Source organism: Streptomyces sp. NPDC086989, assembly GCF_044745505.1.
GTDB lineage: Bacteria > Actinomycetota > Actinomycetes > Streptomycetales > Streptomycetaceae > Streptomyces.
Map to the genome: position 1 here is coordinate 172,690 of NZ_JBIVAL010000008.1, position 221,554 is coordinate 394,243.

Here is a 221,554-nt window from a genome sequence, read left to right on the forward strand (position 1 = left end):
CGTAGGTGTCGCCGGCGGTGCCCGAACCGGAGGAGTCGGCGTAGCAGATGTCGCCCGCGTGCAGGTGGAAGGCCGGGTTCTGGGCCAGCAGCACCGCGTCGTTGCCGAGCGCGTGGTAGCTCACGCCCTGGTCTCCGAAGGCGGTGAAGGTGAAGTTCTCGGCGCGCGAGGGGGCGGTGGTGAAGGTGCCGAGCGTCCCCAGGTTGCGGTGGTCCGCAGGGTCGAAGCCGTCGTGCCCGACCCCGTAGTAGTACGTCTGCCCGGGCCTCAGCCGGTCCAGGCCCACGTGCAGGTAGAACTGCTCCGCCGCGGCGATCTTGCCGCCGTTCAGGACCGGGGTGCTCAGATGCCGGACCTCGGCGTCCATCTTCACGCTCAGCGCCCAGGGGCTGGTGCCCACGCGCAGGTACGGCCTCTTCACCGCGAACGGCACCTGCCAGGACACCCGCATCTGCGTCTTCGGATCGGCGCCGTACTGCAAGTGCCGGGCGAACGGTGCGGCCAGCGCGCCGTCGACACCGCGCCGCTCGGTGGAGGTCAGCACGGCCGGAGCCGCGTACGCGGGCGAGGCCGCGCCGACGCCCAGGCCGACGCCGGCGCCGGCGACGGCCGCGGTCACCGCACCCGCACGCAGGGCGCCGCGCCGGGTGAACTTCGCGCGCAGGTACTCGTGCTGCTCAGCCATGCTCATCCGGGAGGCGAGCTGCTGGGGGATACCGAAATCGGGAAGGTCCATGGCTGCAAACCTCATCGTCCGAGGCGACGCGGAGTTCGCCGGGAGGTGAACGGACGGGGTCCGAACCCCCATGAGAATCCCCGGAATCACCCATCTTCGTGCCACCCGCACCATGCCGGGCCGTCATCGGGCCGTCGGTATCCGCCGGTCCCCACCGCCGGCTCGACCTGGAGAATGCCACGGTATGAACTCTCAGTCACCGTGGGGCCCTTCGGACAGGCTGCTCCGCGCCGTGCGGGGGTATCCGCGCCGTGCGCCGCTGACCCTCGCCTACGTATGCCTGCTCCTGGTCGGCCACGCGTGGGTCGGCTACGGGCTGTCCGCCGATCGGGCGGCCACCGTGTTGGGCCACCTCAGCACCAACCTGGACAACCTGCAAGATCATCCCCTGTCCGCGCTGCTCGGCAGCGCGCTGTTCTTCGACGGGACGCTCACGGATGTCACCTCGGCAGGCTTCGTGGGCACCTCGATCACCTTCGGCCTCGGCGTCTGCTGCTTCCTGGCCTGGGTGGAGGACCGGTGGGGAAAGCGGCGCGCCGTGGCCGTGTTCCTCGGCGGGCATGTCGCGGCCACCCTGCTCACCGCTCTCGTCATCGCCTTCGCGGTGCAGCACGACTGGTATCCGGCGGCCGTGCGGCACGCCCTGGACTACGGGGTCAGTTACGGAGCCCAGACCGTGCTGGCGATCGGCACTCTGGCCCTTCCGCGCCGTGGCCGGCTCCCTTGGGCCGTCTTCGTCCTCGCATGGCCTCTCGGCGGTGCCGAATGGAACGGGCCATTGCCGGACTTCACGTCGATCGGGCACCTCGTGGCGGCTGCCCTCGGCTTCGGTCTGTCGGGCGTGCCGGCTTTCAGGCGGCAACGGGCCCGCGCGACCGCGCCGTCCACAGCTGGGAGTGACTCCGAACCACACCGGGACTCTGTTCCGGAATCGGCCACACCGGTGGCAGCCGGAGTGGAGGCACCCCCCGCGGTCTGAACCCCATCGCCGGCCCCGGACGGCCCCCCGCCGGCCCCGAGGGGCCGCCCGGCGGGTCGTGCGGCCGCAGCCCCGGAGGCCGTGGTGGGCAAGGCGCGGAGGCTGTGGCGGGAAACCGGGGTCAGTGCGCGTGGTGCCGGACGTCCCGCTGACGGGGTACCCGGGTCGACCGGGGAGCGCCCTCGCGGCGGTGGCCGGCGCGCGCCCTGCGGCCCGGGAAGGGGTTGCGTCGAACGGTGGCGCTAGGAGCCACGATCAGAAGACCGACGAGGACGAGGGCCGCGACGAGGATGAGGACGGCAACGAGGTTCATGTTCCTGCCTTTCGTCGGGTATTGACTGGTTGTCACTACTTCTTGTTACCGAATCCCGGGCGCTTAAACACGGAGGGTGACGGCGTGGGTGTGTCGGCGTCGACGCGGCGCATAACGTCCGGGACGACGAAGACGATCAAGGCGCTCGCTCCGGAACCCGGGCGCAGCGAAACCGCGGCCGTGCGCCGGTACGACGCGGACGCACGGTACGGGGCCGAGGCGGTGCTGGCCGAACTCGACTCGGCCCGCCCCGCGGACCAGCCCGCCGGCATGCGCGTACGCCACCACGCCGGTGAGGACGTCGTCGAGGCGCTCGCCGACCCCGACCGGGCGGTCGTCAACCGGGCCGGGACAAGGAGCTGCGTGCGGTGATCCGGCCCACGGCCGTGCTCACCGCCGCGGGCCTCGCGCCGAAACCGCCCCGCCCCCTCTCCTGCGGAGAGGCTCACCGGCAGGGGGACGGCACGGACGACGTGACCGGCCCCGGGGTTACCGCTTCGGCGGCCGCGACCCTTGGGAAAGGAGACCGTTCTCTGACGGATCGTGATTGCGGCGGCTCCACCCGTTATGGGAAGACCGCCACCTCCTGCGAGGCAGCGGTCACATGCGCATCACTCTCGCTCCGGGCGATCGGCCGGGCCCCGGCCCGCACGCGTCGTACGACGACCGCGAGGACCGGGGCCCGCCCCGTCACCCGGATCCGGGTCACCCGGACCCCCGAGTCACCCGGATCCCGGATTCAGCAGACCGGGTTCTTCAGGGCGCTCCAGGTCTTGGGACCGACGATGCCGTCGACCGGCATGTTGCACATGTCCTTCACCCGGCGCTGGAACTCGCGCACGGCGCGGTCGGTGTCGGGGCCGAAGTCGCCGTCGACGCCGGAGGAGCCGATGTTCACGTTCCAGGTCTTGAGCAGACACTGGGCCTGCCGGACCGCGGCGCCCTTGGAGCCCCTGCTGATGGTGGGCTGCGAGTCGGTGTAGTTGCAGCCGCGCGAACCGGTCACCGACGTACCGGAGTTCGTGGCCGCCACGGCCGACGGGGCCAGGGCGACACCGGTGCACAGGGCAGTGGAGGCGACGAGGAGCGCGAGACGCTTGCTGACGAGCATGGCTGTGTTCCGTCCTTCGGTCGGCGCGGGCCGTTTCCCCCGTGGGTGTCCCCGAGTGGACCCGCAGTCCTGGTGTGCGGGACCGGTGGTCGGCCGGTCCCGTGCTGCCGAGGCATGAAGCTACGGGCCGGGGCCCGGGCCCGTCGTCCCGTGCCGGGTGGACCTTCGCGTCAACCTCCGGCACAAGGGCCGCGCCTTTCCCAACTCATGGTGGAGTACGGGAGTGGGAGGCCGGTTCGCGCCGTCCGGGCTAGGCTGCGGCGATGCGGATCCGCCCCTCCTCCATGGACGCGCTGACAGCCCTCGCTCAGACGGGTGTGGCCGTGCTTCTGGGCCGGGAGGCGGTCGCCCAGGGCTGGCCTCCCCTGGATCTCGCCGCGTACCTGCTCGTCGGGCTGGTGACGGTGCCGGTGGCCGTGCGGACGAAGGCACCCGTAGCGGTCTGCCTGTTCACGCAGCTGATGTGGGTCGTGTACGTCACCGCCGGGTACTGGCCGGTGGTCACCTGCTTCGGTCCCATGCTCGCGGTGTACACGGTGGCCGCGCTCTGCCCGGTCCGCACCTCGGCGGTCTGCGCCGCGCTGATGGGGGCGGTGTGGATCTACGCGGGCCTGCTGGGCAACGGCCCCGCCGGCGGTTCCATGGCGACCGTGCTCGCGCAGGCCGTGGTGTTCCCGGCCGTGTTGTGGCGGTTCGGGCTGGTGGCCCGCAGGTCGGCCGAACTGGCTCGCCAGCTACGGCGCGAGCGCGACGAACGGGCCCGCCGCGACGTCGCCGAGGAACGTGCGCGCATCGCACGGGAGCTGCACGACATCGTGGCCCACCACATGTGCGTGATCTCGGTCCAGGCGGGCCTGGCCGGGTACGTGTTCGACTCCGCGCCCTGCACGGCCAAGGCGGCCCTGTCCACCATCGAGGACACCAGTGCCGAGGCGCTGGACGAACTCCGCCGCATGCTCAGCCTGTTGCGGGACACCGACCGGGAGCAACCGGACGGCGGGGCCGATCCTGAGACCCCGGGCCGGGACGCTCCGATGCCGGGCCTGTCACGGCTGGGGGAGATGGCCGAACGGGTCCGGGCCGCCGGCGTGCCGGTGAGCCTGCGGATCACGGGCGATGCGCGTGCCTTGGCCCCCGGCGTGGAGCTGTGTGCGTACCGGGTGACGCAGGAGGCGCTGACCAACGTCCTCAGGCACGCCCCGGGCGCCAGCGTGACCGTGGCCCTCGACTACCAGCCCACGTACCTCTCGGTGACCGTGACGGACGACGGCGCGGGCGGGGGCCCCGTTCCGGCCAAGTTGGCACAGGGGAGCGGGAACGGGTTGATGGGCATGCGTGAGCGGGCCAAGCTTTACGGAGGAACGATCAGCACCGGGCCACGCAGCGAAGGGGGCTATGCCGTGTGCCTTACGCTGCCGACCTCGGCCCGGACCGTACTGCCACGGGGGGACGGTCGCCCGGCATGACGGGATCCGGATGCCTGAGGGTGCTCGTGGCCGACGACCAGTTCCTCATCCGGGCCGGGCTCGTGGGCCTGCTGGAGGTTGCGGAGGGCTTCGAGGTGGTCGGCGAGGCCACGGACGGCGCCGAGGCGGTCGAGCTCGCCGCCCGTACCCGCCCCGACGTCATCCTGATGGACATCCGGATGCCGCGCATGGACGGGATCGCCGCCACGGAGCAGATCCTCGCGCGGACCCCGCCCCCGGCGCCCCGCGTGCTGATCCTGACCACCTTCGACCTGGACGAGTACGTGTACGGGGCGCTGAAGGCAGGGGCCTCCGGCTTCCTGCTGAAGGACTCGGGCCCCAAACGGCTGCTGGCCGCCATCACCGCCGTGGGCAGCGGGGACGCGCTTTTCGCGCCGACGGTGACCCGGCGGCTCGTGGAGGCCTTCGCCACCCGCGCGGGCGGTGAAGGGGCCTGCGACGCCGCCAGGGCCGGGGCGGCCGGACTGGACGCGCTGACGAGCCGGGAGATCGAGGTGCTGGAGCTGGTCGGGCAGGGCCTTGCCAACGCCGAGATCGCCTGGCGGCTGTTCATCACCGAGGGCACGGTCAAGAGCCACCTCAGCCGGACGATGACGAAGCTGGGCCTGGAGAGCCGGGCCCAGGCGGTGGTGACGGCGTACGAGAGCGGGCTGGTGGTTCCCGGCCGGAACGCCTGAAGGTCTCCTGTTGTGGCTGGACGATGCCGTCGTGCGGTTGGCTGGTGGACATGCTCCCCGGCGGTCCTCTTCACGGTGGGCCTCTTCACGGTGGGCGACTGACACGGCTGCGGCCTTGCCGAAGGCACCCGATCGCCCCGGCTCGGTAGCATGCCAAGCGTGGCCATCAGACTTGAGAACGTCGGCATCGCCGTTCGCGATCTCGAAGCAGCGATCTCCTTCTTCACCGACCTCGGCCTCACGGTCATCGGCCGTGACACGGTCAGTGGGGAGTGGACCGACACCGCCGTAGGCCTTGACGGCAATCACGCGAACATCGCGATGCTCCAGACGCCGGACGGCCATGGCCGCCTTGAGCTCTTCGAGTACATCCACCCCGAAGCGATCGAGTCGGAGCCCACTCGTCCCCACGAGATCGGCATGCATCGCGTCGCCTTCTCGGTGGACGACATCGACGAAGCCCTGGCGACAGCCGCAAGGCACGGATGTCATCCGCTTCGCGGTGTGGCGACCTATGAGGACGCCTACAAGCTCACGTACGTCCGTGGTCCCAGCGGCATCCTCGTGATGCTCGCGGAGGAGCTGAAGAAGAAGTGACGGCCGATCGGGTGGGGACGGTGTGAACGGGGGTGCAAGGGTCCGCGGACTCGATCCGTGGACCCTTGCGCCAGGTCTGGGCCGAGGCCGAGGTCTCAGTGCTCGCAGAGGGAGAATTCTCGCTCGTAGAGCTGTTCGTTGTGTTCGTCGACGAAGAACTTGCGTTCCTGCATGAGCTGTTCGCGGTATTCCTTCGCCTGCTCGAGCGTCATGGTCGAGGTGTCGGACCACGGCTGCTGCGGTGGCACATCGGAGGTCGAGACGATCCGTTCCGACGGGTCGACCAGGAAGAACGCGAGAATTTTGCGATGTCCCGGGCGGGTGGTGTCCGCGAGGCGGAACGAGTCGACGCGGTGTTGCAGGATGTTCGGAAACGCCAGGCAGCGGCCCGCCGGGGTCGATGCCGACCCCAGCATCTGGTTCAGAGCGTCCTCGTCCTCCAGGCCGTAGACCTCGCGCACGCCGTTGTTGTCGTTCTGTTCGTAGTCCGGGTCGTCGAGTGCCGCCCGGAAACCCAGCCGGCTTTCGGTGATGTTCTCGCTGTCCCAGTAGTACAGGCCGGTCGAGACGATCCGCTCGTTCATCATCCCCTCGACGTGCCAGGAACCGCCGGGGTACTCGGGCTTGTCCGGGGTGAGGTGAATGCCGGCGAGCTTGACGATGACCTGGAGACGACGCCCGCGCAGGTCGACCCGGGCGGATGCATCGGGCATCTCGGGCGGGGTGAACGCCGGGGCGTCGGGGACGACCGGGCGACGGTTCTCCCACCAGTCGTCCTGGGCCTGTTCCCACACACGAAGGGCCTCTGCATAGGCCTCGGCATCAGCGTACGAGGACTCGTCCGGATACTCTGGCTCCGAGTCGTACCACCCGTAGGGATCCGCCTCGATGCGCAGCGGCCGCGGATGACGCAGATCGGTGAGCACGTTCTCCAGTAGCGGGCGCATCCGCGCGAACAGATCCGGCAGTACGGCCGCGAGTTCGCGGTGCGTGTCGGGGTGGACGTTGTTGACGTACGAGCGGAAGGCGACATCGCCGTCGTCACTGACGTCGACGTCCGTGGGCAGCCACTGGAACTTCTCCGAGAACTCGTACTTCGAATAGCGGTCCGTCGGATTCTGCCAGGCCCGCTCGGACGCGCCGCTCACCCCTCTCACCAGGCAGAACAGTGAGGGATGAACCAGATCCAGTACCTGGCCGTCGGAACCGGGGTGCCAGTCACGTTCTGCTTCGGGGACCTGCTCCAGAACCTGGACCGCCTTGCGCAGCCGGGAGCTGAGCTCGTCGTCGACCAGTGTGTCCGACTGCCACACCCCGTCGACGGCGGACACCTCGACGCCGGTTCGTTCGTCCCGCAGCGCGGCGTAATGAGCGAGTTCGGCGAGCACGTAACGAACCTGCGCCTCGGTGAGGCCCTGGGCGACCGCTTCCCGCGTCCACCTGGCGACGACGTCGGCATCGTTCATCTTGTCGAACCACCCGGGCTTCGCCCGAATGTGCGCGCTGCACTGCATCATCTGAAGTTCCCGCAGCGTCCGGGGTGTCGCGAACGCTATGGAACGGGATGCGTGAAAGGGCAGCGGGAAAGCAGACAGGCCAGACAACTCTGTTGGTCCTCCGAGTCGGTGTGCGGTGGCGGGAAGGATACTTCAGCGGACTGACACCGCAGCCGTGTCCCCGGCAACCACTCCTTGGCGGCGATGGCCCTGGGCAGGCGGGGACTGAGACCGGATCATGACCGTTTCGTGGCGGCGGCCCGGGCGTACGCCGCGGTACGGCAGCCGGGCGGTTTGCGGCCGACCCGCGCGTGCGGTGGGGCGGACAAGGATCGGAAGCTGATATCCCGTCATGTGCTGCCCCCTGCTGCCCCCTGCTGCCCCTGCCGCCCCTCACCGAGAGGCCTCCGGTCCATGCCGTCATCGCCGCTGATCCGACGACGCCTGCGCGGGTTCCTCACCGCGTCCCTCGGCGCGCTGCTCGCCGTCGCCGCCACCACCGCCCCGGCCCGGGCCGACGTGGGAAGCGTGACGGAGTATCCGATCACGACCCCCGACAGCTACCCCGCCGGCATCACCGCGGGCCCGGACCGGGCCCTGTGGTTCGCCGAGTCCGGAGCCAACCGGATCGGGCGCATCACGACCGGCGGCACGGTCACCGAATACCCGCTGCCGACCGCCGACAGCCTCCCCCAGGGCATCACTCAGGGCCCCGACCGTGCCCTGTGGTTCACGGAGGGGGCCGCCGACAAGATCGGCCGGATCACGACGAGCGGCCGGGTCACCGAGTTCCCGCTGCCCGGCACGGGCCGCTTCCCCACGGGTATCGCGGTCGGTGCCGACCGCGCCCTGTGGTTCACCGAGCCGGGAACGAACACGATCGGACGGATGACGGTCGACGGCCGGGTCGCCGAGTACCCACTCCCCACGCCGGACAGCATCCCGTACTACATCGCCCCCGCGGCGGACGGTTCCCTGTGGTTCACCGAGTTGTACGCCGGCAAGATCGGCCGGATCACCCGGTCCGGCCAGGTGACCGAGTTCCCGCTGTCCAGCGACTCCGCGTTCCCGTCCGGCATCGCGGCCGGACCCGGCGGGATGTGGTTCACGGCGAGCGGGCTGAACGCCATCGGGCGGATCACCTCACGGGGCGAGATCAAGCTCTTCCCGGTACCCGTCGCCGACAACCAGGTCTACGACATCACCCGCGGTCCGGACGGACACATGTGGTACGCCGTGCAGTCCGGCCGCATCGGCCGGATCAGCGGGAGCGGTGCCATGACGGAGTACGAGGTCCCGGCAGGCGCGGACAAAGTGCCCTTCAACATCACGGCCGGCCCCGACCGGAACATCTGGTTCACCGAGCTGTTGGCCGGCGCCGTCGGCCGTGTCCAGGCCGTTCCGGGCCGATGGGTCCACCCGGCACCCGCAGGTCAGCCCCAGCGCCCCCTCCACACGGCCCCCACGCGCCACCGCCCCCTCCACCTCGCGCCCGGCCGGACGGGACGGCCGTCCCTACGGTGATCGGCAGGGGGCTGTCGTGTGAGTGGGCGAACGCGGAACGGGCGGCTCCTTTCAGGCGAAATGGGGATCTCCGGCTCATTCGTCCGAGGACGGACTCCGATGACTGAGAGTGAAGGCTCCGAACGACCCCGTCCTGCCCGAGAGGCACACTATGGCTCACCCCGCCGATCGCTCCACCCCGGACTTCGTCCCCCACGCCGCCGAACCCGTACGGGAGCACCTGACAGCGGCCACCGACCTGCCCGCCTTCCTCGAGGGCGCCGGCACGCTGACGCTCGCCGAGCGCCGCCTCATCGTCGACCAGGCCCTGCTCATGCTCGACCAGAACTACGTCCACCTGCCGCTCAAGTCCGCCATGTACGCCGTCAACCCGGTACAGCGCCTACGCGTGCTGCGGCGCCGGCTGGAGCGGCAGACCGAGGAGACCAAGCCCCGGGAATGGCTGTTCCACGCCGAGCTGTCGGAGATCTTCCACTCCGTGCGGGACCTCCATACCAACTATCTGCTCCCCGCCCCCTACGCGGGCAAGATCGCCTTCCTGCCGTTCCTCGTCGAGCGGTACGAGGACGCGCAGGGGGAGCACTTCACGGTCACCCACGTGGCCCAGGGATTCTCCGCCCCGGGCTTCGCGCCCGGCGTCGAGATCACCCACTGGAGCGGGGTCCCCATCTCCAAGGCCGTCGACCTCAACGCCGCCCGTTTCGCCGGCAGCAACGCGGCAGCCCGCCGCAGCCGCGGCATCCAGTCACTGACCCTGCGGCCGCTCGTCATGCACCTTCCCCCCTTCGAGGAGTGGGTGACCGTCAGTTACATCGACGCCGACGGCACCGCGCACGAGCTGCGTGAGAGCTGGCGGATCGTGGACAACAACATCCTCCCGACGTTCGTCCACGCAGCGCCGCCGACGGGATCCGCGTTGGCCGTGGGCCTGGACCTCGACATGGACGAGGCCAACCGTGCCAAGGTGATGCTGTTCGCGCCCAGGGTCGTGGCCCGGCAGAAGGCCCTCGAAGCGGGTGAGGCCGCCCCCGCGGTGCGGGCCGGCGAGATCTCCTCGTCGATGCCCAAGGTGTTCCGGGCGCAGGAGGTGCAGACGGCCGCCGGCACCTTCGGCTACATCCGGATCTTCACCTTCAACGAACCCGACGTGGAAGGCTTCATCAACGAGTTCGTGGCACTGCTCCGCCAGATGCCGGACCGTGGTCTGATCCTGGACGTCCGGGACAACGGCGGCGGTGTCATCTGGAACTCCGAACTCGCGCTGCAGACCCTCACCCCCCGCACCATCACCCCCGAGCCGACGCAGTTCATCAACACGCCGATGAACCTGCGGATCTGCCAGCGGAACCAGGAGGAACTGGGCGCCTGGCTTCCCTCCATGGAGCAGGCCCTGGAGATCGGGGCCACCTACTCCAGCGCCGTGGCCCTCACACCCGAGGACAGCGCCAACGCGATCGGCCAGCAGTACGACGGCCCGGTCGTCCTCATCACCAGCGCACGCTGCTACTCCGCCACCGACATCTTCGCCGCCGGCTTCCAGGACCACCGGATCGGCCCCGTGCTCGGCACCGATGAGAACACCGGTGCCGGCGGCGCCAACGTCTGGGAGCACAGACACCTCGTCGACCTCCTCACGGGCGACCCCGAGACGCCGTACCGGCCCCTGCCGAAGGGCGCCGGAATGCGGGTGGCGATCCGCCGCAGCCTGCGGGTCGGCGCGAACTCCGGCACGCCGGTGGAGGACCTCGGCATCACCCCGGACATCCCCTACCGGATGACCCGCCGGGACCTGATGGAAGGCAACGCCGATCTGTTCGAGCGCGCGGGGGAGATCCTCAAGGGCCTCACGCCGCACGCCGTGAGCATCACGGACGCCACCGCCGCCGACGGCGGTGCGCTGCGACTCAAGGTCAAGGCCACCAACATCGACCGGCTGGACGTATACGTCGACCAGCGCCCGCGCGCCTCCGTCGACCTGTCCGACGGCCAGGCCGACGTCACGGTCCCCGATGCGGCCGCCGCCCACTCGGCGCGCGTGGAGGGTTTCGCCGGCGGACAACTCGTCGCCAGCAACACCGCACATCTCAACTGACGGTCCGGACCGGCCCGCGGCGGCGCAGCCCGCGCCGCCGCCGGTGGCCGTGTCCTCCCCAGGAGCCGCGGCACATCGAACCGGTCCCGCTCCGGACTCCCGGAGGCCGCCGGTAGGTACGGTCGTCCGCCCGTTGGCCGGCCCGGGCACCGCGACCTCGCCCGCCGTGCTCCCCGGCCGGCCGGGGCCCACACTGCTGCGGGACAGGGCGGCGGAACCAGGATGTCCGGTTTCAAGTGCCATGCTGGCCGATAGGTGTCTCGTACAAGCATATCCCGTGTGCAAATGTTCATGATCCGTGCGGACGTGCTGCCGCCAGCCGTCCGCTTCGATCCCCCCGCACAAGGTGATGGAATGACGCTGAAGCTACTGCTCGCGAACGCCCCCAACCCGACCGACAACAGGAACGCGTCGAACTACGCTTGTTACCCGCACATAGGGATCGTCCAGCTCGCCACGGCGACGCAAGAAGCGCTGGGCGACCGCGTCGATATCCGGGTCGTCGACGGCGGCATCAGCAACACCGAGACCGTCCAGCAGGCCGTGCGGGATTTCGCGCCCGATGTCGTCGGAATCAGCGCGCTCACGCCCACCTACTCGGAAGCTCTGAAGATCGCCGAAACGGCCAAGGCGTCCGGAGCCGAGGTGGTTCTCGGCGACGACCACGCGATCTTCTTTCCCGACATGATTCTTCGCAACCGACCGCAGATCGACTACGTCATAGCCAACGACGGCGGCGAAATTCCGTTCGTGGAGCTGATCCGTACGCTCCTCGACGGAAAGCGCTTATTATCCGAGGTCTCATCGCTCGCCTACCGGCACCACGGTGTGGTCCATGTCAACCCTGCGCCCAAGTATGCGCTCTCGCTGCGCAACACGATTCCTGATCTGACCTTCATAGACGACGTGCTCGACGTCTATGCCGACAACTACCGCAAGCAGTTCGGTCACCTCCACGGCCATGACGTGCGGCCGGTCACGGTGAACAACGCACGTGGCTGCGAGAACGGTCACAAGCGGTGCACCTACTGCTCCATCGCGGACCTGACCGTCAATACCGGTGATCCCCGAGGTTTCTGGAAGACGATCGACCAGTACAACCGCGAGCACGGCATCAACCTCTTCTTCGAGGTCTACGACAGCTTCACCGCCAGCCCCCGCTACGTGGACGCCCTCATCGACTCCACACCGCCGCACCTGAAGCGCCGCATCGACGACGGCGAGCTGCAGGTCATGGTCTACGCGCGCGCACTCGGGCTGACCAAGCGCAACAACGTGGACAAGCTCCGGCGACTGGGCGTCACACGTGCCAATATCGGGCTGGACGCCGCCGACCCCGAAATGCTCGAGGCGCAACGGAAGAACAAGACGACCGGCGAGACCAATCTCGAAGCCATCCGCATGCTGAACAGGGCGGGTATATCGGTCCACGCCTCATACATCGCCGGGGCGCCGGGCGAGCGGCCGGAGACGCTGGACCGCACCATCGCCGGGATCCGGCAGATGCTGGGGGAGGTGGAGCTCTCCTCGGTGGAGTTCTCGCGGTTTATTCCGTTGCCCAACAGTCCCGCATGGGATTTGCTGGTCGACTACGAGCGGCCGAACTTCTTCAAGAGCAGCGAAGAGATCGACAGCTACCTGGCCGCCCTGGGAATCACCGTGACGCGGCAGGACAGGGAGGAGATGTTCGCCAGGTTCGGCGATCAGGATTTGCTCGACATCGACGAACTGGGCGCTTTCTGGGCGGACAAGTTCACTCACATCACCGAGAGGTACGCCCTCGAACGCATCGGTGAGGTGGACGAGATGGTGAGCGCGCACAACGTGCGCACGGGAAACAATGTCGGATAGCCGCGCCGTTCGGAGCGCGGTCGCCAGCCGGACTCCGGCAGGCGAGGAGAAAGGGTGCGGGAATGCTGGGAGTGCAGAATCCGCTGACTTATGCCCTAGGGGCGCTGCTGATCATTCTGCTGCCCGGGCCGAGTTCCTTGTTCACGCTGTCGGTCGCCGCGCGGCTCGGGGTCAGGGCCGGCTATCGCTCCGCGGTGGGGGTGTTCCTGGGCGAGACCCTGCTGATGGTCGCGACGGCTGCCGGGCTCGCTTCGTTGCTGCAGGCCAACGAGCTGGTGTTCGCCGTCGTGAAGTATGCCGGAGCCGGCTACCTGACCTGGATCGCGGTGGGCATGATCCGGGCGGCGTGGGCGATGTGGCGACGCCGCAACGGGCAGACCGTGGAGGAGCCCGGACCGGCGCCCGATCCGTCGCCTGGCGACAAGCTCTTCCGGCGATCTCTGGTGATCACGCTCCTCAACCCGAAGGCGATCTTGTTCTTCATCTCGTTCTTCGTTCAGTTCGTTGATCCGCAGTACCCCTACCCGGGGCTGTCCTTCGCGCTGCTCGCCGTCGTCTACCAGGTCATCAGCATCGCGTACGTCAGCGTGTTGATCTTCAGCGGCACGTACCTCGCCTCGCAGTTCCGCCGCCGCCGGAAGCTGTCGGCGGGCCTCACGACGGCGGCAGGGGCGGTGTTCCTCGGCTTCGCCGCGAAGCTGGCCACGACGAGCAACTGAGCTGAGCGCGGCGGCAACAGCACACGCGTGCCCGACCTGTCCGCGGCGAGTCCGCGGATCCGCGGACAGGTCGGCTTTCCGGTGTCGACGTCGGCGGTCTTACGAACTTCTTAAGATCGCTTCCTACCCTCGCCACTCATGACGACCCGACGACTCTCCGCCGTGCTCGGCGTTCTCCTCGCCGCGACCCTCACGCACTCCGGCCTCGCGCCGACGGCCGCGGCGGCTCCCGCCGGCTCCGGGCACACGGCCCGGACCCCGACCCGGACCGCGGCCAGGCCTCCGGCCCAGTACCTCTACTCCTCGATCGGGGACTTCGACACCGAAGTCAAACCCTTGATCGACCGGCCCGACATCGCAGGTGTGCAGGTGGTCGTACCCTGGAAGGCCCTGGAACCGCAGAAGGACCAGTACGACTTCTCCGCGATCGAAGAGGCCCTCGCCTACCTACAGTGCCGCCACAAGAAGCTGTTCGTCCAGGTACAGGACCGCTTCTTCAGCGCTCCCACCCGGCTCCCGAACTACCTGCTCACGGACCCGGAGTACGCAGGCGGCGCCGCGCCGACCACGAACGAGAGCGGACTGGGGCCCGGCGAACCCGGAGCCGTTGCAGCCCAGTGGAACCCCGAGGTACGCCGGCGCTTCCAGAGCCTCCTCAAGGCACTCGCCGACCGCTTCGACGGGCGTCTGGCAGGAGTGAACCTTCCGGAGACGGCCACCCAGGTGGATCCGGCCAAGGACCGCAGCGGCTACACCGACGAGTCGTACTTCCAGGCCGAGCTCGACAACATGGCCTTCGGCGCCAAGGTCTTCAAGCGGACCAAGTTCATCCAGTACGTGAACTTCTGGCCCGGTGAATGGAACAACGACCACGGCTACATGGCGAGGACCTTCGAATTCGCCAAGGCCCACGGAGTGGGTCTGGGCGGACCGGACGTGCTGCCGAGCCGCCAGGCGCAGATGGAAAACTCCTACCCGTTCTTCGAACGGTACCGGGGGCTGCTGCCCATGGTGGCGATGGCGGTGCAGGAACCCGACTTCGAGTACACCAACCCCTCGACCGGCAAGCCGTACACCAAGGAGGAGTTCGTCGACTTCGGCGGCCGCCGTCTGGGCGCGGACGTGATGTTCTGGGCGACGAGCGCACCGTGGCTCCACCAGCCGGCATCCTGACGTCCGGGCCGCCGGCTGCGGCGAAGCGTGCCGGTCGCCGTGTCGGATGAAACGCCGGTGTTCCGAAAGGATCGGGTAGCTGTCATGCCCGCGCACAGCGGCGGCCCCGGCCGGGTGTTTCTCCATAGGATCTGCGGCATGGCAACACGACTTGTGCAGATCACCATGAAGGCCCACGACGACTCGGCGCTCGGCCGGTTCTGGGCGGACGCACTGGGCTGGGGTGTCGACAGCGAGGGGCCCGGCGTGACCAACCTCGAACCCGTGGGGTTCTCGTACCCCGACCCCGTGGCCGTCTGCATCGACGTCGTCGCCGGCCCGGAACCCAAAACGGTCAAGAACCGGGTGCACCTCGATCTGGCCACCACCTCGACCGCCCATCAGGCGGAGTTGACCGCCCGCCTTCAAGGTATCGGCGCGACGCTCGCCGACGTGGGTCAGGGCAACGTCCCCTGGACGGTCATGGCAGACCCCGAGGGCAACGAGTTCTGCGTCCTGGAGCCCCGCCCGGTCTACCGGGACACCGGGCCGGTCGCTGCGGTGGTCGTCGACTGCACCGACCCACGGGAGATGGCCCGGTTCTGGGGCGAGGCGATGGACTGGACCCTGCACCAGGTCACGGACGACCTGGCGACGATGCGTTCGGCTCAAGGCGTCGGTCCCTACCTGGAATTCATCCGCACCCCCGACACGAAGAGCGGGTGGAACCGCGTGCACCTCGACGTCCGCCCCTACCCGGGTGACGACCTGGCAGCAGAGGCGGCCCGACTGCGCGCCCTGGGAGCGACCGACCCCGGGATCGACCAGTCCGCCATCCCCTGGACGGTTCTGGTCGACCCGGAAGGCAACGAGTTCTGCCTCCTCACCCCTCGCTGAACCCTGCGGCCTTCCGGCGGGTCCGCCCGAACTTCGCGGCGAGCCTCTCCCACCCCTCCGGAGAGGCGATCCCGACCCGCGCCACGGTCCGTATCCCGGCCAGCTCCCGCCCTCCGGCCGCCAGCCGGAGACCAAGCCCGGCGGGCGCCGTCGTGAGCCCACAGTCGGCGGTCACGGGGTGCAGCGTCGTCAGCCGGTCACGGGCCGTGTGAACGATCTCCGGCCGCTCGTCCAGGCCCGGCCACACCCGCATGAGCCGGTCCGTGCCCGACGGTAAACCTGCGATCCACTGCTGTCCGCGCAGGTCGGCCACGTCGACGTAGTTCCCGCGGGCCAGTGCGTGGGCTGCGGGGACGGCCGGCCAGGAAGAGGGCGCACCACACCGGTGGGCGCGGCAGTGGCCGGGGTCGGCCAGCCTCGTCAAGACCGTCGAGCAGGGGCCGCCACCGGCCTGCCGTGGCCGGCAGGCCGGAACCGGCTGTGCCCGTTCCGGTGGCCGTGATGATCGCGTATCGTGCGCCCCGGCGTCCGGCGCTCGGCCACTCCAGGTGAGGGATGAACGCGGACCTCGTCGCTGCCCGGCTGCTTCGGCCGGTTCTGACGACTTCGGACATTGGGGTGGCCGATGGATGGGTTCACTGCGTGGCTGTTGCGCCACGTGACGGATGAAAACGCGCTCGGGGAGCTCGCCAGGTGGGCCTCCGCGGATCCGCACTGGCCCGAGGGCCCCGACCGGCTGGGGACCTTCACGGATCACCTGGAGGACGCCGATGCCACACGGGCCGTTCTGCAGGACCTGACGGACGCCTGGGTCCGCTACGCCTCCCGCTGAGTGACGGTGCTTCACGCAGCAGAGGTGACCGCGGCGGAACACCAGGAGCCGACGACCGGCGCGAATCCGTCGGCCGGCCGGGATCAGCTGCCCGCCTGCCCGCCTGCCCGCCTGCCCGCCTGCGTGCCCTCCCAGCCCCGCTCACCTGCGCGCCCCGCCCGCCTGCGCGGCGCACGGATCGTGACCGTACCGGCCGTGAGCGGTTCGGCGGGGACAGCGCGGAGTGCACGACGGAGGCGTACGCTGGGGCCATCTCCCGGTATCCGCGGTGATGCGGGGAGAGCGGTCAGGTCTGGACCACTGGTGCCCAGCCGTCCGGGCGGGCTCCCGGCCCGGTCCGGACGCGCACCGGGGCACCCGGCGTCGAAACCCCCGTGTTCTCCGGAGCAGGAGCCCGTCCAGGCCCGCTCCGCGCCGGGTACGTCTCCAGTCCCGGGCCGCAGCGGCAGGGAGGCCGTCATGGCGTTCGACACGACTGGTTTCGGGCAGGCGGAAGGCGGCCGTTACACCCCGATCTCCGAGCACGGCCTGATCGGTGATCTCCGCACGACCGCCCTGGTCGGCGCGAACGGCACCATCGACTGGTACTGCTGCCCGCGCTTCGATGCGCCCAGCGTCTTCGGGTCCATCCTCGACGCCGACCGCGGCGGGTCGTTCGAGTTGGCCGCCGAGGTCCCCACCCGCACCAGACAGTTCTACTTCCCCGACACGAACGTGCTGATCACGCGGTTCTTCGCCGCGGACGGGGTGGCGGAGATCCAGGACTTCATGCCCGTGGCCGACGAGTCCCGCGAGGTGGGCCGGCACCGGCTGATCCGGCGGGTGGTCTGCGTCCGCGGAACCCTTCCGTTCGGGGCGCGGATCGCCCCCCGCTTCGGCTACGGCGCCGAAGCGCACACCGCGCACCTCGAAGGCCACACGGCGGTGTTCCGCTCCCCGTCGCTGACGCTCGCGCTGACCGCCACCGCGCCCCTGGAGAGCGACGGCCTGGACGTGTGGTCGCGCTTCAAGCTGCACGAGGGAGAGACTCATGTGTTCGCCCTCGACCAGGTCGGCGACGACGTCCCGCCCCGGTCGTGCCCGCGCGAAGAGGCGCAGGAGCAGGCCGAGGCGACCGTCCGGTTCTGGCGCCACTGGCTGGCCGGCTCGCGCTACCACGGGCGCTGGCGGGAGATGGTCAACCGCTCCGCGCTGCTGCTGAAGCTGCTCACCTACGCACCGACCGGTGCGATCGTCGCCGCTCCGACCACCAGCCTGCCCGAGCAGATCGGAGGCGGGCGCAACTGGGACTACCGCTACGTGTGGGTCCGCGACGCCGCCTTCTGCGTCTACGCGATGCTGCGCCTGGGGTTCACCTCGGAGGCCGAGGCGTTCATGGGGTTCATCTCCGAGCGGGGCATCCTGCGGGGGACGGGCGAGACCGGCCCGTTGCAGATCATGTACGGGATCGACGGACGCACCGACCTGCCCGAATACGAGCTTCCGCATCTGGAGGGATACCTCGGCTCCGCGCCGGTCCGGGTGGGAAACGCCGCCACCGGCCAGCTCCAGCTGGACATCTACGGTGCGCTGATCGACTCGATCTACCTCTACGACAAGTGGGGGCAGCCGATCAGCAGTGACCGCTGGGACGAGGTCGGTGCCGTGGTGGACTGGCTGTGCGAGCACTGGGACCAGCCCGACGAGGGCGTGTGGGAGACCAGGGCGGGCCGGCGGAACTTCGTGTACTCGCGGCTGATGTGCTGGGTGGCGCTGGAGCGCGCGATGCGCATGGCGAACCGCCGCGGTCTGCCGGCGGACCTGACCCGCTGGCGGGAGTCCCGGGACGCGATCTACCGGCAGATCATGCAGCGCGGCTGGTCGGCCGAGCGAGGAGCGTTCGTCCAAGGGCTCGACGGCCACGTGCTGGACGCCTCGCTGCTGATGATGCCGATGGGCAAGTTCGTCTCGCCCACCGACCCCAAGTGGCTCTCCACCCTGGACGCGCTCACCGCGGACCTGGTCTCCGACTCGCTGGTGTACCGCTACGATCCGACCGTCAGCCCGGACGGTCTGCACGGCCCCGAGGGCACCTTCTCCATCTGCTCCTTCTGGTACGTGGAAGCGCTGGCCCGGGCCGGCCGGCTGGAGGACGCCAGGCTCGCCTTCGAGAAGATGCTCACCTACGCCAACCACCTCGGGCTGTTCGCGGAGGAGATCGGCCCGACCGGAGAACAACTGGGCAACTTCCCCCAGGCCTTCACCCACCTCTCACTGATCAGCGCCGCCTTCAACCTCGACCGCGCGCTGGGCTGACCCAGCACCACCACCGGCCCGCAGGTGCCCGAGGTGTCGTACCGGCCTTCCTCCAGTCGAGGGCTGTCAGCTCTGCTGCCCGTGGGCGGGAGCCGGCACGCCGTCGTCCTGCGCTGTCCGTGGGGCGGGCAGCGGGGCGAGTGCGGGCTGCCAGACGTAGGCGGCCGGATCGAAGCGGTTGAGGCGGCGTGTGAGGCGAGGTGTGGACCAGGGCCAGGCGAAGGTGTTGCGGCCACTGGAGGTGAGGTAGTAGCTGGTGCAGCCGCCGGTGTTGTAGACCGTGGTCGCCAGTGCCGTCTGTACGGAGCTGTTGTGGGCGTCCTGGACCCCGGGCCGGACCTCCAGGGCCCGGCTGCCGCTGTGGTCGAGATGGGTCAGGGCGGCGGTGAGGTAGGAGAGCTGGGCTTCCAGCACGGTGATGGCGGAGGTGGATCCGCCGAGCAGGTTGGGCCCCAGCAGCAGGAACAGGTTGGGGAACCCGCTGACCGTCGTGCCGAGGTAGGCCTGCGGCTCGCCGCCCCAGGCATCGTGCAGACTCCGGCCGCCCGAGCCGTACAGCGTCCTGGCCAGGGGGAGTTCACCGACACGGAAACCGGTGGCGGTGATGAGGACGTCGGTCTCGGTGACCGTGCCGTCGGCGCCGACGATCTCGTTGCCCCGCACGGCGCTCACCGCGGTGGGGTGCAGTCGCACGTGCGGCTGGCTCAGGGCGGGGTAGTAGGTGCTGGAGGTGAGCAGACGCTTGCACCCCAGCCGGTAGTCGGGCGTCAGGGCTTGGCGCAGCTGCGGATCCGGAACGGAGAGCCGGAGGTGCGCCCGGGCACCCGCTTCGAGGAGGCGGGCGATCCTGGGGTGGCGGAAGGCATAGCCGAAGCTTTCCTGCAGGGCGTACTGGGCCGCGCGCAGGCCGCGGCGGGCGCCGGGCAGCCGGCCCACCACCTGGTGGAACGCGGGGGACAGGGCCAGGTCGGGTTTCGGCAGCACCCACTGGGGCGTGCGCTGGAAGAGGTTCACTGCCGCCGCCCGTTCGGTGACGGCGGGGACGACCTGCACGGCCGAGGCGCCGCTGCCGACCACGCTCACCCGCTTCCCGGTCAGATCGACGCTGTCGTCCCAGCGGCCGGTGTGGAGTACGGGGCCGGTGAATCCGTCGAGCCCCGGCACGTCCAACGGACGCGGGACGTGCCACGGGCCGGTGGCCATGACCAGGACCGCCGCGCTGTAGGAACCGTCGCTGGTGGCCAGCCGCCAGCGCCCGGCCATCGGATCCCACCGGGCTCCGTGCACGACCACGCCGCAGCGCAGCACCTCTGCGAGGCCGTACCGCTCGGCCGTGGTGGCGAGATAGGCGCGGATCTCCTCCTGCCCGGCGAACACGCGGCTCCAGGCCGCATCCGGCGTGAAGGAATAGCTGTAGAGCGTGGAGGGCACGTCGCACGCACAGCCCGGATAGGTGTTCTCCCGCCACGTACCGCCCAACTGCTGCGCCTTTTCCAGCACCAGCACATCGCGAAATCCGGCTTCACGCAGCCGGATGGCTGCGCCGAGCCCCGAGAACCCCGCCCCGATCACCGCCACGCGCACGTCCCGGCCGCCCCGTACGGGAATCACCGCACCCCTCCGGCCACGGCCACCCCACCCTGCCACGGGGCATCGCGCATGCTCGTCGACTGTGGCCACCCGAAACTCTTCAGCAACGCCATGCGACGCATGATCCCCCCGCCTCCTCGCCGCTGTTGCTCCGCAGCCGACCGCCGCAAGCGGTGAAGAAACGTCCCACTCTGGGTATCTCCGGGTGTCTGGCATCGTGGTGATGGAACGCCCAGGTCCCTCGAACGGGGCAATGACCCCGCCCCGGTCACGGCGAGGCAAGCACCCTGGTCCTCACTCCTGACGGGCGTCCGCGTCGGTCGCCCCGGCGGCTACGGCGGGCCGTGTGTCAGTGCGCCGGCGGTGGGCGGCGACGAGCGTGATCCGGCCTTGCCCCGACGCCTCATCCCTGGAGAAGGAAGGCCATGCCCGGCGCTGCCCGTACTCACCCGCACCAACGTTCTCACCGACGACGTCAACGGCAACTGCCACCCCGTTGAAACGGCTTCCGCCCGGGGTCACCTTCTGCGCCCACGTCCGGAGGTGCCGGGTCCTCTCTGCAGGTCGCGACCGTCGCCGACCCACGGGGCGGAGCGTACGTCATGTCCGGCCGACCGGCCGCAGCCAGGCGCCGATCAGCTCCTTCCCAACCGCGAGCACCCCATCCAGGACACCGCAGCCGGCCGCCGGTCGTGCAAGCTGTTCGAGGACCTCACCCCAAGAGGCCTGCCAGTCAGTCCAGTTCAACGAGGAAGAGACCGGTGTCAGTAGCGACCCTCAGGGGCCGGACACGTCCGCCCCTCGCACGATCTCTGGGTTCCACAGAACCGCTCATGCGTGCCGTTCCGGCTCCTCGGCACGGCCGGTCCGCACGGCCGGTCGCCTCCCGGCTCGCACCCGTGAGCAGCGTCCCGAACCCGGACAGGAGCCCCGCCCCGTGACCCGTACACCCGACGTCATCACCCTTGCGTCCCTCGAAACGCACCGCCTGATCGTGACGCTGCCCAACCACGGCCCCGTCGACGTACGCTCGAACCTCCCGCGCGCCACCGCCGCCGCCATCCTGCGCCGCCTCGCAGACGAGCTCGACGCCGGGCGACCGCTCACCGCCCTCCCCGGAGAAGCGTTGGCCACTCTCACCCAGCAGCTCGCTCGCCGCCACCGCCCCGCTGAAGCCGTGCGGCTCGCAGCCGCTGCCCTCGCCCACCACACCCGCGAGCTCGCCGGCATGCTCGACGCCGCCCTCGACCGCGGCATCCCCGCCGAAGCCCCGTCAGTCGGCCGGCACCTGGTCGCGATGCTGCAGAAACACGCCGATGACCTCGACAGCCCGCCTGCGCCCCCGGCCCGCAGGTGAGCTGCTCCCGCTGTTCGAGCACCTGACCGACCCTGCCTCCCGGCCCGCCGTACCCCTGCACGCACATTCCCGGCATGACGATGCTCCTCCTCGATGGCGGGCCGGTCGCTCCGGACGCCCCGGTCACCCGCACCGGCGGTGCACCCCTGGCCCCCGTCGGCACCACATGGCCGGCCTGCGCAGTACGCGCCGCGCCCCTGCAGTTCCTCGCCCCAGATCCGCCTCGGCGACCTCCCCGGCCGCGCAGCCGGGGTTGCTTTCTCGTCGGCCGGTTGGCCGGTTGGCCGGGTGATCGGATGCGTCCGTCCGACGGGCCGCGTTCGCCTGGGGCCACCACACGGTCATCGTCCTCGCCGAGCGGCCGTCTGCGCACGGCACGGGCCGGGCGTGCGGCCGCATCCTGGCCGCACGCCGCCGTGGTCGGGGGCGCCCGCGGGCCGAACCGGATCCCGCGGGCCGGGCACCGGCTGAAAAACGCACCAGGGCCTACGACCCGGCCAGCCAGGCGGCTGCCTCCCGCAGCTCCTCCGGCGTGCCGGGCGCCAGAGCCGCCAGACGCTCCGGGCGGCCCAGCAGCCGTCGGTGGGCCGGGGTGAGCGCGGCCTCGGCCAGCAGCCAGCCGCTGAGGGCGTGCGGGTCGGTGGGGGACCGGCGCAGGGTCTCGGCGTACAGGGTCTGGGCCGTGCGCGGGAGCCCGGCGACGAGCTGGGCGTCGGCTCCGGCCGGTGCGAGCGGCGGATCGCGGTAGAGCCGGGTGCGCGGGTCATGCCACGGCCCCGGCGCGCCGGCCGGCACCGGCTGGTGCGCACCGGTCGGCGGGGGAGCGCCACCCGCGGCGAACGCCGCGGCCAGCGCGGTCCGTTCGGGTTCGTCGCAGCGCAGGTTCCGCAGCCGCCACTCGACGAGGTGGCTCAGCGCGGCGGCCCGCGCCCGCTCCGCCGTCCGTGGTGCCACGGGCTCGCGCAACCAGCCGTCGAGGGTGGCCGCCAGCCCGTGCAGCAGCCGGGTGCCGGTTGCGGTGAGCCGCGCCCGGGTCAGCAGCGTACGCACGATCAGCCTGGTCTGCAGGCGCCGCAGCGCGAACTGGAACCCCGCGATCGCGGGGTCCACGCCCGGGTCCGTCATGCGGTCCCGCCAGAAACCGGTGACCCCCGTGAAGGCGTACGCGCCGTGCAGCAGCCCGGTGGTGTGGCGCGGATCGGGCCGCCACGGGGCGTAGTGGATCTCGGCGCCGTCGTCGTGGAGCAGGGGGAAGAGATGGAGCAGTGCACCGAGTTTGCTGTGCTGGAACTCGTGCACCATCGCCTCGGCCAGCGCCAGCGCGTCGGGCGGACGGGAGACGACCATGGAACCGAAGGCGTCCGACGTGGTCGCGCTGACCAGTATGTCGGTGGGGGCGGGACCCGGTGCCGTCGATGCCGTACGGGTCGGCCCGCCCGGCTCCGCGAGGTCCGCCGGCACGATGCGCCGGACCTCGGCCACCCGCAGGCCGCCGGGCCCGTCCGGCCCGCCGGGCCCGCCCGCCCCGTCCGGAGGGGTCCCCTCCAGGATGGCCGAGGCCTCGGTGTACAGCCGTTGCCAGCGCTCCGCCTCCGCACCGGACAGCGGCTGCGGGGGGACCGGTTCGTCCAGGTCGCGGTAGGGGTCCAGGTCGTCCAGCCAGGTCGACGTGCCGGCGAAGGTGCGCGCCGGGGTCCAGTGGCTGCGCCAGGCCCCGTCCAGCGGGCGGACCAGGATCGTGCGGCCGCCGGAGGCCAGGTGCAGATCGCCGCCCCGCAGCCGGGCCCGGGCCGTGCCGTAGCCCTGAAGACCGCCGATCCTGGCCAGGCCCAGGGTGGGCAGGGACAGGCCTCCGTCCAGCAGGGGCACGTCCAGTTCGACATCGAGCCCGGCGAGGATCCGTGCGGTCAGCGAGATGGCGCACAGGTGCCCGGCATCCGCCCACATCGGTGGGCCACCCGTCGTGCCGTGGAGGCGGCGCACCATGTGTGCCGTCCAGCAGCCCATGTGCGGGCTCATCAACAACGCCTCGCACGCGTCCGGTTCCGCCTCGGCCGCCTCGGCGAACAACTCCCAGACCGCAGCGACCTGACCCAGTTCGCCCAGTGCACCCGGCAGTTCGTTCAGCCGGTCGAGCAGTTCACCCAGGAGCATCAGACGCCGGGTGCGTTCGACGCGGACCAGGAACGCGACCGCTTCGGCGGAACCGCCGCCCGAGGCGAGTTCGTCGAAATGGGCGGCGGGCATCCGTAACCGCGCTCCGTGCTCCTGCGACGCCATCTACTCAGCCCTGGCCCCGCCGGTCGGATTGCTGTGCCCCATGGTGTTGCTCCGGGCACGGCGGGCCTGGGCGAGCAGCCGTCGGCTGCGCAACCGTGCGGGAACGCCGCGCATCGCGGCGAGGCTCACCCCGGTCAGATCCGCGAGATCGGATTCGACGTGCTCCCCGCGGTCCGCACCGGGACGGTGGTCCGCACCGGGACGGTCCGCGTTGGCCGGCTCATGCAACGTGCTTCCCCCTTCAAGTGCCCCACTCCCACCGATCGGGCGGGGCGTGTCGCCGGCGCTGCCGGAGTCACCTCCATGATGACGAACGGGGGCGGCAACGAAAAGCCCATGTGATCAAGCCATTTGACGTTGGCTCGGCCCCTCACCCGGCGGGTCGCGGTCCGGCACACGCGTGGACGGCCGCCTCCAGGGCCACGGCCCGCTGGTCGTCGTCGTCCAGCAGGGTGACCGCGGCGTGGAGCAGCCACAGCTCCCCGGGGACCTCGCTCAGGGCCCGGACGATCCCGATGAGGTCGGTGCGCGGCTTGGCGTGTCTGCGCATCCTTTCCACCGTGCGGGTGGCCTCGCCCAACTCCGTGACGATCGCCTGTCGTTCCTCGGGATCGGTCATCATCGGGTAGGCGAGCAGGGCGCCGATCAGGCGTTCCATCGGCCGGCCGGGCGTGTTAGCCGCCTCTGCGGCGGGCCGCGCTGCCGGCGGCGCAGGGGCCGGCGGCGCCGGGTGCTCGGACCGCTGGGGGCCGTAGAACCAGATCATGGGCAACTGGTCGGTGCGCCGTTCGGCCCGCAGGCGCTCCACCCGCTCCTGGACGTCCTCGAACAGTGCCTCCGGATCCGGCCACTGCGGCGCACCCGAGCCGATCGCGCCGCGCCTGCTGTCAAGGGCGTCCAGGACACTGGCCGAGAACAGACCCGTGCCGCGCGTGGGATCGTTCGTCGCCCGCTGCCCCCGGGTCGCCGCCAGCAGCAGCGTCTGCTGGTGGGACTGCACCCGCCGCCCCACGGGCAGCGTCTCGGCGGGCAGGGTGTGCTGGAAGCCGTACTCCTCCTCGAACGTCTGGCAGGCGTCCACGATCCAGATCTGCCGGCCGAAGCCGGGCAAGGCGTCGCTCGCCAGGGTCCGGCGCATCGAGTCCAGGTCGAGGTTGCGTTTGTCGGCGGTGGTGGCGTCCGCGCAGAACAGCCGCAACTGCTCCGCCCGGTCCAGCACCCCGTGCCCGCCCCACCACACCCACAGCGCCTCGCCCCGCAGGCCATGCAGCTCCGACACCACCAGCTGCCGCAGCGTCGCGTGGTCGGCCGGCCGGTACGGAACGTCCGGGTCGGTCAGCGGATCCAGGTGGAGCAGGATGTTCCGATCCGGTACGCCGGTACGCAGCAGCCAGGACCTGAAGCGCAGGGCGTCCCCGGCGGGCCCGGGCAGGTCCCAGCCGGTCCCGGCGGCGTACCGCTCGATGCCCACGACCACTGCGAAGGTGCGCTCCGGCGCAGGCGCCGCGGTCCCCGTCACGCGAGCCGGGCCGCGATCTCGCGGTAGACGGCCGGATTGGTCCAGTAGGCGCTGTGGGCGGCCGGGAACGGCTGCCGGTTGTCGACCTCGACGTCGGTGACCCGGTCGGGGAACAGCCCGGCCCCGAGGTAGCCGAGCAGGTCCCGCCGGTCGTAGACGTTCAGCCAGTCGGGCACGTGGGGCGGCAGCGGCTCCGGGTGGGTGAGCCCGGGCAGGGCTCCGCTCTCGTAGAGGAACGGCCCTTGGGACCCCACCGTCACCAGCAGTTCCACTTGCGGGAGCGGCGCGGTGACCAGGGTGTCCAGGGCGATGATGCCGCCGAGGCTGTGCCCGACCACGACCACCGGGTCCGGCAGCTCCTCGATCAGTTCGCGCAGCCTCTGCCGCACAGCCGCGCCCCGGGCCAGGTAGCGCATGATGTCGGCGGCGGCCGGATGGGCGGCCTCGGTCAGCGCGCGGCGGCGCCGGACCGCGGCATGGGAGGCGAGCCGGAGCGCCGGCCGGGCGAGCAGGGCTCCGAGGCCACGCTCGGAGCCGATCGGACGGGCCCCCATGAGTTCGGCCAGGGAGGCCACGGCCGCGTCCCGGGCCCCGCCGTCGGGGACGACGGGCGCGTCCTCGGCGAGTACGGCGGCCAGCGCCGCCGCGACCACCGCCCGGGCCAGCAGCCGGGCGAGGTCCTCGTCGTCGGGCAGGCCGCTCGCGGCCCGGCCCGGCAGCGGGCTGCGGGTGAGGGCCAGAGCGGCCTCGGTCAGGTGCCGTTCCGGTACGCCGGTGCGTTCGGCGACATCGGCCGTCTTCCCGTCGAGGGCGGCCAGCAGCGCCCGGGGCCGCTCCCCGGGAACCGCGGCGCCGAGGGGCAGTTCGCCGGGGGCGGCCGGGCCGTCGGCGGCGGCCAGTGTCAGTTCGACGAGCGGATCGCGGTACAGGTCGGCCCAGCGCTCGCTGTCGGAGTCCTCGGCCGGGGCCGCGTCGGGCGACTCTCCGAGGCCGCCGCGGCTGCGTCCGCCCGGCTGCGGCAGGGACAGGCCACCGGCCGCCAGCGTCGCGCCGAACTCCCCTCCCCAGTAGAACGGGACCGGGCGGACTGCCGGGGCCACGGCGCGCAGCCCGGCCGAGAAGCGCCCGAACAGCTCGGAGAACCCCGGCTCCCGGACCCCCGTGCCGTGGATGAACAATGCCGTCGTCATAAGCCCCCACCTCTGACGTCAACCAGTCGCCCTGAACGCGATCGTGGCACATAACGAGCCGTCAACTTGGCAGTATGCTGAAATCGTGCCCCTCGACCCCGGGTGCGCGCTCTTTGGTCTGCCGTGCACCAGCCGTGGCCGTTCCGGCCCGGCGCCGGACTCCTCGAGGGGGACCGTATGGGTACTGATGCGATGATCACCCATCTCATCGGCGCCACCGCGCTCATCCTGATCGTCGCCCACACCGCGGGCTGGCTCTCCCGGCGGTGGCGACAGCCCACGATCATCGGCCAGTTGATCGCCGGCATCGCCCTCGGCCCGACCATGCTCGCGGGGCTCTTCCCGGGACTGGCGCGGATTCTGTTCCCCCCGGCGCTGAGCCCGGTGCTCACCGGGCTCTCCCAGATCGCCCTGGTCCTCTTCCTGTTCGCCGTCGGATACGAACTCGACCTCGGCGTGGTCAGGGGCCGGGCCCGTACCGTGGTGGCGGTCTCGCTCGCGGCGTTCGTGCTGCCGATGACGGCCGGGTGCGCGGCCGCGCTGCTCTTCCACCGCCGGCTGGCGGAACTGGGGGCGCCCCAGGAGATGTCCGCGGCCTCGGTGCTGTTCTTCGGCGTGGCGCTGTCCATCACGGCCGTGCCCGTCCTGACGGCCATAGTCCGGGAGAACGGCCTGGCCGGGACGGTGCCGGGGATCGTCGCCGTCGCCGCCGCCGGGGTGATCGACGTCATGGGCTGGACCGTCCTGGTGGGCACCCTGCTGGAGACCGAGGCGGAGGGCGGGCTCTCCAGGGCGGTGCGGCTGGTGCTGCTGCTCGGGTTCACGGCCGTGATGCTGCTCGCCGCCCGGCCGGTCCTGCGCCGCCTGTTGTGGCGCTCGGGGGTCGATCCGTCGGTGCGGCTCGCCGTCCTGGTGGGCTTCGCGTTCGCCTCGGCCTGGGTCACCCAGGCACTCGGGCTGCACGTCATCTTCGGCGCCCTGCTCGCCGGCGTGGTCACCCCGCGGGAGGAGGGGGGCACCTTGGACCCGGACCTGGTCCGGCCGCTGCACGACATCGGCATGCTGTTGCTGCCGTTCTTCTTCGTGGTCTCCGGCCGAAGCGTGGAGATCGGCGCGCTCGACTCCACAGGTGTGGTCGCGGTGGTCGCGGTGACCCTCCTCGCCGTGACGGTCAAGGTGGTGAGCGGGACCGTTGCGGCCCGGCTCGCGGGCCTGGACCGGCACGATGCCCGGACCGTGGGCGTCCTGCTCAACACCCGGGGTCTGACCGAGCTGATCGCGCTGAACGCGGGCTTGCAGGCGGGGCTGCTCAGCGGCCGGCTCTACACGGCGCTGGTGCTGATGGCCCTGGCGACCACGGTGGCCACCGAGCCCCTGCTGGCCGTCGTACGCCGCCTGCGGGCGCGTGCGGAGGCCCCGGGCGGGGACACTCCACCGCCATCACCCCGCACCCCGGTCGACGCATCGTCAGCCGAGGCCCTCTGACACCGCTCACGCGGCCTGGGTGGCGCCGCGTACGCGACCTGGGCGGTACCGCGGCGCACGGCAATTCGGACGGCGGCACTCCGCACCTGTGAGGACGGAGTGCCGCCGTACGTCTCCTACAGGGGCATCGGCGCGATGTCGCACTCGATCCGCTGGTGGAGCCGGGCCGCCACCAGCCAGGGGTGGTCCGGACCCAGCACCCGGGTCATGCCCTCCACGGCTTCGGCGTTGAGCTCGTCGGCCTCCTGGATCCGGCCGAGCCCGCGCAGGTCCAGGGCCAGGTTCGCCCGGCAGGAGAGGGTGAGCGGGTGGTCGGGGCCGCAGGTGCGGACGAACTTCGGCAGGTTCTCCTCGTCGATGGCGCGGGCCGCGTCGAAGTCCAGCTTGGCGTAGTGGTTGTTCGCCAGCCCCAGGACGGCGGTCAGCGTGAAGGAGTGCATCTCGCCGAGGGTCTCCCGGAAGGTGCCCGTGGACTCCAGGTCCAAGGCCTCGGCCTCCTCGACCTCACCGAGGGCGCGCAGGGTCGCCGCCAGGTTGGTCATCGTGATCAGGGTGAACGCGTGCTGCGGGCCCAGCGTCGTCCGGTAGCGCTCCAGGGTCTGCAGGCCCAGCTCCCGGGAGGCGGTGAAGTCCCCGCGCAGCCGCCGGTCCACGGTGGCGTTCACCGCGCAGGCCAGGGTGTCCGGGTACTGGGCACCGTAGCGGAGGGTGAACCGCGCCAGGGTCTCCTCGGTGAGGTCCGAGGCCTCCTGGAGAGCCGCGTCCCGGCGCCGGCACACCGCCAGGTTGCGGGCGGCGCGGATGGTGGCCGCGTTGTCCTCGCCGAAGACGGTGCGGTAGATCCGGTACGTCTCCTCCTGCATCACACGGGCGGCGGGGTAGTCGCCGCTCTCGCGGATGTCGATCGCCAGGCCGTTCATCGTGTTCAGCGTCAGGCCGTTGGTGGAGCCGTAGAGGACGTCCCACTGCCGGGCGGTCTCCTCGTCCAGCTCCCGGGCCTGCGCGAACTGACCGCACGCGCGGAGGGTCACGCCGTAGCTGTGGGCCGCCAGCAGGGTGGCGGGCTCCTCCGGGCCGATCAGGTCACGGGCCCGGCTGTCCGCCTCCTCGTCCAGCGCGCGGGCGGCGTAGAAGTCTCCCTTGTAGCGCAGCGCGCCGGCCATCTGCGTCATGGAGTCGATCAGGTCCTCCTCGGGAATCGAATCCCGCCGGGAGATCTCCAGTACCTTCTGGAACAGCTCCAGGGCCTGCGTGACGCCGCCGGTCTGGAGCAGCAGGAACCCGAGGAGTTTGCCCATCACCAGGACCTGCGGGTCCTCCTCGCCGGACCGGGCGGTCCACGTCTGCCACGCTTCCTGGGCCACTTCGACACCGGTCTCGTGCGCGCCCCAGTAGTAGAGGTAGAGCACCATGGACTTGATCAGTTCGCGGCCCCACGGGTCAGAGGTGCGGACCGCGCCGCTCGCCATCACGTGCGGGAGCAGAGCCTGGTACGCCGGCCACTGGTCGGGTGCGTTGGGGGCCCCCGGCGTGGCGGTGGCCAGGAGCAGGTGCGCCGCGCGCCGCAGATCCTCGGTCCGGCTCTCGTCGAGGCCGGCGGCGAGCACCGCCTGCATCAGACGGTGGATGTGCAGGGTGCCGTTCTTGTGGTCGAGCTTGATCAGCGACAGTTTGCTGAGGTCGCGGGTGGCCCGTGCCAGCAGCACCGGGTCGCGCAGCACCGGGTCCAGCTCCGGGGTGATGTCCACGTTGCGGGTGCCGCGCAGGATGCTCAGGGGGATCGGCTCGGGCGCCATGCAGGCGCAGATCTCCAGGAGCTGGCGTGCGGCCGGGTTGGTGTTGGCCAACTGGTCCAGGGAGATGTTCCACGCGGCGGCGACCGAGACCGGGTAGTCCGGCGACGGGTCGAGCTCCAGGATGCCGGGTCGGCGCTGCTCCAGCAGGTCCAGGTACTGGCCGACCGGCATGCCGGTGGCGGCGTGCCAGGCGCCGGCCTGTTCGATCGCGAGCGGCAGGTCGCCCAGGGCCTCGGCGAGGCGGTTGGCATCGGCGTGGCTCAGGTCGCGGGCCCGGCGCTGGAGCAGGGCGATGCTCTCCTCGCGCTCGAAGACGTTGACGGTCAATGGGGAGGCGACCCGCTCCCAGTCGCGGTTGCGGGAGGTGACGATGATCTTGCCGGGGCCGCCGGTGGGGAAGTAGCCGCGGACCGTCTCGATGTCCTCGGCGTTGTCGAAGACCAGCAGCCAGTTGTCGTGCGGCCGTCCGGTGCGCAGCGCCTCCCGGACGGCGGGCACCGCGGTGTTGGCCTGCGGGCCGACCTCCAGGTTCAGGGCGCGGGCGAGGTCGACGAGGGCGCCGAGGATGAGGTTCTCCCGCTCCGCGGGGATCCACCAGATGACGTTGTACTCGTGGCTGTGCCGGTAGATGTACTCGATCGCCAGCTGTGACTTGCCGACCCCTCCCATGCCGTGGAGGGCGTGCGGGAGCACCGCGGCCGTCTCGTCCGACCGCAGCTGTTCCTCGACGGCCGCCAGGAGGCTCTCCCGGCCGGTGAAGTTGGGGTTCTTCGGCGGGACGTTCCCCATGACCCTCGGCTGGCCGGAGCGGACGAAGAGGGTTTGGGACTTGGTGTCCATGATCGGTTCAGCCTTCCGGACTGCGGGGTCTGAGGGGTCGGTCGTGGTCGGCACAGGTGCTCCAGGGGATGCGTCGTCGTACGTGGGGACGGTGATCTCCTGGGCAGGTATGCCCTCTCGTGGAATATCGGGTGCGCCGGGAGGACCGGAGCCACCCGCCGTGATGAAGGGGGAGTCCGTACTGACGCTGCCGGCCCCGGCTGCCCCGCCCGGCCCGGCGCCGCCCGGCCCGGCGCCGCCCGGCCCGGCGCCGACGGCGGCCAGGACCCGGTCGGCGCGCCGGGCGTAGGGGCCCGCGAGGGCCTTGAGCACGGCCAGCTCGACGCGCAGCCACGGCCGGTCGGCGGCCGTCGCCTCCGGCAGGGCGGCGTGCTCGGGGTCCTGTAGCGCGGCCCGCAGCCGTACGCCGCGCCCGCGGGCGCTCGGCAGTTCGGCGAACAGGCTCACGGTCCGGGCGAGCTGGCTGCGGGTGCCGGTGGCGAGCAGCGCCTCCCGGACGCCCTCGGCGAAGTCGGGGCGGCCGTCCGAGCCCTCGCCCTCCCAGTCGATCAGCCCGCCCATCAGCAGCTCGGCCACGTGCCCGGGTCCGGCCTCCGGAACCGCCCGGTCGCGCAGCTCCTCGATCAGCTCGAACTCGAAGGGCAGGGCGGCCAGATGGGTGGCAAGCCGGCGCGCGGTCGGCGTGGCCAGCGAGAAGAACCGGCGCACCGCGGCCTCGGCGGCTTCCGTGGAGCCGGGCCCGTCCGTCCGCGGCGGCAGCAGCCCCGGTGTCGGCCGGCCGTCGGCCAGCGTCCCGGCGAGCAGGAAGGGCAGCGTCCGCCGTACGCCGAGCTCCCCGGCCACCAGCTCGGCCCACGCCGTGAACGACTCCGGTTTGAGGCTGAGCACGGGTACGGGGACGACCGGCTTGCCCTCCGCCCCCCGGGGCGGCTCCCCGGCCGGGTCCTCCGACGCGGGACCGCGGCCGATCCGGGTGTTGGGCGCGCCGAAGCCGCCCGCCTCCAGCTCCGCGCGGTACGGCGCGGCGGAGGAGCGGTGCCACAGATACGTGGGCAGCAGGTGTACCAGCGCCGTGGGCCCGCTGCGCGCCAGTCGCATCAGGAGGTCGTCCGCCGCGGGTCCGGCCCAGCCGTGCGCCAGTCCGTCGGTGACCAGCAGGTGCACCCGGGAGCCGCGCGCGTCGATGACCTCCGCCGGGTCCCCGGTCCCCTCCCCGGGCCAGCGCAGCCGGGCCCGGCCACTCGGGGGTAACTCCAGCCGCACCGTGCGCACGTCCCGGAACGCGCCGCTGCGGGCCGCCTCCACGGCGATCGCGGCGATCCGCTGCTGCCAGATCCGCATGGTCGGCGCCGCGTCGACGAGCAGCACGAGGTCGAACGCCTTCTCGGTGGCCGGCCGCAGGTACGGCACCCACAGGTTGTCGGAGATTCCGTACCGGGCGGTGCGTTCCTCGTCCAGCTCCTTGCGGTGGCGGGCGGGCATGCTGCGGCTGAGCAGGTGCAGCGCCCTGGCCAGGGGTAGTGGCACCGGTCTGCGGGCCCGCCGGGCGCCGAGGACGACGGGCACGGCGCGGCCTGCCTCGGCCTCGGCTTCGGCGCCGTTCTCCGGGATGCCCACCGGGCCGTCCTCGCCCGAACGCTCGGCCGCGGGCGGGGGCGTGACGGGGGATCCGGTGGCACCGTCCGTTTCCGACCCCGGCCCGGCCTGCGGCGGGCCGCCGGGCATGCTCGGGGGCGGGGGCACGTCACCGGCCTGCTCCGGGTCGCGTTCCGCTGCGTCGCCCGGTTCGTCCTCCGGGGCGTTCTCCGTGGGAGGGCACTGCTCCCCGGCCGTCGGCTCCGGGGCCGCGTCGGAGGCCCGACGGGCCGCGGCGAGCCAGACCGCGTCGGCGATCTCCCGCCAGGTAGTACCGTCGCCGGAGGGACCGTCCGTCCCGGTACGGGCGTCGGGTGCGCGCTCCCTGGGAGTGCCGTCCATCAGCGGCCTTTCGCGAGGTCGCGCAACAGCAGTTCAATGAGCTTACGCCCGTCGGAGTCCGCCTGGAAACCACCCGCTGTGGTCAAATGGACAGCATTGAGCAACTGGTCGACCGACTGCGTGCCGCCGGTACGCACCCGCCGCTCGAAGTCGTCGATGAGTGCGTCCACCGCTTCGGGCCTGCTCCGCAGGTGACTGACCACGATCGAGACGAGCTGCTCCCGACTGGGCGGACGCATCTCCAGCGGCAGACAGCGGCGCCGGAAGGCGGCCGGAAACTCCCGTTCGCCGTTGCTGGTGATCACCACGAGCGGGAACTCCCGGCACTCGACCCGGCCGCCGACGATCTCGGCCCGGCCGTCCGGGTCGTCCGTGAACACGCTGACTTTCGGCAGGGCGCTGCGGACCAGTTCCGGAACCGTGTAGCTGCCGTTCTCCAGTACGTGGAGCAGGTCGTTGGGCAGGTCGATGTCGCTCTTGTCGAGCTCGTCGATCAGCAGGACGCGGGGGCGGGCGTAGGCGAGCAGGGCGGTGCCGACCGGGCCGAGGGTGACGAAGTCGCCCAGGTAGGGCGCGGGTTCGGGACGGGACCCGGCGGCGCGCGGTGCGGAGGGCGCCCCGGGTGCGGGCGAGGCGGGCGGTGGCGGGCCGGCGTGCCGGACGTCCGTGGTCTCCTGGTCGGCGCCCGCCCGCCAGGCCGCGATGGCCTGGGCCCGGCCGATGGAGTCGTACTCGTAGAGCCCGTCGCGCAGCGTGGTCCGGCTGACGACGCTCCACTGGAGCACCCGCCCCAGGCCCAGTTCGCGGGCCACCAGATAGGCGAGGGTCGACTTACCCACCCCGGGCGGCCCGGACACCAGCAGCGGACGACGCAGCAGCAGAGCGGCGTTGACGGTGTCGATCTCCTCGTCCCGCAGCCCGGGCCGGGCGTCGTGCGCACCCAGACGGCGGTGCAGGGCGAGGTCGTCGTCCGCGGGGGCTGGCTGGAGCGGCGCGCCCAGGAACTCCCGCCAGGGCGGGGCGGGCGGGATGGCCGGCGGGTCACCGGCCGGTGCCGCGCCGGTCGCGTGGAAGACGCGCCAGGATCCGCCCGGCGGGGTCCCGGTGGTGCCGCCGACGGCCGGGGCGGCGTCGTGCTCCGGCTTCGGCTCCTGCTCGTACTCGGTCACGCCGGTACCTCCTCGCAGTCGATGAGCCGAAACGGGTCATCGTAGAAGAACGCCACATGGCGGCCGGGGAGTTGCATTCCGTTCACTTCGGTCTCGGCCTTCATGCGCAGCCGGTGGATGGTTCCGGGCAGCTGGGTCGTGGGATAGCCGACGAGCATGTCGAGCGGGGCGCCCAGCGCCTGCAGCGCGGGGTCGCGGCGGTCCCAGAGCGCCACGCCGATGCCCTCGGTGATGGCCGCCTTCAGCGGTTCCAGGGCCTGCCCCTCGAGGGCGGGGGCGCTGAGCGTCACCGCCGTCAAGTGCTGGTCCGCGACCAGCTTGTTGCGCCAGATGCGCAGCCCCGTCGTGGTCGGATCGGCGCCCGTCCAGGAGTGCGGGCGGGCGGCGCTGGCCGCCCGCAGGGTCTGCCAGCGCAGCCGCCAGCGGCGCAGCTGGGCCGGGTCACGGGTACGCATCCGCTCCAGGCTGCGCAGGTGGACGTAGTAGCGCAGCCCTATGGGGACCGGTTCGTCCTCGCCCGCCTCGCGCAACCCCAGTCCGGCGACGTCGTGGTTGAGCATGCTGTACGGGAGGACGAACTCGATGTGGATCGGGCTCGGGTCCTCGCCGGCGCGGTCCGCGTCGGCCCAGTACGCCTCACCGCGCCGGACGGCCCGCTCCACCACCGTGCCCAGGGTCGGCGGGGTGGCCCGTTCCAGGGCGCCCGATACCGGGGCCCAGTGGCCGGCGGTCCGGTTGACCCAGTGCCGCACGTAGATGTCGGGGGAGCCGTCGAGGGCGGGATCCACCATGACGATCAGACAGCGGGGAACGTCCCCGCCGGACAGCTCCGTGGTGCCCGGCCGGCCCGGGGTGGCCGCCCGCTCGCGCCGGCGGTGCAGGGCCTCGTCGGTGCCCGCTCCCGCGCCGGCCGCCCAGGTCTCGCACCACTCCCGCAGGCGACGCCGCCGCTCGCTGTCCCGCGGCATCAGCTCGGCGAGGCACTCCAGCAGGACCACGGCGGGCGGCAGCCCGCCGGCCTGGGCGTTGAGGTCGAGCAGGTGATCGAAGAGCCGGCCGGCCGTGAGCCCGCCGGGCAGGTCCAGCTGCAGCTCCCGTCTCAGCCGGTCCACCAACTCGCCCGCGTCCACCCCCGTGTGCCCGGCCAGCAGTGCGCGGGCGGCCTTGAGCTCCCCGTCCTCGAACACGCCGAGCAGGGGGGTCGCCGAGGAGGACTCGGGCTCCCAGGCCCGCAGCACCCGCTCCCGCACGCGCCCGGCGACGTCACTGCCCTCGTGCAGCTCGACGGCGTAGAGGAGCGCGTCCACGCCCGTCTCCACGTCCTGCTGGTCCCGTAACACCGCCTGCACAAGGGCGACCGTATCGTTCCGGGCGTTCGTGCCGGGCAGATCCAGAGCTCTTTCGAGGTATCCGCCGACACTCTGCCCGAACAACAGCCGCTCGCGGGGGTCCCGGACGCAGTCCAGCGCACTCAGCTCGTCCACGAGCGCCATCCGCAAGCGCGCCTTCTCCCCGACGCCGAGCCGCACCACCACGATCCCCACCCCCCGACCATCCCCCAGAAGTCGGCACGAGCCCCCTCGCCGGTCCGCGAAATTATCACGGGGGCTTTCTTTGCCACCATAAGAACTGATCAATCCCCTGGGAACGTCCCGCAGAAACCCATGGCTTGGCCGAATAGAAGCCTTCCGCGGACGCAGCCGACGCGTGGGAGGCGCTCTCCGGCACCCTCCGCCCTGGTGTCGCGCTGCGGTGCCACCGGATGCCATGCCTGCTTCCGTGGCAGTTTCCCGGCTCCTGAGCAGCGACTGGGTCAGGGTCTGGCGGGGACGCCGAGCGGCGCGGTGAAGCGCGACTGCCAGCCCTCCTCCGTCAGTACCACCAGCTGCACAGCCGCCGCGCGGGTGCGCAGCGGCAGCAGGCTGCCGATCGCGGCGCGGACGCGGGTGGCGACTGCCGGGTCGTCCGCACCCATGGCGACCGTGACATGGGCTGAGGGCCGCGCTCCGAAGCGGCCCCCGTACGGCCGCACCCCGGGCCACCGGGCGTGGAACGCATCGACGATCGGTTGGAGTTCTGGAACGGTGACGGCGGCGAAGCCCGACGCCGTCACGACCTCTTCCAGGACCAGATCAGCTGCCGGAAAACTCGCCGCCAGGGAACGCACGCCGTCCTCGTCCTGACCTGTCAGTGCCGATTCCGGCACGAACGGGTAGAGGAGCGAGACGTGCGCCGGCACCCCACGGCGCACCAGAGAAGGTTCGATCCGCCACGCCGCGTCAAGGAGCGGGGCGGCATCGGGCAATACGATGACGACGGCGGTGGTCCCTGGCTCTGGCACGCCGTCATCATCGCAGGCCCCACGGGCGGATCGGACGGGCTACCTCGGGCTGATCGTGACCTTGTACGTCGCTCCGGCCCTGCCGTGCGTACTCACCGTCACGGTATCGCCGCGGTGGCCCCAACTCGCCTTGCTGCCCTCGACATCGACGCGGTAGCCGCCTGGGTAGGTCTCACTGGGCGCGGTGATCAGCGTGGGCCCCTCGGCGTTGTCGCGGGTGCGGAAGGTGAGGGTGTAGGTGCGTGTGGCCGGGTCGTACGCGAAGTCGAGGGGGTCACCCGCGACGGCCCTCGCGTACGGCTGGACGAGCAGCTGGGCGTTGGGTTTCGCGGCGCCCGTCTGGTCGAGGAAGCAGTAGCCGCCGCCCCGGCACCACTGCCACCACGTCCAGCCGCTGGAGAAGCGGTCCAGAGAGGCCGTCATGTCGGTGACGAACTGGCTCGCGTGCGCAACGTAGGGGTTGCCGCCCCACTCCCCGACGATCACCGGCATGTGGTTACGGGCGGGGTAGTCGCCGATCGCCGCTTCGTAGGCGGGGATGAAGGTGCCGTTGGGGTCGTAGTCGGCGCCGGTCTCCATCGCGGTCTCGTAGAAGTGCGGTGCGTACCCGGCGTGCGGGTCGTCGATGGCGCCCAACCGGGTCGGAACGCCGAGACCGACGATGACGGTGGGTTCGACGAACACCCACGAGTCGTGGTCGACCAGGCGGATCGCCTGGGAAAGGCGGTTCCAGAGTTCGGTCAGCTCGGTCGCCTCGAAGCGGGCCGCGGCGGCGGGGAGGTCCTCGCCTTCGAGGAACTTCGCGAACGGCTCGTTCATCAGGTCGTAGCCGAGTAGCGCGGGGTGCCTGCCCAGGGCGGAGGCGACCGTCAGCCACATGCGAGCGTGCGCGGCGCGGAGGTCGGCGTCCTTGTACAGGTGGTCGAAGGCGGTCTGCACGGAGGGCTCGAAGTACTCGGAGAACCAGTCGTCGGGTATCGGCCAGAACGGCAACCCCTCGTCGCGGGTGGCCCAGTCGGGGACGCCGCGGGAGCCGAAGTGGGGTCCGTACACGTCCTGGTGGGCATCGAGGATCACCTTGACGTGGTAGCGGTCGGCCCAGTCGAGGATGCGGCGCATCTTGGTGAGGTAGCCGCGGTCGTAGCGCCCGGGGGCGGGTTCGAGGTCGTCCCAGAAGAAGGCGAGGCGCGCGAGGTTGAAGCCCCGGGCGGACATGTCCTTGAGGTCGCTCTCGTGGATGTCGGCGAACGCGTTGGTGCCCCGGCTGCTCTTGTCGGCGAGATTGAAGCCGCGCCACTGGAGCGCGCGGCCCTGGCCGTCGGCGATGTAGGTACGGCCGCCGACCGTGACCCGGTCGGGGGCGCGGTCGGGCCGGGCCTGGGCCTGTGTGGGGAGGACGCCGAGCAGGAGCGCGGCCACGGCAAGGGCGACGGGGGCGACACGGGCGGTCAAGCGCATGCGGGTGACCCTTCGAGGACGGCTCTCGGGCGGCGTGTGCTTCTGGCCGGCCGGATGTTACTGCTGAGTGCGTCAAGTTCCCAGACCGGGCGGCAGATCCTCCTCAACTGTCAGTGCTGGATGGCAAGATCAACTCCGTTGTCCGTCGTCACAAGGGGGAGACCATGACCGAACAGCAGAAGACAGCCCGCCGTGCCCTGCTGACAGGAGCGGTGGCCGGGCTCACCGGGACCGCGCTGATGTCCGGCGGCGGTACGGCGGCCGCGGCGACCACCGCAGCGGGCGCGCCGGATTGGTTCGACGTCAAGGGCCACGGAGCAGTCGGCGACGGCTCCACCGACGACACCGCAGCCGTCCAGCGCGCCCTCGACGCGGCTGCCGCGGCGGGCGGCGGCACCGTGTACTTCCCGGTCGGGAAGTACCTCGTCAAGCCCGCAGCCGGCGCACCCGCGCTGGCCGTCAAGGCCGACGGCATCCGCCTGGCCGGCGCCGGAGCAAAGGCCTCCATGCTGATCAAGGGCGGCGACGGCATCCTGCTCCGGATGTCCGGCACGGGAGCGGCCTATTCCACGGGCTCCACCCACCGCCGCTACTGCTCCGTCGAGAACCTCGGTTTCAACGGCAACGGAAAGACCGGCCTGCTGCTGGAGCTCTACTACAACAACAACTCCTACTTCCGCGACGTCTTCATGACCTCGAACAAGGACATGTGCATCGACGCCGTGGAGTTCTGGGACTCCCGCTTCTACAACCTGGTCATCGAGGACTGCACCGGCACCACCGCCAGCACGACCCAGCCCAACATCTGGCTGCGCAACGCCTCCTCCGCCACCGACGGCGCCTGGGGCCACAGCAAGGACAACATCAATCAGATCCACTTCATCGGCTGCCGCCTGGAGGCCTTCGGCACCGGCGCGCTGTGGATCGGCCAAGGCGCCGTCACCACCAACAACCCCAACGGCGTCTACATCACCGACTGCAAGTTCGAGACCTCCCGCATGCAGGGCGGCCCGCACCTGAAGACCGACGCGGGCTGCAAGCACATCTACGCCACCAACATCTACTGCTACGCCGGTGACTTCGCAGCGGGCACCCCGGCCACCGCACGGAACATCATCAGCTGGGCGGCGAGCTCCAGCGCGCTGGAGAACGTGGTCATCGCCAACCGGGACAAGGCCACCGTCAACGCGGGCGTCGCGCTCTACTCGGGCCCGGGTTCCACCGCCGTACTGCGCAACGTCGTGGGGCACTACGCCACTGCGCCCACCGGCACGCACATCTACTACGAGCAGTCCTCGACCGGCGACTTCCGAGTGGAGAACAGCTACGGCACCCTCGGGGCCCAGGCGACCGGCACGATTCCCGTCAAGAACGCGCCGAACCCGCCGCTGCGGCTGGTGCCCGGTCCGGTCACCGACGCCTCCTTCACCCGCCAGCCGCTGGACGGCACCATGGCCGTGGACTCCGCGAACAAGCGGCTCTACGTCCGGGTCGGCGGCCAGTGGCTCTGGTCGGCGCTCAACGCGTAGGCGCCCGGCGCACCCGTGCACGGCGTTCCACCCTAGCCCGCCCCAGCGGTAAGGCCCGCTGACCGACCGGCTGCGCGCACCGGAGCGCGGTCTGCCCGCGGGACGGCGGGTGGGCGTACGGCCGGCACCGAGTCCGGGGGTCGCCGCCACCACTGACGGTGTCACGGTGTCGGCGGCCGCCTGGACGCCGGGCTGGCGGCGGCAGCACCATGTGCGTCCGGCGAGGTTGCCGGCGAAACGGCCGGCTTCAGTCCGGGCCCGTCCAGTCGAACGGGATGTGCTTGCTGGACTGGCCTTCGCGGCTCCAGTGGAAGCCGAAGGCGTTGGCGCGGTCCGCCGTCGACCGACCCCAGGTCGCAACCTGTCCCGGCCCGGTCTCGCAGCCCGGCAAGTTGGTCGACTGGACTCGGGCGCCCTCTGGCGTGGTCGGTCCGGCGAGCGCCTGGGCCCTCGCCTCGACACGGTCGGGGATCGTGGCCCGCCAGCCGCCGAGGTCTTCGTCCACTTCGATTTCTATGGGCGCGAAGTCCATGCCCCGGATCTCGTCGGGAGCCATCATGGTGATCATCGCGGCAGGCCAGCTGCCGGCCTGTCCGCCGAAGATCATCTGGAGTGCTTCCCGCTGCGGGGCGTCGGCACGCTCGTCGAGGAACACCGCCGCATAGGTATCGCTGTGCTCGGCCCACACATTGCCGACGAAGGAGCTCAACATCAGCACATTGAGGCCGTCCAGCCGCACCTCACCGTAGTTGCCGTCGCGTATGTGCCAGGCCAGGACGCCGTCGCATTCGCCGTAGGTGGGCAGCTGGGCGAACGAGCAGGGGCAGGGCACGTTGCACCTGCACGTATCGAACCAGTCGCCGGCCGCGTGCCATCTCGGGACTGTCGCCGCTGTTTCGGACATCTCCTCGCCTCCTCGCGGCCCGTACGGACGGGGGTCAGGCTCGGCGAGTGCCGGCACAGGCGCTCGGTCGTACGAGTCATTGTCAATTCTGCTCCTGCTGCGGCATGGGCAAAAGCCCTTGCCTCCCACGCGCGCATGCGCAGGGCGGGCCGTGCGCCGGTGGCGGTGCGCAGTGGTCTGCACACCTGCTGTGAGCGGGGCGGAGCCTTGCCGGACTGCCGCCTGGCGCCCAGTCGCCCGCCCCACTCAGCCGGTCATCTGGTCCATGGGGGGACCGGATGTGCCCAGGCCGGGCAGCAGCCATTCGTGGAACGGGGCGAGCACGGCCAGGACGAGGAAGAGGAGGCCGACGGCCCAGGCGAGCCAGGGGCCCTGCCGCCAGAGTTTCTCCAGGAAGATCACGGCTGCCAGTCCAGCCATCGCAGCGATGTTCATGACCCCGAGCGGGATCAGGACGATCATCAGGCCCCAGCAGCACCCGACGCAGTAGAGCCCGTGGTGCGCACCCACCCGCAGGTCCTTGGCCCAGGGCCGGAAACGCGAGTACTGGAGGAGCTGGAACATCGGGCTGCGGCAGTGTCGAAGGCAGACGCGCTTCAGCGGCCCGAACTGCTGAGCGCCCGCGAGGAGGAACACGGAGGCGCCGATCCAACGGCCCGCAGCCGGATCGAGGTCCACCAGGTGTCCCGTCGCGGCGAGGGCGACGTACACGAGCAGCCCGAAAACGGTCCAGACCAGGAGATATCCGCTGACGAACCCGGCGATCCGCACGGCACGGGCAGGCCCGGCCGTTGAGCGGTTGATCCCGCGCACCCAGGTGATGGCCACCGGTGCGACGGACGGCAGCATCATCGCCGCCATCATGACCACCCACAGAAGCAGGAACAGCGGGAGCGCCAGACCCATGGTGCCGGGCTCCATCCCCATGTGGCGGGACTGGCCTACGGTGAGCGCCCACGCCAGGGCGGCCAACAGCACCATCAGGGACCACGCGACCGCCAGTTCTCGCGCGGGCAGAAGGAATCCGGGCCGCGTAGGTGCCGGAGGCGCCAGGTGGAGATGCGGCATGGGAAGCCTCCCGAAGACGCGAGATACCCGGCCGCCCGGCCCGCACGGATGTGGCGGCGCACCGCGGGTGGCTGACACGGGTACTGAACGACACCTTCAGGAGATCACAGAACCCGGGGGCCCAAAACCCGGGAGACCGGTCGCGAGCGGGGCCGGCCGGCCCGTCGAGGCTGTGCAGGCGCCCTCGGACGAACACAGCCTGCGCTCGGTGCGAAGGTCCGCCGTGGCGCGCGTACGGTGGAAGTGGGGCGGGCGGCCACGCGGTGCAGACGCTGCGGGCCGGCCGTGCCGTGGGGACTTCCACTGCCGCACGCGAGGAAAGAACCATGCCCGAGCACGAGGTCGGCACACAGGAGGAATTCGAGGCGGCCCGAGCGGAGCTGCTTGCGAAGGAGAAGGAACTGACGCGGCGCGGCGACGAGCTCGCGCGGATGCGGAGGGACCTTCCCTGGGTACGGGTCGAGAAGGACTACACGTTCGAGACCGAGGGCGGGACGAAGCCGCTCGCGGAACTCTTCGACGGACGCTCGCAGCTGCTCGTCTACCACTTCATGTTCGGCCCGCCCTACGAGGCCGGATGCCCGGTCTGCTCCTCGATCGCGGACACCCTCGACCCCAACGCGGTCCACCTCAAAGCCCGCGACGTGACGCTGATCTGCTCCTCGCGGGCGCCGGTCGAGAAACTCCTCGCCTACCGGGAGCGGATGGACTGGCGCTTCGACTGGGTTTCCGCAGGCCGCGGTGAGTTCCACCGCGACCTCGGTTTCGTGTACACGGAGGAGGAGCTGAAGCCGTTCCTCGACGGGGAGATTCCGGGCACCGTGCGACAGATGGCGCAGGCGTGCGGCACGGACGTTCCCGGGTACGTCACCGAGGCGCCCGGCCTGAGCTGCTACGCGCTGGCGGACGGCGCGGTGTACCGGACGTACGTCACCACCGCGCGCGGGCTCGAGCCGGCCATGGCCTACTACGGGCTCCTCGATCGCACACCGATGGGCCGCCACGAGGAGGGCGAGGAAACCCACTGGCTGCGCCGCCACGACGAGTACGAGCAGACCTGAGAGGCCGCCATCCCGGGACCACCCGGAACCATCCCGACCCCGAACCGTGCCGGCCTGCGACGCGCTCCGCGGCGCGCCTGGACGGCGGCCCGGTGCCGCGGGGCGCAGGTCGCCGGGCAGAGGCCGTCGACCCTGCAGTCCACGCGCTGCTCCGTGAGGAACTCAGCGCCCCAGCTCGCCGTCGAGCCAGGTGAGCACCTCGGGCGTCACCGCGTCGGTGATGTCGGCGAACTCCTGGTGCTTGGTGAGGAACTTGGCCACGTAAGGGCATACGGGCACGATCCGCATCCCGGCGGCGCGGACGTCGGTGAGGGCCTGCTCGACGAGGATCGCGGCGAGTCCCCGGCCGGCGTACGCGTCGTCGATCTCGGTGTGGAAGAAGACCCGCTGGTCGTCGCGGTCGCGGTAGGCGGTCAGGCCGGCCCGGTTGTCGTCGACGAGGATCTCGTAGCGGTGGCGGGGGTCGACGCGGTGGACGACGGGGGCGGTGGCGCTTTGCTCGCTCATGGCGAAGGACCTTTCGGGGCGGGGCTCAGTGGCGGGAGGGGTTCTGGCGGGGCGCGATGACGGCGTTGGGCAGCGCGGGGGCGGGCAGCCGGTCGCCGGGGTAGCCGTCGACGGTGCCGAAGCGGGCGGAGGCGCGCTCCCAGTCCTCCCGTGCCTCGACGATGTCCTGGTGGCTGCGGCCGATGAAGTTCCACCACATCACGATCTCCTCCTCGAAGGGCGGCCCGCCCAGGAGGACCGTCCGGGCCGGGTGGTCGGAGTCGTTGGTGAGGGTGAGGGCGGTGCGGCCGGGGGCGGCGTAGCCGAGCTGCGCGGGGCGCAGGGACGTTCCGTCGAGGCTGACGTCTCCCTCGTCGACCAGGAGCCCGTGTTCGAAGCCGGGGTCGACGTCGAGGGTGACGGTGGCACCGGCGTCTATCAGGACTTCGGCGCCGAGGAGGGGGGTGAAGGTGCGGACGGGGGAGGTGTTGCCGGCGAGGGTGCCGAGGAAGACCCGCAGTTGTGCGCCGTCGACGCGGAGCGGCTCGGGTGCGTGGTGCTGGAAGTCGCGGGGCGCGTGGCGGTGCTCGTCGGGCAGGGCCACCCAGAGCTGGACGCCGTGCAGGACGGTGGTGGCGGGGGTGGAGACTTCCGTGTGGCTGATGCCGTGGCCGCCGGTCATGAGGTTGATCTCGCCCGGTCGTACGAAGGCGTGGGTGCCCAGGCTGTCGCGGTGCTCGATCTCCCCGCTGAACAGCCAGCTGACGGTCTGCAGCCCGGTGTGCGGGTGCGGGGCGACATCCATGCCGCCGGAGTCGGCGACCCGGTCGGGACCGTAGTGGTCGGCGAAGCACCAGGCCCCGATGAGCGTCCGGGCCCGCTGCGGCAGCGTGCGTCGTACGGTCATCGCCCGCGGCCCGCCCAGCGGGACGTCCCGGGCGGTGAGGACCTCGACCCTGGCCACGATCCCGAGTTCCCTGTGATCCATCTCCGAGACCCTCCCACGCCAAAATAGTTTTAATTTCAACAACTATGGGTGATCATAGTCCCGAAGGTAGCCGACGACAACAGGCGAAGGAGCACAGGGTGATCGACACGGCACAGGCCACGGAAGCCCATCGCAGCAACGGCCGGATCCACCTCGACAAGCAGAGCCCGGCCGCGTACCAGGCGCTGGTCAAGACCGCCGACACCGTCCGCACGACAGCCGCCGAGGCCGGCCTCGACCGGATCCTGGTCGAGCTGGTCAACCTCCGGGTGTCCCAGCTCAACGGTTGCGCCTTCTGTCTCGACGTCCACACCCGGGCCGCACTGCGCGCCGGGGAGACCACACGACGCCTCGGCGTGCTCGCGGCCTGGCGTGACACCGAGCTCTTCACCGCCCGCGAACGCGCGGCCCTCGCCCTCGCCGAGGCCACCACTCACCCCGCCGACGCCCTCGCCCAGGACCGGGCGTACGTGCAGGCGCGCGAGGTCCTGGACGACGCCCAGATGTCCGCCGTGATCTGGGTGGCGATCACGATCAACGCCTTCAACCGCGTCTCGATCCTCAGCAAGCACCCGGTACGGGAGACCCCCGCCCACTGAACCGCTACGCGCCGCCGCCCGCGGGACACACTGCAGCGCCCTCGCGGGAATATCGCTGGTCAGTGAGGCTGAGGCCCGCTCACCCCTCCGTCGGCGGAGAGATCATAGGGCGGCAGTGCGATGTCCCCGGCCTTGGCGAACTGGGCGGCGAGCAGGTTCCGTACCGGCCAGCGGGTCATCTGGCGCATCGAGAGGTCCCGCAGGCGGATCCCGAGCCTGCCCGAAGGCGCGTACCCCGAGGCGCCGCCCGGCGGGAGTTGCTGGGCCTGGCTCACGTACGGGCGCATCACCTCGTCGTAGCGGCCGAAGGCGATGTGATGGTCGCCCCCGGCGGCGGCGAGTTCGCCGGCCAGGACGTAGGCGCCGACCAGGGCCAGGCTGGTCCCCAGGCCGGTCAGCGGGGTCGCGCAGTACCCGGCGTCCCCCAGCAGCACCACACGGCCGCGCGACCAGTGGTCGAGACGGACCTGGCCCATGGAGTCGAAGAAGAAGTCCGGGGCGGTGCGCATGGCGCGCAGCAGGCGCGGGGTCTCCCAGCCGGTGTCGGCGAAGCGCTGGGCCACGAGTTCCCTCTGGGCGTCGACGTCGCGGCGGTCGTAGGCGATGGGCGTCGAGCGAAAGCTGAGACCGGCCTTGATCTCGCCCGGGAGGCGGCCGGGCCGTGCGGACGCGACCAGGCCGCCGGGTGCGTTGTGCATCAGGTACCAGCCGTCGAGCTCCAGGTCGTCGGTGGCGGTGAACCAGGACGTGTAGAGGCCGAGCGGGCGGACGAACTCCTGCTCAGGGCCGAAGGTGAGCGCGCGTACCACGGAATGCGGGCCGTCCGCGCCGACCACCAGGCCGAACCGGCGCGGCGCGGCATTCTCAAAGGTGACGGTCACTGCATCCGCGTCCTGATCGATACCGGTGACGGTGTCGTCGAAGAGGTATTCCGTGTCCGGCAAGGTGGCCTCGTACAGCAGCCGGGCGAGATCACCGCGGAGGATCTCGATCTCGGAGACGAACCCCTCCCCGCCGAAGCTGTCGGCGGGCACCCGTGCGGTGGTCCGGCCGGAGGCGTCGACGAATGCGAGGCCGCGCTGGTCCAGGCTCTCCGCTCTGGCCCGGTCCAACAGGCCCATCCGCTCGACCACGGTGCGGCCGGCGCCGCGTAAGTCGACGGCCTGCCCGCCGGGCCGGGGTTCCGGCGCGCGTTCCACGATCGTGACGCTGGAGCCTGCCCGGCGTAGCCAGTACGCCAGCGCGGGCCCAGCGATGCCGGCACCACAGATGAGGACTTCGTTGTTCGACATGGTGCGAGCGTACGTCGTACGCAAGACGGCGTGCAAGCGGGAAATGGCCCATGGATAACGGGTGTTGGATGCCGCTGCACTGGTGCTGAAGGGCGTCGAAGGTGCTCCTGTCCGCAGATCGTCCTTGGCTCGCGGCTAAAGTGACGCCCATTCAGGTGCACTAGTGCAGAGGGGTTTCGGTGGGCAGACAGGCGGTACCGCGTTACAGCCAGATCGCCGGCGAACTGCGGCGGCGGATCCAGACGGGTGAACTGGCGCCGGGCGATCGTGTGCTCTCGACCCGCGAGATCACCAAGCGGTGGGGCGTCGCGATGGCGACAGCGACCAAGGTGCTCACCGAGCTGCGCCGCGAGGGCCTGGTCCGCGCCGTCCCCGGCGTCGGGACGGTCGTAGAGGCCCCGAGCCGCTCCGTGCGCACCGCCCGACCCGCTGCCGGAGCACGCCCGGGCAGCCCGTCCCACTCGCCATCGGGCCGGCAGGCGCTCACGCTCGGACGGATCGTCGGTGCCGCAGTCGGGATCGCCGACACGGAGGGGCCGGCCGCGCTCTCGATGCGCCGGGTCGCCGCCGAGCTCGGGGTGGCGACCATGTCGCTGTACCGGCACGTGGCCGACAAGGACGACCTGCTGGTACGGATGATGGACACGGTCATCGCGGAGCACCCGCTGCCCGCCGACCCACCGGCGGACTGGCGCGAGGCGATCGAGTTGGTGGCCCGTCAGCTCTGGGACCTGTTCCGCCGCCACACATGGCTCGCGCCGGCACTGTCGGTGACCCGCCCTCAGCTGATCACCTCGGCCCTGCCGTACAACGAGTGGACGCTTGCCACCCTGGACGCCCACGGACTCGACCTGCGGTCTGCCTTCACCGCGCACCTCATGCTGCTCAACTACGCCCGGGGCATCGCCATCAACCTGGAGTGGGAACGGGAGGCCGAGGCGCACAGCGGCCTCGACAACAAGGAGTGGATGGACACCCAGGAGTCCGCGCTCCTGGCGGTCCTGGCCACCGGCCGGTTCCCCGCGTTCTCCCGCCTCACCGCGGCCGGATACGAGCTCGACCTCGACGCCCTCTTCGAGTTCGGCCTCCAGCGCCTCCTCGACGGCCTCGCCTCACTCCTCGACGAGAACCCCGCCGGCTGACCGAGGAACCCAAGAGGCCTCCCCGAGGACCCGGCTTCCAGCCGGTGGCGTGGACGCTCGCCTCCCGGGCTGCGGCGGACCCGCCGGTTCGCCGCGCCCGTGGCGGGGCCCGGCCCGGCTTGTCGGCCGCCGCTCCGGGGTGCCCGTCAGTCCTCGTGGCTCGACAGGACCTCCTTGACCTTGGCGATGGCGAAGCCCCACCCCTGCGCCACCGTCGGCTTGGCCGGTACGGCCACTTCCTCGGGATTGGTCAGTACGTCCAGCAGGACCGGCCCCGGCGTCTCGAACGCCCGGCGCACACCGTCGTGGAGTTCAGCCGGATCGGTGACACGGATCCCCGTCAGGCCGAGGGCCGTGGCGACCGCGGCGAAGTCGGGGTTGTCGAGCTGCGTGCCGAACTCGGGCAGGCCCGCCTGCTCCTGCTCCAGTTTGACCATGCCCAGCCGGCGGTTGTCGAAGACGACGAGCTTCACCGGCAGCCGGTACGTCCTGATCGTCATCAGGTCGCCGAGCAGCATGCTCAGGCCGCCGTCCCCACAGAAGGCGATGGTCTGGCGCTCGGGTGCCCAGAGCTGGGCCCCGAGGGCCTGCGGCATGGCGTTCGCCATCGAGCCGAGGTTGTACGAGCCGATCAGTCGCCTGTCGCCGCGCATGCTGACGAAGCGCGACAGCCAGACGGTGGCCATGCCGGTGTCGGAGGTGAAGACGGCGTCCTCGTCGGCATACCGGTCCACCGCTGCAGCCAGGGCCTCCGGGCGGATCTCGTGGTCCCGGTTGTCCAGGGCGGCTCGCAGCCTGCCGGTCCAGCGGTGCTCGTGGCCCGGGTCGGCCAGCCGCTGCTGTCCCTCCTCCCAGCGCGCGAACCGTTCCCGTGCGCCCTCCAGGTGCGTACGGTCGGAAACCTCCTCCAGCAGCGGCAGCAGGGCGCGCAGGGTGGCCCCGACGTCGCCCGCGAGGCCCACGTCCACCGGGACCCGGCGGCCCAGGTGCTCCGCACGGGTGTCCACCTGGATGACCTTGCAGCCCGTCGGGTACCAGTCGCGGTAGGGGAAGTCGGTGCCCAGCATCAGGAGCGCGTCGCCGCTGTCGAGGGCGTGGGCCGCGGCGGGATTGCCGATGAGACCGGTCTGCCCCACCTGGAAGGGGTTGTCCCCCTCGAAGCCCTCCTTCGCCTTGAGGGTGAGCACCATGGGAGCGGCGAGCAGGTCCGCGGCCCGGAGCACCTCGGTACGGGCCCCGCGCGCCCCGCGGCCGACGAGCAGCGTGACGCGGGACGCGGAGTTCAGCAGCTCGGCGGCCTCGGCGAGAGCCGGATCCTCGGGGCGCGTACGGGGCGCGGCGAGGGCGAAGCGCGTGGGCCGGTCCTCGCTCAGCTCCTGGTCGCCCAGGTCGCCGGGAACGGTCAGCACGGCCACGCCGCCCTGGGTGACGGCGGCGCGCACGGCCGACTCGAGCATCCGCGGCATCTGGTCGGGCGAGGTGACGGTGGCGCGGTAGACGGCCACGTCGCGGAAGAGCAGGTCGTTGTCCACTTCCTGGAAGTAGTCGCTCCCGACCTCGGCGAGGGGGACCTGTCCGCAGATCGCCAGGACCGGCGTGCGGCTCTTGGCCGCGTCGTAGAGCCCGTTGAGGAGGTGCACGGACCCCGGTCCGACCGTGCCCATGCACACCCCGAGGGTGTCGGAGAGCTGCGACTGGGCCGAGGCCGCGAAGGCCGCGGCCTCTTCGTGCCGGCAGCCGACCCATTCCAGGTCGTCGGTGGTGCGGATGGCGTCGGTCAGGGGGTTCAAGGCGTCCCCGACGACGCCGAAGACGTGCCGGACACCCACTTCCCTGAGTGCGTCGACGATCACGCGGGCGACGGTACGTGCCACAGGAATGCCCTTCGGTCCGGTGCGGCCCCCGGGGCGAGGGCGCGTGTGTCAGAGGGTGAAGCGGTCCGGGTCGGCCGCCCGCCAGTCGGATGCCCAGCCCTCGGGCGCTGATGCGAGCAGCTGTCCCGGTGCGAGCCACTCATGCAGTTCTGCGTAGGAGCGGACGGTGTGCGGGTCCACCCGCTGGACCAGCTGGTGCGGGCGCAGCCCGGACGGCTCGTCGACTCCCATCGCCGCCATGATCTGCAGGGCGCTCTTGACCGTGGCCTCCTGGAAGCGTTGCACGCGCTGCGCCTTGTCGCCGACATCGAGGGCGCGGGCGCGCCGCCGGTCCTGGGTGGCGACGCCCACGGGGCAGGTGTTCGTGTGGCAGCGCTGTGCCTGGATGCAGCCGACCGCGAACATCATGGCGCGGGCGGCGTTGGTGTAGTCGGCGCCCTGCAGGAGGCGCTTGACCAGGTCGCTGCCGGTGGCGACCTTGCCGCTGGCCCCGATCCGGATCCGGTCGCGCAGCCCCGCCCCCACGAGGGCGTTGTGCACGGTCATCAACCCCTCGCCGAGGGGCAGGCCGACCTGGTCGGCGAATTCGAGCGGCGCGGCGCCCGTCCCGCCCTCGGCGCCGTCGACGATGATGAAGTCCGGCGTCGTGCCCTCCTCCACCATGGCCTTGCACACGGCGAGGAACTCCCGGCGCGAGCCGACGCACAGCTTGAAGCCGACGGGCTTGCCGTCGGACAGTTCACGCATCCGGGCCAGGAAGCGGACCAGCTCGCGCGGTGTGGAGTAGACGCGGTGGTAGGGCGGCGACACGATGGTCCTCCCTTGCGGGACGCCGCGGACCTTCGCGATTTCAGCATTGACCTTGGATCCCGGCAGGACCCCGCCGATACCCGGCTTGGCACCCTGGCTGATCTTCAACGACACGCACTTGACCTGTTCGTACGCGGCCTTCTCGGCGAACTGCGCTTCGTCGAAGCCCCCGTCGTCGGTCCGGCAGCCGAAGTAACCGGTACCGATCTCCCAGACGAGGTCCCCGCCCGGGCGCAGGTGGTACTCCGACAGTCCGCCCTCGCCGGTGTCGTGGGCGAAGCGACCCGCCCGGGCGCCCGCATTCAGCGCGAGTACGGCATTGGCCGACAGCGAGCCGAAGCTCATCGCGGACACGTTGAGCAGAGCCATGTCGTACGGGCGGGTGCAGTCGGGCCCGCCTATCCGTACCCGGGGCGGATCCGTCCGCACCGGCCGCGGCGCCATCGACGGGGTGAGGTACTCGCTGCCGGGCCGGTACAGGTCGAGCTCGGTGCCGAACGGCTCCTCGGCGTCGGTCCCCTTGGCCCGTTCGTAGACGATGCTCCGGGTGTCGCGGTCGAAGGGGCGGCCGTCGAAGTTCCGCTCGATGAAGTACTGCTGCATTTCGGGCCGCAGGGCCTCCAGGGCAAAACGGAGGTGCCCGAGCAGCGGGTAGTTCCGCAGGATCGAGTGCCGGCGCTGTACGAGGTCGTGTACGGCCACCAGCGCGAGCAGGACCAGAGGTACCGCCAAGACCCCGAACCAGGGCGCGGCCACGACGGCGGCGGCCGAGGCGGCTGCGGCGAGCAGGACGAGAAGGGCGACGAGAGGTGTCTTCAGCACGTCGTACTTGTGTCCCGAAGTCCCCCGGCCAACCGCCTGCCGGTGCGCGGGGACGCTCGTGTCCACGGGCCCGTCCCCGTGCTGCCGGCCGCGGCCAGCCGACAGCCCCGGGTCGCGGTCCGGGCGGGGGGTGGGATCAGGTGCGGGCAGCGGTTTCCAGCGCGGCGGTGTGCTGGTGCTCGGCGCGTGTTTCGATCAGGCGGCGGAATCCGGCGAGGGCGTAGCGCTCTCCTGTGGCGGATCCTCGCCCGCGGATCCCCGCGACGGTGGCCATGAGCTGCTGGGGCTGTTCGCGCCAGCCGACGGCAAGCACCCGCAGACCGAGGCATTCGGCGCGTCGGTGCAGGTCCAGGAGCAGCAGCAGTCCCGGGGTGTCCATACGGGCCACCTGGTGCAGGTCGAGCATGAGCACGTCGACGCTCGTATCGCCGACGACACCCGGCAGGACTTCGTAGAGGGCCGGCTCGGCAGCCGCGTCCAGGTCTCCGATGAAGCTGATCAGGACGGTGTTGCCGCGGCGCTCGGCCTCGATGGTGAACGAAGACGTCACGGTGCCCCTTTCTGTCGCGGCCCGGCGGATGCGGGGCCGAAGCCCTCCATCTTCACCCGCCGCGCGGGCCGTTCCCCTCGACGCCATGCCGTGCGCCGCGGCTGATCGGTTCTCGCTTCGGGTGGCCGCCGCCCGCGGCGTGTCCGCCCACGCAACGGCCTGACCTTCATGTGGGTCGGATCGCTACGCCCGTCTCACGGGCCAGCGCTTCCAACAGGCGGTCCTGGAACGCCTGGTCATGGACGGCCTCGTGCGGTGGTTGCCGCTGCCGGTGATACCAGTACCCGCCGGTCGTCAGGGCCTGGGAATCGTCGCTCGTGGCCAGCCACTCCTGCGTCCGGTGGCCGAGTTCCAGGTCGTCCGGCGCGTTCGGGCCTCCCATCTTCGTCGGCACCCAGCCGGGATCAACGGCGTTGCTCAGCACACCGGGGCGCAGCCGGGCGACGGCGGCGGCGAGCGCCGTGACGAACAGCTTGCTGTCCGCGTACGAGCCCGCGTGCTCACCCCGCCAGTCGACGCCGGCGAGCGAGGGGTGGGGGTGTCCGCCGAAATGCGAGCCGCTGCTCAGGTAGACCAGGCGCCGGGGTTCGCGCAGCAGGGCCGTGAGCAGGTACGGCGCGATGATGTTGACCGGCATGACTGCCGGGCCGCTCCACACGCCCGCATTGTGGATCACCGCGTCGGGAGGCTTCGCGTCGTTCAGCTTCTGCGCGATGCGCCGTACGGCGCCGCGGTCCGTGAAGTCGCCCACCACGATGTCCGCTCCCCGGTCCAGCAGTGGACGGAGGCTGGTAGCGCGATCCGGGTTCCGCGCGTGCACCACCACCTCGTATCCCGCGGACAGCAGCGATTGTGCTGCTGCCCGTCCCAGTCCGTCGGCGGAACCCGTCACGAGAATCCGGCGCGTCTTGTGGTTCATGACGTCTCCTCATCGGGGCAGGAGGCCACGGGTCACGGCAGGAAGGGTGAAGCCGCCTGTCAGCTCGATCCTGTCACGGATCGCGGGCCAGGCGTCGCCCTACCCGCACACCCCCTCTCCGATGTCGCGAGCGACGTGGTTTCCCCCGTTCGGCTCCGTCCGCAAAGCACAGACCGGCCGGTCAGGCAGCGCTCACAGCGTTGCGGCACGAGCACGACGAGATGCGTCTGCTCATGGCACGGGTGCTGGTTCGTTTACCGGGTAGGCGCGCGCCAGGACCACAGCGTTCGCATGGCGAAAGGAGGGGGACTGCGCATGAGCACGATAGAGCGGCAGACCCACGGCACCGATGAATCCGTGAGCGTGCTGGTCTCACGCGCTTCCCAGCAGATATCGGAGCTGGTTCGCGAGGAGATGCAGCTGGCTCGGGCGGAAATGACTCAGAAGGGGAAGCGCTTCGGGAAGGGCGGTGGCCTCTTCGGCGGGGCGGGCCTGATCGGCTTCCTGGCGGCCCAGGCGCTGGTGGCGGCCTGCATCGCAGCCCTCGCGTTGATACTCCCGGTCTGGGCGGCGGCACTGATCGTCATGGCGGTGCTGGCGTTGGTCGCCGCAACGATCGCCATGGCCGGAAAGAAGCAGATCGCCGAAGCCGGCGCGCCCGTCCCGGAGCAGACCATCGACAGTGTCAGGGCCGACCTGGCCCAGATCAAGGAGAAAGCGCACCGATGACCAACGACCCGCGAACCAATATCGGCACGCCCACTCCCGCGGAGCTGCGCGAGCAGGTCGAGATCACCCGCGACGAGCTCGGGCAGACCGTCGAGGCGCTGGTGGACAAGACCGACATCAAGGCACAGGCGAAGGAGAAGGCGGCCGCCGCCAAGGAACAGGCCGCCGAGAAGACCGCCGCGGTCGTCGACCAGATCTCTGTGACGGCGCACCATGCCGCGCAGCTGGTGAAGGACACGACACCCGATCCGGTTCTGGACAAGGCCGGCCAGATCGCAAGCGTGGCACGCGCCAACCGCAAACCCCTTCTCGTGGCCGGCGCCGCCCTGCTCGTCTTCCTGCTGGTGCGGCGCAGCCGTGTAGGCCGATGAACGCCTCCAAGGTTGCCTACAGGCCGGTCGGGCTGGCCTTGGGCGCCGTCAGCGGTCTGATCGCCGGTGCGGTGTTCAAACAGGTCTGGAAGGTCGTGGAAGGGGAAAACGACGCTCCCAGTGCCCTGGACGAAGACCGCTCCTGGAAGCAGATCCTGTTCGCCGCCGCCGTCCAGGGCGCGATCTTCGCCGTGGTCAAGGCCGCGGTCGACCGGTCGGGGGCTGTGGCCACGCGCCGTGTGACGGGCACCTGGCCGGGCTGACCCGGGCTCGGGTCCCGAGAGGCGGTGCGTCGGCTGGGCTGCTCAGGCCCGGCGCGCCGCTTCGACGTCCGACGTGATGCGCAGGGTCGCTGCCGTTCCGCTGAGTTCGAGAAGCCGGCGGAGCTGCGGAGGAACGGGGCCCGCGACCATGAACCGGGGGAGCCGGTGATGCGCCTGGACGAGGAGCCGGAGCAGACCGGAGTCCGCGTAGACGACTCCGGACACGTCAACGATCGTCCGCGGGGCCTTGGTCGATTGCGCATCGGTCAAGGCCCTGCGGAGCGGGGCCACGGTTGCGCTGTCGAACTCCCCGGCGAGGACGAGGACGAGGACGCCGTCCCCGCTGTCGGGCAACTGAGTCACGCCCGTCCCGCTGAGCGTGCTCGCCAGCCAGGATCCGTAGGCCGACCGTCGGGCGTGCCGAGGGCGCGCGGTCCGGGAGGTGGATCGGAAGCGGAACGGGAGTCGCATCGGCATTGCCTGTCATCGGTGCTGCTGTGCGCAGGGAGGGGTTTTCCGTGCGGATCGTCCGTCGTCATGCTGCCTCAGGGAACGCGCAGGGCCAGCACGACGACATCGTCCTCCGGTGCCGGGTTCGCCTGCCTGCCGCTGATCCGCTGGAGCAGTTCGTCCAGCGGACGGTCACCGTGGCGCGCGAGCAGAGCGACGAGCTGTGCCGTGCAGGCATCGATGTCGTGGCCGCGGCGCTCGATGAGCCCGTCGGTGTGGAGCACCAGTGTGGAGCCCGGCGGAAGGTGGCGGCGGGACTCGGTGCGAAGGAACGGCCCGAGGTCCCGGTGGAGCAGCATGTCGTGCTCCTCCAGGGTGGTCACCCGCCCGTCGGGCGTACGGAGGAACGGCGGGGGGTGGCCGGCGTTGGACCAGGTCAGCGTCCAGCCGGGGCCCTCGTCGGCCAGGTCGAGACGCGCGTGGACCAGTGTGCCGCTGGCCTCGACCGGCAGGACCGAGCAGGCCGCGTCAAGGGCGGTCAGGGCAACGGCGGGACTGTACGGGGGGTGGTCGAGGGTCGCCTGCCGCAGCATGCTGCGGACCTGACCCATGACCGTGGCGGCGTGCATGTCGTGGCCGGTGATGTCACCCACCGTGACCATCAGCGCTCCGGGCTCGCCGCCGGGCGAAGCACTCGGAAGGTGGTAGGCGTCGTACCAGTCCCCGCCGATCATGTCGCCGACCGCAGCCGGCTGGTACAGGGCGCTGATTTCGACGTGGCCGGCCAGGGGAAGAGAGGTGAGCATGGCCTCCTGGAGCTGCCGGGCCACGGAGATCCTGTCGTCCAGGTACAGGGCGCGCTCCACCGCCTGCGCGGTGTAACCGGACGCCGCGGTGAGCGCGGCACGCTCGGTGACGCCCACCTCGTGCCGCTTGGCCCAGCAGACGGCGAGCACCCCCAGCAGGGCTCGGCTGCCCCAGAGCGGCAGGCACAGCACGGTGGTGAGGCCCATGCGGTCGAAGAAGTCGACCGCCTCGGGGCTGTAGTCGGCGACGAGGGCCTCGCGGTCGGGTACGAAGACCGCACGCCGTTCCCGCATGGCCCGGGTGCTCGGGAACGCCGCGTCCACGGGCAGCGTGAGGACCTCCCGTTCCACCGTGCGATCGATGTCCGGGTCGGGAACCCGGTGCAGCTCGTCCTTGTCGGCGACCAGCAGGCCGACGTACGAGGGCTTCCCGGCGCCGGCGAACAGGTCCCGCACCCGTCGTCGGACGTCCTCCAGCCCGGACGTCTGGGCCAGCTCCTCCGATGACCGCAGCAGCAGCTCGGCATGGTCCAACCCGACCTGGGCCTCGCGCTCCAGCCGCTGCGCGTCGGTCCGGGCACGCTCGGCGGCGGTCCGCGCGGTCTCCAGAACCCTCTGTACGGACCGGCTCTGCGCCGACAGGATGCGCAGGCACAGCTCGGCGGAGCAGACCGCCGCCAGGTCCTCCAGGTCGGACAGCTCGCCGTCCCCCCAGGCCCGCGGCTCGTGGTCGACGGCGCACAGGACGCCCAGGACGAGCCCGTCGCCGTCGGTCAGCGGCACTCCGGCATATGCGACGACTCCGAGGTCCGCGATGACGGGCTCGGTACGGAGCCGCTCATCGGCGCGGGCGTCGGGCACGGCCAAGGGTCGCCCGGAGGCCACCACGCAGCTGCAGAGCGCATGCGAAGGCGGCAGAGCGCGAGCGGCCGCCCAGGGCTGCGGCAGGCCGTACGTGCCGGGCAGAAACTGCCGGTCCTCCTCGACCAGTGAAACGAAGGCCATGGGGACATGGAGCAGCCGGGACACCAGGCGTGCGAACCGATCCATCCCTGAATCCGAAGCCGCCGAAAGGCCGGCCAGCCTCAAAGCGTGCCGCCGGGCGTTGTCCGGGTCCGAGCCGGATTGGCGTACCTGCTCCGACATCTGCCCTCCGGTCCTGCTGCCCGAAGTCCTCAACGGCATCGTAGAACGGCGCGGGCCCGGTCCGCCGGTTGTACGGTGACAGGACGGACAGGTGCAGAGGGCGTAGCAGGTGAGCGTGGATCGTGCGCGGGCGACTCTTCCGCAGGGCAGGCGAGGCCTGACGGTGGGAGTGGAGGAGGAGTACCTGCTCGTGGACCGGCGGACGGGGCTGCCCGTGGCCCGTGGTCCGCACGTGGTGAAAGCCGCGACCGCGGTCCTGGGTGAGCAGGCCCAGGTGGAGTTCCTCGGCGCGCAGGTCGAGGTGTGCACCCGCCCCACGGCCGATCTGGCGGAACTGAGGTGTCAACTGGGCCTGCTGCGCAAGGTGATGGGCGAGGTGGCGGCCGACGCGGGATGCCTCCTGGTGGCCACCGGAACCCCCGTGATCCCGCCGGGGAGTCCGCCGACGGTGACCCCGGGGGAGCGCTACGGGCGGCTGGCCGCCCGATGGCCCTCGCTGGTCGGTTCGTACGACGGAATGGTCTGCGGCTGCCACATCCACGTCGGGGTGACCGGGCGCGGTCAAGCCCTCGCGCTGTCCAACCAGATGCGTCCCTGGCTGCCGACGCTTCAGGCCCTCGCCGCCAACTCGCCCTTCTCCCTCGCCCGGGACACCGGGTGGGCGAGCAGCAGGTCCGTGGAGCACGCGCGATGGCCCGGGGTCGGGCCCGCGCCCCTCCTCGACGAAGTCGGCTACGAGCGACTTGCAGACCACCTGGTGAAGACCGGCGCCCTGCTGGACCGTCGGATGATCTACTGGTACGCGCGCCCCTCCGAACACGTACCGACGCTCGAGATCCGGGTCTGCGACGTGAACGCCGACCTCGACGTGGTGCTGCTGCTCACCGCGCTCGTGCGCGGTCTGGCCACCACGCTGCTGCTCGACGTCGGGGACGGGCGCCCGCCGCCCGACCACCCCGTCGGCCGCCTGTACGCCGCCCACCGGCTCGCCGCCCGCCACGGACTGGCAGGGGAAGGCCTCGATCCCGTCTCGGGGGAACTCGTACCGGCCCTGACGCTGACGGAGCGCCTCATGGCCCGTGCGGCGCCCGGGCTGGCGGCCGCGGGAGACCTCGACCTCGCCGAGGAGCTGTTCCGCCGGGTGAGGCGCTCCGGGGGCGGAGCCGCCAGTCAGAGGGCCGCGTACATGCGACGGGGACGCCTGGCCGACGTGGTGAGCGATCTGGTCCGCACGACCGCCGCCGGCTGACGCGTCTCGCACGGGGAGTGTGACAGGAGTACCGCCGTGGCCTGGTCTACCCCGTGGCTTGGTTTACACCTGTGGCCTGGTCTACATGGGGTCCATGGTTCCGCTGCCCCGGCTCTCCCGCTCGGTCCTCTCCCGGAGGCGCATGGCCCTGTCCCTCAGCCGCTGCCGTTCTGCCGGGTCGGTGGCGTGCTGTGCCGCCTGCTCCAGCTCTTGAGCCCGTTCGCGCATCTGCTGAGCCCGCTCGCTCGGCTGGCTGTCGCCACTCATGATCACTCCTACGGTCGGGTGTGGTGTGGGTCCCATCCCAGGCAAACAGCGGCCGGGCCGACGCGCCACCGCTGCCCGGGGGCCGCGCTTGCGGAAAAGGTGCGCTTCCCCCGTTTGGGCCGAGGGAGAGGGGCCATAAGCGTGGTCATGGGAGTCCGTGGCGGTGAGCGGCGCGGGTTCCCGAGGAGGCCCGAGCCGGGTGGTGGCACCCCCCGCCATCGCGCGGCTCGGGCCCTTCGTACGAGCCTCACCCCCACGGGCGAGCCCGGGCGGTCGCGGCCCCGAGGCGGTGCCGAGGTGCCCTAGAGTCGCCGCATGCGACGGAGGACAGGGCTGGTGATGGCCGGGGCTGCAATCCTGGCCTGGGGCGAGTGGTTGAACTGGCGCTGGTCTCGAGCCCTCGTAGGGAGCCGCGGGGGTGGTACCGAAGCCGTGGTCGTGTTGGGCTACCGGAACCCCCAGGCCACGGCGAACGTGATCACCCGCTGGCGGGTGCGTGCCGGAATCCGCTCCATCGCCGCCGCCGCTGACGGTGGTCGTGCCACCTGTCTGATCCTCAGCGGCGGTGCGCCCGGCGGCGGCGCCACCGAGGCCCGACTGATGGCTGACCATGCGAGGTCGGTGCTCAGCTTCGACGGCACGGTGGTCCTCGAAGAGCAGAGCGGGACGACATGGGAGAACATCACGAACGTGATCCCCCTGCTGGAGGACGTCGACCGCATCAAGATCGCCTCTCAGCCGGCCCACGCGCTCAAGGCACGCGCCTACCTGCGGCGCCAACGCCCTGACCTTGCCAAGAGGCTCGTGCGCGCGGACGACTACCGCCCCGGTGAGTGGCTCTTCGTCAAACCGCTGCTGGCTCTGTACGGACTTTGGACACTCCGCGGCCTCGAAGCCGGGGAACGAGGGCCCCTGCGGATTCGAGACGGGTGGAGCCGCCGGGTCAAGGCCAGCGCGCCGGTACGCCGACTCGGCAAGGGGCTCATAGGCTGACCGGATGCGCCCCCACGATCTCGTCGTCACCGGTGCGGGATCCGGCAACACCGTCATCGACGCCCGGGATCGTGGAGAAACGCCCTGCTCGACCTGAACCTGTGAAGCCCCCTGTCGGGGGAGGCGCAAGGAGGCGCTGTGACAGAGCTCGACCCCTTCACCGACGCGTTCGACGGCCCGATGTACGTGGTCACGGCCGCATCCGGCAGCGAGCGGGCGGGCTGCCTGGTGGGCTTCGCCTCGCAGTGCTCCATCGACCCGCCGAGGTTCACCGTCTGGCTGTCGATCAACAATCACACCTACCAGGTCGCCTGCGAGGCCGAGTACCTCACCGTGCACCTGCTCCACCGGCGCGACCGTGCGCTCGCGGAGCTCTTCGGAGGGGAGACGGGTGACCGGGTGGACAAGTTCTCAAGGGTCGGGTGGCGGCCCGGAGAATCGGGCAGTCCGATCCTGGAGCAGCTCTCCACCTGGTTCACCGGCCGGATCGAGGGGCGTATCGAGGGCGGCGACCACGTGGGTTTCCTCCTGGCGCCGGTAGCAGTGTGCCCGCCGTCCGAGGGCCCGCCACCCCCACTGCTCCGGTATCGAGAGCTGGGGGACCTCGAGCCCGGTCACCCGGCCTGATTGCCACGCACGGCGTAGTGGACCGGAAGGCTGGCACGTTTCAAGCGTGCCGAAGCGGTAAGGCGCCCGGTATGGTGCAAATCGGCTACACGATGATGACCGAGCAAGCCGGGCCCCGGGAGCTGGTCGACCACGTGGTGGGAGCGGAACGGGCCGGTTTCGACTTCTCCGTCATCTCCGACCACTCCTTCCCCTGGCTGGAGGCCCAAGGCCACGCGCCCTACGCGTGGAGCGTCCTGGGGGCCGCCGCGCAGGCCACGTCACGGATCCCTCTCATGACGTACGTGACCTGCCCGACCTTCCGCTACCATCCCGCGGTGATCGCCCAGAAGGCCGCCACGATGCAGCTCCTTTCCCAGGGGCGCTTCCGGCTGGGCCTCGGCTCCGGCGAGAACCTCAACGAACACATCGTCGGCGCGGGCTGGCCCGCCGCCCACGTCCGCCTGGACATGCTCGAGGAAGCCGTGGGCATCATCCGCTCCCTGTTCGCCGGCGGGTACGTCAGCCACCACGGCGCCCACTTCGACGTGGAGAACGCCAGGCTCTGGGACCTCCCCGACGAGCCGCCCCCGATAGGTGTCGCCGTCTCCGGAGACCGCTCCTGCGAGATCGCGGGCCGGTACGGTGACCTGCTCATCGCCACCGAGCCCAAGGCAGAGCTGGTGAACGCGTTCAGCGGGTACGGAGGCTCCGGCAAACCGTGCGTGGGCCAGCTGCCCGTCTCCTACGACCGCGACCGCGATGCGGCCGTGGCCCGGGCGCACGAGCAGTTCCGCTGGGCGCTCGGCGGCTGGAAGGTCAACGCGGAACTCCCCGGCCCGGCGGGCTTCGACCAGGCCTCGCAGCACACGACGCCCGAGGACGTCGCGGCTGCCATCCCCTGCGGCGACGACGTGGACGCCTTCGTCGACGCGGTACGCCCCTACGTCGACGCCGGATTCACCGAGATCGCCCTGGTCCAGATCGGCGGCGACCAACAGGAACCGTTCCTGGACTGGTCCGCCACGAAGCTGCTGCCGGCCCTGGGAGAGCTGTGAAAGCGGCCTCCTCCGTGAACCTGAACAAGGCCGGGCCCAAGCAGGGGCTCGGACGCTGAGGCCCGCGGGAGGCGGACATGAACCGTGCCGCTCTGTTCGATGTCGACGGCACCCTCGCCGACACCAACCACCTCCATGTCGTGTGCTGGTGGGAGGCCCTGCGGCAGGCGGGCCACGACGTCGCGATGCACGACATCCACCGCGCGATCGGGCTCCCCGGCGAGGACCTCCTTGCCCACCTGCTGGGAGAGGGGCGGGACACGAGCGAGGACGAGGAGCTCAGCGCCGCCCACACCACCCTCTACGGCACGTACTTCGACCGGCTTCCCCCGCTGGACTCGGCAGCCGACCTTCTGCGTGAGCTCGACCGACGGGGCTGGCGGATCGTCCTCGTGACCTCCGCCAAGGACGCCGAGCTCGACGCGCTCAGACGCGCCGTCGACGCCGACGACGCCATCACCGCGACGGCGAGTTCCGACGACGTCGACGAGGGCAAGCCCGCACCGGACCCGGTGCGCCACGCCCTCGATCTCGCCGACACACCGGCGCACGGCGCCGTGTTCGTCGGCGACACCGTCTGGGACATGCAGGCGGCCGCCCGCGCCGGCGTCGCGAGTGTGGGACTGCTCTGCGGTGGCATCCCGCAGCGCGACCTCGAGGACGCCGGGGCCCGAGCCGTCTACCGGCACCCCGCCGACCTGCTCGCCCGCCTCGACACCAGCCCGTTCGCGGCCACCCGGACCGCAGCGCTTGAGCCGTGACCTGCCGGGTAGGCGCAGGGCGCAGGAGACGCGCCGAAGCCAGATGAGGCCCCAGGATGGAGGCCAACCATGTCGACCAGCACGCTTATCACCATCATCGTCATCGCAGCCGTCGTCGTGATCGCGCTTGCGGTCGGACTGTGGATGGCGGCACGTAGAAGGCGGCTGCAGAAGAAGTTCGGACCCGAGTACGACCGCACGGTCGAGACCGAGGGCGGCCGCATGGCCGCCGAACGCGAGCTACGGGCCCGCGAGGAACGCCACGACAAGCTGGAGATCAAGGAGTTGCCACCCGAACGGCGAGAGCGGTACACCGTCGAATGGAGCACCGTCCAAGAGCATTTCGTGGACCGACCGGAAGACTCCGTGGAAGAGGCCGACGAACTGGTGTCGCGGCTGATGCGCGAGCGGGGCTATCCCACGGACGACTACCGCGGGCAGCTGCGCGACCTTTCGGTTGACCACGGCCGGACCCTGGAGCACTACCGGGCCGCACACGACGTGAAGGTACGTAGCGCCGGTCACCAGACGACAACCGAGGAACTCCGAGGGGCGATGGTGCACTACCGCGCCCTGTTTGACGACCTGCTGACTGACCAGAGGAGTCGTTGAGATGCAGAACGACGCAAGCAGCAACGAGAGAGTGGGGGACTCCGGCATCACGACGGAGGACATCGCCCATCCGGCGTCGGCTTCGGAGGCAGGCACGGACACCGGCACGGACACCGGCACGGAAGCCGGCACGGAAGCCGGCACGGACGCCGGTGCGTACGGCGAATCCGGCAGCGCGCCGGCGGACGGGCGGACGCCGCCCGTGTATCCCGGGGAGGCCACCACGGACGCGTCCGCCGAGGAGCGCGATACCCGCGACAGCGGGGCCGGGCTCGCGACGGACAGCGGATCGCAGGCCGGCTCGGACGAGGCCGGTGCCGATCAGCCCCTGCTGGGTGCCGAGGACACTGAGGAGTACCACAAGACGTGGAGTGAGATACAAAGCCGGTTCGTCGACGACCCGCAAGAAGCGGTCAGGTCGGCGGACGCCCTGGTTGCCGAGGTGATGCAGACCCTGGCCCGTTCGTTCTCCGCCCACAAGCAGGGGCTGGAGGAGCAATGGAGCCAGGGCGAACAGGTCGCGACCGAGGATCTGCGGCTGGCGCTGCAGCACTACCGGTCGTTCTTCAACCGTCTGCTGAACACCTGATCTGCCGGGGGTGGTTGGGCTTCCCGCGGGGTGAACCAAGCGCCCGCCCAGGGGAGGTGGCTCCCGACCTCCCCTGGCCGGGAAGGAGTTCAGTCGATGCAGAACTCGTTGCCCTCGATGTCCAGCATCGGGATGCACGACTCGTTTTCCTCATCGGCGTACAGCGTTTGCACATGGGTCGCGCCGAGCGCGACCAGCCGTGCGCACTCGGCTTCGAGCGCGGCGAGGCGTTCGTCCCCCACGAGCCCCGTGCCGACCCGGACGTCGAGATGGACCCGGTTCTTGACGGCCTTTCCTTCGGGGACGCGCTGGAAGTACAGGCGCGGGCCCACGCCCGTGGGGTCACTGCAGGCGAACCATGATCCTCGCTTTTCCGGAGGCAGGGTGCCGTTGAAATCGTCCCAGGTGGTGAACCCCTCCGGAGGTGGTGGTGCGACGTACCCCAGCACTTCGCACCAGAAGCGGCCGACGCGCTCGGGTTCTGCACAGTCAAAGGTGACTTGGAACTTCTTGATCGCAGACATCGGCGCACCGTACCGCGTACCAGGCGGCCCCGGCACCCATTTTCCGAGCCGACGTGCTCGCGGACTGCCGCCGGGGCGGGGTACCCGGAACTTCTTCTTTTCGTCCCCTTGACGATATGGGTACCGCTCATTATCGTCGCGTTGACGAAATGAAGGGGGTTCGCCATGGCCGACATCACCCGGCGCTTCGGCTGGCGTCATCTGCGCTCCGCGCCCACCGCCCACGTCCGCCACCACAGGCGCGGCCGGCTCGTCCACGACGGGCGAGGGCTCAGTTTCTGGTACCGGTCGCTGTCGGCGGCGCTCTCCGAAGTGCCGGTCGCCGACCGGGAACTGGCCATGGCGTTCCACGCCCGTACGTCCGACTTCCAGGACGTCGCCGTGCAGGCCACCGTCACCTACCGGATCAGCGACCCGACCGAGGCCGCGGACCGACTCGACTTCTCCATCGACCCGGACACCGGCAGCTGGCGCGGCGCACCCCTGGAGCAGATCGCCACTCTCCTCACCGAGACCGCCCAGCAGCACGCGCTTGACGTACTCGCCCGGACTTCGCTGGCCGTCGCCTTGATGGACGGCGTCGCCGCCGTACGGGGGCGGGTCGCCGCCGGTCTCGCCGCCGAGCCCAGACTCCCGGCCACCGATCCGTCCCGAGGCCGAGGTGGAGCGCGCCCTGCGTACGCCGGCCCGCGAGCAGATCCAGCAGGAGGCCGACCGGGCCACCTATGAACGGCGGGCCGTGGCCGTGGAGCGGGAGCGGGCCATCGCCGAGAACGAGCTGGCCAGTCAGATCGAACTGGCCCGCCGAGAGGAGCAGTTGATCGACCAGCGCGGCACCAATGCCCGCCGTGCGGCGGAGGAGGAGGCCGCTGCGGACGGGGTGCGGACCGAGACCGAGGCGGCCCGCAAGGTCCGCCTGGCCCGCGCGGACGCCGAGGCGGAGCGCGAAACGGGTGCGGCGCGCGCCGAGGTGCAGGCAGCCTGGCTGCGCGTACACGACGAAGCCGGCCCGGGCACCCTGCACGCCCTGGCGGCGACCCGGCTGGCGGAGAACCTGCCGCGGATCGAGAGCATCACGCTCTCTCCCGACGTCCTCACCGGGCTCCTCACCAGGCTCGGGCGCCCGGAAGGCGGCGCGGGCGCGTGAGCCTGGCCCCGCGGGCGGTGCTCGTCCACCGCAGGACCGAGTACGAGGAGCTGCTCGCCCGGCACGGGACGCACGGGCAGGCCGCGTTCTTCCTTTCCAGCCGGGGCCGGTCGATCGACGACGTGGTCCGCCGCCACGACCGCACCGTGCAGGCGCTGAGGGAAGTGGCGGCGGCGGTGCCCCTCACATGGCGCCACTCCCGTGTGGAGCGGGCGGACCTGGACCGCTTCCTGTTCGCCCCGGAGGACGTGGTGGTCGTGGTCGGCCAGGACGGCCTGGTCGCCAACACCGCGAAGTATCTCCGCGGCCAACCCGTGGTGGGCATCGACACCGACCCGGGGCGCAATCCGGGTGTCCTGGTCCGTCACCGCTGCGTCGACGCTGCCGCCCTGCTGCGTGCGGCGACCGCCGCCGGGGGGCGGGCAGAGGAGCTGACCATGGTCGAGGCGGTCGCCGACGACACCCAGCGCCTCCTGGCGTTGAACGAGATCTACCTGGGCTCGCCCGGGCACCAGACGGCCCGCTACCGCCTGGGCTCCGACGACGAGCAGGGCCCGGGGGAGGCGCAGGCGTCCTCGGGGGTGCTGGTGGGCACCGGCACGGGCGCCACCGGCTGGCTGCGCTCCCTGTGGCTGGAGCGCGGCAGCCCCGTGGGGCTGCCTGCACCCTGCGACCGGCGGCTCCTGTGGTTCGTGCGCGAGGCATGGCCCTCACCCACGACCGGAACGACGAAGGTCGCCGGTGAGCTGGGGGTGGGGCAGGGGCTGCAGCTGACCGTGGAGTCGGACCGGATCGTGGTCTTCGGCGACGGGATGGAGAGCGACGCCCTGGAGCTGACCTGGGGGCAGAGCGTACGGCTGGGCATCGCGGAAACGTCGCTGCACCTGGTGACGTGAAGTCCTCAACCGGAGCTGCAGGGACCCCGATCCGTGACTACGGTCCCCGCTCGAACGGGCCGGGACCGTAGTCGGTCGTACCCGTCAGAGGATGCGCCAGGCGACGGCGTACGGCTGGGGGAACTGGGTGATCCGGAAGGCAGTGACGACGACCTCCGCCTCCCCGGCCGGAATATTCTGCCAGTTGACCTGCTCGACGTTGTTGACCCGGTCGAACCCCGGATCCGTGCCCATGTTGCCGTGGCGCTCCTGACCGCCTGCCCGGACGACGAGGTCGAGATCGTTCTGCAGTGCCTTCCCAGGAGGATCCGTCCAGACGAGGGTGACCTTCAGGGTGCGCGCCGCCCCTTCCGGGATCGTGATGCGGAACGACCGCTCCTCTCCCTGGTCCAGCTCTTTGGCGTCGGTGAAGCCCGCCCGGCCGGCATCGGTCGGCAGGACGACGGCTCGCTGGAGGTTGACGAGGCCGAAGCCGCAGCTGTTGTTCGGAGTGGGGCCCGTCTCGGAGGGGCTGTACTGACCGGGCAGCTCGTCAGCGCCGTTGATCAGCATGGCCTTGATGAGCGCCGCGCTGGGCTTCGGGGTGCCGTTCTTCACGAGCGTCTCGCGCAGCACCGCCACACAGCCCGCGACCAGCGGGGTGGCCATGCTGGTGCCGCTGTCGAACATGAACGCGGGGTCCGTGGAGACGCCGAAGAGACCGTCGTCGGAGGCCAGCCGCGAGCGCGTCGAGAGGATCGCCGTGCCGGGTGCGACGATGTCGGGCTTGATCCGTCCCTCCTGGGTGGGGCCGCGGCTGCTGAAGGCCGCCATCCCGGCGGGGTTGTCCGCCATCCTGTCGCCGCGGATCGGTGGGGCGGGGTACGAGAGCGGCCTGAGGTCGTCGTAGGTGTGGGTGATCTGGGGGCGGTCGCCCTCGCTGGCGCCGACGGTGATGATGTTCTTGGCTCCGGTCTCCCCGCTGATGGCCCGCAGGTTGATGTGGCCGTCACCGTCGCGGTCCGTACCGTCGTTGCCTGCGGCGAAGCAGATGACGAAGTCCTTGTTGTCCCAGACGAACTGATCGACCTCGCGCGCCGCCTTGTTGTACGGCAGGCCCGGGGTGACCGGACCCCATGAGTTGGTGTGGATCCGCGCGCCGTCCTCCACGAAGGGCGGCTCGAACAGATCGTGCAGGTTGGTGGGGATCCCGGACAGCGAGCCGTCGTCGGCCAGCAGGGACTGGAGCACCAGCCTCGCCTCCGGAGCCGTGCCGGTGATGGCGCCGCCCGTGGCCGGCGACGTGCCGTCGCCGCCCATCGTCGCCGACACGCCGTCGCCGAGGACCGAGCCGGCCACGTGGGTGCCGTGCCCGTCGGGGTCGTCCGTCCTCGCCGGGCTCGTGCGGCCCAGGGCGATCAGACGCTTGACCCGGCCGGTGAAAGCGGGATGGGCATTGGTGGTGGACCCCTTGTCGAACCCGGTGTCGGCGACGCACACGATCTGGCCCTCGCCCCGGAACCTGGTGCCGTTGAGGGAGACGCGGGCGTGCATGAGGTTCGCCGCGACGGTGTTGTACAGCACCCTCTCGGGGACCTCCTCGATCTCCTTCACCTCGTCGAGGGCGGCAAGCGCGGCCAGGTCCTCCTCGCGGACCGTCACGCGTACCTTGTCGTGGTCGGCCTGTACCTCGCCGGGGCTGACACCGGCTGCCGCCGCGATCCGGTCCTGAAGGCCGTCCGCGCTCGCGTCGACGTCCTCGTGCAGGACGACGTCGATGGTCCGGGGACGGGGACCGCCCGCCTCCAGGGGGTCGGCCAGCACGGCCACCCCCGGCCGCAGCCGGTTCGACCGGAGCGACTGGGCGATCTTGAAACCCTTGAAGTACACGTCGGCCCAGGTCACGAACGGGAGCGCGCGCACGGCATCCAGATCGGTGGGCCGGAAGCCGCACAGATACGTGTCGTCCGGAACGTATTCGTGGATCACCACCCCGAGCGCCGCGAGTTCCTCCTTTTCCTCGGACGTGGGCGGGTGTGAGGTCTGGACGAGGAGGTAGTTGGACGTGGTGGCGTCCTCGGACACCAGCGAGGCGGTGGCCAGATCATCGGCCTGCGCCAGCGGGTCCACCGTCACGCCGTTGATGGTGATACGGGACATGCCGAACTCCCGGAAGGTATGGGCGTTGGCGAAGGTGCGCGCAGTCAGCAGCCCTGGTTCTCCCCGGCCCTGCGCCTGCCGGCGCCATCCGGTCGGAGCCCGTCCGGTCCGGCGGCGCGCTCGGCGGCGCGGCACTTCCGTTCGGCCAAGATGCTAGGCGGGGACGGCCTCCCGGCATGCGCAGGACACGGGGAATGCCTCCATCCGGACTCGAAGTTGCTCCGAAGGGGGCTTTGAAGCACGGGGGAGAGCCGAGACCGTGATCCAGCACACATCGCGCGGAGCGATGACTTCGCCGGCCTCGGTAGGTCGGATGAGCGACAACACAACTTGAGGAAGGCTCCTTCATGACCCCCACGCTCAGTGCATCCCACGTCGCTTCCGCAGGGCCCGCGTCCCGCGCGGCGGTACGCCCGTGGCTGGCCGGTGGCATCGCGGCCGGTCCGGTGTTCCTCGCTGCCGGTGTCGCGCAAGGCATCGCCCGTGACGGCTTCGATTTCAGCCGGAACGCGCTCAGTCAGCTCGCGCTCGGCGAGGCGGGCTGGGTCCAGACGGCGAACTTCCTGCTCGCAGGCGTCCTGCTGGTCATGGGAGCGGTCGGTCTGCGCCGCGTGCTGAGCGGGACCCCGGGCGGCTCCTGGGCGCCGGTGCTGATCGGTGTCTTCGGTGCCTCGTTCGGAGCCGCGGCGGCCTTCCCGGCCGACGCCGGGGCGGGCTTTCCCGCCGGAGCGCCCGACGCGACCGTGCTGAGCGGCCACGCCGGTGTCCACGTGGCCGCCGGCATGGTCGGCTACCTCGCCCTGTGCGCCGCCTTCGTCGTGCTCGCCGGCCCGCTCGCCGCCCGGGGCCACCGCAGGTGGGCCGTGGCCTCGCGTCTGGTGCCGGTCGTCGTCCTCGCCGGCTTCGCGGCCTCCGCCGCCTCCGTCCTGGCCTTCACCGCAGGAGCGGGCCTTGGCCTGCTGTGGCTGACAGCGGTGATGACTCGCCTGGCGTGCGTCCCGGTGAACCGCTGACCGCTGGCCGACTGCCGCTCGCGCCACACGCGCCCGGCGTCCACACGTATGCGGGCCGACTGCCGCGCGTGCTACACGGCGTCGAGGCGCTCCGGCAGGCCGAAGAGCGGGAAGAGGCGGTCGGTGTCACGGAAGGCCGCGATGCCGCTGATCCGGGTGCCGGAGAACTCGACGACCTGGAGGGCCCAGGGCACGTAACCGGTGCCGTCCCGGGAGGGACGGTACTGGCCGAACGCGGGAGAGCCGTTCGCCTGGGTCGGGACCAGACGCGAGCCGCGGCAGCCGATCGCGGGACCGGTGAGCCAGGCGTGGATGTCGGGGACACCGCGCATCCATTTCGCGTACGGGGGCAGGCACAGCGTGGCGTCGACGTGGAGGAGCATGCTCAGCTCCTCCATGTCGTAGCGGGAGAAGGCCGTGGCGTACCGCTCGGCCAGGACTCGCCGGACGCTGTCGGACGGCCGCGCAGCCGGTCCGTCCGTCGTGTGGCGGCGGGCGGCCAGCGTCGCTCGGGCCCGCTGCAGGGCGCTGTTGGCTGAGGCGACGGTGCAGCTGTGCAGGGCGGCGACCTCGCGGGCCGAGAATCCCAGGACGTCCCGCAGGATCAGCGTGGCCCGCTGCCTGGGCGGCAGGTGCTGCAGCGCGGCGACGAACGCCAGCCGGACCGATTCGCCCGCTGTAGCGGCCGCCTCCGGATCGCCGCCGGGACACGGCTCGACCCACAGGACGGACTCCTGCGGGGGTGCCGGCGGGGTACCGCCCTCGCTCGGCGCCGACAGGTCCATCGGCAGCGCCCTCCGCCGGCCCGACGCGAGGGCGTCCAGGCATACGTTGGTGGCGATCCGGTACACCCACGTCCGCAGCGCCGACCGGCCCTCGAAGCGGTCGAGGCTCCGCCACGCCCGGACCAGCGCCTCCTGCACCGCGTCCTCGGCCTCGGCGTACGACCCCAACATCCGGTAGCAGTACCCGGTCAGCTCCGCCCGGTACTCCTCAAGACCCTCGGCCACTGCGCCGGGCGCCCCGGAATCCCCCATGCCGCACTCCTTCGAAGAGACAGTCCCAGGCCGGTGTTCCCGGCGCTCCCACTGTAGGAGCAGGCGCCATGACCGAAGCGCGGGCCCCTCCTGCGAGGAACTGCTCGCCCGGGTGCCGGGCTGTCGCCTTGGGGACAGGCCCTAACCGGAACCACTGGTGCTGGCCGGCAGGGCCTGTTGATAGAGCGCCACCAACACTCCGTGCAGGGGCTGTTCCTCCGCATCTTCCTCGGCCTCGTCGACCAGTCTGGCGAGAGTCTCGCCGAGTTCTCTCGCCTTGGCGGGGCTCAGGCGCAGGTGGCGCAGGGTCAGATGCGTCTCGGCGGGTGAGAGGTCCAGTTCCTGGGCGAACGCGGCGAGCATCGCGGCGGTGCCCGCCGCCTGGGGTTCGGCCACGACCATGTGCCGGGCCGTGCGCTGGTAGTACTGCTCGGTGCCACCGCGGACCTGGCGGGTCTCGGCGATGTGGATCAGCCCGGCTTCGCGGAGCACTTTGAGGTGGTGGGCCACGTTGCCCTTCTTCGCGTCGAGCTGCGCCGCAAGCTGCCTGATGGTGGCAGGCCGATGGCCCAAGGCGAAGAGCAACCGCTGACGCAACGGGTTGGCGAGCGCCGCGAACTGCTCCGGCGCGCCGATCTCCAGAACGTCCTCGGGGGGTGGCAGATGGGGAGGCTGATCGCGCATACCGAAAGTGTCTAAAGTCTTTGACGCTTTTGCAAGGGCAGTGGTCTACTCCCTGTCATGACGACTTCAACGAAGCTTTCACCGGCCCCTGTCATCGACGAGACGGTCCGGCTCCTGACCGAGCGCTACGTTTTCCCCGAGATAGCCGAGCAGCTCGCCGGCCTGCTGCAACGACGTCTCGCCGAGGGCGCCTACGACGTCGACGGCGCCGAAGAGCTCGCCGGGTTGGTCACCGCGGACCTGCAGTCCGTCAACGGCGACCGGCACCTGAGGTTGAAGCACCACGCCGACCCCGTGTCCCCGAAGCGAGGGGCAGCCACCATGGACGCCATGCGCCGGGACTTCGAGACCTCGCTGGGCGGTGCGCCCCGGGTGCAGCTGCTCGACGGAGGGGTCGCCGTGGTGGAGCTGGCACCGATGCTGTTTCCGCTGGAGTGGGCCGCCGAACCGCTGGGCGCCGCGCTCACCCTGGCCTCCCGCGCCCAGGCGCTGATCGTCGACCTTCGCGACAACCGGGGCGGCGACCCGGACACGGTCGCCTTCGTCTGCAGCTACCTGCTCGACGAGCGCACTCACCTCAACAGCATGCAATGGCGAGCCGGCGAGCGCAGCGAGCAGTCCTGGAGTCTGCCGCACGTTCCCGGCGCCCGCTTCGGTGGCAGCAAGCCGTTGTACGTGCTGTCCAGCGAGACCACCTTCTCTGCCGCTGAAGAGCTGGCGTACGACCTCCAGCAGCTCGGCCGCGCCGTGGTCGTCGGCGAGCGCACCCGCGGCGGCGCACATCCGTGCCAAGGCTGGACCGTGCACCCGCACCTGGAAGTCACGGTCCCCGTCGGCCGCGCCGTCAACCCCGTCTCCGGCACGAACTGGGAAGGCACCGGCGTGCAGCCGGACGTCCCTTGCGCCGCTGCTGACTCCCTCGCCCACGCCCACGCGCTGGCCCTCGCCCGACTGGAAGGCTGAGCAGACGTGACGCCGTTCGGCGGCTGCCAGAGGGCCGAGACCTACACGGTGTAGGGGCATGGCCCGCGCGGCCTGGGTCGTCTCACCCGCTGCCGGCGGCCGGAGCGTACGGCACCGCGGCAACCGGGTTCGGCGCTGCCCCGTTCCTGTCCTCGTGCCGGTCCTCTTTCCGGTCCTCGTGCCGGTCCTGGTGCCGGTCCTCTTCGAAGGACCGGAGCAGGTCTGCGGCGACACTCACCGCGATCGTGGCGGGTTCCTTGCCGGTGATCCCGGAGATTCCGATCGGGGTCTTGATCCGGTCGATGGTGGCCGCGTCATGGCCGCCCTCGGTGGCCAGCCGTTGCCGGAAACGCGCCCATTTGGCGGACGATCCGATCAACCCGATCGAGCCGAGACCGGCGGTGCGCAGGGCGGCGTCGCACAGTGCGGCGTCCTCGGCGTGATCGTGCGTCATGATCAGGACATGTGCGCCGGGCGGCAGTTCCGCGAGCACCTCCTCCGGAAGCAGGGGGGTGTGGTGCACGTGGATCTGCGCCACCGCGTCCGCGAGCACGCCGAGTCGTGCGTCGGCGAGCATGTCCGGGCGGGTGTCGATCAGGTGCAGGTCGAGGTGGTGGCGTGCCAGGATGCGTGCCAGTTCCAGTCCGACGTGCCCGATGCCGAAGACGGCCACCGCCTGGACCACCGGCAGCGGTTCGAGCAGTACGGTGACGGCTCCGCCGCAGCACTGCACCCCGTGCCGGCCGGTGACCTTGTCCGTGAGGGCGAATTCCATCAGCTCCGGCTCCGGCCAGGCCGCGCCGTTGAGCTCGCGCGCCCGATCGATGGCCGCGGCCTCGATGTTGCCGCCGCCGATCGAACCCCAGGTCTCGGTCCGTCCCACGACGAGTTTGGCACCGGCCCGGCGGGGTGCGTGGCCGCGCACGGTCGCGACGGTCACGAGCACGCCGGGTTCCCGGCGTGCCCGCAACCGCGCGACCGCGGCCACCCAGCTCATGTCAGGCATTGCTCACAGCGCTTGCGTCGGCGCGGACCCCGCTGCCGTCGGGGTCACGACCGTCGTGCCGCGCACCCCCCTTGCGGGCTGCTTCGACGGCCCAGTACACGGCCTCCGGTGTCGCGGGGGAGGCGAGCTCCACGCTGATCCCGGAGGGACCGAACTCCCCGGCCGCCTGCCGCAGTGCCTCCCGCACCGACAAGGCCAGCATCAGCGGAGGCTCGCCCACCGCTTTGGACCCGTACACCGCGCCCTCCTCGGTGGCGTTCTCCAGCAGCCTCACGTTGAACTGCTCGGGCATCTCCGAGAAGCTCGGCAGCTTGTACGTGCTCGCGGCCTGGGTCAGCAGCCGACCACGGTTCGGCCCGTCGCCCGCGTCCCATCGCAGGTCCTCGAGCGTGAGCCAGCCGGCGCCCTGTACGAAACCGCCCTCGATCTGACCGATGTCGATCAGCGGGGAGAGGCTGTCGCCGACGTCGTGCACGATGTCCACCCGCCGGATCCGGTACGCGCCCGTGAAGCCGTCCACCTCCACCTCGGTCGCGGCGGCGCCGTAGGAGAAGTACTTGAACGGCGAGCCCCGGAACGTCTTGGCGTCCCAGTGCAGACCCTCGGTCCGGTAGAAACCGGCCGCAGACAACTGGACCCGCTGGAAGTACGCGGTGCGCACCAGGTCGTCCCAGGCCAGCGCCTTGTCGTTGCCGAGGACGCGTGCGACGCCCTCGACGATGCGCACGTCCGCGGCGTTCGCACCCAGCTGGGTGCCGGCCACCTGCAGCAGCCGCCCGCGCAGCTGCTCGCAGGCGTTCTTCACCGCCGCGCCGTTGAGGTCCGCCCCGGCACTGGCGGCGGTCGCGGAGGTGTTGGGCACCTTGTCGGTACGCGTCGGGGCCAGCCGCACCTTGTGCAGCGGAACGCCCAGCGTCGTCGCGGCCACCTGCAGCATCTTCGTGTGCAGGCCCTGCCCCATCTCGGTCCCGCCGTGGTTGATCAGGACCGAGCCGTCCTTGTAGATCAGCACCAGCGCGCCGGCCTGGTTGAAGGCGGTGAGGTTGAACGAGATGCCGAACTTGATCCCGGTGATCGCGAGCGCCCGCTTGGTGTGCGGGTGGGCGGCATTGAAGGCCGCGATCTCGCGCTTGCGGTCGGCGATGCCGGCGTCGTCCTGGACCTGCTGCCAGACGACCGGGATCCGTTCGGGATGGGCGACCGGCTGTCCGTACGGCGTCGAATGCCCCTGCCGGTAGAAGTTGCGTTGGCGCAACTCCATCGGATCCAGACCGAGCAGGGGTGCGCACCGGCCCATGATGTCCTCGATCACCAGCATGCCCTGCGGTCCGCCGAAGCCGCGGAACGCGGTGTTGGAGACCTTGTTGGTCTTGGCGATGCGACCGGTGACGCGTGCGTTGGGAATCCAGTAGGTGTTGTCGATGTGGCACAGCGCTCGGGCCACGACGGGCTCGGACAGGTCCAGGCTCCAGCCGCCGTCCGCGGTCAAGGTGGCGTCCAGGGCCTGGATGCGGCCCTCGGCGTCGAACCCGATCTTCCAAGAGGCGTGGAAGCCGTGGCGCTTGCCGGACATGGTCAGGTCCTGGGTCCGGTTGAGGCGTACGCGGACCGGCCGGCCGGTCAGCCTGGCGCCGAGCGCGGCTACGGCCGCGAACCCGTGCGGCTGCATCTCCTTGCCGCCGAAGCCGCCCCCCATCCGCAGGCACTGCACGGTCACCTCGTGGCTGTGCAGGCCGAGGACGTGGGCGACGATCTCCTGCGTCTCCGAGGGGTGCTGGGTGCTGCTCTGGACGAACATCTGGCCGCCCTCGTCGACGTGGGCCAGCGCCGCGTGCGTCTCGAGGTAGAAGTGTTCCTGATCGGAGAACTGGAACTCGCCGGTGAACACGTGCGCGGAGTCCTCGAAACCGGCGTCCACGTCACCGGTCATCATGACCGGCCGGGCGCCGTGGAAACTCTCCGCCGCGATCGCTTCCCGCAGTGAGATCACGGAGGGCTTTTCGTCGAGTTCCACCTCGACGGCCGCCGCTCCGAGCCGGGCCGCCTCCACGGTGTCGGCGAGCACCCAGGCGACGGCGTGGCCGTGGAACATGACCTCGTCGGGGAAGAGCGGTTCGTCGTGCTTCATACCGGCATCGTTGACGCCGGGAACGTCAGCACCGGTCAGTACGCGGACCACACCGGGCACGGCGAGGGCCGGCTCGGTGCGCAGCGCGGTGATCCGCCCGTGGGCCTTCATGACCTGGACCGGGTACGCGTGCAGTACGTCCTTGGCGCGGTGGACCAGGTCATCGGTGTAGAGCGCGGCCCCGGTGACGTGCAGGTCGGCGCTCTCATGCGGCATCGAGACACCGACGACGGGCTTTTCGGGACGCTCGGACAGATGGCTCATGACGACACCGCCTCGGTGGTTTGCGCGTACAGCTTCAGCAGGCTCTGGCCGAGCATCGCGGAGCGGTATCCGGCGCTGGCCCGGTGATCGTCCATCGGTGTGCCCTGGGCACGGAGCACCCGGGCCGCGGCCTCGACTGTCTCCGCCGCCCACGGCCTGCCCTCCAGGGCCGCCTCGGTGGCGAGGGCGCGGATCGGGGTTGCGGCCACGCCGCCCAGGCCGATGCGCGCCTTGCGCACGGTCCCGTCCTCGATGTCGAGCGCGAAGGCGACAGCCACGCTGGAGATGTCGTCGAAGCGCCGTTTGGCGATCTTGTGGAAGGCCGTGACCGGTGACAGCGGCAGCGGGATGCGCACCGCGCGGATCAGCTCGCCGGGCCGGCGCACGCTCTGCCGGTAGCCGGTGAAGTAGTCGGACAGGGGGACCTCGCGTTCACCGTCGACGTCGGCGAGCACGACCGATGCTTCCAGAGCGAGCAGCACCGGCGGGCTGTCACCGATGGGGGAACCGGTACCCAGATTGCCGCCGAGGGTGGCGCTGTTGCGGATGAGGCGGGACGCGAACTGCGGGAACAGCTCCGCCAGCAGCGGGACGCTGCCGTCGAGGCGGCGCTCGATCTCCGTGAGCGTCAGCGCCGCCCCGATCTCGATGTGGTCGGATTCGACCCGCATCCCGCGCAGTTCGGGGAGACGGTCGACCGCGACCACGCAATTCGCCCGACGAGCACGGATGTTCACCTCGACGCCCCAGTCGGTGCTTCCGGCGACGACCACGGCGTCGGTCCGCTCGTGCAGGAGTTGCAGCGCACCGGCCAGGGAGCTCGGCCGCAGGAACGTGGCGTCGCCCCGGGTGTATGCGGTGGCGGCCGGTTCGGGCGGGGACTGCTCGCGGCGCTGCGCCAGGGGGTCGTCCTCGGTGGGTGTACCGACGGCGAAGGCGGCGTCGCGAATGGGGCGGTAGCCGGTGCAGCGGCACAGGTTTCCGCTCAGCGCGTGCAGATCGAAACCGTTCGGACCGTGCTCGGTGCCGGTGCCGGTACCATCGGCCGACTCCGGGTCCGGGTCCGGGTCGGGGGGCGCGCAGCGGTCGGGTCGGTAGTACTCGGAGGCCATGCTGCAGATGAATCCGGGTGTGCAGTAGCCACATTGGGAACCGCCGCGTACGGCCATCTCCTCCTGCACGGGGTGCAACGCGGCCGGCGTTCCGGGCTCGCCGGCGGTGGCCAGGCCCTCCGAGGTGATGACCTCCTGACCGTCGAGCGCCGCGACCGGGAGAAGGCAGGCGTTGACCGCCACCCAGTCGGTGGGCCTGTTCAGCCCGGGACGGGCCACCAGGACCGAACAGGCGCCGCATTCACCCTCGGCGCAGCCCTCCTTGGTGCCGGTGAGACCACGCTCGCGCAGGAAGTCCAGCACGGTGGTGTGGGGGGCGGCCGGTGCGATCGGCGTCTCTTTCCCGTTGACCGTGATCCGTGCCGCTACCACGGCGCGCTCGCGTTTCGGCGCGCGGTCGATGTGACTGTCCAAGTCGCCATTTCAGGGCTCTCTTTTTCGGTGGTCGCAGCTCGATAACTCAGAGCGCGACAAATCGACACGCAACGACGTGCCGTGGATGGTGACAGAGATGAGAAGGTGCCGGGGCCCGCGATCGGGCACGCCGGGAAGGGGGCTGCTCAGCGGCCGTGTGCTACGCGACCGGGAGCCCAGGCGATCTGGTGTGCGAGGCGAAGCAGCTCGGAGTAGGTCGACATCCGGCTTCGCCCCTTCCAGTAGTAGCTTCCGAGTCGGTGCGGTCGAAGTTACGTCGCCGCAGGATCATCGGTCAAGAGGATGCAGGTCGATCCCATTCCGGTCGGGCTGTTCTACGCGGTGGCCGGCAGGACGTGGTCGCCGACCTTGTCCGTGCTCAGGCACAGCGAGCAGACGACCGCGTCGTGCGTGGCGCAGGCGGTGACGTCGGGGCGCTCGTACGGCTGGTGGCAGACGTGGCAGTCCAGGGTGGCTGCGCTCGGGTTGCCATCCGTGTCCAGCAGGGGCTCGTCGATGCCGTCGTCGGTGCGACGCAAGTAGTAGCGGCCCTTGGTGACCACGGCCATCAGCGGGGTGACGACGAAGGCGATGACGGCTGCGGCCACGGGTGAGTACGGCTGGAGGGCGTCGCCGAGGAGGTGGAAGTACATGGCGATCGACAGGACGGACGCGGCGGCGAAGGCCACGACACCGACCGGGTTGACCGCGTGGAGCATGCCACGGCGGAATTCCGGCTGGAGCGGGGACAGCTTCAGCACGCACTTGTTGATGCCGATGTCGGTTGCCACGGTGACCACCCAGGCGATCGCGCAGTTCGAGTAGAAGCCCAGGATGCCGCCCAGGAAGCTGAACATGTCGGCTTCCATCAGGACGAGTGCGAAGGCCAGGTTGACCAGGACGAAGACCATGCGGCCGGGATAGTGCTTGGTGACGCGGGTGAAGGAGTTCGTCCAGGCCAGTGAGCCGGAGTACGCGTTCGTCACGTTGATCTTGATCTGACTGATGACCACCAGGACCACGGCGAGCGGGATGACCACCCAGGACGGCATCACCGCCTCGAAGGCGCTGCGGAACTGCTGGATCGGCTCGGGCGCAGCCGCCGGTCCGACCTCGGCGATGACGTAGACGGCGAGGAAGACACCGATGGCCTGCTTGAGCGCACCGAGCAGCACCCATCCGGGGCCGGCCATGACCACGGCGGTCCACCAGGTGCGCTTGTTCGCCTCGGTCTTGGGCGGCATGAAACGCAAGTAGTCGATCTGCTCGCCGATCTGCGCGATCAGGGACAGGCAGACACCCGCTCCGAGCATGACGGAGGCGGTGTTGACGGCGCCGTCGCCGTTCGTGCCGGGGTAGGCCAGGAAGCGGTCCACGGTGCGGGGGTCGTCGGCGATCAGGTAGACCAGCGGACCGACCATGAGCAGCAGCCAGATCGGGGTGGTCCACACCTGGAGCGTGCTGAGCGCCTTCATGCCGTAGACGACCAGCGGGATCACCATGAGCGTGGAGACGGCGTACCCCAGCCACAGCGGCAGTCCGAGCCCGAGTTTGAGGCCCTGGGCCATGATCGAGCCTTCGAGGGCGAAGAAGATGAAGGTGAAGCTGGCGAAGATGACGCTGGTGACGACCGAGCCGTAGTAGCCGAAGCCGGCGCCGCGGGTGATCAGGTCGAGGTCGATGTTGTAGCGCGCGCCGTAGTAGGCCAGTGGGAATCCGGTGATGAAGATGACGACGGCGGCTACGGCGATGGCCACGAGCGCGTTGCCGGTGCCGTGGACCAGGCCGATGCCGGCGCCGATCGAGAAGTCGGCCATGTAGGCGATGCCGCCGAGGGCCGTGGTGGCCACCACCATGGGGGTCCAGCGACGGTAACTGCGGGGTGCGAAACGGAGGGTGTAGTCCTCCAGCGTCTCCTTGACCGCCTGGTCGGCAGCGGGCCTCGACGCTTCGGTCGTGGTCCGTCGTGACTCGGTGGTGCTCATGCCCCGCCTCCCGTTGGCGCTGGATGCAGATGATGCGATGCGGAGCCCCGTATGGCGTCGTCGGCAAAGGGGAGTGACGGTCTGTCATGAGCGTCTTGGGGTAGCCATGTTCACGGCTCTGTCCCACGGCTGGTCACGCTAGGACGCGGTTGTTACTCCGGTTGCGCTTCGCGGTGAACACCATGTTGCCGGCGCGGTGACCACCATGCACCGCCCGGTCGGAACGAGAAGGGCGAGCGAACTGTGAGCGCCGAGAACGACCACGTCGAGATCCCCATCCGGGTGCTCGTCCACGCGCTGATCCGCTTGGCCGGCGCCGTCGGCGCGAACGAGCCGCGTCGCGAGGGCAGCCGCTCCTGCGCACCCCCTGGAGCGCGCGCTTGGGCGGAACTTCGCATTGTAAACACCCAGGCCCCCTCGATCGGCGTTTTCGGCGGAGCGGGCGGAATGATCCGGAGTTCCGCCCGCGTCGGGCCTCGGCCGCTGCCATGCTTCCGCCGGTAACACCGGGCCCCGCCCCCGCGACGGCCCGGTGGTACCGGCGAGCGGTCGGCGGCTCCGTATGTGGGGACGGCGCTCCGGTTCGTCGTGCCGGATCGTCCGGCCGCGGCTTCCCAGGAGTCTTCGCCTCCGGCCGCCGCCGGGCGGAGCTGAGAGGGGGAGGCTTCGATGTCATCGGCTGCTGTGGTGAGAGGACCGAGATCCCGGTGGCGCCACCGGCTGCCGGCCGTGGCCGTGTCGGCCGTGCTGGCCGCGGGCGGCCTGACGGTTATGACGGTGCCGGCGGCGGCGGAAGGCGTGTGTGCCGCCCCGGTCGTGGCGGACGCCCTCACCACGATCACCTGCACGGCGGCTGGTTCGGGAAGCCTCACCGTGCCTGACGGCGTGTCCAGCGCCGTGGTCACCCTCGACGGCGCCGGAGGCGGGAACGCCGCCGACGGGACACCTGGCGGCAAGGGCGCGCACCTCGTGGCGACCGTCCCCGCTACCCCCGGGCAGACGTTCAACGTCACTGTCGGCCGCCGCGGCGCGAACGCCACTGCGAACCCGCAGTTCGGCGCATCCGGGTTCGGCGGCGCCCTCGTCACGGTGACCACGGCCTCCGGGATCCCCTTGCTGACCGCCGGTTCGGGCGGCGGAGCGGGTGGAGCGGGCATCGGATCCCCGGCCTACCCGGGGGCGGCCGGCGGTGACAGCGGCAGCGCGGGCGCCGACGGCCACGGCCTGGTGCCGGATGCGCAGGGCGGTACGGGCGGAGGCCCGGGCACCGGCACGGCGGGCGGAGCGGCGGGGACGGGAGGGCAGGGCGTGGACAACGAGGGCGCGAACGGCTCGCCCGGCGCCTACCCGAACGGCTCCGGGGGCGCCGCCACACAGGGCGTCTTCAACCCCACCGGCGCCGGCGGCCGCGGCGGAGCGGGCTACGGCGGCGGAGGCCGGGGCGGTGCCGGCGGCCGGTACGGAACCACGGGGGGCGGAGGCGGCGGCGGAGGCGGCGGGTCCAGCCTGGTCTCCGGCACGGTCCCCGGCTCACCGGTCACCCTGACCGACGGGGTCAACGCCGCGGACGGCCGGATCGTGTTCGCCTTCCACCGCGACGCGCCCACGGTCACCGTCATCAGCCCGGACACCGGACTCGCGGCGGGCGGCACGTCGGTGACGGTCACCGGGACGAATCTGTCGGGCGCCGCCATCACCTTCGGCGCGGGCAACCCGGCCACCGGCGTCTCCTGCACCCCGACCTCCTGCACCGCCACCGCACCGGCCGGGAGCGGGACGGTGGACGTACAGGCCACCACGCCCGCCGGCACCAGCGCCGCGTCCCCGGCCGCCCGGTACACCTACCTGCCCGTACCCGTGGTGACCTCGCTCAGCCCCTCCGCAGGCCCGACCGACGGCGGGACCGTCGTCACGGTCACCGGTACCGGCCTGAGCGGGGCCACCTCGCTCACCTTCGGCCCCGGCAACCCGGCCGGCGCCCTCTCCTGCACCGCCACCACCTGCACGGCCACCGCGCCCGCGCACGCCGCAGGTCCCGTCGACGTACAGGTCACGACACCCGGCGGCACCAGCGCCGTGGTCGGCGCGGACCGCTACACCTACCAGCTCCCGCCCGCCGACATCGACGTGGACCTGACAGCACAGCCGGGCCTCAGCCTCCTCGTGCCGTACCTCACCTACACGCTCACCGCCCACAACGCCGGCCCCGGTACGGTCACTTCGGCCACCCTCACCGCGACCCTCCCGCAGGGCTCCGCCGCCACCGCGCTGTCCCCGGGCTGCACCGCCATGGGGGCCACCGTGACCTGCGGCTACGGCGCCATCGCCGCCGGCGCCGCTTCGGCCAAGACGTTCCGGGTACCGCTGGGCCTGCTCTCGCTGGGCCGCGTCTCGGTCACCGCCACCCGCACGGTGTCCGCCCCGACCGACCCCAATCCGCTCAACGACACCGCAACGGCCACCTGCACGGTCGTCTCCGTCCTCCTGGCCACCTGCCCCTGACCCCGGGCACACACCCCCCGGTCCCGCGATCCCACCGGCTCGCGGGACCGGGGAGGCGCCCGTCCTCGGGGTCTGCAGCGGCGTTCGTGTGGGATTCGGGATCAGCCGGGTCTCCCCCCGATGCCGGAGTGGTGGCCGGGGTTCGTGGTACGGCAGTGCCGGACGCGCGTCACCGGGTGAGGAAGCGGGTGGCGCCCACGTAGACACGGCCGGTGGAACCGATGGGCTCCTCCTTGACCGGGTCACCGGTCCGAGGCGAGTTGATCATCATGGGTTCGCCGTTCCGCGTCCCCGAATAGATGCCCACGTGGGTGACCTCGGTGCCGGTGGCGGGGCGGAAGGCGACGATGTCGCCGGGCCGGAGGTCCTCCGTACCGGTGATCCGCACCCCAGCGGCCGATCCGGCCGGTACCTGCCCGGCGCCCGCCTCGAACTGCGGCTGGGCGTCCCGGGGGATCGTGACGCCGAGGGCGGAGTAGACCTGGCCGGTGAGACCGGAGCAGTCGTAGCCGAATCCGGAGGTGCCCGACCACAGGTAGGGCAGACCGAGGAAGGCGCGTGCGGCGGCGACCACGTCCGTGCCGCTCGGTGCGGTCGGTACCCGCGCCAGGTCGTCAGCCCGGAAGAACAGCCGACCACCGCTGGGGGAGTGGGCGGCGACGACCCCGGGCAACGGACCGGCCTCCACCGGGAAAGAGGTGTTGTACGAGTACTCGCCCACCTGCCCGGAGGGGCGGCCGGCGAGCGCGGCCCGGGCGGTGGCGTAGCCCCGGGCCGTGGGGCGGACAACGCGTTCTTCGTGCGTACCGCCGGGCGGGCGCCGGTGATCCGAGGTCAGTTGCCGGTCGGGAATCCAGCCAGGGTAGGCGCCCCGTCCTGCCTCGTCCCTGGGGGTGGGCTGGCCGTGCACCCATACGTGGTCCCAGAGCAGGCCCCCGTGCCACTCCGTACGGTCGACGGTCACCGCGATGCCGTGGAGAGCCTGCGTCTCCCCGGCGACATCACGCCGCTCGTCCAGGGACATGGTGGTCAACCAGCCGCGGATGTCCGCGGGGTTTGCGGTCGCCGGAGCGTCCACGGGCCGGACCTGTTCCGGGCTGACCCAGACCTGAGCGACCGTCACGTCGACGTAGCAGGTCGCGGCGCCGTCGCAGGGACGTGGCGAGGCGGGCACGGAGGGGCGGGCCGGGGTGGTGGGAGCCGCGAGCACTGCAGTGGCCGGAGCGGCGAGGGCGAGGAGCATGGCAGCGGTGGCCGTCAGGACGGTCTTCACGGAATACATGGGTCGATCCTGTCCAGGGCGGCGCGCCTGCGAACCCCGGGCGCGGCCTCGGTACATCCGCTATCCACGGCGTGCCGAAGTGGCGCGGAGCCCCGTACCGCCGGGACGGCGGCGGCGACGCGTACTCGCCGATGCACCTGCGCACCACGGACTGACGCCGCGGAAGCGCCGGCAGCCTGCACCGCCGGGTACGACCGTGCGGAGGCCCGGAGAGACCAGACTCCCGAGCCCCCGCCGGCCGCCGTCCTGGCGCGCCTGCCGCCAGACAGTGCCTGGTCAGACGGTCCGGCCGGTGACGTGGCCGCCGTCCACGCGCAAGGCGTGGCCCGTGACGAATTCAGCGCCCGCCAGGTACAGCACGGCCTCGGCGATCTCCGAGGCCTCGCCGACCCGGTCGAGGAGGGCGAGCCCGCCGAAGGAGTCCACGTCGGAGCCCTCGTGCAGCGGGGTGCGGATGATGCCGGCTGCCACGAGATTGACGCGGATGCCGTCGGCCGCCAGCTCCGCGGCCAGACTCGTGGTCAGCCCGTGCACACCGGCCTTGCTGACCACCGGCGCGCTGGCCGGGAAGCCGGCCAGCCCGTGGTCCACCAGGACGGTGCCGATGTTGACGATGCTGCCCCCCTCGCCCTGTGCGCGCAGCGCCCGCACCACGGCCTGGGTGGTGAGGTAGGTGCCCTTGAGGTTGCCCGTCAGGAAGCCGTCGAGTTCCTTCTCCGTGACCTCGGTGAACGGCTTGGAGGCGAAGGTCCCCGCGTTGTTGACCAGCACGTCGATACGGCCGAAGCGCTCCAGCGCCGTGCGGACGAGCGCCTCGCCCGTCTCCCGGTCGGCGATACTGCCGGCGGCCCACGCGGTCCGCTCCGGGTGGCCGAGGTCCGCGGCGGCCTTGGCGAGGCGGTCGGCGTCCCGGCCGTTCAGGACGACGTTCGCGCCGCCCGCCAGGAAGGCCCGGGCGATGCCCAGGCCGATGCCGCTGGAGGAGCCGGTGATGAGGGCAGTGGTCATGGTGAATGCCTTTCGGGGATGGATCGTCGGACCGGTTCTCCCGGCTGACATCCCGAACCTATGGGCCCTCAACCCATAACACCACGACGGAATTTGGAGCATGTGATAATCCAGCGTTATGGAAATGGACCTGCGTGACCTGGAGCTCCTCGACGCCACCGCCGAAGCCGGTTCGCTGACGGCAGCCGCCGAGCGGCTCTACGTCAGCCAGCCGGCCCTCAGTCAGCGGCTGACCCGGCTGGAAGCCCGCCTCGGCATGCCCCTGTTCGACCGCGAGGGCCGCCGGCTGGTGCCGAACGCCGCCGGCCGCCGGATGCTCGTGGCCGCCCGGCACGTCCTCACTGAACTGGAGTCAGCCACCCGCGACCTGCGGGAACTCCGCGAGGGCCGATACCGGCGGGTCCGCTTCGCCGCGCAGTGCAGCACCACCTTCCCGTGGCTGCCGCCCGTGTTGCGCGCCTTCCGCGAGCGGGAGCCCGGCATCGACGTGCGCATCGAGACCGTCGCCGACGACGCGCCGGTGCCGGCGCTCCTCGCCGACCTGATCGACGTCGCGCTCGTCACCCAACCCGACGTGCAGATGGACCGCGTGTCGCTGACCCGGCTCTTCGACGACGAGATGGTGGCCGTGGTGCCCGCCCGTCACGCCTGGGCCGGCCGCAAGCACCTGACCGCCCGCGACTTCGACGGGGTCGACCTGGTCCTCTACGACTTCTACGACCAGAAACGCATTCCGTCGCTGCCGCTGCCGATCCCCGCCGGGTCGCGGCCCGGCCGGATCACCACGATGCCCGTGGTGACCGATCTGGTGGTCGAGATGGTGGCGGGCGGCCAAGGCGTGACGGTTCTCCCCAACTGGGTGGCCGCCCCGTACGTGGCCTCGCACGGCCTTGCCCTGGTGCAGATCGGTGCGAAGCCTCTGACCCGCACGTGGTTCTGCGCCACTCGGACCGGGGAACTCCCCGCCCACCTGGAGGTGTTCGTCGAGGAACTCGTGGGCCGTCTCGAAGCCCCCCGGGGGGCCCATACCGCACGTGTCCCCGACCGGGAACAGGAGGCCGCCTGCAGAGGCTGACTCTCCTCGGTCCGCAGTGGCGAGCAGGACGATGAAGGGCGGGTCAGGTGGTCGGAAATTCCTGGGCCGGGAGCCGGCCCGCTCGCACTGCGTCGACCAAGGCCTGGTGGTCGCGTTCGTTCTGGTCGGCGTAGGCCTCGGCGAATGCGGCGATCGCGCGGTCGAAGACGTCGCTGCGGCCAAGGTAGGCGGCGATCGCGATGCGGTCTCCCGACCGCGCGTGCGCGCGTGCGAGCGTCATGCCGCACACCTCGCCGAACATCCCCAGCTGTTCGGGCGGCATCGTCTCGGGCATGGCGATCCCCTTCCAGTCACGCAGCTGGCGGACGTAGAAGTCGCGCTGCTCTCCGTCGATCCCGTCCACCCGCGCCCAGCCGAGGAAGATGTCGCTCGCAGCCTGCATCAACCGCTGACCGGAGACCACGCGCTCACCCTGGTTGCGGTACCGGCTCGCGCCGAGGTGGGCAGCGAGCACGGAGGCGTCCGCTTCCTTGGCCTGCAGGAAGAGCGGGTCCCGGCCGTCGCGGCCGAGCAGCAGCAGGATCCAGCACCGGGTCCCGACGCTGCCGACGCCGACCACTTTGCGGGCGACGTCCACCAGCCGGTAGTCCTCCAGGAGCGCCCGCCGGTCACTCGCCAGCGTCAGGCCGTAGTGTTCGACCAGGCGGCGGAGCCGTTGTTCGAACTCGCTGCGCTCGCCGTCCGGCAACAGGTCCGCGATCGGCACCAGCAGCGGGGGGTCCGCCGCTATCCTGGGCTGACCGTCGACCAGTTCCGTGAGCTTTTCGAAGACCCGGAGTGTGTCACGTCTGCGAGCCTTCGCCATGGCACCGGTCAGCTTCTTGCGCCCGCTCTTGTCGAGCCGACGGGCGAGGAGGGCTTCGAGGCGGTCCGCGTCGATCTTCGCGTACCAGACGTCGAGGTTGCCCATGCCGGCGAAGCCGCGCATCGCCTCGCGGTAAGAGCGCACGGCGGAGCTCACGATGCCTGCGCGTTCGGCCTCGTCGAAACCGTTCGCCCGGCCGGCGATGACGAGGCTTGCCGAGAGTCGTTTGACATCCCACTCCCAAGGACCGGGAAGTGTCTCGTCGAAGTCGTTGATGTCGAACATCAGCCGCCGCTCCGGAGAGGCCAGCAGCCGGAAGTTCAGCAGATGCGCGTCCCCGCACAGCTGGGTAGTGATCCCCGACTCCGGGCTGCCGGCCAGGTCGGAGGCCATAATCGCAGCGGCTCCCCGGTAGAACCGGAAGGGGGACTCCGTCATCCGGCCGTAGCGGATGGGGACCAACTCGGGTACGCGGGCCGCGGACTGCGCCTCCAGGATCGCCAGCGGATCCGGCCGGTCGGCAGAGGGCAGGTAGACGGCATGGGCCGACCGTGGAGAACGGTGCCGTGCCTCCTTGCCATGGCCCGCACGTTCCTTGGGCGTGCTGTGGGGAACCGCCCGCATCGCGGTGGTCGCACTCTGTGCCATCGGTGCACTCCTGCCTGTTCTGCTGCCCTCAGGACGGGAACGGCTCGGCTCCCAGCTGGCCCGAGCTGTCCTCGAGCGCCGACCCGGAACCGGCAACGGCGGCGCCCGGTGGCAGGAGCCCGCGACGATGTCGTCGGTCCTCAAGACGCCGTGCCGCGACGGGGATGAGGGAAGGCACGGCCTGCCACCGCCCGGCAGTCGGACCTCCCGTGCGGGCGAGTCGAGTGGGCGGGCGAATACACGTGACGAATACACGTGGCGGATACATGGGACAGCGGGCGCCCGCAGACCACCCGCCTGCCCTGCTCCAACTGTAGGACTCCTCCCGATCCGGCGCGCACCCGCGTCCTCCGGACGGCTCGCCCGGAGGAGCCCGGCGGAGCCTGCCGGCCCCCCCATCTCGGCATCCCGGGTCACCGCCGGCGGCCGACTCAGGCGGAGGTGGTGGCCCCTGAGGTGATCAGGGCGCCCACAGCCGGCAGGCCGCCCTTCGCCAGGGCGCGGCGCTGGCCGTCGGCGGACGTTCCCCGCTGGAGCAGCCGGAGGACGAGTGAGGTCACCTCGCGGTGGTCACCGCTCTCTTCAAGGGCGGGGCCGATGTACCGCAGCAGCGCGCACAGCACGTCGCCGCTCTTGCGCAGCCGGCCCGTCGGGTCTACCAGAGTGCTGTCCAGCCCGTGTCTGGCCGCATGCCACGTCGCGGCCTGCAGGAACTCCGGTCGGCACGGCTCGAGCGCGACTCCGGCCTTCTCCTCGGCGATCGCGGTGGCGGCGAGCCCGCGCACGACACCGGCGAGCATCACCGCGTCGTCCGCCTCCAGCTGCACGTCACAGCAGCGCACCTCGACAGTCGGATAGCGTTCGGAGAGCCGGGCCTGCCAGTACAGCTGCCCCCGGTCCGGGATCACCCCGGGTTCCACCAGCGCATCGGCCCGCGCCTCGTAGTCCGCGAGCCCCGCGAAGTGCGGTGGCGGACCGCTGACCGGCCAGCGGCCGAAGATGATCGTGCGCCAGCTGGCGAATCCGGTGTCCCGCCCGTCCCAGAGAGGACCGTTCGCGGACATCGCAAGCAGCGTGGGAAGCCAGACACGCAGCCGGTTCAGGACGGCCACTCCGGTCTCGCGGTCGGGCACCCCCACGTGGACGTGCATCCCGCAGATCAACTGCTCGTCGACCAGCAACCGCGCCTCTTGCTGCATCTTCAGATACCTCACCGTGCTGGTGATGGGTACGGGTGCGGCGTCCCTGACCGGTGCGGTGGCAGAGAGGGCGATGCGGCAGCCGTTCGCCTGCGCGGCGGAGGCGACCGCATGGCGTAGCCGTAGGAGATGGCCTCCCACCTCCTCCAGAGCCGTGCACACCGGGGTGGCGACTTCGATCTGGGCCTGCAGTAGCTCGTCCTGGACCTCCTGCTCCTCCGCGAGGGGTGCCAGGCGGGCCGTGGCACGCACCTCCTGTACGAGCGGTGTGGGAAGGAGTGTCTCCGGGTCGACCAGCAGGTACTCCTCTTCGACCCCAACAGTGATCATGCTGGGTGGTACCCCGAACCCGCAGTGATCACCCACGTAGAGGGCCATTACGGCACATTAGGGCGCATGCGTCACTCTACGGACGCCGGCCGACCAGAGCCGAGGCCATGCCCGTGGCGCCCGCCGCAGCCCCGTGGCCATGCCCACAGCCCATGCCCACAGCCCGTGGCCATGCCCGCAGTCCGCGGCCACGCGGGACCAGCTCAGGATTCGTCGGCCACGGTGGCACCGGAGGACGGGATCGCCCTTCTGCGGTACACCACCACCACGCACGCCACAAGGAGGAGGACGGCCACGCCGGCCACTCCGAGGGCCGTCCGTTCGGCGAAGAGCCTTCTCAGTACTTCGAGCACGCCGAGCCCCGCAGTCGCGTAGATCAGCGCCCAGGCGGCTGCGCCCAGGAAGAGGGCGGGGAGGTATCGCGGCAGAGGCATGCGCATGCTGCCCGCGAGGAAGTTGGCCGCGGTCTGGAAACCGACGGTCAGGAACGAGACGGCGACCACCGGCGCGCCCCACCGGCGAATTGCGCGCTCGCCGCGACGGAACTTCGCCGAAGAGAGCCGCCCGGCGAACCTGCTGCGCCGGGCGCCGGCGTTGGCGAGCCACCCCACGGCGAACGTTCCTCCCGCGCGCAACAGGACGATGACGTACAGAGCCCCGGCCGTGAGCGCGATCTTATCCACGGTCCCTCGTCCCGGGCGCCGGGCCGAAACCCGTGTTTCCCGTCATGGGCGCCCCGCCCCACCAGGCGCGATGCGCACAAGCCCGGTACCCGTCTCTCACCTGCGCCCCCGCCTCTGCCCGTGCCGTCCCATGGGTTGCCGCCTGTGTCACCGAACCCGGACCCGCACACCGGGTCCGCACGACAGGCAAGGTCAGCCTAACCGAACTTGTGTGGGGGATATAGGGCGCGGCCGGCCCCGGGCGCGGGGCGGTTGAAGACCCAGCGGATCGCCTCACCGCACCTGACCGGTGATGTGCGGACCCGGTCTGAGAACACGGGTACCACGGGTGCCTCACCGTGGGCAGCGCTCGCCACCCGGAGGTACGCCGAACGGGAGCGGACGGGTGCCTCCTTCGGAGCGCTTTGGAGGCGTGGCGGACCGTGCGGAGGTCGTGCAGCTGCTGCATAACCGTGACTCCCGTTCGTACCGGGACGGGCGTTGCGGGCGGCATGCGTGCCGGCGCTGTAGGCGCGGCCCCCGTTCCTGGTCCGGGTTGCCGCTGACACCCGCTCGACGGGTGGCCGGTCACCTCGCGCCGATGACGGGCGCCGGCCGGGGCGTCGGTGGCGAGACCCTCGATCGGCGGCGGCTCAGGGGGCGGTGGCTTCCCAGGCCGCCTCGATCATGCGGAAGACCTCGTCCACCGTGGCCGCGGGATCGTCCGCCCGGCAGGCCAGCGCGTACGCGTCGATGGTGAACCGCGCGGTCGCCCGGCAGGCCGTCGCGCTCCGGGTCAGGTGGGGATCGGCCATCAGTGCCGCTGCCAGCGACTGCGCGTGACGCAGGATCATCGACTCCTCGTATTCCCGCAGCGGGGGTGATTCCTCGATCATGCGTCGGACGGGGGCACTGCCCTCCGCCGTGCAGTGCCTCACCAAGGCCTCGACCTCGCGCTGGAGCGCCGGGATGAGGGGTTCGTGCGGAGGCCGGTCGGTTACCGCTCGCGTGAGGCGCTGCTCGAAGTCCTGGTCGCGCTCGAACACCAGGGCCTCCTTGGAGGCGAAGTGTGCGAAGACGGTGGTGACGGCCACGTCGGCCTCGGCCGCCACGTCACGGATGCCCACGGCGTCGTACCCCCGCTCCAGGAAGAGGTGCAGCGCGGTGTCAGCGATCTTCTGACGGGTCGCGGCCTTCTTGCGTTCGCGGCGTCCGGACGGCTCGATCATGCGCTGGACACTACCAGGTATGAAACCCTAACTGTTGTGAAACCCTAACCGTTACGAGTACCTTCGGCCGCATGAGGAAAATCAGCTACGCCGAGTTCGGCGGTCCCGAGGTCCTGCAACTGCTGGAAGCCGAGGAGCCCCACGCGGGCCCCGGTCGCATACGCATCGCGGTACGGGCGGCGGGCGTCAACCCCGTCGACTGGAGGATCCGGGAGGGCCAGGTTCTGGGAGCCCATCCGGTCGAACTGCCCGCCGGAGTCGGACTGGACGCCGCCGGGGTGGTGGACGAGGTCGGCGAGGGCGTCGAGGGGGTCGAGGTCGGCGACCGCGTTTTCGGTGAAGGTGTCGACACGTACGCCGAGTTCGCCGTGCTGTCGGCCTGGGCCCGGATGCCCGAAGGGCTGGCCTTCGAGGAGGCGGCCGGGTACCCGTCGGTGGTGGAGACCGCGCTGCGCATCATCCGCGAGGTCGGTGTGAGGGCCGGGCAGACGTTGCTGGTCAGCGGCGCGTCCGGCGGCGTCGGGTCGGCGGTGCTGCAGATCGCCCGCGCGCGCGGCATCACTGTGATCGGCACGGCCGGGGCGGCGAACCAGGAGTACCTGCGCAGCCTGGGCGCCCTCGCCACGACCTACGACGAAGGCTGGGTCGAACGGGTTCGTCACCTGGGCCGGGTCGACGCGGCCCTCGACCTGGCCGGCTCGGGCGTGATCCGCGAACTCGTCGAGCTGACCGGGGATCCGCGCAAGGTCGTCTCCATCGCCGACCTCGGTGCGCCTCAGCTGGGCGTCCGGTTCTCCGGCGTGGCCGGGAGCGTGCCGGACGCGCTCGCCGAGGCGGTCGACCTCATCTCCCGGGGCAGGCTCCGCATCCCGGTCGAGAAGTCGTACCCGCTCGCCGAGGCGGCGGCGGCGCACACTGACAGCCGCGCCGGCCACACCCGGGGGCGCCGGGTCCTGGTCGTCTGAGCGCGCCCCGCCCGGCACACCGCGCCGAACGGTCCGTCACATGACGGTGCTGGCCGCCATCATGAACGAGTGGCTGTGACCGGCACCGCCGCAACGGCCCTCAGACGACGTCGAATTCGTTGCCCTCGGGGTCCTGCATGGCGATGGCGTAGAGGCCTGTGTCCGGCTCATCCTTGGTCCGCAGCACGGCGGCACCAGCCTTGACCAGCCGTTCCACCGTAGCCTTGACACGCTGTGCGCGGACCTCCAGTGGGACGTCCCGGCCCCCACCGACCTTCAGGTCGAAGTGCCACCGGTTCTTGGCGACCTTCGGCTCCGGGACCTGCTGGAACCACACCCTCGGTCCGCGTCCCGCAGGATCGATGATCGACTCCGGAACATCCCCGGCACCGGCCGGCAACTCTGTCTCGGGCACCCCCAGCGCCGTCCAGTGAGCACGCCACGTGGCGTGCCCGCCCGGCGGAGGTTCCGGCACGTAACCCAGGGCCTCGGCCCAGAAGGTCACCATTCTCTGCGGGTCGGAGCAGTCGATCGTCAGCTGCACTGTCATCTCCATGCCCGGAGCCTCCCAGACAGGTCTGACAGACGGTCCGCTCCCGCCGCAGGCCTCAACGAGCTCGTCCTCCCGAGCCGGACGAAGCCGTCCTCGTCATGCGTTGTCGAAGCGTTGGCGGGATGCCTCGATGTGGCCGAGGTACCGGTGGGTCCAGTCGCACAGTCCGTCGATCGTCACCCGCAGGGCCTGTCCCGGCTCGGTGAGGGTGTACTCGACCCGTGGCGGTACGACGGGGTGCGCCGTCCGCTGGACCAGGCCGTAGCGCTCCAGCATGCGCAGGTTCTGGGTGAGCATCTTGTGGCTGATCCCCTGGACCTCGTCGCGCAGCTCGCCGAAGCGCAGGGTGTGCTCCCCGAGGGCCTCGATGATCAGGAGAGCCCACTTGTTGGCTACGTCCGAGAAGATCTCCCGCCCCAGAGAGTCCGCACGCCGCACGTCCGCTTCGTCGATCGAGCCGGTGAACTGCTTGGTCACCATGAGGTTCCCCAGTCACTGAAAAGTGCGTTCTTCCATGTCAACGGCCACTCTCCTACGGTTTCCGAGTAACCACAAGAGAGCAGGGCGCACGTGCGGCTCGATGGAATCGAGCTCACGGGTGCCCATGACAACGAAGGCAGGCAGCATGGCCGTCACCCTGGTGAACCCCAAGGGATTGCCGCACATCGACGCCTACCGGCAGGTGTCCATCGCGACCGGGTCGAAGCTGGTCTTCCTCGCCGGACAGGTCGCCTGGGACGTCGACGGCGTCACGGTCGGCGAAGGAGACCTCGCCGCCCAAGTCGAGCAGTGCTACCTCAACATCGCCACCGCCCTGGCCGAAGCCGGCGCCTCGTTCGACGACGTGGCGAAACTGACCGTCTACGTCGTCGACTGGACCCCCGACAAGATGCCCCTGCTGATGGAGGGGATCACCCGGGCCGCCACGAGGCTGGGGGCCGCCCCGGTCCCGCCGGCCACGCTGCTCGGTGTCGCCGCGCTGGATGTCCCCGAGCACCTGGTCGAGGTCGAAGCCACTGCGGTCATCGACTGAACTATGGCCGTTCCAGTGAACTATGGCCGTTCCAGCAGTTCCGGCTGACCAGGGGTGATCGGGCCGCCGGGCCGGTGGTGTCGGTGGCTTGTCGGGGCTGTCGGTGCGATGTCGGCGAGGGCTGACACCTTGTGAGAGGTCCTGCCGGGTACTCATCCGGCTTGGAGTTCGACGAGGGGGATCTCTCATGCATGACGTGTTGATCGTGGGAGCCGGTCCGGTCGGCCTGGCTCTCGCCTGCGAGCTCGGCCTCGCGGGCTGTTCCGTACTGGTGCTCGAACGGGAGCCGGCGCTCGGTTCCACGCTGCGGGCGGCCCCGCTGGGGAGGCGAGGGATGTCCGCCGCGTCGGTCGAAGCCTTCTACCGGCGCGGAATGCTGGAACCGCTGCTCACGGCATCAGGCGTCCAGGAGGTGTTCGGGGGTGCGGCCCCTGACGAGGACGCGCCGTCACGTCCCCGGATGGGCGGCCACTTCGCCGGCATGATGCTCGACGGGACCCAGATCGACCTCGCCGCCCTGCCGTTCCGGCTTCCCAGCCCGGCACTGACAGCCGTGATGACGGACCTCGAAGCGGTCGAGACGGTGCTGTCCGAGCGTGCGTCCACGCTCGGCGTGGACATCAGGCGCGGCGTCACCGTCTCCGCCGTCTCCCAGAACGGGGAGAGCGTGGTCGCACAAGCCGGCGCTGACTCCTTCGAGGCGCGGTGGCTCGTCGGCTGCGACGGCGGACGCAGCACGGTCCGCAGGCTCTCGGGCTTCGAATTCGTCGGCACCGATCCGCAGTTCACCGGCTACACCATGCAAGCCACCCTCGACGATCCCGACAAGCTGCGCCCCGGGTTCCACGTGACGCCGACGGGCATGTACATCCGGATGCCCGCCGACGGGCACGTCGCCATGATGGACTTGGACGGCGGCGCGTTCGATCGCTCGCAGCCGCCGACGCGCGACCATCTCCAGGCGGTGCTGCGCCGCGTGTCCGACACCGACGTGACCATCCGCGAGGTCCACATCGCCTCCAGCTTCACCGACCGGGCGATGCAGACGACCAGCTATCGCCGCGGACGCGTCCTGCTCGCGGGCGACGCGGCCCACATTCACTCCCCCCTGGGCGGCCAGGGGCTGAACACCGGCATCGGCGACGCCGTGAACCTGGGGTGGAAGCTCGCAGCGACCGTGCACGGTTACGCGCCGGACGGGCTTCTCGACACCTACGCCGACGAGCGCCATCCGGTCGGTGCGGCAGTCCTCGACTGGTCGCGCGCCCAGGTGGCGACCATGAGCCCGGACCCGTTCGCGCACGCGATCCGGGCAGTGGTCCGCGATCTCATCGCAACCCCCGATGGCGCGACCTACGTGTTCGAGCGGCTGTCGGGATCGTGGATCCGCTACGACCTCGGCAGCGACCATCCGCTGGTCGGCCGCAGCGCCCCTGACTTCTGTCTGGAGGACGGTACGCGACTCGGCGACCTCATGGAGGACGGACGCGGTGTCGTGCTCGACTTCAGCACCGACCGGCGCCTGCACGCTTCGGCGACGGGCTGGGAGGGCCGGATACGGTACGTGGCCGGGGCGGCGAGGGACGACCTCGGGTCGGGTGCCGTGCTGGTGCGGCCCGACGGCGTGGTCGCCTGGGCTGGAGACCGTCACCCTGACCGGGAGGCCTTCGAGCAGGCCGCAAGCCGATGGTTCGGTGGTCCGGCCGCCGCGACCGGACTCACCGGCGGCGCCCACCTGGGCGCCGCCCCGGTCCAGCCGGCCTCGCTGCTGGACGGCGCGGCCCCGGACACACCCGAGCACCTGGTCGAAACCGATTCCACCGCCGCCATCGGCTGAACGGGGGCGCCGCGCCCCGGCCGGTTGGCCGGCCCCACTCCCGGCCTCAGTGGCTCCTCAGGGTGCGGTCCAGGAGGGGGAGCAGGCGGTCCCAGTGGTGCCGTAGCCCCGGGGCGCTGAAGGCGTCGGTGTCGGACATGGTGAAGCCGTGGACGGTGCCGGGGTAGATCTCGGAGGTGTAGTCGACCCCCGCGTCGTCCAGGGCGTGGTCGAGCTCGGCGAGGGTCTCGGGCGTCATGTCCCCTTCGGCGTGACCGAGGTGGACTTGTGCGCTGATCTTGGCGTAGAGGCCGGGCCCGTCGGCGCTCACGGGGGCGTGGAACGCGGCGACGGCGGCTACCTGGCCGGGGTGGGACGCGGCGGTGCGCAGAGCCAGGAGGCCGCCTATGCAGTAGCCCGTCACGGCGACCGGGCCGGCGGCGACCTCGGGTCGGGTGGTGAGGTACCGGAGGTAGGAGTCGGCGTCGCGCAGGACGCGTTCGGTGGTGTGCGCCTCGATCAAGGGCATCAACCGGGCGAAGACCGCAGGCCGAGCCGCTTCTCCGATGTGCCCGGGCAACTCGATCACCGGCGCCGGGCCGTGCCGGTAGAAGAGGTTGGGGACGAGGACGTAGTACCCGTGCTCGGCCAGCTCGCCAGCCAACTGCCGCAGTACGGGCCGGATGCCGAAGCCGTCCGAGTACAACAGCACCCCGGGGTGTCGCTCGCCACGGTCGGGGAACGCGGCGAAAGCGTCGGCCCGGCCGTCCGCGGTCGGAATCTGCAACGTCGTGATGGGCATGCATGCTCCTGTCGTGGTTGATCTGTCGAATCCGTGATCAGCACGACGGAGGCGGAGCCCGCACGGCAGCGCAAGAGGCTCGATCGAGAAGCGGGCCCGAACTTGCGCGCGCGGTGCTCAGAGGAGCACCGGGTCACCAATCCGTGTGTGGCGCAATGCCGTCCCGGTAGTCATTCCCCCAACGTAGACCATGGACCGAGGGCGACGCCAGCATCAGAGCGCGGAACGGGTTCACGTGAAACGGGCCGCGGTTTCCCGTCGCCCGGGGGCTCGTCCGGCGGGTCATGGGCCGGTCCAGGGCCGGACCGTGGCGTGGGCCGGCCGGTGCCGTAATCGTGTTGACCGCCCCCGGCAGACAGTGCTGGAGTCGGCACGTGGACAGCATCCCCGCCAACCGGCGGTTCTGGAACCAGATCAGCGGCGCCTACCAGCACGAGCACGATCCGCACATCGGCGCCGCACCCCGACTGTGGGGCATGTACTCCATCCCCGACACGCACCTGCACGCCCTGGGTGACGTCACCGGCAAGCGCGTCCTCGAACTCGGCTGCGGCGCCGGCCAGTGGTCCAGGGCGCTCGCCGCCGAGGGCGCCACCGTGGTCGGGCTCGACCTGTCCGAAGCCCAACTCGGCGCCGCGGCCCGTGCGATGGGAGCGACCCGCTACGCGCTGGTGCAAGGCGCCGCCGAACAACTGCCCTTCGCCGCCGACAGCTTCGACCTGGTGTTCTGCGATTTCGGAGGGCTCAGCTGGGCGCCCCCGCACCTCGCCGTCCCGCAGGCCGCACGCGTCTTGAGCCGAGGCGGGCGCCTGGTGTTCAACGTTGCCAGCCCATGGTTCGAAGCCTGCTACGACGAAGCCGCCAGCCGCGTGACCACGACGCTGCAGCAGGACTACTTCGGGCTGAACACCATCGCCGAGGGCGACGGCGCGACCAGTTATCAGCTCACCTATGGCGACTGGGTGAAGGTCCTGCGCGGCGCGGGTCTCATCATCGACGACCTCATCGAGCCGCGGCCCGAACTCGGAACACCCAACGGCTACAACGAAACCGACCCACCCGACTGGGCACACCGCTGGCCGGCGGAACTGCTCTGGGTAACCCACAAGCCGGGGAGTCCGGTGCGGCGACGTTAAGGCCGCGCGATGACTCGGGGCGCCCCAAGGAGGCTGCATGGCGGGAGAGAGGGACCTGCAGAAGCTGCTTGCGTCGATGAGTCCCCGGCTCGACGAGGCGGAGTACGTGTTCACCCTCGCCCCGGGCGGCGAAGTGCCGGCGGATGTCCGTCCGTTCGTCACGGTTCGGGAGGACGAGGGGCTCACGCTGGTGCTCCTGCGGGAGGAGGCCGACCAGGCCGGCCTCGCGTACGACTACGTGGCCGCTCGGATCACCCTGCGGGTGCACTCCGCCCTGGACGCGGTCGGTCTGACCGCGGCGGTTGCCACCGCCCTGGCGGAGGTGGGCCTCAGCTGCAACGTGGTGGCCGGGCTGCACCACGACCACCTGTTCGTCGCGTATGCCGGGGGAGGGCGTGCGTCGGCAGTCCTGGCCGGCTTGGCGGCGGGTGGCTCGTAGCGCGATGGCGCGCGTCCTGCCGTCAGCCGCCTGCCTCGGCCTCGCAGTCGCGGGGCCCGCTCCGGCGACCTGCCGGTTGCGTGGTCGTGCGTACGGGGGCCAGGGGTGCCGGCGGAGGGCTGGAATCGGGCATCCTCCGAAGAGCTGCGACATTGGACTGGAGCTGGAACGCCACCGCCACCGCCTCGGGCCGCGGCAGCTACCCCGCCGACAGCCCGCCGGCCGGCAACTACCTCAGGGACTTCGCCAGCCCCAGGCGCTGTTCGCAGAGACGATCGCGTGCGACCGGGCCGCGCTGGCCCGCGACCCGGGCGCCGACGCCGGGAAGTTCTTCGTCATGGCCGCAATCGTCCAGCCGGACACCCTCCTCGGCCTGGCCGGCCTGCAACAGAGCTTCACCGCTCTACCCGACTCGACGACCTGCGCCTCGGGCTCCTTCTACGACCCCCGCATGGACGCCTTCCCCTGGCAGGGGCAGTGCTGGTCCTACCCGCCGGACCACCTGCGCAACGTCACTCCCGTCACCAGCGCGAACGCCCGCTGGCGCATGACCCCCGTCCGCCAGGCCCCAGCGGCCTTCCGGGGTCCTTCCGGTATCACCCGCACTTTCCTCCTGGAACGTGCGGCCTCCTCCAACGCGCTCCTGCACCAGCAGCTCCTCGGCCCCTGGACGGCCCCGGAGCTGCGAAAGAACCTGGACATCGTCGCTGTCGACGACGTCACCGGGGAACCGGACGGCCTGCAGCCCGGCGACCTGGCCCGCGCGATCATCGCCTACAACACGCCCTGACCCCTGCCCCAGCCGGAACGTTTCCCGGAGCGCGGCAGCGCCGGAGCGTGTCCCGATACAGGCGCGCGCAGCCGGCAGTGCACGCCCCTTCGGCGCTTCGGTGCGCCGAGACGACGGCTTGGCTGCGGGAGTCGACGCCGTTAGCGTCCCGATAGGCGGGGCACGGCATGCCCCCGGGGGCCACGCACCTCGGGGGACACGGCGCGAGGGGGGCTCGTGTATCTCCAAGCACGACGGAACAGGACGTTCGAAGGCCGGCGCATGTGGCCCTTGATCTTGGTGGCGGCTCTCGTGGCCACCTTACTGGCCGGCTTGGCGGACCAGGTGTCAGCAGCCCCGATCGGCACGGTCGGCGATCCCGGTTTCGAAGAGCAGAACAGTCGCGTCATCTCTGCTCCTTGGTCGGGCGAGGGCCCGGACTACAAGGGCATCGACATTGACCTCGGGTACCAGAAGACCGGGCGGAAGAACGCGTTCATCCGCACCTCAAGCCGTAACTGGAACGCCGTAACACAGAAGGTCACAGTCAAACCGCAGACGGTGTACTACCTCGAAGGCTGGGTGCGTACGTCCGGAAACTACACGACCGGCTACTTCGGAGCCCGCGGAACGAACGGTCGCACGATCGTCCAGAAGAACTACGGGAAGGTCATCAGCAACGGCGCCTACCAGCTCCTCCACATGGCCTTCAACTCCGGTACCAACACCTCCGTCACGCTCTACGTGGGCTACAACGCCCCTGGCGCCGACTCCTGGGTCCAGGTCGACGACCTCCACCTGATCGACAACCCCTACGGCGACGGCAACTGGGCCGGGTACGCGGTACCCAGCAGCCCGGTCAACGCCGCCCCGCGCGCAGTGACCGCAGTGTGGACCGAACCCGCCGTCACTTGCCGTCAGGAGAACCCCGACAACCAGCTCAGCGTCTGGGTCGGTCTCGACGGGCTCGCCGCGAGCGCCACGGAAAGCCTGGTCCAGGTCGGTGTCCACGCCACGTGCCGGGGCGACCTCTTCCCTCAGCACCAAGCGTTCTGGGAGGTCATCAACGCGGGCGGCGACACGCGCGAGCAGCCCGTTCCCCTGGTCGTAGAGGCCGGAGACCGCATGTCGGCTTCAGTGGTCCGAAGCACCGCCGACCCCGCCAAGTACATCCTCACCATCGAAAACCTCTCCCGCCCCGGACAACGCCAGACCCTGACCGAGACGGCTCCTGCGGCGCGCTCGGAGAGCGCCGAGGTCATCGTGGAGCGTCCTCACGTCTTCACTTTGGGTTCGACCTGGCCCAAGGCCGTCAATGTTCCGTTCTCCTACGTCACTGTCGACGGCGCGCCGCTCTCCGCCTACGACACCCTTTCCATCCAAGGACGGCAAGCCGACACGGGGACCGTGTACAGCCCCTCACCGGCCACCACGGACAGCGGCGGCTACAGCAACTTCACCGTTTCCTCGCACCAGGGATGAGGGGCTGCGTCCGGACGTCGCCGGCTGTGCTCCATCACAGCCCGGCGGCCAGCCAGATGGTCACGGCCGCAGTGATGGTGAGCCCGGCGTTGAGTGCGATCCGGCGGTCTTCGCCGGTCAGGTGGACGGTGATCGCACCTGCCTGGAGGAGTACGAAGCCGGTGGCCGCGGCCGGCGCCAGCGGGAGCGCGATGCCCGTCAGCGGCGGCAGGATCAGGCCGGTCGCGCCGAGTATTTCGACCGTCCCCAGCGCCCGGAGGGCGGGCAACGGGATGCGGTCGACCCACGACATCATCGGCCGGAGCTGATCGCGGCTGCGGATCACCTTCAGCGTGCCCGCGTAGACGTAGAAGAGGGCGAGCAGTCCCGCGACGATCCAGTAGGCGATGTTCATAGTTCCCGTTCTTCATGAGTCATCGGTTCACGGCACCGACCTCGGCTGCTTTGCCCGTGGTGGCGTCGTGGTCCTCGTCCCCGACGGTGAACCGCACGGTCCCGGAAGTTCTTCGGTCATGCGCACCAGTGCACCGCCGGGGGCCCGGCGGTGTCCAAGACCCATCCCGCCGTGCCGATACCCCAGGGGTATCGTTGCAGCGTGGAGCTCCGCACCTTGCGCTATTTCGTGGCCGTCGCCGAGGAACTCCACTTCGGCCGGGCCGCCACCCGACTGCACATGAGTCAGCCGCCGCTGAGTCGGGCAATCAAGCGGTTGGAGGCCGATGTCGGGGCCCCGCTGTTCGCCCGCTCGCCCACGGGAGTCACGCTCACTCCGGTGGGCGCAGTGCTGCTGGACGAGGCACGAGCCCTGCTCGACCACGCTGACCGCGTCCGCGTACGCGTCGCCGCGGCAGCCGGCGCCGCGACCGTCACCGTCGGCATCCTGGGTGACGGCACCGACCCGGGAGTGTCCAGGCTGGCCGCCGCCTACCGCCGGACCCACCCCGGCGTCGACATCCGCATCCGTGACACCGATCTGACCGACCCGACGTGCGGACTGCGCACCGGACTGGTCGACGTCGCCCTCACCCGGGCGCCCTTCGACGAGACCGCCCTGACGGTGCGTACGCTGCGAACCGATCCGGTCGGCGTCGTCCTGCGCGCAGACGATCCGCTGGCCCACTGCGACCGGCTGCGGCTGGCCGAGCTGAGCGACCGCCGCTGGTTCCAGTTCCCGGTGGGCACCGACCCCGTCTGGCAGTCGTACTGGAACGGCGGCACCCCGCGCGAGGGCCCAGTGGTGCGCGCCGTCCAGGAATGCCTGCACGCCGTGCTGTGGAACGGCACGGTGGGGCTGGCCCCCCTCGGACACGAGCTGCCGGCGGAGTTGGCCGTGGTGCCGCTGATCGACATGGCGCCGAGCCGAGTGGTGGCGGTGTGCAACGAAGGTGACACCAACCCGTTGATCCGGTCCTTCATCGAGATCGCGGCAGCGGCCTACCGCCCCTGAGCGCGGTGACCGGGGCTGCCGCTGGCGTTCCCCACCCTTGTCGGTCTTTTCCTGCCTGCGCTTCGAGCCGGATGGGGAAGGCTAGAGCTCGGGTTGGTGTCGTGTGTCGATGACGAGCAGCCACTCGTCGCCGCGGTCCTCGACGGTGAAGCCGGCGTTGCGGAAGGCGGCTGCCAGTGCGAGTCCGAAGGCGTGGCGCAGCCCTGAGAGCTCGGGTGGGGGAGCGGTGCGGGTGCGGCGGGGGCCGCGGCGGCGCACGCGCAGGCGGTGGACCTCCTCGGGCATCCAGCCGACCATGGCTCCGCGGGCGTGCTGGAGCACGTGGACACCCTCGGCACTGGTTTCGGCGGGCGCGAATCCGGCTTCGGTCAGTACGGTACGCACGGCCTGGAGGAACTGTTCTTCCTGATCTTCCACGGTGAGAACTGTAGAGCTGTCGCCTGCCCTTGGCGGGGACTGAAACCACCGGCCGCCGGCCGCCCTCTGTCCGCGCGGACGGGGCTACTGGCCTTGACGACAGGGCCTAGGAGCGCGGGCAGCTCGGCATCGACGGCGAGCCCTGACGCCGGGTGTGGTGTGCCTGCTACTCAAGCAACAGGGCGTGACAGAGCCCGGCCGGGGCGCTCGGGGCGTCCGGCCGGGCTCTGCGTGCGAGGGGCGCCGTGCTGTCAGACCTCGTCGTCGCGCAGGGCGCGTTCCTCGTGCAGCGGGTCGTCCTCGCGGCGCGTGATCTCATCGGGGCCCTTGCCGCGGGAGGGGGCACCGGGCTCGGGGTGCACCGGGTCCTGACCGGGCCTGACGGGACGCTGCTGCTCCTCTCGGCCCTTCCCCGGCTCTTGGCGCTTGTCCTTCATACCGCCCATGACGGCGACTCCCTTGCTGCGTGCGGCGTATGGATGCCTTTTCGCCCACTCTGACACGAAACGTCACCTCTCGCACCCTCTCGGATACGGGGTGTGGTGGGAGGGCGATGCGTGCGGGACCCGGATGCGCGGGCAGGCCCGGCCAGGACGGCAGAAGCCGGCGCGAGCCCTCAGTTATGACCGGAGCCCTTCTCTCCCTTCTTCGCTCCAGGGCGCTGGGCCTGGGAGCTGGGGGTGAGAGGGTCACCCGCCTCTCCGTCCTTCCTGCCCGGCATCACCGCTTCTTCGGCTTCACGGCGGGCTTCGCGGTCTCCGCTCTCCCCAGGCGCCTGGGACGGAGTTGTTCGGGGGTGTTCGCGCTTGGTCATGTTTCTCCTCTGGCTCTCGTCACGGTGGGTCGTCGTCTCCACTCGGCCCCGGCAGGCGCCTGCCCGGCTCTCCCGTGCCCACACGCTGATTCCCGCAGTCGATTTTTCGAGTGCTCGACATCGACTGCGGGGGGAGGGCGAGTGGACGCTGGACGAGTGACCGAGGCTCGGCACATCGGCGTTGACCAACACCATGCGCGCATCGAGCGGGCACGGCCGGCCGTCGTAGGGGTGTAGGTCCGCCACAGACGTCACGGGCGAGGGGAGCCCTCCGGTGCGGTGCGTACGTTCGCGCCCGGCACGGGTCAGTGGCGGGTGGCGCCGGCCAGTGGTTCCGTGTCGGCCCCGGCGCCGGCGCGCAGCCCGGCCAGGAACTCCTGGAGCGCCTCCACGGACGTGTGCCGCGGGATCCAGCCCAGCTCTTCGCGTGCCCGGCCGGCGTCGAGAAGCGGCAGCCGGAGCACCGCGTCCAGCAGCCCCGGGGCGGCCGGGACGATGTGGAGGCGCCAAGCGGCGGAGAGTGCCGACCGTGCCGCTGCGGCCGGCAGCCGGATCGTCCGGGCGTCGAGCAGCCTGCCGATGGACCCGCTGTCGAGGACAGGGTCGCTGACCAGGTTGAACGGGCCCCGCACGGGCCGCACCACGGCGGCCCGGTAGGCGTCGGCCGCGTCGTCGGTGTGCAGCACCTGGAACCGCAGGCCCCGGATGCCGGGCACGGCGGGCAGCAAGCCGGGCCGCACGAGCCACCACGGGAGCAGGGGTCCGGCGAAGATCCGCCGCTGCTCCGAGGCGGCCGCCAGCTTGAACAGGAATCCCGGCCGCATCCGCACCACCCGCATCTGCGGATGCGCGAGCTGGAAGCCGTCCAGGTACCGTTCCAGGTACGCCTTCTCCCGGGTGTAGGCAGCCCCGGGCCAGCCGTGAGTGGGCCAGGACTCGTCCACGGGCCGGCCGTCCTCGGGGCCGGGCGAGTAGGCCCCGACCGACGAGGCGTGCACCAACGCGTGCACTCCGTTGCGCGCGCAGGCTTCGAAGACGCGGACCGAGCCGAGGACGTTCGTCCGCCAGGTTTCCACCGGGTCGTGGGTGGGCTGGAACTTCCATGCGAGGTGCACCACGGCGTCGGCGCCGCGGAAGAGGGCGTCGAGGTCACTGCCGCCGGGGTCGACGTCCGCGGCCTCCCAGCGCACCCCCTCCAGCCGGTGGCCCGGCAGGCGGCGGGCGACACCCGTCACCTGGGACAGTTCTGGATCGAGCGCCAGGGCGCGGACCACGCTGGTGCCCGCGTTGCCGGTCGCTCCGGTCACCACGACCCTCATCACGCCCACCCCGCCCTCGGCGCGCGGTGGCGGCTGCGGTGCGGGGCGGCAGGCACCTGCGGGGAGCCGCCGCGCAGGGCGCGGTCCACGGCTGCCAGCCGCAGGCTCTCCAGTGCACCGGCCTGGCGTTCCGCTCGTGCCAGCAGCCGGCCCATGGCCTCGGCGTCCAAGCGGGGTTCGGTGTGGGCCAGGGTGTGCAGGGTCCGCCAGAGTTCTTTCTTGCCCTCCACGCCCATCCGGATCGCCTCCAGCTCGAGGACGTCGCTCAGGGGCGAACGCGTGAGGATCCTGCCGTTGCCCTTCAGCCGGCCCGCCTGGGCGGCGGCGATGCCCAGCAGGCCGCGGACGTGGTTCACGGGAACGTCGAGTGAGGTCATGATCTCGCGCAGGCTGTCGCGGTCTTCGGTGACTTCCTCGATGAGCAAGGCGAGCCGTGGCCCGGCGTCGGAGTCGCGGTGGGCGCGTGCCAGCCGCTTGAGCAGGGAGATTCCGGACCCCGCCCCGGTCAGATGGTCATTGAGGTAGATGCCCAGCAGATGGTGGGGATCCGAGGCGTTGCGTTTCATGGCAGTCTCCGATCGGTCGTGGCGACCAAGCTGTGCGGCGGCCGGCACCGGACGGGGCGCGCGGCCCATGTGCTGCGCACTGCCTGACGGGGTTCTGCGGAGCACGAGCGCGCCGCACGTGCCGCACGTGTCGTACACGTGCCGTAACAGGGCGGCTTTGGACGTGTCGCTCCGGGCCCACCCGGCGTCTTCCCCCGTTTGGATGCTCGACACACGCCCGGCCCCACGGCGTCGGTGCCCGTCGGCGCCGGGCGGGCGTGGCACCCGGGGGCGGCGCCTCGTGACGTGGTACTGCCCGCACGAGGGCCCGTACCGGCCGGTACCGGCCGGTGTACCCGGCGGCGGTTTCATCGCGGCCTCAGCGGTTAGCCGCAGTACGGGCCCGTCCGTGCCCCGCGGCCCCGTCTGCGGCGTGGAGGAGTTGGCTGATGAAGATTTCCGACTACGTTCTGGAACGCCTGCGGGACTGGGAGGTCGAGCACGTCTTCGCGTACCCGGGCGACGGGATCAACGGGCTCCTTGCCGCGTGGGGCCGCGCCGAGAACAAGCCGCAGTTCGTGCAGGCCCGGCACGAGGAGATGGCGGCGTTCCAGGCGGTCGGCTACGCGAAGTTCTCCGGCCGCACCGGGGTGTGCGCGGCCACCTCCGGCCCGGGTGCGATCCACCTGCTCAACGGCCTCTACGACGCGAAGCTCGATCACGTCCCGGTGGTGGCGATCGTCGGGCAGACCGACCGCAGCGCCATGGGTGGCTCCTACCAGCAGGAGGTCGACCTGGCGAGCCTGTACAAGGACGTGGCCTCGGAGTTCTGCGAGGTGGTCACCGTGCCCGCCCAGCTGCCGAACGTGCTGGACCGCGCCATGCGCATCGCCGCCACGCGGCGCACCGTCACCGCGGTGATCATCCCGGCCGACGTGCAGGAACTCGACTACGAGCCCCCCGCACACGCGTTCAAGCAGGTTCCCTCCAGCCTCGGAGTCCCGCACTATGCGCCCGTACCCGCCGAGGAGGACCTCGCCAGGGCGGCGGAGGTCCTGAACGCGGGCGACAAGGTCGCGATGCTGATCGGGCAGGGGGCCCGGCACGCCCGGCCCGAGGTCGAGCAGGTCGCCGGCCTGCTCGGCGCCGGCGTGGCGAAGGCCCTGCTCGGCAAGGACGCGCTGCCCGACACGCTGCCCTATGTCACCGGGTCGGTCGGGCTGCTCGGCACCCGCGCCTCCTACGAGCTGATGCGGGACTGCGACACCCTGCTCGTGGTCGGTTCGAGCTTCCCGTACACCCAGTTCCTGCCCGAGTTCGGCCAGGCCAGGGCGGTGCAGATCGACCTCGACCCGTCCATGGTCGGATTGCGCTACCCCTTCGAGGTCAATCTCGTCGGGGACGCCGGCGTGACGCTGCGCCGACTGCTCCCGATGCTGCAGGCCAAACAGGACGACAGCTGGCGCAAGACGGTCGAGGACAACGCCGCACGCTGGTGGGAGGTGATGCAGCGCCGCGCCGAGGTGAGCGCGGACCCGGTCAACCCCGAGTACGTCGTCCACGCTCTGGACGCGCTGCTCCCCGAGAACGCGATCGTGGCGGCGGACTCGGGGTCGGCGGCCAACTGGTACGCCCGTCATCTGCGTTTCCGTGACGGGATGCGCGGCTCGCTGTCCGGGACGCTGGCGACGATGGGGCCCGGTGTGCCGTATGCGATCGGGGCGAAGTTCGCGCACCCGGACCGGCCGGCGATCGCGATCGTCGGTGACGGGGCCATGCAGATGAACGGACTCGCTGAGCTGATCACCGCCGCGAAGTACTACCGGGAGTGGTCGGACCCGCGACTGGTGGTGGCCGTGCTGAACAACCACGATCTGAACCAGGTCACGTGGGAGATGCGGGCGATGCAGGGCGCTCCGCAGTTCGAGCCCTCGCAGAGCCTGCCCGACGTCCGGTACGCAGACGTCGCCCAGCTGTTCGGCCTGTACGGGGCCCGGGTGGAGCGGCCCGAGGACGTGGAGCCGACGTGGCGTCAGGCGCTCGCGGCGGACCGGCCGTTCGTCATCGACTTCCGCACCGACCCGGCGGTGCCGCCGATCCCGCCGCACGCCTCCTGGGACCAGATCAAGGCCGCCACCCTGTCCGTGCTCAAAGGAGACAGCGACCGGGCCTCGGTGGTCCAGCAGGGTGTGAAGGCGAAGATCCAGGAGTTCCTGTCCGGCCACGGGAGGAGCTGACCCATGCTGTCCGAGCAGGAGGTGGATCCGGCCGCGCTCGAGCGGGCGCTGCGGGCCGAGGTGGACGGCGAGGTCCGCTTCGACGCGGGAAGCCGCGGCGCGTACGCGACCGACGGCTCGAACTACCGGCAGGTCCCGCTCGGCGTCGTGGTGCCGCGCAGCGTGGAGGCCGGCGCCGCGGCGGTGGCCGTCTGCTCGCGGTTCGCCGCGCCCGTCCTCTCCCGCGGCGGCGGTACCAGTCTCGGTGGGCAGTGCACCAACGCGGCCGTGGTGATCGACTGGACCAAGTACTGCCACCGGCTGATCTCGGTTGACCCGGGGGCACGGACCTGTGTGGTCGAGCCGGGCATCGTCCTGGACGATCTCAACCGCCGGCTCGCCCCGCACGGACTGAAGTTCGGGCCGAAGCCGTCCACGCACACGCACTGCGCGCTGGGCGGCATGATCGGCAACAACAGCTGCGGCGCGTCCGCCCAGGCGTACGGCAAGACCGTCGACAACGTCAGCCGCCTGGAGGTGCTCACCTACGAGGGCACCCGGTTCTGGGCCGGGCCGACCGGCGAGGACGAGTACGCGCGGATCGTGGCCGCCGGTGGCGCGCAGGCCCGGCTCTACCAGGGGCTGCGCGATGTCGCCGGCAGGCACCTGGCCGACATCCGGACCGGCTACCCGAAGATCCCGCGCCGCGTGTCCGGCTACAACCTCGACTCCCTGCTCCCGGAGAACGGCTTCGACGTCGCCCGGGCGCTGGTCGGCAGCGAGGGGACCCTCGTCACCGTCCTTCGCGCGGAGCTGCAGCTGGTCGAGGTCCCGGCCGCCGAAGCACTGCTGGTCCTGGGCTTCGACGATATCTACCAGGCCGCCGACGCCGTACCCGGACTCCTCGAGCACAGCCACCCCACCCAGCTGGAGGCCATCGACGGGCGCATGGCGCAGCTGATGCGCGAGGAGCACGCCCATCTCGACTCCCTGGACAGCCTGCCGGAGGGCGAGAGCTGGCTGCTGCTGCAGTTCACCGGTGACACGAAGGAGGAGGCGGACGAGCAGGCGCTGGAGGTGCTGCGGGCGCTGGACCGCGACGAGGACGACCCGCGGGTCGCGCTCTCCGATGATCCGGCGCGCGAGCAGGAGATGCTCAGGGCCCGCGAGGCGGGCCTCGGCGTGACGGCACGGCCGCCGGACGGCTCGGAGACCTGGGAGGGCTGGGAGGACTCGGCGGTGGCGCCGGAGAGGCTGGGTGACTACCTGCGCGACCTGGAACGGCTCTTCAACCGGTACGGCTACCAGCAGGCCTCCCTGTACGGGCACTTCGGACAGGGCTGCGTGCACACCCGCATCCCCTTCGAACTGCGCGACGGTAAAGGTGTCGAGGCGTTCAGGGCGTTCCTGTTCGACGCCGCGGACCTGGTCTCCTCCTACGGCGGGTCACTGTCCGGTGAGCACGGCGACGGGCAGGCCCGCGGTGAACTGCTGCCCCGCATGTTCACCCCCGCGCTGATGGCGGCGATGGGGGAGGTGAAGGCACTGTTCGACCCGGGTAACCGGATGAACCCCGGCAAGGTCGTGCACCCGCACCGCGTCGACAGCGACATGCGCATCGGCGCCACCTGGCGGCCCGAGTCGCAGAGCACGTACTTCGCGTACCCGGATGACGGGAACGACTTCGGCCAGGCGGTGTTGCGCTGCGTGGGGATCGGAAACTGCCGCTCTCAGCAGGGCGGCGTGATGTGCCCCTCCTACCGGGCCACCGGCGAGGAGGAGCACTCCACCCGCGGCCGGGCGCGCCTGCTCTTCGAGATGCTCGGGGGACACGACGATTCGCCGGTCACCGGCAGCTGGCGCTCCACGGAGGTACGCGACGCTCTGGACCTGTGCCTGGCCTGCAAGGGCTGCAAGTCCGACTGCCCGGTCGGGGTCGACATGGCCACCTACAAGGCCGAGTTCCTCGCCCACCACTACCAGGGGCGGCTCCGCCCGGCCTCCCACTACGCGATGGGCTGGCTTCCGCTGTGGACACGGCTTGCGCGTGCCGCTCCGGCCCTGGCCAACGCCGCACTCCATGCCCCCGGCCTGAGCCGGATCGGGAAAGTGCTGGCCGGGATCGCCCCGCAGCGCGATGCGCCCCTGTTCGCCGCCGAATCGTTCCGGGAATCCTGGCACCGTTCCGGCCGGCCGCAGCCCGATCCGGGCGATCCGCGGACGGTGCTGCTGTGGCCGGACACCTTCACCGACCACTTCCACCCGCACATCGCCGACGCCGCCGTGCGGGTCCTGGAGGACGCCGGGTTCCGGGTCGCCGTGCCGGACGGGCCGGTGTGCTGCGGTTTGACGTGGATCTCCACCGGTCAACTGGCCACCGCCACGAAGGTCCTGCGACGCACCACCGCAGTGCTGAGGCCGTGGCTGCAGGCAGGCACGCCGATCGTCGGACTCGAACCCTCCTGCACCGCGGTCTTCCGCAGCGACGCCCCGGACCTGCTCGCCGGTGACCAGGACATCGTCCGCCTCGCGGCCCAGACGCGTACCTTCGCCGAACAACTCGTCAACCACGCCCCCGACAGCTGGCAGCCCCCGCAGCTGAGCCGGGCGGCGACCGTGCAGACCCACTGCCACCAGCACGCCGTCCTCGGAGCCGATCCGGACCGCGAACTGATGCGCCGCGCGGGACTGGACGCGGAGGTGCTCGACGAGGGGTGCTGCGGCCTGGCCGGCAACTTCGGCTTCGAACGGGGGCACTACGACCTCTCGCAGGTCATCGCCGAGCAGGGCGTACTGCCCGCCGTACGCGACACCGCGCCGGGCGCGTTCGTCCTTGCGGACGGCTTCAGCTGCCGCACCCAGATCGAACAGGCCGGCACCGGCCGCCGAGCGGTGCACCTGGCCGAGGCCCTGGCCCTGGCCCTGGACGGGCCACCGCCCGCGGACCACCCCGAGCAGGCCGTCCCGCGCCCGCAGCACCGTCCGGCACCGGCCCGCCTGCTGACCGCGGGCCTGGTCGGGGCCGCTGCCGGGCTGGCCGCGGGCGGTGCCCGCGCCGTACTCCGGCACCGTAAGGCCCGGAAGGTCTGGACACGATGATGCCTCTGCGCCGGCGGCCGCACCGCGAGGGCCGCACCCACAGCGTCTTCGCCCCGCGCGCCACCGGGCTCGCCACCGCCACCCTGGCCGCGCCGGACTCCCCGCACTGTGCCCGGGGAGCCGTCCAGCACACCACCGGGGACCCGTCATGAACGCCGGTACCGGTGTCCCCGTCGTCGAGGGCCTGCACGTGCAGGCCCTGCAGTTCCCGACCGACGCGCCGGAGGCGGACGGCACCCTCGCCTGGGACCGGACGACCATGGTCCTCGTCGAGGCCCGTGGCGGCGGCAGCACGGGCCTGGGCTACACCTACGGCGACGCGGCCACCGCCCACGTGGTCACCGGAATGCTCCGCGACGTGGTCGTCGGCCGGCCGGTGTCCGACCCGCCGGCCGCGAACGAGGCGATGAGCCGCGCGGTGCGCAACGCCGGCCGGCCCGGCCTGATCGCCGGCGCCATCTCCGCCGTCGACATCGCCCTGTGGGACCTCAAGGCCCGCCACCTCGGCCTGCCCCTGGCCGACCTGCTCGGGCGGGCCCGTACCGAGGTGCCCGTCTACGGCAGCGGCGGTTTCACCACCTACGGGCACGGCCGGCTCGCCGAGCAGCTCGAAGGGTGGGCCGCCCAGGGCATCACCCGCTTCAAGATCAAGATTGGTGAAGGGTGGGGTACGCGCGAGCGGCGCGACCTGGACCGCACCGAACAGGCCCGTGCCCGGGTGGGCGACGACGCCGAGCTCTACGTCGACGCCAACGGCGCGTACACCCGCAAGCAGGCCCTCCGGATCGGGCGGGCGCTGGCCGGCCTGGGGGTGTCCTGGTTCGAGGAGCCCGTCTCCTCCGACGACCTCACCGGCCTCGCCCAGCTGCGCGACACACTCACCGCGGACATCGCGGCCGGCGAGTACGGCTACGACCTGCCCTACTTCGCCCGCATGATCCCGGCCGTCGACTGCCTGCAGGCCGACGCCACCCGCTGCGGCGGCATCACCGTATGGCTGCGCGCCGCCGCCCTCGCCCAGGCCCACGGCCTCCAGCTGTCAGGGCACTGCGCACCGCACGCCCACGCCCACGCCGCAACGGCCGTGCCGAACGTGCGGCACCTGGAGTGGTTCCACGACCACGTCCGCATCGAGGACCTGCTCTTCGAAGGCGCCCTCGACCCCTCCAGCGGCAGTGTCCGGCCGGGCCGAGGCGGTGAACCCGGACTCGGCCTTGCCATCCGGGCGGATGTGGCGGAGCAGTACCGTGTCCACCTCTGAGACGGGCCCGACCACCCCCGCGTCCGGACCGGCTTGCGGTACGGGTGCCGGAAGGAGCCGGCCATGACGGCCCCCACGACGGCGAACGGCGCCCCGCTTCCGCACGCGTTGCGGGACTACGCGCTGCTCGCGGACGGGCACCGCGGCGCGCTGATCGGACCGCGCGGCGACATCGTCTGGATGTGCACGCCCGCCTGGGACGACGATGCGGTGTTCGCCGCCCTGATCGGCGGCCGAGGCTGGTACACCGTCACCCCGGACGAGCCGTTCACATGGGGCGGCTACTACGAGGCGGGCAGCCTGATCTGGCGCAGCCGCTGGACCACCACCGGCGGCATCGTCGAGTGCCGCGAGGCCCTGGCCCACCCCGGTGACCCGCGGCGCGCCGTAGTGCTGCGCCGGATCCAGGGCGTCGACGGTGAGGCCCGCCTGAAGGTGGAGCTGAACCTGGCGGCCGGCTTCGGCACGCGCCCGATGCGTGAGGTGCGCCGCGACGAACACGGCCGGTGGACCGGCCGTGCCGGCGCCCTGCAGGTGCGTCTGAGCGGGGCACCGGACGCCCGGGCGGACGGCAGCACGCTGCGGACCGCCGTGGTGCTGCCGGCCGGGGCCCACCACGACCTCGTGCTGGAGATCTCCGACCGGTCACTGCCCGAACCGGTGCCGCCCGACGTGTGGTGGCGGGCCACCGAGAGCCGGTGGACCGCGAGCGTGCCCGGCCTGTCCGGCACGCTGGGCAGCCGCGACGCGCGGCACGCGTACGCGGTCATGACCGGCATGACCGGCCCGTCCGGGGGCACGGTGGCCGCAGCCACCACGAGCCTGCCGGAGCGGGCCGAGCAGGGCCGCAACTACGACTACCGGTACGTGTGGATCCGCGACCAGGCCTACATCGGCCAGGCCGTCGCCGCCGCGGGGGCGCACCCGCTGCTGGACGACTCGGTGCGTTTCACCGTCGCCCGTCTCCTCGATCACGGGCCCGCTCTGGCACCCGCCTACACCGCCACCGGGCAGGCGTTGCCCGACCCGCGGACCCTCGATCTGCCCGGTTACCCGGGTGGGTTCGACGTCGTCGGCAACCGGGCCAACCGCCAGTTCCAGCTCGACGTGTTCGGGGAGAGTCTGCTGCTCTTGGCAGCGGCTGCCCGCCACGACCGCCTCGATGCGGACGGCTGGCAGGCCGCGCGGATCGCCGCGGAGGCCGTCGCCGCCCGCCACCGCGAGCCGGACGCCGGGATCTGGGAGCTCCACGACGACCGCTGGGCGCACAGCCGGCTCGCCTGCGCCGCCGGACTGCGCGCGATCGCCGCCGCCCCCGGGGCCGGCGCCGGCCCCGCCGCCCGGTGGGAGGCGCTGGCGGACCACATCGTCGCCGAAGCCTCGGCCGACTGCCTGCACCCCACCGGGCGGTGGCAGCGTTCCCCGGCCGATGCCGGCGTGGACGCGGCCCTCCTGCTGCCCGCCGTGCGCGGCGCCCTGCCCGCCGACGATCCCCGCACCCTCGCGACCCTGCGTGCGGTGCGCACCGACCTCGCCACCGATCACTACGTCTACCGGTTCCGCCACGACCAGCGGCCCCTCGAGGACGCCGAGGGCGCGTTCCTGCTGTGCGGCTTCACCATGGCCCTGGCCGAGCACCAGCAGCACAACGACGTCGAGGCGGCGTGCTGGTTCGAACGCAACCGCGCGGCGTGCGGGCCACCCGGACTGTTCGCCGAGGAGTTCGACGTCGCCCAGCGCCAGCTGCGCGGCAATCTGCCACAGGCCTTCGTCCACGCCCTGATGCTCGAAGCCGCCGCCCGCCTCGCCGCACCGCGCGCCTGACCGGCCTGCCGGCGCACCCCGGCACCCGTTCACGGCGCGTGCCCAGGCCCCACGCGCAGTCGGACCGGATGCCGGACCGCATGGCCCCATCCCGCGGGCCGAGGCGTGCAATCGCGTGCCGGGCCCGGGCGCAGGCCTGGCCGAAGCGCCGCTCGGCCAGGCGACGGTACCTCGCGGGCTGCAGGAGGTCGTAGGACGACCGCGGTGGCGCGCCGCTCGGCCACCGCGCCCGTTTGCCGCGCCGGATCGGGGAAAGGCGCAGCAGCATGGAACCTGTGGAAGCCGTGCGACGGACCGTCGTCATCACCGGCGCCAGCGCAGGCATCGGACGCGCGTGCGCGGTGGCGTTCGCCGCCCGCGGTGACCGGCTCGCGCTGATCGCCCGCGGCCGGGCCGGCCTGAATGCGGCGGTGCGCGATGCCGAGGAGGCGGGTGCCGCCCAGGTCATCGCCATCGAGGCCGACGTCGCCGACGCGCAGGCGGTGGAGGCGGCCGCCGCCCGGGCGGAGGAGGAACTCGGCCCGATCGACGTATGGGTCAACGACGCGTTCGCCTCCGTGTTCGCCCCGTTCACCGAGATCACCCCCGACGAGTACCGGCGCGTCACTGAGGTCACCTACCTCGGCTACGTGTACGGCACCCAAGCGGCGCTGAAGCGGATGCTGCCCAGCGACCGAGGGGTGATCGTGCAGGTCGGCTCGGCGATCGCCTACCGCGGCATCCCGTTGCAGAGCGCCTACAGCGGCGCCAAGCACGCCATCCAGGGCTTCAACGAGGCGCTGCGCTGCGAACTGCTCGCCTCCGGAACCCGGGTGCGCACCACCATGGTGCAGATGCCGGCCGTGAACACCCCGCAGTTCGACTGGGTCCGCTCCCGCCTGTCCAAGCGGGCGCAACCCGTGGCGCCGATCTACCAGAGCGAGGTCGCCGCCCGGGCCGTGCTGTTCGCCGCCGACCACCCTCGGCGGCGCGAGTACTGGGTCGGCGGCAGCACCGTGGCCACGCTGCTGGCCAACGCGATCGTCCCCGGTCTGCTGGACCGCTACCTGGCCCGGACCGGCTTCGACTCGCAGCAGGAGGACCGCCCGCGCCGGGCTGGGGACCCGGACAACCTGTTCGAGCCGGTCGATGCCGGACGGGATTTCGGGGCGCACGGCCGGTTCGACGACCGGGCGGCCGCCCGCAGCCGCCAGCAGCGGGCCGCACACGTGCTCGGCGCCCTCCCCGCCGCGGTGCGGCGCGCGGCCGGACGGGTGCAAGCGGGGTTCGCCCCGCGGGCGCGCCGCGTGTAGAGGAGCGGCTGAATGTACAACGAGGCGAACAACGAGGCGAACAACGAGGCGAACAACGCAACAGCCACGGCAACATCCACGGCCGCTCGAAGAGGAACACGACAGGAGCCCCATGATCATGGGCATCATCCCCGGGCCTGACCCCGTACAGACAAGTGAGCCGCCGGAGCCGGCCGGGCCGCCGGTGCCCCCGGATCCTCCGGCGCCGCCCGGCTCTCCGGTCCCGCCGACCGAGCCACCGCAACCGGCGGGGCCCGGCCCCGGCCCCGGTCACGAGCCCGCCCCGCCGGAGCCGGGGCAGCCCCGCCCTGCGGAGCCGCCGGACTGAACGCCGCCGGGAATGGGCCGGGCGGGTGATACCCGCCCGCGCCGCCTGCCGCGCCCCGCCGGCAGTGGAGAGCATGCTCACGGGCAACGGGAGGGAGGGTCGTGCGCGCGCTGGTCGAGATCGTTGTGTGGTGGGCGGTGTTGACGGGACTGACGGTGATGTTCATCAGCTCCGTGTCCCCGGTGGAACTGTTGGTGGCCGTCCTCGCCGCGCTGGGCGCGGCGGTCATGGCCCACCGGATGCGCCTGGCCGCGGGCGGCCGCCTTCGTGGGGGCCAGGGGGCGCCGGGTGCGCTCCTCGCGCTGCCGGGTTCGGTCCTGCGCGGTCTGGCCGTGCTGGTGACAGCCATGGTCACCGATCCGGCGGGTGCGCGACCGTGCGACACCTGCGGCTGCGGCCCGGAGCGGAGGCCGGCTGGGCCGGCGCGCTGCTCGCCGCGTCTGCGGACACCTGCGTGCTCGACGTTCCCGCTGACGACGAGGCCGTCGTGCACGCCCTGCGCCCGGGGGCGGGGGCGGTGGAAGAGGCCGTGGCAGGCAAGGGGAGTGCACGGTGAACGCATGGACGGCCGCAGCTCTGGTCCTGCTCGCGATCCCGGCGCCGGCGTGCCTGTGGGTGGCGGCTCAGGGCACCGCGGTGCGCCGCCTCGTCGGAGCATCGCTGCTGTCCAGCGTGGTGGGCGCGCTCTTCCTGCTGCTGCCCCCGGCCTACGACCGGTCCTCCTACCAGGACCTCGCGCTGATGCTGGCCGTGCTGGGCCCGGCCGGCACCCTCGTGTTCACCCGCTTCGTCACCGGCCGCCACCACGATTCCCGGCCCCACGAGTCCACCCCCGGGCCCTGACCGCACCACGCCCACTCGGCGAGGAAGGAGACCGCATTGACGCCGCATCACGTGGTCGTGCTGGTGCTGCTGTGGGCCGGCGTGGCGTGCATGCTCCTGTCCGCGGCCGCTCTCGTGCGGTTGCGCGGCACTCTGATGCGGCTGCACGCCCTGGCCCCGGCCCCGGTGGCCGGGGTGCCGCTGATCGCAGCGGCCGTGGCCGTCGACCAGGGTGCGGGACGGGCGGCCGTCAAGACCCTGTTCATCGGGTTGCTCTTCGCTCTCGGCGGGACGGTCACGGCGATCGCCGTCGGCCGCGCCGCCCGCCAGGCTGAACACGAGGGGAGGAGCAGGCCGTGAACGAGTGGCTGATCGGTGCCGCCGTCGTCTTCGTCGTCCTGGCCGCCACGGTCGCGGTCCTCACCCAGGACCCCGCCCGCCAGGCCGTCGTCCTCTCGGTGCTGGGCCTGGGCCTCGCGGTGCTGTTCGCGGTGCTGCAGGCACCCGACGTCGCTCTGTCGCAGCTGGCGGTGGGCACCGCGCTGACTCCGCTGCTGATCCTGCTCACCGTCCGCAAGGTCACCCGCCCCCCGAGCGGGGAGACGGGCAACGGCGAAGGCGACCGCGCGCAGAAGCGGGGCCAAGGGTGACGGCGCGCTCCCGGCTGGTGATGTTCCTGGTCGCGGCCCTGGTGATCGCCGGCTTCTTCACCGCGGCGTGCCTGCGCCTGCCGTCCTTCGGAACCCCGCACCACCCGTACGGCGACCGGGCGGTGGCGGCGGCCCTGGACCGGCGCACCGCCAACGTCGTCTCCTCCGTCAACTTCGACATCCGCGCCTTCGACACCCTCGGCGAGGAGTCCATCCTCTTCGGCACCGTCCTCGGCGCGACCCTGCTGCTGCGCCGGGCACGCGACGAACGCCACCGCCGTGCCGAAGCCGAACGCGTCATGCCCACCACCCGCCTGTTCGGTGCCCTGCTGCTCCCGGTCACCCTGGTCGTCGGGGTCTACGTCGTGGCGCACGGCCAGCTCTCGCCTGGCGGTGGCTTCCAGGGCGGCGTGGTCCTGGCCACCGCCCTGCACCTGGCATACCTCGCCGCCGACTACCGCGTCCTGAAGCAGCTGCGCCCGCTGACCGTCCTCGATGTCGCGGACTCCCTCGCCGCCGCGTCCTACACGCTGATCGGCTTGGCCGGTCTGATCGTCGGCGGTGCGTTCCTCAAGAACGTGCTGCCGCTGGGCACGTTCAACACCATCACCTCCGGCGGCACCGTCCCGGTGCTGAACGCCGCGGTCGGCGTCGAGGTCGCCTCCGGCCTCATCTGCCTGCTCGCGCACTTCCTCGACCAAGCCGTCGAGCTCACCGACCCCGGCCGGCACAGAGGCGGAGACACCTGATGGGGACCTGGGTGTTCCTGGCTGCCGGATGGGTGCTGCTGATCGCCCTGTTCGGCCTGGTCACGAGCCGCAACCTCATCCACGCCATCGGCTGCCTGGCCGTCGCCCAGTCGTCCACCTACCTCCTGCTCCTCGCCGTCGGATACCGCCGCGGAGCCACCGCCCCCGTCTATTCCGACATCACCCCCGGCACCCGCCCGGTCGTCGACCCCGTCGTGCAGGCCCTCGCCCTGACCGACGTGGTCGTCGGCGCCACCGTCACCGCACTGCTGCTGGCCCTGACGATCCAACTGCGCAAGCGCCACGCCACCGTCGACCCGCAGGCCCTGACCGGCCTCAAGGGCTGAGACCGTGACCGAAGCCACCCTGTTGCCGCTCGCCGTGGCCATCCCGCTGCTCGGCGCGGCCCTGCTCGCAGTCGCCGGCCGGACCCTGCCCCGGACCGGCTGCGACATCCTCGCCACCGCGGCCGCGAGCACCGAGGTGGTCTGCCTGGCCCTGCTCTGGCCACACAGCGGCGACCTCGCCACCGCGGACCTGGGCGGCTGGCCCGCCCGCCTGGGCATCGTGCTCGCCGCCGACCCCGTCGGCGCCGGCCTGGCGCTGCTGGTCGCCGTCCTCGTCCTGGCGGTCGTGGTCTACTCCTGGCGGTACTTCGACGAACCCACCGGGGAGCACGCCGGCGCCTTCCCCGCCCTGATCCTGCTCTTCGAGGCCGGGATGGTCGGCTTCGCGCTCACCGGTGACCTGTTCAACGCCTTCGTCTTCTTCGAACTCATGGGCGCAGCCGCCTACGCCCTGACCGGTTACCGGATCGAAGACCCCCGCCCCCTGCACGGAGCACTCACCTTCGGGATCGTCACCTCCTTCGCCGCCTACTGCTCCCTGCTCGGCATCGGCCTGCTGTACGCCCGCACCGGCGAACTCAACCTCGCCCGCCTGGGAGCCAGCCTGGCTTCGCATCGCACCGACGCACTGACCGTTGTCGCGTTCACCCTGATCTGTACCGCCCTGCTGGTCAAGGCCGCGGCGGTGCCGTTCCACTTCTGGCTGCCCGACGCCCACGCCGTGGCGCCCACGCCGGTGTGCATGCTGATGTCCGGTGTCATGGTCGAACTCGGCGTCTACGGCATCGCCCGCATCTACTGGACCGTCTTCTCCGGCCCCGGCGGCATCCCCCACCCCGCCTTCCGCACCGCCTTCACCGCCCTCGGCGTCCTGACCGCCCTCGTCGGCGCCCTGATGTGCTGGCAGCAGCGCCACCTCAAACGTCTCCTGGCGTTCTCCACCGTCAGCCACGTCGGCCTGTTCCTTGTCGGAGTCGCCCTGCTCACCCCACGCGGATCCGCCGGAACGGCGGTGTACGTCGCCGCGCACGGCCTGGTGAAGGCCGCGCTGTTCGCCCTCACCGGCATCCTGTTGGACCGCTACGGCTCCGTCGACGAGCACGGACTGCACGGCAAGGCCCGCGACCTGCGCCTCGTCGGGGTGCTGTTCGTGGCCGGGGCCCTGGCGCTGGCCGGTATGCCGCCGTTCGGCACCGGGCTCGGCAAGGCCCTCACCGAGGACGCCGCCGCCCGCTGGCAGCCGTGGCTGGCCGCCGTGTTCGTCGCAGCATCCGCCGTCACCGGCGCCGCCGCCCTGCGCGCGGCCCTGCGCATCTTCCTCGGCATAGGGCCCGTCCCGCGCAGCCGTCCAGACCAGGAGGAGACGACCGGCGAGGGAGAGGAACCCGAGATCCGCTCTCCCCAGCGCGACCTGCCGCCCGCCATGACCGTCGTCCCGGCTGCCTTGCTCACCCTCGCTGTCGTGATCGGCGTCCTGCCCGCCGTCGCGGCTGCCCTGGCCCACGGGGCGGCCGTCTTCACCGACCCCGCCCGGTACGCGGCCACCGTCCTCGCCCTGCCGAACGCAGCCGACGCGGGCGCCCCCGCGCCGGCCGCCGAATGGACCGCGACCGGCGTACTCCTCGGTTTGCTGTCCACCGGCATCGCCGTCGTCCTGGCCACTGCCGCGGTCCACCAGCGCACACCCGAGCTGACCACACAGCACCCGGTGGCCCGGGCCGTGCGGACGCTGCGCCGCCTGCACTCCGGACGCATCGGTGACTACGTGGCCTGGCTCGCCCTGGGTATCGCCGCGCTGTGCATCGCCATCGCCGCCCAGACCTGAACCCCGGACGCCACTACAGGCGCTCCTCCATTCCGACTGCCGCCTTCAGGTCCTCGTACGCCTGCCCGCGCTTGCCCTCCTGCTGCTCCAGCATCGCCCGGGCGATCGCGTCGAGCTTGCGCTGGATGGCGTGCTCGGCCCGCCGCTCGGAGTTCTTCAGCATCGCCAGCAGCAACAGCGTCACCGCCGCCATCGAGTCGCCGACCAGTACCTGCCACTCCGTCGACAACCCGGCCACGTGAACCGCGATGAAACCGCCCACCAGCAACAGGCACAGCGCCGCGAACAGCGGCGAACTGGTGAAGTTCGACGCCAGTTCGGCGAACTCCTCGAACCGACCCCGCCGACCGTCCTGACGCTTGCGCGCCGGATGCTGAAACGTCAAAGCTCTCACACCCTCGTTCATCCAGGCTCACGCCGGCGGCGTACCTCCACTGTCCGTCGGCCGCCGTTGCCGGACGCGCAACCGGGCGCCAACACGCCCAGAAAGCGCAGCTCAGGTGGCGGCCGGCCCCGGGGGGAGCCGCCGTGCGCCGCGCGCGGACATGGCTGACTTCCTCCCGAGCGCAGTGGTGTAGACCGCTCCCGCCTGTGAGCCGTACGGGGGAGGCCACCGGGGGCGTGCGGCGCTCTCGGGCGTGCAAGGGGTCAGTCTGGGCAGTCGAAGGGGATATTCCCTCCCCGAACGGACGTCAAGGGAGCTCGTCGTGGCCCATGCAACCGACCCGCCCACCCCCCGGCCCGCTCCCGACGGCGGCGCCGGACCGGCGCCGCACACCTCGGACGACGCCCTCGCCGGGACCGCCCGCTCCCGTGTGGCCCTGCGTGTCAACGGTGTCCGTCATGACCTCGACCTGGACCACCGGGTCACGCTCCTCGACGCCCTGCGCGAGCACCTGGACCTGACCGGCGCCAAGAAGGGCTGCAACCACGGGCAGTGCGGTGCCTGCACCGTTCTGGTGGACGGCCGGCGCGCCAACGGCTGCCTGCTCCTGGCCGTGGCCCTCGACGGCTGCGCGATCACCACCGTCGAGGGCTTGGCCGGGCCCGACGGCACCCTCCACCCGCTCCAGCGCGCCTTCATGGATCACGACGCCTTCCAGTGCGGCTACTGCACCCCCGGCCAGCTCTGCTCCGCGGTCGGCGTGCTCCGCGAAGCCGCCGTCGGACACCCCTCGCACGTCACCGCCGGCGCGGCCCTGGCGGAGTCCGGACCTGCTGTGCTGACCACCGAGGAGATCAGGGAGCGGCTCAGCGGAAACCTCTGCCGGTGCGGCGCCTACCCCGCGATCGTCCGAGCCGTCGCCGATGCGGAAGCCCACGCCGCAGCCACCACGACCGGTGCGGAGGTGACCGCATGAAACCCTTCGCCTACGTACGCGCCACCAGCCTCCGGGAGGCGGCCGACGCCTATGCCGCCCACCCGGGCTCCCGCTACCTCGCCGGCGGCACCAACCTCGTGGACCTGATGCAACTCGGCGTCGAGACCCCTGGCACCCTCATCGACGTCTCCCGCCTGCCGCTCGACGAGATCCACGAGCTCCCCGACGGCGGTCTGCGCGTCGGCGCCACGGTCCGCAACAGCGACCTGGCCGCCGACCCGCTGGTGCGCACCCGCTACCCGCTCCTCAGCCGGGCGCTGCTCTCCGGCGCCTCCGGCCAGCTGCGCAACGTCGCCACCACCGGCGGCAACCTGCTCCAGCGCACCCGCTGCGGCTACTTCCAGGACCTCTCCAAACCCTGCAACAAGCGCGAACCCGGCAGCGGCTGCGGGGCACGCGACGGCCTCCACCGTGACCACGCGGTACTCGGACACTCCGAGCACTGCATCGCCACCAACCCCTCCGACATGGCCGTGGCCCTCGCCGCGCTGGGTGCCGAAGTCGAGTTGTACGGCGGCACGGGCACCACCCGTACCGTCCCGGCCGCCGAGTTCCACCGGCTGCCCGCCGACCGGCCCGAGCAGGACACCGTCATCCGCGCCGGGGAGATCATCACGGCGGTGCTGCTGCCCCCCGCCCCGTCGGGTGCCGTCTCCCTCTACCGCAAGGCCCGCGAACGCGCCTCGTACGCCTTCGCCCTCGCTTCGGTCGCCGTCGTCCTCGACCTCGACGCCGACGACGGCCGGGTGCGCCTGGTCGCCCTCGCCTTCGGCGGCCTCGCCCACCGGCCCTGGCGCGCGACCACGGCCGAGGAGCTGCTGACCGGCGCCGTACCGCACCCCGACGCCGTCCGCGCGGCCGTCGACGCCGAACTCGCGCAGGCGAGGCCCTTGCGGGACAACGCCTACAAGATCCCGCTCGCCCGCAATCTCGCCTGTGACGCCATCGCCGAGCTGGCCGGCACGCACCCCGGTTCCCCCGCCGCGCCGTAGCGGCGCCACGGCCGCACCGACCAGGAACAGGACCACGATGAGCCCGACCTCCGCCACCCTCGAATCCACTGCCTCAGCCCCAGCCGCCGCTCTCGGCTCCTCCGTCCCGCGGCGCGAAGGCCGGGAGAAGGTGACCGGCGCCGCCCGCTATGCCGCCGAACAGCACCTGCCCCTGCGGGCGTACGCCTGGCCGGTGCCCTCGACCGTCGCCCGCGGCCGGATCACCGGCATCGACACCACCGAAGCCCTGGCCCTGCCCGGCGTTCTGGCCGTCCTCACCCCCTACGACGCCCCCCGCCTGGGTCCCTCCGACGACCCCACCCTGCAACTCTTGCAGGACCTGCGGGTGCCGCACCGCGGCTGGTACGTCGCCCTGGCCGTCGCCGACACCCTGGAGGGCGCGCGGGCCGCTGCCGACGCCGTGCGAGTCACGTACGAAAGCGAACAGCACGACGTCACGCTGCGCGAAGGGCACCCGGGCCTGTACACCCCCGAGCAGGCGAACGGCGGCTATCCCGCGCACCGCGAACAGGGCGACCCGGACACGGCGTTCGCCGACGCGCCCGTACGCGTCGACGTCCGCTACTCGGTGCCGCCGCTGCACAACCACCCGATGGAACCGCACGCCGCAACCGCCGACTGGGACGCCGAACGCGGCCACCTCACCGTGCACGACTCCTGCCAGGGCACGACGATCGTGCGCAATGTCCTGGCTGGGCTGTTCCGGCTGGCGGAGGACCAGATCACCGTCCTGGCCGAACACGTCGGTGGCGGATTCGGCTCCAAGGGCACCCCGCGCCCCCACGTCGTCCTCGCCGTGATGGCCACCCGGCACTGCGGGCGCCCCGTCACGCTCTCGCTGCCCCGGCAACACCTGGCCGCCGTCGTCGGACACCGCGCGCCCACCCTCCACCACCTCCGGCTCGGCGCCCGCCCCGACGGCACCCTCACCGCCCTCGTCCACGAGGTCACCACCCACACCTCGCAGATCCGCGAGTTCGTCGAACAGGCCGGCGTGCCCGCCCGGGTGATGTACGCCGTCCACGACAGCCGCACCACCCACCGCGTCACCGCCCTCGACGTACCCACGCCCTCCTGGATGCGAGCCCCCGGCGAAACCCCCGGCATGTACGCCCTGGAGTCGGCCATGGACGAGCTCGCCGACGCCCTCGGCATGGACCCCGTCGAGCTGCGCGTACGCAACGACAGCTCCACCGAGCCCGACAGCGGCCGCCCGTTCAGCAGCCGCCACCTTGTGGAGTGCCTGCGCGACGGCGCGCGCCGGTTCGGCTGGGCCGGCCGCCGACCACCCCACCGCGAGGGGCCGCTCCTCATCGGGACCGGAGTGGCCGCCGCCACCTACCCCGTGTACATCGCCCCCTGCGGCGCCCGGGCCCACGCCCGGCCCGACGGGAGCTACCTGGTCGAGGTCAACGCCACCGACATCGGCACCGGCGCCCGGACGGTCCTGGCCCAGATCGCCGCCGACGCCCTGCACGTCCGGCTCGACGACGTCTCGCTGACCATCGCCAACAGCGCGCTGCCGCCCAGCCCCGTCGCCGGCGGCTCCACCGGAACGGCGTCCTGGGGCTGGGCGGTCCACGACGCGTGTACCGCTCTGACCGACCGGCTGGCCCGACACCAGGGGCCGCTGCCCGCCGTCGGGCTCTCGGCCTCCGCGGACACCACCCAGTCGGCGAACCAGAAGTCCCCGTACGCGCGCCACTCGTTCGGAGCTCACTTCGCCGAGGTCCAGGCCGACACCGTCACGGGCGAGGTACGCGTCCGCAGGCTGCTCGGCGTCTTCGCGGCCGGTCGCATCCTCAACCCGCTCACCGCCCGCTCCCAGTTCATCGGGGGAATGGTGATGGGGCTTGGCATGGCGCTCACCGAGCACAGCGGACTCGACCCGGAGTTCGGCGACTTCGCGGAACGGGACCTGGCCGCATACCACGTGCCGGCCAACGCCGACGTCCCCGCCATCGAGGCCCACTGGATCGACGAGCACGACAAGCACCTCAACCCGATGGGCAGCAAGGGCGTCGGGGAGATCGGCATCGTCGGCACGGCCGCGGCGATCGGCAACGCCGTCTGCCACGCCACCGGCCGGCGGCTGCGGGAACTGCCCCTGACCCCCGACCGTGTCCTGGCCGCTCTCGACACGGGTCAGGAAGCCGCGGACCACGCTGGATGAACCGCGTCTGCGCCTACCGCTCTCCGGTGGCCCGCCGGTTTCCGGGACGCCGGCCTCATGAGGGGAGTGCAGCGCGGGCATCGGCGGTGCGCCACGTGCTGGGCGGTGCTCCCGTTCCGCGCTGGAAAAAGGTGGTGAAGTTCGCGGCGTCCTGGAAGCCGAGGCGCCGTGCGCATCTGTTCACCGGCAAGTCGGTGTGGGCGAGGAGCCGTTTGGCTTCCAGCACGATCCGCTGGTCCAGGAACTCCTTGGCGCCGACACCGGTCGCGGCACGGGTGGCCCGGGTCAGCGTTCGCCGATCGTAGCCCGTCACCCGGGTGTAGTCCGCGACTTGATGCCACTCGGTGAAGTGCTCCTCGACCGCGGCCCGGTAGCGCAGGAACGCGTCCTGAGAGCGCCCCGTGCCCGTGGTGGAGTTGGTGGCCCCGAGCGGCAGCACCCGTAGGACCAATGCCGCCAGGAGGTGGGACAGAAGCGCGGTGGAGGCCAGTCGCGGCGCTCGCACCGCCAGATCGTACTCGTCTCGCAGATGGCCGGCCGCCAGCACCGCATGCGGTTGAACCTGCGGGTCGAGCTGCCAGGTGGCACTCGCGAAGTGGTCCCACGCAAGAGCTGGGCCCAGGTCGGGCAGGAAGCCGGGCCGGAAGAGGATCAGGGGACCGTCAACGCCGTCGACCTCGCTCCAGCGGTGCACCATGCCGGGCCGGATGGACACCACGCTCCCGGCCCGCAGGTGGTACTTCTCGAAGTCCGCCACGTGCTCACCCCGCCCGGAGACGACCAGGGCGAGGACGTGGAACTCCGGTCGCTGCGGCCGGGTGCGTGCACCCGCGCCGTCCATCGCACGGAGCCGCGCGAAGTCGAGAACCTCTACCCCGTACGCCGCGCCGAGCGCGGGCAGGTAGTGCAGTTGCCGCACGGGATGATGTCCGTTTTCCACAAGAGTTTCGTCGCTTTCCACCGTAGTGCGCCCGGAGCACGACTGTAGCTTCGACGAGCGCCACCTCCTGCAGGTGGTGCTTGCACACACGCGGCGGACACGGTCGCGATCCGCCGTGCACCGGCGTCGGGAATGGAAACGGGAATGATGGAAAAGACAAGCACCGTACGTGTGGCGGGCGGCACCGTCGAAGTGCGCTCGAAGGGGCGCACAGGTCCGGCGCTGGTGTTCGTCCACTACTGGGGCGGCTCCGCCGCCACCTGGGACGCGGTCATCGCGAGGCTTCCCGCCGACCAGCTCACGGTCCGCTTCGACCAGCGCGGCTGGGGCACCTCACGGACACTGACCGGCCCTTACGCACTGGACCAGCTCGCCGACGACCTCGGGAAGGTGATCGAGGCGATGGAGCTCAGGAGCTTCGTGCTGGTCGGCCACTCGATGGGCGCAAAGGTGAGTCAGGTCGTCGCCGCGCGCCGGCCCGCGGGACTGGCCGGCGTGCTGTTGGTCGCGCCCGCGCCGCCGAGGCCGCCCGCCGCGGTGACCCCGCAATACCAGGAGGGGTTGTCCCACGCATACGACTCGGCGGAGTCCGTCGCGCAGGCACTCACCCATGTCCTGACCGCCGTCCCGTTGCCGGAACCGCTGCGGGCCGCCGTCGTACGCGACAGTCTCGCCGTCCAGCACCCCGAAGCCCGCCGGGAGTGGCCGCTGCGGGGGATAGCGACGGACATCGCGGACGCCGCTCGGGCGATCAATGTTCCGGTCACGGTCCTGGTCGGCGGAAGCGATGCGGTGGAACCACCCCACGTACTGCGAGATCACCTGCTGCCCTACATCCCGCACGCTGAGATGAGCGTCGTCCCCGGCGTCGGACACCTCCTGCCGCTGGAAGCCCCCGACGTGCTCGCGGCCGAGCTGGGCAGCCTCACCGGCCGTCTCGGCTGCTGCTGACCATTTTCATGTGTACCCGTGGTCGCCCGGGGCAGACGCGACAGCGAGGACCTCTGTTCAACGACGAGATGGTCGAGAAGGGAGCCCCGCCATGGCTGACAAGGCCAAGGGCAAGATGCAGCAGCTGAAGGGGAAGGGCAAGGAGACCGTCGGCAAGGCCACCGGAAACGACCGGATGAAGGCCGAGGGAAAGATCGACCAGGCGAAGGGCAAGGCGAAGGAAACCATGGGTGAGGCCCAGGACCGTGCCCGTGGCGTCGACGACTCCCTGCGCGGCCGGAAGTAGCAGCGGCCGCCGATCTGAATCGAGAGCCACACCCGACAAACCTTTAAACCTTTGAGGACGCAGGAACCCGAACGCGAGCCCGGGGCTTCACCCACAAGGGCCCGCGTTCGGCAATGCCCGGCGCCCGCAGTCGGGACTGGATGCTTCATGCGGCTTGGCGATGCCGGCGCCGGCGGGGTCGGCGGGTCTCCTCCTCCTCCTCGGGTTCCTCTTCGGGTTCCTCAGCCTCTTCCTCGGCGGGCTCTTCCTCGGTTTCGTCCGCGTACTCCCCGTCTTCTTCCTCCTCGCCGTCGTCGTCCTCATCCGAGTAATCCGCTTCGTCTTCCTCGGCTGCGCCGTCGTCCTCGTCCTCGTCCTCGTACGCGTCCTCGTCCTCGCCCTCGTCCTCCGCTTGCTCCTGTTCCTCCTCGTCGAGGGCCTCTTCGTGGGTCTTTACGACCTCGCCGTCGCGGATCTCACCGCGCCAGCCTTCTGGTTCGTCGGTCGTGAGCATGGTGTAGCGGAGGAAGTGCTTCAGATCCAGGCGCAGGCGCCGCCCCTGGGCCCGCCACAGATTGCCGGTCTTCTCGAACAGCCCCGAGGGGTAGTACTCGACGACGATGACGATGCGTGTCAGGGAGGGAGCGAGTTCGTGGAACGTGACGCAACCGCGGGTGGTGCCCTTGGCGCCCTGTGACGTCCACACGATGCGGTCATCGGGGACCTGTTCCTGGACGGTCGCCTTCCAGCTGCGGGTGGAGGGGCCGACCTTGACCTTCCAGTCGCTGTTGGTGTCGTCATCACGGGAGACGTCGCGGACGCCTTTGGCGAACCCGCTGAACTTCTCGTACTGCGTCCAATGGTCGTAGACCGTGCGCAGGGGCAGGCCCACATCGATCGCTTCGACGATGTTGACGACCTTGCCGCCGCTACCCTTGCGGCCACGGCCCTTGCCGCCGAATGCCTGGGAGACGGTGTCGGTCACCTTGTCCTTGAGGTTTCCGAGTTTCTGGCCGGCGATGGCTTTAAGGGGGGAGTCGCCCTGCAGGAGCCGGCCGCCTATGCCGGCGACGTCGGAAAGCGAGCCGCCGTTGTCAGCGACGTCGTAGAGCTGGTCGGTGAGGTCGGAGAGTTTGTCGGTGGCCTTGTCGGCCAGGTTGTCCGCCTGGGCGGACAAGTACCCGGACAGTTCCTTGAGGAGCTGGTCCATGCCGGAGCCGGACTCCGACGCCTGGGAGCGGTCTGAGGTTGCCATGGCCTACCTCCGCGCCGACGGCTTGCGGGCCGCGGTCTTCTTGGCGGCCGTCTTGCGCGCCGGGCTGCGGCCGCTGGCCTTCTTGGCCGTGGCCTTGGTGGCCGTGCTCTTGCCTGCCGGGCGCTTGTCCGAGGCCCTCTTGCGCGGTGCGGGGCTCGTCTTCTTGGCGGCGGCCTTGGACGGGGCGGGCCTGGAGGCGGTGCTCTTCTTGGCGGGTGCCGCCTTGCTGGTTGCGGTCTTCCTCGCGGCCGTCTTCTTGGCGGGTGCCGCCTTCTTCGCCGGCGCCTTCTTGGCGGGAGCAGCCCTCTTGGCCGGCGCGGCCTTCTTGGCCGGTGGGGCCTTCTTCGCCGATGAGGGCTTCGTGGTCGGGGCGGCCTTCTTCGTACGCGCCGCCGACTTCGTGGGCGTGGCCTGCTTGGCCGCGGCGGGCCGCTGAGGCCGCGAGCGGGCACGGCGCCGCGGTGGGGCCGGCTCGGGTTCTTCTTCCTCCTCGGGCTCTTCTTCCTCCTCCTCCGGCTCTTCTTCCTCCTCTTCGGGTTCCTCTTCTTCGGGTTCCTCCTCCTGGTCTTGTTCCGCCTCCTCCTCCGATTCGTATTCCTCTTCACCGTCGTCGGCCTGGTCCTCGGCCTCGGAGCCCTCCTCGTCCCCCTCCTCCGGCTCGTAACCCTCTTCGTCCTCCTCGCCCTCTGCGTCCTCGTAGTCCTCGTCCTCGTAGGGCTCCTCGTCGGCGTCCTCATCCTCCTGATCGCGGTCCGAGCCCGAGCGGGTGAGCTCCAGGGTGCGTTCGTGAATGGTGTCGGCGAGGTCGGCGAGCTTGCGGTTGGCCGCAACAGCCAGAGCCTGCTTTCCGGCGTCCAGAGCCTCTCCTCGCAGTTGCTCGCCGAGGTCGGCGAACTGTGGCATCTCCTTGAGGCGGGAGGCGCCCTCTTTGAGCAGCTGTCCGGGTTCGAGACCGAAGCGACGGCCGGCGAGGTAAGTGGCCATGGTGAATGCCAGGCGGCCCTTCTTCGCGCGGCCGAGTAGGTAGCCGCCAGCCACAGCGGCTGCGAGTGCGATCTTGGTCGTGTCGTCCATGTCATCCCCTACCAGGGAGCCTGCACGCATGTCAGTGCCGTCCGCGGACTCGCGGACCGTGATTTACCGCAACCTGACGGAAGCCCCCGGTCAGGCCAGGCGGATACAAAGCTCCTGCCCCAGACACAGAACTTATGCGCAGATTTAGTGACATTCTGGTTTCTGTGAGCCGTCTCCCCGAGGAAGTGGTACATGGCCGCAGGAGAACCTGCACGCCCCCGGCGCACGCCTTCGCGTACTGCCGGTGAGGGTGGACAGCAGGACAGGAAGGGGCCCGGACGTCCCGCGCCCCGGCGCCGCCCAGGTACGCCCGGCGCTGCGGCGGCGATGCGTGCGGCGGCGGAGCAGTTGGCTGAACTGCTGGGCCGGTTCCCCGACTCCGTCTCCTCGCTCAAGCCGACCGACGAGGGGTGGGAGGCTCAGGTGGAGGTGGTCGAACTTGAGCGGATCCCTGACACCACCAGCGTGATGGCCAGCTACCGCGTCGCGCTCGACGAAGAGGGCCAGCTGATCTCCTACGAACGTACGCGCCGCTACAGCCGCGGCATGATCGACCGGCTGACCTGAGCAAGGCCCGTCGGCGGAAGGAGGCGCCATGACCATGGTGCCGCAGGGCGGCAGCCCCATCGCCCGCGGGCAGGGAGGTGGCACGAGCAGTCTCTACGACGTCCTGGAGCTCATCCTCGACCGCGGCCTCGTCATCGATGTCTTCGTCCGTGTCTCCCTGGTGGGCATTGAACTCATCAAGATCGACGCCCGGATCGTGGTGGCGAGCGTCGACACCTACCTCCGCTTCGCCGAGGCATGCAACCGCCTCGACCTCGAAGCCGGCCGAAAGGCGCCGGCCCAGCTGACCGACGTCATGGGGGACATGGTCGAGAGCGGCTCCCGCGGGAAGACCAAGGGAGCGCTCAGCGGGGTGGTGGAATCCGTGACCGACTCCCTTACCGGCAAGTCCTCCGCATCCGACGAGCCGGAGGGGGAAGAGGCAGAGGAGGCGGAAGAGGAAGAGGTGCCACGGCGCCGCCGCCCCGCCCGGCGTCCCGTACGCCGGCAGAAGGAGTAACCGATGCCGCTCTACGTGTACTCGATCACCACCGAGGACCACCCCCGGCGCCTGGACGGCCTCAGCGGTGTCGGCTCCGACCCCTCCCCGCTGCGCACCGTGACGGCCGGGCCGCTGAGCGCAGTGGTCAGCGACATCTCCGAAGAGATCCGGCCCAAACGCCGGGACCTCACGGCCCACCAGGAGGTACAGGAGAGCCTCATGCGGGACGGGGTGATCCTGCCGCTCCAGTTCGGCTACACCGCCCCCGACGACCTCACCGTCCGCCAGGTGCTGGAGCGCAACGCCGATGACTACCTGGCCGCCCTCGGGCGGCTGGAGGGGTGCGCCGAGTTCCACGTCCGGGCCTCGCAGGCCGATGAGACGCCTCTCCTGCAGCAGATCCTCGAGGATGTGCCCGACGCGCGGGCCCTCAACGACCGGATCCGTGAGGGGGACCGGGACCCGGGACTTCCGCTGGCCCTCGGAGAACTGGTCGCGCACGAGGTGCAGGCGCGGCAGGAGACCCTTGCGGCAGACCTGACCGAAGCACTGCTGCCGTTCTCCCGCGAGCACCTCGCTCACAGCCCTTCGGGAACCGACTTCCTCAACCTCTCCCTCCTCGTCCCCGACGAACAGCAGGAGGCCCTGCGCACCGCGCAGGCCGATCTGGCCGCCCGGATGGGCAGTGACGTCGACCTCAGGTTCTCCGGCCCCCTGCCCCCCTACACCTTCGTCACGTAACCACATCCTCGCCACGCAACCACATCGCCGACCCTGTACCCGGGAGGAGAGGACCATGGGACTGCTGACCCACCTGCTGACGCTCCCCGTCGCACCCGTGCGGGCCGTCACCTGGGTCGCCCAGCGCGTCGTCGACCAGGCCGAAGAGGAGTACTACGACCCCGCCCCGATCTGGCGCCAGCTCGCCGAACTCGAACAGCAGCTGCTGCGCGGAGAGATCGACCAGGAAACCTTCGACCTCTTGGAAGACGAGCTCATCGACCGACTGTCGGAGATCGCAGAGTTCCGGCAACAGCTGCGCTGAGAACGAGGCGGGAGCGCCACCGTGACCGAACCCCTGCCCGGCCGACCCGGGAGTTTCGCTTCCCGCACACCGATGCCGTACGGGCAGCAAACCTCCTCCTCCAGTCTCGCCGACATCCTGGAGAGGGTCCTGGACAAGGGCATCGTCATCGCCGGCGACATCCGCATCAACCTTCTCGACATCGAGCTGTTGACCATCAAACTCCGCATTCTGATCGCCTCCGTCGACAAGGCCAAGGAGATGGGGATCGACTGGTGGGAACACGACCCCTCCCTGTCCAGTCGGCACACCGGCAGCCCCCTGGAGCAGGAGAACCGCCGCCTGCGGGCAGAACTCGAAGACCTCCGCGGCCAGCTCGGACACGCGCAGCCCGATGACGAAGCCGGCCCGGGCGATGACGGCGGCCCGGGCGATGACGGCCCCCGCACCCGCAGCAGACGCAGGAGCCCGCCATGAGCACGCCCCGCCCGCTCACCTACGTCTACGCCGTGACCCAGCCGACCGCCCCCCTGGAAGCCGCGCTCCCGGCCGTGCACGGAATCGGCCGCACACCCCTCCGCCTCCTGACTGCCGCAGTCGGCGACGGCACCGTCCCGCTCGCCTTCGTCGCCAGTGACGTGCCCGAAAACGAGTTCGACGAGACCGGACTCAGACGACACTTCGAAGACCTGCACTGGCTTGAGAACGTTGCCCGCACCCACCATGACGTCGTCCAGGCCATCGCTGCCCACGCCCCCGTCCTGCCCCTGCGGATGGCCACCGTCTACCAGGACGACGCCCGGGCCCGCCACGCCCTCACTGCGCAGCAGCACGTTTTCACCCAGCGACTCGACCAGCTCCGCGCCCACACCGAATACGGCGTCAAGATCTACCTCGCCCCGCGCGCCTCCGCCGCGGCCCCGTCCCCCGCCGAGACCACCACCGCATCTCCCGCCAGCCCGGGCAAGGCCTATCTGAACGCCCGCAAAGCCCAGCACCACGCACGTGAGGCCGTCCACCAACAGGCACAGCAGGCCGCCCAGGCCGTCGAAGCGATCGCCGCCCGCCACACCACCCGCCGCGTACGCCACGCACCCCAGCGCAGTGCTCTCGCCGGACCCCAGGAGAACGTCCTCAACGACGCCTACCTGGTTCCCGACGGCGAGGCCGAGCAGTTCCGCACCGCCATCGCCGACGCGGCCCGCGGCTACCCCGATCTCCGCATCGAGATCACCGGCCCCTGGGCCCCCTATTCCTTCGCCATGCCACCGGCCGACGCCCTTCAGCAACCATGAGCCTCACCGGATACGACGAACCCCTGCCCGGCCGCCAGGTCGCCCTGGTCGACCTCCTCGACCGGCTCCTCAGCGGCGGTGTCGTCATCACCGGCGACATCGTGCTGTCCATAGCCGACATCGACCTCGTCCGCATCTCCCTGCGCACCCTCATCGTCTCCGTCAGCTCCGAGGCCGGTTCGTTCCGGCTGCAGGAGGGCGGCCGCGGTGAACCATGACCGGCCCGATCCCGCACGCCGGAAACTCCAGGACGCCGGCGACAACCTCTCACGCGCCTTCCAGCTCATCCAGGCACCTCCCGACGTGCAGGAACGGCCGGGCCGCCCCGCCCACCGCCTTGGCACCGACCCTGACACCGTCGGCGAAGACCTCCTCAAACTCGTCCTGACCCTGGTAGAACTCCTGCGCCAGCTCATCGAACGGCAGGCCCTGCGCCGAGTCGACAACGGGGACCTCACCGACGAACAGGAAGAGGAGCTCGGCGCCACTCTCCTCGCCCTGCACGACAGCCTCGCCGCTCTGTGTGCCGAACACGGGTACGCCCTCGAAGACCTCAATCTCGACCTCGGCCCTCTCGGCCCCCTGCTCCCACCCAACGACTGACCACTCGCGGTTCTCCAGTCGGTGGGCCGTGTGCCAAGGGCAAGGCGGGGCAGACGAGTGCAACCGTGCATGCCACCCTGGAGGACCGTCGATGTCGTTCACATCCGCTCTGCTCACTGTCCATCTGGACGCGGCGTGGGGCCGTGTGCCCCTCCTCGCCCACTTCGCGTACGACGGTGAGGACCCGTACGCGGTCCAGGTCACGTTCTTCGACGGCCCCACGGCCCTGGCCCGTTGGCACTTCGACCGGCAGATGCTCGCAGAGGGACTGCGCCGCTCGGTGGGTGAGGGAGACGTCAGGTTCTGCCCTCACACGGCGGACGGAGTCGACGAGCTCCGCGTCTCTTTGCGGGGCCTCACCGGGGAGGGGCGAGGAGACGCCGTCGTCTTCGTGGAGGCCCGCGCGCTCACGGACTTCCTGGACGAGGCGTACACCGTCACCGGCGCGGGCGAGGAGTTCCTCGACGTCGACAAGCTCCTCGACGAGTTGTTGGCACGCTGACGCGCAGGCTGTCGTCAGTGCGCCCGCCCGGTTCGCCGCCCATCGCGGAGGGGGTCGCCGTACACAGTCCTGACGGTGCCGGCCAGGGCCGTCATGCGGAGCCGATGGGGGAGAGGGCCGCCGAGTCCGTCAGGTACGGCAGCCGAAGCATCTGGTGGCCGGGGGCCGCGGGGGTGAGGCGGTGGCCGGCACGGAGCTCCTGCCCGCGTTGCCTCCGGACACGCCTTTCCGGGCCTCCGCAGAGCCGTTTCGACCCCCTCACCTCCTACCGCCCGTTACCGGGTCGCCACCCTCCCCCGCGGCCGGTGGCCGGTTCCGTTGGTTCCGTGGCCCGTAGCCGTGCCGGGGGAGAGCAAGGGCCGGGCCTGTGTTCGGTGCTCAATGGTGCTTCCTGCCGCGCCAAACGAGGTACGCGACCACGCTGACGGCTGTGAGCAGCAGGCCGCCCAGGGGCCGCACCGACGGTAGCGCCACGGCGCCGCCGGCCGGGGGAACGCCGCCTCCGGCCGAGCCGGGCAGCTGGTCGGCGATGAGGGCGGCCTTTCGGCGCGCCGGTTGGCTGGTGTGCGTCGTGTGCTTCTTCGTCATGGCCGTGGCATCCTCTCGTGAGCGGCCCGGTTGGGTGGTCGTCGCACCGGACTGCTTCTCCGGCTCGGGCGCGCGGTCCGCGCGCCGGTCACCGAGCGGCACGATGCGGTTCCTCCAGGTGGCGCCCTCGGTACTCTGGCAGGTCACTGCGTCGGCCCCCGGCGCCACGCCGTGCCGCCGCGTGGCCTCCCAGGTTCTTCATCCTCGGAGGGCTCTCGCACAGCGGAATCGTCCGGTGCCGGGTAGGTGTGGGTGTGCGGCATGAGGACAGGTACGGGTCCCACAGGTCCCGCCCACCTGTTGGCCGAGGCCGGTGGGCTGGAGATCAGTGTGTCCCGGAGAAGCACGTGCGTGCTGGTCGACGTCGTCGGAGAGGTCGAATCCGGTGGTGTGTGCGTGCTGGGGGCGGACGACGGGGCGATCGTCCTGGCTTCCGAGTTCACCCCGTTCGCGCGCGGTTTACGGCTGCGGGAGCTGCGTGCCGCGACCGCCGGGCCGCAGCGAACTGCGGCGGGCCGTCGGCATCGCGGACGCGGCGGGTCAGGCCGAGCTGGCCCGGACCCTTGCCGAGGCGGGGCCATGACCCGTGCCGCGGCCGGCGGGGCTCCCTCACCGCGACGTCACGCGACGTCATGCCGCAGCGGGAAGCGCAGTGCGGGCCGGGCGGAACGCCGCGCCCGGAGGTCAGCGGCGCGGGGTGCTTCTGCTGGTCAGTAGCCGGCTCAGCGACCAGCTCGTGATCAGCCGGTCTTCCCCCAGACCGATCCGTGCCGCGCGTGCGTAGCCCGTGCTCTGCCAGTGCAGCTGTTCGGGGGCGTGGGCGTCGGTGTCCACCGCGAAGCGGCAGCCCGCCACCGCGGCCTGGAGGAGCAGGTCGTCCGGCGGGTCCCGCCGTTCTGGCCGACAGTTGATCTCCACCGCGGTGCCGGACTCCGCGCAGGCGGTGAACACGGCCTCGGCGTCGAACTGGGACTGCGGGCGTCCCCGACCGGTGATGATCCGTCCCGTGCAGTGGCCCAGCACATCGACGTGCGGGTTGCGCACCGCGGCCAGCAGGCGGGCGGTCATCGGTCCGGGTGGCGAGCGGAGCTTGGAGTGCACGGAGGCCACGACGATGTCGAGACGGCCGAGCAGGTCTTCGTCCTGGTCGAGTGAGCCGTCGTCGAGGATGTCGCACTCGATGCCGGTCAGCAGCCGGAAGCCCGGGCCCAGCCTGGCGTTCACGGCGGCCACGGCCTGTAGTTGGCTTCTCAGCCGTTCCGCGCTCAGCCCGTGGGCGATCGTCAGCCGCGGCGAGTGATCGGTCAGAACGGCCCACTGATGGCCGAGGGCGCGCGCTGCGTCGGCCATGTCGTCGAGCGGGCTGCCGCCGTCCGACCAATCGGAGTGCAGGTGGCAGTCCCCGGTGCTCGCAGCTGCGAGGGCCCATCCGGCGCGGGCGTTCGGGTCGGCTTCGGCCTCCAGGCGGGCGAGGTAGTCCGGTACGGCGCCTGTCGACGCCTGGGAGATCACCGCGGCGGTGACCGGGCCCACTCCGTGCAGTCGTTCGACGTGCGCGGCGTCCACCGGGCCCGGCGGCAGGCCGCGGGCGGCATCGGCTGCCGTGTGGAAGGCCCGCACCCGGTAGGGGGACGCCCCGCGCCATTCGAGGAGGAAGGCGATCCGGCGCAGAGCCTCGTCCGGAGTCACGGGAAGGGGACTCCACCGGCGCCGTTGACCACATCGCCGGTCATGTAGGAGGCCTGGTCGCAGCTGAGGACCGGTCCGGGGGCCACGCCATCGGCCCGGATGTCTCGCTCCCTCGGCATCTGGACCAGGCTGTGGCGGAGGGAGACGACCACGGACTCGGGCATGGCGCGGTCGCGGGGCTGAGGACTGCGCGGGTAGCCCTGCGGGGCGACCAGGCGGGCCTGCTCATGGGAGGGCATGGTGGTCTCCTTCTGGCAGGGCCGGGTGGGCAACGTCAGGAAGAGGGCGGGTAGGGAGCGGCCTTGAGACGGCGCGCGAGGTGCGCGGTGTTCGCGGCGAGGGTCTTGGTCGTCGCGGCGGTCTTCTCGGGGGTCTTGTCGAGGTCCTGGTAGTCAGTGCCCTGCATGGCTTCGCCGACCCAGTAGGTGACGGCGTTCGGGGCGAGGGAGAAGCCGACGTCGCCCAGGCCCTGGAAGAGTTCGGCGCTGACGTGGTGGGCGCCGTCCTCGTTGCCGACCACACACACGGCTGCCGCCTTGCCGTACGTCAGCATGCGACCTTCGTCATCGCTCTCGCCCAGTTCGGCGTCGAGGCGTTCCAGGACACGCTGGGCGAGGCTGGAGGGGTGGCCGAGCCAGATGGGCGTGGACAGGATCAGGATGTCGCAGCCCAGGATCGTGTCGCGGATCTCCGGCCAGGCATCACCGTCCCCCATGTCGACCTCGACTCCCGGCTTGACGTCGTGGTCGGCGATCCGGATCACCTTTCCGGTGACGCCGTGATCGGCCAGGGCCGCCATGGCCTGCTCGGCCAGCAACTGCGAGCTGGACCGCTTCGGCGACGGGGAGAGCGTGCAGACCAGCGCGACAGCGCGCAGCGGCGTGGTTTCGGTGGTGGTGTCCATGTGATCCGGCTACCCGGATCATCGCCATGTACCCCGCCTTCAGCCCTGGTGTCGGCATTCGGCCTGCGTGCCGTGCGGGAGCGGCACCTACCGGTCGGCGGATCCGGGCGCGGCCATGCGGCGGTGTCCCTCTGCCTTGAGGCTGTCGAGCAGGACCTTGTTGGCCAGGCCCTGTGCCTTGGTCTTGAGGGATCCGGCGACGACCTTGTCCTTGCCCGCGAAGAGAGCGTCGAGGCCTTGCTCGGCCACCTGAGCGGGGTCGTCCTTGTCGCTCTGGCCGACGCTGGTGTCACCCATATCGGCGCGTCGGAAGAAGTCGGTATCGGTGGGGCCCGGCATCAAGGCGGTCACTGTCAGGGACGTGTCCTTGAGCTCGTTGTGCAGCGCCTGGGAGAAGGACTGCAGGAACGACTTCGAGGCGTTGTACACGGCCTGGTACGAACCCGGCATGGTGGAGGCGATGGACGAGGTGATCAACATCCGTCCCTCGCCCGCCGCGGCCATCGAGCGGAGCAGACGCTTGGCCAGATGCACCGTGGAGCGCACGTTCAGGTCGACGATCTCGAACTCGTCTTCCAGATCGGTGTCGAGGAAGGGCCCTCCCTCTCCGACGCCGGCGTTGAGCGCCGCGACGGCCACCGGGCGTCCGGTGGCGGCCACCGCCCCGACGAAGCGCTCCGCCTCGTCGTAGCTGCGCAGGTCTGCCCGGACGGCCTGCACGCTCGCTCCGGTCAGCCGTTCGATTTCCTCGGCCGCCGACAGGAGCCGTGCCTCGTCGGCGGAGTTCACGATCAGATCGAAGCCCCGCTCGGCGAGCTGCCGGGCGAGCTCGAACCCGATACCACTGGACGCGCCGGTCACTACGGCAAGCTCTCGGTTCTGGGTCATGCTCCGCGCCTACCCGTAAGGGGCAGACCATGCAGTCGTACGGGGCAGCCGGCCGACGGCGGTCATTGCACGCAGGGGCCGTCCTGGTCAGTCGAGCGCGGAAGCCGCGACTGAGAGGTCGGCGACGAGCCCGCGGAAGGCGGCCTCGCGGTCGTCGGCCCGCAGTACGGCGGAGGGGTGTGTGGTCGCAAGCAGCAGCCCGCCGCCCTCACCGGACCCGTCTGCGGGCCGGGCCTCACTCCCGTCCCGGCCCCACGAGGGCATCGGCTGCAGGATGCCGCGGTGCTCGCCGACCCGGAAGGAGCTCCCCAGGAGCGCCCTGCCCGCCGTACCACCGAGCACGATGGTCAATTCCGGGGACACCAGGCGCAGTTCCGCCTCCAGCCACGGCCGGCAGGCGGTCATCTCGCGCAGGCTCGGGGCCTTGTGGATACGGCGCTTGCCCCGCGGGGCCATGGTGAACTTGAAGTGTTTGACGGCATTGGTGAGGTAGATCGCCTCATCGCCGAGACCCGCCTCCACCAGCGCGCGCCTCAAGAGCTGGCCGGCCGGCCCCACGAAAGGTTCACCCTGCCGGTCCTCCTGATCGCCGGGCTGTTCTCCGATGAGGAGGAGCCGCGCCGTGGGCGAGCCGGATCCGAACACGGTCTGGGTGGCGTCCTTGAAGAGCGGGCATCCGCGACAGTCGGCGGCCGCACGTCGCAGGGCCTGCATACCGCCGCTGCGCGGTAGATAAGGCCTCGCGTCGTATTCCTGCGCTGTCGGTGACGTGGCCGCGGACCGTTCCGTGGTGGGCCCCATGGGTAGACCTCCTCGGGGTGGTTCTTCGCCGGCGTTCGTGACCGCTGGTCGGCAGTCGGCGCCTCCCCACCATCGCGCCTCGGAAACCTCCGGCACGCGTGCGAGGCCGCCTCGTGGATCTCCTTGGCCTCCGCCTTGCGGGTGCGGCGCACGATGGCTGGTGCGCGGCGTCGGCACTCGGCGGACGGGCGCGTTCGGCGAACCTGTGCCGTGTTCGGGTGTGGAGCGCGATGCTCCAGCCGTGTGGTCGCGGCGTCGGCGCCCTGGGCCCCTGGCTGGACGGCGCCTGCCCGGCCCGACAGGGGCAAAACGCCCTTCGACGGAGCCCGACCGCCGGAGCCACTCCTCGGCTCCCCGACCCGCGTGGGTGCGCACCTGACCGAGCAGGCCGCGCAGCCCCGCGCTCGGATCACCATTCGGGGTGGACGTCGTGGCTGTCGTAGCGGATGCCGGACGCAGTGGCCCAGGGGCGGAAGCGGCCGGGCCCGGTGCGTTCAGGGGCGTAGACGACGATCTCGCCCGTGTCTTCGGTGACGATGACCGCGCCTTTCCTCTGCGCTGCGCGAAGGGCGTGGGTCCAGTGCCTGCCGCGATGGCCGGTGCGATAGTCGGGGATCTTGCATTGGGACATTGAGCGTCACCGCCTCGTGGCGTGCTCGTGGCGTGGGTGTGGCGACAACGGGACCGGACGCTGGGTCTACCCCGAATCCAGGATTTCGAACGCCTTACCGCTCGCGGCCCCGACCGGCGTGGCCGCGAACGGTGCGTGTGTACGGTCGGTGGAGAGCGGACACGGTGGGTCCAGGGGCGGCATCCCGGCGCCGTCCCGCAGGTCGTCTCCAGGATCGGAGAACGAGGCGAGGGGCCGCGCGGACCAGGGCGGCGACGGCCGCGCCGATCGCGCCGCCGGCAACCACGTCGGAGGGGTAGTGAGCCCCACTGTTGATGCGCTGGAACGCCACCAGGACCGTGGGTACGGCGACTGCGGCACCGGCCCACGGCCAGACGGCCGCGACGGTCGCGGTGAACGCGACGGCGGCGGCGGTGTGACCGGAGGGAAAGGAGGAACTGTCGGGCCGGTCCTCGGTACCGCCGTGCGGGATCCATTCGACCGGCGGCCGGCGGCGCGACACCAACTGTTTGGCGATGCCGTTCGACACGACTTCCGCGACCGCCATCGCCAGGATTCCGGCCGCGGCGGCCCGGCGGCCCCGCGAGCCGCCCTTGGCCGCCATCGCCAGCGCCGCGGCCCACCACAGCTTCGTATGCCGGGTCGCATCTGCGACCGCGGACAGCAGCCGGCGTGCCGCCGGGGAGTCCCAGGCCGCGATGCGCCGGGTCAGCCGGTGGTCGCCGGCCTGCACATCTGCGAGCACCCTCATGCTCCGCCACCTCCCGAGTCCGCTGCTCATTCCAGGCGGCGGCGGTCCTCATCCGTCCACTTGCGCGTGTCGCGGGGTTCGACGTACGGCTCCTCGTCCTCGGGATAGCCGCCGGCGACCGCCCGCTGGCGGACCATTTCCGCGTCGAACTCCAGGCCCAGGAGGACAGCGAGGTTCGTTATCCACAACCACACCAGGAAAATGATCACGCCTGCCAGCGTGCCGTACGTCTTGTTGTACGAGCCGAAGTTCGCGACGTAGAAGGCGAAGCCGGCCGAGGCGGCCATCCAGATCACCAGCGCCAGGAAACTGCCCGGGGTGACCCACCTGAAGCCGCGGCCCCTGGCGTTCGGCGCGGCCCAGTACAGGAGGGCGATCATCACGGTGACGAGGAGGACCAGGACCGGCCACTTCGCGATCGACCACACCGTCAGCGCGGTGTCCCCGATGCCGAGGGCAGCGCCTGCCTGCCGGGCCAGCCCGCCGGTGAACACCACGAGCAGGGCACTGACGACCGCAAGGATCAGGAGCGTCACGGTCAGGCCGAGACGCAGCGGCAGCACCTTCCACACCGGGCGGCCCTCGGGGACGTCGTACACGGCGTTGGCGGCCCGGATGAACGCGGCGACGTATCCGGAGGCCGACCACAGCGCGGCGGCCAGAGCCACCACCGCCAGCAGCGAGCCGACGCCGGCGTTGCCCTGCAGCTGCTGGACCGCTTTGCTGATCACGTCGTGCGCGGCGCCCGGAGTGACCTTCTGCAGATTGCCCACGACCTGCTCGGACACCGAGTCGCCCGCGATGCCCAGCAGGGAAACGAGCACGAGGAGGGCGGGGAAGAGGGCCAGCACTCCGTAGTAGGTCAGGGCCGCGGCCCGGTCCGCCAGCTCGTCGTCCTTGAACTCCTTCAGTGTCCCGCGCACCACCGCCTTCCAGGACCGCTCGGGCAAGTCCGACGGCTGGTCCGGTGCCCGCTCCTCCACCTGCCGGTCCGGACCTGGGCGGCCGGGGCGGTCAGGATCCGACAGCTGAGCGTCGTGCTGGTCATTCGCAGGAGGTCTCATGGGCGGCGCCTTTCCCATTACACCCGGCCCATGCATCGCGAAGAGGGTGCCGTTGCCGCAGGGCCGGTGGCTGGTACGGAGCCGGGCGGGTGAACGTTTCCTCGGCAAACGGCGTGGAGGCGTCCGGGGGCAGAACGGCCGTGCGAGGGTGCCAGGGTCGCTGACCCGTTGGGCCGTCGGGAGTTCCGGTGCTCGAACGCACAACGGTGCCACGGCCGACTCCACACCCACCTGACAGGGGACTGTGATGGACGCGATCGTGCTGCTGCGCGACGACCACAAGACGGTCGAGAAGCTGTTCAAGCGTTTCGAGAAGACCTCCGACGACGACGTCGCCGAGCGTCGTGAGCTGGCTGACCAGGTGATCGAAGAACTGACGGTCCACGCGTGGATCGAGGAGCAGTACTTCTACCCCGCTGCCCGTGAGGCCGCACCCGACACCAAGGACCACGTGCTGGAAAGCATCGAGGAACATCACGCGGTGGTGTGGATGCTCTCCGAGCTCAAGGACATGGATCCGGCCGATGAGCGGTTCAAAGCCAAGATGAGCGTGCTGATGGAGCAGGTCCGGCACCACGTGGAGGAGGAGGAGCAGGACTGGTTCCCCGACGTCCGCAAGGCGATGGGGCGCAACCGGCTCGTCGAGCTCGGCGAGCAGCTCAACGCCGCCAAGGCGAGCGCACCGAGGGACCCGCTGGCCGTACCCAGCGCCGCCTCGAAGTGACCCGGCCGCGCCAGGGCGGCCGGACGGCACTGCTCGCGCTGTGCACGGTCCTCTTCGCCCTATGCGGTTGTGGAGCGCCGGCGGCCCGTGAGGACGCCGCGATCCGGACCGGAATGGCCTTCGAAGAGGCGCTGGCGACCGGTGACCACGCGCTGGCCTGCGTACTGCTGGCTCCTTCGACCCGCCGACAGCTCGTGCAAGATCGGCAGCAGGACTGCCCACGAGCCATCGCGGGCGAGGAACTGCCCAGGGGCGGTGGGCTACGCGGTGCCCAGGCGTACGGCCGGCAGGCGATGCTGCGCTTGACGGGCGACACCCTGTTCCTCTCCCAGTTCACCGACGGCTGGAAAGTGGTGGCCGCAGGCTGCGCACCCGAAGGCGACAAACCCTACGAGTGCTCGGTGAAGGGGGCCTGACATGCGCGCCCTGTTCATCACCACGCTGACCGTGATTCTTGGCGGACTCGCCTACTTCATCACCATCGGGGTGCTCCAGCGATGACAGAGGACCGACGCCGGGGCGGCTTCTGGCGGGACAACAGTCTGACCCTGGCCTTTGGTGGAGCCTTTCTGGTGACGCTGGCCTTCCAGGCCGTCGCCGGCCACGCCGAGTTCAACGAGCAGCTCACCGTGGACGGCCTCCAGCCCCTCGGATTCGCCGACTACCTGACCTCCTCCGACTTCGCCGTCGATGTGACGGAGAACTGGCAGTCGGAGTTCCTCCAGTTCTTCCTCTACATCTTCGGCACCGTTTGGCTCGTGCAGCGCGGGTCCCCGGAATCGAAGGAGGTCCACAAGACCGGCCCCGAAAGCGATCAGGAGCAGCGCATGGGCGACCACGCGCGAACCGATTCCCCGCGCTGGGCCGGAACCAAGGACTGGCGCCAGAACCTGTACTCCCGCTCCCTCGGGATCGTGATGGGCGCTCTGTTCATCTTGTCCTGGCTGGCCCAGTCCATCACCGGCACCGCTGCGTACAACGGCCAGCAGCTGCGCCAGCTCCAAGATCCCGTCAGCTGGGTCGGCTACCTCGGCACCCCCGACTTCTGGAACCGGACGCTGCAGAACTGGCAGTCCGAACTCCTCGCGGTCGCGGCCATGGTCGTGCTGTCCATCTATCTGCGCCAGCGCGGGTCCCCTGAGTCCAAGCCGGTCGGCGCCCCCCACACCAGCACCGGCATCGAAGGCTGAGCCGGGCCGGGCGAGACCCGCTCCTCTCACTTGCTGCGACGACGGCGCAGCCGAAGTGACGGACGAGTGCGCAGAGCGGTGCGAGCGGCGTTGGCGCCCGGGGCGCCGTGGACGCCTCCGCCGGGGTGCGCGCGGCGCGTCGTGCCACCGTGCGCCGGACCAGGACCGGCGCGGCCGCCCCGGCGACGGCCAGCAGCCGGGCGTACGGTCCGACCAGCCTCCGCCGCCGGGGGCGGCGGGCGGTGCGCACCACAGCCCGCGCGATGCGTTCGGGGGTCGCCATCGGGGGCAGGGAACGCAGGGAGCGACCGGTGTGGTTCGCCGCGTGCCGGAAGAACGGGGTGTCCACCCCGGTCGGCAGCACGGTACAGACCTTGATCCGCGGTTCGCCGAGCAGCAGCAGCTCCTCGCGCAGCACCTCGTCGACAGGTGGTGAGCGCGGCCTTGGACAGCGCGTAGCCGCCCATGTACGGAGCCGTCACATATCCACGAGTACCGACGCGACGTCGATAAGGGTGCCCCCGCCCTGGCGCCGCATGACCGGTACGGCGGCACGGGCCCCGAGTACGGCCCCCAGGACGTTGACGTCGATGACGCGGCGCAGTTGTCCCAGCGGCACCTGGTCGAACCGGCCCAGGATTCCGACGCCCGCCGCGTTGACCCATACGTCGATCCGGCCGAATCGGCGCACCGCGGCGCGGGCGAGCGCCTCGACCGCGCGCTCATCGCTCACATCCGTGGGAACAGCCAGCGCCTCGCCACCCCGTGCCCGGCATTCCCGGGCCACCTCCGCCAGCTGCACGCCGCTGCGGGCAGCCAGCACCACGTGCGCCCCCCGCCGGGCACACTCCACGGCAGTGACCCGGCCGACCCCGCTCGAAGCGCCGGTCACGACGACGACGGCACGATGCATCCTCACCCACTGCCTCTGACCGGTCGAGCCGGTTTCATGCGGCCCGCAACGTGTTACGTCGGACGTCGCGGCCCGCTCCGTGCCGACGCACACCACGCCTTTCACGGCAGATCCCGTTACGGCCGTCTCAGGTGTCGTGGACGCTGGAATGGGCAGGGGCCTCGTGCTCAGGGGGCCGCACACAAGGAGCGAGCGCATGTCCACCAAACCGACTTCCCACGTACCGCACGGCGAAGGCCCGAGCCGACACCAGGGGACCGATCAACACGGCTGGTCGCCCGACGTCGACTCGACGCACACCCAGGAGAACCCCAGCGCGCGCAAGTCATTCGAAACCCCGAAGACCACCCGCTCCAGCGGGAAGCGAAGGACGGGAACCCAGCCGGTCGACAAGGGCACCCCCGTGGAGAGCCAGTCGCGCCGGGGCGAGGAGCACGCGAAATCGGGCTCCAAGGGCCACCATGACCTGGGACCCAAGGGCCGTTCCGGCCGGCCGAGCGGGGGCAAGGACTCCTCCGCCTACTCCGGCGTCGACCCCGACGCGGACGGCGGCGAACTCCGCAAGGGCTGAACGACACCGAGGGGCGGGCAAAGACACCTGGGCCGGGCTACGGCGCCCCCGCAGCCCGGCCTCCCGCCCGTCTGCAGCAGCCGTGGAACGCGTAGAGGAGATGGCGGGGACGGCGGAGGCGGGTACGGTCCGGACGGCGTCAGGGCGTTCCGTGGTCAGGGCCGACGCTTCTCGTCGCTGTCGTCTCGCAGCCGACGGGCTTCCCGGCGCAGGCCGTCCACGCGCTCGGCGAGTTCCGCGTGGCCTTCCAGGTCCGCATGGGTGGCGGCCAGCGCCTCGACGAGGCGCGCCGCGCCCTGTTGCCCGAGGGCCGCGGTCAGATCCTCGATCCGGGCTTCGCTGGTGGCGGGGAGGTCGCTCAGCCCGATGATCTGCCCGGCGAGCTGGCGCAACGCGCCGATGTTCTGCTCCGCCCAGGCGGCGACGGTGCGGTCGGCGGCCCTCCGGTCACGGACGGCCTGGACGCGCTGTTCGCCGGTGGTTTCGGCGGCGCCGGGTCGCAACCGGAGGTAGCGGCGTTCGGCCGCCTGTCTGCTGGCCACGCCCAGCGGTCCGGCGAGCTCGGCCCAGCTGGCGCCGGATCCCCTGGCGGTTTCGATCAGGCCGCTCTCCCAGGCCGCGAGCGCCTCGCGGATCTCCCGCAGGAGCTGCAGGGCGGCCAGGGCCTGCTCAGGGGCCCCGTCCCGATCACCGGAAGGGGCGTCGTACGCCGCGTGCATCACGGCCTGGATGGCCAGCAGGGCGTCTGCCGCCGCGCCGGCCGAGGCCGGGCCGCCCGTGTGGCCCTCCCGCACGCGGCGGTTGGGCTGCACGGGGGTGTTCTCGTTCGCCCTTCCGCTGTCATCCATTCAGCGACTCCCTTGCTTGTCATCGTTTCGATGACATGCTACAACGGGAGGGCCAAACAGCGTATTGGCGGCGATGACCGGAAACCCCGCAACCCGCACGGAGGTGTTCTGCGAGCCGATGCGGACTGACATGCTCCGCCTGCGATGGGCCGGATCACCCACCCAGCGCTCGGCGGGACGCCGGTGCGTGGTCCAAGCAGTCGGCGGTGCCGACGGACGCCGACCGGCGCGGCGAGGAGTGCGTCACGGCGAGGAGCAGGTCATCGTCTTCGATCCGCCCGGCGTCCCGCGGACGGCCCCGCCGGCGGCGATACCGACCGCTCGTTGCCCACATACGAGAAGAAAGGCGCGCCTCATGCTCACCGACACGACGATCTCCCCCGACGTCACCGGCATGAGCTACCAGCAGCTGCTCGAACGCGTCCGCTATGACGGCGCCTATCCCACGACGGAGCGCGCCGCGGCAGCGGTACACCGGGTCATGTCCGCGTTGGGGCGTCAGATCAGCGGAGACGAACGCGGCGAACTCGCCCGGTGCCTTCCCGTGGAAGCAGCCCTCGCATTCACCGCCCAGATCCCCGATGCCCAGCCCCTCACCGGCTGGGCCTTCGTCAAGGACCTCGCCGCTCGGACCGGTGCCACCCCCGCGACCGCACGCTGGGAGGCGGGCACGGTGTTGGCGGCCGTGTCCCGCCTGGCGGGCCCGCACATCACGGCCCGACTCGTGGACCACCTGCCCGAAGGATGGGCCCTGCTGTTCGGCCTGCCGCAACTGCCCCGTCCCCAGCGCACCGTGTGAATCACGGGTAGTGGGCAGTGCCAGGGGGAGGGCGGCGGCCGGCCCTGTGCCGCTGCCGCCGCCTCCTCCTGCGTCAGTGACCGAGGGCGCTCTTCAGCTGTTGCTTCGTCATGGTGGAGCGGCCCTCGATACCGCGCTTCTTCGCCTCCTGGTACAGGTCGTCCTTCGTGCGCTCGGATGAACCGCCTCCGGACCTCTCGCCGCCACGCTGCGAGGAGGACTTGCCCTGCATGGAGCTGCGGCTCGCCGTCTTGCTCTCCCCCGAACGGGCGCGTTCCTTGTTCACCGTTCGGGAGGCCATCTCCTTCGCGCGGCCCTCCGACATGCCGCGCTCCTCACCCGACTCCTTGATGTGCTCGTACTGACGCTCGCGCTTGGGGCTGGATCCTCTGGGCATGGCACAACCTTTCATCGACGGGGTGATGTCACGGTCATGGTGCGCGTACCCGGATCCCGCCGCATCTCACGAGCGTCGGATCGGGCCGTCCCCGCCGCGGCGGCAGGGGTGGGTCGGAGGCCGTGCCTCGGCGCGTTCGACGGGCTCGTACGGCGGCCCTGGGGGAGAGTGGGGCACGGCACTCGGATGCCGATGACTCCTCGTCACGGAGGGAGGCCCGGTGCAGACGTTTCTTCCGTATCCGTCGTTCGACGCCTCGGCGGCTGCGCTGGATCAGCGAAGGCTCGGCAAGCAGCGGGTCGAAGCCGTGCAGGTGCTGCGCGGGCTGATCGTGCCGGGCTACGGATGGCGCAGGCATCCGGCGGTGCGGATGTGGGCGGGGTACGAGGAGGCCCTCGTCCGGTACGGGTTGGAGATCTGTGCGGCGTGGACCGCTGCGGGGCGTGCCGACACCTGTGCCGTCACCCTGGTCCAGGACTTCACCGCCGGGCAGTCGGGGAGGGGCCCGCGGTCGCAGGAGCAGCTGGCCGCGGACGGGGACCTGCCGCCGTGGCTGGGGACACCGGATTTCCACCGGAGCCACCAGTCCGCGCTGGTGCGCAAGGATCCCGCCTTCTACCGGGAGTACTTCCCCGACGTGCCGGACGATCTGCCGTACGTATGGCCGCGGTCCGACCGGGACACGGACGGCCCGAAGTGACGGACGTGCGGGCGGTGAGCTCGCTACCGGGCCGTGGGTCGTTGCCCGGCGTTCCCCTGGACGTGTGATCCGGACGGCAACCGTCTGCTTTTCCCGGCGGCGGTGTCGAGCAGCTCGATGAGGGCGGCCAGGGCTCCGCAACGCCGCGCTGACCACCCACAAAGCCGTCCGTCCTCCGGGCGGCGGGAGGCGCTGGGCGGACCGAAGCGGGTTTCAGGCGTGCCGCGGGAGCGCCTCCCGAGGGTCGGGGAGGAGCCGAACCCAGCAAGCGGATAGTTAATCCGGATGTGCTAGCGTCACTCCCGAGTAAACGGATGAACTATCCGATTGATGACCCGTGGAGGAGCGCATGAGGAAGGCAGCTGTGGTCACCGCCGGAACGGCGGGGATCGGCTTGGAGACGGCGCTAGGGCTAGCCGACGCCGGATTCGCGGTCACTGTGATCGGACGCGACGTTGAACGGGGTGCCAACGCGATCGAGCGGATCAACGCCACGGCCCCGGCGCACCCCGCCCGCTTCCTGTCCGCGGACCTCGCCTCGCTCGAGCAGGTGCGTGCGCTCGCCCATGAGATCGCTGCCGACCAGGCCGCCTCGGGGGAGCCGCTGGCGGTGCTGGTCAACAACGTGGGCGCGATGTTCGCCGAACGCCAGACCCGGGGCGGTGTGGAGGCGTCGTTCGTCGTCAACCACCTCTCGCCCTACCTCCTGACCGAACTTCTGCTGCCCACGCTCACGGCCGGTGCGCCGAGCAGGATCGTGAACGTGACGTCAGGCGCGGTCGCCGTGGCCAAGCGAGTGTTTGACGCCGCCGAGCCGCCGGGCGGCTACTACGGCTTCCACTGGTACGGTCGCGCCAAGCTCGCCAACCTGGCCTACACGTTGGATCTGGCGGCCCGGCTGGACGGCACGGGCGTCTCGGTCTTCGCCGCCGATCCCGGAGGGGCCGCGACCGACATGACGAACGGCACCATGACCGATCCGAAGATCGTGTCGCCCGCCCTGCGGCTGCTGTGGCCGCTGGTGCGCCGCACGTTCGAACGCTCGACCTCGGGTCCGGCTTCCGCGGCCGCCCGGCCCTCCATCGTGGCCGCCACCGACGGCGCACTGACCGGCCGGACCGGCCTCCTCATCGGCGCCCAGGCGCAGCCGGTCTCCCCCCACCGGGCGGCGGCCGACCCGCGTGTTGTCGAAGCCGTGCGCCGACTCAGCGAACGGCACGCACCGCTCGCCCCCGCCTGAGCCGTGCACCCGGGGCGCCGCGGACGCCGTGCGAGCCGGGGCCATCCGGATGAACCATCCGATTAGCATGGCCCCATGACGACACCTCTACGCAAGGACGCGGTCCGCAACTGGGAGCGGATCGTCTCCGTCGCCCGCGACGTGGTCGACGAGGGAACACCGTTGCAGCTCAACGACGTCGCACGTCGGGCCGGGCTCGGGGTCGGCACGGTCTACCGGCACTTCGCCACGCCCGAGGCGTTGCTGGAGACCGTCGCCACCCCCTGCCTGGAGGACCTGGCCGCTCACGGCCGGCAGGCGCTGGCCGATGGCGACCCCTGGCGCAGCCTGACGGGCTTCCTCCTGCGCACCGTCGAGGCGCAGGTCACCGACGCCGCTCTGCCCCCGGTCGCGGCCGCGGCCACGGACGCCGTACCGCGCACCACAGAACTCAAGCGGTCGATCGCGTCGGCCGGCGCCGCTCTCCTCGCCCGGGCCCGTGATGCCGCAGTGGTCCGCCCCGACCTGACCGCCGCCGACCTCGTCCCCCTCATGTGCGGCATCGCCCACGCCGTGAGCGTCCACGGCGGTACCCCCGCCGACCGGGCCGACACCGCGCACCGCTACCTCGCCGCCCTGCTCGAAGGCTTGCGCACGACACCACCGAGCGCGTAAGGGACCCGCTCCACGGCATATCGGCGCCACGCGGCATGTCCCACCGGCCCTGCCGTCCCCGGATGACGGAGACTGGAATCACCGGACGGGTCGGACCTGCGGGCCCGGCCCGCGGCCGCCACCGACTGGCGCGGCCAGGGCGACAGCGACAACGGCACAGCGGCACAGCGGCACAGCGGCACGAGACGATAGGCGGGCTCCGATGTCTCGCACAGCACTCATCGTGATCGACATGCTCAACACGTACGCACACGAGGACGCCGAACCGTTGGTCGCGTCCGTACGCAAGACGCTCCCCGGGGTCACGACGCTGCTGGAGCACGCGCGAGCCAGCGACTCGCCCGTCATCTACGTGAACGACAATTTCGGGGACTGGCGCTCCCACCACGGGGAAATCCTGCAGACCGCCCTCGACGGCCGCCACGGCGACTTGGTGGAACCGGTTGCGCCTGACGAGAACTCGCTCTTCGTCGTCAAGGCGCGCCACTCGATCTTCTTCGAAACCCCCCTGGCCTACCTGTTGGGCCAGCTCGGCACCGAGCGCCTGGTCATGTGTGGCCAGGTGACCGAACAGTGCGTGATGTACTCGGCCCTGGACGCCCACATCCGTCACTTCGAAGTCGTCGTAGCGGCCGACGCGGTCGCCCACATCGATGCCGACCTGGCCGAAGCGGCCTTGGAAATGATGCGCCGCAACATGTCCGCGGACATCTGTGCGGTGGACGAGGTCACGTTCGACGCCCGGTGTGTGAAGTGACGTTGGGTCAGCGTGACCGCGTCGTCCGGCGCGGCGGCGCGGTGGGCGTGGTGGCGTGGTGGCGTGGTGGCGCGAGTCTGGCAGAGACGAGCCGGCCGGCCGGTCCGTCGCCGCAAAGCCCAAGCCGACCGGTCACGCGGTTGGGGCAGTTCGTACGGGGCAGTCGCCGACCATGAGCGACCCTGAGTCGGCGGTGGAACTGTCGGGGGCGACCGGAGACGACGGCGTGGCCGACCTGGCGCGGTGGGTGGGCATCGAGTCGGTTTCATCCGACGCGCACCGGAGTGAGGACGTACGCCGGTCCGCCGGGTGGCTGGCGGACGCCATGCGCCGCACCGGCGTTCCCCGGGTTGAGATCTGGGAGACGGAAGGCCTGCCCGCCGTCTACGGGTGCTGGCCGGCCACCGATCCGGAGGCCCCCGTCCTGCTGGTCTACAGCCACCATCTGGATGGCCGACACCGGCACGTACGCAGCTGACGGCGAAACGGGGTTCTCGGTGCCGGAGCGACTGTGGGCCCGTCCCTCCGTGGAGGTCGCCCGGCTCACGGCCGGCCGCACCGACGCTCCCGCGCTCGGGCTCATCCCGGCCGAGGCGAGCGCGGACCTGCTGTTCAGACTCGTACCGGACCAGCGGGCGGACCGGGTCGCCGAGCAGCTGCACGCCTGGCTGGATGAGCACCGCCGGCCCGGCTTCACGTACGCCCTGGAGGTCTCCTCGACCATCTCCGACCCGTACCGGACGCCTCCCGGCCACCCTGCACTGGCGGTTCTCGCACGTGCGGTCAGCCATGCCTACGGCGCTCCGGCCCGGTACATCGGCAACGGCGGGGCCGCCCCCGCCGCACAGCTCGCCCGCGCCTGCACGGCTCCCGTGCTCTTCTTCGGGACGGGACTCCCCGGGGACCGCTGGCACGGGCCCGAGGAGAGGGCGGAGATCCGAGCACTTGACCTGGGTGTCCGCACGCTGACCCGGTTCCTCGAACAACTGGCGTCGGCGCCCGGACCTCCGCCGAAGCGGTAGGCACCGAGGGCCCCGGCCGTCGCCCATCGGGGCGCCGCACGTGGCGTGTCGCCCACGTTTTCGTCACGGACCACGGGGCAGGCGCGGCGCATGGACCAGTCAAAGGCACCCGTACTCGACGCGTTGGCCGCCTACCACGAAAGCGGTCAGACGCCCTTCACGCCGCCGGGACACAAACAGGGACGGGGCGCCGATCCCAGGGTGCGGGCCGTCCTGGGTGACGCCGTGTTCCGGTCCGACGTCCTCGCCACCAGCGGCCTGGACGACCGTACGTCGTCCCAGGGCGTTCTCGAGGAAGCACAGGCGTTGATGGCCGACGCCGTGGGCGCGGAGCATGCCTTCTTCTCCACTTGCGGCAGCTCGTTGTCGGTCAAGTCGGCGATGCTGTCCGTCGCCGGACCGCACGAGAAGCTGTTGGTCGGCCGGGACGCGCACAAATCCGTGGTGTCGGGCCTCATCCTTTCGGGCATACAGCCCGTCTGGGTCGAGCCGCAGTGGGACGCCGAGCGCCATCTGGCGCACCCGCCGTCCGCCGAGGCCTTCGAGGCGGTGTTCGCTGAACACCCGGACGCCCGCGGGGCGCTGGTCACCACGCCCACCCCCTACGGAACCTGTTCGGACCTGGCAGCCATCGCCGAGGTCTGCCACCGCCGGGGCAAGCCCCTGATCGTCGACGAGGCGTGGGGCGCCCACCTGCCGTTCCATCCCGACCTTCCCACCTGGGCCATGGACGCCGGAGCCGACGTGTGCGTCACCTCCGTCCACAAAATGGGCTCCGGCCTGGAGCAGAGTTCGGTGTTCCACCTCCAGGGCGATCTGGTCAAACCCGAAGTGCTGAAGGGACGCGAGGACCTGCTGGGCACCACCAGCCCCTCCGTGCTCATCTATGCCGCACTGGACGGATGGCGTCGGCAGATGGTGGAACACGGCGAGGCCCTCTACGACCAGGCGCTCGCCCTCGCACAGAAGACCCGCGACCGCATCGGCCGTATCGACGGGATGCACGTCCACGGCCGCGACGACTTCTGCGGACCGGGCCGGGCGGCCGACATGGACCCCCTCCAGATCATCATCGACATCAGCGCGTGGGAGGTGACCGGCTACCGTGCCGCCGACTGGCCGCGGGACAAGCACCGCATCAACCTCCACGTCGCCGACCACCGCCGCATCAGCGCACAGCTCACCCACGCCGACGACGGCGACACCACCGAGGTGCTGCTGAGGGCGCTGACGGACCTGGCCGAGCACGTTCCGGAGCTCCGTACGGGACAGCCCGTTGAGGTCCCCCCGCCTTCGAGGCTGCGGTTGGAGCAGACGACTCTGCCCCGCGACGCCTTCTTCGGCCGTACGGAACAGGTGTCCTGGCAGAGGGCCAGTGGCCGGATCGCCGCGGAGATGCTGACCCCGTACCCGCCCGGTATCCCGGCGGTCCTTCCCGGCGAGCGCCTCACCGAAGACGTGCTGCGCTACCTGCGGACCGGCGTGGATGCGGGCATGATCGTGCCGGACGCGGTCGACACCGACGTCATGAGCGTCCGGGTACTCCGGGAAGAGTGACGGCTGACTCCGCCTCTTGACTTCCGCCGCAGATGCTTGCGCATCAGAGCTCCGCGGGGTCCTGCTGTTCGAGGGGGTGCAGGGCCGGTCCCTGGAGAACGTCGCCGTCGATGCCGAAGCGGGAGCCGTGGCAGGGGCACTCCCACGTCCGCTCGGCGTTGTTGAAGGCGACGAGGCACCCCATGTGGGTGCAGACGGCGGACACGGCGTGCAGCTCGCCCCGGTCGTCGAGGTGTACGGCGCAGGGCCTGCCGGCCGCCCGGACGACGGTTCCCTGGCCCGGCCGCAGGCTCCGGACGGGGCCGTTGGTGCCGTCACCGAGCGTGTCCAGGCGGTCCTTGACGAAGTGCCTCGCGGTGTCCCACTGCGCTCCGAGCAGCGCGGGGGCGGAGCGGAGAGCGGAGCCGAGCCGGCCTGGGTCGTAGAGACCGCCCCAGGGCTCGTCCTCCCCGGCGACGAGGGAGGCGATGACCAACCCGGCCAGGACTCCGCCCGTCATGCCCCAGCCGGCGAAGCCGGTGGCGACGTAGACGCCTTCGCCGTGCGTGGGGAGCCGGCCGATCAGGGGCAGGGCGTCCGTGGCGCTGTTGTCCTGTGCCGCCCACCGGTGGGTCATCGTGGCATCGGGGAAGTGTCGCTCGGTCCAGGTGCTGAGGTCGGCGTAGCCGGCTTCGGTGTCTTGCCCCGTACCGGGTGTGAAAGCCGCTCCGGTGACGATCAGGAGCCGGTTGCCGCCCCTGAGCGGCGCCGTGCGCACGGACCGCTTGCCGCCCTCCTGGGTGATGTACATGCCTTCGGGGTCCCGGTGAGGGGGCAGCGAGCCCGCGATCACGAGGTCGCGGTGCTGGGTGAGCCGGGCGGCGAGCACCGAGCGGTCGAAGACGGGGTGGTGCGTGGCGATGACGACGTGCCGGGATGCAACGGTGGCTCCGGAGTCGGTGGTGAGCAGGCAGGGATCCCCGTCGTCGAGTCGGGTGACGCGGGTGCCCTCGTGGATCCGGCCACCGAGCGCGACGATCTCGTCGACGAGCCCGTGCAGGTACTTGAGCGGATGGAACTGGGCCTGGTCCTCGACCCTGACGGCGCCCGCGACGGGGAAGGGCAGACCGGTGTCGGTGCCGAACGACGCGCTGAGTCCGGCTGACCGTGCAGCGTCGGCTTCCGCGCGCAGGCCGTCGACGCCCTCGGACTGCTCGCAGTAGGTGAATGCGGGGCGTCTTTCCAGTTCGCAGTCGACGCCGAGCGCTTCGGACACCTCGATGACGTGCCGGAGCGCGGCGCTCTGGGAGGCTGCATAACGGCGAGCCGCGTCGTCCCCGTGCTCGCTGCGGAGCGTGTCGTACACGGCGGTGTGCAGGGCGGTCAGCTTGCCCGTCGTATGGCCGGTGACGCCGCCCGCCAGCCGGTCCGCTTCCAGCACGATGACCGTGAGGCCGGCGCGGGCGAGCTCCCATGCGGTGCTGAGGCCCGCGATGCCGGCGCCGATGACCGCCGCGTCCGCCTCCGTAGCCCCCGAAAGAGGGGCGAAGGACGGCAGGGCTGCCGTCTGCATCCAGTAGGAGCGGCCGTTTTCCCGGATTCGGTTCATACCGGGCGACTGCCCGGGAAACCCGCGATCGATACGTCGCCGTGCCGCGCGAGGCCACCCCGCCAGGTCGGCCTGCGGATCGATCATGGGTCGGGTGCGTAGCGGAAAAGACGGGCATTCCGGTTCGCCGGTGCGGCCGGGGGCACGCGCACCCCGAGGGGACACGCACGGCAGCACACTCTGCGAGGAGGCGTCATGAAGGCACTCACCTGGCACGGTAAGCGGGACGTACGGGTCGACACGGTTCCCGACCCCGCCATCCAGGACCGCGACGACGTGATCGTGAAGGTCACGACCACCGGGCTGTGCGGCTCGGACCTCCACCTCTACGAGGTACTGGGAGCCTTCATCGACCCCGGCGACATCCTGGGCCACGAGCCCATGGGCATCGTCGAGGAGGCGGGGCCCGAGGTCACCGCACTGAAGCCCGGGGACCGGGTGGTGATCCCCTTCAACGTCTCGTGCGGCTCGTGCTTCATGTGTGACCAAGGGCTCCAGTCCCAATGCGAGACGACGCAGGTCCGCGAGCACGGAACGGGGGCATCCCTTTTCGGCTACACGAAACTCTACGGCCAGGTACCGGGCGGCCAGGCCGAGTACCTGCGGGTCCCGTTCGGCAACAGCCTTCCCGTCCGGGTCCCGGACGGCCCGTCCGACGAACGTTTCGTCTACCTGTCCGACGTGCTGCCCACGTCATGGCAGGCAGTCAAGTACGCCTCCGTCCCGCCGGGCGGCAGCGTCGCGGTACTGGGCTTGGGCCCCATCGGCGATATGAGCTGCCGCGTGGCCGCCCACCTCGGCGCCGAAACGATCATCGGCATCGACCTCGTACCGGAACGGCTCGCGCGGGCCCGCCGGCGCGGCACCGCCACCCTGGACCTGAAAGAGTGCGGCGAGGGCCTGACGGATGCCGTCAGGGAACTCACCGGAGGGCGCGGCCCGGACGCCGTCATCGATGCCGTCGGCATGGAAGCCCACGGCAGCCGCATCGCCGGCGTGGCGCAGGAGATGACCACGTTCCTGCCGGACGCCATGGCCGCGGCCCTGATGAAACGCGCAGGCGTCGACCGGCTGTCCGCGCTCCACACCGCCATCGACCTCGTCCGCCGCGGCGGCACCGTGTCCGTGTCCGGCGTCTACGGAGGTGCGGCGGATCCGCTTCCGCTGCTGACCATGTTCGACAAGCAGCTCACGCTGCGCATGGGACAGGCCAACGTGTTGCGCTGGGTCGACGACATCCTGCCCGTCCTCACCGACGGGGACCCGCTCGGCGTGGACGATTTCGCGACCCACCGCTTGCCCCTCGACCGGGCCCCGGAGGCGTACGAGATGTTCCAGAAGAAGCAGGACGGAGTCGTCAAGGTCCTGTTCACTCCGTGATCTGAGTACGTCCGCCGTGCGCTCCCCTTAAGCGGACCGTGTCAAGGCCGGGTTGGGGGATCCGCGTGCGTCGTGGCCCGGCGGGGGTGGCTCCCGACCGGCTCCACGCCGCAGGCGCGCGCTGCCATGCCGGGGGCGCCGTCGGGTCGACGGTGCGGGCTGTGGCTCAGCGGGTCAGCGTGGGCATGGCAGACGAATCGCCCGCTCGACACTCATCCCTGTCACCTTATTGATGACATTCAACTTGTCATCGTTCCGATGACGTGCTACAACGGAAGCACGTTGAAGCGCATTGGCAGTCTCTCTGCCTGAACCAATGGAGGTGTTTCGCGATGTTGATGCGCACCGACCCGTTCCGCGAGATGGACCGGATCGTCCAGCAGCTGTCGGGTACGTCGGGTACGTGGTCGAAGCCTTCGGTCATGCCGATGGACGCCTACCGCGAGGGCGACGAGTACGTGATCGCGTTCGACCTGCCCGGTGTGAGCACCGAGGCGATCGACGTCGACGTCGAGCGGAACATGCTTCGGGTGAAGGCCGAACGCAGGCCCACCGCAAACTCCGACACCGTACAGATGGAGCTCTCCGAGCGGCCGCTCGGTGTCTTCTCCCGCCAGATCGTCCTGGCGGACACCCTCGACACCGAGCGCATCCAGGCCGACTACGAAGCGGGTGTGCTGACCCTGCGCATCCCGATCGCGGAGCGTGCCAAGCCCCGCAAGATCAGCATCGGTGGCGAGGCGGACCGCAAGCAGATCTCCGGCTGAAGTCCCGGCACGTCGCGGCACTCCCGCCGCGAGCTGGCACTCCCGGCACGAGCGTGCGGAGGGCGGGGGATCCTTTCTTCCTCCGGCACCCGCCCTCCGCGACCCCTCGCCCTCTTCACCGCCCGCCGCCTCCCCCCGGCAGGCCGTCGGCTTCAGGCGGGCCGGGCGGGGCCCAGTGCGACGGGTCCGACGCCGGGGGAGGCGTGGGCCAACGGTTCCGCACAGGGGTCGGGGAGGCCGGAGGCCCGGGTGAGGGACTGCGCCAACGACAGCACGCTCGCCCTGTACAGCGGCCACGGTTCGTGCCTGACCGGGGTGCGCCACAGGCGTCCGGCACATAGCGAGTAGGCGTGGAAGCGCTCGGTGAGCCACAGGTCGAGAGGCGCCGCCGCCGCAGTGCCCGCGTTCCGCACCACGAGGTCGTACTCCGGTCCACTGGGCCGACGGCTGCCGGTGTAGCGGCAGTCCGGTCCGTCCGGGGCGACGGTGAGTCCGGCGAGCCGGTAGGGGATCCCGAGCAGGCGAGCCGCGAGCAACAGGGGCTGGGTCACTTCGAGCGAGAGGAACCAGAGGCCGGACGGCCCGCCAGGATGGCGCACGTAGGTCCGCAGATTGGTTTCAGGGAAGGTGTCCGGGACCATCGGCAGCCCGCATACCCGTACGGCGGACATCACGAACGGTGTCAGACTCACCCATGCCCGCCCGTCGTACAGATCCGGCTCAAGGCCCGGCGGCAGCAAGGCCTGCAGATCTTGCGAACGGTAGGGCCAGTGCACGAACGCCTGAAGACGCCAGTGCATCGACAGCACCGGCAGCCGGACGGCAGGCGCGGCCACCGCGCCACGGTCCCCGCAGGAGTCAGTCACAGCGGCGGCTCCCACTGGTTGACGGCGCGTCCTCTCTTCGACGCTACGCCCCGCGTCGGACCCGGCAAAACTCCGCGCAAAGACCCGTTTTATTGTTTTATGCGGGATTCATGGGTAGAGGCCGGACGTCACTCCGTATTGAGGAGGTCGTCATGGCATCAATGCACCGTGCGCCGATCGAAGAGCACCCGGACCTGATGGAGCTGCGGGCCCGGCACGACCGCGCCGCCGTCACGCCGCGCGCCCAGATGGTCGAGGCCCTTGCACTGATCACGGGGCTCTACCTCGCGGCGTCCCCGTGGATCGTCGGATTCAACGCCTTCACGACCCTCACGGTCACGAACCTGATCGTCGGCCTCGCCTACATGCTGCTCCTGGGAGGCCTCGGCACGTCGTACGAGCGCACCCACTCCATGGCATGGGCCGCAGCCGCCCTCGGTGTCTGGACCTGCATCGCACCCTGGGTCGTCGCCGGGGACGTCGCCCACACCCGCACGATCACGAGCAACCTCATCACCGGCGCCGTCGCCACCCTGCTCGCCCTCGCCGCCGCCTCCGGCGCCCGGGACATGAACCACCGCCGCTACCCGGGCGTGGAGCACCAGCGCAGCATGCCGGGCCTCCGCTAGGTCTGCAGCACAGCGGTCGACCAGGAACCATCCCCAGCCCCGCTATCGTCCCTGCGGGGAGGGACGGGTCGGGGTGGGGGTCGGGTGGGTTGTCTGGGCGGGGTCGTAGAGTGCTCGGTAGTGCCTGTGGGGGCGTTTGTGTGAGGGCGTCGGACGGGATGCGGATGGACGGGTTGGGGCAGGTGCCTGGGGATGCCGTGTTGTCGCGGTGGGTGTCGGCGGCGGTGGCGTTCGAGGGTTGGGAGAGTATCGCCGAGGCGCGTCGGCTGGCGGCTTCGTTCCTGGACGGCCTGGGGACCGTGCACGGGTTGACGGTTTCTGAGTGGGTGTCTCAGACGGTGCAGCTGGTGGTGAGTGAGCTGGTGACCAATACGCGCAAGTATGCTCCCGGTCCCTGCCTGCTGACGTTGGAGGTCGTGGAGGGCGGGATCGAGGTGAGTGTGTGGGACAGCAGTCCGACGCCTCCGAAGATCATGCCTCCTGACCCGTTCAGGGTGGGTCAGCACGGTTTGGAGATCATTGCCCGTACGGCCAGGAGTGTGCGGATCAGCCGCGAACCGGTGGGTAAGCGGATCACTGCCGTGGTGGCGCTGGACGACGTAGCCCGCTGACCGGAAGGCGCAACGTCATGGCGCCAGGATCCGTGCGCGGGGCAGAAGCCGGCGGCCCGGGCCAGCGGTGTGAACACGGGCCAGCGCTCCCCGCCCGCCAGGTCGTCGGCGTGGGCCGGGCGGGCGGTGTTGTACGAGTCGATGTTCGGGCTTTCGGACACCTGGGCAGTCCTCGATCCGGACCAGGACCCGCACGAGGTGTCACGCCCATCGGCCGGCGCGTGTTCATGTCCGGACGTCGCCTTGGCCCGGTACGGGGGCCCGGGACGTGGCATGCTCGCCTTATGGAGGCCCTGCCCGGTGCCGACGGCGGTGCAACCCCCGAGATGCTGGCGCTGGCGAAGGTCGTGTCAAGGCTGCGTGCCGAGGTAGTGGACCTGGAGGCCGTGGTCTCGATGACGGCCGTCCTCGAACGCGCCAAGGGCATCCTGATGGCCCGTGCGGGCGTGACGCCGGAAGCCGCCTATCAGGCATTGCTCGCAAGCGCCGACCAGCACCGGCGGACCCTCATGGAGGAGTGCTGGATCGTCCAGGGCCGGACCGGTACGGGGGAGTCCGGGGAGGCGCCGCAGGCTGCCGAGCGCGCCGCCGCGGCCGCCATGCCGGGGCGGGAGCCGTCGCCCTTCGACCCGAACGGCTACGCCGTCGGCGGTGGCCGGCCGACCGGCCCCGCGCAGCTGCTCGCCCGACTGGTCCAGGGGCTGGCCCGTACCGGCACCCGGGACCCGAACGAGATCGCCGGACTCCTGCTGGCGGTGCTGGGCGAAGCGGAAGACGTGGCCGCGGTGATGGTCTATACCGTGGCCACGGCCGGCAGCCTGGAGCTGGCCGGGCACGCTGGGGTGGACGAGGCCCTGGCCCGGCAATGGAGCCACGTCCCCCCGGTCAGCAGTGTGGCCGCCATGGAGGCCATCGTGACCCGGGAGGCGGTGTGGCTCGAAGAACCGGAGCGGGACGCGGCCCATTACGTCCAGATCGGCGAGCCACCCGGCCGGTGGCCGTCCCGTGCGTGGCTTCCCGTCCTCCGTGGCAGACCGGTGTCGGCGGTCGTCGGGTTCTTCCGGACCCGGCCGGGTCCCTTCGACGCCCGTACGCGCATTCTCCTCAAACGGGCCGTGAGGCTGTGCAGCGGCCCCTTGCGGGAAGACGGGGAGCCCGACGGGCAGGACCCGGTCCGGCAGGACGTCGAGGCGATCCAGGCGGTCCTGGACGCCCTGGCCGCCCCAGCGGTCCTGCTGACCCCGCTGCGTTCGCAGACCGGGGAGGTGGAGGACTACCGGATCGACGCGGCGGCCCGGCAGGCGCGGGACGTGGCCGGCCGGCAAGGCAAGGACCTGGTCGGCCGGAAGATCCTGGAAACCTACCCGACGGTGGCCGGCAGTGACCTGTGGGAGGGCTACCTGGGCACCCTTGCGACGGGGATGGTCTACGAGGGGGAGCCCTTCACCTACGAGGAAGTGACCGCCGGAGCGCCACAGCAGTCCGTCTATTCGGTCCGCGCGTCCCGGCTCGGGGAGCGCCTGGTCGTCTCGTGGATCCGCCACGACGCCAGCGACCGCGAGAGCCGCAGGCTGGACGACATGCAGCGGCTGGGAAACCTCGGCTGGGCCAGTTGGAACCTCATGACGGACACCATCACCTGGTCCGACCAGGTGTACGCGGTCTTTGACCGTGACCCGGCTCTGGGACCCCTGCGGCTGGAGGAGCTGCCCGAGCATCTGCTGGCCGAGGACCTGCCGCGGCTGGGAGCGGCCGTCCAGCGGCTGTTGGGGGACGGCGCGCCCATCGACCAGTACTTTCGCATCACCACCGCGCACGGTGTGCGCCACTTGCGGATCGTTGCCGAGGCGCAGCGGGACGCGGACGGCAGTCCGGTGGAAGTCCGCGGCTTCTTCCAGGACCTGACCGCGCTGCGGGGCGCCGAGCAGGCGCTGCGGGAGAGCGAGCGCGCCAATCTCGTCCAGCGCGGCACGCTCAAGGCCGAACGTGCGCTGGGTGCCCATCTCCAGGATACCCTCCTGCCGATCTCCGAGCAGTCGCTCGAACTGGCAGGCCTCCGCGTCGACGTGGCCTACGTCCCTGCCGAGAAGGGGCTGAACGTCGGAGGCGACTGGTATTCCGCGATCGAACTCCCCGATGACTGCGCCCTGTTCGTCGTCGGAGACGTCGCCGGCCACGGGCTGCCCGCAGTGGGCACGATGGCCCAACTGCGTTTCACCGCCAAGGGCATGGCCATCACCGGCTCGCCCCTGTCCGATGTCCTCGCGCGACTCAACAAGCTGCTGCTGCACACCGCCAAGGGCAACCAATGTGCCACGGCGACGATGGTGATGGGGCGCTACCAGCCTCGGACCCGGCGGCTGACATGGGTGCGGGCGGGCCACCTGCCGCCGCTCCTGATCCGGGGAGGCGAGGCGACTTTCCTCCCGCAGCCCGAAGGGACCCTGCTCGGCGCCGCGTTCGAATCGGTATACGGGCAGGAGGTGACCGACCTGCTGCCCGGTGACCATCTGCTCCTCTACACGGACGGCCTCGTGGAGGAGCCGCGAGAAGACATAGAAGCCGGGCTCGCCCGCCTGTCTGACACGGCTGTGCGGCTCGTGCAGGAGGGCCGCGGCGACATGCTCGCCAAGACCCTGGCCGGCTTGCGCCCGGGAAACCGCGACGACATCTGCGTGTTGGAGATCCACGCACCCGACGAACCCTGAGCGGCGGCCGCCCGGACGCCCCTCGTGCCACGGGGCACCCTGCGCCTGCTTCGGGGGCGTCGCACATCAACTCCGCCACTGCACCGGACCGGTTCGAGGGACTGCCGGGCGTGACTCGCGCGTCCTTTCACCCGGAGTCACCGCCGACCTCGTGCCGCCCGCCGCCGGGCCCTTGCCGCGCCGGACGACACGGGCGTGCGCACCGAACTCGAAGACGCCGCGTACACACTGTGCGTCCTGATGGGACAGCGGAGCGCGCACGGTGCGCTGCCGGCCGCGGAAGAGCTGAGCGCCGCCAACCGTCTCGGGGCGTCCCCGCACCGGGGGCGAGAACCGGAGGCTCCGGGCAGTTGACCTGCCGGGGAGTGTCCGGCCACGAGCCGGGGGTATGCGCCGGTCGTGCATGAGGGAAACGCCGCGCACATGCCGGTGATCGGGACGCTCGATGAGCTGACGGATTTCATCGCGCATCGCAAGCGCCTGTACGTGCGCTGGTCGCTGGGGCCGGACGTCGACCTTCCAGCGCTCGCCAGCCGGGACGATCTGACGGGCATCGCGTTGCCGGGGCTCTCCGCGAGCCCGCTCGACGTGGAGCCCTGGTGGAGCGAGCGCCCGCTACGGCTCTGGGCGGCCCGACGGCTCTACGATTACGCCCACCTCCCACAGGTGAAGGGCCACCGGGTGCGTCCGTGGCTTCTGCGGGCCAGGGAAATCGGGAGGGGCCCCGACAACGAGCCCCTGGTCACCGGAATCGAGCCGCTGGGATGGATCGACCGGGCCGTGATAGACGAAGCCGTCGAGGAGATCCGGCGACAGCGTGGGCGCTGGGGCACCCTGGACAGGACCGGCCTCGGCCGTACCCCGTAGCCGACGCGGCCCGGTGGTGTGGCCCTGTGGAGCGAGCCATGGGGCCGACCCGGCGGCGCCGCTCCGCGACCCGGTCGGTTCCGCATGAGACTCCCGCGCGGGGGAAGACGCTGCAGGCGCACGCTGAGCGCACACGCAAGGACCGGCCCAGGGCCGGCCGACGAGCCTGAGAGGTGGAACATGACCCCGAGGCGAACTGGCCAGAGCCCGAGCCCGACGGACGCCCCCGCCCACGGCAAGGACCGCCCGAGTCCCTGGAGTGACTTCCACAGCGTTCTGGACCAGATGTTCGACCTGCTGGAAGGCGGGCGGCAGGGCGACGGGGTTCCGGCACCGGGAAGCCCGCCCCGCAGGCAGGCGGCCGCCGCCGGACGCCGTGCGCCGGGGGACGCGTCTGCTTGAAGGGCATGCGCGTGGGCAGGCGCCCGGCAAGTTGACCGCCCGTTCGGACCGGCCCGTACGCGCTGGATCGGACCGGCACAGGAGAGCAGACACATGGTGTACGTGACCCGGCCCCCCGAGAGACGTGCGGTGCCGCGGGCGTCCTGCGGCAAGGCCCCGGCAGGCGTGTCATGTGCGGCCTGACCGGGGAAGTGTGCTTCGACGGAAGCCGCCCCGACATGGCGGCGGTCGAGCGCATGACCGATGCGCTGGAGTTCCGGGGACCCGACGGCAGGGGGTTGTGGTCACACGGGGCGGTGGCCCTGGGGCACAGACGGTTGAAGATCATCGATCTGTCCGAGCGCGGGGCCCAGCCCATGACCGACAGCGGGCTGGGTCTCACGGCGGTCTTCAACGGCTGCATCTACAACCACCGTCCGCTGCGCGCCCGCCTGGAAGGGCTCGGGCACCGGTTCTTCTCGGACTCCGACACCGAGGTCCTCGTCAAGGCCTACGCGCAGTGGGGACCGGAGTGCGTCGACCTCTTCGCCGGCATGTTCGCCTTCGCCGTCGTCGACCACGAGACGGGCCGCGTCGTGCTCGGCCGAGACCGGCTGGGCATCAAACCCCTCTACGTGACTTCGGACTGCAGCCGGCTCCGCTTCGCCTCCACCCTGCCGGCCCTGCTGGCGGGCGGGGGCGTCGACACGTCCATCGATCCGGCGGCGCTCCACCAGTACTTGAGCTGGCACGGCACGGTGGTCGCACCGCGTACCGTGCTGGCCGGTGTACGGAAGCTCCCGCCGGCCACGGTCCGGGTCGTCGAGCCCGACGGCTCTCACCGTGACCACCGGTACTGGCAGCCCTCGTACACCCGGCACTCCGAGCTGGGAAGCGACCGAGTGCTCTGGCGGGAGGCCGTGCACGACGCACTGCGCACGGCGGTGAGGCGTCGTACGGTTGCGGACGTCTCCGTGGGCGTCCTCCTCTCGGGCGGCCTGGACTCCAGCCTGATGGTGGCGCTCCTGGCCGAGCAGGGCTACCACGACGTCCCGACCTTCGCCATGGGTTTCGAGGAGGAGAACGGCGAGGACGGCGAGGAGTTCGCGTACTCGGACCTGGTCGCCCGCCGCTTCTCGACCGATCACCACCAGTTCATGATCCCCTCCGACCGGCTTCCGGTAGCGCTGGAGGCCGCGATCAGCGCCATGAGCGAGCCGATGGTCAGCCATGACGCCGTGGCCTTCCACATGCTGTCCGAACAGGTCTCGAAGGAGGTCAAGGTCGTCCTGTGCGGGCAGGGCGCGGACGAGGTGTTCGCGGGCTACCACTGGGATCCGCGTATCGCCGCCGCCCCCCGGGCGGCAGCGGTCGACACCTATGCCCGCGCGTACTTCGACCGGACGCACACCGACCTCACCGCCATGCTCCACCCGGACCTCGCCCTCGGCCGCGACGCCTCTACGGACTTCGTGCGCGAGCACATGGCCGCTGCCGGAGCCGAGACCGCCCTGGACGCGGCCCTCCGGATGGACATCCACGCGCTCATGCCCGACGACCCCGTCAAAAGGGTCGACAACATGACGATGGCCTGGGGGCTGGAGGCGAGGGTGCCGTTCCTGGACCACGAGCTCGTCGAGCTGGCAGCCGCCTGCCCGCCGGAGCTGAAGCTCGCACAGGGCGGCAAGGCCGTGCTCAAGGACGTCGGACGCACCGTTCTGCCCCGCGAGGTGGTCGACCGCCCGAAGGGCTACTTCCCGGTCCCGGCCGTGCGGCACATGGCCGCACCCGTGCTGGCCCGGGTGCGGGACGCCCTCAGGGCCCCGGAGGCACGCCGGCGCGGGATCTTCGACGAGCACCTCGTGGACGAGCTGCTCGCGGCGCCCAACCGCCACCGGGCCAGGCGCGGGGCGAACACCCTGTGGCAGGTGGCGACGCTGGAGATGTGGCTCCAGGCACACGGCATCCACTGAACGCCCCGTGGCCACTCGTTCACCGCCGCGGCCGCCGTCCACGGGGCGGCGGCCGCAGCGGCGGGCGTCGTCACCTCGCGGCGGGGAAGCGCTCCCAGACGCGGTGGGCCGCCAGAAGTTCGATGAGCGGGGAGAGTCCTCGGGCATCGGCCGTCAGGAGGACCCCCGGTTCGCCGGCGGTGATGCCGGCGGCCTCGAAGAGGGCTTCGGCACCACCCCAGCCGGCGACGGCCTTGCCGTGCCGGTAGGCCTCGGTGAGCAGTGCCAGGAGGCGGGGGTCGCCGACGGCGCGTCCGGGGTCTGCGGCTTTGGCGTCGCGGGCCCCGTAGGCGTCGGCGCCGGCCGCGGGCAGACCCGCGAACACCAGCGCGTCGAATTCCACGGAACGGGCCGTGGCGAACGTGCGCTGGACGGTGACGGGGTCGCCGGAGCCGAGTACCCCACCGGCCGGCGCGATCACCAGGGGCACCATACCGGCGTCGAGGACGGCTTGGCGGACCTGCTGTACGTCTGCCATGTCGAGGGCGTGATCGGTGACGATGCCGACGACACGCCCGTCCACCGGCCAGGTGCGGCCGACCTGGGACAGGGCGGGGCTCGGCCGGACGTCCGCGAGGGGCTCGGTGGCCGCAGGCACCGGCAGCCCGAGCCCGGCCGCCACCTGGGCGCAGAGCTCGCCGTCGATGTTGGCGAGCACGGCCAGCGTCCGTTCCTTGACGGCCTGCTCGTAGCACTTGCCCAGTTCGAAGGTGTAGGCGGCGATGATGTGTTCGCGTTCGACGGGACTCATGCTGAGCCAGAACAGGCGGGGCTGGGAGAAGTGGTCGGCGAAGGAGGCGGGTGCCTGGCGGACCTTGCGCCCGGCCGGAACCTCCACCGGCACTTCGATGAACGCCCCCGTGTCGGCGCCGGCGAAGAAGGGGCAACCGCCGTCGAGGCTGTTCGGCTTGTAGGGGGCCACCCCGCGGTGCACGGCCGTCTGGTGCATGCCGTCCCGCAGCATGTCGTTGACGGGTGCGTGGGTGCGGTTGATCGGCAGTTGGGGGAAGTTGGGGCCGCCGAGCCGGGTGAGCTGGGTGTCCAGGTAGGAGAAGTTCCGTCCGGCCAGCAGCGGGTCGTCGGTGGCGTCGATGCCCGGTACCAGGTGGCCGGTGTGGAAGGCGACCTGCTCGACCTCGGCGAAGAAGTTCGAGGGGTTGGCGTTGAGCGTCAGCAGTCCGACCGGTCGTACCGGAGCCAGCTCCTCCGGGACGATCTTGGTGGGGTCGAGGAGGTCGATGCCCTCGAACATCTGGTCGGCCGTGTCGGGGAAGGTCTGGATGCCCAGCTCCCACTGCGGGTACGCTCCCGATTCGATGGCGTCGAAGAGGTCACGCCGGTGGAAGTCGGGGTCCACACCTGCCAGGATCTGCGCCTCCTCCCACACCAGGGAGTGCACGCCCAGCTTCGGCTTCCAGTGGAACTTCACGAGTGTGGTGGCGCCCTGCGCGTTGACGAGGCGGAAGGTGTGGACGCCGAACCCCTCCATCATCCGGTAGGAACGCGGGATGCCCCGGTCGGACATGTTCCACAAGGTGTGGTGGGTGGCCTCGGTGTGCAGGGACACGAAGTCCCAGAACGTGTCGTGCGCGCTCTGGGCCTGGGGGATCTCGCGGTCGGGGTGGGGTTTGCCGGCGTGGATGATGTCGGGGAACTTGATCGCGTCCTGGATGAAGAAGACCGGGATGTTGTTCCCGACCAGGTCGAAGACGCCTTCCTCGGTGTAGAACTTCGTGGCGAAACCCCGGGTGTCGCGCACCGTGTCGGCGGAGCCCCGCGACCCGAGCACCGTGGAGAACCGCACGAACACCGGCGTCTCGGAGTCCTTCGCGAGGAAGGCCGCCTTGGTGACCTCCTGCGCGGTGCCGTAGGAATGGAAGACGCCGTGGGCGGCGGAGCCGCGGGCGTGGACCACCCGCTCCGGGATCCGCTCGTGGTCGAAGTGCATGAGCTTCTCGCGCAGGTGGTGGTCCTGCAGCAGCACCGGGCCCCGGGGGCCGGCCTTCAGGGAGTGGTCGGTGTCGTACAGCCGAGCCCCTTGGGCGGTGGTGAGGTACGCCCCGCTCTGCGCGACCCTCGCCTGGTCGGCACCGGTGGGCTGCCCTGTCGGGCTGACCGTCTCGGGGCCGCTCTGGTCCGGCTTCGGGGGCAGCGGCTCCCTCGGTTCCACGGGCTCACTCGACTGCGGGGAGACCGGGCCGGGCTTGCCGGGGACTCCCTCCGCGGGTCCGGGTCCCCCGGCCCCGGCCTGGTCGGCGTGCATGACGTCTGCGATCTTGTCTGCGACCGCCTTGACCGGGTTCTTCTCCGACATCGCTTCTCCAGACACGGGGGACGGTTCCCTACGTGTGTCCCTGACCGCGGGTTCGAAAACGCGTACTGGCCTGTTCGGCGGTGCGATCGTCCGCAGCACGAGCCATGCGACACAGTGGTCCGGCCGGTCAGCACACGGCCCGAAAGGAGGGGCGGGGCCGAGGCGGTGGTCGTGCGCCAGCGCCTCCGAGGGCCGTCCCGTTCACGGGGGCAGCGTACTTTCCGGTGACCTGTACACCGGAACCGAGGCGGTCGGTCTCACAGCCTGCGCGAGGCGCTGGGCCGGCTGCCGACGTTGCTCGCCGTCGACCTGAACGCCATCGACCTGTTCACCGCCGACGGCCTCAACCTCCCCCTCGCCCTGCGCGACAGCGCCACGGCCCACGGCGTCCCTCTGGTCCTGGTCTCGCCCAGCCGCGGGGTCATGCAGGTGCTGGAGACGACCGGGGCCGCCAGCTCCTTCCCCGTCTACGCCACGGTCGAGGAAGCGGTCGCCTGGTACGGGCAATGACCCGTCGCTGCGCCGTGTACTGACACGGACCCTGGGCAGGCGCTGGGCAATCGAATGCCGTCGGCCGTCCGGGAACCGCCGTGGGACCTCCCCAGTCCGCTGTCTTGCACCACCGTGAGCTCGACTTCGACCGCGGTGACGCGGAGGCGTGCGGCGCGGGGATCGCCTGTGTACGCCAGGCCCTGGCGGACTGGGATCTGGCCGCCGCCGACGACGCGACCCTGGTCGCCGCGGAACTGCTCACCAACGCCTTGAAACACGCCGGTGGCCCCCGGCGCCTGAGCCTGGATCACAGCGGCGGTGTGCTGCGCATCGCCGTCACCGACCGGAGCCCGTCCCCGCCCCGCCTGGGCGCTCACCGGGCGGACGCGATCGGGGGGCACGGCGTGTTCATCGTCGACCAGCTCGCACTGCGCTGGGGGACCCGGCCCGAAGGCGCCGGCAAGACGGTGTGGGCCGACCTGCGCATGTTGCCCCGTAGGTGACCTGAGCGGCCCCGACGCCTTCTCATGAAGGACTTCCGGCTCACAGGCTGGTGAGGATCTGCGGCGACACGGTTTTGATCATGGTGTTGGTCCAGCGCATCTGCCGAAGGGTCTGGGGGTGGCAGGCGGAGGACAGGGCCAGGAGCCGGTCGTCGGAGGCGGCTTGTGCGTACTGGGCGAGCATCTCCCAGTACAGGGAGTTCTCGGTTGCCGCCAGATGGAGCGTGCGCAGGTCGCGCAGGAGCAGCAGGCCGGGTTCGGGCCGGTGTCCGAGCGCTTCGGCGGCCTTCTCCCGCACGGCGGCGAGCAGACCTTCGCCGGGCCGGTCATCAGTGCCGCCGCGCAGGTCGAGCCCGTAGGCCCGGGACGCTTCCGCGATGCGCTCGGCGTGTTCGTCCGACCAGCGGGCGAGGTCGGTGGCCACGTGATGGATCTCGTGTTCGGCGCGGTGGTGTTCGGCCGCGGCGGCGAGTTGCCTCTCCATGTGGCGTTCGCCGTGGTGGAGGGCGCGAAGGACGAGGGTGGCAGCGGTCATGGCCGTTCCTCCGTGGCGTGGGCTCCTGGCCCGCCGACGGTGGCGGGGACGTTCGAAGGCTCGCTCGGGGCGGAGGCCGTGTTGGTCGGGGCCGGCGCCGGTGTCCCCGCGCCCCGTGCAACGCGTTCGATCCGGGCGGCCGCCGTCTTGTACAGGGGCTGTTTGGAGGCCGGGTCCCAGTCGGTGATCGTGGTCTCGTTCGCGGCCCGGCCTGTTGCGTCCGGGGCGGGGCCGTGGCCCCCTGGGGTGTCCCAGTACCCGTAGTGGAAGGGCACGAAGACGAGGCCGTCGCGGATGTCGGTGATCCGGACGCGGGCCTGCAGTGACCCCCGGGGCGTGGTGATCCGCGCCAGGTCTCCTTCGCGCAGGTCCCGTGCGGCGGCCTCGGTGCGGCTCAGCTCCACCCATACCTCGGGTGCGGCGGCGTTGAGCTGCGGCGCCCGGCCGGTCTTGGTGCGGGTGTGGAAGTGGTACAGGGTACGGCCGGTGGTCAGTTGCAGGGGGTACTCGTCGCTGGTGTCCTCGTGCGGCGGAAGGTACTCCGCGGCCTTGATGACGGCCTTGCCGTCGGGGTTGAGCGACCGGTACTCGACCACCTCGACGGACGCGCCGGTGACCAGGTCCTTGCCGTAACTCTCGCAGACGTCGGGGTGCGCCCAGCTGATGCCGTCGGTGTAGAGCCGCTCGGTACCGTCGGGGGCGTCCGCGTTACAGGGCCACTGGATGCCGCTCCCGCCGCGCAGCTTCTCGTACGTCAGGCCCGTGTAGTCGCAGGGGCGGCCGGCGCTGCAGCGCTTCCACGCCTCGAAGGCCTCCTCGGGTCCGCTCCAGCCGATCAAGGGGCGGCCGTCGCGGTCACGGAAGTCCATGCGCCGCGCGTAGTCGAGAAAGATGTCCAGGTCGGAGCGGGCCGACCCGGGCGGGTCCACGGCCTTTTCCGACAGGTGCACGGTGCGGTCGGCGTTGGTGAACGTACCGGTCTTCTCCCCCCACGTCGCAGCCGGCAGGACCACGTCCGCCAGCTGCGCGGTCTCGGTGAGGAAGAGATCCTGGACGACGGTGAACAGGCGCTCCTGGCCGAGGATGCCGCGGATGCGGGCGAGCTCCGGCAGGGACACGGCGGGATTCGTGCCGCTGATCCACAGCATCCGCACCGACCCCTGTTCGGCGTAACGGAAGATCTGCATCGCAGGGGTCGGCGGGGCGTAATGGGGGATGGCCGAGGGGTCCACGTTCCAGACGCGGGCCAGGTCGGCCACGTGCTGATCGTTCTGCCAGTTGCGGAAGCCCGGCAGATCGCCGTTGGCCCCGGTCTCACGGGTGTTCTGGGCGGTCGGCTGGCCGTTCATCTGCAGCACGCCGCACCCCGGCCGCCCCAGCATCCCGCGAACCAGGTGCAGGTTGTTGACCTGCACGGCTGCCGCCGTCGCCTGGTGCGACTGGTAGAACCCCTGCAGCACCGTCGACATCAGCCGCTCGGCGCCGCCCAGCAGTTCCGCAGCCTCCTCGATCGCCGCCGCCGGGACATCGCAGATCTCCGCAGCCCAGGCCGGGGTACAGGGCGCAACCTGTCTGCGCAGCTCCTCGAAACCGACGGTGTGCGAGTCGACGAAGGCGTGGTCGACCCGGTCGCGCCGGATGATCTCGTGCAAGAGGGCGTTGAGCAGTGCGACGTTGGTGCCCAAGCGGGGTGCGAGGTGCACGTCGGCCCGCCGGGCCACCACGGTGGGGCGGGGGTCCACGCACAACAGGCGCGGCGGAGCCGCACCTTCCAGCCTGTCCAGCACCCGCATCCACAGCACCGGCTGCGTCTCGGCCATGTTGTGCCCGAACAGCGCGAGGGTGTCGGTGTGGTCCACATCGTCGTAGGAGCCGGGCTGGCCGTCGCAGCCGAAGGACTCCTTGAGCGCCTCGGCGGCCGTCGCGGTGCACAGCCGGGTGTTGCCGTCGAGGTGGTTCGTGCCGATCCCGGCGCGGGCGAGGACGGCGAGGGTGTAGTACTCCTCCAGGAAAAGTTGCCCGGAGGTGTAGAAACCGAGGGCTCCCGGGCCGTGCGCGGCGAGGAGTTCCTGGGAGCGTTCGACGATGCGGCCCAGGGCCGTGTCCCAGTCGCACTCGACCAGGCGGCCGCCCTCGCGCACGAGCGGGTTGCGCAGTCGGTCGGTGGCGTGGTTGGCCTGCCAGCCGAACAGGTCCTTCGGGCCCAGGCGGCCGCGGTTCACCCGGTCGACGGACCTTCCGCGAACGCCGACGATCCGGCCGGCCTTCACCGCGATGTCCATCGCATCACCGTCGGAGTGGAGCACCGAAGCCGACTGCACCCACCTCTCCACTTCGTCCGGGGAGATGCCTTCGGCCAGAAACATGTCCACGCGGGTCGGCCAGGCCTCGCCGGGCCCGTAGGCGGTACGTCCACCCCAGGGCTGCGCGATGCGGTCCACGGACCTCTCCACCAGGCACCTCCGCCTTCTGCGCTGATCAGCGAGCCTCGTCTACCCCCGCCGAGGCGGGGGCAAGCACCACGGAGGGGCTGTGCACCGGTAGGGGGGCGGCGGTACGTCGCACTGGGCTAGCGGGAGGCACGGGGGTGGGTTTCATGTCCTCGCGCCGTGCTCGAACCGTTGGTGTCGTACCCGTGTCCGGGTAGAGCAGCCGGGAACAACCGGCCCCGGTTGACCGTTGTCGGGGTGTGGGGCAGGGTGCGGCGCTGATGTCCCGGGGCCCAGCCAGTCGCCCGAGGGAAGATCGTTAGGCGAAAGCCTTGCAGAGTCCTCCACCGGCAAAGGATCCCCGACCGGCGGGCCCGGCAGGGTGCTCCGTCGTGAGGTGACTTCCCGTTTCCGTCCCCACACCGCATACGCCCGGCCAGCCCTCCCCCCCCCCGGCTGGCTCGGGCCACGCCCCGATCGGCTCTCCCCCCCCGGCCGGTCGGGGCCCTACGTACGCCTGACCGCCGCGAGAGCCCCGGTCCCGGCGGTCAGGCGTACGCGCTCGGCGCCCGCACCGCTCTCACCGAGAGCGGGTGACGGGTGGAGCGGGGGGAGGGGGAGTGGGCGGTTGCTGAGCGGGCAGGGGCCTGCTGAGGGGCCCGACAGCTGCGGCGTGGGGGGCGAACGAGACGCGGTACCGGTTCGGCAGAAAGCTGCTGAAGCCTCGCGCCGGACCGGATGGTGAGGTGAAGACGATGGCATCCTCTGTGCGCAGGCACGCCGCCGCGCGTGCCGCCGACCGCAAAGCACGGCAAGCGGCCACACGGTGGCGGCACGATGGTTCGGAAGCCCAATGGGCTCGCAGCGATCTTCCACTCCGACGCCTGCTGTCGCTCTGGGCCGCCCCCGTATTCGCGGCCGGGAGCGCCCTCTTCGCGCTCCTGGCCTCACAGACCACCGCTCAGGCCGACCCGCCCCGTAGCGTCTACATCGTGCTGGCAGCTATCTGCTTCGCCGTAGCCGTTTTCGCGATCATCGATCTGCAAGTGATCAAGCAACGTACCCGCGAGCAGCAGCGGTGGCACCGTCCTTCGTGATCACCCACGGCGTCGTCCGGCTCTTGCGTGCCACCGTGGCGGCGAGAACCCCTTCGGGGGGGTGGGGCAGTCGCCGGGGGGCGGCCGGCACGTGGCTTTCTGTCCGCTGACGGCGTTCCACGTTGCCGGCCCATCCCGGTCGGGGGCGGAGGGTGGCATTCTGCGCCGGCGTAGCAGCCGGTCAGGCGGATAGGGCTTCGAGGAGCTCGCCTACCTGCGGGTCGGGAAGGGCACGGGCGACGTCGGCCTGCGCCACGATGCCGACGAGGGTGTGGCCGTCGATGACGGGGAGCCGACGGACCTTGTGCTCCGTCATGGTCCGCAGGATTTCCCCGGCCTCGTCGTCGGCGCCGATGGTGACCGCTTCCCCCTGCGCCAGGTCGCCGGCCTTGACCTGCTCGGGGTCCTTGCCTGCGGCCAATACCTTCACCACGATGTCCCGGTCGGTGAGCAAGCCCTTCAGCTTGTTGTCCTCGCCGCAGATCGGGAGCGCGCCGACCCCGTGGGCGGCCATCTTCTTCGCTGCCTCCAGAACCGTCTCCTGGGCGCCGACGCAGGTCGCGTCCCGCACGCGGGGCTGCGATGCGACTCCTCCCTCGCCCTGACCTGCCGAGGTCGTCGTCAGCGAACGGAACCGCTTGACCTTGTCGCAGCGACAACGTTTCTACTGGCGCCATGCGAATCGGAGAACTCGCCGCCGCCGTCGGCGTCACCACCCGCGCAGTGCGGCACTATCACCGCATCGGGCTGCTGCCCGAGCCTCCTCGCCAGTCCAACGGATACCGCGACTACACGCTGCGCGACGCCGTCGAACTGGCCCGCATCCGCCGTCTGACCGAGCTCGGGCTGAGCCTGGACGAAGTGAAGGACGTTCTGACGGATGACGTGGGCAGGGATCTGGTCGAGATCCTCGCTGAGCTGGACGCGGACCTGGGCCGTCAGGAGGAGGAAATCCGACAGCGCCGCGTCCGCCTGGGCCGGCTCCTCGAACAGGCCAAGCGTACCGGCCAATTGCCCGTCGAGGCCCCGGTCTCTCCCGAACTCACCGCCCTCTTCGATGACATGGCCCGCGCCTCAGCGCGGTTGCCCGGACCGGAGCCGGCGATGGCGGCCAAGGAACGGGAGCTGCTGGCCCTGCTGGAGACCGGCTCGTCGGGCGCCGACCTCGGCTGGCTCTACGCCATGGGGCAAGGTCTGATTGCCGACGCCGAGGCCATGCGGCGTGCCTACACGGTGTACGCCCAGATGGACGCACTGGCCGAGGCAGCCGAGGATGACCCACGTGTGGAGGAGACCGCCCGGGCCATTGTCGACGGCATCCCGGACGAGGCGGCGCAGGCGATGATCGCGGCGGAAGGCAAGGGCGGATCATGTGAGGAGGACGGCTTCACGGACGCCCTCTTCGCGGAATTCAGTCCTGCCCAGTCGGCAGCCGTGCGCCGCGCCATCGAGCTGCTCCGGGAGCGTGCCGGGTGAAGGCGTTGCGAAAGGCTGTGAGCTGGGGCTTCGCCGGGGTCGCACCGTGTGAACTCGCCATTTTCATGTGTGTGGTGGGCGGGGTGCGAGTAGCCCCGGCCGCATGGCTGGCGGGGGAACTGGCGGGGTCTGCGCTCGTGGCCGGGGCGACCGCACTGCTTCTTTTCGACTACCGGCGGCACCGCCGCGAGGGGCTCCACCGGCACTCCGCATTCCTGGCCGCGATCGCTGACGACGTCCCGGCGTCCGTGCGCAGGCTGATCAGCCACGAGATGACCCTCGCGACCAGCTTCTTGCGCTGGGTGACCCGCCGGGGTCCGCACGGCGTACGTGGCGGCGACCACGCCGTTCCGTACGCGCCGGCCCAGACGGCGACCATGTACGGCTGGCTCTTCGTCTGCGTCGTCGAGACCGTCGCCCTCGCTTACCTGATCCCCTGGCCGGTGGTGCACGTCGCCACACTCGTCCTCGACGTCTGGGGCTGCTACTTCCTTCTCGCCCTGCACGCCTCCTGCGTGGTCCGCCCGCATGTGATCGGGGCCGACGGCTCGCTGCGCCTGCGCCATGGCGCCCTGCTGGACATCCGCATCCCAGCCGACCGCATAGCCTCCGTCCGTCTGGACCGGGCATTTCCGAATGGCAGGCTGGCCGCTGCGGATGAGAGCGGCGTGGCCGACGTGGCTGTGGCCGGCCTGACAACGGTCACCGTCGAGCTCACCGAGCCGGTGCGGTACGTACGTGTCCTTGGCAAGCGTGCCGAGGCCCGCGCCTTCCGCTTCTACGCGGACGACCCCGTGGCCGCCGTCCGACGGTTGGGCGGCGCGGGCCGGAACGGCAGCCGGCGAGCCGTGGGGCAGACGCGGCAGCGGTGACCGTCGCACGGTGACCGTAGGGGAGTGATACGGGCGAGAGCGGGCAGGTGCTCCGCGTGACTTTCCTGAGGGGCCCAGGGCGAGACCCCCGCCCACTCTCGCCCTTCGCCCGGGATGGGGCTGCGACGGACCAGCAGCCCCATCCCCTGCTTGTGCCACCGGGGCCTGGCCTCACGTCCGGCCCGCTCGGAGGAGTTCCAGGACGGCGCGCTCGACCCCACCTTGCGTGGACGGACGCCCGAACAGGCCGTGCTTCCCCAGCTTGCCGAGAGCGGGAGCGATGGTCTTGCCGTCCTCGTAGAGCTCTATGACGCGGGGGTCGATGTAGGACGCCCGGCAGACGGCGGGAGTGTTGCCGAGATAACCGCTGACTTCGCAATTTCACCGCTCCGGCAGGACGCGTGTTCTCGCAGCAGGGTCGTGAGCCCGTAGCTCCCGTTGTCACGGGCGTAGCGTTCGCCGCCGATGCGCAGGAATCCCAGGTCGAGCAGCCGGGTCATGCAGGCCAGAACACGGGAGCGGGTCAGGCCGCGTCCGCGGAGGTCCCCCGACACGTGTTCGCGCAGTCCTGGCAACGAGCGGGCCACGCGCTGGACGTGCGCGTGTTTGGCGGCGTCCTGCTGACTGCGGAAAGCGGGGTGGTAGAGGTACTGGCGCCGGCCGGCGGCGTCCGTGCCCACCGCCTGGATGTGGCCCGTTGGGCCAGGGGCAGATCCAGACGTCCTCCCATGCCGGAGGGATCACGAGCGCACGGGCCCGATCGCGGTCCGCGGCGGCCAGGCGTCGACCGTCCGCGTCCAGGTAACGGAATCCGCGGCCATGACGTATCCGGCGGCATCCCCGGCCGTGGGGGTCGCTCGTCCGCAGGCGCACGTCAGCAGCCCTCAGTACGCGCCGGGGTGAGCCCGGGTACCTTCCTGGGCTGTGATTTCGCCCGGGGTCCATTGGTTCATGGTCCATTGGTTCATGTCATTCATGGCGGGCGCCTACCCCTGTGTGAGGCGTCGATGCCGGGGCGACGGCCGCCGGCGTGCGGACGGTTCCACCGGCCTTCGCGGACTGGTGGTCGACCGGGTCCGTCCGTGGCTGCCACCGCCTCACAGCAGAGCAGCGGCCGCGCCGCCTGGTGGCCTAACCCCGCGCGCCGCGTGCCCGGTCCGTGCCCAGAGTGGGTCCCACGACACGCGACGGGCCGGCCCTCCCCTCCCGGAGGTGGCGCCGGCCGCCGGAACCTAGGGAAGGCAAGGCACAGCATGAACAGCGCGGCACAGGTCGACCTGAAGGACAAGCAGGCTTTGGTCACCGGCGGGGCCCGGGGTCTGGGCGCCGCCATCGCACGGCGGCTCGCCGCGGCCGGCGCCTCCGTCCTGGTCGCCGACGTACGCAAGGACCTGGCCCAGGAGCTCTGCGCGGACCTCGTCGTGACAGGCGGCCGTGCCCGCTTCGTCGAGATGGACGTGTGTGACCCCGGCGCGGTCTCGGCCGTCTTCGGGGACGTCGAGGCGGACGGCGGTCGCGTCGACGTCCTCGTCAACAACGCGGCCGTCGACGTCTCCAAGTCCGTCGAGCACCTGACCGCGGAAGAGGTCAGGCACGTCGTGACCACCAACCTGCTCGGGCCGATGTACCTGTGCCTGGAGACCTACCGGCGCATGGTCGCCGCGGGTGGGGGCCACATCGTCAACATCCTCTCCACCGCCGCGAACCGGACCTGGACGGAAGCAGGCCCCTACGCGGCGAGCAAGTCCGGGCTGCGGGCGTTCACCCACACCCTGTTCAAAGAGGCACAGCGGGACTGCACCGGGATCGGCGTCACCGGGATCATCGCCGGTGGAATGGAGACCGCTTTCATCATGGACCGGTTCCCGGACGCCGACACCGCTCTGCTCCAGAGCCCGGAGATCGTGGCCGACACGGTCATGTACGCGCTGTCCGTGCCCGCCGGGAGCGTGGTCGGCGAACTGGTCGTAGTGCCCCGGCGGGAACCCTCCTGGCCCTGACGGGAGGCTCGACGATGATCAGTCCTCTGCGCTTTTCCCCCAGCACGGCGGTCGTCACGGGCTCCGACTCGGGAATCGGTCGCGCCGTCGCCGTGCGACTGGCCGCGGCCGGTCTGGACGTCGGCATCACCTGGCACGAAGACGAGGAAGGAGCCGAGCGCACGGCCGAGGAGGTCCGGGCACGGGGCCGGCGTGCCGTGCTCGCCCGGCTCGACCTCACCGACCTGCCTGCCGGCGCCGACGTCATCGACCGGCTCGCCGACGGACTCGGGCGCATCGACGTGCTCGTGAACAACGCGGGCACGGGAACCGCTACGCCTTTCCTGGACCTGGACCTGACCACCGTCCGCCAGGTCCTCGACGTCGACCTCGTGGGCCCGCTGTTGTGCGGTCAACGGGCGGCCCGTCACATGATCCGACAGGGCACCGGCGGCCGGATCGTCAACGTCACCTCGGTCCACGAACACCAGCCGCGTGTCGGCGCCGGCCCGTACTGCGCCGCCAAGGGCGGACTGGGTCTCCTCACGCAGGTCATGGCACTCGAACTCGCCGAATACGGAATCACCGTCAACGCCGTGGCTCCCGGAGAGATCGCCACCCCCATGACCGGCCAGGAGGACCAGGACGTGCGTGCGGAGCCGCGACCGGGCATTCCCGCCGGCCGGCCGGGCGACGCCCACGAGGTCGCCGCCGTCATCGCCTTCCTGGCCGGCCCCTCGGCCTCCTACGTCACCGGTGCCTCCTGGGCGGTGGACGGCGGCATGCTGAGGATGGGACCCATGGCAGGCTCGCACATGGACCACGACCGGTGGCGCCGGCCCTGAGCGCCGTCCCTGCCCGCGCCTCCCTGTCCGCGCCCTACCTGTCTGCCCCCCCACCCTGACGGCCGAACCCGTGGTCCCGTACCGGCCCGGCCGGGGCCGGTTCGCGGCGGCCGGCTGTTAGTTTCGCCCGGTGGCAGCGGACCGACGGCGGAAGGACCACCCGGTGGGCGGCTCGGGAAGCACTCACCAGGGCGCCGGACAGCGCGCTCACATCGGTTCGTTCGCCTCCGGCGGAGGCCGCGGGATCACCACGGCGGCCGTGGACCCCGTCACGGGGGCGCTCACCGTCCTGGGCGTCGTCGACGGCTCGGGGGACACCTCGTGCCTGGCCCTGTCCGCCGACCGGCAGGTGCTCTACGCCGCGGGGGCACCGATCAGGGGGTGGTGGCCGCATACCGGATCACCGCGGACGGTCTTGCTCCGCTCGGTGGGCCCGTTGCCGTCGACGGCCTCGGTCCCGTGCACCTCAGCGTCGTCGGAGACCGGCTGCTGATCGCCGACTACACCTCCGGCAGCGTGCGCGGTCTCCGGATCGCGGGCGACGGCAGGCCGCAGGGCCCCGCGGCCGTTCTCCGCCACCGCGGCCGTGGGCCCGACCCCGAGCGACAGGCCGGCCCGCACGCCCATCATGTGACGCCCGATCCGAGCGGCCGCTGGGTGCTCAGCGTGGACCTCGGCACCGATTCGGTACGCGTGTGCGGGCCCGATCCGGCCGACGGGTTCCTCCGCGTGCGTGCCGAGACGCCGCTGCGCGCCGGGAGCGGTCCCCGTGAGCTGGCCTTCCACCCCCGCGGAGACGTGGCGTACGTCATCCACGAGCTGGAACCGCAGCTGACCGTCTGCCGGTGGGACGCCGACTCCGGACGCCTGTACCCGACCGGTGAGGTCTCACTGGGCTCGGCCGGCGCCGTGGCGGACACACGCGCCGTGGCGGACGCAAGCGCCGTGGCGGACGCAAGCGCCGTGGCGGACACGAGGGAGTACCCGTCCGTCGCGCTGGTCTCGGAGGACGGCCGGTTCGTTTGGGCCGCGATCCGGGGCAGCAACCTCATCGTGACCCTGTCGCTGGCCGACGGCCCCGAAAAGCCGCGGATCACGGGCGTCGCCAACTGCGGCGGTCAGTGGCCGCGGCATCTGGCGGCCGGCCCGGCGGGTCGGCTTTACGTGTCCAACGAGTGGTCCGGTGACGTCACCTGGTTCGACACCGATCCCAGGAGCGGGCACCTGCAACCGGCCGGCAGACTGGACGTCCCGGCAGCCGCCTGCGTCGTATTCGCCTGAACACGGCCGCCACTCGATTGCCGGTTCCCACGTGCCGATCCACCCCGGCTCCAGCAGGCTGAGGGCGTACCTGCGGGGTTCTACCAGGCACGAGCGGGCCCCAGGCGGCCCCTTGGGTTCCTGCCTCCCGCGCTGTCCCCGTAGCACGAGGAGATCACCATGGGCTCACCGCGCGCGCCGCGCTGGAAGCACGCCGTCGTCACCGGCGGTGCGGGCTTCGTCGGCTCCCACCTGTGCTCCGCCCTGCTCGCCGCGGGGACCGCCGTCACCTGTGTGGACGACTTCAGCACGGGACGACCGGAGAACATATCGGAACTGGTGGGGCATCCCCGATTCGCCGTGCAGGAGACGAACGTCTCGCGTCCCTTTGCCATACGGGCGGACCCTGACCTCGTTCTGCACCTGGCCTCCCCGGCCTCCCCGGCCGACTACCTCCGGCTGCCGCTCCACACGCTGGAGGCCGGAAGCCTCGGCACGCGCAACGCCCTGGAACTCGCGCACCGCAGCGAGGCCCGCTTCGTCCTCGCCTCCACGTCCGAGGTGTACGGCGATCCGCAGGAGCACCCCCAGAACGAACGGTACTGGGGACACGTCAACCCCGTCGGCCCCCGCAGCGTCTACGACGAGGCCAAACGCTTCGGCGAGGCGCTGACCACCGCTCACGCCTCGGCCCTGGGCACGGACGCCTGCATCGTGCGGCTGTTCAACACCTACGGTCCGCGCATGCGGGGCTACGACGGTCGCGCGGTTCCCACGTTCATCCGCCAGGCCCTCGCGGGTACCCCGCTGACCGTCACGGGCGACGGCCTGCAGACCCGTTCCCTGTGCTACGTCGAGGACACCGTCGCAGGCATCCTCGCGGCGGCCGACCACGGAATGCGCGGGCCCGTGAACCTCGGCAACCCGGACGAGCTCACCATGCTGGAGCTGGCCCGGTGGATCGTCGAGCTGACGGGCTCCTCGTCGGAGATCACCTTCGTCGAGCGGCCCACCGACGATCCGACCGTGCGCTGCCCGGACATCACGCTGGCGCGGGACAAGCTCCAGTGGGAGCCGCGTGTGGCTGCCGCGGACGGGCTGCGCCGCACGATCGACTGGTTCCGCGCGCGGCGCGAGAACTGACCCTCGGCGCTCTTGTACCTCACCGGCGGCCCACCTGCGCGTCCGCCCGCTCCCTCAGCCGAAAGGTCCCTCCGGCCATGCGCATCCTCGGAATCAACGCGCTCTTCCACGACCCGTCCGCAGCACTCGTCGTCGACGGCCGTACGGTCGCCGCCGCCGAGGAGGAGCGGTTCTCCCGTCGAAAGCACGGCAAGCGGCCGGTGCCCTTCTCCGCCTGGGAACTTCCGGAACAGGCCGCGGCCTGGTGCCTGAGGCGGGCCGGTCTGCGTCCGCAGGACCTCGACGCCGTGGCGTACTCCTACGACCCCGCTCTGGCCCGGTCGGCCGACGCCATGGGCCTGGACGATCCGTGGGACCACCTCCGCCAGACGTATGCGCGTGAGGCCCCGGGCTTCCTGGCGACCGCCCTGCCCGGCCTCGACCCCGGCCTCGTGCGCTTCGTACCCCACCACATGGCCCATGCCGCGTCCGGCGCGTTCGCGGCCGACGGCGCGGACCGCAGTTCCGTCCTGGTCCTCGACGGACGCGGTGAGCGGGCTTCGCACCTGGCGGCCCGCCGGATGGGCGACAGCCTGGAGCCGCTCCACGCGCAGGACCTGCCGCACTCGCTCGGACTCGTCTACGAGGAACTCACCGAGCACCTGGGCTTCCTGAGGTCCTCCGACGAGTTCAAGGTGATGGCACTCGCCTCCCACGGAAACCCGCGGATGCTGACCGAGCTCCGCCGCTACGTGTACCCCACGGGCGACGGCGGCTTCCGTGCCACCGGCGTCCCGTGGAACGAGTTCTGTCCACCCCGGGGCCCGGACGAGCCGTGGAGCGGCGCCCACGCCGATCTCGCCGCGAGTGCCCAGGCCGTCCTGGAGGAGACACTGCTGGACCTGGTCCGCTGGCTCCACGGCCGCACCCACGACGACGTCCTCACCCTCGCCGGGGGCGTGGCACTGAACTGCGTGGCCAACTCCCGCATCGCGCGCGAAGGCCCCTTCTCCCGCGTGTGGGTCCAGCCGGCCGCCGGAGACGCGGGAACGGCGCTGGGCTCCGCGCTGCTTCTCGCCGCCGGGGCGGGGGACGCCCCCGAGCCGATGACCGGCGCGGATCTGGGCCGCGACTGGTCCGACGCCGAACTCGGCGCCTGGCTCAAAACGGCGGGAGTCCCCTTCGAACGGCCGCCGGACATCGCGGCCACCGTCGCGCAGGCACTCGCCGACAACGCCATCGTGGCCTGGTTCCAGGGGCGTTCGGAGTTCGGGCCGCGGGCCCTCGGACACCGCTCACTGCTGGCGCATCCCGGGCACGCGGGAAACCTGGAGCGCCTCAACGACGTCAAGGGCCGCGAACAGTTCCGTCCCGTGGCCCCGATGGTGCTCGCCGAGCGGGCGGCCGAGATCTTCGACGGTCCGCTGCCCAGCCCGTACATGCTGTTCGTGCACGACGTGGCTGCCGACTGGCGCGAGCGCATCCCGGCTGTGGTCCACGTCGACGGCACCGCCCGCATCCAGACGGTGGATCAGGAGCGTGAGCCCCTGGTGGCACGGATGCTCACCGAGTTCGAACGGCGTACCGGGCTGCCGGTCGTCGTCAACACCAGTCTGAACACCGCCGGCCGGCCGATGGTCGACGACCCCCGGGACGCTCTGGAGTGCTTCGGCTCGTCGCCCGTGGACCTGCTGGCCATCGGGCCGTACGCCGTCCGCCGGGACGGCATCTTCCGCGCCGCAGAGGAAGGCTGACCGTGATGCTCCAGGCGTCGGCGCCCCCGCCCCCGTACGCGATCGTCGTACCCACCCTCGGCCGGCCCAGCCTCAGAGCCTGCCTGGACGCCGTGGCAGCCGCCACGGCCTCGGGGCACGGCCCCGTCCGGATCGTCCTCGTACACGACCGTCCCGGCCCTGACGGAGCACCTCCCGCCCTGGACGTTCCCCCCGCGCTCCGCCCGATCACCACCGTCGTGGCCGGCCGGGGCCGGGGCCCCGCCGCCGCCCGCAACACGGGAATGCGGGCGGCGGGCCCGGTGCCCTGGATCGTGTTCCTCGACGACGACGTCGTGCCGGGACGGGGCTGGGGCGAGGACCTGGCGAGCGATCTGGTCTCGGCCTCCCGCGACACCGCGGCCGTCACGGCCCGCATCGACGTCCCCCTGCCGGCCGGCCGCCGTCCCACGGACTGGGAGCGCAACACGGCGGGTCTGGCCACCGCCCGCTGGATCACCGCGGACATGGCCTTTCGCCGGGAGGCGTTGGAAGCCGCCGGCGGCTTCGACGAGCGCTTCCGGCGCGCCTTTCGCGAGGACGCCGAGCTGGCCCTGCGCCTGATCGAGGGCGGCTGGGTCCTGGCCCCCGGAAGCCGCCGTACCACGCACCCGGTCCGGCCCGCAGATCGCTGGATCTCGGTGCGGCTCCAGGCGGGCAACGCCGACGACGTACTGATGTGCCGACTGCACGGACACGACTGGTGGGGCCGGGCGGGCGCTCCCCGCGGGCGGCTGCCCCGCCATGCCGCCGTGACCTCGGCCGCCGCCGCAGCCGTGGGCTGTGCGCTGGTCGGCAGGAGGCGCGCCGCCGCGTGGTGCGCGGCGGGCTGGCTGGTCGGCACCGCCGAGTTCGCCGCCGCCCGGATCGCACCCGGTCCGCGCACCCGGTCCGAGGTCGTCACCATGGCGGCCACGAGCACGGTCGTCCCCGCTATGGCGGTCTGGCACTGGCTGCGCGGGACGGTCGTACACCGCCGTGTCCACCGAGCGGATCCGGCGGCGCCGCCCGCGAGCCGCTCGCAGGCCCCGCAGGGGACTCGCCGCGAGCAAGTGCGATCATGAGGAACCGGTCCGGCGCAGGCGCCTCCGCGGGTGGGGCCCCGGCCGTGGCCGTCCCCTGGCTGTGGGGCTCCTCCGGTGCGGCCGCCACGAGCCCGGGTCGGTCCCGTGGGGCAGGCCCCCTCCCGGAAGCGGTCCTCTTCGACCGCGACGGGACGCTCATCGTCGACGTCCCGTACAACGGCGACCCCGACCGGGTCTCTCCCATGCCCACGGCGCGGGCCGCGGTGACCGCGCTGCGCGAACTCGGGGTGCCGATCGGTGTCGTGAGCAACCAGTCGGGCGTCGCCCGCGGGCTCCTGACGCAGCAGCACGTGGCGGCGGTGCGCCGGCGCGTGGACGAACTGTTCGGTCCGTTCGACGTGTGGGCCGTGTGCCCCCACGGCCCCGCGGACGGCTGCGGCTGCCGCAAGCCCGCACCGGGCCTGATCCTCGCCGCGTGCGAGCGGCTGGGCGCGGCCCCCGAACGTACGGTGGTCCTCGGGGACATCGGCTCCGACGTACGGGCCGCCGCCGCCGCGGGGGCGCGCGGCGTGCTGGTGCCGACACCCGTGACCCGCCCCGACGAGGTCGCGGCCGCTCGCGAGACGGCGTGCGACCTGCTCACCGCCGTCCGGAAACTGCTCGTCTCGTCCCCGGCCGGCGCCGGCCGGGACACGGACGTCGCGCCGGCCCCCGGACCAGCGCGGGCGCGCCCACACGCTGGGGGCGGTGCGGGATGAACGCCCCGCGCAGCCTCGTCGTACGCCTCGACAGTGCCGGGGACGTACTGCTGGCCGGGCCTGCCGTGCGCGCGGTGGCGGCCCGCTCCTCCCACACCGCGCTGCTCTGCGGACCCCAGGGGGTCGCCGCGGCGCGGCTGTTGCCCGGCGTGGACCAGGTGCTGGTGTACGAGGCCCCCTGGGTGGGGCTGGAGCCGGGCCGCACCTCTCGCGAGGAGTGCGGCCTGCTGGTCGACGCCCTGGCCGCCGGCCGCTTCGACCGCGGTGTGATCCTGGTGTCCCATCACCAGAGCCCCTTGCCGGCGGCCCTGCTGCTCGCGCTCGCGGGAGTGGAGCAGGTCGCGGCCGACTGCGAGGAGTACCCGGGATCCCTGCTCGCGCTGCGGCACCACCGGCTGCCTGACCGGCACGAGGCGGACGCAGCGCTCGACCTGGTGCGGGACTTCGGTTTCGCCCTGCCCGACGGCGACGACGGCGCACTGCGGGTGTGCGTCCCGCCGGACACGACGCGGTTGACGGGTCCCGAACCCTACGTGGTGCTGCATCCGGGAGCCGCGGTGGCCGCCCGGGCCTGGAGCCCGGCCAGGGCGACGCGTGCCGCGGCCGCGCTGCACGAGGCGGGGCACCGGGTGGTGGTCACCGGCAGCCCCGCGGAGAAGGAGCTCACCGCCGAGGTGGCCGGCCGTCACGGACTCGACCTGGGCGGCGTCACGGCCGACCTGCACGAGCTGGCCGGGGTCCTGGCCGCCGCGCAGGTCCTGGTGGCGGGCAACACGGGCCCCACCCATCTGGCCGCCGCCGTGGGCACACCCGTGGTGTGCCTGTTCGCACCCGTGGTGCCGGCGGGCCGGTGGCGGCCGTACCGGGTACCGCATGTGCTGCTCGGCGATCAGCGGGCTTCGTGCGCGGGCAGCAGGGCGCGGGTGTGCCCCGTTGCGGGCCACCCCTGTCTGGACTCGGTGGATGACCACGAGGTGCTGGCGGCCGTCGCCGGACTCCTCACGGACGGCCCGCCCGGCAGCCGCAGACCGAGGCCGCCCGAACCGAGCGAGACCGATCGAGGAGTGACCGTATGAACATCCTGCTGTGGCACGTTCACGGTTCCTGGACCACCGCGTTCGTCCAGGGTCCGCACACCTACCTCGTACCGGTCACCCCGGACCGGGGGCCCGACGGGCTGGGCCGCGCCCGCACCTTCGACTGGCCCGATTCGGTGCGCGAGGTCACGCCGGCCGAACTGGCCGCCGCCCCGGTGGACCTCGTCGTGCTCCAGCGGCCCCACGAGATGGAACTGGCCGAGCGCTGGCTGGGCCGCCGCCCCGGACGCGACGTCCCCGCCGTGTACCTGGAGCACAACGCACCGGACGGCGACGTGCCGCGCACCCGTCACCCCTGCGCCGACCGCGCCGATCTGACACTGGTTCACGTCACCCATTTCAACCGGCTGTTCTGGGACAACGGTGCCGTACGCACGGCGGTCATCGAACACGGCATCGTCGACCCCGGGCACCTCTACACCGGTGTGCTTCCCCGCGCGGCGGTGGTGACGAACGAACCGATCAGGCGGGGCCGCCACACCGGGACGGACCTGCTGCCCGAGCTGGCCCGGGCAGCGCCCCTGGACGTCTTCGGCATGGGCACCGACGGCATCGCCGAGCACCTGGGGCTGTCCGCACGACGGTGCCGGGCCTACGAGCTGCCTCAGCGCGAACTGCACACGGCGATGGCGGAGCGCCGCCTGTACCTCCACCCCGTGCGATGGACCTCCCTGGGCCTGTCACTGCTGGAAGCCATGCATCTGGGCATGCCCGTCGTGGCGCTGGCCTCCACGGAGGCCGTGGAGGCCGTCCTGCCCGGCACGGGGGTCCTCTCGACCCGTCCGGAGGTGCTGGCGCGAGCGGTCGTCCATTACCTCAACGAACCCCAGGCGGCTGCCGAGGACGGCGCTCGCGCCCGGCAGGCCGCGCTCGAACGGTACGGTCTCAAACGCTTCCTGGCCGACTGGGAGCGCCTGATGGCGGAGGTACGGTCATGACACCTCCCACCGCCCGTGCGACGCGGCCGCCACACCGGCTACGGCCGCTGTCGCTGGCCCTGGTCTCCGAGCACGCCAGCCCCCTCGCGACACTCGGCGGCGTCGACGCGGGCGGCCAGAACGTGCACGTCGCCTGCCTCGCCGGGGCACTGGCCGACCGAGGCCACCATGTCACGGTGTACACGCGGCGGGATGCCGGGGACCTGCCGGTCAGCAGCCGGCTGCGCCCCGGCGTCACGGTCCACCACGTGCCGGCCGGGCCGGCCGAACCCATGCCCAAGGACGAACTGCTGCCGCACATGCGGGAGTTCTCGTACTACCTGATGCACCACTGGCAGCAGACCGGTGCTCCCGACCTGGTCCACTCCCATTTCTGGATGTCCGGGCTCGCCTCGCTGGCGGCGGCGCGCGAGCTGGGTCTGCCGCTGCTGCACACCTACCACGCGCTGGGAACCGTCAAGCGGCGCCACCAGGGCGCCGCCGACACCAGTCCCCCCGCACGCATCGGTTGTGAGCGGGAGGTCGGTTTCGGCTGCGACCGGGTCGTGGCGACCTGCCGCGACGAGGTCACCGAACTCGCTCGGATGGGCCTTTCCGAGGACAAGGTCGACATCGTTCCGTGCGGCGTGGACACCGAGCGGTTCCGGCCGGAGGGTCCGGTCGCCGAGCGGGGGACCGCCCACCGCCACCGACTGCTCCAACTGGGGCGGCTCGTCCCGCGCAAGGGGGCGGCCGTGTCCATCGCGGCCCTCGCCCACCTGCCGGAGTCGGAGCTCCTGATCGCCGGCGGCCCCGCGGCCGGCGGCCTCCTCGACTCCGACCTGGAGGTGCGGCGCTTGCGCGCCATCGCCCGGGGGGCCGGGGTCCTGGACCGCGTGCGCTTCGTCGGCGCGGTGCCCTGCGACCGCGTGCCGGCCCTGCTGCGCAGCGCCGACGTCGTGCTGTGCCCGGCGGACTACGAACCGTTCGGCATCGTGCCCCTGGAGGCGATGGCCTGCGGCCGCCCGGTCGTGGCCAGCGCCGTCGGAGGCCAGCAGGACACCATCGCCGACCGGGAGACCGGACGTCTCGTGCCGCCCGGAGACGTCCGCGCGCTCGCGGCGGCCACCGCCGAGCTGCTGGCCGACGACACGGTGCGCCGGGAGTACGGGGCTGCCGGGCGGCGGCGTGTCACGAGCCGTTACGCCTGGTCCCAGGTCGCCGCCGCGACAGAACGGTCCTACCGCTCGGTGCTCGCCGGGCGGCTCGTGGGCGTGGGGACGACGACGTGAGCTCCGTGCGCCACACGTCAGTCCGGCCGGCCACCGTCCGTGCGGCCACCGTCCGTGCGGCCACCGTCCGGCCGGCCACCGTCCCGACGAGCGTCTCCGGTCGGTCACGACCGTTCCCGTCCCCGCGCAGTACCGATTGACCGAAGGAGGTGGGGTGCGGACCGCTCTCCCGAGCGCCGCCCCGACGCCATGAGCCGATCTCCCGCAACCACAGGAGCCCAACAGCACTGCCAGGCACTGGAGGACGCGCTGAGGCGTCTACGCGTCCACGGTCTGGACCAGCTCGCCCACTGGGGTCACCGGCTCGCCACGGTGCTCCCCGCCGGAGGCCGCCTCCTCGCAGCCGGCAACGGCGGCAGCGCCGCCCAGGCGCAGCATCTGACCGCAGAGCTGGTCGGCCGGTACCGCGAGGAGCGGCCCGCCTACTCGGCCATCGCCCTGCACGCCGAGACGTCCAGTGTCACAGCGATCGGCAACGACTACGGCTTCGAGCAGGTCTTCGCCCGGCAGGTCGCGGCACACGGCCGGGACGGTGACGTCCTCATCGTCCTGTCGACGTCGGGGCGCAGCGGGAACCTGCTGTCGGCCGCAATGACGGCCCGCAGTGCGGGGCTGGAGGTCTGGGCCCTGACCGGAGCCGGCCCCAACCCGCTGGCGGAGGCAGCCGACCAGGCCCTGTGCATCGACGCCGCCTCGACGGCGACCGTGCAGGAAGCCCACCTGGTGGCCGTGCACCTGCTGTGCGAGTCCTTCGACGGGGCCCTCGCCTCCTTCGGTACCACCGCGGTGAGGGCGGGGCCCCGGCGCGCCGTCGCCGCCGTCAGGAGGGCCCGGTGAACGGCCGCGCACCGCTGGTCGTGGTCGGCGACGTCCTGCTGGACCGCGACGTCCGGGGGATCGCTTCCCGTCTCGCCCCGGACGCACCGGCACCCGTCGTCGACGTCACGGACGACTTCTCACGACCCGGAGGCGCGGGACTGGCCGCCGTGCTGGCCGCCCGCTCCGGCCGCGAAGTCGTCCTGGTCACGGCACTGGGGCAGGACAGCGCCAGCAACCGTGTGCGGGAGGCGCTGGACGGCCGCGTCAGGCTGGTCGAACTCCCGTTGGAGGGCTCCCTGCCGGTCAAGACACGGGTTCTGGCCGACGGTCGCCCCCTGGTCCGGATGGACCGGGGCGGCGGCGAGGTCGGCGCCGTCAACGCGGCCGTGGGCCGGGCACTGGCCGAGGCGCACGCCGTCCTCGTCGCGGACTACGGCAGGGGCACGGCGCAGGCGCTTCGCCCCCTGCTGACGGACAGCGCGCGCCGCGTACCTCTGCTGTGGGACCCGCACCCGCGGGGCGGACCACCGGCGCTCGGAGCCCGCCTGGTGACACCGAACGCGGCGGAGGCGACCGCGCTCTGCCCCGGCGAGGGCGACTCCCTGGCGGCGCACGCCCGGCGCGGTGCGGAACTGGCGGAGCGCTGGGGCGCCGCTGCGGTGGGGGTCACCCTCGGCGAGCGCGGGGTGCTGCTGACCCGGCCCCTGTCCGCGGCGCCCATGCTCGTGCCCTCGCCGTACCGGGCCGTGGGCGATCCGTGCGGGGCGGGCGACTGCTTCGCCGCCGTGGCGGCCTCGGCCCTCGCGGACGGAAGCCTGCCGGAGGAGGCGGTACAGCTGGGGGTGGCCGCGGCCGCGGCCTTCGTGGCGGCGGGTGGTGCCGGCGACCCCGCCCTGTGGCGCGCGTCGCCCCTGACCGGCGTCACCCGGCCCGCGGGCGGCGACGCCTTCGCGACGGCCGCGAGCGTACGGGCGCGCGGCGGAACGGTGGTCGCCACGGGCGGTTGCTTCGACCTGCTCCACGCCGGGCACGTCGGCCTGCTGGACAGCGCGCGGCGGATCGGTGACTGCCTGATCGTCTGCGTGAACTCGGACACCTCGCTGCGGCGGTTGAAAGGGCCGGGGCGCCCACTGAACCCGCTGGAGGACCGTGTACGGGTGCTGGCGGCGCTCGGCAGTGTCGACGCGGTCGTGGCCTTCGAGGAAGACACGCCCGAGACGCTGCTGGGCCGGCTGCGACCGGACGTCTGGGTCAAGGGTGGCGACTACTCGGCCGACGACCTCCCGGAGGCGCGGGCGCTGCGGGCCTGGGGCGGCCAGGCCGTCGTCCTGCCCTACCTCGACGGCCGCTCCACGACCGGTCTCGCCGATCGCGCTGCCCGGGCCGCCTCGGGTGCCGCGCCCTCGCCCTGAGCCGCCCGAGCCGCTACGCGGGTGAGCGGTCGCGACGCTGACGCGCGCGGGTGCCGTCGCGGCCGCCCGATCAGGCGGCGGTGCTCAGCCGGGCACGGGCTGGGAGGGCCGCCTCCGTCATCGGTATGAGCGCCCCGCCGCGCGGCCTGCGTCCCTTCAGCAGGTAGCCCGTGGTCACGAACGCCGCGATGACCAGCCCGCCCGTGATCAGCGTGGCCCGTACACCGGCCAGCTCCATGCACAGTCCCAGCATCGGCGGCGCCGCCAGGCCCCAGACGGTGCGGATGCTGGACCAGGCACCGAGCACGCGTCCCCGCATGTACGCGGGCGGGTCGGTCTGGAGCACCGTGGACTGGGCGGTGTCCCCGACGGATTCCGCCACCGCCATGGGCAGGACGACGACCAGGAGCACCAGCAGGGAGGGGGCCAGGCCGGCCAGGACCTGCAGGAGGGCCCCGGCCAGGGTCAGGGCGGCCACCACGCGCACGCTCGGCGTGCGCAGCCGGGCACCCAGGACGGCACCGATGATCCCGCCGACGGCGAGCACCGTGGAAACCTTGCTGAAGGAACCCGCGTCGCCGGCGAGGGGACCGGTGACCAGCACCACCAGGGTGAGGGAGTAGTTGCGGCCGAACAGCGCACTGACCCCGTTGAGTGCGGCGAGTGCGACGAGCCGGGGGCGCCGCATGAAGAACGCGAGCCCCTCCCGGGCGCTCATGCTTCGCGCCGTGACCGCTTCGGCCGCCGGCGGCGCAGCCGGAGCGGGAGCGGGGACGACCCGGTGGGTGACCTCGGAGGGGCGCGCTGCCTTGAGGAAGGGGATCACGCAGGCCACGAACACGAACGACAGACCGTTGGCCGCGTAGGCCGCCGCGGTGCCGAGGAAGCCGACGGCCACACCGGCGAGGGCGGCGCCCGCGAGCCGCCCCGCGCTGTGGACGAGCGAGCCCACTCCGATGGCGGAGGGCACGTCGGGGGCGCGGACGAGGTCATTGCCGAGCAACGAGCACGCGGGGCCGTCGACGGTGGCTATCAGGCCGGTCACCGCGGCCAGCGCCAGCAGGACCGGGAGGTCGAGGCGGCCCCACGCGACGAGCACGGCCGTCACCAGCGCCACCGCACCGAGCAGGGCCTGTGAGACGGCGGCAGTCAGCTTGAGGGGCCAGCGGTCGACGGCCGCGCCGCCGGTCAGGCCGAGGAGCAGGCCGGGTGCCATCTGAATGGAGACGGACAGGCCGGTGGCGGCGGCCGATCCCGTGATCTGGAGGACCAGAAGGTTCTGCACCGTCAGCTGCATCCAGGTGCCCGCGTTGGACACGAAGTTCGCGACGGTCCACCAGCGCATGCTGCGGTAGCGGAGGGACCGCCACGGAGAGCGGTTGGGAGTCGGGGCGGAAGAGGACGTGGAGACGGTCGCAGACACAGGAATGACCCAGGACGGAGCGCGAAGCGCAAGAGGCGGGCGGGGGCGGGGCGCTCCGCACCGCCGACGCGCACGATGGCGCACGGCAGCAGAAGGGGGGGAACGGTCCCGCGGACCATGGTGACAGAGCCTCTCGCCCGGATCGGCGACCTGAGGCGCCCGACGGTCCGGCGGCAAGGCCGGGGCCCCGGCATGCCAAGGCCGAGGGGGCAGCCGGTGTGTTTGCTCACAGCGGCCGCGCGGAGCCGGCCCGGAACTCGCCCGGAGTCGGTCCGGAGCCGGCCCCGAACCCGCGCGGAGCCGGCCCGGGTCCGTGCAGCCTAATCCGGCGTGCCCCGGGTGACCGTTCTCGGGACAGTGGAGTGCGGCAGCCGCGTGGCGCGGCTTCCCACGGTCGCCGCGGCCGGCAGCAACGTGGGAGGGAGCACCGCCCAGAGGCGGACCCCCCCCTGGCGAAGGCGGCCGGTCACCCGCCCGCCCCCTTACGAGCTGCGGGAGGAACTCATGAGTGTGCACGAGCGGCCGCACCCCGCTCCGACGGAGCAGGTGTCCGCGGACAGCCGCCCGCGGGTCCTGGTTCTCCGGGCCCTGGGCCTCGGCGACCTGCTGACGGTGGTGCCCTGCCTGCGGGCGCTGCGCAGGAGCATGCCGGGGTGCGAGATCGTCCTGGCCGCGCCCGACCGGGTGGGCACCGTAGCCGTCGCCACCGGCCTCGTGGACCGTGCCCTGCCCACGACCGCACGTGGACGTGCTGTGCCCGCCGGGCTGAGCTGGCACGGACCGCCGCCGGAGCTGGCCGTGGACCTGCACGGGAACGGGCCACCCAGCCACTTGCTCCTCCAACGGCTGCGGCCGCGTCGGCTGATCGCCTACCGGCACGTGAAGACCCCGGACGTTCCCGGACCCGAGTGGCGCGAAGACGAGCACGAGCGGGAGCGCTGGTGCCGCCTGCTGCGCTGGTACGGCATCGAGGCCGATCCCGCGGACCTGTCCATCGCCGCGCCGTCAGGTGCGTCGCCCGCACCGGGTGCCGTCGTCGTCCACCCCGGCGCGGACGCCGGGTCTCGCCGGTGGCCACCGGAACGCTTCGCAGCGGTCGTACGCGCCCTGCGCCGAGCGGGCGAGGACGTGGTCATCACAGCGGGCGCGGGCGAGGGGGCGCTGGCGCGACGGGTGGCGAGGGAGGGCGGACTGTCTGAGCGGGCGGTCGTCGGCGGCGCCGCCGACGTGCCCTTCGACGAGCTCTGCGCACTGGTCGCAGACGCGCGCTGCGTCCTGGTCGGTGACACGGGTCTGGCGCACCTCGCGACAGCTCTGGGTACCCCGTCCGTCGTCCTCTTCGGCCCTGTGGCCCCCCGTCTGTGGGGCCCGCCACCCCACGCGAAACACCGGGTCCTGTGGTGTCCCCGCGCAGGTGAGGACCCCCTGCGGCCGGGCGACGCCCACGCGTCGCTGCCCGACGCCCGGCTCCTGCGCATCACCGTCGGCCAGGTGGTCGAGGCGGTGCTCAGCCACTGTCCTTGAACGGGACGCCAGGCAGAGGTTCAGTGGGCAGGATGCCATTGGGTGAGGAGGATGGTGGCGTCGTCACGGAGGCGGTGTTCGTGGTGGGTGAGAAGGCCGTGGACGAGGCGGCGCAGTACTTCGGGAGGGTTGTGCCCTGAGGCGAGGGCGCGGATGACGGTGTCGGCCAGCCGGTCTTCGCCGTAGAGGTCACCGGTGGGGGAGCGGGCTTCGGTGACACCGTCGCTGTAGATGAGAACGCGGTCGCCGGGCTGCAGCCGGGCCAGATGCTGGACGGGGGGCTTCTGGGTGTGGAAGCCGAGCCCCAGGGGCAGCTGTGACTCGCGTTCCAGGGCATGAGGCAGCACGTGGCCGTCCCGGATCAGCAAGGGGGGCGGGTGGCCGCAGTTGACCCAGGTGAATTCGCCACGGTGGGTGTCGAGCGCGGCGATGACGGCGGTCATGAGCCGGTCCGGGATCCACTGCTTCAGGGTGCGGTCGATGGCGGTGGCGATGTCGGGGAGGGTCCCACCGGCACGGCGTGTGGAGCGGCACGCAGCGATGCCTGCGGCGCTGGCACCTCCGGAGGCGAGGTCGTGGCCCATCGCATCGAGCAACGTCAGGTGGAGAACTCCGTCGGTGAACGTGTGGTCGAAGGCATCACCTCCGATGTCGTAGGCCGGTTCCAGGACGGCGGCGGAAGTGGCGTGGCCGGTGCCGATGGTACGCGGGGGTAGGAAAGCCCACAGCAACTCGGCCTGAACACTCATCGGTGTGATCCGCTCGCGCGCGATGATCAAGTCGTTGTGGGAGGACTTGGAGATCACGAGGAGCGTGGCCATGGTCGCCAGCGCCAGGCCCACCTCCATGACGTCCTCTACCGGGCGCGGACAGAACGCCCTCATCACCCCGATTCTTTCGACCCCGTCGACCATCGGGAACCAGGCGAACCCCTCGCCGCGTGCCACCTGGACCCTCTCGCTCCTGTACGCCAAACCGGCCAGGGATCCGTCGATGTCGAGACCTTCCGGCCCCGACCGAGCGTTCGCCACGGGAGTTCCGGGCTGAGGCAGCGGAGTGAGCCGCTGCTGCTGGAGATCGGCCAGGAACAGCCGGGTTGATCCGATCCCCAGGCGGCCGGCCGCCTCGTCGATCAGCCCTGCCACCTCAAGAGCCGAGACCTGGTGGGAGCGTTCCAGTACCCACGCCAGTACCGGCCCCAGCGCCTGCGCGTTCCCGCCCTGCAGCGCGCCGCTCACCAGGATCCTGATCCACTACAGCGCCGAGCCACCGAATGCCGCCCCTTCCGGGATGAGGAACCGCTACCCATCCTCTGCAATGAACCGGCCTGCGGCGACTCGACACGGCATGTGCACCCGCAGACGGGAACATGCCCGACGCAAGAGCGCGCCGAGCGTACTTATGTCGGACGGGTCTGATGGGTGCCGGGCGGGGCGGCGGTGCGGGTCGCTCACTGGCCCGTACCGGGGTGCCCCCCGCGGAAGGGGACTCGGCAGCGCGGATATCCCAGGGGCCAAGAGCGTGCCTACCCAGTAGTACCACCGCGCTCACTCCTCGCCGGCGACCGTGCGGACCGTTCTCCTTCAGGAGGACGGCAGGCCGGCCGCCGCGATTCCACGAGACCGCCGGGCCGGTGCGCGCCAGCACCTCGGGCGGGAGGGCGCGCCAGCACCTCGGGCGGGAGGGCCCGACGCACCGGCCGGTCCCCGTCCCGTCGTCGCGCGCACTGGTGGACGCCCGAAACGGCGGGCCGCGGCAGGGCTCGACCTGATGGCTCACCGCGTAGTCCGTCGGGCGACCTCCGAGTCGGTCGTCACGGATTCTCGTCAGAGGGCGAGCATGATGCCGTACGCCAGGAAGAACAGGGCGACGATCACCGCGAGGGCGATGATGAGCACGAGGGGGCCCTTTCCCCAGCCGCGCACGAGCGGACGGTACGGCCCGGTGGCCGGGCCGGTGCCGGACTCAGCCGGTGGCGTCTCACCCGGCGGCACCGGGACAGGGCCCTGGAAGTCGGGAGCGGCACGGGAACGCGGGTCAGGAGTGTTGGTGTCCATGCGCGGCGTCTCCCCGGGATCAGGTCCCCTATGCGCGTCAGACGAGCGGGTTGCCCGGAGCGGCGGACGGCGGGCCACCCGGCGGAGGCGACACCCTTTTCCAGGGTCCCGTCGGGGCCTCCTTCCCATGGCCCGCACGCTGCGCGAGCGCATGGACTGGGACGCCCTGTACGGGACCCACCGGCACGCCCCGAGCCGAGACCGTGCGCGACCGGCTCGAACTGCACGGTGCCAACGGTCGTCCTGCGTGGACGGCGCCCCGCGCCACCCGGCCGCCGAGGCCGGATCGCCGCGGACGCGCCGGCTCGCGTTTCTCCCCTGCCGGCCCGGGAAGGCGCCCGACGGAGGGGTAGGAGGAGGCTGATGACCATGGGCAGGAAGGCCCCGAACCAGAATGCGAACTCCCTGCCGCTTCCCGACAGAGGAGCTGCGGTGGACGAGCACGGCCGCGCGCCGGGCGTTCCGTCCCGGACTGGCACGGGTGCCGGGCCGCCCGCGGACCCGGACCGAGTGGACCGCGCCCGGGCGGGAAGCGGACCGGTCACCAGCGACCAGAGGGCGGGCGGCCGCTCGAATGACGACGCAGCGTGAAGAGCATGCCGTGGGTGGCGGCGCCCGCCCGCCCGCACGCGCCTGACCGCACGACGCACCCCGAGCGGCCCCAAGCGGCCCGGGTCCGGTAGCGGTGTACCCCGGCGGGCACCTCGGCCACCTCGGCCACCTCCGCGCGCACCAGCCGGTTGGGCGCGCCATGGACGGGCGGCGCGGCACAGGTGTGGGCGCGCGGCCCTACCCTTTCCCGTATGCGGTTGCTGCTGACGTCCGATACGCATGTTCCCACCCGCGCCCGAACGCTTCCTCAGGCCCTGCTGGCGGCCGTGGATGACGCCGACGCCGTCCTTCACGCCGGGGACTGGGTGGACGAGGCCACACTCGACGTGCTCGAATCCCGGTCCCGTCGGCTGATCGGCGTGTACGGCAACAACGACGGCCCCCCGTTGCGCGGCAGGCTCCCCGAGGTCGCCCGCGCAGAGCTGGCCGGGCTGCGGTTCGCGGTCGTGCACGAGACGGGCGCGGCCGGTGGACGCGAAAGGCGCTGCGTCGAACGGTTCCCCGATGTGGACGTCCTCGTGTTCGGCCACAGCCACATTCCCTGGGATTCCACGGTGGGTGGCCTGCGCCTGCTCAATCCGGGCTCCTCCACGGATCGGAGGCGGCAGCCCTTCTGCACGTTCATGACCGTGACGGTCGAGGACGGGACGATCCGCGACGTCACACTCCACCGGTTGCCCCCTAAGGGCTGACTGTTCCCCGCGCGTCTCGGATGACCCTGGGGGTGATCATGCCGGAGCCGGGTAGTCGCGTGGTGTGATCACCGTAGGTGTAGAAGAAGAGTACTTGCTCGTGGATCCGGTTACGGGGGCGCCGATGCCCGTCGTGGAGGACGTCCGGCGCACGGCCGGCATCGGGCCCTTCGCAGAAGTCGACGAGGTCCAGGACGAGCTCCTGCAGGCCCAGATCGAGGTCGCCACCCCCGTGTGCTGGAACCTGGAGGAAGTGGGGGGCCACCTCCTGCGCCTGCGCCATGCCGTGGGCTCGGCGGCAGAGGCGAACGGTTGCCGGATCGCCGCCACGGGGGCGGCGCCGCTGCGTGGCGCCGTGCCTGTACCCGTCACCCGAACCCCGCGCTACTTGAAGATGGAGGGGGAGGCGCGGCAGCTCGTCGACGAACAGCTCATCTGCGGAATGCACGTCCACGCCGGAATCCCCGATCGGGAGACGGGTGTGGCGGTGCTGAACCGGATCCGCGGCTGGCTGCCGACCCTGCTGGCCATGTCCGCCAACTCGCCCTTCTGGGACGGCCGGGACACGGGCTTTGCGAGCTGGCGCACCCTCGTGTTCGGCCGGTGGCCCGTCAGCGGACCGCCGCCGCATTTCGAGGGGCTCGCCGACCACGAGCAGCGGGTGGAGGCGCTGGTGGCCTCGGGTGTCATCGCCGACCGCGGGCAGGTCTACTGGCAGGCCCGTCTGTCCGACCGCTACCCCACCGTCGAGGTGCGCTGCGCGGACGTCCAGATCCGGGCCGATGATGCCGTCATGTTCGCCGGTATCGTCCGCGCAATGGTCGCCACGGCGATCGCGGAGGAGAAGGCGGGCGCGCGGTTGTCCGTCACGCCACCGGAGTTGGTGCAGGTTGCCAACTGGCAGGCGGCCCGACACGGTTTGAACGGCACATTGCTGGATCCGCTCGGCCGCCCGCACAGCAGCGGCGACGTTCTCTACGCGCTGCTCGACCACATCGCGCCTGCGCTGGAGGAGGCCGGGGATCTCCGGGTGGTCAGTGCGCTCGTGCACCGGCTCCTGCGGGACGGCACCGCGGCCGACGGCCAGCGCCGGGCCCTGACCGAGGGCGGGCTGCCGGGGCTGCTCGATCTGCTGACGGGTGCCGCCGCGTCCGACTGAGTCGCTGGGTCAGGCGCCATGACCGAGCGGGCCGGTCGCGGCGGCGACAGTCCGGTGTCGCGTGCGACCTACAGGGCGCGGAGCAGTCAGGTGCGGAGGTGGCTGTTGGTGCCGTCGTGGTGGTCGGCGTCGGTGTCGTCGAACCAGTAGTCGCCGGCGGCGAGGTAGCGGAAGGCGTGGGTGCCGCCGGCGGGGAGAGCGACGCTGGCGGCTCGCATGCCGTCTCCGCGAGGCGCGAGGGGGTGGGCGGCGGGGTCCCAGTGGTTGAAGTCTCCGACGACACTGACAGGCCCGGGCGGGGTGCCCTCGGGGAGGACGAAGGTGACCTGGGTGTGGTTCTTGAGCCGCTTGCGTTCGAGCACGAAAAGACTCCGGTCATGTAGGAGATCGACGGCCCCACATCTTTCTCTCAGCGCCTGTGCCACGGGACCGGACGCGCCCACGAGGCCCGGGCTCTCACTCGGTCAGCTGTCGGGCATGTAGGCATGTACTGGCCTGTGTCGCACGGCTCAGAGCTGCCGCCGTGCCGTACGTCCGGTCGTCGGGACCAGCGGGAGGACTTCACGAAAAGACGCGCGGCGGGCCCGACGTCGGAACGGCGGCACGGTCGTCACCGAGGGCGAACAGAAGCCCGCCCCACCGATCGTTGCCGGGCCGGCCCTCACGCCGGACCGCGGCCAGGGCGGCAGTCAGTTGGCCGGGGCGACCGAGCGCCGGTGTTCCAGCCGGTCTGACCGCCTGGCCGAGAGGCGGCCCGGACTTCGGCGAGGGACTTTTCCAGGGCTTCCAGGGCTTCCAGGGCTTCCAGAGCGGTGCGGTCGGCCGTGTACGCCGCTTCCCGCCTGTCAGCGGCCGGTCGGTCCCCGTCCGCGGAAGTCGTCCGGGGCGCTCCGCTGCTCGCGGGTGTCCTGGCGGAGCTGTTCTGTGTGCCGGGTCAGGGCGTCGATGCGTTCGGCGAGGCCGGCGTCCTGGGGCCGTAGATGGGCGCGGGCCGCGGCCAGGGGTTGCACCAGGCGGGCCGGGTCGTTGTCGGCGAGGGCCCGGTTCAGCTCGCCGACCGCGTCTTGGGCGCTGGTGGGAAGGTCGGTGAGGGCGGTGACCTGTCCGGCGAGGCTGCGGAGGTCGGCGGCGTTGGTGCGGGCCCACATGGTCACACTGCGGTCGGCGGCGCGGGTGTCGCGGGTTGCCTGGACGCGTTCCTCGCCGGTGCTGCCGGCTGCGCCGGGGCGCAGCCGCAGGTAGCGGCGTTCGGCTGCTTGTCGGCTGGCGACGCCGAGGGGGCTTGCGAGGTCTGCCCAGCTCGCGCCTTGGCCCCGGGCAGTTTCGATGAGTCCGCTTTCCCAGCCGGCGAGCTGTTCCCGGACTTCGCGCAGCATCAGGAGTGCGGCCAGAGCGGGGTGCGGGCCGGCGTCGGCAGTGGGTGGCGCTGCGGCCGTCGGCGACTTTTCGGACTGCTGCTGGGCGCCCTTCACGGTCTGGCTGATGGCTTCCAGTGCCGCCGCGGCGGCGAGAAAGGGGACCGGCGCGGCCGGCTGTGGTTCTTCGCGCATGGGAGTTCTCCGTCTCAGTGTCATCCTCCAGACGACACCCTGCTTGTCATCGTTCGGATGACATGTTACAACGGAAGCACGTTGAAGCGCATTGGCAGTTTCTGCCTGAACCAATGGAGGTGTTTCGCGATGTTGATGCGCACCGACCCGTTCCGCGAGATGGACCGGATCGTCCAGCAGCTGTCGGGTACGTCGGGTACGTGGTCGAAGCCTTCGGTCATGCCGATGGACGCCTACCGCGAGGGCGACGAGTACGTGATCGCGTTCGACCTGCCCGGTGTGAGCACCGAGGCGATCGACATCGACGTCGAGCGGAACATGCTGACCGTGAAGGCGGAGCGCCGCCCGGTCGCGAAGGCCGACTCCGCGAAGATGGAACTCTCCGAGCGGCCGCTCGGTGTCTTCTCCCGCCAGATCATGCTGGCTGACACCCTCGACACCGAGCACATCGAGGCCGGCTACGAAGCGGGTGTGCTGACCCTGCGCATCCCGATCGCCGAGCCCGCCAGGCCCCGCAAGATCAGCATCGGCGGCGAGTCCGGCCGCAAGCAGATCTCCGGCTGAAGCCCCGGCACGAGTCGGCACGAGCCGGGACGAGCCGGCATGAGCCGGCACGAGCCCGCGGAGGGCGGGGGGATCCGATCTCCCTCCGGCACCCGCCCTCCGCGACCCTTCGCCCTCTTCACCCCTCATCGGAGGTGACGTGATGTCGATGCGCAGCGAGTCGTTCCTGGCCCACGTCCAGGAACGAGGCGAGTACGAGACCACGCAGGAAGCTGATCGTGCCGCGCGTGTGGTCCTGGCGCTGCTGGGCGCCCATCTGGTCGGCAGTGTCCGGGCCGAGCTCGCTGCCCGGCTCCCCGAAACCTACGCGCTGATCCTGCTGAACCCCTTGCAGGCCGCGGAGCCGCTGTCGCCGCAGCGCTTCGTCCGTGCGACCGCGGCCTGGATCGAGGGCGCCACCGAGGAGACGGCCCTGTGGGACATCGGGGCGGTCCTGTCCACCGCGGCCGCAGCCGCGGGGGACTCCCTCACCCGCGAGGTCCTCCTGCAGCTCCCGCCCGGCTACGACCTCCTCTTCGGCCAGCCCCAACCCACCTGACCACCACCGGCCGAGACCGGCCCCCCGCAGAGCTGACGGGACCGCCACACGCGGGCCGCGCAGCCGTCCGCCTGCCCCGCCCCCCCGCATCGGCTTTCTGCGCTGATCAAAACCCTGCGGAAGGACATGATGCGTGCACGATGAGCAGCCGGCCGGCAGCGAAGGCATCGCCGTCGAGGTCCATGGCACCACAACGGTTGTCCGCCCCCACGGAGAAATGGACCTCGCCCGGGCCGATGACCTCCGAAAGGTGCTGCTCGCGGCCCTCTCCGGCGATCAGCGTCCCCACGACCTCGTTGTCGATCTCCAGCACCTGTCCTTCTGCGACTCCTCGGGCCTCAACGTGTTCCTGCATGCACGAGCCGTCGCTGGCAACAGCGGCCAGCACCTCTACCTCGCCGCCCCCAGGGAGCAGTTCACGCGTCTGCTGAAGATCACTGGTGCCGCGGATCTGTTCGAAGTCGAGCCGGTGCCCCCGTTCTGACACGCCCCGGTTCTCGGCGGTGCCCCAGAGGCCCGGGCAGCGGCGGCGAGCAAGCGGCGTGTCAGCCGAGCAGGGCGGGCAGGACGTCCTGCCGGTAGGCGTCGAAGAAGGCTTCCTGGTCGGCGCCGATCTGACCGATGTAGACCTCGTCGAAGCCGGCCTCGGAGTAGGCACGGGCGGTCTGGATGTGCTGGTCGGGATCGTTGCCGCAGGTGACGGAGCCGGCGACCATCTCGCGGGTGACGAGCTCGCTGGCCTGTTCGAAGTGGGCGGGGGTGGGCAGGATCTGGGCGAGCTCGCCGGGCAGCAGCTCGGTCGGCCACAGCCGGTGCACGGTGTCGATCGCTTTCTCCCGGTCGGCGTTCCAACAGACCTTGAGCCCGCCGATGACCGGTTTGCCCTGGCCACCTGACCGGTGGAACGCCCGGACGAGATCGGTGTCGGGTGTCATGGTGACGAAACCGTCGCCGATCCGCCCGGCGAGCTCGGCCGCGTTCGGCCCGAACCCGGACACGTAAACGGGCAGAGGCCCTGCCGGCGGAGTGTAGAGGCGGGCGTTGTCGACGGTGTAGTGCCGGCCGTGGTGGTTCACGAGGCGTCCGGCGAACAGGTCGCGCATGACCGCGACGGCCTCTTCCAGCATGGCGGCACGTTCGTCGAAGGGAGGCCAGTGATCGCCGTGGATGTGCTCGTTCAGGGCCTCGCCGGTCCCCACTCCCAGGACGAAGCGTCCACCGAGCAGAACGGAGGAGGTGGCGGCTGCCTGCGCGGTGACCGCAGGGTGCAGGCGCACCGTCGGGCACGTGACCAAGGTCGTGACGGGCAGGGCGGTGGCCTGTGACAGCGCGCCGATCATCGACCAGACGAACGGGCTGCTGCCCTGGGCCTCGTTCCAGGGGTGGTAATGGTCGGAGATCGCCAGGCGCGTGAAGCCCGCCTCCTCGGCGCGTCGTGCCTGGTCCAACAGCTCACCGGGCGTGAACTCCTCGCAAGACAGGAAGTAGCCGTATTCGGTCATGGTCTCGTCCTCCCGATCAGTTGGTTCTCTGCGCGGGCCCCTCGTCAGCGGCTACCCCGCCGCCGCCCCAAGACACCGGTCCGCCCTAAGTCACAACGGCCGTCAGGGTGATGCCGAAGGCGGCAAGCGCGGCCAGTCCCCGCGGCCGGTGGGACCAGGCGCTGCGGCGGCTGACGCCGCCTCGTAGGCTGCGACCATGACCGAGATCAAGACTCCGACGCCCCGCGAAGCATTCGAACTGCTCATGGACGGCAACCAGCGCTTCGTCCGCGGAGCCACCGAGCATCCGAACCAGGACGCCGCCCGCCGTACCGAGATCGCACCGTCCCAGCAGCCGTTCGCCGTCCTGTTCGGGTGCTCCGACTCCCGACTGGCCGCTGAGATCATCTTCGACCGCGGCCTGGGTGACCTGTTCGTGGTGCGCACCGCCGGGCACGTCGCCGGCACAGAAGTACTGGGGTCCATCGAGTTCGGCGTGAGCGTCCTCGACGCGCCGCTGGTCGTCGTTCTCGGCCACGACTCCTGCGGTGCCGTTGCTGCGGCTTGCTCCGCCCTGGAGAACGGGCAGACGCCGGGCGGCTTCGTCCGTGACGTCGTCGAACGGGTGACGCCGAGCGTGCTGGCGGCCCGCGCCGCCGGGCGTGAGACGGCCGAGGAGATACTGGCCGAGCACATCGAGCACACCGTCGACCTGCTGCTCGAACGCTCCCGCGTCCTGGCCGAGCGGGTGGCCGCCGGCCGTCTGGGCGTAGTGGGGCTGTCCTACCGGCTGGTCGACGGCAGTGCACAGCTCGTCGCCTCCCGCGGCCTGGACGCGGCGGTTCCGACCGGCACCTGATGTACGGCTCGGCCGCCGAGGCAGAGGTCCGGGGACGCGCAGCGGAGCGGTTGACGGTGCCGAGCCCCGGGCCCACCTGTCCGGCAGGGTGCGAGGACGCAGCCCTGCCTGTCGGGGGAGCAGCAACCCGTACGACGCCGGCCCACAGGCGGCCGTCGAAACGGGACCGCTCGCCGCAGATGATCGGCGTCCGGCGGGCGGCTGTGACCCGCCAGCCCGCACAGCGCCCCCGGCTCCGGCGCTGGCACCCCGCCCCACCTGCGCATCGTGTCAGCGGCTCCCGTCTCTCGGAGCGAGGACGCGGAGGTACGGTCGCTCGCCCCTGCCGCCCCTCGTCAGGCCGAAAGGCGCCGTTGTCGATGCCTCGCGGCCCACTCGTCCGACGGTCCGCGGTCGCGGATGATGGACGGATGAGATGGGCGACCCAGGGCATATGAGACAGCGTGGGGCGGGGCCTGTGAAGGCATCGCGGCGGTGCGCGACGGTCGCAATGCACGGAGGCAGCCACCCGTCCCTTGGGATCACGATCCGGGCAGGAGGGCGAGTGAGCATGGGGCCGGCGCGGTTTCGCAGCAACAACTTGGCGGAGACGGAAGCGTTCCTGTCGTCCTCGTACACGCCCATGACGATCGGCGGCGTCCCCGAACGCACCGGAGCCCGCATCGAGCGGCGTACCGTCGGCGAACTCACGGTGGATCGTCTCGCCTTCGACTTCACGATGTCGTACGACGCGCAGCCACTGGAGAAGATCTGTCTGATCACGGTCGACCGCGGAGTGCTCACCAGCGGTGAGGAGACCTGCGGTCCCGGGGAGACCTTCCTCGTCGCCCTGCCGGACCGCCCCTACGCGGGGGAGGTCCGTGCCGCCCGCTACACGGTCACGATGTTCGACACCAGCCTGCTGGAGGAGGTCGGCCAGGGGCCGGAAGCCGTCCGGCTCACGGGACAGGTACCACTCGGCCCGGCCGCCAACAGGCTACTGGGCCGCACGGTCGCCCACATCCGCGCCACGCTGCGCGTGCCCGGTTTCGCCGATCAGCCCCTCCTGACGGGCGCCGCGGCCCGGCTCATGGCCGCCACCACCCTCAGCTGCCTGCCGCACACCGGCGGCGGTGCCGAGGCCGGCCGGGCCGATGAGCGCGACGGCACCAGCGACACGCTGCGTCGGGCCGTCTCGTTCATCGAGGACAATGCGCACCGCGACATCGGCCTCGCCGAGATCGCAGCCTCGGTCCCCGTCACGCCGCGCGCCGTCCAGTACGCGTTCTCCCGGCACGCGCAGACCACACCGCTGGGGTATCTGCGCCGGGTGCGCCTCGCCCGCGCCCATGAAGACCTGAAGGCCGCGTCGCCGTCGCACACGACCGTCACCGCCGTAGCCCTGCGATGGGGCTTCGCCCACCCGGGACGCTTCGCCGTGGCCTACCGGGAGGCATACGATCTCACCCCCGGCTCGACGCTGCGCGGCTGACCGCGGAGCGGCCGGAGAGCAGGTCACGGTCACGGGCCTTCGTCGGCGGTGACCGGCGGTGTCGGGCACCCCGACCGGTCCCACTCCCACACCACCGCGCGACCGGTCCCACTCCCACACCACCGCGGCCGGGTAACTCGACAGCTTGCCCGATCCGACGGCCTGGCCAACCTTGTCGGCGGCCACGCCGCCGCATTTGAGCGAGGGGCAGTCCGGCAAACGAAGCGCGGGCGCGTCGCACTGTCCGGTCCGAACCCGCCATTGCCGCCCCGCGCCCTTGGCGGGCACGGCGGCGCAGCCGTTTCGGCGCCTCCCGGAGTCGCTGCGGAGACTTCGCTGTGCAGGCTGACGGGCGACGTGTGAGACGCCAAGGTCGAAGGGGGGATCTCGGTCGCGCAGCATCGGTGTCAGGAGTCGGGCATGATCACGGGCTTGCACGTCAGCCACGCGAGGGCGCCCACGGGCACGCGCGTGCTGGCCTTGACGGGCGAAGCGGACCTCGACGGCGCGCCGCTGCTCGCCCGCGCTCTCAACGAGGCGCTGGACGGCGCCGAGGCGCCCATGACGCTGGTGGTCGACTGCTCGGGCCTCCGCTTCTGCGACTGCGCCGGACTCAACGAGTTCCTGCGGGCCCGTCGTGCCGCTGCCACAGCGGGCATCGCCGTCCGACTCGCGGGCCCCGGGCCCCAGTTCACCCGCCTGCTGGACCTCACCGGCACCTACGGCCTCTTCGACGTCCAGCCCGCCCTCGAGTTGACCCGAACAGGGATGTGCATCCAGGCATCGGCCCTGGCCGCGCAGGTCGAACTGCAGGCCGGCAGCGGGCAGTGGGAGCTCTCCCGCGATGAGATCGCCCTGGCGCACTCCACCTCCGCACACCTGGCCGAGGCCGTCGGCCCTGCCACCCTGCAGGAAGTACTCCCCGGCATCGAACGCCTGGAACGCCTGCGCGAAGCCCTCGCCGCCCTGGCCATCGGCATCGCCCACACCCACGGCCAGCTGGCCTGGTTCCTCGCCCGGACCGCCACGGTCCTGGCACCCGTCCTGCAGTGGCGGGCGTTGACCGCCGAGGGCGAAAAGGCCCTCGGTACCGTCGTCCCCTCCGCCGCTGAGTTCACCGACGCCGAGGACGCGGTCCGCCTCGTCCACACCCTCCTCGCCCGCACCACCTCACACGGGCCCGGCACGAAACCCGTCTCCGTCCAACCGGACACCGTCGGCTGAGGCCGATCCGGAAACGGGCAGCCGATGCTCTGGAGGATCCCAAGCGCTTTCCGGGTGCATGAAGCCGTGTTCCGGGGAAGGCGCTCTGGTGATTCGTACACCTGAGGAGGGACGGACACCATGGCGCGACCGAGGATCGTGGTGGTCGGCGCGGGCTTCGCCGGCGTCGCCTGTGTACGCCGCCTGGAGCGGACGCTGTCAGCCGGGGAGGCGGAGATCCTGCTGGTCACCCCGTTCTCGTACCAGCTCTACCTGCCCCTGCTGCCGCAGGTGGCCTCCGGGGTGCTCACCCCCCAGTCAGTGGCGGTGTCACTGCGCCGCAGCCGGCGCCACCGGACCAGGATCGTGCCCGGCGGGGCCGTGGGCGTGGACACCCGGGCCAAGGTGTGCGTCATTCGCAAGATCACCGGGGAGTTGGTGGACCAGCCGTACGACTACCTGGTGCTCGCACCGGGGAGCGTGACCCGCACGTTCGACATCCCCGGCCTGGCGGAGCACGGCCGCGGCATGAAGACGCTGGCGGAGGCGGCCTATCTGCGTGACCACGTGATCGCCCAGCTCGACCTGGCCGACGCCGCCGCACCGGGCTCGCCGGAGCGGGCCTCCCGGCTCGGCTTCGTGGTGGTGGGCGGCGGCTACGCGGGCACCGAGACGGCCGCCTCCCTGGAGCGGCTCACCGCGAATGCCGTCGGCCGCTACCCCCGGCTGGACCGGCGCGAGATCAGCTGGCACCTCGTGGACGTGGCTCCGAAACTGATGCCCGAGCTCGGCGACCGCCTCGGCCGAGCCGCACTCGAGGTGCTGCGCCGCCGCGGCATCGAGGTCTCGCTCGGTGTCTCGGTCGCCAAGGCCGGTCCCGAGGAAGTCACCCTCACCGACGGGCGCGTGCTGCCCTGCCGCACCCTCGTCTGGACGGCCGGCGTCGCAGCGAGCCCGCTCATCGCCACGCTGGGCGCCGAGACAGCGAAGAGCGGCCGGCTCGTCGTCGCCCCTGATCTCCGCATACCGGGGGCAGTCGGCGCGTTCGCCCTCGGTGACGCAGCCGCCGTGCCCGACCTCGCCGCCGACGGGGACGGTGCGGTGTGTCCCCCCACGGCTCAGCACGCCGCGCGCCAGGGCCGGGTCGCCGCCGACAACGTCGTCGCCACGCTGCGGGGCACACCGCTGCGTCCGTACGTCCACAAGGACCTCGGGCTGGTCGTCGACCTCGGCGGCCGCGACGGCGTCTCCCGACCGCTCGGCATCGACCTGCGTGGGACACCCGCCCAAGCTGTGGCCCGCGGCTATCACTGGGCGGCGCTGCGCACCGGCGCCGCGAAGACCCGGGTGATGACGAACTGGCTCCTGAACGCCGTGGCCGGAGACGACTTCGTCCGGACCGGCTTCCAGACGTTCAAGCCGGGGACGCTGCGCGACTTCGAGTACACCGACCAGTACCTCACCCCGGAGGAGGTACGGGCCCGCACCGCGACCGACGGACGCTGACAGCTCCGCTCAGACGCCTGCGTGACATCCTGGAGCGGTGTCCACGCGTCCACGCGTCCACGCATCAGCGCGGGATGCCGTCAGTGGTTTCTCTGCAACTCACCCCCACCGCTGTTGTCACCCTTTCTCTCACGCGGTGCCGGTATCACGGTGCCGCTATCACGGTGCCGGTATCCGCGCTCAAGAGGGGCAGCTCGCAGGGCGGCCGCCTCCGCACCGCGCCCACTCGATCAGCCGGCTTCGACGTAGGGGCCGGGGGGTGGGGTAGGCGCTGGAAGCCCAGCGAGAAAGGGGCGAGGAGGTGAGCCGCGTGGCCCGTCCTGCGGGGGCCGGCAATATGCCGTTCGGGCTGGTCAGCCTGCCCGTGCGCCTCTACGCGGCCACCCGCAGCCACACGATCCGCTTCCATCAGCTGCGGCGCGGAGAGGGCGCCGCGACGTTCGCGATGCGCCGGCACGGGTACCTGGTCGACCGCGCCCCCGCGGCTGAAATCGCGGGCCGCTCCCCGATGACCCGGGCCGGCCTGCTCAAGCCCCTGGCCTCCATAGGACCCGAAAGAGGGGGGAGGAACAGGTGACGTTGCAGCCACCGGTCGAGCCGATGCTCGCGCAGGCCGTGGAGTCGGTCCCGGGCACCGCATCGATCGGCGAACTCGCCTACGAGCAGAAATTCGACGGCTACCGCGCCCTGCTCTTCAATTCCACCCGGGCGGGACGCGGGCCGGTGGTGCAGACCCGGCGGGGCCTACAGATTCAGGACCGGTTTCCCGACCTCGTCTCCGCCGCCGCGCAGCTCCCGGACGGCCTGGTCCTCGACGGGGAGCTCGTCGTCTGGGACACCAAGACCCGGCGGCTCTCCTTCGAGGGGCTCCAACGGCGCACGGCCGCCCGCGGCCGCACCACGCGGCAGGGCCTCACCCAGTCCCTGCCGGCATTCTTCGTCGCCTTCGACATCCTGCAGCAGGACGGGATCGAGCTACTGCGTCACCCCTACCGGCAGCGCCGCCTGCGGCTCGAAGCCCTCTTCACCGACCACGAGCTGTCCAGCCCATGGACGCTCTGCCCCATGACCACCGACCTGATCAAGGCCGAGCAGTGGCTGGAGACCTGGACCGAGCTCTCAGGCATCGAAGGCATCGTGGTCAAAGCCCTGAACCAGCCCTATCACCCAGGGCACAGAGGCTGGTACAAACTCCGCCGCCGCGACACCACCGAAGCGATCATCGGCGCGATCACGGGCACACCCATCCGCCCCCAGCTCCTCCTCCTCGGCCGCCGAGACCCGCAGGGCCACCTCCGGCCCATCGGCCGCACCGGCCCCCTGCGCGCCGAGGCCAGCCGCCTGGTCGGCGGCAACCTCACCGAAGCCACTCCGGAACACCCCTGGACGGGCATGCGATTCGTCTCGGCCTGGGGAAGCCGGGACGCCTTGAAGGTGACCCTGGTCGCCCCGGAACTGGTCGCCGAGATCAGCGCCGACACCGCCGTCAACCGAGGAGGCGTCTACCGCCATCCGGTCCGCTTCAAGCGACTGCGCCTGGACGTGACGGCCGCCGAGGTTCCCTTGTACGCGGACGCGTAATACCGTCCGAGCCGCTCACCGACGGTCTCGGCCGCTTGACCGGTACCTGATGTGCGAATTCGCGCATTCCTGCCGCGGCCGAGGAAGCGGCCACATGCCAGGTGCATGCGCAGCTGCCGGAGGGGTAGCCGGTCTCTCGGAGGTCGATGACCATGGTTGCCCCTGCTTGCTTTCCCGCGGGCGCCCGGTGAAATCCGGCCTATTCCACGCCGGGCGCCCCCGGCGTGGAACAGAAGCTGAACAGCAAGGACGGAAAGACTGGCCGGCCGGCGCCGACCCGCAACGCCCGGACGGCATGCATTATCAGGCGCTGGCGAGGCACAAGAGAGGCGGACCCCGTGTTCTCATTCCCATTCCTGGCCGCCGGCACCGCGGGTGCCGGCCTCCTGGCCGTCGGCGTCGTGGTGGCCGTGGTCCTGATCGCGGCAGTCTGGTGGGGCATCAGGCGCCGCGCGGATCGAACCGGCCCCACGGCCGCGTCCCGCACCGTCGCCCGCCCCCACCACGTCGATGAGCACCGCGAGCCGGAGCCGGACGCCTTCCCGGATGGCGCTGGAAGGCTGTCCCCGCATGAGATGAAGGGCTACGGCAACCTCGGTTCCCGGCCCGCCGCGCCCCCTCGCGACGAGACGCAGGATTGAGCAGGCACGTAGGTCTCTCCGCCATCGCCGCGCACTCAACGCATGGGGCGGGGTTTGACGCCACTTCCAGCCCCCGGGGAGGTCTCGGCCCCGCTGACCTATTGCGAGCCAGCGGCAGCGATCAAAGGGGGAACCCACCCGCCTCAGCGATCGCATCGACCTCGACGCCCGGCTCCACCGAGCCAGAGCAGAGGTCGAGTAGCAGTTACGGGCCCGGGAGAAGACGAAGCCCGCCTCCGCCAGGCCTGCTCGCCGGAGAATTCGGCACACCCTCGACCGGCGTCCCGCCGCGCGAGAGGCTTATGAAGCCGCAGGCCAGACGCCTGTTGCCGGCTCGGCACGGCAAGCCACCGCTGATGCTGGGAGCCCGGTGCCGACGTCGGCAGCCGTCCGGCGATGAAACCGAAGTCCGAAGCCCGTGAAAGAAAGCTTCGAGGAGCCCCAGCAGGCACTCTCGGATACCGCGATGGTCGGCCTGGGATCAGCGTCATGGGGCAGTACCCATACAACGCTCGCCGCCCCGGGCGAGTGCGACCGGGGGTACGGCCCCTTCCCCCTGCCATGAGCGCCCGCACGCCCGGCGGATCGCCGGCCCGGGCTCAGCAGGGGGATGGAGCGGGGCACAGCGATCCTTTCAGGGCGCGGCGTGCGCTCCGACGGCCTGTCGGTAAGCCACGTGCCCGCCCAGCGCACCGCTGACGGCTACGGCAGCCATCCCACCCAGGGCCCACACGCGGCCCCTCGCCGAGCGGCCGCGGAGCCGCGCAGCCAGTGAGGCGGTGTAGCAGGCCACCGCGGCCACGTTGGAGGCCGCGTGGACCAGGCCGACCCGGGCCTGCTCGGGCGGCAGGTCCGCCCAGTCCGCCCAGCCTGCGACCGCGGCCGGGGCGACGCCCGCCAGTCCGACGGCGGTCAGGACGCTCGTCGCGTGGTGGGCCCCCGGCACGAAGTCGAGCACGGAGGCCGACAGCCAGCAGCCGATGGGTACCTGCACGAGCACAGGGTGCACGGGGTGCCCCAGCGGCCTGCCGCGCAGCAGATCGCGCGCAGCGCCCAGGGGGAGTGAGCGGATTCCCCGCTGGAGCACCCGGATGACCGGATCGGCGACCGTTGTCCGTTCGAGCTGGTCCAGAGTCTTCAGCCAGCATGCGGAGGCAGTGTCGAGGGCTGCGATCGGCCTGGCCGTGGGCGAGGTGTTATGGATCGGTGAGTTCATATACGACGCCTACCCGCTCCCTCGACGCCATCCCACCCTGGCCATGACTGCACCCGAACGACAGGTCCGCCGAATGGGGGAGTCACGGTCTCAGCCCGCCGCCGACGCGGGGGTCGGCGCGACCGCCCGCCTTCTCAGTTCTGAACGCGTCGGTCGTAGTCCGTTTGGTGTGCTCGGATTTCGTCCGTGTGCTCGACCGTCCATGCGTGCAACCGGCCGAACGGCTCCCGCAGGGATTCGCCGAGTGGCGTGAGGGAGTACTCGACCCCGACCGGCGAGGTGGGCAGGACGCGGCGGACGACCATCCCGTTGCGTTCCAGGCGGCGCAGGGTCTGGGTCAGGACCCGCTGGGTCACGCCTTCGAGGCGTCGCTTGATCTCGTTGAACCGGCGGGGCTCGTCAAGGACTGCCATCACCATCATCGACCACTTGCCAGCGATCTGGTCGAGGATCGGGCGGCTGGGGCAATCGGACCGGTAGACGATGCCGCTGCCGGCGTAGGCGTCGGTTGGGGAAGTGGCCAGGTAGGTATCCTTCGCGACCTTGAGATGCCGAAAGTGCGTTATTGACGCCGGTCGCCCGCCACCACACTGTGAGCTGTGAGTAGGCATCAGGAACCTAGGTGCATACCGGGTACCGCTCGGAGATCTTCATTAACCACGACGCCTACGCGACCTGGGTGATCGTGTTCGACAGCGCCGACCCGGAGTTCTTCATAGCCCACGTCGACATGTCGCTCGTGGACACGCCAGACGCCTTCGACGAACTCGCGGCCGATCTTCCCGACGGCGTCAACGTCTTCCAGGCTCTGGGAGAGCTGCTGCGACACCAGCCCCAGGTGACGATCGTCAAGCTGGCCGGGATGGCGCGCGGCGGAGGGGCGGAGTTCGTCACGGCCGCGGACATGGCGTTCGCGGCCATCGGCTCGCCCGCAACATCGGCGCTTTGCCCGCAGGCGTGATCGCGGCGGCCAAACGCGCCATTGCCCCGGATGACCTGACGGAGGGTCTGCTACGGGAGCACGACGCCTGGTCGGGCCAGATCGTTCGGCCCGCGGCCGAGCAGTTGATCCGCGGTGGACTGGCCCACGGTGCCCAGACCCGCGACGGCGAGCGCGATCTGGAGGGACTGCTCCGAAGGTTGGCGGGATGGCAGGTGGTGCCCCTGGAGCCGTCACCGCGACGCTGCCTCAAATCCGGGCTCCCGGGGAGCAGTTCGTGCAGCTGCCGGAGGCCGCCGGGGTGGACGGGCGCAGCCGGCCGGCCGGATCGCTTCGTCTGCCCGTACGGGGGGTCCGCGCCGTACCAGTGCTGCCGGCCTCGGGTCCGTACCAGTGCTGCCGGCCTCGGGACAGGTGACCGCCTTTGCCCCCGATCCCGTCAAAGCCCGGCGGCGGCCAGCCCGCGGTCGGTAGTTTCGCCGCCGTGACCATTCCTCTTCTCGACCGGCGCCCGTCGTCTCCCGGGCCCTCGTCCAAGCCGCCGCCGGGGCGTCCGTCCACCGGCCCTCCCACGCGGCCGGACAAGAACCCGCCGTTCCCGCCGAACCACCCACAGCAGCCCCAGCCGGGGAACTGACCGGGCATGCGCGTTGATCGGCTCCCGTTCGAGGAGCTTCCCGAGGCAACCCGGCAGGCCATCGCCGCCCGCGTAGGGGAGGACTGCCCGAGAGCCGAGGTGGAGTCCGGAACCAGCTCCGCGCTGGCGTCGCTTTTCTGGCCGCCGTCCGGCCCGGAGATGGTGTTCGTCAAGGGGCTGCCGCTGGACCACGAGCGGATCGGCGAGCTGCAGGCCGAGGCGGCTGTCGCCCCGTTCGTTCCCGGCATCGCCCCGAGGCTGTTGTGGCAGGAGGAGGCAGGTGGGTGGCTGCTGCTCTGCTTCGAGGGCGCCCACGCGTCCGCATGGGCGCATTTCGGCGATGACGGTGACCACCTGGAGCCGGTTGCCGCGGTCCTGCGCCAGCTGAGCTTGCTCCCGGCACCCGACGAGGTTCGGCTGACGCCGTGGGACCGGTGGGGCGAGTACTGCGACCCGGCCGACGAACCGCTCCTGAGAGGTGACCGGCTGGTGCACTCCGACCCGGCCGCCACCAACTTCATGGTCGAGCGAAGCGGTCGGGTGTGGATGATCGACTGGGCGTGGGCGATGCGCGGCCCCGCCTGGATCGACGCGGCGCTGTGGGGATTCCGGTTGGTGCTGGACGGCAAGCAGACCGTTGAGGAGGCGGCGCGCTGGGCGCGGACCGTCCCCGCGTTCGCGAGGGCTCCGCGCGAGGGGGTGCGGGTCCTCACGGAGGCGGAGGCGGGTTCCTGGGAAGACTGGCGGGAGCACGGCATGACGGAAGTGGACGAAACGATTACCGCTGCCCGTGCGTGGGCCGAGTACTGGAGCTGACAGTGCGCAGCGGCGCGGCACCCGGCGCGGCCACCCGGTGCCGCACCGGGCACCGTACCTGGCGATGCTTCGTCCGTGAGACGGGCAGGGCGGGCCGCGGTGGGGCCCCTCGGGGTCGTCACGTCACCGTGCAGCGCCTGGTCCCACAGCGCAGCTTGACCACCGCAGGAATTGCGGAGAGTGACCGGATGTGGCGTACGTGTAGTCGGCGCTGAGGCCGTGGCGGTCGAGCGACGGCCGTACGCAACGGGCCGGTCTATCCCAGGGGGACGTTCTGGTTCTCCAGCAGTTCCAGCAGGTCTTCCCGGTGGAGGGCGGCGACCGGCTCCAGGAGGTCGGGGTGGCGCAGCAGGGGAGCGGCGTCGTACTCGTGGCTGCCCGGCTGTGTGAGGCGACCCAGCTCGCCGGGCAGGCTGCTGTCGGCGAGCGCGTGGGCCTTGTCGGCGAGGACGGGATCGGCGAGGAAGCAGGCGGCCCAGCTGACGATCGTTTCGTCCACCCACGTGCGCCAGGCGGTGTCGGCGGTGTCACTGTCGTGCTCGGCGCCGGTCAGCCAGTCCAGTCGGTCGCTTCCGCCCGGTCCCAGAAGTTCCAGCAGCTCGGCGTCGAGAGCGCTGGGATAGCGCAGGGCGGCGGCAAGGGTGGTGGCCTGCCTGCCCTGAGCCTCGGCCAAGGCCAGGCTGAAGCCCCCGGGGGAGGGCGGGAAAGCGGTCAGCAGCCACCGCGTGGCAGCGGCTATGACGGGGGTGAGATCGGCGGACACGGCGGATTCCTCTGAGGGGGGCTCGCACTGCCCTGCGACGGAACCAGCGAGCTGCGGCGCGAAGCCGCGCTGCTCCGCCTGTGACCGACCAGCGTAGACCGGAGCGGTGGGCGCGCGACATGACGCCAGTCACCTTCCGACCGAACGATGGCGGTTCCGCACGAGGGCGTGCGGAACCGCCATCGCATGGTTGTCAGGACTTGCCGCGGCCCGTCACGAAGTCGCGCGCCCGGTCGACCAGGCCGGCCCCTGGCGCGAGGAGCTTGCTGGCCATGGGGGTGCTGGGCGCTGCGGGGTGTGGCCGGGTGGGTGCCATTGCCTTGGCGCGACGGATCTTGTCACCGAGATCGTCCAGCTGCTCCGGGCTGCAGGCCCTTCTCAGCATCGGGAAGAGGTTGTTCTCCTCGTCCTGGACGTGCGAAGCCACTTCCTGCATGAGCTGGTGGAGGACAGTGCTCATCCGGGTGTCGTCGGTGTCCATCTTCTCCAGTTGTTTGAGGATCTTCTCTACGCGCCCGTGATCCTCGAGCTCCTTGTCCGCCATCAGGCCGCCGCCTTCGACATGCTCGCGTACTGCCGGGTAGAGGTACTGCTCCTCGGCGACCGAGTGTCGTACCAGCTCGATGGTGATCTCGTCGATGAGGTCACGAAGCTGCTGCCCGGAGCCGGTCATGGCCTGGATGCGGGCGAACATCTCCTCCACCTCTCGGTGATCGGCCATCAGCTCCTCGATCACGTTTCCGCCGTGCCCCATATCGTCTCCCTTGTCGTCCGGGACGGGCTCACCCCGCCTGACCTCGATGGGTTCCCCGCTGGGTCCGGCCGTGCAACGCGACTCACCCGCTTGGATCAGCAGCAACCGCGCGGCCCGAGGTGGGGTGCTCACTCCGCCGGCGTAGGACCGGTTGCTACGGGCAGGCGCCCCAGTGAGTGGGTGGTCAGGCCCGCCGGAGGTGCCCTTCCGGCCCCGGGCACTCCCGGACGGGCAGGCCTGGTGGCTCGGCCCCCGTGCTCGTGTGGAGGTGCACGACCGATGACGTACGGCATCGTCTGGGACGAGGCCGCCCTCTGCGGGGCGGCCCGGCACCTCGCCGATGATCCGGACGGCCTGCGGCTGCTGCTGTACGCGGTTGACTGCCTTTCCGTGCAGCCCCGCCCACAGGGCGCAGCCCTCCACGGCCGAGGGCTGTGCCGCATCCACATCGGCCGCTACCGCGTCCTGTACGCGATCACCACGGCTCCGGCAGCGGTCATCATCAAGCACGTCGGCCGCCTCGGATGACCTCGGGGTGCTGCATGCGACGCATCGCGACGATCGGCGTCTACGGCTTCACGAGCAAGGACTTCCTGGAGCATCTCTTCGGAGAGGGCGTGGGGCTGCTGCTCGACCTTCGCCAGCGGCGCGCCGTGCGAGGTCCGGAATACTCGTGGGCGAACTCGGGCCGACTCCAGCGCGCGCTCGCCGCGGCGAACGTGGGCTACCGGCACGTGAAAGCGCTGGCGCCGACGACGGAACTGCGCCAGCTCCAGTATCGCGAGGACGACCGCCAAGGCGTGGGCAAACGCAACCGCATCGCGCTGGCACCCGAATACACCGAGCGCTACACCCGTGAGATCCTCGACCCCTTCGACCTGGACGCACTTGTGGCCGAGCTTCCCAGCGGCTCGGTGACCGCCCTGTTCTGCGTCGAACGCGATCCGGAGGCATGCCACCGCTCGATCGTGGCCGCACGCTTGTACGCCGAGCACGCCCTGCCGGTCACGCACATCCTCCCGAGCTGAACCGTTGCCCTCCTCGGCGCCCGCCGATAGCCGCTACCCCTCACGGCCATTCCCAGGCGCCGCGACCCCGACTGGCTGATCGCCGAGGTGCGCCTCCGTGGTTCGCCCCTTGAGCCGCCTTCGTGCTCAGGCAGGCGCCACCGGCCGGCCGGGCAGCCGTGCAGCTTCTGGGAACGCGGACTTGGGCAGCCCGCCCCGGCCGGCGGTCACCCCGGCAGCGTCCTTCGCAGCAGGCCCTTCGCCAGCCGCCGCCCCAGCCACAGCGTCGCGCCGGCCCCGCACACCGTCGCTCCCATGACCGTCCGGCGAACGACGGAATGCGGAGCCAGACGGCGAATCACACCCCGCCTGATCTTCCTGCGCGTGCGGCGTCCGACGATAGGCACTTCACTGCTTTCTGCCTACGATCAGCCGGTAGATCAGCAAGATGATCAGGGATCCGACGATTGCCGCGATCCACGTGGAGAGCTCGAAGAACCCGTCGATCGAGTCGACCCCAAATATGATCTTGCCGAGCCACCCGCCGAGAAGCCCACCGGCGATGCCGATCAGCGGCGTCACGACGCAGCCACCGGGATCACGGCCCGGCATCAGAAGCTTCGCGATGATTCCGGCAACCAGTCCCACCAGAATCCATCCGAGGATGCCCATAGCGGCCCCCTGTCCAGCAAGAATTTCCTGTATGTCCTTTTCCCGCGCGTTGTGCATCAAACCGTACCGACGCGGCGGCGGGCATCTCCCGGACGTCCGGCAGCCAGCTGCGCCAACCGCTGTCCTGGAGAACCGCGGGGACGCGATGTCTCCGCCAAGGCGGCCCGCAGCCGAAGTGCTCCGTTCCGGTGGTCAAGGTGCGAGAAGTTCCGGTGTTCGTCTGCCGAGGGGGGGTGTCCTGGCGGGGTGTGCTTCGACTCCGGCCGAGGAGTTGCTGGCCGAGGCGGCGAAAGCCAAGAAGCTCGGCACCATTCCCAGCGATGACGCCCGGAGCTTCTGGAACGATGCCCTGGTGGCTTTCGAGCACGGGGGCGGCGAATGCGTAGCCGGGACCCAGGCGAAAGACGAGCCCAGGGCTTCGGAGGGTATCCGAGAGGTGCAGAAGGGCATCAGCCGGCTGGCCTCCGCCGTGGCCCTGATCAGGGGTGATCTGGAGGGCCGCTGACCGCGGTGTGGATACGAGCCGCGGGACCGGTGGGTGCGCGAACTCCGGCGCAGTCCGGGGCAGGGCGTCTCGCACTCGCGCAGAGGTCTGCCGGAACGACGGCTGAGCTGTACCCGGTTCACGTGAGAGGCCCAGCATGGGGGCATGGCGGTGCGGAGGTGACGGTGGGCATGCGCATGCGGAGCAGGAGGTCGTCCTCGATGCCGACGCCGGTGTCCGGGGCGCTGAGCCACGTGGTCCCTGGGTGGCGTGCGCGGAGGTGAGAGAGCGCTCGAGTGCCCAGGCCGGTGTTGCGGAATGGCTTGTTGATCGTGATGGCGATGATGACGCCGGAGGCGCAGGAGGGGCAGAACCGGTAGCGGACTTGGCCGACGACCTGGCGCACGTTCACCAGGAGCAGGCATTCCTCGCCCGGTCCTGAAGTGTCGGGGATGTGGGTGGAGAGGAAGTCCACGGCCTTGTAGGCGAGGAGCCGCCGCCGCAGCCGGGCGGTGAGTCCCCCGTGCCGAGCGTGTTTGCCACCGGCGGAACGGGACGGCGAGGGCACGGTCGTGGCCGGGCCGGACAGGGTGGTGCTCTTGAGTCGCGCGTGTTGTGCCTGCATGAGGTCCGTGTGCCCCGAGCAGCGGACCGTACCCGTCCGCCACACGCCGCCAAGGCGGCCGGGTGGCGTGCGGCGATCGCGCTGGCGGCCGGGGCGCCGCGCGGCGGGCAATCAAGATCACTTACGGGGCCGCTGCGGTCAGGATCTTCCGCCCCGGACCGGGCCGTTTTCGCCGCTGCCCGCGAGTCCAGGTGTCCGGGACCCAGGCCACGAACAGCCCGGACTGGCAGAACCCGCACTCGTGCCGCGTGACCGACCGCCAGCAGCATGGGTGCCCGGTGCGTTGCAGCAGGTCTGGATCCAGCCTCGGGGTGCAGCCGGCGCATGCGCGGTCGCGGCCTCAACGGGTCCGCGATCGGATCGGGGACCTCCTGGGCGTGGCGTGCCACCTGCCGGCGGTCGGCCCTGGGCGATCTCAGCCGCGACGTCCGAACCAATGGCGCCGGCCGCTGTGGCCGCCCTCGGATCGGCGGACTCCGATCATCACCAGGGCCAGGCCTGCGAGCGCCACTGCTCCCACGATGATCCCGGCGAGGAAGAGGGATCCCGTGGAGCCAGTCGCGTGGTAGCCGAAGACAGAGAAGTCGCCGCCGCTGACGAGATCATGGGACGAGCCGGCGTTGCCGAACACTCCGGCCAAAGCCACGATCACGGCGAGGAGCAGAATGATGATTCCGAGTATGAGGATCATGGGGACACTCCTTGCACCCGTGTCCGGGCGAACGTTCACCGCCGAGCACCCCGCGTCTGCCCGATCGCAGCACCCCAAACCCACGCCGGCACCTCTGCGTCGCGGCGAGCTCAGATGGGGATTCGGCTCATCGGGCGCAACGGTTGCTGATCTCGTGGCGGTGGTCCGGGTCGCGCAGGAGTCAGCGTGCGTGGCGGATGCGGGCCACCTGTGACGGCACGACCGGGCGATCCTCAGCGGGCGCGCGCACTCCTCCGGTGAAGGGGGCCTGAAGCGGCGCTATCCGTTTCCCGGCCGGTTTGGGCCTTCAGCCAGGCCGTGTGTCTTTCAAGGGCAGGACAACGGCGTCGCCGACACACTCGCTCACCCGGATGCCCATGCTGGCTGCGATCCTCTCGCGGCCCATCGATCCTGAAGACATGACGTCCAGCGGACCGCGGGTCATCGTGCACGCACCTGACAGCCGGGGCCTGCGCGAGGTCAGCGTCGCGGGGAAGACCGTGGGTCGGGCGTGGTCCCCCCGGGACCTCCGGCGGGTGTTGCGAAAAGCTGGAGTACCCGCCGACATCGACCTCGGCCATCCCGGGCAGGTCCGCTGGCGGGCCGATCCGGGGCTGTGGCCGGACCGTCGCTGGTGGAGGCGCATCCAAGCCTGTCTCATGATGCTTGGGCTGCTGGTGTCCGCCGCGGTGCTCTTCCGGGTGGGGCTGACAGACACTCTCAGAGCACTCACCTTCGGGGGGCGGGTCATGGGTGTCTTGTTTTCGGCCGCTGCGCTGGTGGAGACGGTTGCGGCAGCGGCAGTCCTTGACTACTGGGGCAAGCGGGCCACCCGTTACGCGGGGCAGTGCGTGCTGGTGGGGGTCGTCATCGTGGCGGTCACCAGTCTGATGTTCCTGATCCTGCAATGGGAGGGCGGCTACCGCGCAGGGCTGCTCTGGCTGTGGGTCTTGCTCGTGGCGTGGTCGGGCTGGGCGCTGTGGGAGGTGAGCCGGCACAAGGTCTGGCGCGGTATCCCGTACCCGAAGAGTTTCGCGACCGGGGTCGCTCTGTCGGCTCTCATCGGCTCGACGAGCGTGGCGTACTCGGCCATGTACATCCCCTACGTCGCCCCGCCCAAAGTCCCGTTCATGGTCTCGTTCGGGAAACCCACCCTCAACGCCGCCCGCACCAGCCTGTACGTACCGGCGCACATCACGTTCCGTAACGAGGGATCCATCAGCATCTTCGTGGTGGGAACGCAATGGACGGCCACGATCTGGCCGAGCACCTTCCGTGAGAAGGGCACTGGATTCACAAGGTGGCGGGACGAACTGGGCGACGGTTGGGACACCCACCGCTACGAGGACTTCAACGCCCCCGCCCGCCTACTGGCGGCAGGGCAGATCACCTCTGCGGGCAGCCGTCTGGACCCCGGCGACGACTTCTCGAAACAGGCCGTCATCGAAGTCCCGCTCAAGGAGGCAGGCCAGGGGCGCGTTGAGCTGGACGCGGCGATCTCATTCATCCGGGCCGACCGCTGCAAGCTCGCCAACAGCTACGCGCAGTCCATCGAGTACTCGTGGGACGTGGATTCCGCCGATCGCAGGCACGTCTGGAACGCCCCGTCGTGGCTCGCGAACCCGGGCGACGACTTCTTCCGCTACCGTTCGAAGATCTACCGGAGCAGCGCGATCATGAACATGATTCAGGCTCCTGACTGGGTGGCGATGTGGTGGGTGATGCCGAAATGGCGTGAGGGCAAGCTTTTCGCGCCCGGAGACACCATCCCCTACATGCAGGTCCACATCGCCCGCGACCCGGACAGTCGGGAGGTGCTCAGCGAGGACGAGCAGGAACCGTACGGGATGAAGACCAGGTCTACGTCGGTCGATCAACCTGTTGCCCTGCTCCGCCGGTCCGCCGAGAGGCCGTAACGTAAACCCGGCGGAGCCAGTGGGGACCGGACTCTCGAAGGCCCTGCGCGGAGTGGGCGGGTACGACCGTGTGCTGTTCGACGCGGGTTCGGCGACAGCGATGTGCCGCGAGCCCCGCTGGCATTCTTGTCGCGGAACTGTTCACCGGGGCGCGCGCGGGTGGTCGTCCGCTCGGGTGAGTTCGTAAGTCTCGGGGGAGCGCGACGCGAACGTCCGGAATGCCCGGCCTCGCTGCACCGTGCAGTCGTCGACGACTCCAGGAACTCGTGTGGTCGGCCGGTGACCCCGTTGCCCGCCATCGTGCCGTGCACTATTCCTGTTCGGATGGATGAGATCGACTTACAGCCCGCCGCCATACGCACCGTCGCAGAGTTCACCGCGGCGTTGCGAGGGCTCAAGGCCCGGTCCGGCCTGACCCTGCGGCAGCTGGAGAGCCGCGCTGCGGCCCGGGGTGACGTCTTGCCCCGGAGTACCGTCGCCGACCTTCTGCGCAAACGCACCCTGCCGCGCCGCGAGACGGTCGCCGCGTTCGTCCGGGCCTGTGGTGAGGAGGACCGATCCGCGGAATGGATGGAGGCCTGGGCGCTGTTGGCGAGCGCGGACGCCCACCGGGACGCCCACCAGGAGGCCCATCAGGAGGTCCCCCCGGACGCCGCCGCCGGTATTGCCCAGAAGCGGTCGCCGTCGGCCGGATCCGGCCACCGCAGACGGCTCGCCTTCGCGGTGGCCGGGCTGACGCTGACGGCAGCCCTCGCGGCAGGTGTCCTGCTGATCAGCCATCTCCCATCCTCCGGTTCACACGCGGTGGGCACCGTCACCGGCCGGCCACCCGCCTTACTTCCCGTGGTCTCCGCCGGCTCCTGGGTACGTATCCGCCCGGCGCGGTCCCCGGAGCTGTGCCTCACGGCAGGGAAAGAGCGCTCCGGCCGATACCGGTCCGAGGTGGCGGTCCAACGCCCCTGCGCAGAGCCCGGCCCGCGCTCGTTCATCCAGCCGGGCGACGACGACCTGGCTTACGTCAAGTGGGAGCACCCGAGCAGCAAGGCGATGGGCTGCCTGACCATCCTCGACAGCGGCCCCGCCAAGGGGTTGGTGGAGCCGCAGGAGAACTGCCTGGCCGACAAGGACGCCCAGCTCTTCCGGGTCGAACGCTTCGGTTCGACGGCGCAGGAGGGCTACCGGCTGCGGCGGGCACACACCGCACTGTGCCTGGGGATCCCCGACGGCGAGACGACCGCGGGAGCCGAAGCCGTTCAGCAACCCTGCGGCGACCAACCCGGTCAGAGCTTCCTCATCGACCTGCTCCCGCAGACCGCAGGCCCGAGCTGACGGAGGAGCGCGCGACACCCGTTCGGGACGGGTGACCCGCCACCCGATGGGAGCGGCGGGTCACGCTTGCGCTCAGCCGGCCACCGGTGTTACGTAACCGCTGATCCTCTGCTCGGGGTTGACCCAGGTTCCGACCTTGTACGAGGCCCAGGTGCGGGGGCTCACACTGCCGGGTTCCCCCTGGTTGCCACCCACCACGCTGATCTTCGAGCCTGAGATGGCCACCACGATGGCGACGTGGTCGTCATCGATCCTCGGAGTGTGCTGGTTGTAGAGGATCGCATCACCGACCTTCGGCGTCGAGTGCATCGAACCGTACGCGGTGAAGCTGGAGGCGAGGTTGTTGAGCTTGCTCATCTTGCCGCCGACGCCGTTCTTCCACCACACCCATCCGACGAAGTCAGCGCACCACGGGTGCGCTTCGGAGTGGTTCGGTCCGCAACTGCCCGTCTGGGCCGTGCCCCGGCCCCAGTAGCTTCCCTTGCCGTTCAGCCCGCACGGTCCGGCGCCGATCTGCCCCTTGGCGGTGGCGGCGATCTGTGTTCCTAACGAAGACGCCTGGGCGTTGGCGACGCCTGGAGTGGCTATCGCGGTACCGGCGAGCAGGGTGATCACGGCGCCCTTGGCCGCGAGGGACGTGAACTTTCGCATGACTGACTCCATCGTCGAGAGCCGCGGCTCGCACGGCTGTTCGCTGGGATGGCAGAACTCTCGACGAGGCGATGCGGCACGACCAAGCGGTCCGCCGTCCGGGACTGTCCGGGCCCTGTCCGTGCAGCTCAGTGAGTACGTCCCGGACAGCGAGTAGGTCCCGGACAGCGAGTACGTCGCGGACACCCCTCCGGATTCGGTGCGGCGCTACGACGTGGCGCCCACCGTGCTCGGCGCAAAAGCCGGGCTCACCCCGCGACTTGCGGGTGCTCCAGCCGAACGAGCCCGGCGGTTACACCCGGTCGGGGTGGCCCGGCCGTCCCCGGCCCACCACGTGTCGACGCTGTTCGCCTCCGGCAAGGAGCCCCGGTCGACTCCGAGGGGACCGTGGCCGCGCACCGCGCGGCGAGGAGCCGGGCCGGGCAGTGGGGCCTCGTGCGGGCGGCCTGCTGCGCCTCAGCGACGGCGCTCAGAGAACGAGGGCTGTGCCGGCAACGGCCGGATCGCTCCCTCAAGACTTCCTCAGGGACGCGTGAAGGCCTGGGGTGAGGTGTGTGGGTGAGTCGGGGGCTTGTCGAAGTGGTGGGTGCGGCCTGAGAGACTGTTCGGTATGGATATCCAGCGCAGGAACAACGTCACGGTCACCGGCAATCCGCATGGGCCGACGGTGGTTCTGGCGCACGGGTTCGGGTGCGACCAGAACATGTGGCGCCTCACCACCCCTGCCCTGGTTGAGGACTACCGGGCGGTGATGTTCGACTACGTGGGTTCAGGCCGCTCGGACCTCTCCGCGTTCTCCGAGGCACGCTATGCATCCCTGGCCGGTTACGCCCAGGACGTGGTGGACGTCTGCGATGGGCTCGACCTTCGAGGCGCGGTGTTCGTGGGGCATTCGGTCTCCGCGATGATCGGTGTGCTGGCCGCCCGGATGGCTCCCGAGCGGATCGGGGCGCTGGTGATGGTTGCGCCCTCTCCCCGGTACATCGACGACGAGGGGTACCGGGGCGGGTTCAGCGCGCAGGACATCGAGGAGCTGCTCGATTCGCTGGAGTCGAACTATCTGGGCTGGTCGGCGGCGATGGCGCCGGTGATCATGGGAAACGCGGAGCGGCCCGAGCTCGGTGAGGAGCTGACGAACAGCTTCTGTGCCACCGACCCGGCGATGGCACGCGTTTTCGCCCGCACCACGTTCCTGTCCGACTCGCGGGAGGACCTCAAGGAGGTGAGCGTGCCGACCCTGGTGCTGGACTGCACCCAGGACGCCATCGCCCCGCGCGAGGTCGGCGCCTTCGTCCACCGTGCGATCCCCGGCTCGACACTGCTCACCCTCGATGCGACCGGGCACTGCCCGCACATGTCCGCACCCGAAGCCACGAACGAAGCGATCACCGGTTTCCTGGCGGGCCTGCGTTGATGTGCCGCACCGGTCAGCAGAGCGACCCGTACGACGCCGACGGGCAGAAGACGCCGGACGCGGCGTTCGCCGCGCTGTTGGAGGACAGCGCGGAGGAACTGTACGAGTGCGCGCCGTGCGGGTACCTGTCCACGCTGATGGACGGCACCATCGCGAAGATCAACACGACGCTGCTGGACTGGCTGGGCCTGGACCGGGAGGCGACGGTGGGCCGGATGCGGTTCACCGACCTGCTGACCGTGGGCGGCAAGCTGTACCACGAGACGCATTTCGCGCCGCTGCTGCGCATGCAGGGCGAGATCGGCGGCGTCGCCCTGGAGATCAAAAGGGCCGACGGCGTCCGCATGCCGGTGCTGGTCTCCTCCACGGTCAAGCACGGGGCCACGGGCGAGCAGCTGCTCATCCGCACCACCCTCTTCGACGCCCGCGACCGCCGCGCCTACGAAGAGGAACTCCTGCGGGCCCGCAAAGCAGCCGAGGAAGCACGCCGGCAAGCCGAAGCCGACCGGGCACGCCTCCAGGACGCCCTCGCCGCACTCCAGTCATCGTTGCTGCCCGATACGCTGCCGCCCATACCCGGCATGGAGAGTGCCACGCACTACCGCGCCGCCTCACCCGACCGGCTCGGCGGCGACTTCTACGATGTCTTCCCCCTCGACGCCACACGCTTCGCCTTCTTCCTCGGCGACGTGTGCGGCAAGGGCCCGCAAGCCGCCGCCGTCACCTCGCTCACCCGCTACACACTGCGCGCCGCAGCCCTCCACGACCCCGACCCCGTCGCCGCCCTCACCACCTTGAACAGAGTCCTTCACGAGCGCTACAGCAGCGGCGACCCCCGCTACTGCACCGCCATCTTCGGCACCCTCGAAGTCGACCCGCAGACCGGGCAGGTCACCGTCCACCTCGCCTCGGGCGGCCACCCGCCGGCCCTGGTCCTGCGCGCCGACGGCACGGCCGACTTCCTGCCCACCCCCGGCGGCCTCCTCATCGGCATCCTGCCCGACGCACCCTTCGCCCCCGGCACCACCACCATGGGCCCCGGCGATACCCTGCTGCTCTACACCGACGGCCTGACCGAGGCCCGCACCGGCGAAAGCCGCACCGACCTGTACGGAGACGAAGCCCTGCGCGCCTTCGCCACCGACCACGCCGGCCGGTCCCCGGCCGCGGTCATGAAGGCGCTGACCGGCCTGCTGGACGGCTTCGGCGACGGCCTCGACGACGACACCGCCCTTCTCGCCCTCGGTGTCCCCGCCACCAGTTCCAGGCAGCCGGCATGAGCCCGCTGGACATCGAGGTCCGAGACACCGCGACCGGCCTGTTGGTCGAAGTCATCGGCGAACTCGACTACGACACCTCCGCAGACCTGCGCGACCTCATCACCACCCTCCCGCTCAAGCCGGGCCAGCGTCTCGTCCTGGACCTGGCCCGCATGCAGTTCTGCGACTCCAGCGGCATCACAGCGCTGATCGCCGCCCGCAACCACGCCCAATCGGCCGGAGCCGACATGGCACTCGCCGCGGTTCCGGCCAACACGCTGCGGGTCCTGCGCATCGTCGGACTGGACCGGGTCTTTCCCCTCCACCCCGACACCGACTCCGCAATCGGGCCCTGACCGCCTACACCGTAGGGACACGAGGTTCCTCATGTGCGCCGGGACCGAGCGACCGCGCTCGGCCGTCGCGGGGACCTGCCCGCCCCCCCGACCGGCGCGGTCTCCTCGGCCGGCCAGGCCGCGCGCTTCGGCTGGGTGTTCGCCGACGGACTTCGACCTGATCGCTGGCCGGCTTGGGCGGTTGGCCCCGGTCGACTGAGTGGACGTCGACTCAACCGACAGGGCCAGGTGACCTCGGTCCAAGGGCGCACGGGACGCCAGACGGCCCCGACGAGAACGGTGCGCAGGCACTGGTGCTGGCGGATGATCCGGCGACCAGTTGCTATCTGCCCGAGCACCGAGCGTTCCTGCGGTGGGCCGAAACCGAGGCCGGACTGAGCGCCGCAGCAGATGCTGTCCTCGTAGACCCCGCCACGGTGTGGGAAGAGTGAGGCACGTGGGTTCGGACGGTCCGGCGGTGCTCATGGACTCCGCCGAAGCGGGTCCCGACTTGGGCATCGAGTACCCCGACGGTGGGATGCCCGCCGAGGCAGTAGCCCCGCTGCCCGCCGGCCGCTGGAGAGTGCGAGCCACGCAGACCTGGGTGGACGAGGAGAACTGGGTCGGCCTGGTCCAGCTCCTGCCCGCCGCATCCTGAACGGGCAGCGCTTCGGTCGGGCGTCAAGAACCCGTGTCGGCGTGGTGGTACCGGATACCGCGGGTAACGGAGGCTGGCCGCACCCTCGATCGGCCGGACAGCCGGACGGCCCGGTGGGTCCAGTGTCGGCAACGGTGGGGGGAACCCAGCAAGTCGCCTAGACCATCCATAACGGAACTCTCCAGGAGTACCAGACCACCGCCGTCAGCTGCATCGCGGGCGACACCGCGCGGCGAACCGGCCCATACGATCAACAGCGTTGTGAGGACGGTAGCGGGCCCGGATCGGAGCTTGCGTGGGCGTCGTCTCGGTTTGCGCGGCGTGCACGACCGGCGAGGCCGTGAACGCCGACGGCCAGGGCCCAGAGGAGGAGCGGGAATGCGGCGACGCGTTCCATGCCTCCCATGCCGAGACCCAGGTAGTGGCGCGAGAGGAACAGCCCGAAAGCCGTGATGGCTGTGATGCCCAACAGACTGGTGCCCCACCGCAGTGAGGCGCGGACCTGTTCTGCCATGCCCATCCCCGCGAGCACGAGACCGATGTTGCCCGCTGCCATGACGAGCAGGGCGCCCAGGGCGTGCTGGTTCTCGTTGACGTCCGCAGGGGCCAGGCCGGCCAGCACGAACCCCACGCCGGAACCGGCGAGCAGGAGCCGGGCCACGGCAGCAGCCCGGTTCTTGCGCCACATGACACCACCCGTCATAGCGGCACCGAGCGCAAGCAGTATGCCCAGGGTGATGAACGAAGTGTTCATCAGGCCGTGCTCAGGGGAGCATATGTACCGCGGTTCAGGCTCTGGCTGCAGCGCACAGCGCGCGTTGCCTAAGTCGCTGATGTTGTTCCGCGCCCAGCTATAAGGTCTCACCCACGCCGACTCGGCTATCCCGTGGACCGCGAAGAACTGGACCACGCCGACAACCCATGCCACGTATCCGATCCGGACTTTCAACTGCCTGCCTTTCATCCCGTACATGCCGTGCGGACAGTCGATCATGCGGCGGTCAGGTGAGGCACTCCGGCAAACCCCCGGAACGGGGTGGGGCAGGCCCCCTCGGCCGGGCATCCCCAAGTCAGTTTCCCTGATGGAACGGTGGGCGCTGGCGAGGACCGCAGCTCCGCCAGGGCGAACGGCGCGGAAGTCTGAGTCAGTGGTCGCGCCCTGCGAGTGATGACGGGGCAGGCGGCCGCCGCGCGACGCAGCACCCGGGCTTGGAGCCGGTGGTGGAACTCGGCGATCAGTCCTGGCGGCGCCAGCGGCGGAAGAACGCGTAGAGGGCCGTCCAAGCGGGGACGAAGTCCGCCGGGACAGCCCGCCATTTGAGCTGTCGCAGCAGGGCCTCGTGGAACTGCCCCGATCCCGGCCGTTCGAAAGCCGAAGCTCCCACGACCGGTAGAACAGCGGGTCCTTAGGGTGTGAGCTGCTTGACCTGGATGGCGTCTGCCGGGACCTCGAAGACGATGACGAGCCCGTCGCCGTCGGTGCCCTGCTCGCCGACGCGTGTGAAACCGAAGCCAGTGATGGTGGCAAGGGAGGCGGTGTTGTCAGCGCGGATCCTGGCCCGCACGGTCCTGACACCGGGTTCGGCGGCGGCTCGGACGAGTAGGGCCGTCAGCATGGCACGGCCGTAGCCCTGGCGGCGGTACCCGGGCACGACGGTGAAGCCGACCTCGACCATGCCGGTCTCGTCGGGCGGTCCGTGGAACCCGGCGTCGCCGACGACGGCCGCGTCCGGTTCGGACACCGCGGCCCGTGTGATCCAGGGCGCGGCGGAGGGGTCCCTGTCGAGCTGGTCAGCGCGATAGCCGAAGATCCAGCGGGCCCGGTCGCCGACGAAGTGTTCGTCAAGGGCGACCCCGGCCTCGGCGCTGCCGCCGGCGAGGTCACCGTTGGCGAGCGCCCGCAGCGCCTTCGCGCTGAGCTCGACGAAACGGACGCGTTTGGGGGTGGGGAGAATTTCGCTGTTCATCATGGAGATGCTCGCCCGGCAGTCGCAGGCGTGTCCACAGCTTTATGGTTCCAGCGGACACGGAGACTGCTTCCCGGTCGGGCCGTAGCATGTGCCCTTCGGGGCCCGGACGGGCAAGAAGTTGCCCTAGGGGAGGTTGCTTCGCTCCCGGGCTCCCGTGAAAGCGCTTTGTCAGGGCGGCTCGTACGGCCTTGTGTTGGTCGGGGCGTGCCGGGGGCAGCGGTGTGGGCCTGTCGTGAGGGCTGGGGCCGGGTGATGTCCTGAGCCTTCACCCGTCAGGGCTGGGGTGGCTGGTCCCGGTGGGCTCCGTGGACGTCGACTACAAGACCATGGCGAGGTGACCACGGCGCCCTGTACGACGCCAGGGACATCGCGCTCTTGGAGGTGGCCAGCCCCCCGGTGGACGGCGGGCCGTGCGCCCCGTCACTGCTGGCCGCTGCTCCCCGGTCGCGGGCTGGGGGCCGGCGGGGGACTCATGGGTGGCTGTGACCGAGCCCGATACCTGGCCCGGATGGACCACCTCGACGCTCGACTCGGCGTCGGCGGGACCGCCCATCCCAGCGGCGCCCCCGCCCACCGTGCAGCGAGGGGGAGCTGGGGGTGTCACCGAGTTGGGCAGTCACCGCCGCCTGCTTTCGCCTCGGCGTGCACCAGCGGCCGACTCCGGTTCGTAACGCTGACCCCGACCCGACATGCCTGTACTCGGTGGCCTGGCCGACACGACGCTACGCCCACCACCGCGGTTGCACATCGGTTCGGCAGGCGCCCGTGGCGGGTTCCGGCACCCACATCCG

217 protein-coding genes and 4 pseudogenes (1 of these 221 cut by a window edge) are annotated in these 221,554 nt (G+C 71.2%); 132 read left to right on the forward strand and 89 right to left on the reverse strand.

Features of this window, described 5'->3' with window-relative positions; all coding sequences use genetic code 11:
- On the reverse strand, positions 1–736 hold the 5' end (the start) of the coding sequence (locus ACIPK4_RS21010) for a purple acid phosphatase family protein (protein WP_402314710.1). Its footprint begins 848 nt before the window's first position; only the first 736 of its 1,584 coding nucleotides appear in the window; the start codon lies at positions 734–736; its stop codon lies beyond the left edge, outside the window.
- A gap of 184 nt (positions 737–920) precedes the next feature.
- Here ACIPK4_RS21010 and ACIPK4_RS21015 point away from each other — a divergent pair, with 184 nt between their 5' ends.
- Entirely contained in the window at positions 921–1,715 is a 795-nt protein-coding gene (locus tag ACIPK4_RS21015) for a rhomboid-like protein (RefSeq protein ID WP_402314711.1), read from the forward strand.
- Positions 1,716–1,836: 121 nt separating this feature from the next.
- Here the strand turns inward: ACIPK4_RS21015 and ACIPK4_RS21020 are convergent, their stop codons facing one another.
- Entirely contained in the window at positions 1,837–2,028 is a 192-nt protein-coding gene (locus ACIPK4_RS21020) for a hypothetical protein (RefSeq protein ID WP_402314713.1), read from the reverse strand.
- A gap of 90 nt (positions 2,029–2,118) precedes the next feature.
- Here ACIPK4_RS21020 and ACIPK4_RS21025 point away from each other — a divergent pair, with 90 nt between their 5' ends.
- Complete coding sequence (locus ACIPK4_RS21025) at positions 2,119–2,400, forward strand: hypothetical protein (RefSeq protein WP_402314715.1); 282 nt, start codon at positions 2,119–2,121, stop codon at positions 2,398–2,400.
- Positions 2,401–2,767: 367 nt separating this feature from the next.
- Here ACIPK4_RS21025 and ACIPK4_RS21030 read toward each other — a convergent pair whose 3' ends face one another.
- Positions 2,768–3,139, reverse strand: a complete 372-nt coding sequence (locus ACIPK4_RS21030; protein WP_402314717.1) for a peptidoglycan-binding protein — start codon at positions 3,137–3,139, stop codon at positions 2,768–2,770.
- A 263-nt stretch (positions 3,140–3,402) separates the two neighbouring features.
- On the opposite strand from ACIPK4_RS21030, the gene ACIPK4_RS21035 reads away from it, so the two are divergent.
- The 3 genes from ACIPK4_RS21035 (at position 3,403) to ACIPK4_RS21045 (ending at position 5,900) form a co-directional block, all read left to right on the forward strand.
- Positions 3,403–4,605, forward strand: a complete 1,203-nt coding sequence (locus tag ACIPK4_RS21035; protein WP_402314719.1) for a sensor histidine kinase — start codon at positions 3,403–3,405, stop codon at positions 4,603–4,605.
- Positions 4,602–5,303, forward strand: a complete 702-nt coding sequence (locus ACIPK4_RS21040; RefSeq protein WP_402314721.1) for a response regulator — start codon at positions 4,602–4,604, stop codon at positions 5,301–5,303. The genes ACIPK4_RS21035 and ACIPK4_RS21040 overlap by 4 nt, the downstream gene beginning before the upstream one ends.
- 150 nt (positions 5,304–5,453) lie before the next feature.
- Entirely contained in the window at positions 5,454–5,900 is a 447-nt protein-coding gene (locus ACIPK4_RS21045; protein ID WP_402314723.1) for a VOC family protein, read from the forward strand.
- Between the two features lie 95 nt (positions 5,901–5,995).
- Here ACIPK4_RS21045 and ACIPK4_RS21050 read toward each other — a convergent pair whose 3' ends face one another.
- Positions 5,996–7,504, reverse strand: coding sequence for a DUF4246 domain-containing protein (locus tag ACIPK4_RS21050; RefSeq protein WP_402314724.1), 1,509 nt, complete (start codon positions 7,502–7,504; stop codon positions 5,996–5,998).
- Positions 7,505–7,810: 306 nt separating this feature from the next.
- Here ACIPK4_RS21050 and ACIPK4_RS21055 point away from each other — a divergent pair, with 306 nt between their 5' ends.
- The 6 genes from ACIPK4_RS21055 to ACIPK4_RS21080 all read left to right on the forward strand — a co-directional run bounded on the left by ACIPK4_RS21055 (position 7,811) and on the right by ACIPK4_RS21080 (position 15,631).
- Positions 7,811–8,920 carry a hypothetical protein gene (locus ACIPK4_RS21055; protein WP_402314726.1) on the forward strand — a complete coding sequence of 370 codons (1,110 nt, stop codon included), beginning with the start codon at positions 7,811–7,813 and terminating at the stop codon, positions 8,918–8,920.
- Positions 8,921–9,071: 151 nt separating this feature from the next.
- A complete protein-coding gene (locus tag ACIPK4_RS21060; protein ID WP_402314728.1) occupies positions 9,072–11,012 on the forward strand; it encodes a S41 family peptidase in 1,941 nt (646 codons plus the stop codon).
- 285 nt (positions 11,013–11,297) lie between these two features.
- Complete coding sequence (locus tag ACIPK4_RS21065) at positions 11,298–12,863, forward strand: B12-binding domain-containing radical SAM protein (RefSeq protein WP_402314730.1); 1,566 nt, start codon at positions 11,298–11,300, stop codon at positions 12,861–12,863.
- A gap of 62 nt (positions 12,864–12,925) precedes the next feature.
- A complete protein-coding gene (gene leuE / locus ACIPK4_RS21070) occupies positions 12,926–13,582 on the forward strand; it encodes a leucine efflux protein LeuE (protein WP_402314732.1) in 657 nt (218 codons plus the stop codon).
- 138 nt (positions 13,583–13,720) lie between these two features.
- Positions 13,721–14,755, forward strand: coding sequence for a hypothetical protein (locus ACIPK4_RS21075; protein WP_402314734.1), 1,035 nt, complete (start codon positions 13,721–13,723; stop codon positions 14,753–14,755).
- Positions 14,756–14,893: 138 nt separating this feature from the next.
- A complete protein-coding gene (locus tag ACIPK4_RS21080) occupies positions 14,894–15,631 on the forward strand; it encodes a VOC family protein (protein ID WP_402314736.1) in 738 nt (245 codons plus the stop codon).
- Here the strand turns inward: ACIPK4_RS21080 and ACIPK4_RS21085 are convergent.
- Positions 15,618–16,055 carry a hypothetical protein gene (locus tag ACIPK4_RS21085; RefSeq protein WP_402314737.1) on the reverse strand — a complete coding sequence of 146 codons (438 nt, stop codon included), beginning with the start codon at positions 16,053–16,055 and terminating at the stop codon, positions 15,618–15,620. The two genes, ACIPK4_RS21080 and ACIPK4_RS21085, sit on opposite strands and share 14 nt — an antisense overlap.
- 201 nt (positions 16,056–16,256) lie before the next feature.
- Between ACIPK4_RS21085 and ACIPK4_RS21090 the strand changes: the two genes are divergently transcribed.
- Positions 16,257–16,463 carry a YozE family protein gene (locus ACIPK4_RS21090; protein ID WP_402314739.1) on the forward strand — a complete coding sequence of 69 codons (207 nt, stop codon included), beginning with the start codon at positions 16,257–16,259 and terminating at the stop codon, positions 16,461–16,463.
- A 459-nt stretch (positions 16,464–16,922) separates the two neighbouring features.
- Positions 16,923–18,758, forward strand: coding sequence for a glycoside hydrolase family 15 protein (locus ACIPK4_RS21095; protein WP_402314741.1), 1,836 nt, complete (start codon positions 16,923–16,925; stop codon positions 18,756–18,758).
- A gap of 66 nt (positions 18,759–18,824) precedes the next feature.
- On the opposite strand, the gene ACIPK4_RS21100 is transcribed toward ACIPK4_RS21095, so the two are convergent.
- Positions 18,825–20,369: a flavin-containing monooxygenase gene (locus ACIPK4_RS21100; protein WP_402314743.1), complete on the reverse strand. Its 1,545-nt coding sequence runs from the start codon at positions 20,367–20,369 to the stop codon at positions 18,825–18,827.
- A gap of 916 nt (positions 20,370–21,285) precedes the next feature.
- Between ACIPK4_RS21100 and ACIPK4_RS21105 the strand changes: the two genes are divergently transcribed.
- On the forward strand, positions 21,286–21,705 hold the full coding sequence (locus ACIPK4_RS21105) for a hypothetical protein (RefSeq protein ID WP_402314745.1): 420 nt from the start codon (positions 21,286–21,288) through the stop codon (positions 21,703–21,705).
- A 486-nt stretch (positions 21,706–22,191) separates the two neighbouring features.
- On the opposite strand, the gene ACIPK4_RS21110 is transcribed toward ACIPK4_RS21105, so the two are convergent.
- The 4 genes from ACIPK4_RS21110 to ACIPK4_RS21125 form a co-directional block, all read right to left on the reverse strand.
- The gene (locus tag ACIPK4_RS21110; RefSeq protein ID WP_402314747.1) at positions 22,192–23,952 is read right to left on the reverse strand and encodes an HEXXH motif domain-containing protein; all 1,761 of its coding nucleotides are present in this window, start codon (positions 23,950–23,952) and stop codon (positions 22,192–22,194) included.
- Positions 23,953–23,985: 33 nt separating this feature from the next.
- Positions 23,986–24,213, reverse strand: coding sequence for an aldo/keto reductase (locus ACIPK4_RS21115; RefSeq protein WP_402314748.1), 228 nt, complete (start codon positions 24,211–24,213; stop codon positions 23,986–23,988).
- A 142-nt stretch (positions 24,214–24,355) separates the two neighbouring features.
- Positions 24,356–25,504: a caspase family protein gene (locus ACIPK4_RS21120; RefSeq protein ID WP_402314750.1), complete on the reverse strand. Its 1,149-nt coding sequence runs from the start codon at positions 25,502–25,504 to the stop codon at positions 24,356–24,358.
- Complete coding sequence (locus ACIPK4_RS21125; protein WP_402314752.1) at positions 25,501–26,694, reverse strand: alpha/beta fold hydrolase; 1,194 nt, start codon at positions 26,692–26,694, stop codon at positions 25,501–25,503. Before ACIPK4_RS21125 ends, ACIPK4_RS21120 begins: the two co-directional genes overlap by 4 nt.
- A 177-nt stretch (positions 26,695–26,871) precedes the next feature.
- On the opposite strand from ACIPK4_RS21125, the gene ACIPK4_RS21130 reads away from it, so the two are divergent.
- A complete protein-coding gene (locus tag ACIPK4_RS21130) occupies positions 26,872–28,179 on the forward strand; it encodes a cation:proton antiporter (RefSeq protein ID WP_402314754.1) in 1,308 nt (435 codons plus the stop codon).
- Positions 28,180–28,295: 116 nt separating this feature from the next.
- Here ACIPK4_RS21130 and fxsT read toward each other — a convergent pair whose 3' ends face one another.
- From fxsT to ACIPK4_RS21155, 5 genes are all read right to left on the reverse strand, one after another.
- A complete protein-coding gene (fxsT, locus tag ACIPK4_RS21135; RefSeq protein WP_402314756.1) occupies positions 28,296–32,792 on the reverse strand; it encodes an FxSxx-COOH system tetratricopeptide repeat protein in 4,497 nt (1,498 codons plus the stop codon).
- A complete protein-coding gene (locus ACIPK4_RS21140) occupies positions 32,792–33,961 on the reverse strand; it encodes an AAA family ATPase (protein WP_402314758.1) in 1,170 nt (389 codons plus the stop codon). The genes fxsT and ACIPK4_RS21140 overlap by 1 nt, the downstream gene beginning before the upstream one ends.
- Positions 33,958–35,505 (reverse strand): hypothetical protein, encoded by a 1,548-nt coding sequence (locus ACIPK4_RS21145; protein WP_402314760.1) that lies wholly within the window; start codon positions 35,503–35,505, stop codon positions 33,958–33,960. The genes ACIPK4_RS21140 and ACIPK4_RS21145 overlap by 4 nt, the downstream gene beginning before the upstream one ends.
- A gap of 269 nt (positions 35,506–35,774) precedes the next feature.
- Complete coding sequence (locus ACIPK4_RS21150) at positions 35,775–36,302, reverse strand: 2'-5' RNA ligase family protein (protein WP_402314761.1); 528 nt, start codon at positions 36,300–36,302, stop codon at positions 35,775–35,777.
- A gap of 39 nt (positions 36,303–36,341) precedes the next feature.
- The gene (locus tag ACIPK4_RS21155) at positions 36,342–37,760 is read right to left on the reverse strand and encodes a cellulase family glycosylhydrolase (protein ID WP_402314763.1); all 1,419 of its coding nucleotides are present in this window, start codon (positions 37,758–37,760) and stop codon (positions 36,342–36,344) included.
- Positions 37,761–37,924: 164 nt separating this feature from the next.
- On the opposite strand from ACIPK4_RS21155, the gene ACIPK4_RS21160 reads away from it, so the two are divergent.
- A complete protein-coding gene (locus tag ACIPK4_RS21160; protein ID WP_402314765.1) occupies positions 37,925–39,289 on the forward strand; it encodes a glycosyl hydrolase family 28-related protein in 1,365 nt (454 codons plus the stop codon).
- A 247-nt stretch (positions 39,290–39,536) separates the two neighbouring features.
- Here the strand turns inward: ACIPK4_RS21160 and ACIPK4_RS21165 are convergent, their stop codons facing one another.
- Positions 39,537–40,193 carry a DUF1326 domain-containing protein gene (locus tag ACIPK4_RS21165; protein ID WP_402314767.1) on the reverse strand — a complete coding sequence of 219 codons (657 nt, stop codon included), beginning with the start codon at positions 40,191–40,193 and terminating at the stop codon, positions 39,537–39,539.
- A 246-nt stretch (positions 40,194–40,439) separates the two neighbouring features.
- The gene (locus ACIPK4_RS21170; protein WP_402314769.1) at positions 40,440–41,261 is read right to left on the reverse strand and encodes a DUF2182 domain-containing protein; all 822 of its coding nucleotides are present in this window, start codon (positions 41,259–41,261) and stop codon (positions 40,440–40,442) included.
- A 326-nt stretch (positions 41,262–41,587) separates the two neighbouring features.
- Here ACIPK4_RS21170 and ACIPK4_RS21175 point away from each other — a divergent pair, with 326 nt between their 5' ends.
- A complete protein-coding gene (locus ACIPK4_RS21175; RefSeq protein WP_402314771.1) occupies positions 41,588–42,322 on the forward strand; it encodes a DUF899 domain-containing protein in 735 nt (244 codons plus the stop codon).
- Between the two features lie 162 nt (positions 42,323–42,484).
- Here ACIPK4_RS21175 and ACIPK4_RS21180 read toward each other — a convergent pair whose 3' ends face one another.
- On the reverse strand, positions 42,485–42,829 hold the full coding sequence (locus ACIPK4_RS21180) for a GNAT family N-acetyltransferase (protein WP_402314773.1): 345 nt from the start codon (positions 42,827–42,829) through the stop codon (positions 42,485–42,487).
- Between the two features lie 25 nt (positions 42,830–42,854).
- Positions 42,855–43,796, reverse strand: a complete 942-nt coding sequence (locus ACIPK4_RS21185; RefSeq protein WP_402314775.1) for a pirin family protein — start codon at positions 43,794–43,796, stop codon at positions 42,855–42,857.
- Positions 43,797–43,894: 98 nt separating this feature from the next.
- Between ACIPK4_RS21185 and ACIPK4_RS21190 the strand changes: the two genes are divergently transcribed.
- Positions 43,895–44,395, forward strand: a complete 501-nt coding sequence (locus ACIPK4_RS21190) for a carboxymuconolactone decarboxylase family protein (protein WP_402314776.1) — start codon at positions 43,895–43,897, stop codon at positions 44,393–44,395.
- Positions 44,396–44,454: 59 nt separating this feature from the next.
- Here ACIPK4_RS21190 and ACIPK4_RS21195 read toward each other — a convergent pair whose 3' ends face one another.
- The gene (locus ACIPK4_RS21195; protein ID WP_402314778.1) at positions 44,455–45,687 is read right to left on the reverse strand and encodes an FAD-dependent monooxygenase; all 1,233 of its coding nucleotides are present in this window, start codon (positions 45,685–45,687) and stop codon (positions 44,455–44,457) included.
- A 179-nt stretch (positions 45,688–45,866) separates the two neighbouring features.
- On the opposite strand from ACIPK4_RS21195, the gene ACIPK4_RS21200 reads away from it, so the two are divergent.
- On the forward strand, positions 45,867–46,829 hold the full coding sequence (locus ACIPK4_RS21200) for a TetR/AcrR family transcriptional regulator C-terminal domain-containing protein (protein ID WP_402314780.1): 963 nt from the start codon (positions 45,867–45,869) through the stop codon (positions 46,827–46,829).
- A 146-nt stretch (positions 46,830–46,975) separates the two neighbouring features.
- Here ACIPK4_RS21200 and ACIPK4_RS21205 read toward each other — a convergent pair whose 3' ends face one another.
- The 4 genes from ACIPK4_RS21205 to ACIPK4_RS21220 all read right to left on the reverse strand — a co-directional run bounded on the left by ACIPK4_RS21205 (position 46,976) and on the right by ACIPK4_RS21220 (position 51,804).
- Complete coding sequence (locus tag ACIPK4_RS21205) at positions 46,976–48,703, reverse strand: thiamine pyrophosphate-dependent enzyme (RefSeq protein WP_402314782.1); 1,728 nt, start codon at positions 48,701–48,703, stop codon at positions 46,976–46,978.
- A 48-nt stretch (positions 48,704–48,751) separates the two neighbouring features.
- Positions 48,752–50,332: an FMN-binding glutamate synthase family protein gene (locus ACIPK4_RS21210; RefSeq protein WP_402315195.1), complete on the reverse strand. Its 1,581-nt coding sequence runs from the start codon at positions 50,330–50,332 to the stop codon at positions 48,752–48,754.
- Between the two features lie 139 nt (positions 50,333–50,471).
- Positions 50,472–50,885 (reverse strand): STAS domain-containing protein, encoded by a 414-nt coding sequence (locus ACIPK4_RS21215; protein ID WP_376191668.1) that lies wholly within the window; start codon positions 50,883–50,885, stop codon positions 50,472–50,474.
- A gap of 166 nt (positions 50,886–51,051) precedes the next feature.
- A complete protein-coding gene (locus ACIPK4_RS21220) occupies positions 51,052–51,804 on the reverse strand; it encodes an SDR family NAD(P)-dependent oxidoreductase (RefSeq protein WP_402314784.1) in 753 nt (250 codons plus the stop codon).
- 315 nt (positions 51,805–52,119) lie between these two features.
- On the opposite strand from ACIPK4_RS21220, the gene ACIPK4_RS21225 reads away from it, so the two are divergent.
- Genes ACIPK4_RS21225 through ACIPK4_RS21235 form a run of 3 tightly spaced genes read left to right on the forward strand, consistent with a single transcriptional unit; the run spans position 52,120 to position 53,167 of the window.
- Positions 52,120–52,533: a phage holin family protein gene (locus ACIPK4_RS21225; protein ID WP_402314786.1), complete on the forward strand. Its 414-nt coding sequence runs from the start codon at positions 52,120–52,122 to the stop codon at positions 52,531–52,533.
- Positions 52,530–52,904, forward strand: a complete 375-nt coding sequence (locus tag ACIPK4_RS21230; RefSeq protein ID WP_402314788.1) for a DUF3618 domain-containing protein — start codon at positions 52,530–52,532, stop codon at positions 52,902–52,904. Before ACIPK4_RS21225 ends, ACIPK4_RS21230 begins: the two co-directional genes overlap by 4 nt.
- Positions 52,901–53,167: a DUF4235 domain-containing protein gene (locus ACIPK4_RS21235; protein WP_402314790.1), complete on the forward strand. Its 267-nt coding sequence runs from the start codon at positions 52,901–52,903 to the stop codon at positions 53,165–53,167. The genes ACIPK4_RS21230 and ACIPK4_RS21235 overlap by 4 nt, the downstream gene beginning before the upstream one ends.
- Before the next feature lie 42 nt (positions 53,168–53,209).
- On the opposite strand, the gene ACIPK4_RS21240 is transcribed toward ACIPK4_RS21235, so the two are convergent.
- Positions 53,210–53,530 carry an STAS domain-containing protein gene (locus tag ACIPK4_RS21240; RefSeq protein ID WP_402314792.1) on the reverse strand — a complete coding sequence of 107 codons (321 nt, stop codon included), beginning with the start codon at positions 53,528–53,530 and terminating at the stop codon, positions 53,210–53,212.
- Positions 53,531–53,712: 182 nt separating this feature from the next.
- The gene (locus tag ACIPK4_RS21245) at positions 53,713–55,473 is read right to left on the reverse strand and encodes a SpoIIE family protein phosphatase (RefSeq protein WP_402314794.1); all 1,761 of its coding nucleotides are present in this window, start codon (positions 55,471–55,473) and stop codon (positions 53,713–53,715) included.
- A 205-nt stretch (positions 55,474–55,678) separates the two neighbouring features.
- Between ACIPK4_RS21245 and ACIPK4_RS21250 the strand changes: the two genes are divergently transcribed.
- A complete protein-coding gene (locus tag ACIPK4_RS21250) occupies positions 55,679–56,818 on the forward strand; it encodes a YbdK family carboxylate-amine ligase (RefSeq protein ID WP_402314796.1) in 1,140 nt (379 codons plus the stop codon).
- 81 nt (positions 56,819–56,899) lie between these two features.
- On the opposite strand, the gene ACIPK4_RS21255 is transcribed toward ACIPK4_RS21250, so the two are convergent.
- The gene (locus tag ACIPK4_RS21255) at positions 56,900–57,085 is read right to left on the reverse strand and encodes a DUF6381 family protein (protein ID WP_402314798.1); all 186 of its coding nucleotides are present in this window, start codon (positions 57,083–57,085) and stop codon (positions 56,900–56,902) included.
- 315 nt (positions 57,086–57,400) lie between these two features.
- On the opposite strand from ACIPK4_RS21255, the gene ACIPK4_RS21260 reads away from it, so the two are divergent.
- The 6 genes from ACIPK4_RS21260 to ACIPK4_RS21285 all read left to right on the forward strand — a co-directional run bounded on the left by ACIPK4_RS21260 (position 57,401) and on the right by ACIPK4_RS21285 (position 61,704).
- Positions 57,401–58,078 (forward strand): YdcF family protein, encoded by a 678-nt coding sequence (locus tag ACIPK4_RS21260; RefSeq protein ID WP_402314800.1) that lies wholly within the window; start codon positions 57,401–57,403, stop codon positions 58,076–58,078.
- A gap of 138 nt (positions 58,079–58,216) precedes the next feature.
- Entirely contained in the window at positions 58,217–58,705 is a 489-nt protein-coding gene (locus ACIPK4_RS21265) for a flavin reductase family protein (protein WP_402314802.1), read from the forward strand.
- 71 nt (positions 58,706–58,776) lie between these two features.
- Positions 58,777–59,742, forward strand: coding sequence for an LLM class F420-dependent oxidoreductase (locus ACIPK4_RS21270; RefSeq protein WP_402314804.1), 966 nt, complete (start codon positions 58,777–58,779; stop codon positions 59,740–59,742).
- 77 nt (positions 59,743–59,819) lie between these two features.
- Positions 59,820–60,503, forward strand: coding sequence for an HAD family hydrolase (locus ACIPK4_RS21275; protein ID WP_402314806.1), 684 nt, complete (start codon positions 59,820–59,822; stop codon positions 60,501–60,503).
- Between the two features lie 69 nt (positions 60,504–60,572).
- Entirely contained in the window at positions 60,573–61,115 is a 543-nt protein-coding gene (locus tag ACIPK4_RS21280; protein WP_402314808.1) for a hypothetical protein, read from the forward strand.
- 1 nt (position 61,116) lies between these two features.
- On the forward strand, positions 61,117–61,704 hold the full coding sequence (locus tag ACIPK4_RS21285) for a hypothetical protein (protein WP_402314810.1): 588 nt from the start codon (positions 61,117–61,119) through the stop codon (positions 61,702–61,704).
- Between the two features lie 89 nt (positions 61,705–61,793).
- Here ACIPK4_RS21285 and ACIPK4_RS21290 read toward each other — a convergent pair whose 3' ends face one another.
- The gene (locus ACIPK4_RS21290) at positions 61,794–62,228 is read right to left on the reverse strand and encodes a VOC family protein (protein ID WP_402314811.1); all 435 of its coding nucleotides are present in this window, start codon (positions 62,226–62,228) and stop codon (positions 61,794–61,796) included.
- 165 nt (positions 62,229–62,393) lie between these two features.
- Here ACIPK4_RS21290 and ACIPK4_RS21295 point away from each other — a divergent pair.
- Both ACIPK4_RS21295 and ACIPK4_RS21300 read left to right on the forward strand, forming a co-directional pair.
- Positions 62,394–63,375: pseudogene (locus ACIPK4_RS21295) on the forward strand (SPFH domain-containing protein).
- Positions 63,372–64,271 (forward strand): hypothetical protein, encoded by a 900-nt coding sequence (locus ACIPK4_RS21300; RefSeq protein ID WP_402314813.1) that lies wholly within the window; start codon positions 63,372–63,374, stop codon positions 64,269–64,271. Before ACIPK4_RS21295 ends, ACIPK4_RS21300 begins: the two are co-directional and overlap by 4 nt.
- 84 nt (positions 64,272–64,355) lie before the next feature.
- On the opposite strand, the gene ACIPK4_RS21305 is transcribed toward ACIPK4_RS21300, so the two are convergent.
- Entirely contained in the window at positions 64,356–66,410 is a 2,055-nt protein-coding gene (locus ACIPK4_RS21305) for a S8 family serine peptidase (RefSeq protein WP_402314815.1), read from the reverse strand.
- A gap of 347 nt (positions 66,411–66,757) precedes the next feature.
- Between ACIPK4_RS21305 and ACIPK4_RS21310 the strand changes: the two genes are divergently transcribed.
- The gene (locus ACIPK4_RS21310; RefSeq protein ID WP_402314817.1) at positions 66,758–67,423 is read left to right on the forward strand and encodes a DUF998 domain-containing protein; all 666 of its coding nucleotides are present in this window, start codon (positions 66,758–66,760) and stop codon (positions 67,421–67,423) included.
- 71 nt (positions 67,424–67,494) lie between these two features.
- Here the strand turns inward: ACIPK4_RS21310 and ACIPK4_RS21315 are convergent, their stop codons facing one another.
- Complete coding sequence (locus tag ACIPK4_RS21315) at positions 67,495–68,460, reverse strand: sigma-70 family RNA polymerase sigma factor (protein WP_402314819.1); 966 nt, start codon at positions 68,458–68,460, stop codon at positions 67,495–67,497.
- A 141-nt stretch (positions 68,461–68,601) separates the two neighbouring features.
- Positions 68,602–69,144, reverse strand: a complete 543-nt coding sequence (locus ACIPK4_RS21320; RefSeq protein WP_402314821.1) for an ArsR/SmtB family transcription factor — start codon at positions 69,142–69,144, stop codon at positions 68,602–68,604.
- Positions 69,145–69,201: 57 nt separating this feature from the next.
- On the opposite strand from ACIPK4_RS21320, the gene ACIPK4_RS21325 reads away from it, so the two are divergent.
- Positions 69,202–70,107 (forward strand): S41 family peptidase, encoded by a 906-nt coding sequence (locus ACIPK4_RS21325; protein WP_402314823.1) that lies wholly within the window; start codon positions 69,202–69,204, stop codon positions 70,105–70,107.
- An 82-nt stretch (positions 70,108–70,189) separates the two neighbouring features.
- On the opposite strand, the gene xdhC is transcribed toward ACIPK4_RS21325, so the two are convergent.
- The 4 genes from xdhC to ACIPK4_RS21345 form a co-directional block, all read right to left on the reverse strand.
- Entirely contained in the window at positions 70,190–71,104 is a 915-nt protein-coding gene (xdhC, locus tag ACIPK4_RS21330) for a xanthine dehydrogenase accessory protein XdhC (RefSeq protein WP_402314825.1), read from the reverse strand.
- 1 nt (position 71,105) lies between these two features.
- Positions 71,106–73,505, reverse strand: a complete 2,400-nt coding sequence (gene xdhB / locus ACIPK4_RS21335) for a xanthine dehydrogenase molybdopterin binding subunit (RefSeq protein WP_402314827.1) — start codon at positions 73,503–73,505, stop codon at positions 71,106–71,108.
- The gene (locus ACIPK4_RS21340; protein ID WP_402315196.1) at positions 73,502–74,989 is read right to left on the reverse strand and encodes a xanthine dehydrogenase small subunit; all 1,488 of its coding nucleotides are present in this window, start codon (positions 74,987–74,989) and stop codon (positions 73,502–73,504) included. The genes xdhB and ACIPK4_RS21340 overlap by 4 nt, the downstream gene beginning before the upstream one ends.
- A 377-nt stretch (positions 74,990–75,366) precedes the next feature.
- Positions 75,367–77,016, reverse strand: a complete 1,650-nt coding sequence (locus tag ACIPK4_RS21345) for a purine-cytosine permease family protein (protein WP_402314829.1) — start codon at positions 77,014–77,016, stop codon at positions 75,367–75,369.
- A gap of 687 nt (positions 77,017–77,703) precedes the next feature.
- Between ACIPK4_RS21345 and ACIPK4_RS21350 the strand changes: the two genes are divergently transcribed.
- Entirely contained in the window at positions 77,704–79,518 is a 1,815-nt protein-coding gene (locus ACIPK4_RS21350) for an IPT/TIG domain-containing protein (protein WP_402314831.1), read from the forward strand.
- Positions 79,519–79,687: 169 nt separating this feature from the next.
- On the opposite strand, the gene ACIPK4_RS21355 is transcribed toward ACIPK4_RS21350, so the two are convergent.
- A complete protein-coding gene (locus ACIPK4_RS21355) occupies positions 79,688–80,800 on the reverse strand; it encodes a C40 family peptidase (RefSeq protein WP_402314833.1) in 1,113 nt (370 codons plus the stop codon).
- A gap of 276 nt (positions 80,801–81,076) precedes the next feature.
- Complete coding sequence (locus tag ACIPK4_RS21360; protein WP_402314835.1) at positions 81,077–81,808, reverse strand: SDR family NAD(P)-dependent oxidoreductase; 732 nt, start codon at positions 81,806–81,808, stop codon at positions 81,077–81,079.
- A 124-nt stretch (positions 81,809–81,932) separates the two neighbouring features.
- Between ACIPK4_RS21360 and ACIPK4_RS21365 the strand changes: the two genes are divergently transcribed.
- Positions 81,933–82,883 carry a LysR family transcriptional regulator gene (locus ACIPK4_RS21365; protein ID WP_402314837.1) on the forward strand — a complete coding sequence of 317 codons (951 nt, stop codon included), beginning with the start codon at positions 81,933–81,935 and terminating at the stop codon, positions 82,881–82,883.
- Between the two features lie 43 nt (positions 82,884–82,926).
- Here ACIPK4_RS21365 and ACIPK4_RS21370 read toward each other — a convergent pair whose 3' ends face one another.
- The 4 genes from ACIPK4_RS21370 to ACIPK4_RS21385 form a co-directional block, all read right to left on the reverse strand.
- Positions 82,927–84,357, reverse strand: a complete 1,431-nt coding sequence (locus tag ACIPK4_RS21370; RefSeq protein ID WP_402314839.1) for a DUF2252 domain-containing protein — start codon at positions 84,355–84,357, stop codon at positions 82,927–82,929.
- A 431-nt stretch (positions 84,358–84,788) separates the two neighbouring features.
- Positions 84,789–85,886 (reverse strand): glutamate--cysteine ligase, encoded by a 1,098-nt coding sequence (locus ACIPK4_RS21375; protein WP_402314841.1) that lies wholly within the window; start codon positions 85,884–85,886, stop codon positions 84,789–84,791.
- Positions 85,887–86,089: 203 nt separating this feature from the next.
- Positions 86,090–86,569, reverse strand: a complete 480-nt coding sequence (locus ACIPK4_RS21380; RefSeq protein WP_402314843.1) for a DedA family protein — start codon at positions 86,567–86,569, stop codon at positions 86,090–86,092.
- 632 nt (positions 86,570–87,201) lie between these two features.
- The gene (locus ACIPK4_RS21385; protein ID WP_402314845.1) at positions 87,202–87,777 is read right to left on the reverse strand and encodes a TetR/AcrR family transcriptional regulator; all 576 of its coding nucleotides are present in this window, start codon (positions 87,775–87,777) and stop codon (positions 87,202–87,204) included.
- Positions 87,778–87,848: 71 nt separating this feature from the next.
- Here ACIPK4_RS21385 and ACIPK4_RS21390 point away from each other — a divergent pair, with 71 nt between their 5' ends.
- The gene (locus tag ACIPK4_RS21390; protein WP_402314847.1) at positions 87,849–88,742 is read left to right on the forward strand and encodes an NADP-dependent oxidoreductase; all 894 of its coding nucleotides are present in this window, start codon (positions 87,849–87,851) and stop codon (positions 88,740–88,742) included.
- Positions 88,743–88,842: 100 nt separating this feature from the next.
- Here ACIPK4_RS21390 and ACIPK4_RS21395 read toward each other — a convergent pair whose 3' ends face one another.
- Positions 88,843–89,298 (reverse strand): VOC family protein, encoded by a 456-nt coding sequence (locus ACIPK4_RS21395; protein WP_402314849.1) that lies wholly within the window; start codon positions 89,296–89,298, stop codon positions 88,843–88,845.
- A gap of 93 nt (positions 89,299–89,391) precedes the next feature.
- The gene (locus tag ACIPK4_RS21400) at positions 89,392–89,775 is read right to left on the reverse strand and encodes a winged helix-turn-helix transcriptional regulator (protein ID WP_402314851.1); all 384 of its coding nucleotides are present in this window, start codon (positions 89,773–89,775) and stop codon (positions 89,392–89,394) included.
- A 145-nt stretch (positions 89,776–89,920) separates the two neighbouring features.
- Here ACIPK4_RS21400 and ACIPK4_RS21405 point away from each other — a divergent pair, with 145 nt between their 5' ends.
- Together ACIPK4_RS21405 and ACIPK4_RS21410 are read left to right on the forward strand one after the other, a co-directional pair.
- Positions 89,921–90,328 carry a RidA family protein gene (locus tag ACIPK4_RS21405; RefSeq protein WP_402315198.1) on the forward strand — a complete coding sequence of 136 codons (408 nt, stop codon included), beginning with the start codon at positions 89,921–89,923 and terminating at the stop codon, positions 90,326–90,328.
- A gap of 187 nt (positions 90,329–90,515) precedes the next feature.
- Positions 90,516–92,165 (forward strand): FAD-dependent oxidoreductase, encoded by a 1,650-nt coding sequence (locus tag ACIPK4_RS21410; protein WP_402314853.1) that lies wholly within the window; start codon positions 90,516–90,518, stop codon positions 92,163–92,165.
- 46 nt (positions 92,166–92,211) lie between these two features.
- Here ACIPK4_RS21410 and ACIPK4_RS21415 read toward each other — a convergent pair whose 3' ends face one another.
- Positions 92,212–92,946, reverse strand: a complete 735-nt coding sequence (locus ACIPK4_RS21415; protein ID WP_402314855.1) for a dienelactone hydrolase family protein — start codon at positions 92,944–92,946, stop codon at positions 92,212–92,214.
- Positions 92,947–93,320: 374 nt separating this feature from the next.
- Between ACIPK4_RS21415 and ACIPK4_RS21420 the strand changes: the two genes are divergently transcribed.
- The 4 genes from ACIPK4_RS21420 (at position 93,321) to ACIPK4_RS21435 (ending at position 96,772) form a co-directional block, all read left to right on the forward strand.
- A complete protein-coding gene (locus ACIPK4_RS21420) occupies positions 93,321–94,082 on the forward strand; it encodes a class I SAM-dependent methyltransferase (RefSeq protein WP_402314858.1) in 762 nt (253 codons plus the stop codon).
- 37 nt (positions 94,083–94,119) lie between these two features.
- Positions 94,120–94,521, forward strand: a complete 402-nt coding sequence (locus tag ACIPK4_RS21425; protein WP_402314860.1) for an ACT domain-containing protein — start codon at positions 94,120–94,122, stop codon at positions 94,519–94,521.
- Positions 94,522–94,858: 337 nt separating this feature from the next.
- On the forward strand, positions 94,859–95,311 hold the full coding sequence (locus ACIPK4_RS21430; RefSeq protein WP_402314863.1) for a hypothetical protein: 453 nt from the start codon (positions 94,859–94,861) through the stop codon (positions 95,309–95,311).
- A 291-nt stretch (positions 95,312–95,602) separates the two neighbouring features.
- A complete protein-coding gene (locus tag ACIPK4_RS21435; protein WP_402314865.1) occupies positions 95,603–96,772 on the forward strand; it encodes a hypothetical protein in 1,170 nt (389 codons plus the stop codon).
- 34 nt (positions 96,773–96,806) lie between these two features.
- Here ACIPK4_RS21435 and ACIPK4_RS21440 read toward each other — a convergent pair whose 3' ends face one another.
- A complete protein-coding gene (locus tag ACIPK4_RS21440) occupies positions 96,807–97,166 on the reverse strand; it encodes a DoxX family protein (RefSeq protein ID WP_402314867.1) in 360 nt (119 codons plus the stop codon).
- A gap of 201 nt (positions 97,167–97,367) precedes the next feature.
- On the opposite strand from ACIPK4_RS21440, the gene ACIPK4_RS21445 reads away from it, so the two are divergent.
- Positions 97,368–98,219, forward strand: coding sequence for a LysR family transcriptional regulator (locus ACIPK4_RS21445; protein ID WP_402314869.1), 852 nt, complete (start codon positions 97,368–97,370; stop codon positions 98,217–98,219).
- Positions 98,220–98,300: 81 nt separating this feature from the next.
- On the opposite strand, the gene ACIPK4_RS21450 is transcribed toward ACIPK4_RS21445, so the two are convergent.
- The 4 genes from ACIPK4_RS21450 to ACIPK4_RS21465 form a co-directional block, all read right to left on the reverse strand.
- A complete protein-coding gene (locus tag ACIPK4_RS21450; protein ID WP_402314871.1) occupies positions 98,301–98,636 on the reverse strand; it encodes a hypothetical protein in 336 nt (111 codons plus the stop codon).
- 251 nt (positions 98,637–98,887) lie between these two features.
- Positions 98,888–99,082, reverse strand: coding sequence for a hypothetical protein (locus ACIPK4_RS21455; protein ID WP_402314872.1), 195 nt, complete (start codon positions 99,080–99,082; stop codon positions 98,888–98,890).
- Between the two features lie 673 nt (positions 99,083–99,755).
- Positions 99,756–100,769, reverse strand: a complete 1,014-nt coding sequence (locus ACIPK4_RS21460) for an NAD-dependent epimerase/dehydratase family protein (RefSeq protein ID WP_402314874.1) — start codon at positions 100,767–100,769, stop codon at positions 99,756–99,758.
- Positions 100,769–101,335 carry a hypothetical protein gene (locus tag ACIPK4_RS21465; protein WP_402314876.1) on the reverse strand — a complete coding sequence of 189 codons (567 nt, stop codon included), beginning with the start codon at positions 101,333–101,335 and terminating at the stop codon, positions 100,769–100,771. The genes ACIPK4_RS21460 and ACIPK4_RS21465 overlap by 1 nt, the downstream gene beginning before the upstream one ends.
- 428 nt (positions 101,336–101,763) lie before the next feature.
- Between ACIPK4_RS21465 and ACIPK4_RS21470 the strand changes: the two genes are divergently transcribed.
- The 13 genes from ACIPK4_RS21470 (at position 101,764) to ACIPK4_RS21530 (ending at position 115,727) form a co-directional block, all read left to right on the forward strand.
- Positions 101,764–103,551, forward strand: coding sequence for a thiamine pyrophosphate-requiring protein (locus tag ACIPK4_RS21470; RefSeq protein ID WP_402314878.1), 1,788 nt, complete (start codon positions 101,764–101,766; stop codon positions 103,549–103,551).
- Positions 103,552–103,554: 3 nt separating this feature from the next.
- On the forward strand, positions 103,555–106,629 hold the full coding sequence (locus ACIPK4_RS21475) for an FAD-binding and (Fe-S)-binding domain-containing protein (RefSeq protein WP_402314880.1): 3,075 nt from the start codon (positions 103,555–103,557) through the stop codon (positions 106,627–106,629).
- On the forward strand, positions 106,626–106,781 hold the full coding sequence (locus ACIPK4_RS21480) for a hypothetical protein (protein ID WP_402314882.1): 156 nt from the start codon (positions 106,626–106,628) through the stop codon (positions 106,779–106,781). Before ACIPK4_RS21475 ends, ACIPK4_RS21480 begins: the two co-directional genes overlap by 4 nt.
- Complete coding sequence (locus ACIPK4_RS21485) at positions 106,778–107,890, forward strand: enolase C-terminal domain-like protein (RefSeq protein WP_402314884.1); 1,113 nt, start codon at positions 106,778–106,780, stop codon at positions 107,888–107,890. Before ACIPK4_RS21480 ends, ACIPK4_RS21485 begins: the two co-directional genes overlap by 4 nt.
- A gap of 63 nt (positions 107,891–107,953) precedes the next feature.
- Positions 107,954–109,714, forward strand: coding sequence for a glycoside hydrolase family 15 protein (locus ACIPK4_RS21490; protein ID WP_402314886.1), 1,761 nt, complete (start codon positions 107,954–107,956; stop codon positions 109,712–109,714).
- A 266-nt stretch (positions 109,715–109,980) separates the two neighbouring features.
- Positions 109,981–111,006 carry an SDR family oxidoreductase gene (locus ACIPK4_RS21495; protein WP_402314888.1) on the forward strand — a complete coding sequence of 342 codons (1,026 nt, stop codon included), beginning with the start codon at positions 109,981–109,983 and terminating at the stop codon, positions 111,004–111,006.
- Between the two features lie 704 nt (positions 111,007–111,710).
- Positions 111,711–111,890 carry a hypothetical protein gene (locus tag ACIPK4_RS21500; protein ID WP_402314890.1) on the forward strand — a complete coding sequence of 60 codons (180 nt, stop codon included), beginning with the start codon at positions 111,711–111,713 and terminating at the stop codon, positions 111,888–111,890.
- Positions 111,887–112,177 (forward strand): monovalent cation/H+ antiporter complex subunit F, encoded by a 291-nt coding sequence (locus ACIPK4_RS21505; protein WP_402314892.1) that lies wholly within the window; start codon positions 111,887–111,889, stop codon positions 112,175–112,177. The genes ACIPK4_RS21500 and ACIPK4_RS21505 overlap by 4 nt, the downstream gene beginning before the upstream one ends.
- Positions 112,178–112,213: 36 nt before the next feature.
- A complete protein-coding gene (locus ACIPK4_RS21510; protein ID WP_159044587.1) occupies positions 112,214–112,516 on the forward strand; it encodes a monovalent cation/H(+) antiporter subunit G in 303 nt (100 codons plus the stop codon).
- Entirely contained in the window at positions 112,513–112,806 is a 294-nt protein-coding gene (locus ACIPK4_RS21515) for a Na(+)/H(+) antiporter subunit B (RefSeq protein WP_402314894.1), read from the forward strand. Before ACIPK4_RS21510 ends, ACIPK4_RS21515 begins: the two co-directional genes overlap by 4 nt.
- Positions 112,803–113,555: an MnhB domain-containing protein gene (locus tag ACIPK4_RS21520; RefSeq protein ID WP_402314896.1), complete on the forward strand. Its 753-nt coding sequence runs from the start codon at positions 112,803–112,805 to the stop codon at positions 113,553–113,555. The genes ACIPK4_RS21515 and ACIPK4_RS21520 overlap by 4 nt, the downstream gene beginning before the upstream one ends.
- Positions 113,555–113,902: a sodium:proton antiporter gene (locus tag ACIPK4_RS21525; RefSeq protein WP_376191556.1), complete on the forward strand. Its 348-nt coding sequence runs from the start codon at positions 113,555–113,557 to the stop codon at positions 113,900–113,902. Before ACIPK4_RS21520 ends, ACIPK4_RS21525 begins: the two co-directional genes overlap by 1 nt.
- A gap of 4 nt (positions 113,903–113,906) precedes the next feature.
- Positions 113,907–115,727, forward strand: coding sequence for a complex I subunit 5 family protein (locus ACIPK4_RS21530; RefSeq protein WP_402314898.1), 1,821 nt, complete (start codon positions 113,907–113,909; stop codon positions 115,725–115,727).
- 13 nt (positions 115,728–115,740) lie between these two features.
- On the opposite strand, the gene ACIPK4_RS21535 is transcribed toward ACIPK4_RS21530, so the two are convergent.
- Positions 115,741–116,121 (reverse strand): low affinity iron permease family protein, encoded by a 381-nt coding sequence (locus ACIPK4_RS21535; RefSeq protein WP_402315200.1) that lies wholly within the window; start codon positions 116,119–116,121, stop codon positions 115,741–115,743.
- 313 nt (positions 116,122–116,434) lie between these two features.
- Between ACIPK4_RS21535 and ACIPK4_RS21540 the strand changes: the two genes are divergently transcribed.
- Genes ACIPK4_RS21540 through ACIPK4_RS21550 form a run of 3 tightly spaced genes read left to right on the forward strand, consistent with a single transcriptional unit; the run spans position 116,435 to position 120,295 of the window.
- Positions 116,435–117,088, forward strand: coding sequence for a 2Fe-2S iron-sulfur cluster-binding protein (locus ACIPK4_RS21540; RefSeq protein WP_402314900.1), 654 nt, complete (start codon positions 116,435–116,437; stop codon positions 117,086–117,088).
- Positions 117,085–118,101 carry an FAD binding domain-containing protein gene (locus tag ACIPK4_RS21545; protein ID WP_402314902.1) on the forward strand — a complete coding sequence of 339 codons (1,017 nt, stop codon included), beginning with the start codon at positions 117,085–117,087 and terminating at the stop codon, positions 118,099–118,101. Before ACIPK4_RS21540 ends, ACIPK4_RS21545 begins: the two co-directional genes overlap by 4 nt.
- A gap of 37 nt (positions 118,102–118,138) precedes the next feature.
- Positions 118,139–120,295 (forward strand): xanthine dehydrogenase family protein molybdopterin-binding subunit, encoded by a 2,157-nt coding sequence (locus tag ACIPK4_RS21550; RefSeq protein ID WP_402314905.1) that lies wholly within the window; start codon positions 118,139–118,141, stop codon positions 120,293–120,295.
- Positions 120,296–120,350: 55 nt separating this feature from the next.
- Here ACIPK4_RS21550 and ACIPK4_RS21555 read toward each other — a convergent pair whose 3' ends face one another.
- Complete coding sequence (locus tag ACIPK4_RS21555; protein WP_402314907.1) at positions 120,351–121,214, reverse strand: helix-turn-helix domain-containing protein; 864 nt, start codon at positions 121,212–121,214, stop codon at positions 120,351–120,353.
- Positions 121,215–121,379: 165 nt separating this feature from the next.
- Between ACIPK4_RS21555 and ACIPK4_RS21560 the strand changes: the two genes are divergently transcribed.
- Positions 121,380–122,186 (forward strand): alpha/beta fold hydrolase, encoded by an 807-nt coding sequence (locus ACIPK4_RS21560; RefSeq protein ID WP_402314909.1) that lies wholly within the window; start codon positions 121,380–121,382, stop codon positions 122,184–122,186.
- A 91-nt stretch (positions 122,187–122,277) separates the two neighbouring features.
- Positions 122,278–122,472: a CsbD family protein gene (locus ACIPK4_RS21565; RefSeq protein WP_376191544.1), complete on the forward strand. Its 195-nt coding sequence runs from the start codon at positions 122,278–122,280 to the stop codon at positions 122,470–122,472.
- Positions 122,473–122,617: 145 nt separating this feature from the next.
- Here the strand turns inward: ACIPK4_RS21565 and ACIPK4_RS21570 are convergent, their stop codons facing one another.
- Both ACIPK4_RS21570 and ACIPK4_RS21575 read right to left on the reverse strand, forming a co-directional pair.
- Positions 122,618–123,706, reverse strand: a complete 1,089-nt coding sequence (locus ACIPK4_RS21570; protein ID WP_402314913.1) for an SRPBCC family protein — start codon at positions 123,704–123,706, stop codon at positions 122,618–122,620.
- 3 nt (positions 123,707–123,709) lie between these two features.
- Positions 123,710–124,780, reverse strand: coding sequence for a histone protein (locus tag ACIPK4_RS21575; protein ID WP_402314916.1), 1,071 nt, complete (start codon positions 124,778–124,780; stop codon positions 123,710–123,712).
- Positions 124,781–124,972: 192 nt separating this feature from the next.
- Here ACIPK4_RS21575 and ACIPK4_RS21580 point away from each other — a divergent pair, with 192 nt between their 5' ends.
- From ACIPK4_RS21580 to ACIPK4_RS21620, 9 genes are all read left to right on the forward strand, one after another.
- Positions 124,973–125,347, forward strand: coding sequence for a gas vesicle protein (locus ACIPK4_RS21580; protein WP_402314919.1), 375 nt, complete (start codon positions 124,973–124,975; stop codon positions 125,345–125,347).
- 28 nt (positions 125,348–125,375) lie between these two features.
- Positions 125,376–125,846, forward strand: a complete 471-nt coding sequence (locus tag ACIPK4_RS21585) for a gas vesicle structural protein GvpA (protein ID WP_402314921.1) — start codon at positions 125,376–125,378, stop codon at positions 125,844–125,846.
- 3 nt (positions 125,847–125,849) lie between these two features.
- The gene (locus ACIPK4_RS21590) at positions 125,850–126,569 is read left to right on the forward strand and encodes a GvpL/GvpF family gas vesicle protein (protein ID WP_402314924.1); all 720 of its coding nucleotides are present in this window, start codon (positions 125,850–125,852) and stop codon (positions 126,567–126,569) included.
- 55 nt (positions 126,570–126,624) lie between these two features.
- Positions 126,625–126,873 (forward strand): gas vesicle protein GvpG, encoded by a 249-nt coding sequence (locus ACIPK4_RS21595; protein WP_054227011.1) that lies wholly within the window; start codon positions 126,625–126,627, stop codon positions 126,871–126,873.
- A 72-nt stretch (positions 126,874–126,945) separates the two neighbouring features.
- On the forward strand, positions 126,946–127,329 hold the full coding sequence (locus ACIPK4_RS21600; RefSeq protein WP_402315202.1) for a gas vesicle protein: 384 nt from the start codon (positions 126,946–126,948) through the stop codon (positions 127,327–127,329).
- The gene (locus ACIPK4_RS21605; protein WP_402314928.1) at positions 127,326–128,147 is read left to right on the forward strand and encodes a GvpL/GvpF family gas vesicle protein; all 822 of its coding nucleotides are present in this window, start codon (positions 127,326–127,328) and stop codon (positions 128,145–128,147) included. The genes ACIPK4_RS21600 and ACIPK4_RS21605 overlap by 4 nt, the downstream gene beginning before the upstream one ends.
- On the forward strand, positions 128,144–128,365 hold the full coding sequence (locus ACIPK4_RS21610; RefSeq protein WP_402314930.1) for a gas vesicle protein: 222 nt from the start codon (positions 128,144–128,146) through the stop codon (positions 128,363–128,365). The genes ACIPK4_RS21605 and ACIPK4_RS21610 overlap by 4 nt, the downstream gene beginning before the upstream one ends.
- The gene (locus tag ACIPK4_RS21615; protein ID WP_402314931.1) at positions 128,355–128,750 is read left to right on the forward strand and encodes a gas vesicle protein K; all 396 of its coding nucleotides are present in this window, start codon (positions 128,355–128,357) and stop codon (positions 128,748–128,750) included. The genes ACIPK4_RS21610 and ACIPK4_RS21615 overlap by 11 nt, the downstream gene beginning before the upstream one ends.
- 91 nt (positions 128,751–128,841) lie before the next feature.
- Entirely contained in the window at positions 128,842–129,252 is a 411-nt protein-coding gene (locus tag ACIPK4_RS21620; RefSeq protein WP_402314933.1) for an SsgA family sporulation/cell division regulator, read from the forward strand.
- Between the two features lie 378 nt (positions 129,253–129,630).
- Here ACIPK4_RS21620 and ACIPK4_RS21625 read toward each other — a convergent pair whose 3' ends face one another.
- The 9 genes from ACIPK4_RS21625 to ACIPK4_RS21665 form a co-directional block, all read right to left on the reverse strand.
- On the reverse strand, positions 129,631–129,840 hold the full coding sequence (locus ACIPK4_RS21625; RefSeq protein WP_402314935.1) for a hypothetical protein: 210 nt from the start codon (positions 129,838–129,840) through the stop codon (positions 129,631–129,633).
- Between the two features lie 684 nt (positions 129,841–130,524).
- Positions 130,525–131,529: a PHP domain-containing protein gene (locus tag ACIPK4_RS21630; RefSeq protein ID WP_402314937.1), complete on the reverse strand. Its 1,005-nt coding sequence runs from the start codon at positions 131,527–131,529 to the stop codon at positions 130,525–130,527.
- Positions 131,526–131,768 carry a hypothetical protein gene (locus ACIPK4_RS21635; RefSeq protein ID WP_402314939.1) on the reverse strand — a complete coding sequence of 81 codons (243 nt, stop codon included), beginning with the start codon at positions 131,766–131,768 and terminating at the stop codon, positions 131,526–131,528. The genes ACIPK4_RS21630 and ACIPK4_RS21635 overlap by 4 nt, the downstream gene beginning before the upstream one ends.
- A 35-nt stretch (positions 131,769–131,803) precedes the next feature.
- Positions 131,804–132,433 carry a flavodoxin family protein gene (locus ACIPK4_RS21640; protein WP_402314941.1) on the reverse strand — a complete coding sequence of 210 codons (630 nt, stop codon included), beginning with the start codon at positions 132,431–132,433 and terminating at the stop codon, positions 131,804–131,806.
- A gap of 87 nt (positions 132,434–132,520) precedes the next feature.
- On the reverse strand, positions 132,521–133,321 hold the full coding sequence (locus ACIPK4_RS21645; protein ID WP_402314943.1) for an SDR family NAD(P)-dependent oxidoreductase: 801 nt from the start codon (positions 133,319–133,321) through the stop codon (positions 132,521–132,523).
- A gap of 87 nt (positions 133,322–133,408) precedes the next feature.
- Complete coding sequence (locus ACIPK4_RS21650; protein WP_402314945.1) at positions 133,409–134,122, reverse strand: UdgX family uracil-DNA binding protein; 714 nt, start codon at positions 134,120–134,122, stop codon at positions 133,409–133,411.
- Positions 134,123–134,531: 409 nt separating this feature from the next.
- On the reverse strand, positions 134,532–134,753 hold the full coding sequence (locus ACIPK4_RS21655) for a hypothetical protein (RefSeq protein ID WP_402314947.1): 222 nt from the start codon (positions 134,751–134,753) through the stop codon (positions 134,532–134,534).
- A gap of 94 nt (positions 134,754–134,847) precedes the next feature.
- Entirely contained in the window at positions 134,848–135,504 is a 657-nt protein-coding gene (locus ACIPK4_RS21660; RefSeq protein ID WP_402314949.1) for a phosphatase PAP2 family protein, read from the reverse strand.
- Positions 135,505–135,530: 26 nt separating this feature from the next.
- Positions 135,531–136,568 carry a YihY/virulence factor BrkB family protein gene (locus ACIPK4_RS21665; protein WP_402314951.1) on the reverse strand — a complete coding sequence of 346 codons (1,038 nt, stop codon included), beginning with the start codon at positions 136,566–136,568 and terminating at the stop codon, positions 135,531–135,533.
- Between the two features lie 247 nt (positions 136,569–136,815).
- On the opposite strand from ACIPK4_RS21665, the gene ACIPK4_RS21670 reads away from it, so the two are divergent.
- From ACIPK4_RS21670 to ACIPK4_RS21680, 3 genes are all read left to right on the forward strand, one after another.
- Positions 136,816–137,292, forward strand: coding sequence for a hemerythrin domain-containing protein (locus ACIPK4_RS21670; RefSeq protein ID WP_402314953.1), 477 nt, complete (start codon positions 136,816–136,818; stop codon positions 137,290–137,292).
- A 113-nt stretch (positions 137,293–137,405) separates the two neighbouring features.
- Complete coding sequence (locus tag ACIPK4_RS21675; RefSeq protein WP_402314954.1) at positions 137,406–137,708, forward strand: hypothetical protein; 303 nt, start codon at positions 137,406–137,408, stop codon at positions 137,706–137,708.
- 81 nt (positions 137,709–137,789) lie between these two features.
- Positions 137,790–138,482, forward strand: coding sequence for a DUF6766 family protein (locus ACIPK4_RS21680; protein WP_402314956.1), 693 nt, complete (start codon positions 137,790–137,792; stop codon positions 138,480–138,482).
- A 478-nt stretch (positions 138,483–138,960) separates the two neighbouring features.
- On the opposite strand, the gene ACIPK4_RS21685 is transcribed toward ACIPK4_RS21680, so the two are convergent.
- Positions 138,961–139,395, reverse strand: a complete 435-nt coding sequence (locus ACIPK4_RS21685; protein ID WP_402315204.1) for an SDR family NAD(P)-dependent oxidoreductase — start codon at positions 139,393–139,395, stop codon at positions 138,961–138,963.
- 196 nt (positions 139,396–139,591) lie between these two features.
- On the opposite strand from ACIPK4_RS21685, the gene ACIPK4_RS21690 reads away from it, so the two are divergent.
- Positions 139,592–139,966 (forward strand): hypothetical protein, encoded by a 375-nt coding sequence (locus tag ACIPK4_RS21690; RefSeq protein WP_402314958.1) that lies wholly within the window; start codon positions 139,592–139,594, stop codon positions 139,964–139,966.
- A 155-nt stretch (positions 139,967–140,121) separates the two neighbouring features.
- On the opposite strand, the gene ACIPK4_RS21695 is transcribed toward ACIPK4_RS21690, so the two are convergent.
- Positions 140,122–140,814: a hypothetical protein gene (locus tag ACIPK4_RS21695; RefSeq protein ID WP_402314960.1), complete on the reverse strand. Its 693-nt coding sequence runs from the start codon at positions 140,812–140,814 to the stop codon at positions 140,122–140,124.
- A 355-nt stretch (positions 140,815–141,169) separates the two neighbouring features.
- Between ACIPK4_RS21695 and ACIPK4_RS21700 the strand changes: the two genes are divergently transcribed.
- Positions 141,170–141,613, forward strand: a complete 444-nt coding sequence (locus ACIPK4_RS21700; protein ID WP_402314962.1) for a DUF2267 domain-containing protein — start codon at positions 141,170–141,172, stop codon at positions 141,611–141,613.
- 73 nt (positions 141,614–141,686) lie between these two features.
- Here ACIPK4_RS21700 and ACIPK4_RS21705 read toward each other — a convergent pair whose 3' ends face one another.
- The gene (locus ACIPK4_RS21705; RefSeq protein WP_402314964.1) at positions 141,687–142,010 is read right to left on the reverse strand and encodes a plasmid stabilization protein; all 324 of its coding nucleotides are present in this window, start codon (positions 142,008–142,010) and stop codon (positions 141,687–141,689) included.
- A 220-nt stretch (positions 142,011–142,230) separates the two neighbouring features.
- On the opposite strand from ACIPK4_RS21705, the gene ACIPK4_RS21710 reads away from it, so the two are divergent.
- From ACIPK4_RS21710 to ACIPK4_RS21740, 7 genes are all read left to right on the forward strand, one after another.
- Positions 142,231–142,710 carry an MSMEG_6728 family protein gene (locus tag ACIPK4_RS21710; protein WP_402314966.1) on the forward strand — a complete coding sequence of 160 codons (480 nt, stop codon included), beginning with the start codon at positions 142,231–142,233 and terminating at the stop codon, positions 142,708–142,710.
- A gap of 349 nt (positions 142,711–143,059) precedes the next feature.
- Positions 143,060–143,950 (forward strand): SDR family NAD(P)-dependent oxidoreductase, encoded by an 891-nt coding sequence (locus ACIPK4_RS21715; protein WP_402314968.1) that lies wholly within the window; start codon positions 143,060–143,062, stop codon positions 143,948–143,950.
- A 75-nt stretch (positions 143,951–144,025) separates the two neighbouring features.
- Positions 144,026–144,604, forward strand: a complete 579-nt coding sequence (locus ACIPK4_RS21720) for a TetR/AcrR family transcriptional regulator (protein ID WP_402314970.1) — start codon at positions 144,026–144,028, stop codon at positions 144,602–144,604.
- A gap of 202 nt (positions 144,605–144,806) precedes the next feature.
- The gene (locus tag ACIPK4_RS21725; RefSeq protein ID WP_402314972.1) at positions 144,807–145,361 is read left to right on the forward strand and encodes an isochorismatase family cysteine hydrolase; all 555 of its coding nucleotides are present in this window, start codon (positions 144,807–144,809) and stop codon (positions 145,359–145,361) included.
- Positions 145,362–145,533: 172 nt separating this feature from the next.
- Positions 145,534–145,839, forward strand: a complete 306-nt coding sequence (locus tag ACIPK4_RS21730; RefSeq protein WP_402314974.1) for a hypothetical protein — start codon at positions 145,534–145,536, stop codon at positions 145,837–145,839.
- The gene (locus ACIPK4_RS21735; RefSeq protein WP_402314976.1) at positions 145,811–146,383 is read left to right on the forward strand and encodes a M20/M25/M40 family metallo-hydrolase; all 573 of its coding nucleotides are present in this window, start codon (positions 145,811–145,813) and stop codon (positions 146,381–146,383) included. The genes ACIPK4_RS21730 and ACIPK4_RS21735 overlap by 29 nt, the downstream gene beginning before the upstream one ends.
- 90 nt (positions 146,384–146,473) lie before the next feature.
- Positions 146,474–147,940: an aminotransferase class I/II-fold pyridoxal phosphate-dependent enzyme gene (locus ACIPK4_RS21740; RefSeq protein ID WP_402314978.1), complete on the forward strand. Its 1,467-nt coding sequence runs from the start codon at positions 146,474–146,476 to the stop codon at positions 147,938–147,940.
- Positions 147,941–147,983: 43 nt separating this feature from the next.
- On the opposite strand, the gene ACIPK4_RS21745 is transcribed toward ACIPK4_RS21740, so the two are convergent.
- A complete protein-coding gene (locus ACIPK4_RS21745) occupies positions 147,984–149,528 on the reverse strand; it encodes an FAD-dependent oxidoreductase (RefSeq protein ID WP_402314979.1) in 1,545 nt (514 codons plus the stop codon).
- A gap of 195 nt (positions 149,529–149,723) precedes the next feature.
- Between ACIPK4_RS21745 and ACIPK4_RS21750 the strand changes: the two genes are divergently transcribed.
- Together ACIPK4_RS21750 and ACIPK4_RS21755 are read left to right on the forward strand one after the other, a co-directional pair.
- On the forward strand, positions 149,724–150,908 hold the full coding sequence (locus ACIPK4_RS21750; protein ID WP_402314981.1) for a zinc-dependent alcohol dehydrogenase: 1,185 nt from the start codon (positions 149,724–149,726) through the stop codon (positions 150,906–150,908).
- 332 nt (positions 150,909–151,240) lie between these two features.
- Complete coding sequence (locus ACIPK4_RS21755; RefSeq protein WP_402314982.1) at positions 151,241–151,675, forward strand: Hsp20/alpha crystallin family protein; 435 nt, start codon at positions 151,241–151,243, stop codon at positions 151,673–151,675.
- A gap of 152 nt (positions 151,676–151,827) precedes the next feature.
- Here the strand turns inward: ACIPK4_RS21755 and ACIPK4_RS21760 are convergent, their stop codons facing one another.
- Positions 151,828–152,511 (reverse strand): YqjF family protein, encoded by a 684-nt coding sequence (locus ACIPK4_RS21760; RefSeq protein WP_402314983.1) that lies wholly within the window; start codon positions 152,509–152,511, stop codon positions 151,828–151,830.
- A gap of 182 nt (positions 152,512–152,693) precedes the next feature.
- Between ACIPK4_RS21760 and ACIPK4_RS21765 the strand changes: the two genes are divergently transcribed.
- The 6 genes and pseudogenes from ACIPK4_RS21765 (at position 152,694) to ACIPK4_RS21790 (ending at position 159,710) form a co-directional block, all read left to right on the forward strand.
- Entirely contained in the window at positions 152,694–153,170 is a 477-nt protein-coding gene (locus ACIPK4_RS21765; protein WP_402314985.1) for an SPW repeat protein, read from the forward strand.
- A gap of 158 nt (positions 153,171–153,328) precedes the next feature.
- Positions 153,329–153,781 carry an ATP-binding protein gene (locus ACIPK4_RS21770; protein WP_402314987.1) on the forward strand — a complete coding sequence of 151 codons (453 nt, stop codon included), beginning with the start codon at positions 153,329–153,331 and terminating at the stop codon, positions 153,779–153,781.
- Between the two features lie 284 nt (positions 153,782–154,065).
- Positions 154,066–156,489, forward strand: a complete 2,424-nt coding sequence (locus ACIPK4_RS21775; RefSeq protein WP_402314989.1) for a SpoIIE family protein phosphatase — start codon at positions 154,066–154,068, stop codon at positions 156,487–156,489.
- 162 nt (positions 156,490–156,651) lie between these two features.
- Positions 156,652–156,843, forward strand: a pseudogene (locus tag ACIPK4_RS21780) (DUF5133 domain-containing protein); the annotation flags it as partial.
- A gap of 69 nt (positions 156,844–156,912) precedes the next feature.
- The gene (locus ACIPK4_RS21785; RefSeq protein WP_402315205.1) at positions 156,913–157,356 is read left to right on the forward strand and encodes a DUF6098 family protein; all 444 of its coding nucleotides are present in this window, start codon (positions 156,913–156,915) and stop codon (positions 157,354–157,356) included.
- 572 nt (positions 157,357–157,928) lie between these two features.
- Positions 157,929–159,710: an N-acetylglutaminylglutamine amidotransferase gene (locus ACIPK4_RS21790; protein ID WP_402314991.1), complete on the forward strand. Its 1,782-nt coding sequence runs from the start codon at positions 157,929–157,931 to the stop codon at positions 159,708–159,710.
- A gap of 70 nt (positions 159,711–159,780) precedes the next feature.
- Here the strand turns inward: ACIPK4_RS21790 and ACIPK4_RS21795 are convergent, their stop codons facing one another.
- Positions 159,781–162,063: a catalase gene (locus ACIPK4_RS21795; RefSeq protein WP_402314992.1), complete on the reverse strand. Its 2,283-nt coding sequence runs from the start codon at positions 162,061–162,063 to the stop codon at positions 159,781–159,783.
- 294 nt (positions 162,064–162,357) lie between these two features.
- Here ACIPK4_RS21795 and ACIPK4_RS21800 point away from each other — a divergent pair, with 294 nt between their 5' ends.
- Entirely contained in the window at positions 162,358–162,573 is a 216-nt protein-coding gene (locus tag ACIPK4_RS21800; RefSeq protein ID WP_402314994.1) for an STAS domain-containing protein, read from the forward strand.
- 104 nt (positions 162,574–162,677) lie between these two features.
- Positions 162,678–163,058: an ATP-binding protein gene (locus ACIPK4_RS21805; protein WP_402314996.1), complete on the forward strand. Its 381-nt coding sequence runs from the start codon at positions 162,678–162,680 to the stop codon at positions 163,056–163,058.
- A gap of 40 nt (positions 163,059–163,098) precedes the next feature.
- Here ACIPK4_RS21805 and ACIPK4_RS21810 read toward each other — a convergent pair whose 3' ends face one another.
- Positions 163,099–163,593, reverse strand: coding sequence for a hypothetical protein (locus tag ACIPK4_RS21810; protein ID WP_402314998.1), 495 nt, complete (start codon positions 163,591–163,593; stop codon positions 163,099–163,101).
- Positions 163,590–166,046 carry a molybdopterin oxidoreductase family protein gene (locus tag ACIPK4_RS21815; RefSeq protein ID WP_402315000.1) on the reverse strand — a complete coding sequence of 819 codons (2,457 nt, stop codon included), beginning with the start codon at positions 166,044–166,046 and terminating at the stop codon, positions 163,590–163,592. The genes ACIPK4_RS21810 and ACIPK4_RS21815 overlap by 4 nt, the downstream gene beginning before the upstream one ends.
- 731 nt (positions 166,047–166,777) lie before the next feature.
- Here ACIPK4_RS21815 and ACIPK4_RS21820 point away from each other — a divergent pair.
- Entirely contained in the window at positions 166,778–167,119 is a 342-nt protein-coding gene (locus ACIPK4_RS21820) for a hypothetical protein (protein ID WP_402315002.1), read from the forward strand.
- Between the two features lie 181 nt (positions 167,120–167,300).
- Here ACIPK4_RS21820 and ACIPK4_RS21825 read toward each other — a convergent pair whose 3' ends face one another.
- Positions 167,301–167,690, reverse strand: a complete 390-nt coding sequence (locus ACIPK4_RS21825; RefSeq protein WP_402315003.1) for a CBS domain-containing protein — start codon at positions 167,688–167,690, stop codon at positions 167,301–167,303.
- Between the two features lie 104 nt (positions 167,691–167,794).
- Between ACIPK4_RS21825 and ACIPK4_RS21830 the strand changes: the two genes are divergently transcribed.
- Positions 167,795–168,595 (forward strand): MerR family transcriptional regulator, encoded by an 801-nt coding sequence (locus ACIPK4_RS21830; RefSeq protein WP_402315005.1) that lies wholly within the window; start codon positions 167,795–167,797, stop codon positions 168,593–168,595.
- An 83-nt stretch (positions 168,596–168,678) separates the two neighbouring features.
- On the forward strand, positions 168,679–169,467 hold the full coding sequence (locus ACIPK4_RS21835; RefSeq protein WP_402315007.1) for a hypothetical protein: 789 nt from the start codon (positions 168,679–168,681) through the stop codon (positions 169,465–169,467).
- A gap of 171 nt (positions 169,468–169,638) precedes the next feature.
- Here the strand turns inward: ACIPK4_RS21835 and ACIPK4_RS21840 are convergent.
- Positions 169,639–170,340 (reverse strand): annotated as a pseudogene (locus tag ACIPK4_RS21840) (hypothetical protein).
- Positions 170,341–170,720: 380 nt separating this feature from the next.
- Between ACIPK4_RS21840 and ACIPK4_RS21845 the strand changes: the two are divergent.
- The 12 genes and pseudogenes from ACIPK4_RS21845 (at position 170,721) to rfaE2 (ending at position 183,765) form a co-directional block, all read left to right on the forward strand.
- Positions 170,721–171,467 carry an SDR family oxidoreductase gene (locus tag ACIPK4_RS21845; RefSeq protein WP_402315009.1) on the forward strand — a complete coding sequence of 249 codons (747 nt, stop codon included), beginning with the start codon at positions 170,721–170,723 and terminating at the stop codon, positions 171,465–171,467.
- Positions 171,468–171,481: 14 nt separating this feature from the next.
- The gene (locus tag ACIPK4_RS21850) at positions 171,482–172,291 is read left to right on the forward strand and encodes an SDR family oxidoreductase (protein WP_402315010.1); all 810 of its coding nucleotides are present in this window, start codon (positions 171,482–171,484) and stop codon (positions 172,289–172,291) included.
- Between the two features lie 163 nt (positions 172,292–172,454).
- Positions 172,455–173,572: pseudogene (locus ACIPK4_RS21855) on the forward strand (lactonase family protein).
- 159 nt (positions 173,573–173,731) lie between these two features.
- On the forward strand, positions 173,732–174,694 hold the full coding sequence (locus tag ACIPK4_RS21860) for an NAD-dependent epimerase/dehydratase family protein (protein ID WP_402315012.1): 963 nt from the start codon (positions 173,732–173,734) through the stop codon (positions 174,692–174,694).
- Between the two features lie 77 nt (positions 174,695–174,771).
- Positions 174,772–176,427: a carbamoyltransferase gene (locus tag ACIPK4_RS21865; RefSeq protein WP_402315014.1), complete on the forward strand. Its 1,656-nt coding sequence runs from the start codon at positions 174,772–174,774 to the stop codon at positions 176,425–176,427.
- A gap of 5 nt (positions 176,428–176,432) precedes the next feature.
- A complete protein-coding gene (locus ACIPK4_RS21870) occupies positions 176,433–177,509 on the forward strand; it encodes a glycosyltransferase family 2 protein (protein ID WP_402315207.1) in 1,077 nt (358 codons plus the stop codon).
- Positions 177,506–178,228, forward strand: coding sequence for a D-glycero-alpha-D-manno-heptose-1,7-bisphosphate 7-phosphatase (locus tag ACIPK4_RS21875; RefSeq protein ID WP_402315016.1), 723 nt, complete (start codon positions 177,506–177,508; stop codon positions 178,226–178,228). The genes ACIPK4_RS21870 and ACIPK4_RS21875 overlap by 4 nt, the downstream gene beginning before the upstream one ends.
- Positions 178,225–179,304 carry a glycosyltransferase family 9 protein gene (locus ACIPK4_RS21880; RefSeq protein ID WP_402315018.1) on the forward strand — a complete coding sequence of 360 codons (1,080 nt, stop codon included), beginning with the start codon at positions 178,225–178,227 and terminating at the stop codon, positions 179,302–179,304. Before ACIPK4_RS21875 ends, ACIPK4_RS21880 begins: the two co-directional genes overlap by 4 nt.
- Positions 179,301–180,263, forward strand: coding sequence for a glycosyltransferase (locus ACIPK4_RS21885; protein ID WP_402315020.1), 963 nt, complete (start codon positions 179,301–179,303; stop codon positions 180,261–180,263). Before ACIPK4_RS21880 ends, ACIPK4_RS21885 begins: the two co-directional genes overlap by 4 nt.
- On the forward strand, positions 180,260–181,534 hold the full coding sequence (locus tag ACIPK4_RS21890; RefSeq protein WP_402315022.1) for a glycosyltransferase: 1,275 nt from the start codon (positions 180,260–180,262) through the stop codon (positions 181,532–181,534). The genes ACIPK4_RS21885 and ACIPK4_RS21890 overlap by 4 nt, the downstream gene beginning before the upstream one ends.
- A 189-nt stretch (positions 181,535–181,723) precedes the next feature.
- Positions 181,724–182,371 carry an SIS domain-containing protein gene (locus ACIPK4_RS21895; RefSeq protein ID WP_402315024.1) on the forward strand — a complete coding sequence of 216 codons (648 nt, stop codon included), beginning with the start codon at positions 181,724–181,726 and terminating at the stop codon, positions 182,369–182,371.
- The gene (gene rfaE2, locus ACIPK4_RS21900) at positions 182,368–183,765 is read left to right on the forward strand and encodes a D-glycero-beta-D-manno-heptose 1-phosphate adenylyltransferase (RefSeq protein ID WP_402315026.1); all 1,398 of its coding nucleotides are present in this window, start codon (positions 182,368–182,370) and stop codon (positions 183,763–183,765) included. Before ACIPK4_RS21895 ends, rfaE2 begins: the two co-directional genes overlap by 4 nt.
- A gap of 70 nt (positions 183,766–183,835) precedes the next feature.
- On the opposite strand, the gene ACIPK4_RS21905 is transcribed toward rfaE2, so the two are convergent.
- Entirely contained in the window at positions 183,836–185,110 is a 1,275-nt protein-coding gene (locus tag ACIPK4_RS21905) for an MFS transporter (protein ID WP_402315027.1), read from the reverse strand.
- 582 nt (positions 185,111–185,692) lie between these two features.
- Between ACIPK4_RS21905 and ACIPK4_RS21910 the strand changes: the two genes are divergently transcribed.
- On the forward strand, positions 185,693–186,712 hold the full coding sequence (locus ACIPK4_RS21910) for a glycosyltransferase family 9 protein (protein WP_402315029.1): 1,020 nt from the start codon (positions 185,693–185,695) through the stop codon (positions 186,710–186,712).
- A gap of 20 nt (positions 186,713–186,732) precedes the next feature.
- Here ACIPK4_RS21910 and ACIPK4_RS21915 read toward each other — a convergent pair whose 3' ends face one another.
- Both ACIPK4_RS21915 and ACIPK4_RS21920 read right to left on the reverse strand, forming a co-directional pair.
- Positions 186,733–187,950, reverse strand: coding sequence for a PP2C family protein-serine/threonine phosphatase (locus tag ACIPK4_RS21915; RefSeq protein WP_402315031.1), 1,218 nt, complete (start codon positions 187,948–187,950; stop codon positions 186,733–186,735).
- A gap of 588 nt (positions 187,951–188,538) precedes the next feature.
- The gene (locus tag ACIPK4_RS21920) at positions 188,539–189,522 is read right to left on the reverse strand and encodes a DUF6480 family protein (RefSeq protein WP_402315033.1); all 984 of its coding nucleotides are present in this window, start codon (positions 189,520–189,522) and stop codon (positions 188,539–188,541) included.
- 50 nt (positions 189,523–189,572) lie between these two features.
- On the opposite strand from ACIPK4_RS21920, the gene ACIPK4_RS21925 reads away from it, so the two are divergent.
- Together ACIPK4_RS21925 and ACIPK4_RS21930 are read left to right on the forward strand one after the other, a co-directional pair.
- Positions 189,573–190,073, forward strand: coding sequence for a metallophosphoesterase family protein (locus tag ACIPK4_RS21925; RefSeq protein WP_402315035.1), 501 nt, complete (start codon positions 189,573–189,575; stop codon positions 190,071–190,073).
- 64 nt (positions 190,074–190,137) lie between these two features.
- A complete protein-coding gene (locus ACIPK4_RS21930) occupies positions 190,138–191,232 on the forward strand; it encodes a glutamate--cysteine ligase (protein WP_402315037.1) in 1,095 nt (364 codons plus the stop codon).
- Between the two features lie 86 nt (positions 191,233–191,318).
- On the opposite strand, the gene ACIPK4_RS21935 is transcribed toward ACIPK4_RS21930, so the two are convergent.
- Together ACIPK4_RS21935 and ACIPK4_RS21940 are read right to left on the reverse strand one after the other, a co-directional pair.
- The gene (locus ACIPK4_RS21935) at positions 191,319–191,594 is read right to left on the reverse strand and encodes an isoamylase early set domain-containing protein (RefSeq protein WP_402315039.1); all 276 of its coding nucleotides are present in this window, start codon (positions 191,592–191,594) and stop codon (positions 191,319–191,321) included.
- Between the two features lie 483 nt (positions 191,595–192,077).
- On the reverse strand, positions 192,078–192,782 hold the full coding sequence (locus ACIPK4_RS21940; RefSeq protein WP_402315041.1) for an HSP18 transcriptional regulator: 705 nt from the start codon (positions 192,780–192,782) through the stop codon (positions 192,078–192,080).
- Between the two features lie 129 nt (positions 192,783–192,911).
- Between ACIPK4_RS21940 and ACIPK4_RS21945 the strand changes: the two genes are divergently transcribed.
- The 3 genes from ACIPK4_RS21945 to ACIPK4_RS21955 all read left to right on the forward strand — a co-directional run bounded on the left by ACIPK4_RS21945 (position 192,912) and on the right by ACIPK4_RS21955 (position 194,368).
- Positions 192,912–193,346: an Hsp20/alpha crystallin family protein gene (locus ACIPK4_RS21945; RefSeq protein WP_054222965.1), complete on the forward strand. Its 435-nt coding sequence runs from the start codon at positions 192,912–192,914 to the stop codon at positions 193,344–193,346.
- A gap of 142 nt (positions 193,347–193,488) precedes the next feature.
- Positions 193,489–193,884 (forward strand): DUF2267 domain-containing protein, encoded by a 396-nt coding sequence (locus tag ACIPK4_RS21950; protein WP_054222966.1) that lies wholly within the window; start codon positions 193,489–193,491, stop codon positions 193,882–193,884.
- Positions 193,885–194,017: 133 nt separating this feature from the next.
- Positions 194,018–194,368 carry an STAS domain-containing protein gene (locus ACIPK4_RS21955; protein WP_402315043.1) on the forward strand — a complete coding sequence of 117 codons (351 nt, stop codon included), beginning with the start codon at positions 194,018–194,020 and terminating at the stop codon, positions 194,366–194,368.
- A gap of 61 nt (positions 194,369–194,429) precedes the next feature.
- Here the strand turns inward: ACIPK4_RS21955 and ACIPK4_RS21960 are convergent, their stop codons facing one another.
- Positions 194,430–195,386 (reverse strand): TIGR03557 family F420-dependent LLM class oxidoreductase, encoded by a 957-nt coding sequence (locus ACIPK4_RS21960; RefSeq protein WP_402315044.1) that lies wholly within the window; start codon positions 195,384–195,386, stop codon positions 194,430–194,432.
- 196 nt (positions 195,387–195,582) lie between these two features.
- Between ACIPK4_RS21960 and ACIPK4_RS21965 the strand changes: the two genes are divergently transcribed.
- The 7 genes from ACIPK4_RS21965 to ACIPK4_RS21995 all read left to right on the forward strand — a co-directional run bounded on the left by ACIPK4_RS21965 (position 195,583) and on the right by ACIPK4_RS21995 (position 202,626).
- On the forward strand, positions 195,583–196,224 hold the full coding sequence (locus ACIPK4_RS21965) for a carbonic anhydrase (RefSeq protein WP_402315046.1): 642 nt from the start codon (positions 195,583–195,585) through the stop codon (positions 196,222–196,224).
- 550 nt (positions 196,225–196,774) lie between these two features.
- Entirely contained in the window at positions 196,775–197,695 is a 921-nt protein-coding gene (locus ACIPK4_RS21970) for a helix-turn-helix transcriptional regulator (RefSeq protein WP_402315209.1), read from the forward strand.
- Positions 197,696–198,115: 420 nt separating this feature from the next.
- Entirely contained in the window at positions 198,116–198,919 is an 804-nt protein-coding gene (locus ACIPK4_RS21975) for an STAS domain-containing protein (RefSeq protein ID WP_402315048.1), read from the forward strand.
- A 120-nt stretch (positions 198,920–199,039) separates the two neighbouring features.
- A complete protein-coding gene (locus ACIPK4_RS21980) occupies positions 199,040–200,404 on the forward strand; it encodes an NAD(P)/FAD-dependent oxidoreductase (RefSeq protein WP_402315050.1) in 1,365 nt (454 codons plus the stop codon).
- A gap of 310 nt (positions 200,405–200,714) precedes the next feature.
- Positions 200,715–200,981 carry a hypothetical protein gene (locus ACIPK4_RS21985; RefSeq protein ID WP_402315052.1) on the forward strand — a complete coding sequence of 89 codons (267 nt, stop codon included), beginning with the start codon at positions 200,715–200,717 and terminating at the stop codon, positions 200,979–200,981.
- Positions 200,978–201,985: an ATP-dependent DNA ligase gene (locus ACIPK4_RS21990; RefSeq protein ID WP_402315054.1), complete on the forward strand. Its 1,008-nt coding sequence runs from the start codon at positions 200,978–200,980 to the stop codon at positions 201,983–201,985. Before ACIPK4_RS21985 ends, ACIPK4_RS21990 begins: the two co-directional genes overlap by 4 nt.
- Before the next feature lie 338 nt (positions 201,986–202,323).
- On the forward strand, positions 202,324–202,626 hold the full coding sequence (locus ACIPK4_RS21995; protein WP_402315056.1) for a DUF6479 family protein: 303 nt from the start codon (positions 202,324–202,326) through the stop codon (positions 202,624–202,626).
- 634 nt (positions 202,627–203,260) lie between these two features.
- Here ACIPK4_RS21995 and ACIPK4_RS22000 read toward each other — a convergent pair.
- Positions 203,261–203,842 carry a DUF2231 domain-containing protein gene (locus ACIPK4_RS22000; protein WP_402315058.1) on the reverse strand — a complete coding sequence of 194 codons (582 nt, stop codon included), beginning with the start codon at positions 203,840–203,842 and terminating at the stop codon, positions 203,261–203,263.
- Between the two features lie 134 nt (positions 203,843–203,976).
- Positions 203,977–204,453 (reverse strand): winged helix-turn-helix transcriptional regulator, encoded by a 477-nt coding sequence (locus ACIPK4_RS22005; RefSeq protein ID WP_402315060.1) that lies wholly within the window; start codon positions 204,451–204,453, stop codon positions 203,977–203,979.
- A gap of 11 nt (positions 204,454–204,464) precedes the next feature.
- Between ACIPK4_RS22005 and ACIPK4_RS22010 the strand changes: the two genes are divergently transcribed.
- Positions 204,465–204,803 carry a hypothetical protein gene (locus tag ACIPK4_RS22010; protein WP_402315062.1) on the forward strand — a complete coding sequence of 113 codons (339 nt, stop codon included), beginning with the start codon at positions 204,465–204,467 and terminating at the stop codon, positions 204,801–204,803.
- A 622-nt stretch (positions 204,804–205,425) separates the two neighbouring features.
- A complete protein-coding gene (locus tag ACIPK4_RS22015; RefSeq protein WP_376191408.1) occupies positions 205,426–206,235 on the forward strand; it encodes an aminoglycoside phosphotransferase in 810 nt (269 codons plus the stop codon).
- 256 nt (positions 206,236–206,491) lie between these two features.
- Here the strand turns inward: ACIPK4_RS22015 and ACIPK4_RS22020 are convergent, their stop codons facing one another.
- Together ACIPK4_RS22020 and ACIPK4_RS22025 are read right to left on the reverse strand one after the other, a co-directional pair.
- The gene (locus ACIPK4_RS22020; RefSeq protein WP_402315064.1) at positions 206,492–206,998 is read right to left on the reverse strand and encodes a hypothetical protein; all 507 of its coding nucleotides are present in this window, start codon (positions 206,996–206,998) and stop codon (positions 206,492–206,494) included.
- Between the two features lie 193 nt (positions 206,999–207,191).
- Positions 207,192–207,752: a hemerythrin domain-containing protein gene (locus tag ACIPK4_RS22025; protein ID WP_402315066.1), complete on the reverse strand. Its 561-nt coding sequence runs from the start codon at positions 207,750–207,752 to the stop codon at positions 207,192–207,194.
- A gap of 279 nt (positions 207,753–208,031) precedes the next feature.
- Here ACIPK4_RS22025 and ACIPK4_RS22030 point away from each other — a divergent pair, with 279 nt between their 5' ends.
- A complete protein-coding gene (locus tag ACIPK4_RS22030) occupies positions 208,032–208,280 on the forward strand; it encodes a type II toxin-antitoxin system RelE/ParE family toxin (RefSeq protein ID WP_402315067.1) in 249 nt (82 codons plus the stop codon).
- Positions 208,281–208,294: 14 nt separating this feature from the next.
- Positions 208,295–208,780 (forward strand): DUF488 domain-containing protein, encoded by a 486-nt coding sequence (locus tag ACIPK4_RS22035; protein ID WP_402315068.1) that lies wholly within the window; start codon positions 208,295–208,297, stop codon positions 208,778–208,780.
- Positions 208,781–209,167: 387 nt separating this feature from the next.
- Here ACIPK4_RS22035 and ACIPK4_RS22040 read toward each other — a convergent pair whose 3' ends face one another.
- The gene (locus ACIPK4_RS22040; protein ID WP_054222982.1) at positions 209,168–209,431 is read right to left on the reverse strand and encodes a GlsB/YeaQ/YmgE family stress response membrane protein; all 264 of its coding nucleotides are present in this window, start codon (positions 209,429–209,431) and stop codon (positions 209,168–209,170) included.
- A 271-nt stretch (positions 209,432–209,702) separates the two neighbouring features.
- Here ACIPK4_RS22040 and ACIPK4_RS22045 point away from each other — a divergent pair, with 271 nt between their 5' ends.
- Positions 209,703–209,936: a hypothetical protein gene (locus ACIPK4_RS22045; protein ID WP_402315070.1), complete on the forward strand. Its 234-nt coding sequence runs from the start codon at positions 209,703–209,705 to the stop codon at positions 209,934–209,936.
- 118 nt (positions 209,937–210,054) lie between these two features.
- Here the strand turns inward: ACIPK4_RS22045 and ACIPK4_RS22050 are convergent, their stop codons facing one another.
- Positions 210,055–210,540: a hypothetical protein gene (locus ACIPK4_RS22050; protein WP_402315072.1), complete on the reverse strand. Its 486-nt coding sequence runs from the start codon at positions 210,538–210,540 to the stop codon at positions 210,055–210,057.
- A 415-nt stretch (positions 210,541–210,955) separates the two neighbouring features.
- Complete coding sequence (locus ACIPK4_RS22055) at positions 210,956–211,231, reverse strand: hypothetical protein (RefSeq protein WP_054222984.1); 276 nt, start codon at positions 211,229–211,231, stop codon at positions 210,956–210,958.
- A 371-nt stretch (positions 211,232–211,602) separates the two neighbouring features.
- On the opposite strand from ACIPK4_RS22055, the gene ACIPK4_RS22060 reads away from it, so the two are divergent.
- Positions 211,603–213,147, forward strand: a complete 1,545-nt coding sequence (locus ACIPK4_RS22060) for a hypothetical protein (protein ID WP_402315074.1) — start codon at positions 211,603–211,605, stop codon at positions 213,145–213,147.
- Positions 213,148–213,471: 324 nt separating this feature from the next.
- A complete protein-coding gene (locus tag ACIPK4_RS22065; protein WP_402315075.1) occupies positions 213,472–214,476 on the forward strand; it encodes an RICIN domain-containing protein in 1,005 nt (334 codons plus the stop codon).
- Between the two features lie 72 nt (positions 214,477–214,548).
- Here ACIPK4_RS22065 and ACIPK4_RS22070 read toward each other — a convergent pair whose 3' ends face one another.
- Entirely contained in the window at positions 214,549–215,127 is a 579-nt protein-coding gene (locus ACIPK4_RS22070; protein WP_402315077.1) for a CHAP domain-containing protein, read from the reverse strand.
- Between the two features lie 610 nt (positions 215,128–215,737).
- On the opposite strand from ACIPK4_RS22070, the gene ACIPK4_RS22075 reads away from it, so the two are divergent.
- The 5 genes from ACIPK4_RS22075 (at position 215,738) to ACIPK4_RS22095 (ending at position 218,793) form a co-directional block, all read left to right on the forward strand.
- Entirely contained in the window at positions 215,738–216,541 is an 804-nt protein-coding gene (locus ACIPK4_RS22075; protein ID WP_402315079.1) for an alpha/beta fold hydrolase, read from the forward strand.
- Positions 216,541–217,821 (forward strand): PP2C family protein-serine/threonine phosphatase, encoded by a 1,281-nt coding sequence (locus ACIPK4_RS22080; protein ID WP_402315081.1) that lies wholly within the window; start codon positions 216,541–216,543, stop codon positions 217,819–217,821. The genes ACIPK4_RS22075 and ACIPK4_RS22080 overlap by 1 nt, the downstream gene beginning before the upstream one ends.
- Positions 217,818–218,156, forward strand: coding sequence for an STAS domain-containing protein (locus ACIPK4_RS22085; RefSeq protein WP_402315082.1), 339 nt, complete (start codon positions 217,818–217,820; stop codon positions 218,154–218,156). The genes ACIPK4_RS22080 and ACIPK4_RS22085 overlap by 4 nt, the downstream gene beginning before the upstream one ends.
- 293 nt (positions 218,157–218,449) lie before the next feature.
- Positions 218,450–218,587 carry an Imm21 family immunity protein gene (locus tag ACIPK4_RS22090; protein ID WP_402315084.1) on the forward strand — a complete coding sequence of 46 codons (138 nt, stop codon included), beginning with the start codon at positions 218,450–218,452 and terminating at the stop codon, positions 218,585–218,587.
- 5 nt (positions 218,588–218,592) lie between these two features.
- Entirely contained in the window at positions 218,593–218,793 is a 201-nt protein-coding gene (locus tag ACIPK4_RS22095; protein WP_402315086.1) for a hypothetical protein, read from the forward strand.
- Positions 218,794–219,043: 250 nt separating this feature from the next.
- Here ACIPK4_RS22095 and ACIPK4_RS22100 read toward each other — a convergent pair whose 3' ends face one another.
- From ACIPK4_RS22100 to ACIPK4_RS22110, 3 genes are all read right to left on the reverse strand, one after another.
- A complete protein-coding gene (locus ACIPK4_RS22100) occupies positions 219,044–219,856 on the reverse strand; it encodes a DUF998 domain-containing protein (protein WP_402315210.1) in 813 nt (270 codons plus the stop codon).
- Positions 219,857–220,028: 172 nt separating this feature from the next.
- Positions 220,029–220,178 carry a hypothetical protein gene (locus ACIPK4_RS22105; protein WP_402315088.1) on the reverse strand — a complete coding sequence of 50 codons (150 nt, stop codon included), beginning with the start codon at positions 220,176–220,178 and terminating at the stop codon, positions 220,029–220,031.
- A gap of 21 nt (positions 220,179–220,199) precedes the next feature.
- On the reverse strand, positions 220,200–220,760 hold the full coding sequence (locus ACIPK4_RS22110) for a GNAT family N-acetyltransferase (protein WP_402315090.1): 561 nt from the start codon (positions 220,758–220,760) through the stop codon (positions 220,200–220,202).
- Positions 220,761–221,554: the final 794 nt, after the last annotated feature.

Excerpts from the sequence above, each read along its gene's own strand:
- ACIPK4_RS21620 (WP_402314933.1), top strand. The coding sequence starts at position 128,842 with ATGTCGTTCACATCCGCTCTGCTCACTGTCCATCTGGACGCGGCGTGG.
- ACIPK4_RS21495 (WP_402314888.1), top strand. The coding sequence starts at position 109,981 with ATGGAACCTGTGGAAGCCGTGCGACGGACCGTCGTCATCACCGGCGCC.
- ACIPK4_RS22000 (WP_402315058.1), bottom strand. The coding sequence starts at position 203,842 with ATGAACTCACCGATCCATAACACCTCGCCCACGGCCAGGCCGATCGCA.
- ACIPK4_RS21425 (WP_402314860.1), top strand. The coding sequence starts at position 94,120 with ATGGCGGGAGAGAGGGACCTGCAGAAGCTGCTTGCGTCGATGAGTCCC.
- ACIPK4_RS21475 (WP_402314880.1), top strand. The coding sequence starts at position 103,555 with ATGCTGTCCGAGCAGGAGGTGGATCCGGCCGCGCTCGAGCGGGCGCTG.
- ACIPK4_RS21830 (WP_402315005.1), top strand. The coding sequence starts at position 167,795 with ATGCGAATCGGAGAACTCGCCGCCGCCGTCGGCGTCACCACCCGCGCA.
- ACIPK4_RS21690 (WP_402314958.1), top strand. The coding sequence starts at position 139,592 with ATGTCCACCAAACCGACTTCCCACGTACCGCACGGCGAAGGCCCGAGC.
- ACIPK4_RS21970 (WP_402315209.1), top strand. The coding sequence starts at position 196,775 with ATGGGGCCGGCGCGGTTTCGCAGCAACAACTTGGCGGAGACGGAAGCG.
- ACIPK4_RS22110 (WP_402315090.1), bottom strand. The coding sequence starts at position 220,760 with ATGAACAGCGAAATTCTCCCCACCCCCAAACGCGTCCGTTTCGTCGAG.
- ACIPK4_RS21755 (WP_402314982.1), top strand. The coding sequence starts at position 151,241 with ATGTTGATGCGCACCGACCCGTTCCGCGAGATGGACCGGATCGTCCAG.
- ACIPK4_RS21165 (WP_402314767.1), bottom strand. The coding sequence starts at position 40,193 with ATGTCCGAAACAGCGGCGACAGTCCCGAGATGGCACGCGGCCGGCGAC.
- ACIPK4_RS21730 (WP_402314974.1), top strand. The coding sequence starts at position 145,534 with ATGAGCGACCCTGAGTCGGCGGTGGAACTGTCGGGGGCGACCGGAGAC.
- ACIPK4_RS21920 (WP_402315033.1), bottom strand. The coding sequence starts at position 189,522 with ATGGCGCGCCCAACCGGCTGGTGCGCGCGGAGGTGGCCGAGGTGGCCG.
- ACIPK4_RS22060 (WP_402315074.1), top strand. The coding sequence starts at position 211,603 with ATGCCCATGCTGGCTGCGATCCTCTCGCGGCCCATCGATCCTGAAGAC.
- ACIPK4_RS21375 (WP_402314841.1), bottom strand. The coding sequence starts at position 85,886 with ATGATCACTGTTGGGGTCGAAGAGGAGTACCTGCTGGTCGACCCGGAG.
- ACIPK4_RS21980 (WP_402315050.1), top strand. The coding sequence starts at position 199,040 with ATGGCGCGACCGAGGATCGTGGTGGTCGGCGCGGGCTTCGCCGGCGTC.
- ACIPK4_RS21905 (WP_402315027.1), bottom strand. The coding sequence starts at position 185,110 with ATGCGCTGGTGGACCGTCGCGAACTTCGTGTCCAACGCGGGCACCTGG.
- ACIPK4_RS21865 (WP_402315014.1), top strand. The coding sequence starts at position 174,772 with ATGCGCATCCTCGGAATCAACGCGCTCTTCCACGACCCGTCCGCAGCA.
- ACIPK4_RS21220 (WP_402314784.1), bottom strand. The coding sequence starts at position 51,804 with ATGAACCACAAGACGCGCCGGATTCTCGTGACGGGTTCCGCCGACGGA.
- ACIPK4_RS21875 (WP_402315016.1), top strand. The coding sequence starts at position 177,506 with ATGAGGAACCGGTCCGGCGCAGGCGCCTCCGCGGGTGGGGCCCCGGCC.
- ACIPK4_RS22055 (WP_054222984.1), bottom strand. The coding sequence starts at position 211,231 with ATGATCCTCATACTCGGAATCATCATTCTGCTCCTCGCCGTGATCGTG.
- ACIPK4_RS21045 (WP_402314723.1), top strand. The coding sequence starts at position 5,454 with ATGCCAAGCGTGGCCATCAGACTTGAGAACGTCGGCATCGCCGTTCGC.
- ACIPK4_RS21130 (WP_402314754.1), top strand. The coding sequence starts at position 26,872 with ATGGGTACTGATGCGATGATCACCCATCTCATCGGCGCCACCGCGCTC.
- ACIPK4_RS21305 (WP_402314815.1), bottom strand. The coding sequence starts at position 66,410 with ATGTCCCGTATCACCATCAACGGCGTGACGGTGGACCCGCTGGCGCAG.
- ACIPK4_RS22025 (WP_402315066.1), bottom strand. The coding sequence starts at position 207,752 with ATGGGGCACGGCGGAAACGTGATCGAGGAGCTGATGGCCGATCACCGA.
- ACIPK4_RS21820 (WP_402315002.1), top strand. The coding sequence starts at position 166,778 with ATGGCATCCTCTGTGCGCAGGCACGCCGCCGCGCGTGCCGCCGACCGC.
- ACIPK4_RS21080 (WP_402314736.1), top strand. The coding sequence starts at position 14,894 with ATGGCAACACGACTTGTGCAGATCACCATGAAGGCCCACGACGACTCG.
- ACIPK4_RS21810 (WP_402314998.1), bottom strand. The coding sequence starts at position 163,593 with ATGACCGCTGCCACCCTCGTCCTTCGCGCCCTCCACCACGGCGAACGC.
- ACIPK4_RS21770 (WP_402314987.1), top strand. The coding sequence starts at position 153,329 with ATGCGGATGGACGGGTTGGGGCAGGTGCCTGGGGATGCCGTGTTGTCG.
- ACIPK4_RS21485 (WP_402314884.1), top strand. The coding sequence starts at position 106,778 with ATGAACGCCGGTACCGGTGTCCCCGTCGTCGAGGGCCTGCACGTGCAG.
- ACIPK4_RS21395 (WP_402314849.1), bottom strand. The coding sequence starts at position 89,298 with ATGGAGATGACAGTGCAGCTGACGATCGACTGCTCCGACCCGCAGAGA.
- ACIPK4_RS21360 (WP_402314835.1), bottom strand. The coding sequence starts at position 81,808 with ATGACCACTGCCCTCATCACCGGCTCCTCCAGCGGCATCGGCCTGGGC.
- ACIPK4_RS21685 (WP_402315204.1), bottom strand. The coding sequence starts at position 139,395 with ATGCATCGTGCCGTCGTCGTCGTGACCGGCGCTTCGAGCGGGGTCGGC.
- ACIPK4_RS21860 (WP_402315012.1), top strand. The coding sequence starts at position 173,732 with ATGGGCTCACCGCGCGCGCCGCGCTGGAAGCACGCCGTCGTCACCGGC.
- ACIPK4_RS21170 (WP_402314769.1), bottom strand. The coding sequence starts at position 41,261 with ATGCCGCATCTCCACCTGGCGCCTCCGGCACCTACGCGGCCCGGATTC.
- ACIPK4_RS21910 (WP_402315029.1), top strand. The coding sequence starts at position 185,693 with ATGAGTGTGCACGAGCGGCCGCACCCCGCTCCGACGGAGCAGGTGTCC.
- ACIPK4_RS21975 (WP_402315048.1), top strand. The coding sequence starts at position 198,116 with ATGATCACGGGCTTGCACGTCAGCCACGCGAGGGCGCCCACGGGCACG.
- ACIPK4_RS22005 (WP_402315060.1), bottom strand. The coding sequence starts at position 204,453 with ATGCCTACTCACAGCTCACAGTGTGGTGGCGGGCGACCGGCGTCAATA.
- ACIPK4_RS21795 (WP_402314992.1), bottom strand. The coding sequence starts at position 162,063 with ATGTCGGAGAAGAACCCGGTCAAGGCGGTCGCAGACAAGATCGCAGAC.
- ACIPK4_RS21785 (WP_402315205.1), top strand. The coding sequence starts at position 156,913 with ATGCCGGTGATCGGGACGCTCGATGAGCTGACGGATTTCATCGCGCAT.
- ACIPK4_RS21030 (WP_402314717.1), bottom strand. The coding sequence starts at position 3,139 with ATGCTCGTCAGCAAGCGTCTCGCGCTCCTCGTCGCCTCCACTGCCCTG.
- ACIPK4_RS21775 (WP_402314989.1), top strand. The coding sequence starts at position 154,066 with ATGGAGGCCCTGCCCGGTGCCGACGGCGGTGCAACCCCCGAGATGCTG.
- ACIPK4_RS21585 (WP_402314921.1), top strand. The coding sequence starts at position 125,376 with ATGACCATGGTGCCGCAGGGCGGCAGCCCCATCGCCCGCGGGCAGGGA.
- ACIPK4_RS21960 (WP_402315044.1), bottom strand. The coding sequence starts at position 195,386 with ATGACCGAATACGGCTACTTCCTGTCTTGCGAGGAGTTCACGCCCGGT.
- ACIPK4_RS22065 (WP_402315075.1), top strand. The coding sequence starts at position 213,472 with ATGGATGAGATCGACTTACAGCCCGCCGCCATACGCACCGTCGCAGAG.
- ACIPK4_RS21565 (WP_376191544.1), top strand. The coding sequence starts at position 122,278 with ATGGCTGACAAGGCCAAGGGCAAGATGCAGCAGCTGAAGGGGAAGGGC.
- ACIPK4_RS21455 (WP_402314872.1), bottom strand. The coding sequence starts at position 99,082 with ATGGGCGGTATGAAGGACAAGCGCCAAGAGCCGGGGAAGGGCCGAGAG.
- ACIPK4_RS21650 (WP_402314945.1), bottom strand. The coding sequence starts at position 134,122 with ATGGGGCCCACCACGGAACGGTCCGCGGCCACGTCACCGACAGCGCAG.
- ACIPK4_RS21155 (WP_402314763.1), bottom strand. The coding sequence starts at position 37,760 with ATGCGCTTGACCGCCCGTGTCGCCCCCGTCGCCCTTGCCGTGGCCGCG.
- ACIPK4_RS21405 (WP_402315198.1), top strand. The coding sequence starts at position 89,921 with ATGGCCGTCACCCTGGTGAACCCCAAGGGATTGCCGCACATCGACGCC.
- ACIPK4_RS21310 (WP_402314817.1), top strand. The coding sequence starts at position 66,758 with ATGACCCCCACGCTCAGTGCATCCCACGTCGCTTCCGCAGGGCCCGCG.
- ACIPK4_RS21415 (WP_402314855.1), bottom strand. The coding sequence starts at position 92,946 with ATGCCCATCACGACGTTGCAGATTCCGACCGCGGACGGCCGGGCCGAC.
- ACIPK4_RS21440 (WP_402314867.1), bottom strand. The coding sequence starts at position 97,166 with ATGAACATCGCCTACTGGATCGTCGCGGGACTGCTCGCCCTCTTCTAC.
- ACIPK4_RS21870 (WP_402315207.1), top strand. The coding sequence starts at position 176,433 with ATGCTCCAGGCGTCGGCGCCCCCGCCCCCGTACGCGATCGTCGTACCC.
- ACIPK4_RS21400 (WP_402314851.1), bottom strand. The coding sequence starts at position 89,775 with ATGGTGACCAAGCAGTTCACCGGCTCGATCGACGAAGCGGACGTGCGG.
- xdhC (WP_402314825.1), bottom strand. The coding sequence starts at position 71,104 with ATGAGCTGGGTGGCCGCGGTCGCGCGGTTGCGGGCACGCCGGGAACCC.
- ACIPK4_RS21385 (WP_402314845.1), bottom strand. The coding sequence starts at position 87,777 with ATGATCGAGCCGTCCGGACGCCGCGAACGCAAGAAGGCCGCGACCCGT.
- ACIPK4_RS21465 (WP_402314876.1), bottom strand. The coding sequence starts at position 101,335 with ATGAAACGCAACGCCTCGGATCCCCACCATCTGCTGGGCATCTACCTC.
- ACIPK4_RS21015 (WP_402314711.1), top strand. The coding sequence starts at position 921 with ATGAACTCTCAGTCACCGTGGGGCCCTTCGGACAGGCTGCTCCGCGCC.
- ACIPK4_RS21895 (WP_402315024.1), top strand. The coding sequence starts at position 181,724 with ATGAGCCGATCTCCCGCAACCACAGGAGCCCAACAGCACTGCCAGGCA.
- ACIPK4_RS21560 (WP_402314909.1), top strand. The coding sequence starts at position 121,380 with ATGATGGAAAAGACAAGCACCGTACGTGTGGCGGGCGGCACCGTCGAA.
- ACIPK4_RS21965 (WP_402315046.1), top strand. The coding sequence starts at position 195,583 with ATGACCGAGATCAAGACTCCGACGCCCCGCGAAGCATTCGAACTGCTC.
- ACIPK4_RS21680 (WP_402314956.1), top strand. The coding sequence starts at position 137,790 with ATGACAGAGGACCGACGCCGGGGCGGCTTCTGGCGGGACAACAGTCTG.
- ACIPK4_RS21655 (WP_402314947.1), bottom strand. The coding sequence starts at position 134,753 with ATGTCCCAATGCAAGATCCCCGACTATCGCACCGGCCATCGCGGCAGG.
- ACIPK4_RS21890 (WP_402315022.1), top strand. The coding sequence starts at position 180,260 with ATGACACCTCCCACCGCCCGTGCGACGCGGCCGCCACACCGGCTACGG.
- ACIPK4_RS21285 (WP_402314810.1), top strand. The coding sequence starts at position 61,117 with ATGCAGAACGACGCAAGCAGCAACGAGAGAGTGGGGGACTCCGGCATC.
- ACIPK4_RS21315 (WP_402314819.1), bottom strand. The coding sequence starts at position 68,460 with ATGGGGGATTCCGGGGCGCCCGGCGCAGTGGCCGAGGGTCTTGAGGAG.
- ACIPK4_RS21035 (WP_402314719.1), top strand. The coding sequence starts at position 3,403 with ATGCGGATCCGCCCCTCCTCCATGGACGCGCTGACAGCCCTCGCTCAG.
- ACIPK4_RS21790 (WP_402314991.1), top strand. The coding sequence starts at position 157,929 with ATGTGCGGCCTGACCGGGGAAGTGTGCTTCGACGGAAGCCGCCCCGAC.
- leuE (WP_402314732.1), top strand. The coding sequence starts at position 12,926 with ATGCTGGGAGTGCAGAATCCGCTGACTTATGCCCTAGGGGCGCTGCTG.
- ACIPK4_RS21590 (WP_402314924.1), top strand. The coding sequence starts at position 125,850 with ATGCCGCTCTACGTGTACTCGATCACCACCGAGGACCACCCCCGGCGC.
- ACIPK4_RS21370 (WP_402314839.1), bottom strand. The coding sequence starts at position 84,357 with ATGGCACAGAGTGCGACCACCGCGATGCGGGCGGTTCCCCACAGCACG.
- ACIPK4_RS22100 (WP_402315210.1), bottom strand. The coding sequence starts at position 219,856 with ATGCCCGGCCGAGGGGGCCTGCCCCACCCCGTTCCGGGGGTTTGCCGG.
- ACIPK4_RS21600 (WP_402315202.1), top strand. The coding sequence starts at position 126,946 with ATGCCGTACGGGCAGCAAACCTCCTCCTCCAGTCTCGCCGACATCCTG.
- fxsT (WP_402314756.1), bottom strand. The coding sequence starts at position 32,792 with ATGGACGGCACTCCCAGGGAGCGCGCACCCGACGCCCGTACCGGGACG.
- ACIPK4_RS22070 (WP_402315077.1), bottom strand. The coding sequence starts at position 215,127 with ATGCGAAAGTTCACGTCCCTCGCGGCCAAGGGCGCCGTGATCACCCTG.
- ACIPK4_RS21660 (WP_402314949.1), bottom strand. The coding sequence starts at position 135,504 with ATGAGGGTGCTCGCAGATGTGCAGGCCGGCGACCACCGGCTGACCCGG.
- ACIPK4_RS21665 (WP_402314951.1), bottom strand. The coding sequence starts at position 136,568 with ATGAGACCTCCTGCGAATGACCAGCACGACGCTCAGCTGTCGGATCCT.
- ACIPK4_RS22030 (WP_402315067.1), top strand. The coding sequence starts at position 208,032 with ATGACGTACGGCATCGTCTGGGACGAGGCCGCCCTCTGCGGGGCGGCC.
- ACIPK4_RS21245 (WP_402314794.1), bottom strand. The coding sequence starts at position 55,473 with ATGGATCGGTTCGCACGCCTGGTGTCCCGGCTGCTCCATGTCCCCATG.
- ACIPK4_RS21735 (WP_402314976.1), top strand. The coding sequence starts at position 145,811 with ATGGCCGACACCGGCACGTACGCAGCTGACGGCGAAACGGGGTTCTCG.
- ACIPK4_RS22015 (WP_376191408.1), top strand. The coding sequence starts at position 205,426 with ATGCGCGTTGATCGGCTCCCGTTCGAGGAGCTTCCCGAGGCAACCCGG.
- ACIPK4_RS21180 (WP_402314773.1), bottom strand. The coding sequence starts at position 42,829 with ATGAGCGAGCAAAGCGCCACCGCCCCCGTCGTCCACCGCGTCGACCCC.
- ACIPK4_RS21230 (WP_402314788.1), top strand. The coding sequence starts at position 52,530 with ATGACCAACGACCCGCGAACCAATATCGGCACGCCCACTCCCGCGGAG.
- ACIPK4_RS21065 (WP_402314730.1), top strand. The coding sequence starts at position 11,298 with ATGTTCATGATCCGTGCGGACGTGCTGCCGCCAGCCGTCCGCTTCGAT.
- ACIPK4_RS21670 (WP_402314953.1), top strand. The coding sequence starts at position 136,816 with ATGGACGCGATCGTGCTGCTGCGCGACGACCACAAGACGGTCGAGAAG.
- ACIPK4_RS21075 (WP_402314734.1), top strand. The coding sequence starts at position 13,721 with ATGACGACCCGACGACTCTCCGCCGTGCTCGGCGTTCTCCTCGCCGCG.
- ACIPK4_RS21740 (WP_402314978.1), top strand. The coding sequence starts at position 146,474 with ATGGACCAGTCAAAGGCACCCGTACTCGACGCGTTGGCCGCCTACCAC.
- ACIPK4_RS21845 (WP_402315009.1), top strand. The coding sequence starts at position 170,721 with ATGAACAGCGCGGCACAGGTCGACCTGAAGGACAAGCAGGCTTTGGTC.
- ACIPK4_RS22040 (WP_054222982.1), bottom strand. The coding sequence starts at position 209,431 with ATGGGCATCCTCGGATGGATTCTGGTGGGACTGGTTGCCGGAATCATC.
- ACIPK4_RS22080 (WP_402315081.1), top strand. The coding sequence starts at position 216,541 with ATGTGCCGCACCGGTCAGCAGAGCGACCCGTACGACGCCGACGGGCAG.
- ACIPK4_RS21195 (WP_402314778.1), bottom strand. The coding sequence starts at position 45,687 with ATGTCGAACAACGAAGTCCTCATCTGTGGTGCCGGCATCGCTGGGCCC.
- ACIPK4_RS21345 (WP_402314829.1), bottom strand. The coding sequence starts at position 77,016 with ATGAGCACCACCGAGTCACGACGGACCACGACCGAAGCGTCGAGGCCC.
- ACIPK4_RS21880 (WP_402315018.1), top strand. The coding sequence starts at position 178,225 with ATGAACGCCCCGCGCAGCCTCGTCGTACGCCTCGACAGTGCCGGGGAC.
- ACIPK4_RS21720 (WP_402314970.1), top strand. The coding sequence starts at position 144,026 with ATGACGACACCTCTACGCAAGGACGCGGTCCGCAACTGGGAGCGGATC.
- ACIPK4_RS21280 (WP_402314808.1), top strand. The coding sequence starts at position 60,573 with ATGTCGACCAGCACGCTTATCACCATCATCGTCATCGCAGCCGTCGTC.
- ACIPK4_RS21355 (WP_402314833.1), bottom strand. The coding sequence starts at position 80,800 with ATGTATTCCGTGAAGACCGTCCTGACGGCCACCGCTGCCATGCTCCTC.
- ACIPK4_RS21255 (WP_402314798.1), bottom strand. The coding sequence starts at position 57,085 with ATGAGTGGCGACAGCCAGCCGAGCGAGCGGGCTCAGCAGATGCGCGAA.
- ACIPK4_RS21945 (WP_054222965.1), top strand. The coding sequence starts at position 192,912 with ATGTTGATGCGCACCGACCCGTTCCGCGAGATGGACCGGATCGTCCAG.
- ACIPK4_RS22050 (WP_402315072.1), bottom strand. The coding sequence starts at position 210,540 with ATGCAGGCACAACACGCGCGACTCAAGAGCACCACCCTGTCCGGCCCG.
- ACIPK4_RS21160 (WP_402314765.1), top strand. The coding sequence starts at position 37,925 with ATGACCGAACAGCAGAAGACAGCCCGCCGTGCCCTGCTGACAGGAGCG.
- ACIPK4_RS21040 (WP_402314721.1), top strand. The coding sequence starts at position 4,602 with ATGACGGGATCCGGATGCCTGAGGGTGCTCGTGGCCGACGACCAGTTC.
- ACIPK4_RS22085 (WP_402315082.1), top strand. The coding sequence starts at position 217,818 with ATGAGCCCGCTGGACATCGAGGTCCGAGACACCGCGACCGGCCTGTTG.
- ACIPK4_RS21020 (WP_402314713.1), bottom strand. The coding sequence starts at position 2,028 with ATGAACCTCGTTGCCGTCCTCATCCTCGTCGCGGCCCTCGTCCTCGTC.
- ACIPK4_RS22035 (WP_402315068.1), top strand. The coding sequence starts at position 208,295 with ATGCGACGCATCGCGACGATCGGCGTCTACGGCTTCACGAGCAAGGAC.
- ACIPK4_RS21545 (WP_402314902.1), top strand. The coding sequence starts at position 117,085 with ATGAAACCCTTCGCCTACGTACGCGCCACCAGCCTCCGGGAGGCGGCC.
- ACIPK4_RS21765 (WP_402314985.1), top strand. The coding sequence starts at position 152,694 with ATGGCATCAATGCACCGTGCGCCGATCGAAGAGCACCCGGACCTGATG.
- ACIPK4_RS21095 (WP_402314741.1), top strand. The coding sequence starts at position 16,923 with ATGGCGTTCGACACGACTGGTTTCGGGCAGGCGGAAGGCGGCCGTTAC.
- ACIPK4_RS21675 (WP_402314954.1), top strand. The coding sequence starts at position 137,406 with ATGGCCTTCGAAGAGGCGCTGGCGACCGGTGACCACGCGCTGGCCTGC.
- ACIPK4_RS21635 (WP_402314939.1), bottom strand. The coding sequence starts at position 131,768 with ATGCCCTCCCATGAGCAGGCCCGCCTGGTCGCCCCGCAGGGCTACCCG.
- ACIPK4_RS21325 (WP_402314823.1), top strand. The coding sequence starts at position 69,202 with ATGACGACTTCAACGAAGCTTTCACCGGCCCCTGTCATCGACGAGACG.
- ACIPK4_RS21110 (WP_402314747.1), bottom strand. The coding sequence starts at position 23,952 with ATGCCCGCCGCCCATTTCGACGAACTCGCCTCGGGCGGCGGTTCCGCC.
- ACIPK4_RS21645 (WP_402314943.1), bottom strand. The coding sequence starts at position 133,321 with ATGACCCAGAACCGAGAGCTTGCCGTAGTGACCGGCGCGTCCAGTGGT.
- ACIPK4_RS21490 (WP_402314886.1), top strand. The coding sequence starts at position 107,954 with ATGACGGCCCCCACGACGGCGAACGGCGCCCCGCTTCCGCACGCGTTG.
- ACIPK4_RS21575 (WP_402314916.1), bottom strand. The coding sequence starts at position 124,780 with ATGGACGACACGACCAAGATCGCACTCGCAGCCGCTGTGGCTGGCGGC.
- ACIPK4_RS21570 (WP_402314913.1), bottom strand. The coding sequence starts at position 123,706 with ATGGCAACCTCAGACCGCTCCCAGGCGTCGGAGTCCGGCTCCGGCATG.
- ACIPK4_RS21640 (WP_402314941.1), bottom strand. The coding sequence starts at position 132,433 with ATGGACACCACCACCGAAACCACGCCGCTGCGCGCTGTCGCGCTGGTC.
- ACIPK4_RS21235 (WP_402314790.1), top strand. The coding sequence starts at position 52,901 with ATGAACGCCTCCAAGGTTGCCTACAGGCCGGTCGGGCTGGCCTTGGGC.
- ACIPK4_RS21700 (WP_402314962.1), top strand. The coding sequence starts at position 141,170 with ATGCTCACCGACACGACGATCTCCCCCGACGTCACCGGCATGAGCTAC.
- ACIPK4_RS21055 (WP_402314726.1), top strand. The coding sequence starts at position 7,811 with ATGCCGTCATCGCCGCTGATCCGACGACGCCTGCGCGGGTTCCTCACC.
- ACIPK4_RS21290 (WP_402314811.1), bottom strand. The coding sequence starts at position 62,228 with ATGTCTGCGATCAAGAAGTTCCAAGTCACCTTTGACTGTGCAGAACCC.
- ACIPK4_RS21410 (WP_402314853.1), top strand. The coding sequence starts at position 90,516 with ATGCATGACGTGTTGATCGTGGGAGCCGGTCCGGTCGGCCTGGCTCTC.
- ACIPK4_RS21460 (WP_402314874.1), bottom strand. The coding sequence starts at position 100,769 with ATGAGGGTCGTGGTGACCGGAGCGACCGGCAACGCGGGCACCAGCGTG.
- ACIPK4_RS21060 (WP_402314728.1), top strand. The coding sequence starts at position 9,072 with ATGGCTCACCCCGCCGATCGCTCCACCCCGGACTTCGTCCCCCACGCC.
- ACIPK4_RS21470 (WP_402314878.1), top strand. The coding sequence starts at position 101,764 with ATGAAGATTTCCGACTACGTTCTGGAACGCCTGCGGGACTGGGAGGTC.
- ACIPK4_RS21725 (WP_402314972.1), top strand. The coding sequence starts at position 144,807 with ATGTCTCGCACAGCACTCATCGTGATCGACATGCTCAACACGTACGCA.
- ACIPK4_RS21525 (WP_376191556.1), top strand. The coding sequence starts at position 113,555 with ATGGGGACCTGGGTGTTCCTGGCTGCCGGATGGGTGCTGCTGATCGCC.
- ACIPK4_RS21695 (WP_402314960.1), bottom strand. The coding sequence starts at position 140,814 with ATGGATGACAGCGGAAGGGCGAACGAGAACACCCCCGTGCAGCCCAAC.
- ACIPK4_RS21320 (WP_402314821.1), bottom strand. The coding sequence starts at position 69,144 with ATGCGCGATCAGCCTCCCCATCTGCCACCCCCCGAGGACGTTCTGGAG.
- ACIPK4_RS21715 (WP_402314968.1), top strand. The coding sequence starts at position 143,060 with ATGAGGAAGGCAGCTGTGGTCACCGCCGGAACGGCGGGGATCGGCTTG.
- ACIPK4_RS21625 (WP_402314935.1), bottom strand. The coding sequence starts at position 129,840 with ATGACGAAGAAGCACACGACGCACACCAGCCAACCGGCGCGCCGAAAG.
- ACIPK4_RS21705 (WP_402314964.1), bottom strand. The coding sequence starts at position 142,010 with ATGCCCAGAGGATCCAGCCCCAAGCGCGAGCGTCAGTACGAGCACATC.
- ACIPK4_RS21390 (WP_402314847.1), top strand. The coding sequence starts at position 87,849 with ATGAGGAAAATCAGCTACGCCGAGTTCGGCGGTCCCGAGGTCCTGCAA.
- ACIPK4_RS21885 (WP_402315020.1), top strand. The coding sequence starts at position 179,301 with ATGAACATCCTGCTGTGGCACGTTCACGGTTCCTGGACCACCGCGTTC.
- ACIPK4_RS21175 (WP_402314771.1), top strand. The coding sequence starts at position 41,588 with ATGCCCGAGCACGAGGTCGGCACACAGGAGGAATTCGAGGCGGCCCGA.
- ACIPK4_RS21430 (WP_402314863.1), top strand. The coding sequence starts at position 94,859 with ATGGCCGCAATCGTCCAGCCGGACACCCTCCTCGGCCTGGCCGGCCTG.
- ACIPK4_RS21605 (WP_402314928.1), top strand. The coding sequence starts at position 127,326 with ATGAGCACGCCCCGCCCGCTCACCTACGTCTACGCCGTGACCCAGCCG.
- ACIPK4_RS21480 (WP_402314882.1), top strand. The coding sequence starts at position 106,626 with ATGATGCCTCTGCGCCGGCGGCCGCACCGCGAGGGCCGCACCCACAGC.
- ACIPK4_RS22075 (WP_402315079.1), top strand. The coding sequence starts at position 215,738 with ATGGATATCCAGCGCAGGAACAACGTCACGGTCACCGGCAATCCGCAT.
- ACIPK4_RS21750 (WP_402314981.1), top strand. The coding sequence starts at position 149,724 with ATGAAGGCACTCACCTGGCACGGTAAGCGGGACGTACGGGTCGACACG.
- ACIPK4_RS21850 (WP_402315010.1), top strand. The coding sequence starts at position 171,482 with ATGATCAGTCCTCTGCGCTTTTCCCCCAGCACGGCGGTCGTCACGGGC.
- ACIPK4_RS21225 (WP_402314786.1), top strand. The coding sequence starts at position 52,120 with ATGAGCACGATAGAGCGGCAGACCCACGGCACCGATGAATCCGTGAGC.
- ACIPK4_RS21610 (WP_402314930.1), top strand. The coding sequence starts at position 128,144 with ATGAGCCTCACCGGATACGACGAACCCCTGCCCGGCCGCCAGGTCGCC.
- ACIPK4_RS21090 (WP_402314739.1), top strand. The coding sequence starts at position 16,257 with ATGGATGGGTTCACTGCGTGGCTGTTGCGCCACGTGACGGATGAAAAC.
- ACIPK4_RS21365 (WP_402314837.1), top strand. The coding sequence starts at position 81,933 with ATGGACCTGCGTGACCTGGAGCTCCTCGACGCCACCGCCGAAGCCGGT.
- ACIPK4_RS21275 (WP_402314806.1), top strand. The coding sequence starts at position 59,820 with ATGAACCGTGCCGCTCTGTTCGATGTCGACGGCACCCTCGCCGACACC.
- ACIPK4_RS21550 (WP_402314905.1), top strand. The coding sequence starts at position 118,139 with ATGAGCCCGACCTCCGCCACCCTCGAATCCACTGCCTCAGCCCCAGCC.
- ACIPK4_RS21260 (WP_402314800.1), top strand. The coding sequence starts at position 57,401 with ATGCGACGGAGGACAGGGCTGGTGATGGCCGGGGCTGCAATCCTGGCC.
- ACIPK4_RS21595 (WP_054227011.1), top strand. The coding sequence starts at position 126,625 with ATGGGACTGCTGACCCACCTGCTGACGCTCCCCGTCGCACCCGTGCGG.
- ACIPK4_RS21270 (WP_402314804.1), top strand. The coding sequence starts at position 58,777 with ATGGTGCAAATCGGCTACACGATGATGACCGAGCAAGCCGGGCCCCGG.
- ACIPK4_RS21950 (WP_054222966.1), top strand. The coding sequence starts at position 193,489 with ATGTCGATGCGCAGCGAGTCGTTCCTGGCCCACGTCCAGGAACGAGGC.
- ACIPK4_RS21125 (WP_402314752.1), bottom strand. The coding sequence starts at position 26,694 with ATGACGACGGCATTGTTCATCCACGGCACGGGGGTCCGGGAGCCGGGG.
- ACIPK4_RS21940 (WP_402315041.1), bottom strand. The coding sequence starts at position 192,782 with ATGCGCGAAGAACCACAGCCGGCCGCGCCGGTCCCCTTTCTCGCCGCC.
- ACIPK4_RS21745 (WP_402314979.1), bottom strand. The coding sequence starts at position 149,528 with ATGAACCGAATCCGGGAAAACGGCCGCTCCTACTGGATGCAGACGGCA.
- ACIPK4_RS21580 (WP_402314919.1), top strand. The coding sequence starts at position 124,973 with ATGGCCGCAGGAGAACCTGCACGCCCCCGGCGCACGCCTTCGCGTACT.
- ACIPK4_RS21925 (WP_402315035.1), top strand. The coding sequence starts at position 189,573 with ATGCGGTTGCTGCTGACGTCCGATACGCATGTTCCCACCCGCGCCCGA.
- ACIPK4_RS21185 (WP_402314775.1), bottom strand. The coding sequence starts at position 43,796 with ATGGATCACAGGGAACTCGGGATCGTGGCCAGGGTCGAGGTCCTCACC.
- xdhB (WP_402314827.1), bottom strand. The coding sequence starts at position 73,505 with ATGAGCCATCTGTCCGAGCGTCCCGAAAAGCCCGTCGTCGGTGTCTCG.